General features: G+C 61.7%; 182 protein-coding genes and 6 pseudogenes (2 of these 188 only partly in view). 92 read left to right on the plus strand and 96 right to left on the minus strand.

The window, feature by feature from the left end:
* Nucleotides 1-105: the final stretch of a hypothetical protein gene (locus AC515T_RS11895; RefSeq protein WP_122568290.1), read on the plus strand. It extends 195 nt beyond the left edge of the window; only the last 105 of its 300 coding nucleotides appear in the window; its start codon lies off the left edge, out of view; its stop codon occupies nt 103-105.
* A gap of 555 nt (nt 106-660) precedes the next feature.
* Here the strand turns inward: AC515T_RS11895 and AC515T_RS11900 are convergent.
* Together AC515T_RS11900 and AC515T_RS11905 are read right to left on the minus strand one after the other, a co-directional pair.
* Complete coding sequence (locus AC515T_RS11900) at nt 661-1,371, minus strand: hypothetical protein (protein WP_496532622.1); 711 nt, start codon at nt 1,369-1,371, stop codon at nt 661-663.
* Between the two features lie 245 nt (nt 1,372-1,616).
* Nucleotides 1,617-2,600, minus strand: coding sequence for an aldo/keto reductase (locus AC515T_RS11905; RefSeq protein WP_496533121.1), 984 nt, complete (start codon nt 2,598-2,600; stop codon nt 1,617-1,619).
* Between the two features lie 391 nt (nt 2,601-2,991).
* On the opposite strand from AC515T_RS11905, the gene AC515T_RS11910 reads away from it, so the two are divergent.
* Both AC515T_RS11910 and AC515T_RS11915 read left to right on the plus strand, forming a co-directional pair.
* Entirely contained in the window at nt 2,992-3,972 is a 981-nt protein-coding gene (locus tag AC515T_RS11910; protein WP_496532623.1) for an AraC family transcriptional regulator, read from the plus strand.
* 291 nt (nt 3,973-4,263) lie between these two features.
* Nucleotides 4,264-4,719 carry a hypothetical protein gene (locus AC515T_RS11915; protein WP_496532624.1) on the plus strand — a complete coding sequence of 152 codons (456 nt, stop codon included), beginning with the start codon at nt 4,264-4,266 and terminating at the stop codon, nt 4,717-4,719.
* Nucleotides 4,720-4,759: 40 nt separating this feature from the next.
* On the opposite strand, the gene AC515T_RS11920 is transcribed toward AC515T_RS11915, so the two are convergent.
* On the minus strand, nt 4,760-5,536 hold the full coding sequence (locus AC515T_RS11920; RefSeq protein ID WP_496532625.1) for an SDR family oxidoreductase: 777 nt from the start codon (nt 5,534-5,536) through the stop codon (nt 4,760-4,762).
* Between the two features lie 117 nt (nt 5,537-5,653).
* Here AC515T_RS11920 and AC515T_RS11925 point away from each other — a divergent pair, with 117 nt between their 5' ends.
* On the plus strand, nt 5,654-6,580 hold the full coding sequence (locus AC515T_RS11925) for a LysR substrate-binding domain-containing protein (protein WP_496533122.1): 927 nt from the start codon (nt 5,654-5,656) through the stop codon (nt 6,578-6,580).
* Nucleotides 6,581-6,841: 261 nt separating this feature from the next.
* Here AC515T_RS11925 and AC515T_RS11930 read toward each other — a convergent pair whose 3' ends face one another.
* Complete coding sequence (locus tag AC515T_RS11930; RefSeq protein WP_496532626.1) at nt 6,842-7,603, minus strand: alpha/beta hydrolase; 762 nt, start codon at nt 7,601-7,603, stop codon at nt 6,842-6,844.
* 114 nt (nt 7,604-7,717) lie between these two features.
* On the opposite strand from AC515T_RS11930, the gene AC515T_RS11935 reads away from it, so the two are divergent.
* A complete protein-coding gene (locus AC515T_RS11935) occupies nt 7,718-9,151 on the plus strand; it encodes an HD domain-containing phosphohydrolase (RefSeq protein WP_496532627.1) in 1,434 nt (477 codons plus the stop codon).
* A 229-nt stretch (nt 9,152-9,380) separates the two neighbouring features.
* Nucleotides 9,381-9,746: an avidin-fold protein gene (locus tag AC515T_RS11940; protein WP_496532628.1), complete on the plus strand. Its 366-nt coding sequence runs from the start codon at nt 9,381-9,383 to the stop codon at nt 9,744-9,746.
* 115 nt (nt 9,747-9,861) lie between these two features.
* On the opposite strand, the gene AC515T_RS11945 is transcribed toward AC515T_RS11940, so the two are convergent.
* On the minus strand, nt 9,862-10,755 hold the full coding sequence (locus AC515T_RS11945; RefSeq protein WP_496532629.1) for a LysR family transcriptional regulator: 894 nt from the start codon (nt 10,753-10,755) through the stop codon (nt 9,862-9,864).
* A gap of 94 nt (nt 10,756-10,849) precedes the next feature.
* On the opposite strand from AC515T_RS11945, the gene AC515T_RS11950 reads away from it, so the two are divergent.
* Both AC515T_RS11950 and AC515T_RS11955 read left to right on the plus strand, forming a co-directional pair.
* Nucleotides 10,850-12,016, plus strand: a complete 1,167-nt coding sequence (locus tag AC515T_RS11950; RefSeq protein ID WP_496532630.1) for an MFS transporter — start codon at nt 10,850-10,852, stop codon at nt 12,014-12,016.
* A gap of 125 nt (nt 12,017-12,141) precedes the next feature.
* The gene (locus AC515T_RS11955) at nt 12,142-12,771 is read left to right on the plus strand and encodes a LysE family translocator (RefSeq protein ID WP_496532631.1); all 630 of its coding nucleotides are present in this window, start codon (nt 12,142-12,144) and stop codon (nt 12,769-12,771) included.
* 128 nt (nt 12,772-12,899) lie between these two features.
* On the opposite strand, the gene AC515T_RS11960 is transcribed toward AC515T_RS11955, so the two are convergent.
* Nucleotides 12,900-13,484: a TetR/AcrR family transcriptional regulator gene (locus AC515T_RS11960; protein WP_496532632.1), complete on the minus strand. Its 585-nt coding sequence runs from the start codon at nt 13,482-13,484 to the stop codon at nt 12,900-12,902.
* 126 nt (nt 13,485-13,610) lie between these two features.
* Between AC515T_RS11960 and AC515T_RS11965 the strand changes: the two genes are divergently transcribed.
* The 6 genes and pseudogenes from AC515T_RS11965 to AC515T_RS11990 all read left to right on the plus strand — a co-directional run.
* Nucleotides 13,611-14,255 carry a DJ-1/PfpI family protein gene (locus AC515T_RS11965; protein ID WP_496532633.1) on the plus strand — a complete coding sequence of 215 codons (645 nt, stop codon included), beginning with the start codon at nt 13,611-13,613 and terminating at the stop codon, nt 14,253-14,255.
* A 22-nt stretch (nt 14,256-14,277) separates the two neighbouring features.
* Nucleotides 14,278-14,808, plus strand: a complete 531-nt coding sequence (locus AC515T_RS11970) for a DUF2867 domain-containing protein (RefSeq protein WP_496532634.1) — start codon at nt 14,278-14,280, stop codon at nt 14,806-14,808.
* A 473-nt stretch (nt 14,809-15,281) separates the two neighbouring features.
* Nucleotides 15,282-16,382: an ABC transporter substrate-binding protein gene (locus AC515T_RS11975; protein ID WP_496532635.1), complete on the plus strand. Its 1,101-nt coding sequence runs from the start codon at nt 15,282-15,284 to the stop codon at nt 16,380-16,382.
* A gap of 1,286 nt (nt 16,383-17,668) precedes the next feature.
* Nucleotides 17,669-18,721 (plus strand): annotated as a pseudogene (locus tag AC515T_RS11980) (sensor histidine kinase); the annotation flags it as partial.
* 210 nt (nt 18,722-18,931) lie between these two features.
* Nucleotides 18,932-19,267: pseudogene (locus AC515T_RS11985) on the plus strand (response regulator transcription factor); the annotation flags it as partial.
* A 519-nt stretch (nt 19,268-19,786) separates the two neighbouring features.
* Nucleotides 19,787-20,128, plus strand: a pseudogene (locus tag AC515T_RS11990) (ATP-binding protein); the annotation flags it as partial.
* Nucleotides 20,129-20,145: 17 nt separating this feature from the next.
* On the opposite strand, the gene AC515T_RS11995 reads toward AC515T_RS11990, so the two are convergent.
* The 4 genes from AC515T_RS11995 to AC515T_RS12010 all read right to left on the minus strand — a co-directional run bounded on the left by AC515T_RS11995 (nt 20,146) and on the right by AC515T_RS12010 (nt 23,603).
* Complete coding sequence (locus tag AC515T_RS11995; protein ID WP_496532636.1) at nt 20,146-21,210, minus strand: DUF2955 domain-containing protein; 1,065 nt, start codon at nt 21,208-21,210, stop codon at nt 20,146-20,148.
* The gene (locus tag AC515T_RS12000; protein WP_496532637.1) at nt 21,200-22,330 is read right to left on the minus strand and encodes an HlyD family secretion protein; all 1,131 of its coding nucleotides are present in this window, start codon (nt 22,328-22,330) and stop codon (nt 21,200-21,202) included. Before AC515T_RS12000 ends, AC515T_RS11995 begins: the two co-directional genes overlap by 11 nt.
* A gap of 75 nt (nt 22,331-22,405) precedes the next feature.
* The gene (locus AC515T_RS12005; protein ID WP_496532638.1) at nt 22,406-22,924 is read right to left on the minus strand and encodes a transporter suffix domain-containing protein; all 519 of its coding nucleotides are present in this window, start codon (nt 22,922-22,924) and stop codon (nt 22,406-22,408) included.
* A 169-nt stretch (nt 22,925-23,093) separates the two neighbouring features.
* Nucleotides 23,094-23,603 carry an Lrp/AsnC family transcriptional regulator gene (locus AC515T_RS12010; protein WP_496532639.1) on the minus strand — a complete coding sequence of 170 codons (510 nt, stop codon included), beginning with the start codon at nt 23,601-23,603 and terminating at the stop codon, nt 23,094-23,096.
* A 199-nt stretch (nt 23,604-23,802) separates the two neighbouring features.
* Here AC515T_RS12010 and AC515T_RS12015 point away from each other — a divergent pair, with 199 nt between their 5' ends.
* The 4 genes from AC515T_RS12015 (at nt 23,803) to mdeB (ending at nt 28,626) form a co-directional block, all read left to right on the plus strand.
* Nucleotides 23,803-24,819 carry a 1-aminocyclopropane-1-carboxylate deaminase gene (locus AC515T_RS12015; RefSeq protein WP_122568314.1) on the plus strand — a complete coding sequence of 339 codons (1,017 nt, stop codon included), beginning with the start codon at nt 23,803-23,805 and terminating at the stop codon, nt 24,817-24,819.
* Between the two features lie 169 nt (nt 24,820-24,988).
* Nucleotides 24,989-25,450 carry a transketolase gene (locus tag AC515T_RS12020; protein ID WP_496532640.1) on the plus strand — a complete coding sequence of 154 codons (462 nt, stop codon included), beginning with the start codon at nt 24,989-24,991 and terminating at the stop codon, nt 25,448-25,450.
* An 18-nt stretch (nt 25,451-25,468) separates the two neighbouring features.
* On the plus strand, nt 25,469-25,930 hold the full coding sequence (locus AC515T_RS12025; RefSeq protein WP_496532641.1) for a hypothetical protein: 462 nt from the start codon (nt 25,469-25,471) through the stop codon (nt 25,928-25,930).
* A complete protein-coding gene (gene mdeB, locus AC515T_RS12030) occupies nt 25,927-28,626 on the plus strand; it encodes an alpha-ketoglutarate dehydrogenase (protein ID WP_496532642.1) in 2,700 nt (899 codons plus the stop codon). Before AC515T_RS12025 ends, mdeB begins: the two co-directional genes overlap by 4 nt.
* A 1,085-nt stretch (nt 28,627-29,711) precedes the next feature.
* On the opposite strand, the gene AC515T_RS12035 is transcribed toward mdeB, so the two are convergent.
* From AC515T_RS12035 to AC515T_RS12065, 7 genes are all read right to left on the minus strand, one after another.
* Nucleotides 29,712-30,857 (minus strand): M20 family metallopeptidase, encoded by a 1,146-nt coding sequence (locus tag AC515T_RS12035; RefSeq protein ID WP_496532643.1) that lies wholly within the window; start codon nt 30,855-30,857, stop codon nt 29,712-29,714.
* On the minus strand, nt 30,854-32,278 hold the full coding sequence (locus tag AC515T_RS12040; RefSeq protein WP_496532644.1) for a M20 family metallopeptidase: 1,425 nt from the start codon (nt 32,276-32,278) through the stop codon (nt 30,854-30,856). Before AC515T_RS12040 ends, AC515T_RS12035 begins: the two co-directional genes overlap by 4 nt.
* On the minus strand, nt 32,275-33,264 hold the full coding sequence (locus AC515T_RS12045; RefSeq protein ID WP_496532645.1) for an ABC transporter ATP-binding protein: 990 nt from the start codon (nt 33,262-33,264) through the stop codon (nt 32,275-32,277). The genes AC515T_RS12040 and AC515T_RS12045 overlap by 4 nt, the downstream gene beginning before the upstream one ends.
* Nucleotides 33,261-34,277 (minus strand): ABC transporter ATP-binding protein, encoded by a 1,017-nt coding sequence (locus AC515T_RS12050; RefSeq protein WP_496532646.1) that lies wholly within the window; start codon nt 34,275-34,277, stop codon nt 33,261-33,263. The genes AC515T_RS12045 and AC515T_RS12050 overlap by 4 nt, the downstream gene beginning before the upstream one ends.
* A 32-nt stretch (nt 34,278-34,309) precedes the next feature.
* Complete coding sequence (locus AC515T_RS12055) at nt 34,310-35,212, minus strand: ABC transporter permease (RefSeq protein ID WP_496532647.1); 903 nt, start codon at nt 35,210-35,212, stop codon at nt 34,310-34,312.
* Nucleotides 35,213-35,221: 9 nt separating this feature from the next.
* The gene (locus tag AC515T_RS12060) at nt 35,222-36,139 is read right to left on the minus strand and encodes an ABC transporter permease (RefSeq protein ID WP_496532648.1); all 918 of its coding nucleotides are present in this window, start codon (nt 36,137-36,139) and stop codon (nt 35,222-35,224) included.
* 104 nt (nt 36,140-36,243) lie between these two features.
* Nucleotides 36,244-37,764 carry an ABC transporter substrate-binding protein gene (locus AC515T_RS12065; RefSeq protein ID WP_496532649.1) on the minus strand — a complete coding sequence of 507 codons (1,521 nt, stop codon included), beginning with the start codon at nt 37,762-37,764 and terminating at the stop codon, nt 36,244-36,246.
* Between the two features lie 185 nt (nt 37,765-37,949).
* Here AC515T_RS12065 and AC515T_RS12070 point away from each other — a divergent pair, with 185 nt between their 5' ends.
* Entirely contained in the window at nt 37,950-38,864 is a 915-nt protein-coding gene (locus AC515T_RS12070) for a LysR substrate-binding domain-containing protein (protein WP_122568325.1), read from the plus strand.
* Between the two features lie 31 nt (nt 38,865-38,895).
* On the opposite strand, the gene AC515T_RS12075 is transcribed toward AC515T_RS12070, so the two are convergent.
* From AC515T_RS12075 to AC515T_RS12085, 3 genes are all read right to left on the minus strand, one after another.
* Entirely contained in the window at nt 38,896-41,817 is a 2,922-nt protein-coding gene (locus AC515T_RS12075; protein ID WP_496532650.1) for a DUF4132 domain-containing protein, read from the minus strand.
* A 30-nt stretch (nt 41,818-41,847) separates the two neighbouring features.
* Nucleotides 41,848-42,288 (minus strand): hypothetical protein, encoded by a 441-nt coding sequence (locus tag AC515T_RS12080; protein WP_496532651.1) that lies wholly within the window; start codon nt 42,286-42,288, stop codon nt 41,848-41,850.
* Between the two features lie 171 nt (nt 42,289-42,459).
* Nucleotides 42,460-42,702, minus strand: coding sequence for a hypothetical protein (locus AC515T_RS12085; protein WP_496532652.1), 243 nt, complete (start codon nt 42,700-42,702; stop codon nt 42,460-42,462).
* Nucleotides 42,703-43,367: 665 nt separating this feature from the next.
* Between AC515T_RS12085 and gcvA the strand changes: the two genes are divergently transcribed.
* From gcvA to AC515T_RS12100, 3 genes are all read left to right on the plus strand, one after another.
* Nucleotides 43,368-44,273 (plus strand): transcriptional regulator GcvA, encoded by a 906-nt coding sequence (gcvA, locus tag AC515T_RS12090; protein WP_496532653.1) that lies wholly within the window; start codon nt 43,368-43,370, stop codon nt 44,271-44,273.
* Nucleotides 44,274-44,341: 68 nt separating this feature from the next.
* Entirely contained in the window at nt 44,342-45,169 is an 828-nt protein-coding gene (locus AC515T_RS12095) for an EamA family transporter (protein WP_496532654.1), read from the plus strand.
* A gap of 34 nt (nt 45,170-45,203) precedes the next feature.
* The gene (locus AC515T_RS12100; RefSeq protein WP_496532655.1) at nt 45,204-45,965 is read left to right on the plus strand and encodes an SDR family oxidoreductase; all 762 of its coding nucleotides are present in this window, start codon (nt 45,204-45,206) and stop codon (nt 45,963-45,965) included.
* An 84-nt stretch (nt 45,966-46,049) separates the two neighbouring features.
* On the opposite strand, the gene dctA is transcribed toward AC515T_RS12100, so the two are convergent.
* Both dctA and AC515T_RS12110 read right to left on the minus strand, forming a co-directional pair.
* A complete protein-coding gene (dctA, locus tag AC515T_RS12105; protein WP_496532656.1) occupies nt 46,050-47,357 on the minus strand; it encodes a C4-dicarboxylate transporter DctA in 1,308 nt (435 codons plus the stop codon).
* A gap of 101 nt (nt 47,358-47,458) precedes the next feature.
* On the minus strand, nt 47,459-48,628 hold the full coding sequence (locus tag AC515T_RS12110) for a mandelate racemase/muconate lactonizing enzyme family protein (RefSeq protein WP_496532657.1): 1,170 nt from the start codon (nt 48,626-48,628) through the stop codon (nt 47,459-47,461).
* A gap of 99 nt (nt 48,629-48,727) precedes the next feature.
* Here AC515T_RS12110 and AC515T_RS12115 point away from each other — a divergent pair, with 99 nt between their 5' ends.
* The gene (locus AC515T_RS12115) at nt 48,728-49,603 is read left to right on the plus strand and encodes a LysR family transcriptional regulator (RefSeq protein ID WP_496532658.1); all 876 of its coding nucleotides are present in this window, start codon (nt 48,728-48,730) and stop codon (nt 49,601-49,603) included.
* A 110-nt stretch (nt 49,604-49,713) separates the two neighbouring features.
* Here AC515T_RS12115 and AC515T_RS12120 read toward each other — a convergent pair whose 3' ends face one another.
* From AC515T_RS12120 to AC515T_RS12130, 3 genes are all read right to left on the minus strand, one after another.
* On the minus strand, nt 49,714-50,640 hold the full coding sequence (locus AC515T_RS12120) for a sugar ABC transporter substrate-binding protein (protein ID WP_038857999.1): 927 nt from the start codon (nt 50,638-50,640) through the stop codon (nt 49,714-49,716).
* Between the two features lie 81 nt (nt 50,641-50,721).
* Complete coding sequence (locus AC515T_RS12125; protein WP_496532659.1) at nt 50,722-51,513, minus strand: TIM barrel protein; 792 nt, start codon at nt 51,511-51,513, stop codon at nt 50,722-50,724.
* Nucleotides 51,510-52,532, minus strand: a complete 1,023-nt coding sequence (locus AC515T_RS12130) for a Gfo/Idh/MocA family oxidoreductase (RefSeq protein WP_496532660.1) — start codon at nt 52,530-52,532, stop codon at nt 51,510-51,512. The genes AC515T_RS12125 and AC515T_RS12130 overlap by 4 nt, the downstream gene beginning before the upstream one ends.
* A gap of 184 nt (nt 52,533-52,716) precedes the next feature.
* On the opposite strand from AC515T_RS12130, the gene AC515T_RS12135 reads away from it, so the two are divergent.
* Nucleotides 52,717-54,708 carry a sigma-54 interaction domain-containing protein gene (locus AC515T_RS12135; protein WP_496532661.1) on the plus strand — a complete coding sequence of 664 codons (1,992 nt, stop codon included), beginning with the start codon at nt 52,717-52,719 and terminating at the stop codon, nt 54,706-54,708.
* 78 nt (nt 54,709-54,786) lie between these two features.
* Here the strand turns inward: AC515T_RS12135 and AC515T_RS12140 are convergent, their stop codons facing one another.
* Both AC515T_RS12140 and AC515T_RS12145 read right to left on the minus strand, forming a co-directional pair.
* Nucleotides 54,787-56,037 (minus strand): MFS transporter, encoded by a 1,251-nt coding sequence (locus tag AC515T_RS12140; RefSeq protein WP_496532662.1) that lies wholly within the window; start codon nt 56,035-56,037, stop codon nt 54,787-54,789.
* Between the two features lie 117 nt (nt 56,038-56,154).
* A complete protein-coding gene (locus AC515T_RS12145) occupies nt 56,155-56,547 on the minus strand; it encodes an ester cyclase (RefSeq protein WP_496532663.1) in 393 nt (130 codons plus the stop codon).
* A 493-nt stretch (nt 56,548-57,040) separates the two neighbouring features.
* On the opposite strand from AC515T_RS12145, the gene AC515T_RS12150 reads away from it, so the two are divergent.
* The 4 genes from AC515T_RS12150 to AC515T_RS12165 all read left to right on the plus strand — a co-directional run bounded on the left by AC515T_RS12150 (nt 57,041) and on the right by AC515T_RS12165 (nt 61,136).
* Nucleotides 57,041-58,060, plus strand: a complete 1,020-nt coding sequence (locus tag AC515T_RS12150) for a substrate-binding domain-containing protein (RefSeq protein WP_496533123.1) — start codon at nt 57,041-57,043, stop codon at nt 58,058-58,060.
* Nucleotides 58,061-58,207: 147 nt separating this feature from the next.
* Nucleotides 58,208-58,633, plus strand: a complete 426-nt coding sequence (locus tag AC515T_RS12155; RefSeq protein ID WP_496532664.1) for a YciI family protein — start codon at nt 58,208-58,210, stop codon at nt 58,631-58,633.
* A gap of 23 nt (nt 58,634-58,656) precedes the next feature.
* A complete protein-coding gene (locus tag AC515T_RS12160; RefSeq protein WP_496532665.1) occupies nt 58,657-59,070 on the plus strand; it encodes a VOC family protein in 414 nt (137 codons plus the stop codon).
* A 323-nt stretch (nt 59,071-59,393) separates the two neighbouring features.
* Nucleotides 59,394-61,136 carry an OPT family oligopeptide transporter gene (locus AC515T_RS12165; protein WP_496532666.1) on the plus strand — a complete coding sequence of 581 codons (1,743 nt, stop codon included), beginning with the start codon at nt 59,394-59,396 and terminating at the stop codon, nt 61,134-61,136.
* 8 nt (nt 61,137-61,144) lie between these two features.
* Here the strand turns inward: AC515T_RS12165 and AC515T_RS12170 are convergent, their stop codons facing one another.
* Nucleotides 61,145-62,047 carry a LysR substrate-binding domain-containing protein gene (locus tag AC515T_RS12170; protein WP_496532667.1) on the minus strand — a complete coding sequence of 301 codons (903 nt, stop codon included), beginning with the start codon at nt 62,045-62,047 and terminating at the stop codon, nt 61,145-61,147.
* 157 nt (nt 62,048-62,204) lie between these two features.
* On the opposite strand from AC515T_RS12170, the gene ydiJ reads away from it, so the two are divergent.
* Nucleotides 62,205-65,267 carry a D-2-hydroxyglutarate dehydrogenase YdiJ gene (gene ydiJ, locus AC515T_RS12175; protein WP_496532668.1) on the plus strand — a complete coding sequence of 1,021 codons (3,063 nt, stop codon included), beginning with the start codon at nt 62,205-62,207 and terminating at the stop codon, nt 65,265-65,267.
* A gap of 300 nt (nt 65,268-65,567) precedes the next feature.
* Here ydiJ and AC515T_RS12180 read toward each other — a convergent pair whose 3' ends face one another.
* Nucleotides 65,568-66,056, minus strand: a complete 489-nt coding sequence (locus AC515T_RS12180; RefSeq protein WP_496532669.1) for a hypothetical protein — start codon at nt 66,054-66,056, stop codon at nt 65,568-65,570.
* 413 nt (nt 66,057-66,469) lie between these two features.
* On the opposite strand from AC515T_RS12180, the gene AC515T_RS12185 reads away from it, so the two are divergent.
* Nucleotides 66,470-67,675, plus strand: a complete 1,206-nt coding sequence (locus AC515T_RS12185) for a DSD1 family PLP-dependent enzyme (protein ID WP_496533124.1) — start codon at nt 66,470-66,472, stop codon at nt 67,673-67,675.
* A gap of 16 nt (nt 67,676-67,691) precedes the next feature.
* On the opposite strand, the gene AC515T_RS12190 is transcribed toward AC515T_RS12185, so the two are convergent.
* Nucleotides 67,692-68,912 (minus strand): multidrug effflux MFS transporter, encoded by a 1,221-nt coding sequence (locus AC515T_RS12190; protein ID WP_496532670.1) that lies wholly within the window; start codon nt 68,910-68,912, stop codon nt 67,692-67,694.
* A 339-nt stretch (nt 68,913-69,251) separates the two neighbouring features.
* Here AC515T_RS12190 and AC515T_RS12195 point away from each other — a divergent pair, with 339 nt between their 5' ends.
* Nucleotides 69,252-69,521, plus strand: coding sequence for a YceK/YidQ family lipoprotein (locus tag AC515T_RS12195; RefSeq protein WP_496532671.1), 270 nt, complete (start codon nt 69,252-69,254; stop codon nt 69,519-69,521).
* Nucleotides 69,522-69,560: 39 nt separating this feature from the next.
* On the opposite strand, the gene AC515T_RS12200 is transcribed toward AC515T_RS12195, so the two are convergent.
* Nucleotides 69,561-70,430, minus strand: coding sequence for an NmrA/HSCARG family protein (locus AC515T_RS12200; protein ID WP_496532672.1), 870 nt, complete (start codon nt 70,428-70,430; stop codon nt 69,561-69,563).
* Between the two features lie 144 nt (nt 70,431-70,574).
* On the opposite strand from AC515T_RS12200, the gene AC515T_RS12205 reads away from it, so the two are divergent.
* The gene (locus tag AC515T_RS12205; RefSeq protein WP_496532673.1) at nt 70,575-71,450 is read left to right on the plus strand and encodes a LysR family transcriptional regulator; all 876 of its coding nucleotides are present in this window, start codon (nt 70,575-70,577) and stop codon (nt 71,448-71,450) included.
* Between the two features lie 6 nt (nt 71,451-71,456).
* Here the strand turns inward: AC515T_RS12205 and AC515T_RS12210 are convergent, their stop codons facing one another.
* The gene (locus tag AC515T_RS12210) at nt 71,457-71,915 is read right to left on the minus strand and encodes a winged helix-turn-helix transcriptional regulator (RefSeq protein ID WP_496532674.1); all 459 of its coding nucleotides are present in this window, start codon (nt 71,913-71,915) and stop codon (nt 71,457-71,459) included.
* A gap of 269 nt (nt 71,916-72,184) precedes the next feature.
* Here AC515T_RS12210 and AC515T_RS12215 point away from each other — a divergent pair, with 269 nt between their 5' ends.
* Nucleotides 72,185-73,426 (plus strand): MFS transporter, encoded by a 1,242-nt coding sequence (locus tag AC515T_RS12215; protein ID WP_496533125.1) that lies wholly within the window; start codon nt 72,185-72,187, stop codon nt 73,424-73,426.
* On the opposite strand, the gene AC515T_RS12220 is transcribed toward AC515T_RS12215, so the two are convergent.
* Nucleotides 73,351-74,241, minus strand: a complete 891-nt coding sequence (locus tag AC515T_RS12220) for a LysR family transcriptional regulator (RefSeq protein ID WP_003200706.1) — start codon at nt 74,239-74,241, stop codon at nt 73,351-73,353. The two genes, AC515T_RS12215 and AC515T_RS12220, sit on opposite strands and share 76 nt — an antisense overlap.
* Nucleotides 74,242-74,409: 168 nt before the next feature.
* On the opposite strand from AC515T_RS12220, the gene AC515T_RS12225 reads away from it, so the two are divergent.
* The 5 genes from AC515T_RS12225 to AC515T_RS12245 all read left to right on the plus strand — a co-directional run bounded on the left by AC515T_RS12225 (nt 74,410) and on the right by AC515T_RS12245 (nt 81,202).
* Nucleotides 74,410-75,492 (plus strand): 4-oxalomesaconate tautomerase, encoded by a 1,083-nt coding sequence (locus tag AC515T_RS12225; protein WP_496532675.1) that lies wholly within the window; start codon nt 74,410-74,412, stop codon nt 75,490-75,492.
* Between the two features lie 41 nt (nt 75,493-75,533).
* Nucleotides 75,534-76,859, plus strand: coding sequence for a dicarboxylate/amino acid:cation symporter (locus AC515T_RS12230; protein ID WP_496532676.1), 1,326 nt, complete (start codon nt 75,534-75,536; stop codon nt 76,857-76,859).
* Between the two features lie 140 nt (nt 76,860-76,999).
* Nucleotides 77,000-78,304: a CitMHS family transporter gene (locus tag AC515T_RS12235; protein WP_496532677.1), complete on the plus strand. Its 1,305-nt coding sequence runs from the start codon at nt 77,000-77,002 to the stop codon at nt 78,302-78,304.
* Nucleotides 78,305-78,394: 90 nt separating this feature from the next.
* The gene (locus AC515T_RS12240) at nt 78,395-79,648 is read left to right on the plus strand and encodes an OprD family porin (protein ID WP_496532678.1); all 1,254 of its coding nucleotides are present in this window, start codon (nt 78,395-78,397) and stop codon (nt 79,646-79,648) included.
* A 297-nt stretch (nt 79,649-79,945) separates the two neighbouring features.
* The gene (locus AC515T_RS12245; protein ID WP_496532679.1) at nt 79,946-81,202 is read left to right on the plus strand and encodes an MFS transporter; all 1,257 of its coding nucleotides are present in this window, start codon (nt 79,946-79,948) and stop codon (nt 81,200-81,202) included.
* Nucleotides 81,203-81,343: 141 nt separating this feature from the next.
* On the opposite strand, the gene AC515T_RS12250 is transcribed toward AC515T_RS12245, so the two are convergent.
* The 3 genes from AC515T_RS12250 to AC515T_RS12260 are packed head-to-tail and all read right to left on the minus strand — an operon-like array spanning nt 81,344 to nt 84,166.
* Nucleotides 81,344-82,690, minus strand: coding sequence for a sensor histidine kinase (locus AC515T_RS12250; protein ID WP_496532680.1), 1,347 nt, complete (start codon nt 82,688-82,690; stop codon nt 81,344-81,346).
* Nucleotides 82,683-83,369, minus strand: a complete 687-nt coding sequence (locus AC515T_RS12255; RefSeq protein ID WP_496532681.1) for a response regulator transcription factor — start codon at nt 83,367-83,369, stop codon at nt 82,683-82,685. Before AC515T_RS12255 ends, AC515T_RS12250 begins: the two co-directional genes overlap by 8 nt.
* On the minus strand, nt 83,369-84,166 hold the full coding sequence (locus AC515T_RS12260; protein WP_496532682.1) for a MipA/OmpV family protein: 798 nt from the start codon (nt 84,164-84,166) through the stop codon (nt 83,369-83,371). The genes AC515T_RS12255 and AC515T_RS12260 overlap by 1 nt, the downstream gene beginning before the upstream one ends.
* A gap of 162 nt (nt 84,167-84,328) precedes the next feature.
* Here AC515T_RS12260 and AC515T_RS12265 point away from each other — a divergent pair.
* Nucleotides 84,329-84,568, plus strand: a pseudogene (locus tag AC515T_RS12265) (methyl-accepting chemotaxis protein); the annotation flags it as partial.
* A 65-nt stretch (nt 84,569-84,633) separates the two neighbouring features.
* On the opposite strand, the gene AC515T_RS12270 reads toward AC515T_RS12265, so the two are convergent.
* The 20 genes from AC515T_RS12270 to AC515T_RS12365 all read right to left on the minus strand — a co-directional run bounded on the left by AC515T_RS12270 (nt 84,634) and on the right by AC515T_RS12365 (nt 119,915).
* Nucleotides 84,634-85,863 carry a hypothetical protein gene (locus tag AC515T_RS12270; protein WP_496532683.1) on the minus strand — a complete coding sequence of 410 codons (1,230 nt, stop codon included), beginning with the start codon at nt 85,861-85,863 and terminating at the stop codon, nt 84,634-84,636.
* Entirely contained in the window at nt 85,860-86,858 is a 999-nt protein-coding gene (locus AC515T_RS12275) for a DegT/DnrJ/EryC1/StrS family aminotransferase (protein WP_496532684.1), read from the minus strand. The genes AC515T_RS12270 and AC515T_RS12275 overlap by 4 nt, the downstream gene beginning before the upstream one ends.
* Nucleotides 86,849-87,397, minus strand: a complete 549-nt coding sequence (locus AC515T_RS12280; protein WP_496532685.1) for a hypothetical protein — start codon at nt 87,395-87,397, stop codon at nt 86,849-86,851. Before AC515T_RS12280 ends, AC515T_RS12275 begins: the two co-directional genes overlap by 10 nt.
* 67 nt (nt 87,398-87,464) lie before the next feature.
* Nucleotides 87,465-97,874: a hypothetical protein gene (locus AC515T_RS12285; RefSeq protein WP_496532686.1), complete on the minus strand. Its 10,410-nt coding sequence runs from the start codon at nt 97,872-97,874 to the stop codon at nt 87,465-87,467.
* Between the two features lie 16 nt (nt 97,875-97,890).
* Nucleotides 97,891-99,249, minus strand: a complete 1,359-nt coding sequence (locus AC515T_RS12290) for a hypothetical protein (RefSeq protein WP_496532687.1) — start codon at nt 99,247-99,249, stop codon at nt 97,891-97,893.
* Complete coding sequence (locus AC515T_RS12295) at nt 99,246-102,824, minus strand: hypothetical protein (protein WP_496532688.1); 3,579 nt, start codon at nt 102,822-102,824, stop codon at nt 99,246-99,248. Before AC515T_RS12295 ends, AC515T_RS12290 begins: the two co-directional genes overlap by 4 nt.
* Nucleotides 102,825-102,826: 2 nt before the next feature.
* Nucleotides 102,827-103,513, minus strand: coding sequence for a hypothetical protein (locus AC515T_RS12300; protein ID WP_496532689.1), 687 nt, complete (start codon nt 103,511-103,513; stop codon nt 102,827-102,829).
* A 353-nt stretch (nt 103,514-103,866) separates the two neighbouring features.
* Nucleotides 103,867-104,202: a hypothetical protein gene (locus tag AC515T_RS12305; protein WP_496532690.1), complete on the minus strand. Its 336-nt coding sequence runs from the start codon at nt 104,200-104,202 to the stop codon at nt 103,867-103,869.
* A gap of 327 nt (nt 104,203-104,529) precedes the next feature.
* Nucleotides 104,530-105,285: an ABC transporter ATP-binding protein gene (locus tag AC515T_RS12310; RefSeq protein WP_496532691.1), complete on the minus strand. Its 756-nt coding sequence runs from the start codon at nt 105,283-105,285 to the stop codon at nt 104,530-104,532.
* Nucleotides 105,279-106,340, minus strand: coding sequence for a FecCD family ABC transporter permease (locus AC515T_RS12315; protein ID WP_496532692.1), 1,062 nt, complete (start codon nt 106,338-106,340; stop codon nt 105,279-105,281). Before AC515T_RS12315 ends, AC515T_RS12310 begins: the two co-directional genes overlap by 7 nt.
* Nucleotides 106,337-107,524, minus strand: coding sequence for an ABC transporter substrate-binding protein (locus AC515T_RS12320; protein ID WP_496532693.1), 1,188 nt, complete (start codon nt 107,522-107,524; stop codon nt 106,337-106,339). Before AC515T_RS12320 ends, AC515T_RS12315 begins: the two co-directional genes overlap by 4 nt.
* 64 nt (nt 107,525-107,588) lie before the next feature.
* A complete protein-coding gene (locus tag AC515T_RS12325; RefSeq protein ID WP_496532694.1) occupies nt 107,589-110,000 on the minus strand; it encodes a TonB-dependent siderophore receptor in 2,412 nt (803 codons plus the stop codon).
* A 97-nt stretch (nt 110,001-110,097) separates the two neighbouring features.
* Nucleotides 110,098-111,075, minus strand: a complete 978-nt coding sequence (locus AC515T_RS12330) for a FecR domain-containing protein (RefSeq protein WP_496532695.1) — start codon at nt 111,073-111,075, stop codon at nt 110,098-110,100.
* Nucleotides 111,076-111,591, minus strand: a complete 516-nt coding sequence (locus AC515T_RS12335; protein WP_496532696.1) for a sigma-70 family RNA polymerase sigma factor — start codon at nt 111,589-111,591, stop codon at nt 111,076-111,078.
* 339 nt (nt 111,592-111,930) lie between these two features.
* Complete coding sequence (locus tag AC515T_RS12340; RefSeq protein ID WP_496532697.1) at nt 111,931-113,115, minus strand: aminotransferase class V-fold PLP-dependent enzyme; 1,185 nt, start codon at nt 113,113-113,115, stop codon at nt 111,931-111,933.
* 15 nt (nt 113,116-113,130) lie between these two features.
* Entirely contained in the window at nt 113,131-114,375 is a 1,245-nt protein-coding gene (locus tag AC515T_RS12345; protein WP_496532698.1) for an MFS transporter, read from the minus strand.
* Between the two features lie 16 nt (nt 114,376-114,391).
* On the minus strand, nt 114,392-116,194 hold the full coding sequence (locus AC515T_RS12350; RefSeq protein ID WP_496532699.1) for an IucA/IucC family protein: 1,803 nt from the start codon (nt 116,192-116,194) through the stop codon (nt 114,392-114,394).
* 91 nt (nt 116,195-116,285) lie between these two features.
* The gene (locus AC515T_RS12355) at nt 116,286-117,434 is read right to left on the minus strand and encodes an NAD/NADP octopine/nopaline dehydrogenase family protein (RefSeq protein WP_496532700.1); all 1,149 of its coding nucleotides are present in this window, start codon (nt 117,432-117,434) and stop codon (nt 116,286-116,288) included.
* Between the two features lie 28 nt (nt 117,435-117,462).
* Nucleotides 117,463-118,506, minus strand: coding sequence for a PLP-dependent cysteine synthase family protein (locus tag AC515T_RS12360; protein ID WP_496532701.1), 1,044 nt, complete (start codon nt 118,504-118,506; stop codon nt 117,463-117,465).
* A gap of 14 nt (nt 118,507-118,520) precedes the next feature.
* Nucleotides 118,521-119,915, minus strand: coding sequence for a type III PLP-dependent enzyme domain-containing protein (locus AC515T_RS12365; RefSeq protein ID WP_496532702.1), 1,395 nt, complete (start codon nt 119,913-119,915; stop codon nt 118,521-118,523).
* A 612-nt stretch (nt 119,916-120,527) separates the two neighbouring features.
* On the opposite strand from AC515T_RS12365, the gene AC515T_RS12370 reads away from it, so the two are divergent.
* The 3 genes from AC515T_RS12370 to AC515T_RS12380 all read left to right on the plus strand — a co-directional run bounded on the left by AC515T_RS12370 (nt 120,528) and on the right by AC515T_RS12380 (nt 124,183).
* Nucleotides 120,528-121,418, plus strand: coding sequence for an HpcH/HpaI aldolase/citrate lyase family protein (locus tag AC515T_RS12370; protein WP_496532703.1), 891 nt, complete (start codon nt 120,528-120,530; stop codon nt 121,416-121,418).
* Between the two features lie 26 nt (nt 121,419-121,444).
* Nucleotides 121,445-121,849 carry a transcriptional regulator gene (locus tag AC515T_RS12375; protein ID WP_496532704.1) on the plus strand — a complete coding sequence of 135 codons (405 nt, stop codon included), beginning with the start codon at nt 121,445-121,447 and terminating at the stop codon, nt 121,847-121,849.
* Nucleotides 121,850-121,960: 111 nt separating this feature from the next.
* Entirely contained in the window at nt 121,961-124,183 is a 2,223-nt protein-coding gene (locus tag AC515T_RS12380; protein ID WP_496532705.1) for a TonB-dependent receptor, read from the plus strand.
* A gap of 51 nt (nt 124,184-124,234) precedes the next feature.
* On the opposite strand, the gene AC515T_RS12385 is transcribed toward AC515T_RS12380, so the two are convergent.
* The 4 genes from AC515T_RS12385 to AC515T_RS12400 form a co-directional block, all read right to left on the minus strand.
* Nucleotides 124,235-124,717: a DoxX family protein gene (locus AC515T_RS12385; protein WP_496532706.1), complete on the minus strand. Its 483-nt coding sequence runs from the start codon at nt 124,715-124,717 to the stop codon at nt 124,235-124,237.
* A gap of 98 nt (nt 124,718-124,815) precedes the next feature.
* Complete coding sequence (locus tag AC515T_RS12390) at nt 124,816-125,034, minus strand: tautomerase family protein (protein ID WP_122568387.1); 219 nt, start codon at nt 125,032-125,034, stop codon at nt 124,816-124,818.
* 137 nt (nt 125,035-125,171) lie between these two features.
* The gene (locus tag AC515T_RS12395) at nt 125,172-126,956 is read right to left on the minus strand and encodes an IlvD/Edd family dehydratase (protein ID WP_496532707.1); all 1,785 of its coding nucleotides are present in this window, start codon (nt 126,954-126,956) and stop codon (nt 125,172-125,174) included.
* Nucleotides 126,957-127,003: 47 nt separating this feature from the next.
* Nucleotides 127,004-128,185 carry a fumarylacetoacetate hydrolase family protein gene (locus AC515T_RS12400; RefSeq protein ID WP_496532708.1) on the minus strand — a complete coding sequence of 394 codons (1,182 nt, stop codon included), beginning with the start codon at nt 128,183-128,185 and terminating at the stop codon, nt 127,004-127,006.
* Between the two features lie 114 nt (nt 128,186-128,299).
* Between AC515T_RS12400 and AC515T_RS12405 the strand changes: the two genes are divergently transcribed.
* From AC515T_RS12405 to AC515T_RS12420, 4 genes are all read left to right on the plus strand, one after another.
* Nucleotides 128,300-129,250 carry a LysR family transcriptional regulator gene (locus tag AC515T_RS12405; RefSeq protein ID WP_496532709.1) on the plus strand — a complete coding sequence of 317 codons (951 nt, stop codon included), beginning with the start codon at nt 128,300-128,302 and terminating at the stop codon, nt 129,248-129,250.
* Between the two features lie 571 nt (nt 129,251-129,821).
* The gene (locus tag AC515T_RS12410; protein ID WP_496532710.1) at nt 129,822-131,204 is read left to right on the plus strand and encodes an MFS transporter; all 1,383 of its coding nucleotides are present in this window, start codon (nt 129,822-129,824) and stop codon (nt 131,202-131,204) included.
* The gene (locus AC515T_RS12415) at nt 131,201-131,941 is read left to right on the plus strand and encodes an SDR family oxidoreductase (protein ID WP_496532711.1); all 741 of its coding nucleotides are present in this window, start codon (nt 131,201-131,203) and stop codon (nt 131,939-131,941) included. The genes AC515T_RS12410 and AC515T_RS12415 overlap by 4 nt, the downstream gene beginning before the upstream one ends.
* A 25-nt stretch (nt 131,942-131,966) precedes the next feature.
* A complete protein-coding gene (locus AC515T_RS12420; protein WP_496532712.1) occupies nt 131,967-132,815 on the plus strand; it encodes an ureidoglycolate lyase in 849 nt (282 codons plus the stop codon).
* Between the two features lie 781 nt (nt 132,816-133,596).
* Here the strand turns inward: AC515T_RS12420 and AC515T_RS12425 are convergent.
* The 4 genes and pseudogenes from AC515T_RS12425 to AC515T_RS12440 form a co-directional block, all read right to left on the minus strand.
* Nucleotides 133,597-136,692, minus strand: coding sequence for a multidrug efflux RND transporter permease subunit (locus AC515T_RS12425; RefSeq protein WP_496532713.1), 3,096 nt, complete (start codon nt 136,690-136,692; stop codon nt 133,597-133,599).
* Nucleotides 136,693-136,695: 3 nt separating this feature from the next.
* Nucleotides 136,696-137,865, minus strand: a complete 1,170-nt coding sequence (locus AC515T_RS12430; RefSeq protein WP_496532714.1) for an efflux RND transporter periplasmic adaptor subunit — start codon at nt 137,863-137,865, stop codon at nt 136,696-136,698.
* A 95-nt stretch (nt 137,866-137,960) separates the two neighbouring features.
* On the minus strand, nt 137,961-138,716 hold the full coding sequence (locus tag AC515T_RS12435; RefSeq protein ID WP_496533126.1) for a methyl-accepting chemotaxis protein: 756 nt from the start codon (nt 138,714-138,716) through the stop codon (nt 137,961-137,963).
* Between the two features lie 102 nt (nt 138,717-138,818).
* A pseudogene (locus AC515T_RS12440) lies at nt 138,819-140,012 on the minus strand (PDC sensor domain-containing protein); the annotation flags it as partial.
* A 490-nt stretch (nt 140,013-140,502) separates the two neighbouring features.
* Between AC515T_RS12440 and AC515T_RS12445 the strand changes: the two are divergent.
* From AC515T_RS12445 to AC515T_RS12460, 4 genes are all read left to right on the plus strand, one after another.
* A complete protein-coding gene (locus tag AC515T_RS12445) occupies nt 140,503-141,951 on the plus strand; it encodes an APC family permease (RefSeq protein ID WP_496532715.1) in 1,449 nt (482 codons plus the stop codon).
* A gap of 83 nt (nt 141,952-142,034) precedes the next feature.
* Nucleotides 142,035-143,456, plus strand: coding sequence for an aldehyde dehydrogenase family protein (locus AC515T_RS12450; RefSeq protein ID WP_496532716.1), 1,422 nt, complete (start codon nt 142,035-142,037; stop codon nt 143,454-143,456).
* Between the two features lie 11 nt (nt 143,457-143,467).
* Nucleotides 143,468-144,817 carry an aminotransferase class III-fold pyridoxal phosphate-dependent enzyme gene (locus tag AC515T_RS12455; protein WP_496532717.1) on the plus strand — a complete coding sequence of 450 codons (1,350 nt, stop codon included), beginning with the start codon at nt 143,468-143,470 and terminating at the stop codon, nt 144,815-144,817.
* An 82-nt stretch (nt 144,818-144,899) separates the two neighbouring features.
* Nucleotides 144,900-146,225, plus strand: a complete 1,326-nt coding sequence (locus AC515T_RS12460; RefSeq protein ID WP_496532718.1) for an alginate export family protein — start codon at nt 144,900-144,902, stop codon at nt 146,223-146,225.
* Between the two features lie 142 nt (nt 146,226-146,367).
* On the opposite strand, the gene AC515T_RS12465 is transcribed toward AC515T_RS12460, so the two are convergent.
* Complete coding sequence (locus AC515T_RS12465; RefSeq protein WP_496532719.1) at nt 146,368-147,120, minus strand: IclR family transcriptional regulator; 753 nt, start codon at nt 147,118-147,120, stop codon at nt 146,368-146,370.
* Nucleotides 147,121-147,393: 273 nt separating this feature from the next.
* On the opposite strand from AC515T_RS12465, the gene AC515T_RS12470 reads away from it, so the two are divergent.
* The 10 genes from AC515T_RS12470 (at nt 147,394) to AC515T_RS12515 (ending at nt 157,799) form a co-directional block, all read left to right on the plus strand.
* Nucleotides 147,394-148,935, plus strand: a complete 1,542-nt coding sequence (locus AC515T_RS12470; protein WP_496532720.1) for an acetolactate synthase large subunit — start codon at nt 147,394-147,396, stop codon at nt 148,933-148,935.
* A gap of 10 nt (nt 148,936-148,945) precedes the next feature.
* A complete protein-coding gene (locus AC515T_RS12475; RefSeq protein WP_496532721.1) occupies nt 148,946-150,436 on the plus strand; it encodes an aldehyde dehydrogenase family protein in 1,491 nt (496 codons plus the stop codon).
* 26 nt (nt 150,437-150,462) lie between these two features.
* Entirely contained in the window at nt 150,463-151,257 is a 795-nt protein-coding gene (locus tag AC515T_RS12480) for an SDR family NAD(P)-dependent oxidoreductase (protein ID WP_092445563.1), read from the plus strand.
* 12 nt (nt 151,258-151,269) lie between these two features.
* Complete coding sequence (locus tag AC515T_RS12485; protein ID WP_496532722.1) at nt 151,270-152,310, plus strand: VPS10 domain-containing protein; 1,041 nt, start codon at nt 151,270-151,272, stop codon at nt 152,308-152,310.
* Nucleotides 152,311-152,321: 11 nt separating this feature from the next.
* Entirely contained in the window at nt 152,322-152,771 is a 450-nt protein-coding gene (locus tag AC515T_RS12490; RefSeq protein ID WP_109753211.1) for a VOC family protein, read from the plus strand.
* 14 nt (nt 152,772-152,785) lie between these two features.
* On the plus strand, nt 152,786-153,388 hold the full coding sequence (locus AC515T_RS12495; protein WP_496532723.1) for an amino acid synthesis family protein: 603 nt from the start codon (nt 152,786-152,788) through the stop codon (nt 153,386-153,388).
* 26 nt (nt 153,389-153,414) lie between these two features.
* Complete coding sequence (locus AC515T_RS12500; RefSeq protein ID WP_496532724.1) at nt 153,415-154,278, plus strand: alpha/beta fold hydrolase; 864 nt, start codon at nt 153,415-153,417, stop codon at nt 154,276-154,278.
* Between the two features lie 2 nt (nt 154,279-154,280).
* Nucleotides 154,281-155,888, plus strand: coding sequence for a bifunctional 3-(3-hydroxy-phenyl)propionate/3-hydroxycinnamic acid hydroxylase (locus tag AC515T_RS12505; protein WP_496532725.1), 1,608 nt, complete (start codon nt 154,281-154,283; stop codon nt 155,886-155,888).
* Nucleotides 155,885-156,667, plus strand: coding sequence for a 2-keto-4-pentenoate hydratase (locus tag AC515T_RS12510; RefSeq protein ID WP_496532726.1), 783 nt, complete (start codon nt 155,885-155,887; stop codon nt 156,665-156,667). Before AC515T_RS12505 ends, AC515T_RS12510 begins: the two co-directional genes overlap by 4 nt.
* A 190-nt stretch (nt 156,668-156,857) precedes the next feature.
* A complete protein-coding gene (locus AC515T_RS12515; protein WP_496532727.1) occupies nt 156,858-157,799 on the plus strand; it encodes a helix-turn-helix domain-containing protein in 942 nt (313 codons plus the stop codon).
* A gap of 94 nt (nt 157,800-157,893) precedes the next feature.
* Here AC515T_RS12515 and AC515T_RS12520 read toward each other — a convergent pair whose 3' ends face one another.
* Nucleotides 157,894-158,028, minus strand: coding sequence for a hypothetical protein (locus AC515T_RS12520; protein WP_496532728.1), 135 nt, complete (start codon nt 158,026-158,028; stop codon nt 157,894-157,896).
* Here AC515T_RS12520 and AC515T_RS12525 point away from each other — a divergent pair.
* From AC515T_RS12525 to AC515T_RS12545, 5 genes are all read left to right on the plus strand, one after another.
* Complete coding sequence (locus AC515T_RS12525) at nt 158,027-158,695, plus strand: GntR family transcriptional regulator (RefSeq protein WP_496532729.1); 669 nt, start codon at nt 158,027-158,029, stop codon at nt 158,693-158,695. The genes AC515T_RS12520 and AC515T_RS12525 overlap by 2 nt on opposite strands.
* Before the next feature lie 80 nt (nt 158,696-158,775).
* Nucleotides 158,776-159,582 carry an ABC transporter substrate-binding protein gene (locus AC515T_RS12530; protein ID WP_496532730.1) on the plus strand — a complete coding sequence of 269 codons (807 nt, stop codon included), beginning with the start codon at nt 158,776-158,778 and terminating at the stop codon, nt 159,580-159,582.
* Nucleotides 159,583-159,594: 12 nt separating this feature from the next.
* Nucleotides 159,595-160,371, plus strand: coding sequence for an amino acid ABC transporter permease (locus AC515T_RS12535; protein WP_024616527.1), 777 nt, complete (start codon nt 159,595-159,597; stop codon nt 160,369-160,371).
* Nucleotides 160,372-160,373: 2 nt separating this feature from the next.
* The gene (locus tag AC515T_RS12540; RefSeq protein WP_496532731.1) at nt 160,374-161,153 is read left to right on the plus strand and encodes an amino acid ABC transporter ATP-binding protein; all 780 of its coding nucleotides are present in this window, start codon (nt 160,374-160,376) and stop codon (nt 161,151-161,153) included.
* A gap of 64 nt (nt 161,154-161,217) precedes the next feature.
* Entirely contained in the window at nt 161,218-162,828 is a 1,611-nt protein-coding gene (locus AC515T_RS12545) for a gamma-glutamyltransferase family protein (protein WP_496532732.1), read from the plus strand.
* A gap of 8 nt (nt 162,829-162,836) precedes the next feature.
* Here AC515T_RS12545 and AC515T_RS12550 read toward each other — a convergent pair whose 3' ends face one another.
* From AC515T_RS12550 to AC515T_RS12560, 3 genes are all read right to left on the minus strand, one after another.
* Nucleotides 162,837-163,853, minus strand: coding sequence for an NADP-dependent oxidoreductase (locus AC515T_RS12550; RefSeq protein ID WP_496532733.1), 1,017 nt, complete (start codon nt 163,851-163,853; stop codon nt 162,837-162,839).
* Between the two features lie 99 nt (nt 163,854-163,952).
* Complete coding sequence (locus tag AC515T_RS12555) at nt 163,953-164,741, minus strand: SDR family NAD(P)-dependent oxidoreductase (protein WP_496532734.1); 789 nt, start codon at nt 164,739-164,741, stop codon at nt 163,953-163,955.
* A gap of 71 nt (nt 164,742-164,812) precedes the next feature.
* The gene (locus AC515T_RS12560; protein ID WP_496532735.1) at nt 164,813-165,907 is read right to left on the minus strand and encodes an alkene reductase; all 1,095 of its coding nucleotides are present in this window, start codon (nt 165,905-165,907) and stop codon (nt 164,813-164,815) included.
* Between the two features lie 168 nt (nt 165,908-166,075).
* On the opposite strand from AC515T_RS12560, the gene AC515T_RS12565 reads away from it, so the two are divergent.
* Nucleotides 166,076-166,687, plus strand: a complete 612-nt coding sequence (locus AC515T_RS12565; RefSeq protein ID WP_496532736.1) for a TetR/AcrR family transcriptional regulator — start codon at nt 166,076-166,078, stop codon at nt 166,685-166,687.
* A 15-nt stretch (nt 166,688-166,702) separates the two neighbouring features.
* Here AC515T_RS12565 and AC515T_RS12570 read toward each other — a convergent pair whose 3' ends face one another.
* The 6 genes from AC515T_RS12570 to AC515T_RS12595 all read right to left on the minus strand — a co-directional run bounded on the left by AC515T_RS12570 (nt 166,703) and on the right by AC515T_RS12595 (nt 173,538).
* Nucleotides 166,703-167,695 carry a LacI family DNA-binding transcriptional regulator gene (locus tag AC515T_RS12570; protein ID WP_496532737.1) on the minus strand — a complete coding sequence of 331 codons (993 nt, stop codon included), beginning with the start codon at nt 167,693-167,695 and terminating at the stop codon, nt 166,703-166,705.
* A 75-nt stretch (nt 167,696-167,770) separates the two neighbouring features.
* Nucleotides 167,771-169,240 carry a glycoside hydrolase family 32 protein gene (locus AC515T_RS12575; RefSeq protein ID WP_496532738.1) on the minus strand — a complete coding sequence of 490 codons (1,470 nt, stop codon included), beginning with the start codon at nt 169,238-169,240 and terminating at the stop codon, nt 167,771-167,773.
* A gap of 29 nt (nt 169,241-169,269) precedes the next feature.
* The gene (locus AC515T_RS12580) at nt 169,270-170,409 is read right to left on the minus strand and encodes an ABC transporter ATP-binding protein (RefSeq protein ID WP_496532739.1); all 1,140 of its coding nucleotides are present in this window, start codon (nt 170,407-170,409) and stop codon (nt 169,270-169,272) included.
* A gap of 31 nt (nt 170,410-170,440) precedes the next feature.
* Nucleotides 170,441-171,283, minus strand: a complete 843-nt coding sequence (locus tag AC515T_RS12585; protein WP_496532740.1) for a carbohydrate ABC transporter permease — start codon at nt 171,281-171,283, stop codon at nt 170,441-170,443.
* On the minus strand, nt 171,280-172,242 hold the full coding sequence (locus AC515T_RS12590) for a carbohydrate ABC transporter permease (protein WP_496532741.1): 963 nt from the start codon (nt 172,240-172,242) through the stop codon (nt 171,280-171,282). The genes AC515T_RS12585 and AC515T_RS12590 overlap by 4 nt, the downstream gene beginning before the upstream one ends.
* A 21-nt stretch (nt 172,243-172,263) precedes the next feature.
* Nucleotides 172,264-173,538: an ABC transporter substrate-binding protein gene (locus AC515T_RS12595; protein ID WP_496532742.1), complete on the minus strand. Its 1,275-nt coding sequence runs from the start codon at nt 173,536-173,538 to the stop codon at nt 172,264-172,266.
* Nucleotides 173,539-173,707: 169 nt separating this feature from the next.
* Here AC515T_RS12595 and AC515T_RS12600 point away from each other — a divergent pair, with 169 nt between their 5' ends.
* Nucleotides 173,708-175,264: a carbohydrate porin gene (locus tag AC515T_RS12600; protein WP_496532743.1), complete on the plus strand. Its 1,557-nt coding sequence runs from the start codon at nt 173,708-173,710 to the stop codon at nt 175,262-175,264.
* A gap of 228 nt (nt 175,265-175,492) precedes the next feature.
* Here the strand turns inward: AC515T_RS12600 and kdgR are convergent, their stop codons facing one another.
* A complete protein-coding gene (kdgR, locus tag AC515T_RS12605) occupies nt 175,493-176,275 on the minus strand; it encodes a DNA-binding transcriptional regulator KdgR (RefSeq protein ID WP_496532744.1) in 783 nt (260 codons plus the stop codon).
* A gap of 153 nt (nt 176,276-176,428) precedes the next feature.
* Here kdgR and AC515T_RS12610 point away from each other — a divergent pair, with 153 nt between their 5' ends.
* From AC515T_RS12610 to uxuA, 6 genes and pseudogenes are all read left to right on the plus strand, one after another.
* Nucleotides 176,429-177,430 carry a sugar kinase gene (locus AC515T_RS12610; RefSeq protein WP_496532745.1) on the plus strand — a complete coding sequence of 334 codons (1,002 nt, stop codon included), beginning with the start codon at nt 176,429-176,431 and terminating at the stop codon, nt 177,428-177,430.
* A gap of 4 nt (nt 177,431-177,434) precedes the next feature.
* The gene (gene manD / locus AC515T_RS12615; RefSeq protein WP_496532746.1) at nt 177,435-178,646 is read left to right on the plus strand and encodes a D-mannonate dehydratase ManD; all 1,212 of its coding nucleotides are present in this window, start codon (nt 177,435-177,437) and stop codon (nt 178,644-178,646) included.
* 53 nt (nt 178,647-178,699) lie between these two features.
* On the plus strand, nt 178,700-179,731 hold the full coding sequence (locus tag AC515T_RS12620) for a Zn-dependent oxidoreductase (RefSeq protein WP_496532747.1): 1,032 nt from the start codon (nt 178,700-178,702) through the stop codon (nt 179,729-179,731).
* Between the two features lie 70 nt (nt 179,732-179,801).
* Nucleotides 179,802-181,094 (plus strand): MFS transporter, encoded by a 1,293-nt coding sequence (locus AC515T_RS12625; protein WP_496532748.1) that lies wholly within the window; start codon nt 179,802-179,804, stop codon nt 181,092-181,094.
* Between the two features lie 17 nt (nt 181,095-181,111).
* Nucleotides 181,112-182,569: a mannitol dehydrogenase family protein gene (locus AC515T_RS12630; protein WP_496532749.1), complete on the plus strand. Its 1,458-nt coding sequence runs from the start codon at nt 181,112-181,114 to the stop codon at nt 182,567-182,569.
* 16 nt (nt 182,570-182,585) lie between these two features.
* Nucleotides 182,586-183,748: pseudogene (gene uxuA, locus AC515T_RS12635) on the plus strand (mannonate dehydratase).
* Between the two features lie 200 nt (nt 183,749-183,948).
* On the opposite strand, the gene AC515T_RS12640 reads toward uxuA, so the two are convergent.
* Both AC515T_RS12640 and acnB read right to left on the minus strand, forming a co-directional pair.
* A complete protein-coding gene (locus AC515T_RS12640) occupies nt 183,949-184,227 on the minus strand; it encodes a fructose-bisphosphate aldolase (RefSeq protein WP_496532750.1) in 279 nt (92 codons plus the stop codon).
* Nucleotides 184,228-185,114: 887 nt separating this feature from the next.
* Nucleotides 185,115-187,724 (minus strand): bifunctional aconitate hydratase 2/2-methylisocitrate dehydratase, encoded by a 2,610-nt coding sequence (acnB, locus tag AC515T_RS12645; protein ID WP_496533127.1) that lies wholly within the window; start codon nt 187,722-187,724, stop codon nt 185,115-185,117.
* 405 nt (nt 187,725-188,129) lie between these two features.
* On the opposite strand from acnB, the gene AC515T_RS12650 reads away from it, so the two are divergent.
* Nucleotides 188,130-188,600 (plus strand): DUF1289 domain-containing protein, encoded by a 471-nt coding sequence (locus AC515T_RS12650; RefSeq protein ID WP_496532751.1) that lies wholly within the window; start codon nt 188,130-188,132, stop codon nt 188,598-188,600.
* Nucleotides 188,601-188,793: 193 nt separating this feature from the next.
* Here the strand turns inward: AC515T_RS12650 and AC515T_RS12655 are convergent, their stop codons facing one another.
* Complete coding sequence (locus tag AC515T_RS12655; protein WP_496532752.1) at nt 188,794-189,657, minus strand: universal stress protein; 864 nt, start codon at nt 189,655-189,657, stop codon at nt 188,794-188,796.
* A gap of 178 nt (nt 189,658-189,835) precedes the next feature.
* Here AC515T_RS12655 and AC515T_RS12660 point away from each other — a divergent pair, with 178 nt between their 5' ends.
* Entirely contained in the window at nt 189,836-190,441 is a 606-nt protein-coding gene (locus tag AC515T_RS12660; RefSeq protein WP_496532753.1) for a MiaE family protein, read from the plus strand.
* A gap of 135 nt (nt 190,442-190,576) precedes the next feature.
* Here AC515T_RS12660 and AC515T_RS12665 read toward each other — a convergent pair whose 3' ends face one another.
* The 3 genes from AC515T_RS12665 to AC515T_RS12675 form a co-directional block, all read right to left on the minus strand.
* Nucleotides 190,577-191,065 carry a GFA family protein gene (locus tag AC515T_RS12665; protein ID WP_496532754.1) on the minus strand — a complete coding sequence of 163 codons (489 nt, stop codon included), beginning with the start codon at nt 191,063-191,065 and terminating at the stop codon, nt 190,577-190,579.
* Between the two features lie 190 nt (nt 191,066-191,255).
* Nucleotides 191,256-191,882 (minus strand): DNA-3-methyladenine glycosylase family protein, encoded by a 627-nt coding sequence (locus AC515T_RS12670; RefSeq protein WP_496532755.1) that lies wholly within the window; start codon nt 191,880-191,882, stop codon nt 191,256-191,258.
* A 23-nt stretch (nt 191,883-191,905) separates the two neighbouring features.
* On the minus strand, nt 191,906-192,988 hold the full coding sequence (locus tag AC515T_RS12675; RefSeq protein WP_496532756.1) for a bifunctional transcriptional activator/DNA repair enzyme AdaA: 1,083 nt from the start codon (nt 192,986-192,988) through the stop codon (nt 191,906-191,908).
* A 146-nt stretch (nt 192,989-193,134) separates the two neighbouring features.
* Between AC515T_RS12675 and AC515T_RS12680 the strand changes: the two genes are divergently transcribed.
* Nucleotides 193,135-193,623, plus strand: a complete 489-nt coding sequence (locus tag AC515T_RS12680) for a hypothetical protein (RefSeq protein WP_496532757.1) — start codon at nt 193,135-193,137, stop codon at nt 193,621-193,623.
* A gap of 78 nt (nt 193,624-193,701) precedes the next feature.
* On the opposite strand, the gene AC515T_RS12685 is transcribed toward AC515T_RS12680, so the two are convergent.
* Entirely contained in the window at nt 193,702-195,156 is a 1,455-nt protein-coding gene (locus tag AC515T_RS12685) for a TrkH family potassium uptake protein (protein WP_496532758.1), read from the minus strand.
* Nucleotides 195,157-195,331: 175 nt separating this feature from the next.
* On the opposite strand from AC515T_RS12685, the gene AC515T_RS12690 reads away from it, so the two are divergent.
* Nucleotides 195,332-195,919, plus strand: coding sequence for a LysE family translocator (locus AC515T_RS12690; RefSeq protein WP_496532759.1), 588 nt, complete (start codon nt 195,332-195,334; stop codon nt 195,917-195,919).
* Nucleotides 195,920-196,125: 206 nt separating this feature from the next.
* Here AC515T_RS12690 and AC515T_RS12695 read toward each other — a convergent pair whose 3' ends face one another.
* Nucleotides 196,126-196,950: a helix-turn-helix transcriptional regulator gene (locus tag AC515T_RS12695; RefSeq protein ID WP_496532760.1), complete on the minus strand. Its 825-nt coding sequence runs from the start codon at nt 196,948-196,950 to the stop codon at nt 196,126-196,128.
* Between the two features lie 137 nt (nt 196,951-197,087).
* On the opposite strand from AC515T_RS12695, the gene AC515T_RS12700 reads away from it, so the two are divergent.
* Complete coding sequence (locus AC515T_RS12700) at nt 197,088-198,050, plus strand: sensor domain-containing diguanylate cyclase (protein ID WP_496532761.1); 963 nt, start codon at nt 197,088-197,090, stop codon at nt 198,048-198,050.
* Nucleotides 198,051-198,308: 258 nt separating this feature from the next.
* On the opposite strand, the gene fabI is transcribed toward AC515T_RS12700, so the two are convergent.
* From fabI to gloB, 8 genes are all read right to left on the minus strand, one after another.
* Nucleotides 198,309-199,103, minus strand: coding sequence for an enoyl-ACP reductase FabI (gene fabI / locus AC515T_RS12705; RefSeq protein ID WP_003202751.1), 795 nt, complete (start codon nt 199,101-199,103; stop codon nt 198,309-198,311).
* A gap of 20 nt (nt 199,104-199,123) precedes the next feature.
* Nucleotides 199,124-200,734: an ABC transporter ATP-binding protein gene (locus AC515T_RS12710; RefSeq protein ID WP_496532762.1), complete on the minus strand. Its 1,611-nt coding sequence runs from the start codon at nt 200,732-200,734 to the stop codon at nt 199,124-199,126.
* A 1-nt stretch (nt 200,735) separates the two neighbouring features.
* Nucleotides 200,736-201,755 (minus strand): ABC transporter permease, encoded by a 1,020-nt coding sequence (locus AC515T_RS12715; RefSeq protein ID WP_109756031.1) that lies wholly within the window; start codon nt 201,753-201,755, stop codon nt 200,736-200,738.
* Nucleotide 201,756: 1 nt separating this feature from the next.
* Nucleotides 201,757-202,830, minus strand: coding sequence for a microcin C ABC transporter permease YejB (locus AC515T_RS12720; protein WP_063320733.1), 1,074 nt, complete (start codon nt 202,828-202,830; stop codon nt 201,757-201,759).
* Nucleotides 202,831-202,834: 4 nt separating this feature from the next.
* Nucleotides 202,835-204,688: an extracellular solute-binding protein gene (locus AC515T_RS12725; RefSeq protein ID WP_496532763.1), complete on the minus strand. Its 1,854-nt coding sequence runs from the start codon at nt 204,686-204,688 to the stop codon at nt 202,835-202,837.
* Nucleotides 204,685-206,517: an extracellular solute-binding protein gene (locus AC515T_RS12730; RefSeq protein ID WP_496532764.1), complete on the minus strand. Its 1,833-nt coding sequence runs from the start codon at nt 206,515-206,517 to the stop codon at nt 204,685-204,687. Before AC515T_RS12730 ends, AC515T_RS12725 begins: the two co-directional genes overlap by 4 nt.
* A gap of 278 nt (nt 206,518-206,795) precedes the next feature.
* Nucleotides 206,796-208,244 (minus strand): transglycosylase SLT domain-containing protein, encoded by a 1,449-nt coding sequence (locus AC515T_RS12735; protein WP_496532765.1) that lies wholly within the window; start codon nt 208,242-208,244, stop codon nt 206,796-206,798.
* Between the two features lie 99 nt (nt 208,245-208,343).
* Entirely contained in the window at nt 208,344-209,111 is a 768-nt protein-coding gene (gene gloB / locus AC515T_RS12740) for a hydroxyacylglutathione hydrolase (protein WP_496532766.1), read from the minus strand.
* Nucleotides 209,112-209,176: 65 nt separating this feature from the next.
* On the opposite strand from gloB, the gene AC515T_RS12745 reads away from it, so the two are divergent.
* From AC515T_RS12745 to AC515T_RS12760, 4 genes are all read left to right on the plus strand, one after another.
* Nucleotides 209,177-209,935: a class I SAM-dependent methyltransferase gene (locus AC515T_RS12745; protein WP_053119806.1), complete on the plus strand. Its 759-nt coding sequence runs from the start codon at nt 209,177-209,179 to the stop codon at nt 209,933-209,935.
* Between the two features lie 89 nt (nt 209,936-210,024).
* The gene (rnhA, locus tag AC515T_RS12750; protein WP_030142629.1) at nt 210,025-210,477 is read left to right on the plus strand and encodes a ribonuclease HI; all 453 of its coding nucleotides are present in this window, start codon (nt 210,025-210,027) and stop codon (nt 210,475-210,477) included.
* A 209-nt stretch (nt 210,478-210,686) separates the two neighbouring features.
* On the plus strand, nt 210,687-211,448 hold the full coding sequence (gene dnaQ, locus AC515T_RS12755) for a DNA polymerase III subunit epsilon (protein WP_496532767.1): 762 nt from the start codon (nt 210,687-210,689) through the stop codon (nt 211,446-211,448).
* 325 nt (nt 211,449-211,773) lie between these two features.
* Nucleotides 211,774-212,388, plus strand: coding sequence for a GNAT family N-acetyltransferase (locus AC515T_RS12760; protein WP_496532768.1), 615 nt, complete (start codon nt 211,774-211,776; stop codon nt 212,386-212,388).
* On the opposite strand, the gene AC515T_RS12765 is transcribed toward AC515T_RS12760, so the two are convergent.
* The gene (locus AC515T_RS12765) at nt 212,354-213,247 is read right to left on the minus strand and encodes a LysR family transcriptional regulator (protein ID WP_496532769.1); all 894 of its coding nucleotides are present in this window, start codon (nt 213,245-213,247) and stop codon (nt 212,354-212,356) included. The two genes, AC515T_RS12760 and AC515T_RS12765, sit on opposite strands and share 35 nt — an antisense overlap.
* An 86-nt stretch (nt 213,248-213,333) precedes the next feature.
* Nucleotides 213,334-213,597 (minus strand): hypothetical protein, encoded by a 264-nt coding sequence (locus AC515T_RS12770; protein WP_496532770.1) that lies wholly within the window; start codon nt 213,595-213,597, stop codon nt 213,334-213,336.
* 185 nt (nt 213,598-213,782) lie between these two features.
* Between AC515T_RS12770 and AC515T_RS12775 the strand changes: the two genes are divergently transcribed.
* Entirely contained in the window at nt 213,783-214,340 is a 558-nt protein-coding gene (locus AC515T_RS12775) for an NADPH-dependent FMN reductase (RefSeq protein WP_496532771.1), read from the plus strand.
* Nucleotides 214,341-214,696: 356 nt separating this feature from the next.
* Complete coding sequence (locus AC515T_RS12780; protein ID WP_496532772.1) at nt 214,697-215,980, plus strand: arsenic transporter; 1,284 nt, start codon at nt 214,697-214,699, stop codon at nt 215,978-215,980.
* 130 nt (nt 215,981-216,110) lie between these two features.
* Here the strand turns inward: AC515T_RS12780 and AC515T_RS12785 are convergent, their stop codons facing one another.
* Entirely contained in the window at nt 216,111-217,076 is a 966-nt protein-coding gene (locus AC515T_RS12785; protein WP_496532773.1) for a DUF1853 family protein, read from the minus strand.
* A gap of 105 nt (nt 217,077-217,181) precedes the next feature.
* Between AC515T_RS12785 and AC515T_RS12790 the strand changes: the two genes are divergently transcribed.
* The 8 genes from AC515T_RS12790 (at nt 217,182) to AC515T_RS12825 (ending at nt 227,545) form a co-directional block, all read left to right on the plus strand.
* Entirely contained in the window at nt 217,182-218,072 is an 891-nt protein-coding gene (locus AC515T_RS12790) for an NAD(+) kinase (RefSeq protein WP_030142621.1), read from the plus strand.
* The gene (locus AC515T_RS12795; RefSeq protein ID WP_496533128.1) at nt 218,069-219,043 is read left to right on the plus strand and encodes a metallophosphoesterase; all 975 of its coding nucleotides are present in this window, start codon (nt 218,069-218,071) and stop codon (nt 219,041-219,043) included. The genes AC515T_RS12790 and AC515T_RS12795 overlap by 4 nt, the downstream gene beginning before the upstream one ends.
* On the plus strand, nt 219,040-219,912 hold the full coding sequence (locus tag AC515T_RS12800) for a rhomboid family intramembrane serine protease (protein ID WP_496532774.1): 873 nt from the start codon (nt 219,040-219,042) through the stop codon (nt 219,910-219,912). Before AC515T_RS12795 ends, AC515T_RS12800 begins: the two co-directional genes overlap by 4 nt.
* Nucleotides 219,913-219,958: 46 nt before the next feature.
* A complete protein-coding gene (locus tag AC515T_RS12805; protein ID WP_496532775.1) occupies nt 219,959-220,219 on the plus strand; it encodes a YeaC family protein in 261 nt (86 codons plus the stop codon).
* Nucleotides 220,216-221,046, plus strand: coding sequence for a DUF2797 domain-containing protein (locus AC515T_RS12810; RefSeq protein WP_496532776.1), 831 nt, complete (start codon nt 220,216-220,218; stop codon nt 221,044-221,046). Before AC515T_RS12805 ends, AC515T_RS12810 begins: the two co-directional genes overlap by 4 nt.
* Before the next feature lie 13 nt (nt 221,047-221,059).
* Nucleotides 221,060-223,717 carry an aminopeptidase N gene (pepN, locus tag AC515T_RS12815; protein ID WP_496532777.1) on the plus strand — a complete coding sequence of 886 codons (2,658 nt, stop codon included), beginning with the start codon at nt 221,060-221,062 and terminating at the stop codon, nt 223,715-223,717.
* A 356-nt stretch (nt 223,718-224,073) separates the two neighbouring features.
* A complete protein-coding gene (locus tag AC515T_RS12820) occupies nt 224,074-225,126 on the plus strand; it encodes a WD40/YVTN/BNR-like repeat-containing protein (protein WP_496532778.1) in 1,053 nt (350 codons plus the stop codon).
* 43 nt (nt 225,127-225,169) lie between these two features.
* Nucleotides 225,170-227,545 (plus strand): efflux RND transporter permease subunit, encoded by a 2,376-nt coding sequence (locus AC515T_RS12825; protein ID WP_496532779.1) that lies wholly within the window; start codon nt 225,170-225,172, stop codon nt 227,543-227,545.
* A 1,326-nt stretch (nt 227,546-228,871) separates the two neighbouring features.
* Here the strand turns inward: AC515T_RS12825 and AC515T_RS12830 are convergent.
* Nucleotides 228,872-230,686, minus strand: the 3' end of a protein-coding gene (locus AC515T_RS12830; protein WP_496532780.1) for a dermonecrotic toxin domain-containing protein. It continues 2,886 nt past the right edge of the window; the window shows 1,815 of its 4,701 coding nt (coding positions 2,887-4,701); the start codon falls outside the window, past its right edge; the stop codon is at nt 228,872-228,874.

Raw genomic sequence — 230,686 nt, forward strand, 5'->3', positions numbered from 1 at the left:
CAGGCCGCAGTAGCCAGCGTTGAGCTGATCGCGCGCGAACGGCTGAAAAAGATGGGGAAGGAGGGCGAGTTTTATCCGGCTGAGGAGGCGGACACTCATCAATGAGAGTGTCCGTCTCACGCTGTTTTTCAACGCCAGCAAATGGATGATGGCGTACGGTTTAATCGGCCAGTGTCCAGAATACGGGCGCATCGAATCCGTAGGTTCACTCCGCCAGGAGCGCTTCACGCTTCCATCTAGTTATCCAAGAAATCCGTGAGTATGTCTGTGGATAACCGCGCTGATGCTAGGTAGGCACAGCGTTTTAACGGGCGTTCAAAAAATGTACAGGCAGGTTGGCATCACCTCCTGCGGTAGGCCATTTGAATTTAAACAGGGTGCTGAAAATCGGGTCAGCTTGCATGCGAGCTCATTCTTTCGACACCCCGGTCACCACAGAAAGCGAATTCGATTCAGAACTTGGTAATGGGCAGCTCACCCTGCGTATGGTGGCCCAAGGCGTGAGGCTCAGTTTGGCGGTCATCACGATCGAGCCCACCTTCAAGGGCTGGAGCTCGATTGGGTCAAAGCGCCTACGTTGAACAAGCTTCGTTCGTGGATCAAAGGCGATCAATCCTGTTAACCGTTGATTGCGTTGCGACAGCGAAGCCAGGCCCCACGTTAAGACGGCGGGCTGAGCGAAGGAGATTTTCTTATTCCCGCGGCAGAGTTTAACCAGAGCAGAGTTGCTGCGAGGGAGGCGGCCACTATCAGGGTAAGCCACATGATGACCAACAGGGTGAATGTGACGCTGTTGTTTAACTCACGAAAAATGCCGAAGGCAAACGCCGTGTACCAAGACGCACCCGAAACCGCACCGGCTGCGAGAAATAAGGCAGCTCTCCTGCGGGAAACGCCAAAGAGCAGGGGGCGACTCAAGTCGCGTAGTGCTTCTGGCAACACAAACGCGTGGATGATTATTCCATTGATGGTCAAGACGATCACCACAATTACTTTCGCCCAGAGTTTAGGATTTTCAAACTTTTCCGGCGACTCCATCGCGTAAAGAGCAAGGAAACCAAGGCCTGAAAGCCACAGGAGGCATAGTCCAAGAGCGACCGCGTCGCTGATGAAGTGAAAGGTGCGTCCGAGTTCAACCGGGAGGCTACCCCTGCGCATCCAACGTAAAATCCAGAGGTCTAGCATCGTCGCTCCACCGAGCCCGAAGCACATACCGAGCAGGTGCATACCTACAAGGAGTGTCAGAACCTTCAGCTGTGGGAGCGGATCAGGCAATGGAACGCTGAACGCAAGTGTGTCCGCGAGTAAGTAGCCACTGCTGGAGAGCGCAAGTAGGCCGCTGAAAATCATGAGAGACGTTCGTGTTTTCATTTATTACGACCTTAGGCTAGCGTTCTTATTTGAACGCGTGCGCAGTTTATTTGCTGGAGAATAAGGTCCTTGAATTCTCACTGTTATGGATATAAGTGATTGCCGCGGCAGGAAGCTAAAGCTTGCTTCGGTAAGGTAATAAAGTGGCTGCTGTCTGCATCGTTGTTGCAACCACCCGCCACGGGATAAAACCTGGCTGGCGACGATGTCTTCACATCAGCAGGTGGCACGAGCGAGAACTTTCCTCATGAAGGAACCGGTGCTTGAGCATCGATCAAGCTCTGGCTCTTCAACTCCGCCCAAAAGGCTGGCGGAATACCGACCTTCATCGCCTGTACATTGGAAACTACCTGCCCCGGCGAACGCGCCCCCGGAATAATCGCGGACACTTGAGGATGTGCCGCTGCGAACTGCAGGGCGGCAGTATGAATGTCGATGCCATGTCGGCTGGCAATCGCCATGATTCGTCCGCGCTTTTCTACCGCTCCGGCAGGTAGATCCTGGCTGAAGTTATATCGGTTGCGGCCTCCCAGAAACCCATCATTCAGGGGTGTTCCAATCACGACACTCGTGCCCTTGCTGCTCAATGCCGGAAAGGTGTTGCGCAACGCATCGCCGTGGTCGAGGAGGGAATACTGACAGGCAAGCAACACGATGTCGGGCGTCGGGTCATCACTGGTCAGTGCCTGAACTACAGCATTCGGCGTATTGACTCCGAAGCCCCATGCCTTGATGAGTCCCTCATCGCGCATTTTTTCAAGCTCAACCATTGCCCCTGTGCGCGCAATTCGATACGCCGCTTCCCATCCGCCTTCCAGCTCAGTGTTATCTGGCGAGAGGTCATGGATAAAGACGATATCGATACGTGGCAGCCCCAGACGCTGCAGACTGTCTTCCACGGAGCGTCGCGTGCCTGCTGCGGTGTAGTCATATCGGTAGTTGAAGGGCGCTGGCGACTTCCAGATGGCATGGTCCGCGCGCAGGCCACCAGCGGCCGTCAATACGCGGCCGACCTTGGTGGAGATCACATAGTCGTCTGGATCTTTGTCATGCAGGAAGCGGCCCAGACGATACTCACTCAAGCCAAACCCGTAGAACGGCGACGTGTCGTAGAGCCTTACGCCCGCACCCCAAGCAGCCTGCAGGACCAGGCCCGCCTGCTCGTCGCTGATCGGCGCAAAGATATTGCCGATCTGCGTCCCGCCTATGCCAAAGCGTTGAGGCGTCATGTATCTCATTGTCTGCGAGGGCGAATTGAGGGGCAAGTCGGCGCGCACCTGCCGGCCTTCAGTGCGCATCACGCTTCCACGCTCTGTCAGCGAAGAGGGCGCTGGGACCGCAGCCACCGAATGTGCGACAGCCGATGCTGGCAGCAAAGCGGCTGCAACTGCACTGGCCGCCGAATAGGTAAGAAAATCTCGTCTGTCCATCCAAAACTTTCCTTTCGCGACTGAGGTTTCACGGGCTCATCGAAGCCGGTATTCGTGCTAGAAGTTAGAGCAACGAGGGTTGGCCAGGTGACCCTAATGCGCCATATCTTTTGCACAATCCTGCCGATGCACTTGTGCTGCTCACGCACTCTCAGCAAACTCGAGCTTTCCATATATAGGGGCGCATGTGATGACGAGCGGTTCCATCTCGCAGTTCCGTTTCAGCCATGTGCATTCCCTGGGCGTGCATGAACCCGCTCAGCCCAACGAACGCCGCCAGGCACTCAGACGGCTTATCGAAAAAGTCACTTTGCAGATTGGCTTGACCGAGGTTTGCACGACGTCGATTCCAGGCTTGACCTTTTATCGAGTGGCCGAGCCAGGTACGCCCAAGTACTGCATTTATGAGCCTTGCGTGGCGATCATTCTGCAGGGCGCGAAGGAGATCACGTTCGGCGAGGAAGCCTGTGAGTTCGGGCAAGGGACGTTTTTTGTCACTTCGGTCGATATACCCACACTGGCTCGCGTTAACGCGGCTAGCGAACAAACCCCCTATTTATCAATTGTGTTGAAGCTCGATTTTTCTCTGCTCAACGAGGTGATCCTGACCCTGGAGCCGCCAAAGCAGGAAATGGCTACTGAGGCGCGTGGCTTCGTATCCGGTGTGGCGACGAGTGAGCTGCTCGACGCGTTCGCTCGACTCGCCACGCTGATCGAACGGCCGCTTGAAGCAGGCTTGATGTCAGGCCTTATCAAGCGGGAGATATACGGTAGGCTGCTGCTCAGTGAAGCGGGGCATTTGTTGCGCAGCGTCACTCGCGATGGTTACCGAGACAAGGGCATCGTGAGAGCCATTGAATGGCTAAAATATCACTACGACAAACCGCTGCACGTGGCCGACCTCGCCGAACGATCAGGAATGGCCAGCTCTACCCTGCATCACCGGTTTCGCAAGCTGACAGGCACCAGCCCCATTCAGTATCAAAAATCGTTACGGCTGCAAGCCGCGCGCAGCCTGATGTTGACCGATAGGGTCGACGTGAACACCGCCGCGCTGCGGGTCGGCTATGAAAGCGTCGCCCAGTTCAGCCGCGAATACGCCCGACGTTTCGGAGCCCCTCCCTCGAGAGACATCAAGCACGCTCGGGAAAATGGCAGGCGGCTCGACTAGCCGCGCTACGCATGACGGGTGGGTATAGAGATCCCGGCGCGAAGTGACCGCGTCTATCACTGACTCACTTTCGCGGAGCGGCTGGCTTGAAAGTCGGCGGCTTTGCGTGAGGGATCTGACCGCATGATTTCGTAAGGCCGCACCTGTTCCAAAGTGGCCACCATGGGCTGTATCAGCAAGTGGAACAGACTAATGTCGTGGTAGTCTTCAAGAGCGCGCCCCTGGCAACGGACTGTTCTTGCAGGGGGACGGTCCACAACGTTGGAGTATGTTTTCCATAGGAGGTTTTGCATGCCCTGGAAGTCAAATCTTGGAGTGCTCGCCCTGTCTGCCGTTGCCTTTTCGGCGCAGGCCCAATCCGATCGTCAAGTGGTCGAGGACATGGTTACTCGCTCGGCCAATGTCTGCCCAGGCCACAGCACCGAGCGCACCACGCCCACCGTGAAGGCGGTGCCTGTCGGTGCGTTGCGGGTTATGCTTGACCGCGGCCTGGTCATGTGCCCCGACCGGCGCCTCGATGTCGACGCGCCGGCTGTGTTCTACGGTAGGGTTGGCGTATTCGAATGGAACCCCGAAGTGCCTGCAAGCTCGGAGGTGATCGCCAAGCAGATCGACGCCATGACCCGCAAGGACGAGTACCCGTCGGACACCTTGGTTTGGGATGCCAAGGGTATGCCACTTGAGCAGCGCACTGTGCCGGCTTTCGAACCCAAGCCAGGGGCTGCTGTGCTGTACAAGGTACGGTAAGCCCTATCGACTTCTGCAGAGCCGAAACGCCCCATACCTCTTATGAAGCCGTTGGAATGGTGCCGCCATCAATGACAAATTCGCTGCCCGTGATGGATGCCGCGCGAGGCGAAGCCAGGAAGGCAATGAGGTTCGCCACTTCTGCAGGTTTCGAGGGCCGGCCGAGTGGAATACCGCCTAGCGCGTTCATGATCATCTGCTTGCCGCCTTCGTAGTCGGTACCTGCTTCTTTCGCCAGGCGCTCGGCGAAGGCGACCGACGCCTCGGTTTCAACCCACCCCGGTGATACCCGGACAACACGCACGCCTTTTGGCGAGACCTCCTTCGACAGGCTTTTGCTGTAAGTCGAGAGCGCAGCCTTGGCCGCCGCGTAAGCGGTCGTTGCTTCAGGCAGAGGCAGCCGGTTTTGAATGGAGGTCACGTGGATGATGACGCCCTCGTTTCGTTCGAGCATGCTCGGCAACAAGGCACGGTCGATGCGCACGGCTGGAAACAGGTTCAGATCGAGCTCGCGTTGCCAGTGCTCCTCGTCCAGTGCAGCAAAGCCGCCACCCGGTGCCGATGAGCCGCCCAGTACGTGGACGATGATGTCGACGTCTCCCAATATTCGTTTGGTCGCGGCCACCAAGGTCTCACAACCCTCCCGGGTCGATAGGTCAGCCGGAACGCATAAGTCTGGCGGCATTTCGATGTTTGCCTGGCGAGCCGAGGTCAGCACTTTTGCGCCTTCGTCGAGCAGCAGCTCAACAACCGCTTTGCCGACGCCCTTGGTGCCGCCGGTAACCAGAATGCGCTTGCCTTTCAAATCAAGATTCATGGCGTAATCTCCCTCTCTGACGGTGAATTGATGACACCCAGTGATCTTGTCGCCCGCGGGATAGTTTGCTCAACTGGCATAAACGTAATGGCCAATCCCGATAAACAGGACAATCAAATGCCGGATCTTCGTGTAGGGCTTAACGAGTTGGAGGCGGTGACGGCCGTGGCGCGCCGGGCCTCGTTTCGACAGGCCGCTATCGACTTGAGTGTTTCGACGACTGCGTTGAGCAATACCATCGCGAAGGTGGAGTCGAACCTTGAAACGCGGCTGTTCAATCGCACCACACGCAGCGTGTCGCTCACCGAGGCCGGCAGGATGTACATGGAGCAAGTCGGGCCGGCGCTACAGGATGTTCGCGCGGCGCTTGAGGCGGTGCGCTCGCACAATGTGGGACCTTCGGGAGTCTTGCGCATCAATGCCTTTGCAAGTGCCGCGCGTACGACCCTGATGCCGCTGATTCTGGAGTTTTCGCGGCGTTACCCAAAGGTGCACATCGATCTGGTTACCGAAGGGCGTCTGGTGGATATCGTTGCTGACGGCTTCGACCTCGGCGTGCGGTCTGCCAATCTGGTACCCAGCGACATGATCGTCGTCCCGCTGGGCCGACCGCAACGTTACGCCATCGTGGGCTCGCCAGCGTACTTCGAGGTGCACGGCCAGCCTCGGACTCCAGCCGATCTACTCACTCATCACTGCTTACGGATCCGCCTGCCCAACGGTGCCATTTATCCGTGGCATCTGGAACGCGACGGGGAGGTCATCAGGCTGGATGTGAACGGGCAGTTCACACTGGACGAGCCTGGTCTTGCCAAGGCGGTAGTCGGGGCCGCCGTGGCCCTCGGTTTTTTCATGGAACAGGACGTTCAAGCCGAAATCGAGAACGGAGAGTTTGAGCGGGTTCTGGAGGATTGGACGCCAGCGCGAGACAACTTGTGTTTGTATTACCCGAACCGGCGCAACCCTTCGGCAGCGCTCAAGGCGTTTACCGACTTGGCCCGTGCCAACCTGGTTGGCAACGAGAGACTGGCGCTACGGAGCTGAGCATCCTTTTCGAGGTTGTTGGCTCGAACGGAGTCACGGGCGCATGCATGAAGCTCATAGGTCGTCAGTGGCCCGTACAGCCTCCACGGCCCGCTCGCCGATCACCACGCCCGGGGCCATCGTATTGCATCGCCTGATGCGATGACTGCTGCGAGGGAAGTGCGTTGCGTCCGAGCTTCCGCCACCCTGTCCTGAAACCGGTGGCAATCCATTCAGACGCCGCAGCGCTTCCCTCGATCCCGACGCAGAAGGCGCCTGGAATCACTGGCTCTTCTGAACCGCCTGGATGATGACTTTTGCGACATCTGCCGGGCGAGATTGTTGTGGCACGTGGCTGGCTTCGATTTCGGTGACCTTGGCACCGATCTTCTTGGCAAAAGCGCGTTGCAGATCAGGCTGGATCATCCGGTCTTCCTTGGCCACAACGTACCAGGTTGGCTTGCCTTTCCAGGCGGCGGCGCTGGTTTTGTCATCGAAGGCCGAGGCCCGGATCGGCCCTTGCGTCGCGGCCATTACCGCGGTTTGCTCTGGGGGAAGATCCTGGGCAAAACCGGTGGCCATGCCCTCGGTGGTCATGTACAGGAAACCGTTTTTGTCGGCGGCGATGTCTTTCACGCCGGACGGGGCAGGGTAGTCCTTGCCCAGGTCTTTACTGGCTTGACCGGCATCCGGAGCGAACGCGGCGACGTACACCAGGCTGCGTACTTTCTTGTCGGTGCCAGCCTCGCTGATGACGGTACCGCCCCAGGAATGGCCGACCAATACGACGTCGTTCTCCTGGTTGTTCAGCACACGCTGCGTGGCGGCGACATCGTCCGCCAGCGAGGTCAACGGATTTTGTACCACGGTGACCTTGATGCCTTCCGCCTGCAGCAGCGGGACGACCTTGCCCCAGTCGGATCCGTCGGCGAAAGCGCCATGGACGATGACGACAGAAGGTTGCTGCGCCGCGGCATGGACCGCGCCGCCGAACAATGAACAGGTCATGGCGAGTGTGAGGGCAAGGGCCTTGGGTTTGAACATGATGCGATCTCCTGTAGGGGGTGAGCGCAGTTTCAGCGATACTCGGCGGCTGAGGTATCGGTCATTTATCCGAGGCCATCAACAATGTTCAATCGGATACCCGGAGGAAACGACATGTCAGCAGGTGACTGTATCGAATTGGAAGACGCCATCCTGGCGTTGTCCATGGTGGGCGACCTGAGCATGGGCCAGCCGTTCGATCAGTCGCGCCGCACCGCCCGATTGGTGCAGATGCTCGCGCAGGCGTGCAATGGCGCTGGCGAGCACACCGAGATCGGACGTCAGGTGGCCTTGCTGCGCTGGTCAGGGTGCACCGCCAATGCCGAGGGCTTCACCCGACTGCTGGGCGATGACGTCGAGGGCCGCAACGCGATGCTGACGCAAACCCTCAGCGCGGCAGGCCAGCGAGCGATGCGCAGGTCCACGCCGCTGGCGCAGATTCATTGCGAGGTGTCCGGTGATATCGCTCATACACTGGGCTTAAGCACCGAAGTCGAACACGGGCTGCGTCATGTGTTTGAGCAATACGACGGCGAGGGGCGGCCGTCCGGCCTGCGTCATCCGCAGGTGCCGGAGGTGGTTTATCAAGTGTTGCTCGCCGGTGATCTGGAAATCCTGGCCCGCAGGCACGGTCTGGAGGCGGCATTGCAGTGGATCGCCAGCAAGCGTGATCGACGCTATCCAGCAGCGCTCGCCGCCCAAATGCTGCAACACGCCGAAGATTGGCTCGCTCAACTGCGCACGCCACATGTTGCTGCGTCGCGGCACACCGCACCATCGGTGCCGCTGACCCTTGTCAGCGATGTGATCGATCTCAAGCTGCCATGGCTGTCGGGGTATTCGCGACGTTCTTCGGAGCTGGTCCAAGAGGCCGCCAGGCTTTCGGGGCTGCCAGAGGCATCAGTAGACAATCTCGGCCAAGCGGCGCTGATCCATGGCCTTGGCCGCGCAGCGGTGCCCAATCGAGTCTGGAATACCCCGGGTGCGTTATTGGAAGGCGATCTTGAGCAAGTGCGATTGGTGCCTTACTGGACGTCGCGGGCCTGTAGCCAGATACCGGCGCTGGCAGTGTCGGGCCAGATAGCGGCCCATGCCTACGAGCGACTGGATGGCAGTGGTTACTTCCGCAGTCTCAACGGTGACGCGCTGCAAAGCGAACATCGCTTGCTGGCCGCGGCCCTGGCTTGGCAAGCGTTGCTGAGCGAGCGGCCGTGGCGGCCGGCCTTCAGTCAGGACGATGCCGCCCGCTTGTTGCTGGACGAGGCGGACCAGGGACGCTTTGACCGACGGGCCTGTCAGGCGGTCATCGCGGCGGCGCGCGGGGACACGATGATGACTGCCTGCAGGCCGAGCGCTAGCCTGCTTTCCGAGCGCGAAGCCGAAATTCTACGGCGTATCAGCACAGGAGGAAGCAACAAGGAAGTGGCGCGTCAGCTAGGCATCAGTCCGAGCACGGTCCGCACCCATGTGGAAAACGTGTTCCGTAAACTTCAATGTACCACCCGTGCGGCTGCGACCCTCAAAGCCCTGACGCTGGGGTTGATTTGAGGTTAAGTCGAATAAGTTTTTTTGGCGCCCAGGCAAAAGCTCAAGAAGCTGTAGATAGGATGGAGGTGGCGCTTGTGAAAGCCGCCACCTTCATTCTTGGCGTCGGCCGTGAGCCAACCTAACGGTCAATTGCGCATGCGCTGACGCTTGCGACTGACAGAATCATGCTGCTCGGAAAAATGGTTTAAGGTGCACAGTTCTGAAATGGATTTCTCAAAGGACGCGATTGATGGAAACTGCTTTGTCTCAACTCAGCGAGCGCTTGGACAAGCGCCGATTCACTGTCGCGAACAATAGCCAGGGGCTATCCGGTACCGGGACGGTATTTCACTACTTCGTCGAAGAAGGCACTATCACCAGCCACTACCAAGGCGGACGGATCCGTATAGGAAGCCAAATCGGACGCGTGACAGGCCCAGATACCATTGAGCTGCTTTACCAGTGTTTAACGACTGACGGGGAGATTCTCGCCGGTTGGTCGCGCGGTACAGTGGGCACTGATCAAGCGGGTCGCACAACGCTCCACTTCGTCTGGGGTTGGTTGTCGGGCGCGGTGGGAGGTGGCGAATCCAATTACATCGAGCTTGTGGACTAGCGGGCTGATCAGGACTTAATCAATCTGAAGCGATAGACCACGACCAGCACCGTTGGCCAGAACAATGTATTGGCAATGGCATGGAGACAAGCTGCCCACCGCCAGCTGACAACCCTCACATCCGATGATGCTCCAGCAGAAAGTCCACGAACACTCGCACCCGCGCCGGCATCGCCGAGCCACCTACGAACACCGCATGAATCGGCTCCCGGTCTCCGGGATTCCATTCTTCCAGCAGCGGTACCAGATCGCCGCGCTGCAGGTCCTCGGCGACGGTGAACTCGCCGATGCGCGCAATGCCGGCACCTACCCGTGCGAGCTGTGCCAGCGCTTCACCACTGCTGCATTCGATGTTGCCGCTGACCTTCAGGGAAAACGCTCTGCCGTCGCGGGTGAACGGCCAGTTGGGTTCGGCGCGACGGAAATTGAAACGCAGGCAGTTGTGCCGTAGCAGGTCTTCCGGTTCCTGGGGTGTGCCATGGCGCTCCAGATACTCGGGCGAAGCCACCACCACTTGGCCGGTGTCGCCGATCCTGCGCGCGGTCAGCGGGCTGTCGGGCAGATGGCCAAAGCGTACCGCCACGTCGGCCTGGCCGCCGAGAATGTCGACCACTTCGTCGCCGAGGGTGAGGTCGACGACGATGTTCGGGTAGCGGGCGCTGAATGCTGCCACCAAGGGAACGATGGTCTGCCGCCCATGGCCGAGGGCGGCACTGACCCGCAACCGGCCCTTGGGCACGCCCTGGTCGGCGATGGCTTCCTCGACCTCGGCCATGTCGGCCAGGATACGTCGGGCGCCGCGCAGGTAAGCCTCGCCCTCGGCGGTGAAGGTGATCGATCGAGTGGTACGCAATAGCAGGCGGGTGCCAAGACGTTGTTCGGTACGCGCGATGACCCGACTGACTGCCGAAGGTGTCAGCCCCAATGCACGCGCGGCGGCCGACAAGCTGCCTTCCTGCGCTACCGTGGCGAACACAGCCATTTCACCGGATCTGCCGTTGAAGTCCATTTGTGCTCCTTACGCAAAGGTGATTGCCAAAAATGCCATCTACCGCCAGTAAAGGCAGGATCGTAGCATCTGCGGCATAGATAAGGAGCCTGTCATGCGTATCAACCTTCCACTTGTTGCACTCGCCATGGGTGCCTTTGGCATCGGCGTCACCGAGTTCGCCCCCATGGGCATGTTGCCGGGCATCGCTGCGGATCTCGGCGTTTCCATTCCAGCCGCAGGCCTGTTGGTCAGTGCTTACGCCCTGGGCGTACTGTTTGGCGCGCCGCTGATGACCCTGACCACCGGCAGGATTTCCCGACGCTATCTGCTGATCGGACTCATGGCGATTTTCACCCTGGGTAATCTGATGTCAGCGCTGGCGACCGATTACTACAGCCTTATGGTCGCCAGGGTGGTGACCTCACTGAACCACGGTGCGTTCTTTGGCGTCGGCGCCATCGTCGCCGCCAGCGTGGTCGCTCCGCAGAAACGGGCCGGGGCGGTCGCGGCCATGTTCATGGGCCTGACCCTGGCGACCATCGGCGGCGTGCCGCTGGCCGCCTGGTTTGGTGAACTGTTCGGCTGGCGCAGCGCATTCTGGGGGATTACCGGCCTGGGGGTGGTGGCCATGGCCGCGTTGTGGTTCGCCCTGCCCAATGTGCCGACGCCGAAAAGCATCGGTGTGCTGGCCGAAATTCGGGTACTGGGTCGTGGACCGGTGTTGGGGGCGTTGGCCCTGACTGTCGTCGGCTCAGGTGCGATGTTCACCGTCTTCACTTACATCGCCCCGATCCTGAGCGGTGAGACGCATGCCTCCACCACCTTCATCACGGCCATGCTGGTGCTGTTCGGTGTCGGGCTGACGCTGGGCAATATGTGGGGCGGCAAGGCGGCGGATCGCTCGATAGACCGCACCCTGATCGTTTCGCTGAGCGTGCTGATTCTCGTTTTGCTGGCATTCACCGTACTGATGCGCTGGCCGCTGCCGGCTGCGGTTGCCATCTTGATCTGGGGGATCGCCAGTTTTGCCTTGGTACCTCCATTGCAAATGCGTGTGATGGAAGCCGCCAAGGACGCGCCTAATCTGGCCTCGGCAGTGAATATCGGTGCCTTCAACTTTGGCAACGCGATTGGCGCGGCGCTGGGCGGCGCGGTGATCAACGCGGGGTTGGGTTACCCGGCGATTGCCCTGGCCGGAGCGGCAATGGCTGGCCTGGGGTTGCTGATGGTGCTGGCTTTTGCCAGGCGTTCCAGAGTGGTTGCGGCTGCGGCGTTGTGACGGAGGCGCGAATGCTCTCGGTGCACATGTCCTCGGCCGACGGGCTACACAGAACGTTTGACCAGACGCCAAGTGGCTAACTAGAGTGCATAGCCATACGGCTGCCGACTGCCATGGACATCCAGATGAGCGACTTATCCCTGCTGCTTGCCTTCATCGCTGCTGCGTCAGTGCTCACGGTTACTCCCGGCGTGGACACCGCCATGGTGCTTCGCGCTACAGCGACCGGCGGTCGACGTTCGGCGGCGATGGCCTCTATCGGTATCGTGCTCGGGTGTCTGGTGTGGGGGGCCGCGGTGTCACTGGGGCTCGGTGCCCTGTTGCAAGCTTCGGAGTGGGCTTACCTTGCGCTGAAAATCGTCGGTGCGGCGTATCTCGTCTGGTTGGGTGTCAAATTGCTGCTGCGGCCTCGGTCAACGCTGCAAGGGCAGGGGAACGAGAACATGGCTATCTCTGCGCGTGACGCCTTTATTCGCGGTTTATTGACGAACCTGCTGAACCCCAAGATAGGTGTCTTCTACGTTACGTTCCTCCCCCAGTTCGTCCCCAGTGGCGCGAGCGTGGCCGGCTACTCCTTCTTCCTCGCGACGTTACATGTGCTGTTGACGCTGGCCTGGTTCGGCATTCTGGTGGCGGCGACGGTGCCACTGAGCAATTTCCTGAAGCGCCCGGCGGCTTTGAAGGCGCTTGATCGGCTCACGGGCGGCGTTTTTGTCGCGTTTGGGCTCAAGTTGGCTGTTTCCAATCCGGCTTGAGCCGAATGCCGTATTGCCAGTGGATGACTCATGCGTCCAACACGGCATGCCGATGGACTTCCTGACTACGATGCCTGCGATTCCACGGCTGGCCCTTTCATCGCCGTAGCCAGTCCTGCCGACAGCCTTCAAATGTCATCGACGGCTTGGGTGCGCGAATAGGTCCGCCACGGTGCAAGCGCCCCTTCGAAAAGTGAAAAGGCTCGATGCAGGAAACCGTTGAAGCGAGCGGCATCACGCCGCAGCCCTGCCTGTTGACCGCCAATCAGGCACAGATGGGCCACCTGTCCAATCACTTCCGCTTGGCCTGGCATAGGGACCAAGCGGCGGCACGTCTGTATCGCGAAGTCCAGTCGTCTTGTGTCAACACGCTGCTGAAACTCGCCTACCAACGGATCGTGCAGCGACCAGGCTCGGATGGAAACTTCCCGCCCAGGCTGTTTCTCAGCGGCAATACTCAAGTAGCGTTTCAAGATTTCGCCCGCGCTGCGACCCTGGGCCGCATAAGTGAGCATGCGCTCCGTGTAGTCTTCTTCCCAAACGGCCAGCAAGGTGCGGACAAAGTCTTCGCGATTGCGGAAATGGTGATAGAACGATCCGCGGGTCACATCCAATCGACGCGATAGACTCTCCGCCGAAACGCCAACATGCCCTATTTGGTCGAGGGCCTCGAAACCAGCCGCGATCCAATGGTGACGAGTTAGTTTTCTCACCTGTTATTTCGCTCCAGAGTCAGCGCCATACAGACTGTGTATGGTGCGTAACCGATTGATACGCTGCGAACACCCGCAAAGATGGCCGTTGCGTTTTGCACGCCAGCACTTTTCATGGAGCTCGCCTTGAAGAAAATCGTTCTGGTTGCTTTCGACCAATTCACGGATATCGACCTGTTTCTGATGTGGGACATTCTAGGCCGCAACACTGAGGACTGGCACGTCCGAATATTGGCTTCCAGCGCTATCGTGCGATCGGCGCACGGCCTGGCTGTTTCGGTGCACGGTCCGCTTTGCGAGGCCAATAGTGCCGACGCAGTATTGTTCGTCAGCGGCAAGGAAGGAATACCCGCTGCACTGGCCGCGCCAGATTTCCTGCCGTCGTTTGAACTTGACGCCAGGCGCCAGCGAATCGGCTCCATATGTGCCGGAGCATTCATTCTCGAACGCCTTGGGCTGCTCAGCGGCCAGGCAACTACCCACCCGGATGCACGATCGGGTTTGCAAGCCCTGGGACTTGAGCCCATGGACCAGCCTCTTGTATGCCAGGGGAACGTCGCGACCGCTGGCGGATGCCTTTCGGCGCTCTATCTGGTGGGATGGTTGGTTGAATCCTGGTTCGATGTCGACAAGCGCCGTGCGACGTTGCTGCCTGTTCTGCCAGCTGGGCAGCAAGCGCTCTATGATGCCTTGATCGGGCTCAGTATCCGACAAGGAGAAGTGGGCGCTTCCCAACAAAAAACGCGACATGGCATGTCGTCTAATGGATAGTTGGAACTCAGGAGAGACCCCGATGCCCCGAGAATTGGAGCTCATTAAGTCGGTGCCAGTCCCCACGAGGTCCGGCATCACCCACCTCTACCAGTCGATGAACCTGGCGGACGCTTTTGCGATTCGGCTCCCTGCGGGCACATCTGGCGATCCAGATCTGTTGGCTCGATTCATTCTTTCCCATCAGCCATCCTGGATCGGATGGCTCATGAAAATCCGAGACACCATCGTTGTCTGTTTTGGTCTCAAGACAGCCAAACATTTGGCAACCCTTGCTGATCGGGTTGGCGTCTTCAAGGTCTACAGCACGAACCAGACTGAAATCGTGTTGGGAGAGGACGACAAGCACCTCGACTTCCGGATATCGATCCTGTGTTCTGGAGAGACAGAGCCAGAAGGCAGTCGCCAACTCGTCTTTTCAACCGTGGTCCAGTGCCACAACCGCCTAGGCCGGGCCTACATCTTCGTTATCGCTCCATTTCATCGCTTGGTCGTCAAGGCCAGCCTCCTGCGCGCGGCGCGTATCGGTTGGCCCTTGGCTGCCCACCCTTAAGACTGAGAGCACTGTGTGCAAAAATGGATCTCTGGAAAGAGGTCCATTCTGAAATCCTCCACGGCCGCGAGCGAAGCGGGCACGTTGCGACTATGCTCATTGCCACTGCAGGCAATCTATGGGTTTCAATGATCGGCCGCCAAGGAAAGGAGTCTGTATGTGTCTAGTCCTACATGCCCGGTTCTATTGTTGGAATGACCGAATGAGCCATCTGGTAACAGGTGTTCATCGGCGCATTTTGATCCCTGGGCGACCCATCGTCAGTTCGTGAGCATTGGCGCGAGACGCTTGGTCTGGCCGCTAGAGGCTGCCCGGCTACGAGCTCAAGTTGAATGCCTGTTCCAAGCTTCACATGGTCGACGATCTCCAATCTGCAGGCCGATTTCTCCAAACCAGATCAAACAGTCGATCCAGGCTGTCGGCAGGTGCAGGTGGATGACTGTTGGTAAATCCCAAGCACGATGGAGAACAGCATGAACACCAAACCGATCCACAAGATCTTGTGGCGCTTCGCTGGCTGCGTGACCGGGCTGGCGATGGTTGTCGCCCATCCAGCCCAAGCCGCCGACGGCGGCATCGTCCGCGCCCCTACCGCAAGCCATAGCATTGCCTTCAGCAACTCCTACGCGGGCAGCGATTTCCGCAAGGTGATGGTGCGCAACTGGCAGGAGATTGCGGTCCAGGCGCAAAAGGATGGCTTGATTCGCGAGGCTCCGGTGGTCAGCGCGAATAACTCGGCGTCGGAACAAGCGGGCCATATCCAGGAGATGATCGTCAACGGCGTGAACGCCATCGTCATCCTGGCCGCGTCCGACACGGCCCTCAACGGGGTGATCCGCGACGCCTGCAACGCCGGCATCGTGGTGGTGGTCATGGCCAGCCTCGTCACCGAAAGCTGCGTCTACACCGTGGATTACAACTGGTCTGCCATGGGCCGCGTGGAAATCGATTATATCGCCGAGCGCCTCAAGGGTAACGGAACGCTGCTGGAGATCCGCGGCATTGCCGGCGATGCCACCGATAAAAACATCAGCGACGGCATTCGCAAGGCCGCCAGCGACTATCCGGGCCTGAAGTTCGCCAAGACCGTCTACGGGAACTGGACCGCTTCCGTCGCACGCAAGGAGGTGGCGCTGGCGCTGCCGTCGCTGCCCAACATCGATGCCGTCGCGACCCAAGGGGGCGACGGTTATGGCGCGGCCATGGCGTTCAAGGCGGCAGGGCGCCCTTTGCCGATTATTGTGATGGGAAATCGTCAGGACGAACTTGCCCTGTGGAAACAGGAGCGCGATGCCAATGGCTACGAGACCGTTTCTGTCTCCGCCTCCCCGAGTGTCTCCCAGGTGGGGTTCTGGGTGGCCCAGCAGATTCTGGCGGGCAAGCAGGTGCCGAAGTTTGTCGAAGTGCCGCTGGTGCGTATCGATGGGAAGGACCTGGACGCCTGGCTCGCTACGATGCCGGTGGGCGGCGCCGCCAATCCTTCCTATGACCAGGCTTCCGTTGTGGCGATGATCGACGCGGCCATCAACAAGACGGCGCCGCCGACGCCGTTGCCGGAGGTGACGAAACAGTAGTGGCGGACGGGAGGCGAGGCGCCATGTCGACATTCCGACCCGCCACGGACAGGCCCATTGCCGTCAGGATTGGCCTGGCGGTCGCCGCGCTGGTGTTCCTGATGCTGGCGGTGTCGCTGGTGAACCTCTACGGCCTGCGCGGCATGGTACGTGCGGTGGATTCCGCCAGCCATTCCGCGGAAATCCTGGCCTCGGTCAACGGGGCCACCGGGCGGGTGGAAAACTTCATCGCCACCCGCGACCAGGAAAGCCTGTCCCAGGCCGAAGGCATGGTGGCGACGGCTATCGCCGGTCTCACCGCCATCCCGGTGGCCGAGGCACAATCGCTCAAGGGCAGTCTGGAACGGCTCGCTACGGCGATCGCCGCCTTGCGGGCGGCGAGCCTGACCATGGATGGCGAAACGGAGAACATGACAGCCCACTACGGCCGGATGCGAGAGGCGACGATCCTCGTCGAACAGGGCATCGCCGATGGGTTGAAAGGGCTTGAGTCCCGCACCGTGGAGCACGAGGCGCGGGTGAGCAACGTCGAAAGCGCCCATCGCATCCTGGATATCCTGCGCAATGGCGAACGGATCATCACCGCCAATCTGGCCAGGATGCTGGTGACCGGTGACGGGGAGGCCGCTACTGCGGCGCGGAACGCCAGCGCGGCGCTCCAGCCTGTGGTCGAGCAATTGCACGAGTTGATGGGCGCGCCGCAGGAGAGAGAAGCCCTGGAGCAATTGGCGACGGCGCTCGCTGCTGCCAGCCTGGCGGTCGAGCACCTCGACGAAGCGCCCAAGCTCCGGGGAGGCGAGGCTTTGCGGCATCTCGCCGCCGTCGCGGATACGGCCGAGCGCCTCGAGGCAATGTTGGGTGAAGTGGAGGGGCACGTGGCCCATGACGCCAGCGACATTCAGGCAGCAACCGGTCTGCTGCGAAATGCCGCCGCGTTGTCCAAGCGTTTCGCCGAGCGTGTTGCCACCCTGGAGGCGCAGACCTTGTCGTTTCGCCTGTCACCGTCGGCCGAGGTCGCCGGCTCTGTTGGCCACATCCTGGACGAACTTTCCCGGCTCTCTCGGGTTCTCCCGGCGTCCGTGGGACTGCAAGCCAAGGCTACGCCCCTGACGGTCAGCGATCAGATTGCCGGCTACCGGGCGGCATTCGCCAGGTTCCATCAGGCGAGCAACGCCTTGAGCGACGCGCGCGATCAGGTTCGCAACGAGGCACGGAGCGCCGGCCTGTTGGTGGCGCGCTTCGCAGGTGAAGCGCGCTCCGACGCCTTGGTCCACAATGATCGCGGCATGCTTGCGACGATCGTTGCCGGTACCGTCGCCATCCTGCTGGCCGGCGCCATCGCCTGGAGCACGTCGCGATTTATCGCGCAGCCCATCGTGGCCCTGGCCTCGGTCATGCGCCGGCTTGCGGCCGGCGACCTGAACGCCGAGATCGCCAGCGCCGGACGCGGCGACGAGATTGGCATCATGACCCGCGCCGTACGGGTGTTTCAGGAGAATGCCCTGCGCATTCGGGTGCTGGAGGCCGAGGCCGAGGCCGAACGACAGCAAGTCCAGGCCTCTTTGGAAAGAATGGTCGCCGAACGGACCGACACGTTGCACCACCAGACCGAGGTGTTGGAGGCACAGGCCATCGAGCTCATTCAGGCGCGCAACCAGGCCGAGACGGCTAACCAGGCAAAGAGCGATTTCGTGGCCACGGTCAGCCACGAACTGCGCACCCCCTTGACCCTCATTCTCGCCCCCTTGGAGCAGCTCTCGGCGGCGACCACCCCGCCAGCGGACTGGCATGTGCAGATCGACCGCGCCCAACGCAACGCGTTGCGCTTGATGAACCGGGTGAACGACATCCTCGATTTTTCCAAGGCCGAAGCGGGCAAGTTTGAGCTGTGTCCAACACCCATTGACTTGAACAAGATGGTGGGGGTGCTGGCCGAGGACGCCGCCATGGTGGCCGCGGGAAAAGGCTGCACCTTGACCTGCAGCATCGACCCCGCGCTGGGTACGGTGTTTCTGGACCCCCAACACTTCGAGAAAATTCTTCTCAACCTGGTGAGCAATGCCATCAAGTTCACACCTGCCGGCGGCACCGTGCACCTGGCCGTCACGCCGCTCGATGGCGAGCGATTTGAACTCGCGGTGCAGGACTCGGGGATTGGCATTGCGCCTGACAAACTGCCGCTGCTGTTCCAGCGTTTTTCCCAGATCGACAATTCCGCAACGCGTCACTACAGCGGTACAGGCATTGGTCTGGCCCTGGTCAAGGATCTGGTCGAACTGATGGGGGGTGAAGTCGGTGTCAGCAGCGAGCCCGGACGGGGTTCGTGCTTCTTTGTTCGACTTCCACTGGGGATCGAGCCAAACACCGTGCCGATCGAAGCCCGCACGATGCACGAGCGATCGTCATCGAGCACGACAAGCACAACCGAACAGCGCCACCTGCGTTTCGACGACGGTCGCAGTGGCAGTCACAACGACCGAGCTTCGACCCAAGGCGCAGACGACGAGCAGCCAGCGGAACATGCCTCGCGATCCAGAGTGCTGGTGGTCGACGACAGCCCGGAAATGCTGGGCTATCTCAGCGAGCTTTTGCGAGACGATTACATCGTCGCCACCGCAACTGATGGAGAGCAGGCCTGGGCATTGCTGCAGCTTCGCCCCATCGACGTCGTGGTTTCGGATGTGATGATGCCCAAGCTCGACGGCTTTGGCCTGACAGCCAGAATCAAAGCCAGGGCCGGTTTTGCCCATTTGCCCGTGATCCTGGTGACCGCCCGCGGCGGTAGCGAGGCCTGCGTCTCCGGGCTGGAGAGCGGTGCCGATGACTATATCGCCAAACCCTTTTCGCCGCTGGAACTCAAGGCGCGCGTACGCGCGGCGCTGCGCATGAGCCAGGTGCAAACCGAACTGCATGCAAAATCCCGTCAGGCGGGCATGGCCGAAATCGCCACGACGGTGCTGCACAACGTCGGCAACGTCCTCAACAGCGTGAACGTATCGGCAGAACTGGTCAGCAGCCAGATGCGCACCTCCAAAGCCCGGGGACTGGGCAAGGTGGCTCAGTTGATGAACGAACACGTTCACGACCTGAGCGACTTTCTCACCAAAGACCACAAGGGAAAGATGCTGCCCGACTACCTGCTCAAGCTGGCGGGGGTGGTGGCGGCAGAGCAACAGAGCATCATCGAAGAACTCGGACAACTCACCAAGGGCATTGACCACATCAAAACCATTGTCGCGGCCCAACAGTCCTATGCCGTTGCCGTCAGTATTGTCGAGACAGTGCCGGTCGCAGCGTTGATCGACGATGCCTTGCGCGTGAGTGCTGGATTGCTGGCCCGCCTGGAGGTGACGATGGTCAAGGACATCGCCGACTTGCCCCTGTTGCCGTTGGACCGGCACCGGGTGCTGCTGATTCTGGTGAACCTGATCGGTAATGCCAAGCAGGCGTTGGACGGCGTGATCGATCGCAGCCCATGTGTCACGCTCAGCGCTTCCCTCGCTGAAGGGCAGGTATTGCGTATCACCGTGGCCGACAACGGCAATGGGATTGCGCCTGAGCACCTGCCGCGTATCTTTTCCCATGGCTTCACGACGCGCAAAGACGGTCACGGTTTTGGCCTGCACAGTTGCGCGCTGGCCGCCCAGGAAATGGGTGGCAGCTTGACGGTGCATAGCGACGGGGTTGGTCAGGGCGCAACCTTTACCCTCGATATTCCTCTTGAGGCTTCGCTGAGTAAGCGGTGAATACCGGACTGCAGAGGCTACTGGTCGACGATCGGCTGCGATGGGCGTTGGTCGCCTCGGCCGGCTTTGGCGCCTGGCCACAGCAGCGTGGCCAGGCCAATGGCATAGACAACCGCAAACAGCACGTAGGCGATACGGGTGGAAAACAGCTGGGGCGTTTCTGTCGGCAACGGTGATACACCGAGCCCGAACAGAATAAGGAAGGTCATGAGCCCCCCGCCGAATACTTTGCCAGCGGCGTTGCCCATGGCGGCTTTGCCGGCAAACAGCAGGCTTACCAGCAGCAGAATCAGCGCCACCAGCCACAGGGTTGGCCGCAGTTCGAACAGCGTAAAGGCCAGGGAAGCCACCACCCCGCCCAGCAGGTTGACCACCACCAGGCCAAGGGCGGTGCGGCTGCTCATGCCAAGGGAAAACTGGCTAAGCAACGAGGCCACCGTGATGGGGACGACCATCGCCGTGGCCAGTCGCGGGTCGCTCAGGCACAGGGCAATCATGCCCAGCAGAATCGCCGCGCTGGCCATGGCCTGGTGAATCACCCGCGTCAGCTCGCGCGGCTGTGGGATTTGCGGGTCGGTGTGTTCACCTGCAGGGTCGGGCAGCAGCGCATGGGCGCCCCAAGTCAGCAGCAAACCCAGGCTGACCGCCTTGACCAGCACTAGCACGATGGACTCGCCCAGATCGCGCTGCACGATATCGAGCATCGGCACCACAATGGCAATGACCAGCATCAGTGCCGGTCCCGCGCCGCCCCGTTGTTGGCCTTGCGCGGTAAAACAGGCGAAATAAAACAGCCACAGTACCGGCAGGAGCACCCACGGCCGCTCACCGAGCACGCCGGTAATACACACCAGCAGCGCGCCGGCCAGCATACTCACCAGCAACGTTATCAATCCCTGAGATAGCCCTGGCGCACGGCGGTTGGCCAGGAGGAACTGGATGGCGAACAGAGGCGCGAGAAAAGGCAAAATGTCGTCCAGGACCAGACCCGTGCACAAGCCCACGGTCACTGCCAGGGCGACGCGCAATCCCTGGCGTTTGATCCGCAGCAGCTCCAGTGCAGCTTGCCCATCAATTGACATAATTCAGCCAGGCGCCCAGGCGTGTCATGAATGCCCCCAGGGCATTAGTCACGGGGTTGTCATCGGTATAGATCACCACGGTTACCTGTGAGCCATAACGCGGGCCGATCGGGTGAGGTTCCTCCACTATCAGGCGTACTGGAAAGCGCTGCGGGTCACGCACCCAACCACTCTCGTTGCGCACCGAGGGCAGGGGGGCGTTGCTGCTGTCCTGTTGCGCGACACCCCAGCCCACGCTTTCAACGCGGCCCTTGAACACGCGACCTGGCAATACATCGAACACCAGCTCAGCCGGGTCGTCAGCCTGCACATGTTCCAGGCTGTTTTCCTTGAAGGCGGCAGACACCCATACGGTGCTTCTGTCGATGAAGGTCAGTGCTGGCTGGCCAGCGCTGACGACCTGGCCAACAGCGAGCTGGAGGTGGGTGATCACGCCATCGGCGGGTGCAATGACTTCGGTACGCACCAGATCGAGCCGGGCTTTTTCCAGCGCGGCCAGGGCTTGTTTGAATTGCGGGTTGTCGTTGCCTTTGGGCCCTAATTGCTGGCGCGCTCGTTCCAGGTCGGCTTGGGCTTTGCTCACGGCCGCCTCGGCGGAGCTCAGCGAGGCTTTGGCTTCATCCTGGCGGGCGGGGGCGAACACGCCGCGCTCGACCAATTGATTCACCCGCCGGGTTTGCTCGCGTATGTTGTCGCGCTGTGCACGCGCCGACACCAGCTGTGCCTGGGCGGCATCCACCGAGGCGGTGCTGGCACCCAACGTCTGGCCGGTTTCCTCCAGCCGTGCTTCAGCCTCGCTGACGACAAGCTTGTAGGGTTGCGGGTCTATACGAAACAGCACCTGGCCGGCCTTCACCCGGGCATTGTCGAGCACCGCAATTTCCGTCACACGGCCACCCACCTCGGCAGCCATTTCCACCACATAGGCTTGCACCACGGCTTGCGACGTCGAGGGCGTGCGCCGCTCCATAAAAATGGCGAGGGTAAACATCACGGCGATCAACACCGCAACGCCGAGCGCAATGCGCCGCAGTGGATTGGCTGGCGCAGGCTTTTCAGGAGGCGGTTCAGTCTGGCGCTCAGGCTCGATGGAAACGGGCGAGTTCTGTGTTTCGGGCATGTCGGCACCTGTAAGTCATGGCAACTCAAGAAAAACTGACAGCGCGTCGGGGAGAGGCGATCCGGGGGCGTTGGCTCAGACCGGATCACTGGCCGTGACCCGCGCGGTGCGGATAAACAGCGCGCGCAATTTCTCCCAGAAATTGCCACCCAGTACGAAGAAGCTGCCAACCAGCAGTGCATCGCCAAGCAGTTGCAATGCCCAGCTATTGGGACGCAGACCGGGCGCGAGGGTGTCGACATAGGGTTCGAGGAAGGAGCACACCAACGGCAAGCAGAACATCACCAGGCCAATACGGTGGCGGGTGACGCTGACCTCCTGTTCAGCGCTGGGCACAAGGCCTGACACATAGCTGAACACATGCTGCTTGAGCTCTTGAAAACCCGCCTTGCCCATCACGGCGATGACCAGCAGCAACAGCACCTTGTTGATGATGAACAGGGCGCCGGTGATCGCCGCGATGGTAGAGCTGGGCACATCCGCGGCCGCTGCCAGGGGCACCAACAACCACAACGTGAGCATGAGACAAAGAATGGCGATGCCTAACTTGAAGCGCCATTTCGCGGACGTTGCCGGAGACTGTGCCGTGGCCATGCTGCCTTACCTTTCTTTAACATTGTTATTGGTTGTGGTCTGGAGCGAAATTGAGCTTAGCAGCTGGATTGCCAACGCATTCAGTCGTGTCAGTTTTTCTGCGCCTGCCCCAATCCATTACGAAAAGGTTGGCGCTGAGGCTGTGGGTCAAGGCGACCTGAGTGGAGCCTCAAAGGGGGATGTGGGTTGTCGACAAGACCTGGCGCAACCCCATGAACGAGCGAATCTGACGAACCCCAGGCAGGTAAAGCAATTGCTCCGCGTGGAGCCGGTTGAAACTGTTGCTGTCCTTGGTGCGCAGCAACATGAAGTAGTCGAACTCCCCCGTCACCACATGGCACTCCATGCAGCCGGACACTTTTTGCGCGGCCGCCTCGAATGCGGCGAAGGATTCCGGTGTGGAGCGGTCCAGCACTACACCGATCAAGACCACCATCCCCGCATCCAGCGCTTCATTGTCCAGCAGTGCGACGATGTTCTTGATCAGGCCGACCTGCTTGAGTCGTTCGACGCGCCTGAGGCAGGCCGGGGCACTCAGTTTCACCTTCTCTGCGAGCGCCACGTTGGAGATGGAGGCATCCCGTTGCAGGACCTTGAGAATAGCGCGGTCGGTTCGATCCAGTGGGTGCGGCACCGGGCCCGTAGTGTCCGGCTTCTTGTGAGTATTTGTTGCTCTCATGTTGAGTTCCACGCATTAAAAGTATGTTTCATGTTCTTTGATGGAAATTATGTTTTTCCAAATGATGGAAACTTGCAACACATATTTTTCGAATTCTTCTTAATATTGAACTCATCGAAGCCCCTCCTGAAAGAGCCTGGAATGCGGCTTTTTCCCTTTCGGTCTGGCGCTTGGATATCCCATATCAAGGAGCAGAGTCATGAACCTGAATCGTTTTGAACGTTATCCGTTGACCTTCGGTCCTTCTCCCATCACGCCCTTGAAGCGCCTCAGTAAACATCTGGGGGGCAAGGTCGAGTTGTATGCCAAACGTGAAGACTGCAACAGTGGCCTGGCCTTTGGTGGGAACAAGACACGCAAGCTCGAATACCTCATTCCCGAAGCGCTCGAGCAAGGCTGCGATACGCTGGTCTCCATCGGTGGCATTCAGTCGAACCAGACCCGCCAGGTCGCTGCAGTCGCTGCCCACTTGGGCATGAAGTGCGTATTGGTGCAGGAGAACTGGGTGAACTATTCCGACGCGGTGTATGACCGGGTAGGCAACATCGAGATGTCGCGGATCATGGGCGCTGACGTGCGGCTTGACGCGGCAGGCTTCGATATTGGCATTCGGCCAAGTTGGGAAAAGGCCATGAGCGATGTCGTGGAGCAGGGTGGCAAACCGTTTCCGATTCCGGCGGGTTGTTCCGAACACCCCTACGGCGGCCTCGGTTTTGTCGGCTTTGCCGAAGAAGTGCGGCAGCAGGAAAAAGAACTGGGCTTCAAGTTTGATTACATCGTGGTCTGCTCGGTGACCGGCAGTACGCAGGCGGGCATGGTTGTCGGTTTCGCGGCTGACGGTCGTTCCAAGCATGTGATTGGTATTGATGCTTCGGCCAAGCCGGAACAGACCAAGGCACAGATCCTGCGCATCGCCCGGCACACGGCTGAGCTGGTGGAGCTGGGTCGCGAGATTACGGAAGAGGATGTGGTGCTCGATACGCGTTTCGCCTACCCGGAATATGGCTTGCCCAACGAAGGTACGTTGGAAGCCATCCGGCTGTGCGGCAGCCTTGAAGGGGTGCTGACAGATCCGGTGTACGAAGGTAAATCGATGCATGGCATGATTGAAATGGTGCGTCGTGGTGAATTTCCCGAAGGTTCCAAAGTGCTTTACGCACACTTGGGTGGAGCACCGGCGCTGAATGCCTACAGCTTCCTGTTTCGTAACGGCTAAGCGTAGAACTGCTTGGAGTTTCCTGTGGGAGCCCCTGTGGGAGCGAGCTTGCTCGCGATTGCGTTGGTTCAGTGTCTACAGAAGTAACTGACAATCGCTATCGCGAGCAAGCTCGCTCCCACAAGGGATTATGTCAGCCAGGCTCACGAATCACGCCGGGAGTACCACCATGCATGCGATATCGCAGTCTGCAATCTGGGTGAAAGAACCGCTGGCCGATACCCGGGTCGTCATCGTGACCAGCGCCGCTTTGCCCAAATATATGATTGACCAGTTGCATATGGAGATCGACGACTGGGACCAGGTTGCTTATCTGGTGGTCCAGCAATCCAGGGCGTTTATGCTCGACTGGCTGCAATTTGGGTCCAACCCAATAGCGTCGGCGCCGGCGACCACCTGCCGGGCCGGCCAACTGCTGCACGGCGTATCCAAAGGCTGTTTTTTACTGGATGTCGAAGCCAGCCCGATACCCCGTCTCACCTGGCTGGGATCAGTCTGCGGTCACCCACTGCGTGTCCTCAAACTGGGAGACGCAGCCTCCTATGCAGCGATCGATAAACAGGTGGAAGAGATTTTATCGGTGACGCGGACACTGGTGAAAAGCGGGTTACAGGAGCGCTGTTTCAGCTGACAAAAGTCATCGCCATTCATGGCTGAATCGATTACCCAAAATAGAAAGGCCAAACCCATGAGCCGATCTGCCGACTGTGGTTCTAAAACCATGAAGTGGATGCGTGAGCCTTCGAACTGTACGCACATCGTTGTCGTAGTGTCCGCAATGGACAGTGATCATATTGACCTGATACATCATGGCTTCAGCTGTTTTGACAATATCGCACTGGTGCAGGTTGAACCTCCGGATATTGGGACTGACAGGTGCGTTGAAGTACACGTAGCGGGGTGTGATTACAGCTTTCTCGTTTGCGGTGAACTTGAAGAGTATCTATTGAACAATCTTTCCGTTGGCCATCCGTGCATTTACCAGATAGGGCAAGGCAACTGGGCCGAGCGCTCCGTCATTGACGCGGTAGAGCACGTCAAAAAACTCGCACGATTGAGCTATTCGCGCCGCCTTGAAGCGTTGCCCGACATTTGCAGGAGATGCCCATGAACCTGTCCGATATTCATGCCCAATGGCCGGGCCAGACCACTGAAGATGCTCAAGAAATTGCTGAGTGGCGGGACGCCTTGCTGTCGGTTATCGCCCATAGCGGCACGGCACAGGCCAAGCAGATCCTCGACATGCTGGTGGCTGTGGCAAGCGCCTCGGACATCGGTTGGCGGCCCAGCCATGGCACGCCCTACATCAATACCATCGGTGTTGAGCGTCAGCCGGTATTTCCAGGGGACCTGGCCATCGAAGAGCGGCTGGCCTCGATCATGCGCTGGAATGCGTTGGCCATGGTTGCCAGGGCCAACCACGCCTATGGCGAATTGGGCGGCCATATCGCCAGTTATGCCAGCGCGGCGGATTTGTTCGAAGTGGGCTTCAACCATTTTTTCAAAGCGCGAACCGAAGGGCGCGGTGGCGATCTGGTGTTCTATCAGCCGCACTCGGCGCCAGGGGTCTATGCTCGGGCGTTCCTCGAGGGACGCCTGGAAGAACAGGACCTGCTGCATTATCGCCAAGAGATCGGCGCACGCGCCAAGGGGGCCCGAGGGTTGTCGAGTTACCCGCATCCTTGGTTGATGCCGGACTTCTGGCAGTTTCCGACGGGCTCCATGGGCATTGGTCCGATCAGCTCGATCTACCAGGCGCGCTTCATGCGTTACCTGGAACACCGAGGCCTGCAAGACAACGCCGGGCGAACCGTCTGGGGCGTGTTTGGCGACGGGGAAATGGATGAGCCGGAAAGCATGTCGGCCCTGACGGTGGCCGCCCGGGAAGGGCTGGATAATCTGGTCTGGGTGGTCAATTGCAACCTGCAACGGCTGGACGGGCCGGTGCGTGGCAATGGGCGCATCATCGACGAGTTGGAGGCGTTGTTTGGTGGGGCAGGCTGGAACGTCATCAAACTGGTCTGGGGGGGCGACTGGGACGGTTTGTTTGCGCGCGATACAGATGGCGCGCTGGTCAAGGCGCTATCCAGTACCGTCGATGGACAGTTCCAGACGTTCGCGGCAAAAGACGGGCGCTTTAACCGTGAACATTTTTTTGGTCAGAACGAGGCGTTGGCGCAGTTGGCACAGGGCCTGACTGATGAACAGATCGACCGCCTGAAGCGTGGCGGTCACGACATGGTGAAGATCTTCGCCGCTTATCAAAGCGCATTGCTCGAAGGCAACAAACCCACCGTGATTCTGGCGCAGACCAAGAAAGGCTTCGGCATGGGCAATGCAGGGCAGGGCAAGATGACCGTGCACCAGCAGAAGAAGCTCGACAGGGAGGCGCTGATCGCGTTCCGCAATCGTTTCAACCTGCCGTTGACCGACGAACAGGCCGCCTCGTTGAGCTTCTTCAAACCCGATGAAGACAGCACTGAAATGCGCTATCTGCATGAGCGTCGCCGTGCATTGGGTGGGTACATGCCATCGCGCCCTTCGACTGCCGAATCATTGGCGGTGCCTGACGTCAGCAGCTATGGCGGGTTTGCCATTGGTGCCGAAGGCAAGGAAATGTCCACCACCATGGCGTTCGTTCGAATGCTCAGTGGTTTGCTGCGGGACAAACAACTGGGCCCGCGCATCGTGCCGATCGTGGCGGATGAAGCGCGTACGTTCGGCATGGCCAGCCTGTTCAAGCAGATCGGCATTTACTCCAGCGTGGGGCAGCGATATGAGCCGGAAGACATCGGTTCGATCCTGAGCTATCGAGAAGCGCTGGACGGCCAGATTCTCGAAGAGGGCATCAGCGAGGCAGGGGCGATCAGTTCCTGGGTTGCGGCGGCGACCAGCTATTCGGTACATGGCTTGCCGATGTTGCCGTTCTACATCTATTACTCGATGTTCGGCTTCCAGCGCATCGGCGACCTGATCTGGGCGGCGGCGGATCAACGGGCCCGCGGTTTTCTGCTCGGGGCCACCGCAGGCCGCACGACATTGGGTGGCGAAGGTCTGCAGCACCAGGACGGAAATAGTCATCTGATGGCGGCGATGGTCCCCAATTGCCGGGCTTACGATCCGGCATTCGCCGGCGAGTTCGCGGTGATCCTGGATCACGGCATGCGCCAGATGCTGGAGCGTCAGGTGGACGAGTTTTATTACGTCACCTTGATGAACGAGAACTACCCGCAGCCCAACCTTCCTGAAGGGGTCGAACAGGCCATTATCAAAGGCATGTATCGGTTCGCCCGGCATGAAGTCGAGGGGGCGCGTGGACGTGTCCAGTTGTTGGGTTCCGGCGCCATCCTGCGCGAAGTGATTGCCGCCGCCGAGTTGCTGGCGAGCGATTGGGGTATCGACAGTCAGGTCTGGAGCGTGACCAGCTTCACCGAGTTGGCACGTGATGCCCGGGAGGTGGAGCGCTGGAATCGATTGCATCCTGGACAAGCTTCGCGCTGCAGCCATTTGCAGGCGTCGCTCAACGACTCGGCGCCGATCATTGCCTGCACGGACTACGTTCGCGCCTTGCCGCAGTTGATCGCCAGTTATCTTGATGCCCGGTACACGGTACTCGGGACCGACGGGTTTGGCCGTAGCGATACCCGCAACCGGTTGCGCTGTTTTTTCGAAGTGGATCGCCACCAGATTGTCTTGAGTGCGCTGACTGCACTGGTGCATGAGGGGCGTCTGGACGCCAGTGTTTGTGCCGAGGCCATTGAGCGGTACGCCATTGACGTGGACGCGGCAGTCCCTTGGGATGCTTGATTTCAGGGTTGGTGTGTATATCCGTTGCTGCGGTAACGGCCACTTAGGGTTCCGCCCTGACGGCGGGTCACTTTCGAAAAGCCCGGAAGCCGGCCCAGTCGAAAGTAACCAAAGCGCTTCTGCCCCACCACTCGGTGCCTCGCCTAGGCTCGGCATGCCTGAACGAAGGCATTGCTCCGTGGGCCCGCCGCGAAGGGCCATCCATGGCCCAGCGCGGCTAACCCGGCATCCATGCCGGGTTGCCCACTGCACAATGCCTGCGTTCGGCCAGCGTGGTTTAACGGGGCGTCCAGATCAAGATCCAAAGCAAGAGCAAGAGCGGGACACATGCCGGCATCTATGTAGCTGAGCCTCCGCTATCGCGAGCAAGTCCAACATCCATGTGACTGAACCACCGCCTTCGCGAGCAGGCTCGCTCCCACACTGGATCTTCAGCAGACACAAAACCCACATACACCGTAAAAACCTGTGGGAGTGAGCTTGCTCGCGATGAGGCCAGCAAGCCCAACATCCATGTGGCTGAGCCTCCGCTATCGCGAGCAAGCTCCCACACTGGATCTTCAGCAAACACAGAGCCCATGTGCACCGCAAAACCTGTGGGAGCGGGCTTGCTCGCGAAGAGGCCGGCACATCCGACATCACCGCAAACTGACACACCCTCTTCGCGAGCAAGCCCGCTCCCACAGGGGAAACGCGGTCCCCATCAAAAACCAGGTTGGCTATCAGGCCGCCTCGTGGCGGACGTTGATCTCGGGCGCCCCGTTAACCACGCTGGCTGAACGAAGGTGTTGTGGAGTGGGCAACCCGGCATGGATGCCGGGTTAGCCGCGCTGGGCCATGGATGGCCCTTCGCGACGGCCCACGGAGCAATGCCTTCGTTCAGGCATGCCGAGCCTAGGCGAGGCACCGAGTGGTGGGGCAAAAGCGCTTTGGTTACTTTCGACTGGGCCGGCTTCCGGGCTTTTCGAAAGTGACCCGCCGTAAGGGCGGAACCCTAAGTGGCCGTTACCGCAGCAACGGATATACACACCACCCGTCCAGAAAAACGCGAATAGATTCCCCCCCCAAAAAAAGCCTCAACTGCCCTAGCCAACAGCCAGAATAGTCCCCACCAACGCCAGAGCCCGAGGCACCAGCGTATCCAGTTCCAGATACTCACGCTCGGTATGGACTTTGCCACCCACCGGCCCGAGACCACACAGCGTCGGAATACCCAGGCTGGCGGTGAATCCAGAGTCGGCACAACCGCCGGTGAACTCGCCTTCGACACTGAAACCCAGCGCCAGGGCTTTTTGTTGGTAGAGGTGCAGCAACCGTTCACTGTGACGGGCCTCCATCGGTAGAAAGGTGGTCGCTTCCTTGAGGATGGCGCGGGTGCCGATCAATTCTTCTTCCGCGACGATGGCCAGGATTGCGGTAAGGATTTGATCCCAGTGCTTGAGTTCGATGAAGCGCACGTCCAGCCGGGCGCAGGCGCTAGGCGCGACGGTGTTGCTGGAGGTGCCACCGGATATCAGGCCCACATTAGTCGTGATGCCTGCCGCGTAATCGGTCAAGGCATGGAGCTTGACGATCTTGCGTGCCAGGGCTTCGATGGCGCTGGCTCCGTCGGCATGGTTGACCCCGGCATGCGCCGCGCGCCCGCTGACTTCGATGATCAGCGTGGCGCCGCCTTTGCGTGCGCTGACCACATTGCCGCTGGCCCGGCCGGGTTCGGTATTGAGCACGGCACGCGCGCCACGGGCGGCTTTTTCGATATGGGTTCTGGCGCTGCCGGAGCCGATTTCTTCGTCGCCGGTATACAGAACCTGCACCGGATAGGGTAACTCACCGGCGCGTTTGAGAGCCTTGAGCGCGAAGCAATTGAGCACCAGGCCGCCTTTCATGTCGGCGACGCCGGGACCATAGGCGAGGTTGCCATCGCAGCTGTAGCCGCGCGTCGTGGTGGTGCCTTTGGGGAACACCGTGTCGCGATGGCCCAGCAACAGCACTGGCTTTCCAGAGGCGCCTGGCACTTCGGCGAGCATCACGTCGCCAAAACCATCGACCGGCATGCGCTGGAGCAGGATGCCGTCAGCTTCCAGTTCTTCCGCGAGCAGCGCCCCCACCGCGTCGACGCCCGCCTTGTCATAGCTGTTGGAGTCGGTGTCGACGATACGCTGCAGCAACGCTTCCATGGCGTCGCGCTGGTCAGCAAGCCAGTTCAGCGCCTGTTGTGGCGTGGCGCTCATTGCGCCTGCGCCCGTAACTGATGTTCCTGAGTCAGGCGTGCCGCGTCGTTGCCCAGGTCCCAGAACAGCCCGGCCATGATTTGCAGGCTTTCCTTGACCACCGGTGCCAGCAAGTGCTCGTTCGGCGCATGTTGCGAACAGGCCGGGTACGAGTGGGGCACCCACAATGTTGGCAGGCCGAGCACGTCCGCGAACACGTCGTTGGGCAGCGAGCCCCCGAGGTTTGGCAGCAGCGCAGGTTTTTTGCCGGTGGTCTGTGTCAGGGAGTTGAGTGCCCAATTGACCCACGGGCTTTGCGGGTCCAGCCGAGTGGCATGCATCACATCGATGCGGCTTTGCTTGACCTCGACATTGCTGAAGCCATGGGCGTCCAGGTGGGCACGCACAGCCGGGATGAAGGTCCTGTAGTCACTGTTCACCACGAAGCGGATATGGCAATGGGCATTGGCCTTGCCGGGGATCGCATGCACGGGGGCGTCCGGGTTGCCGGTCTTGAAGGCGATGACGTCGAGGGTGTTCCAGCCGAACACCTTTTCGCTCAGCGAGAGCTGCGGGTTACCCCAGTTGGCGTCGATTTCCGGATCGCCCGGACCGCCACCCACTTCAATATCGGCCAGAGCCTGGCGAACCGGCTCTGGCAATGTCTCGGGCTGCAGGCCTGCCACTTTCACCCGGCCCTGTTCATCGACCATGCTCGCGATGGCATTGGCCAGAATGATGCCAGGGTTGGCCAGCAACCCGCCCCAGTTGCCAGAGTGATGGGCGCCTTCGCGCAAATTGACCACCAGCTCGAAGTTGAACACCCCGCGTGAGCCGAGAAAAATCGTCGGTCGTGATGCCGCCAGGCGCGGGCCGTCCGAGGCGATGAAAATATCCGCCGCGAGCGCTTCGCTGTGGGCGGCACAGAACGCGTTCAAGCCCGGCGAGCCTTCTTCTTCGCCCATTTCCAGTAGCAGTTTGACGTTGAAACCCAGCTTGCCGTCGCGAGCCTTGAGCGTTTGTTCCAGCGCGGTCAGGTTGATCAGGTGCTGGCCTTTGTTATCCGCCGTACCGCGGCCGTACCAGCGATCGCCCTCGACCGTGACCTGCCACGGTGACAGGCCCTCACGCCATTGGGCTTCATAGCCCCGGACCACATCACCGTGGCCGTAGCTGAGCACGGTCGGCAGTTCGGGATGTTCGATGCGTGTGGCGATCATGAAGGGGCCACGCTCTGCCACCGGGTTGTCATAGATCTTGACGCTGAAGCCCATTGCCTCGACATGCGGGGTGATGAAGTCATGGAGGTAGCGATACAACTCGGGCTGGCTGTCCGTTGCCTGGCTTTCGGTGTGCAAGGCGACGCTGCGTTCGAGCAGATTGAAGAAGGCGCCGTTGTCGAATTGCGCTGTGGTGTTGCTGATGGCCAATGAACGACTCATGAGTGGACAAGCTCCAGTGTTTGGGCAGGATTGTCGTGAAGGTGGCAACGCACGTTGCCGCCGATAATTGAATCATTGGCCGGGTAGGCCGTTTTGCACGGAGCGAAGCAGCTCGGGCAGCGCGGGTGAAAAGCGCAACCGGACGGCGGTGACATCGGATTGGGAAAGGTGCCGTGCAGGCCGATATCGGGAATGCCCAGACGCGGATCGGGCGTGAGCACCGAATCCAGCAAGGCACGGGTATAGGGGTGGCCGGGTTCAGCGAACAACGCTTCGCGAGTACGCTCTTCGACGATGCGCCCCAGGTACATCACCGCGACCCGGTCGGCGAGGTGTTCGATGACCGCGAGGTTGTGGCTGATCAGCAGATAGGTCAGGCCGAATTCGCGCTTGAGGTCTTGCAGCAGATTGAGAATCTGCGCCTGCACCGACACATCCAGTGCTGAGGTGGGCTCGTCGCAGATCAACACATCGGGACGCATGATCAGCGCCCGTGCGATCGCGACCCGCTGGCGTTGCCCACCGGACAGCTGACTCGGGTAGCTGTCGATGACCCGCTTGGGCAGGCCGACCACATCAAGCATCGCTTCGGTCTTCTTGCGCCGCTCGGCTGGGCTGCCGATGTCATGCACGATCAGCGGCAGGGTAATGATTTCGCGCAGCGTCTTGCGTGGGTTCAGGGAGGAGTACGGGTCCTGGAATATTGGCTGAATGTGCCGGGACATTGCCTTGCGATCCGTCGCCGACAGATGTTTGCCATTGACCAGCACGTCGCCGCTGGTAGGCGGCAATAGACCGAGCAGTAGCTTTGCCAGGGTACTTTTTCCGCAACCGGACTCACCGACCAGACCGAGGGTCTCGCCACGCATCAGGCGCAGGGAAACGCCATCCACGGCTTTCAGGAGGGCGGCGGGTTTGAAAAAGCCCTGGTTGATCCGAAACTCGCGATGGATGTCACACAGCTCCAACGTGATGTCTTTTTTCATGACCTTGCGCGCTCCATAAGACGAATCGGTGTCGGGGCCGGTGCGGCGAACAGGCAGCGCGCCATGTGCCCGTCCTGCTCGACTTCAGGGATGTCTTGGGCGCAGGCCGGTATCGCCTGAGCGCAACGATTGCGGAACGCGCACCCTTGCTGTTCGCCGACCAGGCTTGGCACCAGGCCTGGAATCGAACCCAGGGCCTCACCCGGTCTGGTCTGTCCAGGGATTGGAATACTGGCCAGCAGACCACGGGTGTACGGATGCTGCGGGTTCTCGAACAGTTGCAGGGCAGGGGCGGTTTCGACGATTTCCCCGGCATACATCACGGCGACCCGATCGGCGATCCGGGCCACGAGCCCCAGGTCGTGGGTGATGAAGATCACCGCCAGGCCGAGTTCTTTCTGAATGTCGCGAATCAAGCGCAGGATCTGCGCTTGAATGGTCACGTCCAATGCGGTGGTTGGCTCATCGGCGATGATCAGGTCCGGTTCGCACATCAACGCCATGGCAATGATCACCCGCTGGCGCAAACCGCCAGACAGTTGATGCGGATACTGACGCAAGCGCTCGGTGGCATTGCTGATACCGACTTTCTCCAGCATCCGCCCGGCGTGAAGCAGGGCATCCTTGCGCGACACCTTGCGATGCCGGGTCAGCACTTCGCTGAGTTGATCGCCAATGCTGTAGGCCGGGTTCAGCGAGGTCATCGGTTCCTGGAAGATCATCGCCAGACGGTTGCCGCGCAGGTCGCACATGTGCCGTTCGCTCTGGCCGATCATGTCGATACCGTCCAGCGTCAGCCGGGACGCCGTGCGTTTGGCCTTGCGTGGCAACAGGTCCATCAGCGCCAGCGACGTCAAGGACTTACCGCAGCCGGATTCGCCGACGATGCACAGCATTTCACCGCGCTCGACTTCAAAGTTCAGACCGCGCACTGCATGCAGCATGTCATCCGGCGTCGGGCTGTTGCCCATGGGGATATCCACGCGCAGGTTTTCTACATGGAGTAGTGCCATGTTCGGTACCTTCTATCAGTTACGGTCGCCTATCAGTTACGGCCGTCGGGCAGGATCAGATCGCGCAGGCCATCGCCGACCAGGTTGATGCCCAGCACCAGAATCATCAGGGCGACGCCGGGAATGGCGATGACCCACGGGGAAAAGAACATGTAGGGTTTGCCTTCAGCGATCATCAAACCCCAGGACGGCGTCGGCGGCTGCACGCCAACCCCGAGGAATGACAGGGCCGACTCCAGCAGGATCGCGTGGGCCATTTCCAGCGTCGCGACGACGATCAGCGCGCCGACCAGGTTGGGCAGGATTTCACTGACCAGAATGCGCAGGGTCGAGCAGCCCAGCGCCTGGGCCGAGGCCACATATTCAGCATCGCGAATCTGTTGCACCGAAGCCCTGACCACCACCGCGAAGCGATCCCATAACAGGCAGCCGAGCAGCACGATCACCACTTTCAGCGAGCCGCCCATCAACGAGGCCGAGGCCAGCGCGACCATCACGACGGGCATCGCCAGCCGAGTGGTGATCAGGTAGCTGATGAACGCATCGACCTTGCCGCCGTAGTAACCCGCCAACAGCCCCATGACGGTGCCGATAAAGCCGGAAATAAGCGCCGCCGCGATGCCGATGAACAGTGAGATACGTGCGCCGTAGAGCAGGCGTGACAGGTAGTCACGGCCCAGCTTGTCGGTTCCCAGGACGTATTCCCAGGTGCCATTGGCCATCCATGCCGGCGGTTTCATACGCAGCATCACGTCCTGCGCATAAGGGTCATAAGGCGCCAGCCACGGGGCGAAGAGTGCGCTGGTGAAGATGATCAGCAACAACACCGTGCCGATGGCGAAACCCCGATGACGAAAGCTCTTGCCAAGTATTCGGCTCAGGCTGCTGGGGGGTGGCAGGTAGTCATTGATCGCGAGGGTCGTGGGGGTGCTCATGTAAACCTCCTAGCGCACGCGAATGCGCGGGTCGAGCAGTGCGTTGAGCACATCGGCCAGCAAGGTGAGGATGATGTAGATCACGGCAATGAGCAGGACCACGGCCTGTACGACTGGAAAGTCATCACGGGCGATGGCGTCCCAGGCGAGTTGTCCGATGCCTTGCAGGGAGAACACGGTTTCGATCACCACCGAACCGCCGAGCATGAAGCCGAACTCCACCGCCGCCAGCGCGACCACCGGAATCAAGGCGTTGCGCAGTGCGTGCTTGAACAACACGCGGGCGGGGCGCAGGCCCTTGGCGCGGGCCGTGCGGATGTAATCGGAACTGAGCACATCAAGCATGCCTGCCCGGGTCAGACGCATGATTGCCGGCGTCGCGTAGTAGCCCAAGGCAATGGCCGGCATGACGAAGTGCAGCAGGGTCGAATTGCCGGACACCGGTAGCCACTTGAGCGTCACCGCGAACACCACGATCAACATCAGCGCAAACCAGAAACTGGGCATTGCCTGGCCCAATACCGCAATGCTCAAGGCCAGTCGGTCGACCCAGGTGTCGCGTTTGACCGCGGCCAGCACGCCCAGTGGGATCGCCACCAGCAAGGCGATGCCCAGCGCCAGGGCACCTAACCCGAGGGTAATGGGCAAGCGGCTGGCGACGAGGCTGTAGACCGACTCCTGAAAGAAAAAAGAGTTACCCAGGTCCAGCCGTAGCAAATCGCCCAGCCAGTTGAAGTACTGGGTCGGTAGCGGTTTGTTCAAACCGTATTGCACGCGGATTTGTTCGATCTGTTCGCTGGTGGCTTCCGGTCCGCCAATGGCGGTGGCCAGGTCGCCGGACAGATGCAACAGAGAAAAGCTGATCACCGACACGGTAATGGCGACGCAAACAGCGATGCCCAGACGGCGCAGAAGGAATCCAAGCATGGCAAGTTTCCTCATATCCAATGGATGACAGGTGTGAGGACGTGTCCGTGGTGCGGGTGAGTCCGCAAGCCACGGCACTCTCGATCAATCCGCTCGGTGGCGGATTACTTCCAGCTGGACTGAACGAAACGCGGTAGCTCATCCGGATAGGGCGTGAACGCCAATTCGGAGGTGTAGGCGTAGTTCATCGAGTAGTTGAACAGCGGCGCCCAGTACGCCTGTTCGCTGATGCGCTGCAACGCCTTGCGGTAGTTGTCCTTGCGCAATTGCGGGTCAAGGGCGTTGTCAGCGGTCTGCAACCAGCCCTGGACTTGTGGGTCTTTGATGTTGTCGTCCGGGTTGCCCTTGAACCAGGTGCCGGCCGACGCCGAGGTGTCGAGGATCGAGAACGAGCCCCAGGCCTGAAACGACATGGGCACCTTGCCGCCACGTTGTTGATCGCGCAGGGCGGCGTACTTCAGGTAGCGCAACTTGGCGTTGATGCCCACGGCACGCAGGTTGCCGATGATGGCTTCGACGTAATCACGGTCGCGATAAGCGAAGATTTCTGTCTCGAAGCCATTGGGGTAACCGGCTTCGGCGAGCAGCGCCTTGGCCTTGGCCGGGTCGTAGTTGTAGACCGTGGCCGCGGAGGTATCGCAGCCGAACTGGCCTGGATAACAGGCAACCTGCAAGGGCTTGGCTTCTCCACCCACCAATTGCGTGGCCAGCGCATTGCGGTTGATCGCATGGTTGATGGCCTGACGCACCTTGAGGTGCTTCATCGGCGAGTTTTCAGTGGAGGTGCCTCGAGCATCAAGAATCAGGAAGCCGATGCGCATGGTTTCGCTGCTGGTGACGGTCAGGTTCGGCATACCTTTAAGGTCGACGGCCTGATCCGAGGTCACACGCCAGGTCCAGTCGACACCGTCGGTCATCAACTCGGCCAGGCGGGTTTCTGCATCCGGAATCACCCGGAATTTCAGGTGACCGATATGGGGCTTGCCTTGTGGGCTATCCGGAAAATAGTCCTTGTTGATCTCCATGGTCACGCCTTCGCCAGCCACCACCGATACGGCTTTATACGGCCCGGTACCGATTGGCTTGCGGCTGAATTCGGCCAGGCCAACCTTCTCGAAGTACTGCTTGGGGTACATCGGAACGGCGTTGGACAGGTATTCCAGTGCCGGAGGGAAAGGCTTTTTCAGATGCAGGCGGACGCTGTAGTCACCGGTTTTTTCGGCGCTCTTGATCCAGTCTACGTTTTGCACGGTGACGACTTTCGCTTCGGGCGACACCACGTAGTTGAGGGTGAACACCACGTCGTCGGCGGTGAAGGTGTCGCCGTTGTGAAATTTGACGCCTTTGCGCAGCTCAAAGTCGAGGGTGGTGTCGTCGACCTGGGTCCAGCGGGTGGCCAACATGGGTTTGTATTCGCCGCTGCTGGGATCGCGGTAGATCAGGTTGTCCCAGATCAGCCGGCCGAGAATCACCCCTTCGCGCAAATCGTTGTGATAGGGGCTGATGTTTTCAGGCTCGCTGTCGGAAGCGTAAACCAGGGTGTCGTTGGCTTTACCGGCATGAGCCGGAAAACTGCTGATGAGGCCTGTCAGCGCAATACTGCAGGCGAAACCTTTGATGCCCATGCCGTCGTCTCCGTTGGCGAGAGTGGTTGAATCAAAGGGCAGCGAATCGCAAATGCGTAAAGGAGGGTGAGGAGCTCAGGTCATGTTTTTTTGGTCTGGACACGAATGTAGGGAAAGGCTATCAATGCCACAAGAATAATATTTCGATACTTGCGTTGCCGAAAAGGCAATTCCTGGGGGCGCCGATGCAGCTGTATGGTGTGCAGTCCACGGCACTGCGTTATTTTCTGGAAGTCGCGCGATGCGGATCGATCAGTGAAGCCTCGATGCGCCTGAATGTCGCAGCCTCAGCGGTGAGCCGACAAATTGCCAAGCTCGAGTTGGCTCTGGACGCCAGCCTGTTCGAGCGTCGTGCCCGAGGCATGGTGCTCAGCGAGGCGGGGGCGCGCCTGGCGGCCTATGCGCGCAAGTCGCAGCTTGAGGCCGAGCAGGTGGTGCTGGAGATTACCGAGCTACATGGTTTGCAGCGGGGCCATGTGCACGTTGCCTGCTCGGAAGGGTTTGCACTGGAATACATGCCCAGGAGCATCAGTGCGTTCAGGCGTGAGTATCAGGGCATTCATTTCACGTTGGAGGTCTGCGCGCCGGCCGAAGCGACCGAGAAGGTTCGTTCCGGCGAAGCCGATCTGGCGATGACCTTCAGCCTGACGCCGCAAAGGGAAATCAAGGTCGAACATGTCCTGAGCGGGGCGATTTTTGCCGTGGTCGCCAATTCCCATCCCTTGGCCGGGCGTGAAGCGGTCAGCCTCGCTGAGCTGCAGCCCTGGCCCATTGCGTTACCCAAGGCCGACACCACGATACGGCAGCTATTCGACATCTGTTGCGGTGTCCAGGGGTTGTTGTTCGACCCGGTGTTGACCACCAATTACGTTGCGGCGCTCTATAGCTTCGTCCGCGAAGAAGGCGTTATCAGCCTGGCCAGCGAAATGACCTTGCAAAAGCAGGTGGCGGACAAGGTCCTGCAATGCGTGCCGATCCTTGACGAAGGCATGCAGGCACGACGCATCGAACTGCAAAGCATGGCTGGCCGCAATTTACCGGCAGCGGTGTGTGCATTCCGGGACTTTCTGATTGCGGACCTGGCGAAAGCGAAGCGCTGAGTCGGGTGAGTGTGTTCTCACTGTTTGAACATCAGCCGCTGCGCTGTATCTGCTCCAGTATCAGGCTGTCGGTGATGTTCATGTCGTCCAGCAACAGAAACATCTTGCTCAGCACCTCGGCCATTTTCCTGTCGGTGTCGGCGAACGGCAGGTAGAACGCCGTGACGTTGCTGCCTGCGGGCACGATGCACAGGTAGTTGCCGGGTTCGATATGGATGGCGGCGCTGCCCAGGTGAATACGGTAGTTCGCACGCTGGCCGCTAATGTGCAGAAAATGCCCTTCGCATCTGACGTTTTGCAACCCTAGCCCTTGGATCAACTCGCCGACCAGTTCGGTGCGTCGTTGCAGGGTTTCGTTGCTGGTGCTGTAGCTGTCTGCGGCGTGGGCCACGGAGACCAGCAGGTCGGCGTCGCGCATGATTTCCGAGAACAGCAGCGGCGGTACTTGCTCAAGGGGTATGGCTTTCTGGTCGCGGTAGAACGCAATCGTGTCGAAGGTAAAGTGTTCTGTTTCCGAGAGGTAATGGCCGGTATCCAGAAAGTTGAACAGGGCGTAAATGCCGTGCTCTTTGCTCTCGTAATAGATGTCCTCGACGCTTGAAGTCGACCAGTTGCGGACCTGCAGCAACCGGGCGGCGACTTTGCCTTTCAGGCGGTGGCCGGCAAATCGGTTGGACCACAGGCCGGTGTCTCGCTCGGCAGGGGTGAGCAGGTACAACTCGCGAAAGGCTTGTTTGAACGGCTGCACGCGGCGATGGTTGACCACTTCTTTCTGCCAGGCCGACAGTTGCCCTGCCGTGAACAGATGAAAAGGGTGCGCAATACGCAGGTTCTTTTCAGCGACGTGTTGGCGGCCTTCAAGGTCAGTCACCGTCAGCGTCGCGGCATCGAGCCAGCCCAGCGCAGCGTCGTCGGCCTGCACGATCAGTTGCTCCAGCAGCAGGCGAACCGCCGGCATTTTCAACAGCGGCTTCAGGTCGTCCAGCGCCAGGGTTTCGCCGCTGCTCATCATCGCTTCCAGGGTACGGCAGAAGCGTGCGATCTGTTCCTTGAGCTGGGCCTGCTGCGTTTTGAGCGCGACGAAGTCGGCGTGCTTGCGAATCGCAGGTGGTGCGCTTTTGAGCGTCTTGCCGGCTTTGCAGATGTGCAATGTGGGCGACAAACCGTCGATGACGAGCGTGACGTCATAGCCATCGATGGACGCGGCTGTCACGGCGGATTCGGCGATCTCTGACTCCATGGCCCATTCCAGGCGAATCGCCGAGGGGTAACCGGCGACACGCGCTAGGTTTTCCAGGCCTGCCTGCACCGCTGCGTGGGAGTTGGCCTGTCGCTGAGCTCCGTATTTACGCACCTCTTTGTGCAGTTTCTTGAGCGTCAGGTAGCGCTGGCGTACGTCGTCCGGCCCTGTGACGGGCAGCAAGCCATAGATGCGCATGGCCGGCTGTGCGTGGCGGGTCAACTTCTTTTCCAGCGCCGCTCGACCGATGCCCTGGTAGGCGTCGAGCAGTACACGCGTCTCGGGAAACGCCCAGTGCGAGGGTTCGAGCGCCGCGAGGTACTCGCGCAGGTGGCCTGGGTCGGCCTCGGCCAGCGCCTTGTCCAGCAGGTAGCGGTCCACCACGCCCACGGTTTCATCCAACGTATTGGGCAGGTCCGTGCCCCAGCCGGACCGAGGTGCCAGGGCGATGTTCAGGTATTCACGCTGGAAGGCTTGCAGATCACTCCAACCGAGTGCGTCGAGCACCACTCGGCTGGCTTGTCCGGCGTAGGGCAGGGCGGTGAGCAGGGTAGTTCTTGAAAAGCCGGACAACGTCGCGAGCAGCTCTGGGGATTGGTTTTTGGGCAAATCCTGAAGCAGTAGGAAGTGTTGGAGCATCGCAGCCGTGTAGCCGAAGCTGTCGAAGTCATCCGGCGTCATGCCCAGTCGCTCGATGACCGACAAGGCCTGCAGCAACCAACGGGTCTGATACACCTCGACCGAGCGGAAGGTGTCAGCCAGCCGCTCGGCATTATCGGGCAATCCAGCCAGGGCGTCCTCGACGTAACGAACGGTGAAGTTCGCCAGTTCAGGGGGGACTGCAGCGGGTTTTTCAGTGGGGATGTCATCACTCTGGGACGGCTCATCATCGACGTCTTCCGGGTTCTCGTCGTTTGAATCGTCCTCGTCGAAATCGTCATCGGCGTACCGAGTGAGGTCCACATCATCGCTGTCCAGCCCGGTGTCGTCCGAGTAGAACATCATGGCGCGGCCCCAGGTGTTGGCCGCCCGGACGAAGCGCGGGTAATCGAGGCGGTCCGCTTCCAGCAGGCCCAGAGCGATGCGCTGGATTTCCTTGTGCACGTAGATGTACGCGTCGGCGATTTTCCTTTGTTCTTCATCAGCTGGGGAAGGGGGCTGCACGCGGTTCCAGCTGCCGTCCAGCAACCATTCGGCGACGGTCTGCCAGGCCGGGGTGGACGGGTAATTGCTCAGGCGATCCATGCAGGCCTGAACGTCGGGAAAGGCCCAGGCCTGGTCCGGACTTCTTCGGTGAAAGGCCGGGCCATCTTCGTCAGTGGGCAATGGATAGTCACTGTCCTCGAAGGCAAATCGCAGCATGTGCTGCAGCCGCGCGCCGATCTGCTCCAGCGCGTAGGCATCCGGGTGCGCCGTGATCCACGCGTCGCAGAGTCGATATTGCAGGCCATAACGCTGTTGATCGCGGCGGTCCTCCAGATCGTCCCAAACGGTCGGGAACACAAAACCATCCGCCAGTGCCTTGGGCCCATCCTCTGGATGCTGTCTGACCCAATCATCGGCGATGCGCAGGACGTCGATGCCGTCCCAAAAATCGGGCTCGAATTCGTCATAGTGGCTGAGCTCGGGATAGTCATCCAACGCTCTGTCACAGAATGCGCGCAGCGCAGCGAGGCGTGTGGCTTGTTCGGGCACAGGACGGCGTGATTGCATGAGGGTATCCGAGAAAGTGAGCGACGAGGATCAACCGCCAATCAGTGGCACCAGGCGGATAAACGCGAGGGTGGAAGGGGGGCTCAGTTCGATTGACTCATCGAGCCTTTGCAGCATGACGCCGTTGTGCAGAACGCGGAACGCACGGGTTTCAAAACCCTTCAAGGCTCGTTTGACCTCAACCCCGACATCCAGCTCTGGAGGCGTGCTGGCCTGGGGCATGGCAACTGCGCCTTCATGGGCTTGCTGAAGAACATCCCGCTCGCTCAGGTACTGGCGGTCGAGCATTTCACGCATCGACGCATGTTCCAGCCAGTGCTGGACTGACAGCGCGGCGATCTGTTCGGCGACGGTCAGGCGAATGAGCTCGGCGACCGTCAAGGTCAACGTGGTCGGTGTCAGAGTGACAGGGGGCAGCAAAGGCTCTTGGCGTGCGCCTTTCAGGCAATAGCTATGAACCACGAACTCCATGACGCATTCCTTGCAAGCCAGGCCAGCCGGGCGGATGGCGCCTTAGCATATCCCGGTCTGCAATAAACTTCATCGCGCGGCGTTCTCTTTGCACCGTTACGCTATTCGTCGGTCAGCCTCCCTCCGCCGAGCTGCCGGTTAGTCTCTGTTGTCGGCGAGAAAAACATAACGCTAAGGCTGGATGGTGCTCTTGGTGGAGACAATTTTGCCGTAACCTTCTACGGGCGGCGTCTCATCGACCACCCACATACGCTCGCTGCGACATTTGAACTTCACACCTTTGCGCGGCTCCATGACCCTGGCTGTCTCCATGCACATTGCCCGGGTAGCAAAGGTAGGCCCTGGTTTCCGTTCCTCGACACAGCCTTCGATGCCACTGCAGATCGTCATCACAACAAAATAAACAGTCATCATCTCGGTATGCTCCCTTGCGCGATGCGAGTGATTACATCCTGTAGCCCAGGTCGGCTGGCCTAAACGTCTAGCGGGGGCTTGCCTGCGGATGATGAGCTTGGATTTAAATCGCCAGCAATGGCACGTTGGTACCGCGCGTCGGGAAACCGTCACTGTATTAATATATTTTTATCTAATCGACTTTTATGCCAATAACTTGGCGTCATTCGAGCGCTGAGGGGAGGGTAAAACGGGGGGCCATGAGCACCCGAGAACCCCTGTGGGAGCCGGGCTTGCTCGCGATAGCGTTGGCACATCCAACATCACTGCAAGCTGACCCTCCGCCATCGCGAGCAAGCTCGCTCCCACGTTGGGTCTTCAGTAGCCCCGAAATTAACGCCCGCCTCAGACCCCTGTGGGAGCGAGCTTGCTCGCGATGAGGCCAGTAAGCCCAACATCCATGGGGCTGACCCACCGCTATCGCGAGCAAGCTCGGCTCCCACGTTGGATCTTCAGTAGCCCCGAAATTAACGCCCGCCTCAGGCCCCTGTGGGAGCGCGGTCACCCAGAGCCAGGTCGGCTATCAGGCCGCGTCGCGGTCGCCGGCGAACAGCTTGCCTGCAACGGCAGAGGCAAAGGCAAGGCAAAGGCGCTAGCATGAGGGTTTACTCATAGAAGGGAACATCATGCGAAACCTCCCTCCTTCTTCAAGCCTGCGAGCCTTCGAAGCCGCGACCCGGCACGCCACGTTCACCGCGGCAGCAGAGGAGTTGCATGTCACACAGAGCGCAGTGAGCCACCAGCTCAAGCATTTGGAGCAGCTCTGGGGATTGCAGCTGTTTCATCGCGGTAACTCGCTGCACCTGACTTCGGCCGGAGCTGCACTTGCGCCTATCGTGCGGGAGTTCTTCATGAAGCTCGAGGCCACCTTGGCCGATTTGCGCGAGCAAAACGGGCGGCAGCGGCTGAGTGTCAGCACGACCTATTCCTTCGCCTTGAAGTGGTTGCTGCCCCGGCTTCCTGATCTGGCGCAAGCGCATCCGCAAATCCTGCTCACCCTGGACAGCACTGATAGCCCCATTAACTTCTCGACGACAGACCCGGACGTGGCGATCCGCTTGGGCAACGGGCATTTCCCTTCGTTGTTTTCAGAGTTTCTGTTTCGCGAGCAGATTTTTCCGGTCGCCAGCCCGGCGTTGCTCGCACGCTTTGGTACGCCGCAAACGGCCGCCGAATTACTGCGCTATCCACTGCTTACCCGCGATGGCGCAGCGTTGGTGCCGAAATGGGAGCAGTGGTTTGCCCAGGCGGGCGTCGAGGTCACGACCTTGAAGGAAAGCATTCGCTACGCAGACACCAATATGACCATCGAGGCGGCGCTGTTGGGGCAAGGAATTGCGCTGGCGCGCAGCGGGCATGTCGAAGCCGAGCTCAATGATGGCCGTCTTCAAAGGCTTTTCGAACTGCCGTTCGCATCGCCTCTGGCGTATTACTTCGTGTGCCCCACAGGGATCGAGACTCAGCCTCATATCGCCAGCTTCCGTCGTTGGCTGGTGACCCAGGCGCTCGGTGCTCAGCAAACGTATGCATGAGCTTTTCATCATGCCTGGATGAAGAGACTTTGCTTTTGTAGCGCTAGTGGGTCGGCCTAGGATGATGCATGCCCTTGCACATCATCTGCCTCGTCTTGTTCGCCGCGCTGCTGCACGCCAGTTGGAATGCCATGCTGCGCGGAGGCGTCGACCGTTTGTGGTCCATGACCATCATGTGCATGGCGATCGCCCTGGCGAGCGTCATCGTGGCCGCGCTACTGGCGCCGCCCGCCCGTGCAAGTTGGTTCTGCGTCGCACTCTCCGCGGTACTGCATGTGGGTTACAACCTGTTCCTGGTGCGCAGTTACAAGTCCGCAGACCTGGGCCAGACCTATCCCATCGCCCGCGGTGTATCCCCCATCCTGATTGTCCTGGCCGCTTCGCTGTTCGCCGGTGAGCGGATGGCGCCGAGTGGACTGCTGGGGATTGCGTTGGTGTCGATCGGAATCATCTCGCTGGCTTATACCGGGCGCCGGCGGGCGTTGCCTGACTTGCCCTACGCACTGGGAACCGGTTGTTTCATTGCCGCTTACAGCGTTGTCGATGGCATAGGCGTTCGCCTGTCCGGGGCGCCAATGGCCTACACCGCCTGGATGTGCCTGTTGTGGGGCGTGATGATGCCCCTGGTTTATATCGGACTGCGCGATGCCAAAAGCCTCTTTGCCTTGCGGCCAGGTATCGCCGTGGCCTCTGCTGGCGGGCTGGTTTCATTGCTGGCCTACGGCGTCGTGATCTATGCCATGGCCCAGGCCCCGATGGGGTCTGTCTCCGCCCTGCGAGAAACCAGCGTCATGTTCGCCGCTTTGATCGGGTACGCGTTTCTTGGCGAAGCATTGACCTTACGCAAGCTGTTGGCCTGCGCCGTCATTGCACTCGGTACGTGGGTAATCGGCTGACGTTGTTTTTTTCATCTGGCTGTGAGGATTGACCATGAATGACCGTTCGCAAAAGCCCGTGATCCTGATCACCGGAGGCGGGCGCGGGATCGGCGCGGCGACGGCGGTACTGGCCGCTGAGCAAGGTTACGACGTCGTGCTGACCTACATCGCCAATGAGGCGTCGGCGTTGGCGGTCGCCGCGCAAGTCGAGGCCAAGGGAAGCCGTGCCTTGGCGGTACGCGCCGATAACGCCGACCCGGCACAGGTCGCCGAACTGTTCGCCACCCTTGACCTGCGCTTCGGACGAATCGATGTGCTGGTCAACAATGCTTCGATACTGGCCCGGCAGTCTCGCCTGGAGGATCTGGGCTTCGAGCGCATGCAGCGAATATTTGCGGTCAACACCTTGGCCCCGATGCTCTGCGCGCAACACGCTACCCGGCGCATGGCCTACCGTTATGGCGGGCGTGGCGGTGCCGTCATCAATATCTCCTCGGCGTCAGCCCGCCTCGGTAGCCCGAATGAATACGTGGACTACGCAGCGTCCAAAGGGGCGGTTGAAACGTTCACGACGGGTTATGCCAAGGAAGTGGCCCGGGAAGGTATTCGTGTCAACTGCGTTCGCCCCGGGCATATCTATACCGAGATGCATGCGAGTGGGGGAGAGCCGGGCCGAGTCGACCGGATGAAGGATACGATCCCTATGGGGCGCGGTGGCCAGCCGGAGGAGGTCGCACGGGCCATTCTCTGGTTGGCGGGGCCGCAGGCGTCGTTTGTGACGGGAACCTTCCTTGATGTGACCGGAGGGAAGTAAAGCGGCTATCAAGTTCGTCTTTTGCCGCTGCACCACGACCGGTCATGCCGTGTTCGAAGTGGCATGACCGGGGCGCTTTGCGGCTTATTTTTGCGCCAGCAATGCCTTTCTTGCCGCCTTTTCGTTTTTCATGGCGGCGATTTCACGCTCGCAGGCCCCGACATCGAACGAGTTGTCCCACTTGGCAATGGCGATGGTGCCGATGCCGTTACCAATCAGGTTGGTCACGGCTCGCGCTTCGTTCAGGAACCGGTCAATGCCCAAGAGCAAAACCAGGCCTACCAGAGGAATGGAGTGGATGGTTGTGAGCGTGGCAGCAAGCGTTACGAACCCGGCACCCGCCACGCCAGCCGAGCCTTTTGAGGTCAGCAGGAATACGCCCAGCAGAATCATCTGATCCATAAAGGTCAGTGGCGTGTTGGTCGCCTGGGCGATAAAGATGGCGGCCATGGTGAGATAGATGCAGGTGCCGTCCGCGTTGAAGGTGTACCCCGTTGGCAACACCATGCCCACGACCGATTTTTTGCAGCCAAGCTTTTCAAGCTTCACCATCATTCGCGGCAGCACGGCTTCGGTTGAGCAAGTCCCAAGGGTGATGAGAATTTCATCCTTGAAATAACGAAGAAATTGCATCAGCGGCAGACCCGACCATCGAGCAACCGTGCCCAGCACAACGACGATGAAAAACAAGGTGGTGATGTAGAGTGCGACCAGCAACTGACCGAGCGACAGCAAGGTACCAATCCCGTATTTGCCGATCGTGAACGCCATGCCAGCACCGGCACCAAGCGGAGCCAAGCGCATGACCATCGCAACGATCTTGAACAGGCCCTGCAGGAACAGATCGAGGGTATTGATCAGCGGCTTGCTGGTTTCGCCCATTTGAACCAGGGCAACGCCCATCAGTACCGAAAGCAGAATGACCTGGAGCATGACGCCATTGGAGAATGCGCCGATGAAGGTTTGCGGGATGATATTGAGAAAGAATTCAATGGCGCCGCCTTGTTCACTGGCAGCTTGGCTGTACTTGCTAATGGCACTCCCATTGAGCGTGCTAGCGTTGATGTTCATACCGACACCAGGCTTCACGACATTGACCACAATAAGGCCGACGACCAGGGCGATGGTTGAAAGAATCTCGAAGTAGATCAGCGCTTTTACGCCAATCCGTCCGACTTCTTTGATGCTGCCCATCTTGGCGATACCCACAACGACCGTACCGAAAATAATGGGCGCCAACAGCATTTTGATCAGTTTGATGAAGCCATCGGCAAAGGGTTGGAGCTTGGCGCCGATATCAGGCACGAAGTAACCGATCGCTGCGCCGATCACGATGCCGATCAGCACTTGCACATACAGCTGGCCATACCAGCGAGACTTGGAGATTTCCACGGAAGCACCTCATTTTATTGTTGTGGTGGGCATGTGGCTTGGCGTCAGAGGGTGACGCCTGAGTCTGCGGCCTCTTTCAAAGAGACCGCAGATCGAAGGGGTCAGCCTTCGCCCAACTCACGCATCACTGCGTACAAAGCGGACTTGGCTTCGAAGCCGACACCTGGAATATCCGGCAGGCCGACATAGCCATTTTCGACGCGGATGCCGTCAGCGAAGCCGCCAAAAGGCTGGAACACATCGGGGTAGGATTCGTTGCCGCCCAGATGCAGGCCGGCGGCGATGTTCAGGGACATCTGGTGGCCACCGTGCGGAACCACGCGGCGGGAGGACCAACCCAACTCTTCCATTACCTTCAGGGTGCGCATGTACTCCACGAGCCCATAGGACAGCGCGCAGTCGAACTGAAGGTAGTCGCGATCAAGGCGCATGCCGCCGTGGCGCAAAAGGTTGCGGGCGTCCTGGTGGGAGAACAGGTTTTCCCCGGTAGCCATCGGCAGTTCGTAGTGATTGGCGAGCTCGGCCTGGAGTGCGTAGTCCAGCGGATCACCGACCTCTTCGTACCAGAAAAGGTTGTACTTTTTGATGGCCTCAGCGTACGCAATACCGGTCTGGAGATCGAAACGACCATTGGCATCGACCGCCAGTCGACGACCGTCTCCAACCACTTCCAGTACCGCTTCGATGCGACGGATATCTTCGTCCAGTGGCACCGCACCGATCTTCATTTTGACGACGTCGTAGCCACGATCCAGATAGCTCTGCATTTCTGCCTTGAGCTTGGTCTGGTCTTTGCCAGGGTAGTAGTAGCCACCCGCCGCATAGACCCAGACCTTGTCATCGGCCACGCCGTTGCGGTAGCGGTCGGCCAGCAGGCGATACAGCGGTTTGCCTTCGATCTTGGCGACGGCATCCCATACGGCCATGTCGATAGTGCCCACTGCAACCGAGCGCTCGCCGTGGCCGCCTGGCTTTTCGTTGGTCATCAAGGTTTTCCAGATGGCGAACGGATCCAGGTTGTTGTTGGCATGGTCGACGAGCGTGTCTGGATCAGCTTCCGTCAGACGCGCCAGGAAACGATCACGCATCAATGCGCCCTGGCCATAGCGACCATTGGAGTTGAAACCGTAGCCGATGACAGGCTTTCCGTCGCGAATCACATCCGTGATGACAGCGACAACCGAGCAGGTCATTTTCGAAAAATCGATGTAGGCGTTAGCGATTGGGGAGGCAATGGAAACAGTTTTTTCACGAATGTCTACGATGCGCATGACGGGGTCCTCTTGTTGTTTGTAGCCCCACGTTATGCTTTGCGATGTCACCCGCCCAATGCTATTAATGCCGCACCCTATGCACAGGAGGCATGGCCCTTGGAGCTCGTTTGGCTTGAGGATTTTTCAGCGCTTGCGGAGTACGGCAGCTTTGTTCGGGCCGCTGAAGCGCGACATGTTACCCAGCCGGCATTCAGTCGCAGAGTGCGCTCGTTGGAGAACTGGATGGGCGTGCAATTGTTCGTTAGAACGCCTCACGGCGCGACGCTGACTGACGCGGGGCGGCAAATTTTGCCCAGTGCTCAGGAGGCTGCCAGGCGCTTGTACAGAATGCGCAACGAGGCTCAAGAGATCGCGGGAATGGCCGCCAGGTCGCTTCAATTCGCGGCAACCCATTCCCTGTCATTTACATTTTTCCCCAAGTGGCTTCGAAGCTCAGAGAACGGTGCCCCCATCGAGGCTGTGCAGCTGCATTCAGATAGCATGGCGGTCTGTGAGCAGATGCTCATACATGGCCAGGTCCAGTTTCTGCTCTGCCATCGCCATCCCGACGTTCCACCCTTGCTCGCCCCTGATCAGTTCATCGGCAAGAAGGTGGGGGAAGACGTTCTTGTGCCTCTTGCGAGTGCCTCCGCTAATTTCGGCACCTCGCCTGCGGCATTGCCCTACCTCGCTTACACCCATGAGTCTGGACTGGGGCGAATCGTCGCCCACAGGCTGCGTGGCAAGGAAGATTACCTTCACCTCAAGCCACTCTTCAGTAGCCACCTTGCAGCGGTGCTGATGTCCATGGCCCTGGAAAGCAAAGGCGTGGCCTGGTTGCCCAAGAGCCTCACCGAGCAGGAAATGCTGGATGGGCGCTTAGTCAGAGCGCTCGACGAAAGCTGGGATATACCGCTGGAAATTCATCTGACCCGTCCATCGGCGCCACTCAGTCAATCTGCCGAAGAGTTCTGGGCCCGAGTGGGGCAGTGACCAGCCGTGCTGTATGTGATGGGCTGCGTGACCCAAATAAAAATAGGTGTTGGGTTTGCGAGTCGCCGCTGATCCCTGACCGGGATCGCGGCGAGATGTCGAGCTTGTCGCTACTTGTAATGTTGTTCAAACACCGCCAACTGCTCAGGCTTGATCAACTGAAAGGGCACCCAGACGTCCGTTTCCACCGGCTCTCCCTTGATCATCTTGAGCGCTGCCTGTACCGCGCTGGTCGCCTGGGCCTTGGGATCCTGGAACACCGAGGCGACCAGCATCCCGCGCTTGATCGCCGCCAGGCCGTCAGGCAAGCCGTCGATGCCGACGATCGCAATCTCACCCTTGGCTTTGCCGGCCTGCTGCAAGGCCATGGCCGCACCGATGGCCATCTCGTCGTTGTTGGCGACGATGGCATCGAAGCGGCTGCCTGCCAATAGCCAGTTGCTGGTCAGGTCCATCCCTTTGTTGCGCTGCCACTCGGCACTTTGCTGCTCGACGATCTTGATTCCGGGATAGTCCTTGAGCACCTGTTTGACGCCTTCGGTGCGGTCGTGGGTGGCGTTTTGCGCCAGGTCACCCATGATGATCGCGAGGTTGCCCTTGCCCCCGAGCTTTTCGGCCAGGTAGCGCATCTGCAGCTGTCCGGCTTCAATGTCATTGGACGCCACCGTAACCACGCCTTTGGGCAAGGTGCGCTCGTCCGGGTGACGGTTGACGTAGACCAGCGGCGTCTTCGCTTCGACCGCGGCACGGGTGATGTTGGCTGTGGCGGAGGTGTCCACCGGCAGAACGATGACCGCATCCACTTTCTGGTTGATAAAGCCCTGGACCTGGTTGAGTTGGCGCACCACATCGCCTTGGGCGTCCTCGAACTGGATCTGCACGTTCTCCTTTTTCGCGGCCTCGTCCAGGCCGTTACGCACGTAGGTCATGAAGTTGTCGTCGACCCTGGCGATGCTGACGCCGATGCGATAGTCGGCGGCGGCCCATTGGCTGAAGAGCAATAGCAGGGTGGCGAAAAGCAGTGTGCAACGACGCATGATGGTTTTCCTTTTGTTGTTATGAGTGGTACGTCACCAAGAAATGAAAATCTGCCGCACGTGTTGAATTCGGCGCGGGCTTTATCCATCAAGCGTGAAGGCCTGCCGGAAACGCTCAAGCGCGATCTCGCTGTCACCGCTGGCCCAGCCTTCGAGGCCGACGACACCGCTGTATCCCATGCCGAACAGGGCCCTGGCAATGGCGGGATAGTGGATTTCACCGGTGCCGGGTTCCATGCGACCCGGGACGTCGGCGACCTGGATTTCGCCGATGGCGCTGCCGGCGCGCTGGATCAGTTCGATGAGGTTTCCTTCGCCGATCTGCGCGTGATAAAGGTCCAGGTTCATCTTCAGGTGCGGGCTGCCCACCGCCTCGATCAGCGCCAGAGTATCGTCAGCGCGGGCGAACGGCGTGCCCGGGTGGTCGACTTCGGTATTGAGGTTTTCCAGCAGGAATACCCGACCCGCGTCTTCACCCAGGCGGGCGATTTTTTCCAGCGTCTTGCAGGCGCTCAACCACATGCGGCCGGTGGTCTGGGTCACGGGTCTGACCGGCAGGCCTTGATCACCCAGGCCGGTGCCGTGCAGGTTCAGGCTTGGGCAACCCAATTGCGCGGCGACCGCCAAGGATTCCTGGGCGCTGTCGAGCAGTTGCTGGATATCGTCGGGGTCGGTCAGGTTGCCGGTGAGGTAGCCGGTCATGGAGGTGAAGTCGGCACCGGTCGCCGCGAGGGCTTGGATGTCTTTGCTCGCCCAGTTCCATATCTCGACGCTGAAGCCCAGCGCATGGATGCGCTTGACCCGCTCGGTAAAGGGCAGGTCGAGGAAGACCATCTCGGCGCTGATCGCCAGTTTGAACGGTATGAAACTCATGAACGCGCTCCTTGCACACGCACTGCTTTGCCCTGTTGGAAGGACTCGATGCAAGCACGGGCAATGGCCAGTGCCGCCCGGGCATCTTCACCGCTGGCCAAGGGTTTTTCGCCGCTGCGCACGCAACTGACAAAGTGGTTGAGTTCGGCCACATAGGCATCACGCAACAAGTCGGTGTCCATGCGCTGGGTGTCGGCCTGGACCCCATTGGCCAGGTACCGCAGCAAGTCGGAGTCGTTGACGTTGCCCATGGTCAGCATGCCAGCGCTGCCGAACACTTCGCCGCGGACATCGTAACCATACACGGCCTGGAAATTGGCCTCGGCTGTGGCGATGGCGCCATTGTCGAAACGGATCGTGACCACCGCGGTGTCGAGAAAACCCTTGTCCTTGTAGTCCGGTGCGATCAGAGCATCGGCCATCACAAAAACTTCAACCGCCTCGGCGCCCGGATTCAGGTAGCGCAGGGTATCGAAGTCATGGATCAGGGTTTCCAGGAAGATCACCCATTGCGGCGACGCGGCCGGGTTGTTCAGCGCCGGGTCACGGGTCAGCGAGCGCAGCAGTTGTGGCGTACCGATCCGGCCGGCAACGACATCCAGATGGGCGGTGCGGAAACTTCTGGCAAAACGGCGATTGAAGCCGACTTGTAGCGTCACCTGTGCATCGGCAGCGGCGGCGATGGCGCGGTCCGCTTCGTCCAGGGTGATGGCCATCGGTTTTTCACAGAACACCCCTTTGCCGGCCCGGGCGGCACTGATCACCAGTTCGGCATGGCTGCGCGCCGGGGCGGCAATCAGCACGGCGTCGATGTCCGGGTCATCAAGCAGTTGCTGTGGATCGGCATAGACCTTCTGCACGTCCAGCTCTGCGGCCAGGCGCGCGGCCTGGCCGGGGGTAGGGTCGGCAATGGCGGCGAGGCACGCGCCGGGGATGTGCCGGGCGGCGGTCAGGCCGTGAAAACTGCCCATGCGGCCGGCGCCGATGAGGCCAAGGCGGAGGGTCTTGGATGTGCTCATGAACATGACTCCCTTTATTGTTTTTACGACTCGGCGGTAAGAATGTCCTCGTCTGTTTAGGCAGAGAGCAAGCGCTGTGCCAATCGCTAAGCGATTGATATTTAATGGATTTAATTTGATTTGATGTTCATTTTGGTGACATGTCTATACTGACATGTCGAAAATATGAACATGTGGCCGAATAATGGATCAGCAACCTGCAGCGTTGAGCGCCGAAGACCGCGATTACCTCACCACCCTGGGCCCTGCGTCGTTGAACGAAGGACCCAGCGTTGCGCTGGATGAGGCCTGGCGAGCGTGCTTGCGGGGGGAGACCAATCGCCCTGTCGGGATCCGGCGGGTGATTTGGGAATCCTGGTTGCGCAGCGTCAATGCCGGCCTCGATCCGGAAGACGGCGAGTACCGTTTTGTCGCGCCTGCCGACCTGACCGCGACCCTGGCCGCCAACCGGCTGCTGATCGCCGCGGCGGCGCAAGTCATGCGCGGTTTGCTCGCTTATAACCCCAGGGGCCATATCAACCTGACCGATGCCGAAGGCACGACGTTGTACTTCTGTGGCCTGGATCTCACCCCCATAGGCAGTCGCCTGCTGGAATCGGTGCAGGGCACCAATTGCACCGGGCTTGCGATCATCGAAGACCGCTTGGTGTATGTGCTGGCCGAGGAGAACTTCGGGCTTGGCCTGCGCCAACGCCGCATGCACTGCGCCGCCGCGCCGATCCGCGATGCCCAGGGCCGGACGCTGGGGATGTTGACCTTGACGGCGGAGCCGGGCTGGTTTCATTTCCATACGCTGGGCACCGTCCAGGCCGCGGCCGAGGCCGTCTCCAGGCAGATGACGCTACAAGCCTTGCTCGAAGAACAACAAACCGTCCTTGAAGTGCTCAACGAGGGGTTGGTGGTATTGGATGAGCGGGGCTGCATCAAGGCCCTCAATCATTACGCCCGACAGTTGTTCCGCGTGGGGCATGACCTGCTCGGCAGTCCGTTCAAGAGCCTGGGCAAGAGTGAATTGACCGATGCGGTCCTGCTCGGGGGCGGGGAAGGGGTACGGGACTTGGATTGCACCTTTGAACTGCACGACCGCAGCCATCTGGCCTGCCTGGTGTCGGTCTGCCCGCTGGCGCAAGGCGGGCGGATTGTTTCGTTGCGCGAGAATCGGCGCATCCGGGAAATCACCCGGCGGATCATGGGCACCCAGGCCAGCTACACCTTTGAAACCATCCTGGGCCGCTCACGGGCGATTCAGGATGCAGTGCACCTGGCGCGGATTGCCAGTCGCAGTGATTCCACCACGCTGATCCTTGGCGAGAGCGGCACAGGCAAGGAACTGTTCGCCCAGGCCATTCATAATGCCAGCGACCGTTGTGGCGGGCCTTTCGTGGCGGTCAATTGCGGGGCCATCCCCCGTGACCTGGTGCAGAGCGAACTGTTCGGCCATGTCGAAGGCGCTTTCACCGGATCGGCTCGCGGTGGGTCGGCAGGCAAGTTCGAATTGGCCGATGGCGGGACGATCTTCCTCGACGAAATCGGTGACATGTCCTTCGATGCGCAGGTCAGCTTGCTGCGTGTCCTGCAGGAAGGCGAGGTGACACGGGTGGGGGCGAAAAAATCGCTGCGGGTCAACGTTCGCATTATCGCCGCCACCCACCGCAACCTGAGCCAGGCGGTGGCCGAGGGCGCCTTTCGTGAGGACCTTTACTACCGGCTCAACGTGTTGAGCCTGACGGTGCCGCCGCTGCGGATGCGCCGCGAAGATGTGCCGTTGCTGGCGCGGTATTTTCTCGCGCGGTGTGCCCGGTCGCTGCGCAAGACGATGCAGGACCTTTCACCCGAGGCGCTGGAGATGCTCGGCGCCTATCACTGGCCGGGCAATGTCCGTGAGCTGGAAAACGTCATCGAGCGAGCGACCAACCTGGCGATGACCGAACTGATCGAACCGAGCGATCTTGCGCTGGACATCAGGCCGCGCGGGCGGCCAGCGCCGTGGGTCAGTGTGCCTGAGCCGCGGACGGCGCCGGACCTGGGCACCCATGAAATGAATGCAATCATCGCCGCCCTCAAGGACACGCGGGGAAACATCCGCCTGGCTGCGCAACGGTTGAATGTGTCCCGTGGCGGCTTGTACAACAAAATGAGTCGGTTTGGACTCAAGGTTGATGCGTTCCGTTCTTAGCGGGTAGCGTAACGCCGTCGCTGGAACGGGCGGTCAGTTTGCCGCCCGATCAATGTATTCCCTGACCAAGGCGAGCGCTCAGAAAACGGTTTTTATGAGCGGGCGAGCGTATACGCCCCGATAGAACGACAAAATGGCGAGCCCCTGCACGATGACCGCTGCTGTCACAACAGCGACGATGGCGTGATTCGGATCGGTGAAGGCGGCGCGCACCAAGCCGAAAAAGGCCGGGGCGAAGGCGTAGGTGGCCTGGCTGATCGCGACCATCAGGGCGATAACCCTGGCGGTGTGTTCACGGCTGAACTCGGCTTGTGCAATCAGTGGCGGCAAGGAGGTGGCATTGCCAATGCCCGAACCGATCAGCACCACGGCTATCCAGGCCACTGCCGGGTGAAGGTCCAGGCCCAGAAGCATCAGTGTCCCCAGCATCTGAATGGCATAGCCGAGGCAGGCCAGTTGTCGACGGTTCATTCCTTGGATCATCAGGCGCGCGGCGACGTATCGCCCGCCCATCGCACTGGCGGTGGCCAGGCCCAGGGCGAATGAGGCGTCATGGGGACCCATGCGTCCCACCAGGATCGAGTACAAGTGCGCGATCAAGCCGATCTGGGCGAACAGCCCCAGGGACATGCCGGCTGTCAGGGTGCGGAAACTCGCCGATCTGAGCGTCTGCATTGTCGTCCATGGCATGGCGCTGGTGTTGATCGGCACGGGCTCCGGCTGATCCGCGTTGTCGGGATGTTGTCCCAGGCTTCGTGGGCTCTTGTTAAAGACCAGGAAGGCGAAGGCGCCTATGAGCGGCACGGCGATGACGCTGATCACCAGCGCTGCGGTGGCGAAGCCGAAACGCTCGATCAGCAATACCCACAGCGGCGAAAAAATCACCCCACCCAGGCTGGCACCGTTGTAGGCCTTGCCCAGGGCCTTGGGCCTTTCCTTGACGTACCACGGCGCGATCAGGGTATTGACAGCCGCCGCACCCAATGTCACCCAGCCGATACCCGAGCAGACCGCGCCGGCATACAGCACCCAGAGCTGGTTGGCCTGAGCCCAGAGGTTCACGCCGATACCCAGGACAATGCTGCCAAGCAAGGTGATGGCGGGTATGCCGAAGCGTGCATAAAGACGTGGCAGGTTGGCGATGACAATCGTGCCGCTGAGAAAGTGCAGGGTCACGGCAGTCGAGACCTGGGCGATCGGCCAACCCGTGCGCTCCATGACCGCTTGCATATAGATCGGCGGGCCGTAGAAGCCAATCCCCCAGCCAATCATCGCCAGGATGAACGTGCAGGCCAGTACGGTTTTTCCAAAAAAGCGGGTGCGTGTCATCGCCATCTCCTCCAGGGTGGCTCGCAGACTATGCGCTCGGCAGGTTCCTCACTTCGAGGCGCGTCGAATAATGGGTGTCGAGCGCGATTGCTTCTCGGATTACATTTCATCCATCCACTACGTTGATTGGAGCTGAGCTTCGATCGCTTCCTTGTCGATAATCGACCAGACCTCGCGGATCCTGCCGTCCTCGAAGGCGTAGAAGACGTTTTCCGCGAAGGAGATCCGTGTTCCATTGACCGCAAGGCCCAGGAACTCCCCAGCCGGCGTGCAATTGAATGCCAGGCGAGCCGCCAACTTGGGTGGGTCGATCACCAGGAATTCGACTTCAAAGCGCAAGCCGGGAATGTCCCGATAGTCCGCTTGCAACATGCTTTGATAGCCGTGCAACTCTAATCGTCTCGCGTTGTGAACCACCTCCTGGTGCACAAAAAGGCCTAGGTTTTTCCAATTCTGTGCATTCAGGCAGGCAATGTAGTCGTTATAAATATCGGCAAGATTCGTGGTCATGGGGACTGATTCTCCGCTACGTGTCTGTTCCAAGAGCATAGTCATGTGGCAGCTTCGGGCTACTGATCGAATGGCTTGGGGCCGCGCAAGTATTGCGGGCTGCACCAGTGCCATACACCTGCAGCCGGGGGGATGGACAGGGTGATTTCGATCTGTAACGGTTCTTCCGTGCTTTCCGCTGCCAAGGCATCTGATCTCCCGCGAGGACCGGGAAGGATGTTACAAACTTGCAATTTCCCTTTCGGGCCGATGACAGCAGAACCGACTATCCTTGCGGACACTGAACGTCAACGTTGCATCCATAAAAAAAAGAGACGCCATGACACATTATGATCGCGCCATCGGCTCCAGACCCGGCATCACATGCGGTGATCGAACCTGTATGACCAGGTCCCGGTTGCTCAAGATAATTTCAATGACGGTTTTCTGTCTCTTCACGGCAACGCCCGGATACTGCGAGGATCTGACAGCCACGACGGACACCACGGTGACGGTGGCTCAAGCGCAGGAAAGGGTTGCCAAGGCCACCCTCGGCGCCGTTCCCTGGAGCGGCCCTGAGTCCGGCCCCCGCGCCCAGCGCGGCAAGAGCATCGCCATTGTCGCAGAGGATATGCGCAACGGCGGTATTGTCGGCGTCGCCCAGGGCGCTCGCGAGGCCGCCAAGGCGATGGGCTGGACGCTGAGGGTATTCGATGGCGCCGGATCCTCGGCCGGGCGTGCAAAGGCCTTTGCCGATGCCCTGGCGGCGAACCCCGATGGGCTTATTCTGTGCGGTGCCGATGCCCTTGAAAACAAGGCGGCGCTGGCTGTGTTCGCCGACAAGGGCGTGCCGGTGGTGGGCTGGCACGCCGGGGAGCGCCCTGGGCCGATTGACGGTACGCCGATGGCCATGAACGTCACGACCGACCCGCTCGAAGTGGCTCGGATCACGGCCATGGCGGCAGTGGCGCAGTCGAACGGAAAGGCCGGCGTGGTGATCCTGACCGACTCCCGGTACAGCATCGCCATGGCGAAAGCCAAGGCCATGGAAAACGTGATTCGGGCCTGTCGGGAGTGCTCGTTGCTGGAGGTGCGCGACGTCGCGATTTCCGAAAGTCGCGAGAAGATGCCGTCCATCACCATGGAATTGCTTCAGCGCCATGGCAAGCGTTGGACCCATACGTTGGCCATCAACGATATCTATTTCGACTACGCGGTGGCCACCTTGGCCAGCGCCGCGATCCCTCGCGATGGCATGAGTCTGTTGTCGGCCGGTGACGGTAGCGCTTCGGCGTTCTTGCGCATACAGGAAAAAAACTACCAGACCGTCACCGTGGCCGAACCGCTCAATGTGCATGGCTGGCAAGTGATCGACGAATTGAATCGACTGATGGCAGGCCAACCGGTGAGCGGCTTCGTGGCACCGGTTCACTTGGTCAATGCCGACAATATCACCTTGGACGGCGGGACGAAGCTGCTGTACGACCCAAGCAATGGTTATCGAGACATCTACCGATTCCAGTGGAATCCCTGAGCGTTGGACGTGACGTCACGGCAAGGGAGCCTACGGTCTATCGAAAAATAATGGTGTCGACCTGTCGATTTCGGCCATTGCCATTCGATTAGTCCGTAGAGCCGCCACAAAGGCGGCTTGATCCATCCATTCTCAGGAGATACGAGCATGCGATTTATGGTGATCGTCAAGGCCAGCCCGGAGTCGGAAGCCGGAGAAATGCCCAGCGAAGAACTGCTGGCCGCCATGGGTGCCTACAACGAAGAATTGGTCAAGGCCGGGGTGATGCTCGCCGGTGAAGGCCTGCACCTCAGTTCCGAGGGCGTGCGTGTGCAGTTTTCCGGCAAGCACCGGACTGTCGTCGATGGGCCTTTTGCTGAAACCAAGGAGCTGATCGCCGGCTTCTGGATCTTCAAGGTTCAGTCATTGCAGGAGGCCATCGACTGGGTCAAGCGTTGCCCGAACCCGATGGTCAGCGACAGTGAAATCGAAATCCGCCAGATCTTCGAACTCGAGGAGTTCGGCGAATCCTTTACCCCCGAATTGCGCGAGCAGGAAGAACGCCTGCGGGCGCAGATGGCCGATCAATCGTGAGACCGACGACAGGAGAACCCACCATGAGAATCATACCGTACCTGACCTTCAACGGCCGCTGCAAGGAAGCCTTCGCGTTTTACAAGGACGTGCTTGGCGGCGAGCTGTTTTCCATGTCCTTTGCCGAGGCGCCTGAGGACGTCGGCATGCCCAAGGACGCGAATCGGATCATGCACGCCTGCCTGACTGTGGGTCATTTCAGCCTGATGGCGTCCGACTGCCCGCCGGGCCAGCCGTTTAGCAAACCCCAAGGCGTGTCGATTTCCCTCAATGTCGACAGCGTGGAAGAGGCCGAGCGGCTGTTCGAGCGCTTGAGTGTCGGCGGCAATGTTCAGATGCCCTTGGAGGAGACCTTCTGGGCGGAACGCTTCGCCATGTTCGAAGACCGTTTCGGGATTGCCTGGATGGTCAATTGCGAGGGGGCGAAACAAGCCTGACGGTGCCTCGGTCGCGATGCGGTGTCTGGCCCTTGGCAGCGCTCGCGACACGCTTCATTTCCTGCCCCTGGATTGGCGATTCTGGCGAGCACGTTCGCCAGGGCTTGCCTCCGTCGTGTGAACCTTGCGCCGATACTGCGTTCACTTATTAAGTTGCCGCTTTATGTGACCCCTATGATCCCTGTGGGAGCGAGCTTGCTCGCGATGGCGGTGGATCAGTTACAAGGCTAGCGACTGACACTCCGCTATCGCGAGCAAGCTCGCTCCCACAGGGGACCTGTCTGCGTCTGGCGGCGGCTTCCCCGTGTCGATAAGGACTTCGCATGCATCCAACCTCGTCCACATTCCCCCTGAACGCCGCCGTCGAACGCGAACTCAGTCCGCGTGCGGTCAGTACGGGGATCGTCCTTGGTATCCTGCTGACGCCTTCCAATGTCTACGCCGGGTTGAAGATCGGTTGGTCGTTCAACATGTCGATCATTGCCTTGCTGATCGGCTATGGCATCTGGCAAGGCTTGGCCAGTCGATCGGTGGGGCGACTGCCCTGGACGCTGCACGAAAGCAACATCAACCAGACCGTGGCCTCTGCCGCTGCGTCGATCATCTCCGGTGGGCTGGTCGCGCCCATCCCGGCCTACACCTTGCTGACCGGCCAGCAGTTGTCGGCCATTCCCATGGTGGCATGGGTCTTTTCGGTGAGTTTCCTGGGGATCTGGATTGCCTGGTACCTGCGCCCCTCACTGCTCAATGACAAGGCGCTGAAATTTCCCGAAGGCATGGCGACCCTGGAAACGCTGCTGCACATCTACAACCACGGCCACGAAGCCGCGACGCGTTTGAAGGTGCTGCTCAGCGCCGCCTTGCTGTCCGGGCTGGTCAAGGCGGTCGACACCTTCATGTGGGCCATCCCGCGCTGGTCTCCGAGCGCCCAACTGGAGCGCCTGACCTTTACCGCTGACCCTTCGCTGTTGTTGGTGGGTTTCGGCGGCATCATTGGTCTTCGCGTGGGCCTGACCCTGCTGCTCGGTGCCTTGCTGGCGTGGGGCGGGTTGGCGCCATGGCTGCTGGAGCAAGGCCTGGTGCAGTTGCCGAGCGGCAGCAGCGGCCCGCAGTTCGCGGCGCTGGTGGAGTGGTTGCTCTGGCCGGGGGTGAGCCTGATGGTCTGCTCGACCCTGGCCTCACTGGCGATTCGCTTGTGGGCCTTGCACCGGTCCACCAAGGCGGGCGGCGGGGCGATCTGGACGGTCCCCAAGCCTGGGCCGGCCGCCGGTTTCGCACTGTCGATCATCTTGGTGGTCTGCCTGCAAGTGCTGTTGTTCGGCATCAACCCGTGGATGGCCTTGTTGACCATTCCCCTGGCGATCTGCCTGGCGGCGGTGGCCGCCCGCGTGGTTGGCGCCACGGGCATTCCGCCGATCGGGGCCATCGGGCAACTGTCCCAGTTGAGCTTCGGCATCGTCGCCCCGGGGCAGGTGCCGATCAACCTGATGAGCGCCAACACCGCCGGAGGCTCGGCCGGGCAGTGCACCGACCTGATGAACGACTTCAAGGTCGGCCGGGCGATTGGTGCCACGCCACGCAAGCAGTTGATCGCCCAGACCCTGGGTATTTTCGTCGGCAGCATCGTCGGCGTGCTGGCCTACCTGGCCCTGATCCCGGACCCGCAAACCATGCTGCTCACCGAAGAATGGCCGGCCCCGGCGGTCGCCACCTGGAAGGCCGTGGCGCAAACCCTGACCCTGGGCCTGGACTCATTGTCGGCGAGCATTCGCTGGGCGATTTTCATCGGCGGGCTGGTCGGTTTGTTGTTGGGGATCCTCGACAGCCTGCTGCCGGCGCATCGGGCCCGTTACTTGCCGAGCACGGCGGCCTTGGGCCTGGCTTTCGTCTTGCCGGCCTCGGTGTCCCTGATGATGGCCCTCGGTGCGGTGCTCACGTGGCTGGTGAGCTGTCGCTGGCCGAGCCTCACCGAACGCTTCGCCATTACCGCGGCGGCGGGCTTGATTGCCGGGGAGAGCATTACCGGGGTGGGGGCTTCGTTGTGGCAGATGCTGGGAAATGGGTGAGGGCGACCTCAGTTATCGGGAAACGGCAACGACAGAAGCCACACGCTGAAGGCCTTCAGCGCCGGTAGGTGTTGGTATCGGCTCGCATAGACCAGGTAGTAGCTGCGCCCACTGTCCATCGGTTCGAACAACGCAACCAGGTCGCCGCTCTTCAGTTCATCCTGCACCAGGATCTGCGGAACCAGCCCGATTCCAATTCCGGCCGACACGGCTTGGATAAGGTGGGCCGTGAGTTCGAAGCTCGGGCCGGATCGCATGTTTCGGTGGTCGACGTTGTGCTTGTCGAACCAGTCCGACCAGACACCTGGCCTTGAGACGACGTTCAGCAAGGCGTGCTCGGCAACGTTCGCCGGCGACATGCCCCGGTACTCGGGCAGGGCGGTCGGGCTGGCGATCACCACCAGCTTTTCCGTGAGCAACTGATGTGCAACGTAGCCAGGCCATTCCCCCGAGCCGGCGCAGATGATTGCATTCATGTCATGGGTGGAGGATTGAACGTCTTCGCGGATGATCCGCGAATGTATGTGCACCAGCAGGTCCGGGTGCTTGGCATAGAACTCATGCATGCGCGGCAGCAGCCATTTGGAACCGAGGGTTGGCAGGACGGCCAGGTTCAAGGGGCCGCTGTCGTTCTTGTAGGCGATGGCCTGCAACGTTGCGCTTCGAATACGCCCCAGCGCGGCCGCCAGCTCGTGCTGATACAGCGCGCCCGCCGCGGTCAATTCAATCTTGCGGCCTTCACGGCGGAAGAGTTCGATTTCAAGTTGCGCCTCCAGGGTTTGTACCTGTCGGCTGACGGCGCTTTGGGTCAGTGCCAACTCTTCCGCGGCCTTGGTGAAGCTGCAATGGCGCGCGGCGGCCTCAAAGGCAACCAGCAGCGACATCGAGGGCGTCAGTCGTCTAGGGTTCATTCATAAAACTCATGCAAAAGCAGCAGGAATTACGTTTGCTCCGAGCGCCTGGTGAGGCAAGAATCATGAAAACCTTATGCAGCTGCTCGATGCGTCTTGTGCTGAGCATACGTAATGCGAATGCATAGATTAGCTTTTCAGCCTGTAGGAATACATCATGATTGCCCGGTTATCGCCTCCTGATCCCCAGAAAGCGACCTATGACGCTTTTCTAAACGCGCTCCAAGGGGCGGGGTTTCAAGGCGAGATTGCCCGCGACCATGGCGACCGGACGGTATTGGCCACCGACAATTCCATCTACCAGCGCCTGCCTCAAGCGGCGGTGTTTCCCCTGGATGAACAGGACGTGATGATCCTGTCACGCTTGGCCGCCGACCCCGCGCACCGTGCGGTCGTGCTCACGCCACGTGGTGGAGGCACCGGCACCAACGGCCAATCGCTCACCGACGGCGTGGTGGTCGACCTTTCCCGCCACCTGAACAACATCCTGGAGATCAACGTCGAGGAGCGCTGGGCCAGGGTACAGAGTGGCGTGGTCAAGGATCAGTTGAACGCAGCGCTCAAGCCCTACGGTTTGTTCTTCGCCCCCGAACTCTCGACGTCGAATCGCGCCACCATCGGCGGGATGATCAACACGGACGCGAGTGGCCAGGGGAGCTGCACCTACGGCAAGACGCGCGATCATGTGCTTGAGCTTTCGACGGTATTGCTGGGCGGTGAGCGTCTCACCAGCTCAGCGGTCGACGCGGCGCTGTTGCCGGCGCTGCTCAACCGCGAGGATCGGGTGGGCGAGGTCTACACGTGCGCGGTGGACATCGCCGATACTCACGCCGAGCTGATCAGGGACACCTTTCCGACACTCAACCGCTGCCTGACCGGTTATGACTTGGCCCATCTGCGCGAACCCAATGGGCGTTTCAATCTGAACAGCGTTCTTTGCGGCTCTGAAGGGTCCTTGGGCTTCATCGTCGAGGCCAAGCTGAACGTCCTGCCCATCCCGAAATACTCCATCCTGGTGAACGTGCGTTACGCCGGGTTCATGGACGCCCTGCGTGATGCCAAGGCGTTGATGGCCATGAAGCCGCTGTCGATTGAGACGGTGGATTCAAAAGTGCTGATGCTGGCGATGAAGGACATTGTCTGGCACGGTGTCGCCGAGTATTTCCCTGAAGACCCCGATACGCCGACGCTGGGGATCAACCTCATTGAGTTCAGCGGGGATGACGAAGCGGCGGTTCAGCAGCAAGTTCATGAGTTCGTCCTGCACCTGCAACGCGATACGTCCGTTGTCCGCTTGGGCCACACGTTGGCGATTGGCGCCGAGGCGCTCAAGCGTGTCTATGCGATGCGCAAGCGCGCCGTGGGGTTACTGGGCAACGTCAAGGGTGAGGCCAGGCCCCAGCCCTTTGTCGAAGACACTGCTGTTCCGCCGGAACACCTGGCGGACTTCATCCAGACGTTCCGTGCGCTGCTCGATAGCCATGATTTGCAGTACGGCATGTTCGGTCATGTCGACGCCGGCGTCCTGCATGTGCGTCCGATCCTCGACATGAAGGACCCGGCCCAGGCCGCCTTGATCCGGCCGATTTCCGATGCGGTCGCAGCCTTGACGCAACAGTATGGCGGACTGCTGTGGGGCGAGCATGGCAAGGGCTTGCGGTCGCAATACGTGCCCGATTACTTCGGTGATTTGTACCCCGCGCTGCAAGCGCTGAAGGCGGCTTTCGATCCCTTCAACCAACTCAACCCCGGCAAGATCGCCACTCCGAACACGGTCCCCGATGCTCGACTGACCCGCGTCGATGAAGTGGAGATGCGCGGTGCCCTGGACCGGACCATCGATGAACGCGTCTGGCAGAGCTATGACACGGCGGTTCATTGCAATGGCAATGGTGCGTGCTACAACTTCGATCCTGATGACGCCATGTGCCCGTCCTGGAAGGCGACGCGCAATCGCATTCACTCGCCCAAGGGGCGGGCCTCGCTGATCCGGGAATGGCTGAGGTTGCAGGGCGAGCAGGGTGTCGATGTGCTGGCGGCCAGCGATCGGGTTCGAGGGGCTGGCGGGGCGCAGGGTGTGGCGCGTCGGGCCGTGAATAGCCTGGCCCGGAAGATGGGGCAGCCAGATTTTTCCCATGAGGTCTATGAAGCGATGACCGGTTGCCTGGCCTGCAAATCCTGCGCGGGCCAATGTCCCGTCAAAGTGAATGTGCCGGAGTTCCGCTCGCGCTTCCTTGAGCTTTACCACAGCCGCTACCTGCGTCCCCTCAAGGACTACCTGATTGGCTCATTGGAATACACGGTGCCGTATCTCGCCAAAATGCCGCGCCTGTACAACGTCGTGATGAGTGCCCGGCCGATCCGCTGGGGGCTCGAACGCGTGGCCGGGATGGTCGATAGCCCGCTGCTCAGCTTGGTGGATTTTGCCGCCGTGTGTCGGCGCTGGAACGTGGAAGTGGCAACATCGGGACGCCTGGAAGCGCTTAGCGCTGAGCAGCGGGAGAAAAGTGTCATCCTCGTGCAGGACGCGTTTACCCGGTTTTTTGAAACGCCATTGCTTGTTGACTGGGTGGAGCTGATTTCGAGGCTGGGCTACAAAGTCTTTCTGGCCCCTTACGCGCCCAACGGCAAACCGCTTCAGGTGCAGGGGTTCTTGAAGGCGTTTGAGAAGGCTGCCAGCTTCAATAGCCAGACCTTGCTCAGCCTCCAGCAGTATCGAGTGCCATTGGTGGGGCTCGATCCGGCGATGACCCTGGTCTATCGACAGGAGTACGCCAAGACCCTGGACGCCGGCAGCGCTCCCCAGGTGATGCTTGCGCAGGAGTGGTTGATTGATGCGCTGCCGGAAGATGAAGCCGTGAAGGCGGACGAGCCTTACCACTTCCTGCCGCATTGCACGGAAAAAACCAACGAGCCGGGCAGTATCGGGCAATGGCAGAAAATTTTCCAGCGCATGGGCCTGACGCTTCAAGTGCAAGCCAGCGGCTGTTGCGGGATGTCGGGCACCTACGGGCATGAGACGCGAAACGCCGGAACGTCCGACACGATCTATGGGCAGTCCTGGAAGCCGCTCCTGCAGAAATTCAATCAGTCGGGCAGGGTGGTTGCCGATGGGTACTCCTGCCGCAGCCAGGTGAAGCGGCAAGAGGGTGTGGCGGTGCTTCATCCATTGCAGGTGCTGTTGGCGCGGGTGAAAGAGGTGTCGGTGGAGCGCGGATAGGTAAAAGTCCAATACTGTGTCATTGCCCCCTTGTGGGAGCGAGCCTGCTCGCGATGGCGGAAGGTCAGGCGATGAAGTATCGGCCGGGAGGGCCTCATCGCGAGCAGGCTCGCTCCCACATTGGGTTTGGGTAAGGCCCAGGCCTTGCGCCAGGCACAAATTTCCTTGTGGGAGCGAGCTTGCTCGCGATGGCGGGGGGGCAGGCAATGAAGTGTCGGCAAGGAAGGCCTCATCGCGAGCAAGCTCGCTCCCACAATGGCCTGGGGTATGGCCCGACCCTTGTGTCGAGGCCGTCTGGTCTCAGGACGCGTCCTGCTGATAGGTGCAACCCACGTAGAGATCGCTGTCCTTGTTTTCGGTGGATACCACGCGCAGGGTCGCGCCGTTGTCGAGGTTGCGCTGGTAGTCCACGTAGCCGTCGGTATCCAAGGTCTTTTCCAGTTTCAGGGCGCTGGCGAGTTTCTCTGCATCGGCCTTCGGGTTGCTGCTCTTGGCCTGGAGAAAGAAGCTGAAGCGGTCGGTCATCACCAGGGTGGTCGACGACACGCCGTGCACCGTCAGTGCCGGGGAGGCTTGCCAGGCGCCACCGCCCCACGGGGTGTGCGCTTCATCCTTGGCTAGCGACACTTGCTCAGCGTCCACCAGGCCGTTGAACTCGCTCACCTGTTGCGCACTGGCCTGGCACTGCGCCAAGGCCTTGAACAGATCGCCGTGGCTCGGGCCGGCAGCCAAGACCGGGACGGTGGACAGGCACCCGGCCAGCGTGACGAGACCAAGAGAGATTTTCATGAGGACATCCTTGTTCAGTTGGATAACAGTTGATGGGTGGCCGAGGTGAATGGCAACGGGCATCGCCTATGAAAGACTTGCCCGGCTGCATACGGGGCTGGGCGCGGTCGGAAGCTTGCCATCGCGGACGTGAATATGTCATCAGGATATTTTGGGAACACTTGCGCCAAGAGCAGGCCATGAACGGATCGAGCCAGTGGTAGCCACACACCAGGAAGGGCCTTTCTTCCGGGCATCGGCAAAGCGTGGCCGCTAAAGCCCCCTTTCTGGCCTCGCATAACCTCAACGATGGAGTAGCGCTGCCGTAACGTGCACCTGATTGCGCACGCGGAGGGAGCATCCTGATGAACCGTAGAACCTTTATGCTCGGCACCGCGGGCGTGGGTGCGTTGATGGCCGGGGCGGGTGCGCTGTTGCGGCCCAGCGACCGGGGCAGTCCCTACAACGAGTACTTCCGTGCGTTGAACCAGGAGCTGAAGGTCCATGGGCCGATGCGCCCCGTAATGCTGATCGACCTCGACCTGCTCGATCACAACATCAATGTGGTCATGCAGTCCGTCAAACGTGCCGGTAAACACTTGCGCCTGGTGGAGAAGTCCCTGCCGTCGCCCGGGTTGTTGGCGTACATCGCCAAACGTACCGATACCCGGCGGCTGATGTCGTTTCATCAGCCGTTCCTCAACCACGATGCGGTGACTTTCCCCGAGTCTGACCTCTTGCTCGGCAAACCTCTGCCGGTGCGCTCGGCCGAGTTGTTTTACCAAACCCACAAGGGCACCTTCGACCCTTCCAGGCAATTGCAATGGTTGATCGACACCCCGCAGCGGCTGATGGGTTACCAGGCGTTGGCGCAGGGCCTGGGCATTCGGATGCGGGTCAATATCGAGCTGGATGTCGGCCTGCATCGCGGCGGAGTCGCTGACCACGCGGTACTCGGCGAGATGCTGACGCTGATCAGTGCCCATCCGCAGCAGCTCGAATTTTCAGGCTTCATGGGGTATGACCCGTTTGTCGGCATGGGCGTGCCCCGGGTTCTTGGTTCGTCCCAGGCGTTGTTCGACCAGGTGATGGTCATTTACAACGGCCATGTGAATTACGTGCGTGAACATTTCCCGGCGCTTTGGCACGACGGGCTCACGCTCAATACCGCCGGCAGCCCCAGCTACGGCATGCACGAGCAGGAGCGCTTGAGCAGCGAGGTCTCGGTGGGGACCGCGTTTCTCAAGCCGACGCATTACGACTTGCCATCCCTGGCCGAGCATGTGCCGGCGGCCTTTATCGCAACGCCCGTGTTGAAAAGCACCGGCGCCGTCAATTTTCCCGCCCTGAATGACAAGTCCCGATTGTTCTCCTGGTGGGACCCGAACCAGCGTGGGACGTTCTTTATCTACGGTGGCAATTGGATGGCCGAGTTCGAGTCTCCTTCGGGGCTGCAAAGCAACGAGCTTTATGGTCGCAGTTCCAATCAGGAAATGGTCAACGGTTCGCCGGCCGTGGGGTTGAACGTAGAGGACCAGGTATTTTTACGGCCGACCCAGACCGAGTCCGTATTGCTGCAGTTTGGCGATTTGCTGGCCGTGCGCGGGGGAAAGATTGTCGAAACTTGGCCGGTGTATTGATCGGCGAAGCCATTGCTCAAAGCCTACCCCGCAACAGAAACAACACCAGCGCCACCAGGCAGGCCGTCGCCTGAATCCCGCCCAGTGTAGTGATCGGCGCGAAGTTCAGGACCGAGGCCAGCCAGGTGGTCAGCGCCGCCGCGCCCATGGAGAGAAAACCCAGCAGCGCGGACGCCATCCCGGCTTCTTTGCCGAAAGGGCCCATGGTGATTGCCGTGCCCAGCGGATTGGCCAGGCCCATGCCCCACAGGAACGTGATCATCGAAAGGGCATACCACCCCAGGCCAGGCACGGCCGGCCCTACCAGCAGCAAGCCGCCGCCGGCCATGGCGCAAGCGATGCCCAGGAGCGTGACGATTCGGGCGCCATGACGATGGGCCAGGCGTGGGGCCGCCATGCCGGCCGCGAACACGACGAAGACGGTGGCGGCGAAATACAGGCCGGTCTGCACCGAGGTCAGGCCGAAACCCTGCATCAGGATGGCCGGCGCCGCCGCGAACGAGGCGAACAGGCCGCTCATCAACAAACCCATGGACAGGGCGGGGAGGATGAAGCGTTTATCCAGTACCAATCGGCGATAGGCGAGCGCCACGCTCTTGGCCGAGTGGGGTGCCCGGCGATCGGCGGGATGGGTTTCTCCGAGGTCGCGCACATAGAAAAACGCCAGTACAACGGCGGCCAGTCCCACCAGGATGAAGATGGCACGCCAGCCGAGCGTGACGGCCAGGACGCTGCCGGCCAACGGCGAAAACCCTGGTGCCGCGGCCGTGGCGATCATCGTCAGCGACAGGGCGCGGGCGAGCGTCTCGCCTTCGAACAGATCCCGTGCGATGGCGCGCGACAGCACCGAGGCCGCGCACACGCCCAACGCCTGCACGACGCGTCCGGCGATCAGCACATCGAGCGTGCTGGCAAGACCGGCGATGACGGTGCCGACCACGAACACCGACAGGCCACCCAGCACCAGTTTCTGGCGTCCGTAGCGGTCGGCCAGTGGCCCGACCACCAACTGGCCCAAGGCAAAGGTGATGAAGAAGCTGGACAGCGTCAGGCCGAGTTCGCGAGCGGTCACGCCCAGGTCTTCACCGATGTCCGCAAACGCCGGAAGGATGATGTTGGTGGAGAGCATGCTGATCGCCGCCAGGCCTGCCAGCAGCGCCACGATTTTGCCGGTCAAGGGTTGGGTGGAGGCGTGGGGTTGGGTGTTGGCAATCGCCAATGACGTTCGGGCTTCCATACATCCTCTCCGGTGTTTGGTTGGCGGGTAAAGACGTTGATGCCAAATGCCGCGATGGTGGCTTGCGGCCCCGTTGCAGTAACGGCGGCTTCTACATGATGAGCGTAATATTTTATAAATATGATGATCGTCATCTCTGGCGTCAAGCTAAATATCTGGCGGGTGCAGGCGGGGATTCACTTGCCGCCAAAAAGGAGGCGGCGTGGAATGAGCGGGGAGGTGGAGCGCCGAATATACGGGCCTCCTAAGCGACCGGCCGACGCAGCGTCAGCAGGGTGTACCTCTACAGGTCGTCCACCATCGATGCTACAGTCCCGTCTTTCCAGGGGAGAGAGCGTCATGCGGATCGCGATATTGGCTTTGACGATGGCGCTGTTGGCGGGGTGCGCGACGGCCAACGAAATCTTTGGCATGGGGCAACTCTGCGGCCGCCAGCCTTACTGCGGCGCGGCCACCGATATCAAGATCATCAAGGGCTCGACGAACGACAACGACGTGTATTCACGCGCGCTGGCACCGTTTGCAATCGTCGACCTGCCTTTCAGTATCGTTGCCGATACGTTGATCCTACCCTATACGATTTTTCATATGAGGCCGGCGGAGGAGTAGGCACTCGATGAGTCGAGCCCACTCCTGCGCTCCAGCGGTTCAACCCTGCGCAACGGCTTCGCGAACGAAGTCTTCGTAGGTACGCAGCGGGCGTCCCAGAATCGCCTGCAGCCGTTGCACAGTCCCTTCAGCGGCTTGCATGCCAAACGTCTGGATACCGGACATCATCAGGCGCATGTCATAAGCCAGCCAGGCGGGGCCGTATGCGGCCAATTGGGCTTCGAAGGCGGCCACATCGTCACCGCCGTAGGCGATCTCGCGACCCAGGGCGGCGCTCCAGATCTTCGCCACGGCGGTACCGGTCAGTGCTTGCGGGCCGACCAGTTCCAGGGTGACCCGGTCCAGGGCCGAAGGCGCCTTGTCGCGTCGCAGCAACTCGGCGGCGGCGATATCGGCAATGTCCCGGGTATCGATCATCGACACGCCCGCCGAGCCGATCGGCATCGGGTACACCGAGTAGTCCTGAATCGTCTGCTGGACCATGAATTCGTTTTGCATGAAGTAAGCCGGGCGCAGGATGGTCGCCGGGATGTCGAGGTTTTCGATCATGCGCTCCACTGTATGCTTGCCGGTGAAGTGCGGCACGTAGGTGAACTTGTCGGCATGAATCACCGACAGGTAGACGATGCGCTCGATGCCCGCTTCGCGAGCGAGGTTCAAGGTGATGAGGGCTTGCGTCACCTCGTCGGGCGTCACGGCGTTGAGCAGGAACAGCGTGCGCACCGACGCCAGTGCGTTGCGCAGCGAAGGGACGTCGGTGAGGTCGGCAACGACTTCAGTGACGCCCGCCGGGAAGGAGCCCTTGCCAGGCTGGCGCACGAGGGCTTTGACCTCGGCGCCTGCGTCGGCGAGGCGTTGAATGATGAGTGAACCGAGGGTGCCCGTGGCGCCGGTAACGAGAATGCTCATTTTGAATCTCCTGCAAAAAGGTGGGTGAGTCAGAAAAGTCCGCTACGGCCTGGTCGGCCCGTGGCGATGGACAAACGATATTGTGTTGCAGGAGTAAAACGAAGACGCCAGGATGTAGACACTCCGTTGCAAAAGTGGAACACCATGAACCTGAACGGGCTGATCGATTTCACCCTCGTCGCCACGAACGAGGGATTGGGCAAGGCAAGCCGTGCCAGCGGAATAGCCAAGGCCACCTTGTCGCGCCGCATCGCCGACCTTGAGGAACAATTGGGTATCCGGCTGATCGAGCGCAGCGCCCGCGGCCTGAAGCTCACCGAGGCCGGCGCGCTGCTGCTGGCCAGGGCCGAAGGGCCGTTGGCCGAGGTGGCCGAAGCCATGGCGGCGGCGAAGGAGGGCGTCTCGACGCCGCGCGGACGTTTGCGTGTCGCTGCCCCGGTCCTGTTCTCGCAACTGGCGATGGGACGCATCGGCGCGGAGTTTTGCGCGGCTTACCCTGACGTCACCATCGAGGTCATTGCGGAGGATCGCGTGGTGGATCTCGTCGAGGAACAATTTGACGTCGCCATCCGGATCAACCCCAGCCCGGACAGCGATTTAGTCGGTCGTTGTTTCGCCAAGGACCGGCTGGTGGTGGTGGCCGCGCCTGGACTGCCGATGCCCGCACCCGGCGCCATCCGCTCGGTTCCCGGCATTGTGGTCTCCAGTTTCGAGCCCACCCAGTGGACACTCGATGGCGGCCACCTGGTCCTGGAGCCGATCCCCAGGCTGCGGTTCTCTTCGTTCCTGATGGTCCGCGATGCGGCCATCGCCGGTGGTGGGGCGGCCCTCATCCCGCAGTCCATGGCATGGAGCCAGTTGGCCAGTGGCGAGTTGGTCCAGTGGGGCACGGTAATGGGGAAAGAAGCCGAACTCTGGGTCTTGCACACGTCCCGGCGGCTTGCGGCGCCGAAGGTGCGGGCCTTTGTCGATTTCATGTGCGCCAGGTACCCGGACCTGTCCCTGATTTTGCAGGGATAAAAACGCTCACGTCAGGTTGTCGGTCACGAGCCTCACCCTGTGGCAATCGGCCGGCCCGAGTGTCTGACCGCTTGCCGAGCGCACCTCCATCGGCATGAGGGCCTGGCCGGAGGCGTTATCCAGCAGCACGGAACGCGTTTCTCCCGGCTCGAACAGGAAACGTTCGCCCCACTGCCGCAGGCTGACCACCACCGGAAAAATCTCCCGGCCTTTCTCCGTCAGGACGTACTCCTTGTAGGCGCTGCCATCCGAGGCGGGTCGAACGTCGAACGCGCCGACCTCGACCAAGGCTTTGAGTCGCGAAGCCAGAATGTTCTTGGCAACGCCCAGGCTCTTTTGAAACTCGCTGAAGCGGCGGATGTCGTCGAAGGCGTCGCGGATGATCATCAGCGACCAGCGATCGCCAATCACGTCCAGTGTCCTGGCTACCGGGCATTCGTTGTTTTGCGATGAAGCGGTTTCCATTGCATTGACCTCTGGAAAAGCACTGCCAAGTTGGTTGGCATTTTGTGGTTGCAAATTGAAACCTGATAGGGCGACAATCCGATCAGGTTTTTAATTGAAACCAGTTTAGCGCCAAGGAGACGTGCATGACAGCAGAGGCCGACTGTTTCACCCGGCAGCCTTCGGGAAATCAGGGGGGCGAGGGGGCTTGCTCCCGCTTGAGTGCGGAGCGCTCACGAGAGGGGCCGCTTCGCAGCCCAGCGGGAGCAAGCTCCCTCGCCACGGGGTCGTTGAATGAGCAGCGGTGCCCAGGGCTTTCGTCGTCGCTCACGTTATTGTTTTCCGTGACCTGCGCACTGGCCGTCGCCAATGTCTACTTTGCCCAGCCCTTGCTTGCCTCGATGGCCGAGAGTTTGGGTGTCGCTTCCGGATTGATCGGGGTGGTGGTGACGGCCACCCAGGTGGGTTACGCGCTGGGGCTGCTGTTCATCGTCCCGTTGGGAGACAAGGTCGACCGTAAACGGCTGGTGTTCGCGCAATTGGTGTTGTCTGCCATAGCACTCGCGGCCGTCGGCGCAGCCCAGCATTGGTTGGCTTTGCTGGGTGCCATGATCGTGATGGGGTTACTGGCGGTGGTCGTCCAGGTGCTGGTGGCCTATGCCGCCGTGCTGTCCTCGCCCTCCCAACGGGGACAGGCCGTGGGAACTGTCACCAGTGGCGTTGTCCTGGGGATTCTTCTGGCGCGGTTTACCTCCGGGGTGATCGCCGATCTGGCGGGCTGGCGCGGGGTTTATTTCGTGTCCTCGGGTTTGATGCTGGCCATTGCGGCAGTGTTCTGGACCGTCGTGCCTGCCGCTGTGTCGCCCCGTCACCGGCAGCCCTACCTGGCGCTCATCCGCTCGCTGTTCAGGCTGTTGGTGACCGAGCCGATGCTACGGACCAGGGGCCTGCTGGCCTTGCTGATCTTTGCCGCTTTTTCGGTGCTGTGGACGGCGATGGTGCTGCCGTTGAGCGCCGCGCCGCTGTCGCTTTCACACACGGCCATCGGCTTGTTTGGCCTGGCGGGCGTCGCCGGGGCTCTGGCGGCCAGAAGCGCGGGTCGTTGGGCAGATCGAGGTTTTGGACAACGGGTGACGGGCTGGTCGCTAGGGCTGCTGACGCTCTCCTGGCTACCCATCAGCTTTACCGAGAGCTCCCTGATCGCACTGGTCTGCGGCGTGGTGCTGCTCGACTTCGCGGTACAAGCCGTGCACGTCACCAACCAGAGCCTGATTTTCGCCGCGCGGCCTGATGCCCAAAGTCGCATGGTCGGCGCCTACATGTGCTTCTACTCGGTGGGCAGCGCACTGGGGGCGGCCGCTGCGACCCAGGTCTATGCGCTGTGGGGCTGGATGGCGGTCAGCCTGCTCGGCGCCTCGATCAGCCTCGCCGCGCTGGTGCTGTGGAGGCTCTCGTCTCATTGCGGCCACTGCTCAAGCAGGATCGAGACGAATTTCTCCGCGGCCGGGGAGAGCGATGCGCCCCGGCGGTAGACCAGGCCCAGCGAGCGGTTTACCACCGGCTCGATCAGCGGCACGCTGACCAGGGTTGGATGATCGCCGGCGGGCATTGCCAGGCTGGGCATCGCCGACACACCCAGGCCAGCCTCCACCAGCCCCAACGACGTCGACAGGTGCTGCACTTCGTAGAACCACTGTGGGCGCCAGCTCAGGCCCGAAAGCGCGTGGTCCAGCAGCATGCGGTTGCCGCTCAGGCGACCGACCCCGATCAGCCGATAGTCGCTGAGTTCCGACCAGGTGACCGCACTGCGTTCAGCCAGCTCATGGTCGCGGCGGCAGGCCAGCACGAAGGGTTCGTTGACCAGGGGCACGAACTCGATGTCCGGGTGCTGGCCGCTCATCATATTGATGCCGAAATCGGCTTCGCCGCGCAGGACCGCTTCGAGCCCTTCGTTGGCGCTGAGGTCGAGCAGGCGGATTCGGATTTTCGGGTAGCGCTCGTTGTAGAGGCGAATCACCGACGGCAGGAAATAGAACGCTGCCGTGGGGATGCACGCCAAGGTCACCCGGCCGATCTGCCGCTCCGCCAGCTCACGGATGTTGAGAATCGAGTCGTCGAAATCATCCAGCAGGCGCCGCGCCTTGGGCAGGAAATCACGGCCGACACTGGTCAGGCTGACCTTGCGGGTCGTGCGATCGAGCAAAGCGGTGCCCAGGCCTTCCTCGAGTTTTTTCATCCGTCGGCTCAGGGCCGGTTGCGACAGGTGCAGCGCATCGGCGGCTTCGTGGAAACTGCCCAGTTCGGCGATTTTCACGAAAGATCGTATGTCCTGGAGCTCATATTCCATGTTCTACCTCGGCGGAGAGGGGGCTGCGCGATGCCCGTCATCGTAAGATAATTCATTTGTGAAACGCAATAATCGCTCCGATCTTTGCATTGGAAACACTTTTTAAACCCTGCCACTCTTGTGTCCAGAGCATCAATTATCCGGATTGATTAACAAGAGTTAGTGATCATGCAGCGAATTCCTTGTGTGCTAATGCGCGGCGGTACGTCTAAAGGTCCGGTGTTTCTCGCCTGGGATCTGCCGGTCGCCATCGCCGAACGTGACGAGCTGCTGCTCAACCTGATGGGCTCCGGCCATGAGCTGGAAATCGACGGCATCGGTGGCGGCAGTCCACAAACCAGCAAAGTGGCGATCGTCAGCCCATCGCTGCACCCTGATGCGGATGTCGATTATTTGTTCGTCCAGGTCATGGTTTCCCAGCGTCGGGTCGACACCGCCCCCAACTGCGGCAACATGCTCTGCGCTGTCGGCCCGTTCGCCATCGAGCAGGGGCTGGTCAAGGCTTCCGGCGACCTGACCCGGGTACGCATTCGCAACCTCAATACCGGGACCTTCGTGAATTCCGACGTGCAAACCCCGGAAGGCAAGGTCAGCTATGAAGGCGACACCGCCATCGACGGCGTGCCTGGCACCGCCGCTCCGGTGCAACTGACCTTCCTCGATGCAGCGGGCAGCAAGACCGGGAAACTGTTCCCGACCGGGCAAACCCAGGACGTGATCGACGGCATCCCGGTGACCTGCATCGACATGGCGATGCCGATGGTGATTGTTCAGGCCAGCCAGCTTGGCAAGCGCGGCGACGAAAGCCCCGCTGAACTGGACGCCGATAAAGCCTTCCTGCAGCGCCTGGAGTCCCTGCGCCTGAAAGCCGGCCTGGCCATGGGCCTGGGTGATGTCAGTGACAAGGTCATTCCCAAGCCGGTGCTGGTGTCTGCGGCCAAGTCCGGCGGGACGGTCCAGGTGCGTTATTTCATGCCGCACAACTGTCACCGCGCCTTGGCGATCACCGGCTCCATCGGCCTGGCCACCGCATGCGTGACCGAGGGCAGCGTCGTCGCACAGCTGCTCGGCACCGTCGGTGAGCCGCGTTTGCAACAGGTTCGGATTGAGCACCCAAGCGGCGGTATCGATGTCGTACTGTCCTACACCGGTGAAAAGGGTGAGACCATTCAGGCCTCGGTAGTACGTACCGCGCGCCGGCTTTTCTCAGGTTACGTCTACGCCACGGCGTCCCAACGGCTGGCCGGATAGCCCAGCCCACCAGGGTCTTTTGCATCAGAACAATTCTAAAAATGGGTGATGCCATGAAAGTTGTTAAATCGCTCTACTTCCAGATCATCTGCGCCGTGCTGCTGGGCGTGATCGTCGGGCACTTCTGGTCGCAACAGGCGATTGCCTTGAAGCCGCTGGGCGATGCCTTCATCAAGCTGATCAAGATGATGATCGCGCCGGTGGTGTTCTGCACCATCGTCACTGGCATCGCCGGCATGAGCGACAAGCGCTCGCTGGGACGTTTGTTGAGCAAGACCATGCTGCTGTTTCTGGCGCTGACGGTGATCAGCCTGATCATCGGCCTGGTGTCGGTCTACCTGTTCAAGCCCGGCGCGGGCATGAACATCGACCCGACGCAGTTGAGCACCCAAGGGCTGTCGCAGTACACCGACTCCGCCGCGAAACTGAGCGTGGTGGATTTCTTCATGCACATCATTCCCGACACCTTCATCGGCGCCTTCAATAAAGGCGAGGTGTTGCCGGTGCTGTTTATCGCGGTGCTCTGCGGTTTTGCCCTGTCGTCCTTGGGCGAGCGCGGCAAGCCCGTGCTGGAGGTCCTGGAATCAGCTTCGCACATGGTGTTCAAGATTTTCTCTTACCTGATGCGTTTCGCTCCGATTGGCGCTTTCGGGGCCTTGGCCTTCACGGTGGGGCAGTACGGCATCACGTCGCTGGGCTCCCTGGCCAAGCTGATCATGACCTTGTATATCGCCTGCGCCTTCTTTGTCTTCGTGGTGTTGGGCAGCATTTGCCGGGCACACGGTTTCAGCCTATGGAAGCTGTTGCGTTACCTGCGTGAAGAGTTCCTGGTGGTGCTGGGGACGTCCTCGACCGAACCGGTGATGCCGCGGATGTTGGAAAAGCTCCAGGCCCTGGGTTGCAAGAAAGGCGTCGTGGGGCTGGTGCTGCCGACCGGTTACTCGTTCAACCTCGACGGTACGGCGATCTACCTGTCGCTGGCGGCGATCTTCATTGCCCAGGCCTGCAACATCGACCTGACGCTGACTCAGGTCATCACCATGCTGGCGATCATGCTGCTGTCGTCAAAGGGGGCCGCGGGTGTGACCGGCAGCGGGTTTGTCGCCCTGGCCTCGACCTTGACGGTCATCCACGACATTCCCCTGGCGGGCCTGGCCCTGTTGATCGGAATCGACCGATTCATGTCTGAAGCGCGGGCGTTGACCAGCCTGGCGAGCAACGCCGTCGCGACCGTGGTGATCTCCCTCTCGGAGAATGCCTGTGACCGCGAAGTCCTGTTGCAGACCCTGGATGGCAAACCCGCCCTGACGCAGGCCCCGGCAACCGACTCGAGCTGGGACGGCACGAAGGTCGCCAAACACATCTAACCGCTCACGGCTGACTTGACAGCACCGCGTAAGCTCACTCAATACCTTTGCGCCAGGCACGCCTTAGTGTTGCCTGGCGGGCGGGAGGGCGTGCGCCTGGGTGTCTGCCAAGCTACTCATAACAACAAGAGATCTGACATATGCTCGCTTTACTTGGCTTGGCCATGGTGGTGGTCTTCACCTTCCTGATAATGACCAAACGGTTGTCACCGATCGTCGCGCTGACGGTGGTGCCGATCGTCTTTGCCGTGATCGGCGGTTTTGGCGGGACCACCGGCAAGATGATGCTGGACGGCCTGAAGATGGTCGCGCCGTCGGCGGCATTGCTGTTGTTCGCGATCCTGTTTTTCGGCCTGATGATCGACGCCGGTCTGTTCGACCCGCTGATCCGCAAGATCCTCAAACGGGTCAATGGCGACCCGATGAAGATCGCCGTGGGCACGGCGCTGCTGTCGCTGTTGGTGGCGCTGGACGGTGACGGCACGACGACTTACATGATTACCTGTGCCGCGATGTTGCCGCTGTATAAGCGCATCGGCATGAACCCGATGATCCTGGCAACCATTTCCATGCTCTCCTTGAGCATCATGAGCGGCATGACCCCTTGGGGCGGCCCGGCGACCCGTGCGATCGCAGCGCTGGGCCTGGATGCCGGCGAGTATTTCGTGCCGTTGCTGCCGACCATGATCGGTGGTGCGGCATGGGTGGTGTTCACGGCGTTCCTGTTGGGCCGTGCCGAGCGCAAGCGCATTGGCAACGTCCAGCTGCAAAGCGGTGGCGGTGACTGCTACATCAACGCGATCATCGAGGACACGCCGCACAAGCGTCCGAAGCTGGCCTACGTCAACCTGCTGCTGGTAGTCGCGGTGATGGTCGCGCTGGTGATGGGGCTCATGCACTCGGCGATCCTGTTCCTGATCGGTTTCGTCCTGGCGCTGATGATCAACTACCCGCAACTGGATATTCAGAAGGAGCGCATTCTTGCCCATTCGGGTAACGCCATGACCGTGGTCCTGCTGGTGTTTGCCGCAGGCATCTTCGCCGGGATTTTCTCCGGGACGAAAATGGTCGATGCCCTGGCGCAAACCCTGGTGGACTGGATCCCGCCTTCCTGGGGGCATCTGTTCCCGCTGGTGGTGGCGATTACCAGCATGCCGTTGACCTTCGTCTTGTCCAACGATGCCTACTATTTCGGTGTCGTGCCGATCCTGGCCAACGCCGCGGCAGCCTACGGGATCGATCCGGTGGAAATTGCCCGGGCCTCCATTCTCGGCCAGCCGGTGCACCTGATGAGCCCGCTGGTGGCCTCGACCCTGCTGCTGGTGGGCATGGTCGACCGCGACCTGGGCGACTTCCAGAAAGCCACCGTCAAATGGGCGGTGCTCACGTCCCTGGTGATTACCGCGCTAGCCCTGCTGACCGGGGCGCTGACGCTGTTTTCCTGATTCGCTCGACAACCTCTTCTTGCCTGACACGCCCCCGCAAGTGGGGGTGTGCCGGCCTGCACGCCCAATAACAACAATGAGTAGCCAGACATGACCACTTTGCTTAACCGCGGGGCTTTGTTTCCAATCCTTGGGCTGTTGCCCCTGGCCACGGCCAGCGCCGAAGGTTTCATCGACGACAGCAAGCTGAAGCTGCAATTGCGCAACGTCTACTTCAACGAAAATTTCCGCGACGAGCACGGGATGAGCGCCCGGGCGGCGAGGACTGCAAAGAGTGAGCGCACCGAGTGGGCCCAGGGCTTTCTGCTGGATTACCAGTCAGGCTTTACGCCGGGCACCATCGGCTTCGGGGTCGATGCCCTGGGCCTGCTCGGGGTCAAGCTCGACTCTGGGCGTGGCCGCAGCGGCACCGGCCTGCTGCCGGTGCATGACGACGGTCGCGCCGCCGACGAGTTCGCCAGCGCGGGCATGACCGCCAAGGCCAGGTTGGCCAAGACCACGCTCAAATACGGCACCTTGCTGCCCAAGACCCCGGTGCTGGTCTACAACGATGCGCGGCTGTTGCCCCAGACCTACCAGGGCACCCAGATCACGAGCAGTGACATCGACAACCTTACCGTCACCGGCGGACATCTGGAGCGTTTCAAGCTGCGGGATTCGAGCGACAGCATGCCTATCGTGCCTGACGGTTACAGCGGCGATAAATCCGGCGATTTCAGCTATGCCGGCGCCGACTACAAGCTGGGCAAGAACATCCGCCTGAGCTACTTCTATGGCGAGCTGGAGAATTTCTATCGACAGAACTTTGTTGGCATCCAGCATGATCTGCCCCTGGGCGCCGGGGTGTTGACCAGCGACCTGCGCTACTTCAACAGCGTCGATTCGGGGTCGGCCTACGGCGGCAAGATCGACAACGACATGCTCAGCGGATCGCTGTCCTACGCCGTTGTCGGCCACACCCTGAGCGCCGGCTACCAAACCCTCAGCGGCGAGGCGGGCCTGCCTTACATCAGCGGCGCCACGGTGTACTCCTTCAGCAACGTCGGGATCGGCAAGTTCATCGAGGAAGACGAGAAGACCTGGATGCTCGGTTATGGCTACGACTTCGCTCGCCTCGGTGTGCCCGGCCTGACGTTCTCCACCCGCTACCTGAGCGGTAACGACGGCAAGTCCAACACCACGGTCAAAGAGTGGGAACGTGACGCAGAGATTGCCTACGTGGTGCAGCAGGGTACGTTCAAGGGGGTGGGCGTGAAGGTGCGAAACTACGTCTATCGCTCGGACTTTTCCCGGGGTCGTGACAGCAACCGGATCTACTTCACCTACGACATCGCGCTTTGGTAGGTGATGCAGTTCACCTAAGAAAAAACGATGGACCTGTGGCGAGGGAGCTTGCTCCCGCTCGGCTCTGTAGGAGCTGGCGAAGCCTGCGATCTTTTGATCTTTCGCTTGAGAATCAAGTGTCTTTGGAAAGATCGCAGCCTCGCTTCGCTCGACAGCTCTACAGGCGCGACCCAGCGGGAGCAAGCTCCCTCGCCACGGTTTTCTCAGTGGCCTCGGGTTCGTCGCGGTGGCTCGGTTCGATTCTTTGCGACATCATGGCGTCAATCAACTTTGGGCAAAGCCCTCGTCGAGGCCGCTGTGGATCGAAACCAAGAGCGACGCAACAACCTGTCTCTGGATGGCCTGAATTTTTTCCTTGCGGATGTGCGCGATGGGCTGGGGCCTTACCTGGCGATCTACCTGCTGGCGGTGCATCGCTGGGACCCGGCCAGCATTGGCGTGGTAATGACGGTGGCGGCGATGGCCGGACTCGTCGCCCAGGCGCCCGCCGGCGCGTTGATCGACCGGGTGCGCAGCAAGCGTGCCGTGGTGGCCGCGGCGGCCTTGATGGTGACCCTGGGTTGCCTGGTGCTTCCGTTCACGTCGTCCTTTGGACTGGTGGCATTGACCCAGGCCATCGGCGCCGTGGCGGCATCAGTCTTCGCGCCGGCTATCGCGGCGATATCCTTGGGCATTACCGGTGCCAAGGCCTTTACGCAGCGCACGGGACGCAACGAAACATTCAACCATGCAGGCAATGCCTGTGCAGCGCTGCTAGCGGGTGGGTTCGCCTGGCTGTTCGGTCCCATCGCGGTGTTCTACCTGATGGCCGCCATGGCATTGGCCAGCATCGTGGCGGTCAGTTGCGTGTCCGCCGAGGCCATCGACCATGACGTGGCACGGGGGCTTGAGACCGGTCAGTTGGTCCACGGCCCGGTGCCCTCGACGTTGCGGGTCTTGCTGGATAACCGCACGCTGTTGTTGTTCGCCATTTGCTGCGGGCTGTTCCACTTGGCGAACGCGGCGATGCTCCCGCTGGTCAGCCAGAAGTTGGCCCAGGCCAATGTGCACTTGGCCACGCCGCTGACGTCGGCTTGTATCGTCGCGGCGCAACTGGTCATGGTGCCCATGGCGTGGCTGGTGGGTGTCAAGGCCGATGCCTGGGGCCGCAAGCCGTTGCTGCTGGCCGGCTTCCTGATCCTGCCCATCCGCGGTGTGTTGTACGTACTCTCCGACGATCCCTATTGGTTGGTGGCGGTGCAACTGCTGGACGGTATCGGTGCCGGGCTGTTTGGTGCGCTGTTTCCGCTGGTGGTCAAGGACCTGACCCAGGGCACCGGGCGTTTCAACGTCAGCCTCGGGGTGTTGTCGACGGTGTTCGGGCTCGGCGCCGCGTTGAGCAACAGCCTGGCCGGCTTCGTCGTGCAAGGGGCTGGCTACAGCGCGGCGTTCCTGACCCTGGCGGCGATTGCCGCGTTGGCCTTCGGCCTGTTGCTGGCGATGCCCGAGACGTTCCGACCAAGCCGCGTTCCACAGCCTGGCACGCTTGCGGTATCTGACGGCGGGGTCGCCTGAGGCCGCGTATCACCAATGTGGGAGCGAGCTTGCTCGCGATGACGACGGCACATCCAACATCGATGCCTGCTGGACCACCGCTATCGCGAGCAAGCTCGCTCCCACAAGGCGGAATTGAGAACGCCCGGCATCTGTATCCAGTCATCCCCGCCGAGACACCTGCAGCAACAAGCCTGGCTCCGCCCTCGTGGCCGAGAGCGTCCAGCCATGGGCCCGGGCGATTTCCTGGCAGATCGTCAGGCCCAGGCCGGCGCCATGGTCGCGGCGATGGGGCCCGCGCCAGAAGCGCACGAACAGCTGGGGCAGTTGCTCCCGATCCACCCCAGGGCCCCAGTCGCGTACGCTCAGGTGATCCCTGCCAATGTCAACCCGAACCTCTGTGCCCCGAGGGGCATGTTGGAGGGCGTTTTCCAGCAGGTTTTTCAGCAAGGTGAAGAGGGCGCTGCGATCAGCCTGCCACGGGGCACTGCCCGTGCAATCCTCGGCCAGCACCAGGCGCACATCGACGGCTTCGGCCATGCGCTGTAGATAGTCGGTGGCTTCCTTCGCTACATCGGCCAGTTCGACCGCGGCAAACCGATAGTTCTGGGCCTCACTGGCTTCGGTCAGCAGCAGCAGTTGCTGGGCTTGACGGGTCATGTGGGCCACGTCGTTGAGGAGCGCGTTGCGATCGGGACTGTCCGCCATCAATTCGATCTGCGCGCGTATCAGCGCCAGTGGCGTCTTCAGCTCGTGCGCCGCGGTCGCCAGAAACTCCTGCTGGATCCGGTAGCCATTTTCCAGGCGCTGGAGGACCCGATTGAAGCTGTCCACCAGCGGCACGACTTCGGACGGTACGCTGCTGACTTGCAAGCGTGAATGCAGGGAGCGAGGCGAGATGGCCGCGGCCGATTCGGACACCTCGCGCAAGGGCTTGAGCGTATAGCCCAAAATGACATAGGCGCAGGCGCCAAAGACGAAGAGCAGCACCAGGCTGAACAGGACGATGCCGGCGCCCATGAAGGGCAGGGCGAAGGCACCGTGGAAAAGGTCCATCAACCGTTCGCTGACGGCAAGCTGGAGGTGCCAGGTCTGGCCGTTGTGTTCGACCGACGCGGTGGCGCCGTACATCAGGATGCCCTGGCGCTCGAACTTGAAGGACGCCTGGTCGGCAGGGCCCAGTGAGGCGCTCGCCGGCCAGAAGGTCGCCTCGGTGGACGCCAGGGCTACGTTTGCCGAGGCGTCCAACACGCGGTAGCCGATCTCCTGGCGCATGCTGTCATAGGTCCAGACCCGATCCGCCTCGCTGGGGTCGAATCCGACCGGGCGCCCACCGGCATCGAACTGGAGTTTTTCCGCCAGCTCCTGGGTGCGCTCGGCCATGTTCATGACCGACAGGATGTCGCTCTGTGAGGTGACCAGGGCCAACGCCGCCGACACGATCAACAGGATGCTCAGTGCCACGCCGGCAATATAGGCCAGCAGCACCTTGAACCTGAGGCTACTCAACCACGTCGACCTGGCGGAGCGCATAACCGAGACCTCGCAGGTTGACAATGCGTTGGCGGGAGCCGATGGCAAGCAGCTTGCGGCGGATACGGTGCAGGGCCACGTCCAGGGCGTTCGGCGTGACCGCCTCGCTCAAGCCCCAGCCCGCCGCCTCTATGCTGGGGCGGCGGACGATTTCCCCAGGCTTGCGCAACAGCAGCAACATGATCTGCATTTCCGCTGGCGCCAAGGTGATGCTTTCATTGGCACAACACATAGTGCCGGTCTCGGGTTGCAGGCTCAGGTCTCCGTGGCTGGGGGCCAGTGGGCGACAGTCCACGGGACGTCGGAGCAAAGCCCGCACCCGGGCAACCATTTCATCCATGGCAAACGGCTTGGGCAGGTAGTCATCGGCACCGGCATCGAGTCCCTGTACCCGATCATGCAGGGCATCCCGTGCCGTGAGCACCAGGCACGGCAGGCCAAGCCCGGCGCTGCGCAGACGCTTCAACAGGGTGAGACCGTCGCCGTCCGGCAAGCCGCGATCGAGGATCAGCGCCTGGTAGGGCACCCGCTGGATGGCCGCCCATGCACCGTCCATGCGGTCGATCACATCGACGGCGATCCCGGCGTTCGTCAATCCCGTGCTGACCAGTTGGGCCAAGCGTTCATGGTCCTCGACCAGCAGAATGCGGCTCATCAGAAGCGGTACAGGTAGCCGAACAGCGCGCTGTTTTCGGTAGAACGGTCTACCAGCGGGCTGTCCTTGATCTCACTGGCGAAGCGGGTCGCCTTGATATCGAGGAACACGGAGTGGTGCTGATCGAACATGTAGTTTCCCCGGACGCCAAATTCGTGATTGAGGGCAGACTTGCCATCATAGGCCGCGCGATCGATGCGGGCTTCACTGTCGCGCACGCCAAAATAATAATCGACGTATTTTTTGTCCTGCCACATCGCTGTCACATGGGGCGTGAGAGAGATGTGCTCGCCGAGTCGCCAGGTTCGCTCCAGGCCCAGGTTGAAGCGCTGCCCCTTGCTGTTGTCCGAGACATCCGCCAGCCACTCGGCGTGCACGTCCACCAGATCGGTGTGCCACTGCACTTTGGCCCCGGCCCAGAAGCTGCTTTTACGGTCGCTCATGCCATCGAAAACCCGCGAGTCGTCGGCATCATAGCCACTGAAGTCGTACTGGCCCACGAGGTTGAAATCGATTTGCTGGGTGTCGCTGATCTGCAACTGCGACAGCTTGACCTCGGCGTTTGGGCCGAACACCCGCAGGTATTCGTTCTCGAAGTAGATCAGCGGTATCGCCTTGTTGTCACGATCGATGCCGGTATAGGGCTGCTGGCTGCTGATCGCGCCGACCCCCAGTCCCCAGGACGACGACGGTTCGGCGGTTTCAGATTCGGCTGCTTGCGCGGCGATGGCTGAAGTGGCCACGGCGAGCAGGATCACATTCGAGATGGTTGAAACGGCTAAGCGCAGCAAATGCATGGGGTGCTCCAGCGGGACAGGATGAAATGCGTGCCTATCGTTGAGCGTTTTCCCTTACTGGATGCTTACCGTTATCTGTCGAAAGCTTGACCTCAATCGGGGCAGGCCGAAGAGACCGCTGGGATCATTGGTGAGCTCAAGTTGGAAAGCGATGCCATTTCTTCCGTGCTCGATGTGATTCGCGGCATTGCCGAACAGACCAATCTACTGGCGCTCAATGCCGCGATTGAAGCGGCGCGGGCCGGTGATCATGGGCGCGGCTTTGCGGTGGTCGCCTCTGAAGTGCGCACCCTGGCGCAGAAGACCCAGGCGTCCGCGGGCAACATTCAACTGATGATCAGGTCGGATCGTGCGGCACTGTCCATGCAGCAGACCCTGGACAAGGCTCAGGACGGGGCGAACAAAGTCGAGCGCGCGGGGGCGTTGTTGGTGGAGATCGAAGGCGTGGCGACCATCAGCGACTGGTGTCAGGGCACCGGGTGCAAAGGCCGGCGGGCGTCCTCCAGGACGGCGCGTAAAGCCTGGCACAGACCATCGGCCCCGGGCGTTTGGCGAAAGTTTCGGATGTGTTGTTGCAGGGCGGCGAAAGCACGCCCTTCGACGACCTTTGCCAGGCTCAGCAGCGGGTCTGGCTGGATGTAATGCGGGTGGTCAGGCGCAAGGTGGAGCCCGTTGAGATTCTGGTAGTCGGCGTCGACCCAGGCGTACAGGTGATGGTCGAAGTGCTCGGCAAAACGATAACGGCCGAAGTCCATGACCTGCAGTTGCAGCGGGTCGGCGCTGGACTGCCCAGCCAGTTGCACATTGACACCGTCGATCACCAGCGGCTTGCCTTGGTTGTTCGCCAGTATCTGTTCCAGTGTCTTGGTCACCTGGTTGTTGACCTTGAGTGTTGCGCCGTCGCGTCGCACCAGCAGTTTCCCGTTCTCATGGCCGACCTGAAAACGCACCGCGCCACAGCTGCTGGCAGTCAGGCCATACCGCCTGAGCAGCAGTTCGGTCTGCATCAAGGCGCCCGCCAGTTCGGCCCCTTGCCAGTAACGTTGCCACTGGCAGCGCGGACGGGTGCAAGGTCGGCGCAATAACAACACTGCGGGCTCCGGTGGCCGACCGTCATGCCACAAGGCATCGAAGCCCAGGTCAATAACGGCATAGGTCGGCAAAGGGGTGATTGCCTTTTTTGCATGAGTCATGGCCGCTAATACCAGGTGCTCCATCAGCACTTCATGCATGGCTTCGGCCAGGGTCAGCAAACCGTTGGAATGAGGGAGCACGGGGGCTTCATCCGGTGGTACGCCGATGCCCTTGACGTCGAAAAGCACCTGGTCGCTGGAGGGCAAGCAAAGCACCGCGGCCCTGCCATAACGGGGCGGACGCCAGGCTGGCACGCGGCGGCCGTCGAGGGTAATAGGCGTGTTGATACCTTGTGCTGCGGCTTGGCTACTGGAGATAAAGGCCGAATTGTGCAGCAGCCAATGGTCGATCTCCGCGTGCCCGGACATGTCTGTGCCCGATCCCCAGAGCGTGCCAAAGTCGGCCCGAATCGCTGCATAGTTGGCGAGCAGGACCCGGGCGCCGGCCACCCCCAGCAGTTGTTCTTCGAGCAAGGCCTGGCCACTGTCGGCGTAGTCCGCAAGGTGCTGCACCCTTGGGCCGATGGTGAAGGGCTGAGCCAGGTCATGGACGGGTGAATTCATCGAAGGTCTCCGGCCCAGGCCGCCAGATGCTGCGGATGATCGAGGGCGGCCTGGGGATCGAGCAGTATCCAGTTGCGGTGCAAGTCCAAGGCGGGTTTTGGCCCTTGGGCCACCTCTGCACGAGTGCCAAGCATGGGTAATTCCCGCAATGCACGGGCGACTGGGGCACAGACGCCGAGGAGATCGGCATGAGGGCTGTGGCGCAGGTGTTCGAACACCCGGGCATCGCGGGTGCGGATCGGGATGAACTGCCAGCTCGGCGCCAACGTGTCCTGAGGCACCCAAGGGTCCAGGCCATATTGACGCAGCCGTACCAATAACTCGGGCACCTGCTGCCGCAGCCGTCGGGTTCGTGCCTGGGCCGTTGCGACGGCCTGCCTCAGGGCGGGCAGGGCATGGATCGACAGGGGCGGGCTCGACGCCGGGCGTGGCCGCGAACGTTGGCCTGGCGACCACACATCGATATCGGCATCCACCGGGACGTCGCCGAACAGCGCGCCGCCGCCGCCGATATCCAGCGGTTTCCCGCTTCCCAGGGAGGTCAACACCCGTGAAGCGCCAGGGCGATTGAGATCCCAGGCGGTGGCGCTGTCTTCGATGATTGGCATCCGGGGCCCCAACTGTCGACGCAGCGCCGGGATATCACAAGGCAAACCGTATTGATGAACGGCGATGACCGCATCCAGGCCGCTCTCATGGCCTTCCAGGGCGGCGCTGCTGAGCAATAACTCGGCACCGTTTTCAATGATGACCGGCACCGCGCCGATATTGAGGACAGCCGCTACCACCTGATGGCAGGTCGCCGCCGGAACCGCCACCCGCCAATCGGCCGTGGCGCCCAATTGCCGTAGCGCCAGTTCCAGCGCGGCGGTGCCGCTGCCCACCAAGGCACCGTGACGGCGCGCGTAAAACTGTGCGAGCCAGGACGAGCACGGGAGCCTGTCGGCTTCCCGTGCTTGCCACTGGCCATTGGCAGGGCTTGGCGTTACTTGCATTTATCCATGGCACAGGCAGTCAGGGCTTGGACCTTGCAATGGTCATCGGCGCAGGCTGTCAAGGCTTCGACCTTGCACTTGTCCATGGCACAAGCAGTCAAGGCTTCGACCTTGCACTTGTCCATGGCACAAGCGGTCAAGGCTTCGACCTTGCACTTGTCCATGGCACACGCGGTCAGGGCTTCGACCTTGCACTTGTCCATGGCACACGCGGTCAGGGCCTCGACCTTGCACTTGTCCATGGCGCAAGCGGTCAAGGCCTCGGCCCGGGGCCCGCCAATGCGCCAACTGGTGAACTTGCTTTGCGGCAGGGTCGCACGCTTGACCACATCCAGATGCAAGGTGCGGGCATCGTGATCGTTGCACTCAAGGAGAATCTCGTCCTCGGCAACCGCGAAGTGATCATGCAGCAGGCAGAGTCCGAAGCGATCCAGGTTGCCATGGCGCTCCAGTAGCTCATGCAGGTCATTGATGAATTGCACGTCAGACGCCCCCAATGGTGTCGCTTCGGCAAAGGAGGGATTGGTGTGTCCGTTCATAAGGTGTACTCCAATATGTTTGACTTAAGGCCTGTTAATGTCATCAACCGTGCGGTGCATTTTCGTCTCATAGACCTCCTTGTCCCGGGGGAACCTTGCTGGCCGATACCCAAAGATTTTCGATACTCAGCAACGGCGGCTGGTTGTCCGAGGCCGATGCACCCTGTGCCAATTGGGCCGGGTCGTCGGCACTGAAGGCGCGCAGGGTCAGGTCGACCCGGGCATTGCCCTGGACCGTGACCTGCTCGGCCAGGCGCCAGCGGTCGATGGCCTGGCTGAACGTGCTGGTGAAGGCGGGCGGGCTGTTCAGCGAAGTGGCCACCGGCAACATCAGCGCCGCCGGCAGCACGGTGCGCGCGACGACTCCCTGGCCGGCGATGTCGTAGCTGTAGCGCCCCTCCATGCTCACCTGCACCGTGGTGCCGTTGCTGCCCGAGCCCAGGGCTGCAAAAAACACCTCCAGGTAATCGTCGAGGCTGGCATTCGCCACGGGCAGGGTGTCCAGGGAAAAGTTGCTCTGGGTGATATGGGGGCTGATGCTGTCGACAAAGCGCACGATCGGGGTGGAGAAGCGGAACAGCGGGTTGGTCTGCAGAGTGCCGATGTCCGCGGCAGGGAACAGGATGCGGTTGCGTTCCACCGACAGCGAAGCCCAGGCGTCCTGATGATCGAACACATTGAGGGCCGGCAGGCTGGTGCGGCGCTCGTTGACCAGCAGCGCTTGCGTGTAATCGAGCCATTGGACCGGCAGGACGCTCTTGAGCCGATAGCGGTAGGCGATCAACCCGGGGGCGTCCGGATCGACAACGCTCACTGCCTCGTATTGCGCCGGATCTATTTCCACCCGTGGGGCCGGCAGGCTGACCTCGCCCAATTGCGCCAGGGTGGCGCTGATTCGGCCAGTGCCTGGATCGTAGTTGGCCGCCACATCGTTGATGGTCACATCCAGCAGCAGGGTCTCGGCCACCTCTTGCCCATCGACCGTCACCGGGACGAGCACCTGACTGAAAGCGCAGGTCAGGGCCTGGGGCGGCACAAACGCAGTTTTGCTCAGGATCGGACTGGCCCAGGCATGGTAGGCATCGGTGACCTCCTGGACGATGTAGACGAAGGCCTCCACTGCATGCTGGGCCTCAGCGATTTGCAGCTCGGTCGGCTGGCCGACATCGATCCCGGTGAGGCTCTGCTGCATGGCCACTTCAATGCTCGGGTAAACGGTGACGAACTGGGCCAGTGCGGTGACCAGGCTTTTGCCGGTGCTGCGCAGCGCACCGTTGACCGTTGGAGTGTTCAGGGCTATGGCGACGTTGAGGCTGTCCTGGGCGGTTCCGCGAAACAGCGATTCGAACGCATAGGTCCACTTGCTCAGGTCCGAGGCACTTTGTGGCGGCTGCGCCCAGGCTGTCGCTGTCTGGCCCTGGATCATCGGCGGTTCTGGCAAGGCTCGCAGCAGCACCGGCAGGTTCATGGTCTGCCCACCAGCCAAGGGGATTCGCAACGGCCCGGAGATCAGGGAAATCCAGTTCGATTGGGTGTAGCCGCTGATCCCTGGGACGCTGCGCATGTCGTGTTCCAGGTGACTGACCTGCAATTCCAGCGCCAGCGGCACATAGCTTGCTGCCTCGTTGCGGGAATTGAAGACAAACGCCAGGGCGCTTTCGCCGACCGATGCCTGCAAGCCGATGCGACCGCTGCCAAAGGCGTAGTTGTCGTTCCCGGTGCCAGGCGTGGACTGACTGGAACCTGAAACGGTCGGTTGGCCGTACAACGACAACGTTTGGTCGGTCGCGCTGCCCTGCACGGAAAAACCGACGATGGCGGTGGTGCTATAGGCCGAGTACAGCTGGTTAAGCAAGGTCTGGCGCAGCTTTTCACCAGCCGCGGCCCGGGTCTCTCCGTCTTGCGGACCTGCCGACAGCACCGGTTCTATGGTGGACGCGATATCGTCAGCCAGGGTCTGCTTGGCACTGAAGATCTTGCCCAGATTGCCGTCCTTGAGCGGGTCCTTGCTGCCGAGCAGGGTGTCGAGCAGGAACACCGAGGGGGCATAGGTCGGTGACAGGAAGCCATCGATGGCCTTGAGGGCCGTCTCGAACCAGAGGTTCTGGTCGACGCCGGTGAGGTTGAGTGTCGCCAGGTCATTGCCAGGGAACGGCTGGTCCGGCCGGTAGGTGGGAGAGATCTGCACGCTGTCCGAAGTCAGGCTGTTGGCGATCGGTCGGGCCGCGAAGTAGCCCGGGGCCGGATCGATGCGGTAGCGAATGCCGACCGCGCCATCCTGTAGGGCGAAACGGGCGGCCCACAGGGTCTGGCTGCGTCCGTCCGGTGTGCTGCCGGGGTCTGCGGTGCCGCTGCCGACCCGTGTCAGCCAGGCGCCGGAACGCTGGAACAGCGCCTCGAAGGTCGCGGCGAACAAGCTGTAGCCACTGGTGCTGGCCGTCGGTGGGTCGGGGATTGGCAGCAGGGTGCTGGTCACCGCCACACCGCCCTCCAGGCCGGCGACATCCGGCGCGACCAGGGTTGAGACCCGACGCAGGCTGAGGGTCAGACTCAGGGGCAGGATCGAGCCGGGCGCGAGGCTGTCGATATCCACTGCAAGGCTCAGGCGCACCGTGGCCGGCGGTGTTGCGCTGGCGCCCTGGACCACTTGCCCGAGGTACAGAATCACCCCGTTGATGTAGTCCAGCAACGGTTGCGATTGACTGTCGTCGAGCCGGCTCAATGGCTGGGCGAACAGGCTGTTGACCAGTTCCACGCTGACGGCGCGGCCCTGGCACCAGGGCAGGTTCAAGCCTTGGTAGGACTGGTTCAACTGGTAGTAGATCAGGCTGAACATTTCCAGGTCCTTGCCAGCCTGGACCTTGATGTCGCCGCCGTTGGCCGGGTCGTAGCTGGAGGTGTCCAGGCTCAGGCTGATGACCAGTTGCACGCCACCGGCCGCGGCTTCATAGGTATAGAAGCTGCGGGTATTGGGCCAGGCCGACGGGGCAATCAGGCGATCGTTGTAGCGTAACGGCAGCGGTGGATGGTTGAGGCTGCCACTGTAGCCGGCTGGCGGTTGTTGGAAGGGCGTCACCGTGATGTTGCCGAAGATGTCCAGCCAGGAGAGGTTGACCTGGGCGAAGCTGCCCACGCCTCGATAGGGGTTGTCGGAGGCAGCCGGCAGGCCTGGGTTCGTGGGCTGCGGGGCGGCGTTGCTGGTGGCGCGCCGGGCCAGGCCAAGGGTTTGCTGATAGGTGTACTGGCTGTCGTCGGCCAGGGCATTGAGGGCTTCGCGCCGGCTCTGCGGGTTGCGCATGGCCCGGCGATGAAGTTGCGCCTCGAGTTCATCCGCCCCGCTGTCCGGCCGCTGCGGACCGAAGGGCAGGGCCAGGTCGCTGGCGCTGAACCAGGGCGAACCGTCGATGCCGGCGGACAGCACCGAGTAAAGGTTGTACAGGTAGGCACTGGCATAGCCGTCCGGGTCCACGCTCGGTGAGTCCACCGGCGGCGGGTTGTCGCGCAGGACACTGAAGGCGGCATTGCCTTGGTTGAACACCGCTTGCAAATCGAAGGTCCGGGTATCGAGGGTCAATGTGCTGCCGCTGACCAGCAGCCCGGGAACCCGCTCGGCGCCGACCGCCAGTGCATCGAGATCGAGGTCGTAGTAGTCGGCCAGCGATTGCAGGCTGTTGCCCGGTGCAAGGCTGCCGTCGACGAGATAGACCAGCGCCGGGATGAACAGCGCCACGGTGCTGGCGGCGCTGACGCCGGGGTTGAGGGCCGCGATCTGCGCGGCGGTGATCGGTTGCAATGCCCCCACCGAGTAGTAGCGGGCCAGGTTGTCGAGGATGGCCGCGGGTTGGCCATTGCCAGCGGTGGAGTCGGCCGGCGTCACCAGGTGAATGATGCCGTCGATCGGCACTTGTGCGTGGGGGGCGAGTGTCGCGTCCGGATTGAGTTCGGCAATGCGCCCGGAGCCGATACCGTAGAACGCCGCCAGGCTTTCCAGGCTGTCGCTGGCGCGGGTCGGCTGGCTAGGGTTGACGGTGCTGGCCGAGCGCAGGGTCATGTGGCTGCCTTGCTGGATCACCGTATCAGTCGTGACAAAGGCGTTGATGAAGTTGCACAGGCGGCCTTGCAGGGCATCCCGCGGATACGTCACCACCAGGGTCAGGGTCGCCGTGCCGCTGTCGTCGAAAATTCCATCGGGCAACCCGCTGCCGGCGGTCACGTCGTAATAGCTCAGGTAGTAGCCGCCCGAACGGACGGTGGACAGTTCCCAGAGCAGTTTCACCACTTCTTGGGGGTGATTGAGGATGCCGCGCGGCCCGGCGTCGTCGGCCATGCGCGGGGTCATCAAGTCGGGTGGCGGGTTGGTCTCGGTCGACAGGTTGGTCTGGGTCAGGAACGCGAGGAAGTCATTCTGGGCCTGACTCAGCAGGTTGCTGGCCTTGGCGTTGCCTTGGGGCATCAGCAGGAACTGGCCGCTGATGATTGACGTACCCAACTCGTCGACTGCGCTCAACAGGCGTTCCAGCAACTGCGCATCGGTGGCCGAAGGGCCCAGCAGTTGGTAGGTATAGGACAAGCTGCTACCACTGCTGGCGATGACGCCGGGCTCGGCCTGGGGCAGCCGCTTGAGGGTGAAGTCCACCCGGGTCGCGTAGCTGTAGGAGGCTATTTCGCGGTGGGTGGTTTCCAGGGACGCGGGGTCGGTTGAAACTTCGCAAGGGGTGAAGGCCGGCAGGTAGGGCAGTTGTTGCGAGAGATCGGGCAGTTGCGGGGCGAGACTGCCCACCCGCTGATTGATCAGGCGGGCCAGGCCATCCGGCAGGGACCAGAGCATGGGTTGTACGCTGGAGGCCTCTTCGGTCGAGGCACGCAGCCCCGGCTGGCAAAGGTCACGCAACTGCTGAAGGTCGGCGGTCGACCACAGGGAAACGCTTTTCACCGCATAGTCTTTCGGGCTGCGGGCCACCGTTGGCAGCAGGCTGATGCTCGGTGCTGGCTGGAACTTGCCTTGTTGGGCGTAGGCCAGCACCACGGACAGGTTGCTGTAGGCCAGGTTCAGGTTCATCGAACCGCTGCTGCCGCCGGCGATCTGCACGAACGACAAGTCGACGCCATGACTGGTGGCGGCCCGGCTCAAGCTGATGGGAAAGTCGGTGCCGGGCGCCTGGTCGGCTGGTGTGGGAAACTGCTGGCCGGTCAGTTGATAGAGACCATAGGCGCTCTGGCTGTTTGGGTAGAGGAACTGCGCACTCAGGCTCAGGCCGCCCATGCCCGCCGGGTTCGACGGCAGGCGCAGGCCATAGGCCAGGAAGCGCGAAAGCATGCCTGCCAATTGGGCCAGTTGATCGGTGCCCACGATCACGGTCCACAGGTCCTCGGTAAAGAGGCTATCGAGGGCCGTCAGGGTGATCTGCGGCGTGGCGAATAGCGGCCCGACACTGAAGTTAGCGGACAAGGGGTCGCTGAACAGCGCCATGGCACTCACGCCAAAGCGTGCGCCACTGCTGTTCAGGCTGTCGCCGGCGGCGGTCTGGTACGCCAGGGTCGGCAGCAGCAACGGTTGGCCGGGCAACAGCAGGCCGGCCATGTCGTAGAGCGCGCTGTCCTGGGCCAGCACTGGCAGGTCGACGCCCAGGGCCCTTGCCAGGCTGTTGAAGGTTTCCCCAGGGCCCGTGGTGTATTGATGAATGTCGTTGCCCACCAACAGACTGATGAGTTGATTGGCGGCGATCACCGTCGAGTTGCCATTGGCCAGGATCAATCCCGGGGCCGTGGTGGTCCAACGTGCCGGCATGGCGCTGTCGGACCAGGCTCGTGCGACGGTTGCCAGGGTGTCGCTGCTTTGCAGGGTATAAGCGGGCAGCGGGATATTCAGGGTCAGCCCAAGGCTCAAGGCGACGTCGGCGTTGGGCCGGACAATATCGTCCAGGGTCAGGCTGTTGCCTCGAGCATCATTGGTCCATTGCAGGATTTGCTCGATGGAGTTGCCGTTCGCGGTGGCATAGGCGTAGTCGTCAAAGGCATTGAGGGCGACCTGCAACAGCTGCCGGCCGATGACCATGAAGGCATCGGTAAAAATCACCGCGGCCATGGATTCGTTGTCATCGCCTGCGGCCCGCAGTGACGGCGCGCGATTGTCGTCCTTGGCCGTGACAACGGCCGCCAGTTCCTTGAACAACTGCGCGACGTTGCTGCGGTAGGTGCTGTTGGTGCCCACGTACTGGAGAAAGTCCAGGGTCGCACTACCGGCGTTCGCGAGGGGCACGTCCAGGGACAGGCCGTCGAAGACCGGGAACAGCACCGAGCCGGCTTCCAGCACCTGCTGGATCTGTGCCTGGTTGGTGGCGTCGGGCAACGTGATGCTGACGTCGAAGGACGACAGGAACGTCAACAACTCGCTGATGCCGAACGGCGGGTGGGCCAGGTCGGCGAGGCGTTCGATATCCACTTCCAATAGGGCTTTGTCCACCAAGGTGCCGAGGATGTCGGCCAGGGTGTCCTGGTCGCTGCTGGCTGAACCCAAGGTGCCGATCAGCCACGGCAGGTAATCGGCGCACAGGCGCTCGAAACTGCTGGCGTTATCCGCCTGCCGTGTCTGTTGAGTCGGGGACGGTGCATCCATGGTCAACAGGAACACGAAAGCACCTTGCTGGCCGCTGTAGCTGCTCACGCCCTCGTTGCACATCACGGTGAATTGCGGTGTCGCGTACAGGTTCAATACCGGCTTGGTTGCACTGCGCGGCACCGACATTGCCTTGGGCCTGGCGGCCCGTCGTTGGCTGGCGAGTTGCAGGTGCCGGGCCTGGCGAGCCAGCAACTGGGTCGGCTCGGCCCAGGGTGCCGGGCCGCTGTTGAGGGCATTGATCTCGAAGCGTGCCGAGACGTCGGCATGGAATGAAAAGCTGATGCTGAAACTGAACAGCCCCAGGTCGATCTTGACCTTGACACTGACTTCCACCGTAGCCCGGGCGGCAATGGGAATGGGCTTGTAGCTCTCGTAGGTCAGGGAGAGCGACAGGGTAATGCGCACATTGACCGCCGCCGAGATAATGGCGAAATCGATGCTGCCATAGAGCAGGCCGATGACCCCGACCGTGCCCTGGATCTTGAAGTAGTAGTCGTCCTGGACGCTGCTGTTGGCCGTGACCGGTGCGGTGGACGGACGATAGGCGTGGAAGGCGGCGATGGTGCCTTCCAGGATGCCGAACACCGTCAGGGCAAAGCCGGCCTTGAGCGGCCCCTTGACGAAGTTGTAGCCCAGCCCCAGTTGCAGGCCCAGGCCGAAGACGATTACCGGATCGAAGGTGCCCTGAGTGGTCTTCGGTACCTGGGTCGCGGTGACCGACGACAGCTTGCCCAGGTAGAAACCACCGGCGCCCAGCACGGGTACTCCATAGACGATCGCGGAAATCGAGAACGAGCGAGTGAAGTCGAGGTTGTAGGGGAAGCCGATGTCGATGAAGAAATCGCCGTTGGTGTAGATCTTGACGCCGATCTCCGGCAGCACGATCGACACTGCGCCAAAGTTCAGGTTGCGGATGCTGTCGGGAAAGGTCCATTCGATCTGGTACACGCCCACATCATCGGTGATTTTCTTGTAGAGGATGTCGAGGACCAGATTGCCCAGCGCCTTGGCTTTCTCCCCGGCCAGGGCCAGGCGCAGGCCGTAGAGGTTGGGGTCGTTGAACACCAGCATCAGATCGACGGTCCAGTCCTTGCCGGTCTTGAGCAGCAGCAGTTGTCCGGCGATCAGCCAGTCGCTGTTGCGGTTGTAGTACGGCGTGCCCTTGGTACCGCTGTCGCCAGGGTTCAGCGGGTTGCTGGAACCGGTTGTCGAAGGCACCTTCTTCAAGGCGTCGATCACCGCTTTGGTGTTGGCGAAGCTGTCGTAGCCACTGATGGCCACACGTTGGCCGAGCACCAGCAACGGCAGGCTGAAGTAGTCCGTACCCTGGCCCGGAACCGACGGCAGCTTGTCCACGGGCTGGCCCTTCTGCGGATCCAGCAGGTTGCTCCAGTCCTGTTGTTCCTGGGGATTGTTGCCTTTGAACACTGAGGAACCGTCGATGCCCAGGGTGATTTTGTCGACGCCATCGACCTTCTTGCGTTCGAACACCAGGCCGTCGATGCTCATGAAACCCAGGTCGATCTTGCTCGCCAGGGTGTATTTGGCGGCGATGGTCGGCGTGCTGCCGTTGCTGGTTTCCAGGCTGATGATCAGCGACAGGCCGTCGAGGGAAATCTGGTTGAGCACGTCCCAGGGCGATTCGAGAGTGAAGTAGGGGTCGCCCAGGGACTGCATGAGTTTCTGGATCAGACGCCCCAGGCTCCAGTTTTTCAACGTGAAGGTCAGGGTCTTCTTGTCGACCTGGTAAATCGCCGTCAGGCCTTCCCAGGACAGGCTCAACTGGGCGTTGCTGCCCTGATTGTCGGGGGCGAAGCTGTAGCCCAGCAGCACGCTGTCGTTGAGGAAGCTGAAATCCCATAGCGTGGTGGCGCTGCCACTGTATTGCTGTTGGGCGGGTTTGCTGGCGTCATAGCTCAGGCTCAGAGTGGCCAGGGTGTCGACGCTGAAGGCCTGGCCCAGGTTGAAGGTCCAGCGCAGGCTACCGGAGACGGTGTAGCGGTCGATCGGGGTGGCGCCGGTGGCGAGACTGGCGTCGACCTCAAGGGTGTTGACCAGCAGGGTGCCGGGCAGGAAATCCGGGAATGTGAAGGCGCCACCGAAGCTGAGGAATTGGCTGACCAATTGCTGCACATCCACCGGTTGCGCCAGTCGTGCGGCCACTTTCCAGGTGGCTGGCGTCTGGGTGCCGTCATAGTCGACGTTGGCGTTGGCGAAGTACGGCCCGATGCCGACCAGTCCGCCGATGCCCGCCTGGTAAGTGGTGACCGGAGGGGTATTGGCGACACCGCTGGCACTGGTGGGGGTGGTGGCCTTGATATAGAGCTGGCCGTCGGTGACCGAGAGTATGGGTTGGCCGCCGAGCGTGAACAGGTTCAGGTCCAGCTCGAAGCCGGCATTGAAGGCGTAGCTCTTGGCGCCGACGTCAAGGCTCAGGCCGACGTCGGACAGCGAGGCATCGACAAAACCCTTGGGAATGCGGATCAAGTCCAGGGTGAGCGTGGCAATCAGGTCGTTGAGATTGGCTGTGCCGTCGAAGCGTGCGAGCAACTGGAGGTCGGAGTTGAACTGGACGAAGAACAGGCCGTTTTCTGCGGCGGTCTTGCCTTTGAACACCTCGGGTAGCAACAGGAACTGAGTCTGGAACAGAAAGCTCTGGGTACTGCCCTTGGGCAGAAAGTTGATGCCCCACACCAGTTCGAAATCGGTGATGCCGAAAACCAGCTTGTTGGTCGGGTCCTGCAAGGGAACCCAAGGGTGCTCGACGTTGATCACCGTCGGGTCGGCGCCCAGGGTCACACTGGCACTGCTCAGGGCCAGGCTGGGGCTCGTGACGCCGCTGAGGCTGAGGCTGCGCAGGCCGATCCCTGACAGGAACTGCTGCAGTACCGGTGGCGTTCCCGTGAAAAAGCTGCCGTTGTTGTCCAGCAGGCCGATGATCGTGGCCGGAGTCAGCAGGGCGCTGCCGTCGTCGCTGTGACCGAGGTAGAAATTGAAAGCGCTGCCGTTGTTGATCTGGGCCAAGGCACGCATCTGGTAGTCGACGGATTGACCTCGTTGGTCAGTCAGGCTCAGGTCCAGGCCAAAATACAGGCTGACTTGCTGGTCGTAGAAGGCCTCCGCCGGGTCGTCGCCATCCTGTAGCTCCGGTGGGCCGATGATCAACCCGAAAACCGGTGCGTCGACACTCAGGTACAACAGTTTCAAGCCGCTGTCCGGGCCGAGGAAAGGCGCCTGCAGGGTGGTGGTCGGCATGAAGATGTCGACCCCGTCGACCTTGGCGAAATCCATGCTGCCGGTAAAAGGCAGGGCGAGGGTCGGAAACCCCAGGTTTTGCACCACCGCGACGGCGTTGCTGAGCTGGGCGGGCGGCGTCAGGTTGGCGGCAAAGCCCTGGCAGGCGCCCAGGCTGTCATTGAAGGTGAACACCACGTTGCTGATCCCGGCCCACTTGAAGGGGATCCCGGTGGCAAAAGTCGACAGATCGGACCAGGTCCAACTGGCCGGCGTGGTGACGATCTCCAGGCTCAGGCTTTGCGTGCCGACGCTGCCCCGCAGGCCGAAGGTCAGCACCAGCCCCTGCTTGACGTCCTGTTGCAGAAAACGCGCACTGACTCCGGTGACCTTGAACGTCTGGCTCGCAGGGTTCAGCGGTTGCACGCTTTGCGCAGTCAGGCTTATCGGCAGCCCGGCGACAGTCGATTGGAAGGCCGCCTTGAGGTCGCTGTCCAGGCTGGCGGAAACGCTGACGCTGGTGTCCGCCAGGCCTTCGATCAGGTAGTCACGGGTGAGGAGGATCGGCGCGCCGGCATCGCGAGTCAGTGCCGCGGCGAGATTGCTCAGTGGGTTGTTGGCCATCTGTCTTCTCCTTGATTCAGACCGTCACGAACAGGGCCAGGTGATCGCTGGTGGAGCGGATGTGCCCCATGTTTCTCCAACCGCGGAAACGTTGTCGGTCGCCCGCGACAAATGCCGGTGCCGGTGACGGCGGCCAGCCGAGCGGAGGGGCCTGGAAATCGCTGGCGATGGCCACCACGCCCATGGGCGCACCGCCAGGCGCGGGGTTGACCACATTCAATGGCATGCCGACCACGGTGTTGGCGATGGTGAAGTTCCCGGCAGCACCGCCGCGCACCAGGATGTTGTCGATCGAATACAGGTTGCTGCTGCTTGAAGAGCCGATGTAGCGGTAGCCCGGATAAGGCACGACCCCCACGTTGGTCGACCAGAAGATCGTCGAGTTCTTGCTCTTCAGGTGGGTGGCAAAATAGCCCATGTAGGCATCCAGGGCCGGAGGCGGGGCCGCGGCCGGTGGTTGCAGTTGCAGGGCATAGCCCAGGCCGGTGAGCGGGGCGTAGCGCAGTGGATCATTGCCGTTCTGGCTCAGCAGGTTGACATTGAAATCACCGGTGATGACCCGGGTTTCCAGCGCGCCCAGGGCGGCGCTGATGTCGCGTACGTTAGCCAGGCCGTTGAGGTAGGCATTGGCCGCCACATACTGCGGCGGCGAATGGATGGCGAACAGCGTGAGGTTACGCTGCACCACCACGGGCGGGCCGTCGACAGTTTCACAGAACGTCACCATGTAGGGCTGGCGCAGGCCGCCATAATTGATTGGTGCGCCGAGGTTGTCGACGAAATCGACCCGCGCCGCGCACTGGCTCTCAATCGGGGTGCCGGGGTTCAGGGCGGTAGGGGGAATGGCGCGACCGGCGACGGTAAAACAGGTATTGGTCTGCAGCAGCGGGTAGTTGCCGGCGGCGGGCGCGGGCAATACGGTCGGGTTGAAACTGATGCCATTGCCCGCCGGTGACCAGGCGTTGGGGCCGGTGAACAGGCGTCTGCCGGCCGCCACGCCACCGCCCGCCGGGATCACCGGTTTGTAGAACACCGCGACGCCCTCGGCTCGCCCGGCCTGGCCAACCACCAACGGCGGTACCAGGTTCCAGGCAAGGCCGGTCAGGTTGCGAATGCGCAATAGCAGTTCGACACAACCTTGCCAGCCGCCGGTGGGGGAAATCAGCGAGCCTGGACCGTTGCTCGGGCCGCTGGCGGTCTCCACCACCACGAAGATGTCCGGGTTGAAGGCGGTGATGTGGGCGAGGATCAACGCCAGTCGATCGGCAGCGTTCAGGTCGGGAATGAGCGCCCCGGTGCGGTCCCGTTTGGTGGTCAGGGGACGAATCTTGTTATAGCCGAAGCTCTCGATGTTCCAGTACAGGACGCGAGTCATGAGGCGATCTCCGATGGCCCGGTCAGTGCCGGATGCGTGGACGTGTCCGACGCCAGGGCCAGCAGGCGCTCGGTTTCGCTGTCCGGATCTTTGACGTAGGCGGCATACCAGCCCAGGCTGCCGGAGGACTGAGGGTCGCCAAACAGGAAAAACTGCAGGGTCGCTCCCGGTGGCAACTTGGCGATGCCGAGAATCTTGATGCCGATGTCGGTCAGTTGCAGGTTGAAGAATTTCGCTTCGGGATCGGGCTGCCCGGGGAGGGTCTGGTAGAGCAGTTTGATCGGTCCGGTGGAGACCTTGATGATCCCCTGCAGGGAGAACACGCTGGCGGACGGCGCGGCGCCCGGCAGGCTTAAGCCAACAAAGAGCATGGGGTTGGCGTCGGTGCTTTTGCTGCCGGGCGACCAGGCGACCAGCAGGTCGGACTCGAAACCGGTGCCCGAGACCAGGGCGCCGGGCGATCCCATGGTGACCTTGTAGACAATGCCCGACCAGGCTCCGGACAGGGCCTTGAGCGCCAGGTTCTCCGGCAGGACCGGAAGAAAACCGTAGTCCGCTGGTTTCTTCTGTTCCGGCGCTTGGATGAACTGCTTGAGTTGCAGGGTAAAGCCCTTGTACAGGCTTTTTCCGCGAACCTGGCTGGTGACCGGATCGAATCCCAGGTTGTCGGGGTTGAAGTTGAAGCCCACCGCATTTGGTGTGGCGCTGGGAAAGCTCATGCCGATTTGCAGGTTGGTATAAGCCAGGCCCTGATTGCTCGGGCTGCCGTCCTCGCTACCAAAGGACAACAGGTCGAATGGCCCGGCGGAGGTCTTGAGCAGGGCGAAATCCAGCTTGCCCCACAGCAGGAAACGACTGGCGGTGGTAACGCCGCCGTCCGGGCTGCCCAGGGTGTTGAACTGGATGCGGTTGACCGATGCGGCGGGTAGCACGTTGCTGTCCAGGTTGAACAGGTAGCTCTGGCTTTGCTCGAACACATAGGTGGTGGTGTCGTTTTGTTGCAGAGCGCTGCCGTCGAGCACCATGGCATTCACGGCGCTGGGTTTGTCGGCGCGCAACGTGGCCTGGATCGGCGAACCGAACAGGCGGTCCAGGCTCAATTGGATACGGCTGTTGAAGGTCACCAGCCTGGACTGGCGAAACAATGTCTGTAGCTGGAGAACGCTGAAGGCATAACCTTCGGCCGTGGCCAGGGCGATTGGCATGTCGGCATCCGCGCCGTTGGCCTGGGCCTGTTCATAAGCCGGGTTCTGGTAGTCGATCAGTCCGAACAGGTTGGAAATGCCCTGGATATCCAAGGTGTCGTCCTGATGACTGATGCGACTGACGCTGGCACCGAAGTGGTGGGCGAGAAAGCGGCCGTAATCGATGCCGGCGGCGATCCCGGCCAGTTGCTCGGGGAGACTGGCCAAGGGCAGGTCGGCGTTGAGCACCATGAAGCCGTTCCAGTCGGGATCGTTGACCTGGGCGACGAAGTCCGCATAGAGGCTGTCGGATGTGGCGGCGGCGGCCTTGAGCTCGGCGGCGCCGATGAAGTCTTGCAGCCATTGAGACAAGCCGGTGTAGGCCAGGGTTTCCAGGCCTGGCACCAGGTCTGCGGTTTTCGAGAACGTCTCGGGCATGGTCCAGCGGTTGGGGTTGTCGATGCGTTCCTTCAGGCTGCCGCTGCAATACTTCATGATCAGTACGTTGCGATAGCTGGTGGTTTGCACGCCGACACCGATATTGGCGATGAAGCGCCAGTCGGCGATCTCCAGTTGGTTGCTGAATGTCGCGCCCTGGTCGACAAACGGGTGCGAGTTGACGCCGACGAGGAACAATTGATTGGTTTGCAGGGCCTCGTGCAACTCGTTGGTGGGCTGCTCGAAGGCAAAATCCAGCAAACGCTCGGCAGATTTCGAGCGTGCCAACAGTACCTTGCGGTAGCCGACACCGTCCGGATCCAGGTCCACCAGCAAGCCTTGCGGTGTCGTCGCCCGAGCAGGTTTTTCTGTCGTGGCGGTCAGGGCCCGTTGCAGTCGTTTGAGCCGTGCGGCCTGCTTGCCCGGCAAGGTGGCGGCGCTGATCAGGCTCTTGCGCGAGGCGGCGAGGATTTCGCTTTCGAATTGGGTCAAGTTGACGCTCGTGGTACTGGTCATGCCGGCATAAGGCACCAGGGGGAAGGCGAAGCCGGGGTCCTGTGGGAGCGGTGTACGGGGAGCGGTCGGCGTCAGCAGCACAGTGTCGCCATCGGTCGCGGCCTGGCCATAAAGCGGGCTACCGTCGGGCTGAGCGCTGTAGGCCGGGGTAGAGGCACCGGCAATCAGGTTGCTCCAGGAGGTCCGGTAGTCGTCGGTCAGCAGGGCCGTGACCGCGCCACTGGTGGGCGAGACCAGGCTGCTGGTCTGGAACGGAAAGACCGGTGCATGCGCCGATTGCGCGGCGAGCAGGCGCATGCGGTCATTGTCGGTGGGGCTGGCCGCGGGATTGTAGTTGGTGAAGCTCAGCCACTCCGTACCGAAGATGCCACACAACAGATTTTGCCCGGCGGTGCCGGCGGGCACGGTCGGCAGGCTCAAGCCATAGTCGCCGCTCAGGGTCAGGCTGTAGCTGGCACCGTCGTCGCAGAACACCAGGCTGGCCGCGTGAGGCAGGGGCCACCCGTTGGCGTCGAGGCCATTGAGCGGGACCAGACTGATAGGGTTGCCGGCGGTGCTGCGCCATTGACTGGGCAGCGAGGTGCTGCCGGCAGCGAAGGTCAGGCCGGTGCGGATCAGCCCGGCGGCCAGTTGTGGCGCACTGATGTTTTGGTTCAGCGGGTCCAGCGGGTCGAGAACACCGCCCATGTTCAGCTTGGCCGGCATGCCGACCGGGTTGAAGACCGGGTAATTGAGCACGTTGTTACCGTTCCCGGTATTGACCACATAGGCGAAGCCGGTCTGGAAATACCGCAGCGCAGGCGCCGAACTGTAGGTCAAGGCATAGGCCAGGCTTCCGGCCTGGCTACCGTCCAGCGGTACATAGGCCAACGGCTGCTGCGCAGGCGTCAGTTGCAGACCGCTGTCGGCCTGCAGTTTGTCGTTGAAGCCCATGCTGATACCGATGTTGCCAGACTTCAGGCGCAGCGCATTGAAGTCCGCGTCGTATTTGACGAAGGTGCCGAAGTTGAGGAAGAAAGTCAGGCGATCGCCGAGTTGCACGTTGAGGTTGTTCTGCACCTGGCAAGGTGTCTCCAGGCTGATGCGCAACCCATAGTCGTTGAAACGCTTGGGCGCTGGCAGGCTGCTTGCAGGCAACCAGAGCAGCGCCCGACCGACGAAGTTTCGCTGTTCGACGGCAAACAGGAAGTCGTACAGCGCGGCGACGAACCCCGAGGGATCGCTGCGCAGGCTGACCGGCTCGCTGGGGGCGAACAGGTAATGGCCGGCATTCTTGTCGAACGCATCGGCAGGGCTCAGGCTGGCCGGCAAGCTGGCCGGCGGGGTGCCTTTGGGCATGACGTAGCCGCGCCAGCCATAGCCACTGTCATCGGGCTGGGCATAGGCCGCGCTGTTGGCGATTTGTTGATAGTCGGATGGGGCGGCGCGGCTGGTCATGTCTATCCCCTGCAATTGTCGGCACGGCCACGAATCCACGACCAGTCGGCGATGCTGCCGGCATAGTGGTTGGGCGGGTTATGGCCGGATTGGAAAGTGCCATCGAGGCTGAGTTGTCCTCGCTGTTCCTGGGTGGCGGGGCGAAACGACAAGGCCCCGCCCTGGATACTCACCGGCCCGACGCTGGATTTGCGCAGGGTCACGGGGGTGGCGGTGGCCATGACGGTGTAGCGGTCGATCAGGTTCGTGGCGTAGTAGAAACTCACTTGGGCCGTCAACGCGTTGCTGCTGTCGGGTTTATAGGGGTCGAGCAGTTCCACGGTCACTTGCAGGTCCGGCAGCAAGGGTTGGTGGTAGCGGGCAATCACGCTGGTGGTCGGGCTCTGCCAGCGGATCAGGTCGCCGCGGTAGGCTTGTGCGCGGTCCTTGCTGTCGTCGTGTGTGCCCTCGATATTGAAGTCGGCGAGCACGTGCGACGTGTTCGGCGGGGCGCAGAAAAAAGCCCCCAGGCTGCCCCGTACCCGTTGGCCATCGCTGGCCAGATCAAAGGTGGCAGTGGGTGTTTCGGCTGTCATGCTCAACCCGGTCAGGCCTGCGCTGCCCATGGACAGTTCGGCGTTCACCCGTGCCTCGCGGCTATCGACGATCAGCACGAACACCACTGGACCGACCTGGCGGCTGACGTTCATGCCGGGCAGCAGTATCGGCCCGGGCAGGCAGGGTGCCGGGATCGCCGCAGAGGTGGAAGAAGAGGGCGCAAGGTCGGCGCAACCCGATATCGAGGATGCACGCTCGGCGTTGGAAAAGGTGTGCCTGTACCCGTCAGGCGAAGCCGTTGGCGCAGGTCTGCCGGTAGCGAGTACCCACAGTATTGTTGCCAGGATCGCGCCCAGTGTTACCCAGAAAACCCGGGTATAAAGCATCCGATGCTTTGTCACGCGAGGGTACCGTCCATGTCCCGTACTGCGTTAAATGAAGCCGGCGTATGGCGTCCGCGTCCGCCGGCTTCAAGGATGGGTTCTGGTTACAGAGCCCGTGTGGATCAGGAAAGGCTGAATGTACCGATGTTGGTGCCGTTGAAAGACGTCTCGGAACCGCTGTCGACGATGCTGCCCGTGAACAGGATGCTGAACGCCGAACCGACGTTTTGCAGCGTCACCTTGGCGCCAGCCCGCAGGATTACCGGCCCGGCAGAGGCGTCGGCGGAGAGTGTTTGCGTTGAGGCGGTGTTGTTGACCTGGGTAGCCCACAGCAGGTTGTTCTGGTAGCTGAACGTGATCTTGGTGGTCTCGTTGGGATCACCGTTGTAAGTGGTCACGGAGTTGCAGTTGATGGTCAGGGGCGTGGTGACGGTATTTACCGAAGTGAAGGCGTTCATTTTGAATATCCTTTTCGTGTGGTGGTCATGATTCAGGGAGCTGAATCGAGTGAGAGTCTAGGCGCGCTTCTTCGCCTGTAAAGGAAGGCCTTGAACGTGATGAGGCGCATTTTTCGGCCAGTTTTTGCGATCGAAGCGGGGCTTTTTTTTAGTCCAACTTACTGTAATTTAATGATTTTTTTATCTTTAGAAAAATGAGGCGCAATGCCTCTAATAGCGATTTGTTAGCATTCTTAGGTCGAAATATTCATTCGTTTAGGCCTTGGGCAGGCCTGTACGAAAAGTCATGCTGCGGCAGCGGCTGTGCACGGCGAATGCAGACTGCGCTCAAACGATATCGTCGATCAGGATGTGGCGCTCGCCGCGGCTGCACTGCTCGATCCGCGCCTGCACCTTGTAGACCTTGCGCAGCATCGACTCGGTAATCACCTCGGCGCTCGGGCCGCTGCCCTGGGCGGTGCCGTCGGCGATGACCAGTACCTGGTCGGCAAAGCGCAGCGCCTGGTTCAGGTCATGGATGGCGATGAACACAATGACCTGGCGTTTGCGCGCCAGGGCCTGCATGAAATTCAGCACTTGGACTTGCCGATGCATGTCCAGGGCGCTGGTCGGTTCATCCATCAGCAAGATTTCCGGTTCGCGCACCAGGGTCTGGGCGATCGACACCAGTTGCTGCTGTCCGCCGCTGAGCTCGCCGAGGTTACGGAACGACAACTCAGTGATGCCCAGTGCGGCGAGAATCTCGTCCACCAGCTTCAACTCATCATCATGGACGACCCAGCCCGGCGTGAGCTGCTTGCGCGCCAGCAGCACCGACTCGTACACCGTCAACCGGGCGCTGGCGTTCAAACCCTGGGGCATGTAGCTGATGCCCTGCGGTCCTTTTTTCGAACCCTCCAAAATCACCTGCCCAGGGCCGTCGATCAACCCGGCCATGCGCTTGAACAAGGTGGATTTGCCCGCCGCGTTGGGGCCGACCACCGCCACCACCTGGCCGCCGACAAACGCTGCGGTGGTCACGCCGTGAATGACCGTGCGCTGCCCGTAGCGGGCCCCGAGATTCTCCAGCCGGATCGTTACCATGAGTTTTTCTTCCCGCCGAGAATCAAGGATATGAAGAAGGGCACGCCGATCAGCGACGTCACCACGCCGATGGGGAAAATGGCCCCGGGAATCAGGGTTTTGCTGATCACCGAACTGGCGGACAGAATCAGTGCGCCGGTCAGCAGGGACGCCGGCAGGAAGAACCGCTGGTCTTCACCGATCAGCATCCGTGCGATGTGCGGGCCGACCAGGCCGATGAAGCCGATCGTGCCGACAAACGCCACCGGGAACGAGGCGAGCAGGCTGACCATGATCAGTGTCTGAAAGCGCAGGCTGCGCACGTTGATGCCGAAACTCGCGGCCTTGTCGTCCCCCATGCGCAGCGCGGTCAAGGCCCAGGCGCGTCGGGCGAAAATCGGCAGGGTGACCAGGATCACCAGGCAGATCACCCCGAGCTTGGGCCAGGTGGCTTTGGTCAGGCTGCCCATCGTCCAGAACACCACGGCGGCCACGGCTTGTTCGGTGGCAAAGAATTGCACCAGCGCCAACAGCGCGTTGAAGGTGAACACCAAGGCGATGCCGAGCAGCACGATGGTCTCGGCGGTGACACCGCGACGCAGGCTCAGGAAGTGGATCAGCAATGCCGACAGCATGGCCATGATGAATGCATTCACCGGCACCATGTACTGTGCCGCCAGCGGGAACAAGGCCACGCCAAACGCCAGCCCCATGGCCGCGCCGAAACTGGCGGCGGCGGAAATGCCCAGGGTGAACGGGCTCGCCAGCGGGTTGTTGAGGATCGTCTGCATCTGCGCGCCGGCCAGCGACAACGCGGCGCCCACCGCAACGGCCATCAGCGCTACGGGCAGGCGGATGTCCCACATCACCACGCGGACCTGAGGCGATGCGCTGTCTGGCGAAAACAGCGCGCCGAGCACTTCGTCGAGGCTGTAGCGTGCCGGTCCGAGGGCCAGGTCAAGCAGGACGCTGCAGATCAGCAACAGCGCGAGCCCTCCGAGAATAAGCCGCTTGCGCAGCACCAGGCGCCGGTAGGTGTCACGTTGCATCACCAGGCTTTCGTTCAGCGAAGTCATGGCTTGTCCTCGGTCTGGCGCAGGCTGACGGCGTAGCCCGGCTCATAAGGCACCGGCAGGAACTGCTCATGCAATTGACGGAACGAGGCATCCGGGTCCAGGTCGGCGAATAACGTCGGGTGAAACCACTTGGCCAATTGCTGGATGGCCACGAACTGATAGGGGCTGTTGTAGAACTGGTGCCAAATAGCGTGGAACGCCTGATCCTCCTGGGCCTTGATGCCGGCGTAGGCTGGCCGCTGGGTGTACCACGCCAGTTTTTTCCTGGCTTGGGCCATGTCCGCCCCCGGCCCGACGCCGACCCAATGGCCACCGGGCGCAAAGGCTTCCCAGTTGGCACTGGTGACCACCACCTGCGCCGGATTCGCGACCACCACTTGTTCGGCATTCAACTGGCCGAACGTGGTGGGGATGATGCCTTTGGCGATGTTATCGCCGCCGGCCATTTCCACGAACAGGCCGAAATTCTCGTTGCCGAAACTCAGGCAGCAATCATCGGTGTAACCGCCGATGCGCTCGATGAAGACCTTTGGCCGGGCAGGGTGGCGCGCTTCAATGACGTCGGTGACGCGGCGAATCTGTTGGTTGCGAAAATCGATGAAGGCTTCGGCACGGGCTTGCTTGCCGAACAACTGGCCGAACAGGCGCATGGTCGGCTCGGTGTTCTGCATCGGGTTGTTGCGAAAGTCGACGTAGACCACCGGGATGCCCAACGCGTCGAGCTTCTCGATGTAGCGCGCGTCCTCGGTGGCGTGTTGGGCTTCGATATTGAGGATGATCACATCGGGACGTTGGGAGATCGCCTGTTCGATGTCAAAGGTGCCGTCCTCGAATCCGCCGAAGGTGGGGATCTTGGCGATGCCGGGAAATTTGCGCAGGTAGGCACCGTAGGTGTCCGGGTCGGACTGGATCAGGTCCTTGCGCCAACCGACGATGCGCTCGATGGGGTTTTGCGTGTCCAGCGCTGCCACCAGGTACAACTGGCGGCCTTCGCCGAGGATCACCCGCCGGACCGGGAGGTGGACCTTGACCTGGCGTCCGAGCAGGTCGGTCACGCTGCCCAGGGCCGGGTCCGCCTCGGCGGCCAGGGCGTTGCGGGGCGTCAGCGAAAGAAACGACACACCGAGCAGCCCGGCGAACAGCAGGGCGGCGAGGGTGTGAGGGCGGCGAAAAACGGTAACCATGGTTCATGCCTTTACAAAAGCCGGACCGGACAACGGCGCAAGTCGCCGCCCCGGCCCGCAGGTTTCAGAAATCAACGGTGGCGGATAACAACAGCGTGCGCGGTGCGCCTTGGGAAAACGCGCCATAGGACGCGACTCCCGACCAATAGGCGCGGTCAAAGACGTTCTGCACCGTGGCGCGAAAGGTCGTCGGCCGCTCGGCGATGCGCGTGGCATAGCGGGCACCGACATCGAAGCGGGTCCAGGCATCCAGTTCCTGGGTGTTGGCCTGGTCGACGTACTGGCTGGCGGTGTAGATCGCGCCACTGGTCAGCGTCAGCCCGTCGATGCCCGGGGTATCCCACTCGGCCCAGAGGTTGGCCTGGACCTTGGGGACGCCCACCGGTGTGTTGCCACGGTTGGCGGCCACGCGGGTGCGGGTCAGTTCCCCATCGAGCAGCGTCACGCCACCGAGCAGGCGCGTGCCTTGGGCAATCTCGCCGGACAGGTTCAGTTCCACGCCACGGTTGCGTTGCTGGGCCTGCACCGAAAACACCCCGGACGACAATTCACCGCTGGGTTTCTTGATCTGGAACAACGCCAGCGTGGCCATGAAACGGTCGTAGTCGACCTTGACCCCGATCTCCTGCTGGCGGGAGATGTAGGGGGAGAAAACCTCTTCGGCGTTGGTGGCGGCGGAGGGCGCGATGTCGCCCTTGCTCAGGCCTTCGATGTAGTTGTAGTACAGCGCGACATGCTCCCAAGGCTTGGCGACGATACCGAACAGTGGCGTGATTTTGCTTTTGTCGTAGGACGGGGTGGCCACGGTGGTGTTGTAGTTGTCCGACTGGATGTTTTGCCGGCGCAACCCGAGGGTGACTTGCAGGCGCTCATCGAGCACCGACAAGGTGTCGGCCAGGGCGACGCCCGACAGTTCGCTCGCGGAGACTTTCGGCGTATGGGGTTCGGCGAGGTTGGGCCTGGGTTGGTCGACCGGGTGATCGATGTTCGAGAGGATGGCGGGGCCGGAAATGATGCCCCGGGACAACTCGTCGCGATAACGGCTGACTTGCAGCACCGCGCGGTGGCTGACCGGCCCGGTGTCGAAATCCAGGCGCGCGCCGGCGTCGACCGTGTAGCGCTGGACTTTGAATTTGTAATAACCGGGAACCGATGACGTGTCGCCGGCCGCGTTGATGATGGTCGGGGTCTGGTCGGACATGCGCTCGACCTCGGATTTTCCGCCGCCGGCGTGGGCAAACAGGGTCAACTGGTCGCTGAGGTCGTACTCGCCACTCAGCAACGCCGATTTGTCCTGGGCTCGGGAGCGTCCCCAGTCCTGGCTGACGCTGGTGCGGCCGTTGGCGGCGGAGGGGATTTGCACGCCGGGGGCGACCATGAAAGGGCGTGAAGCGGCGTCGAACTTTTCATCCTGGCTGATCAGGTCCAGGGTCATGCGCAGGCGATCCCCCTGGTAATCCAGGGACATGGCGCCGGTACCGACGTCTCGGGACTGCTTGTCGATGGCCGTGTCACCCTGCTGCAGACTGCCGTTGAGCCTGATCCCGAACCGGCGCTCCTCACCAAAGCGTCGACTGACGTCGAGGTGACCGCCCAGTTGCGAGTCGCTGGCGTAGCGGCTGGTGAACCGTGTCAGGTCCTCGTCGAGGGCGCGCTTGGGGACTACGTTGATCACACCGCCCACGGCGCTGTTGGGCGACATGCCATACAGCAGGGCGGCGGGACCCTTGATCAGTTCGATGCGCTCGGCGTAATCGGTGAACACCCGATAATTGGACGCCACGCCATACACACCGTCGAACGCCAATTCACCGAGATTGCCTTCCCCCAGCGGAAAACCGCGGATGAAGAACGAGTCGACGATGCCGCCCGCCTGGCCAGTGGAGCGCACCGAAGCGTCGCGCTCCAGCAAGTCGCCCACGGTGACCGCTTGTTGATCCTTGATCATCGTCGAGGTGTAGCTGCTGATGCTGAACGGCGCATCCATCACATCGGCGTTGCCCAGCAGGCCGAGGCGGGCACCGCGGGCGACCTGGCCGCTGGAGTCGGTGGGTGGCAGGCCGGTGCTGCGTCTGCCAGCGGTATCGACGTTGATCTCCGGCAAGGACACCTGGCGCAGTACCAGCGTGTAGCTGCCATCGTCGCGGGCCACCATCTCCACGCCGCTGTCGGCCAGCAGGCGTGTGAGCGCTTGCGCTGCCGGATAAGTGCCGGAGAGTCCCGGGCTGACCAGGCCTTCGGTGATCGAGGGCTGGAACGACAAGGCAATGCCGGCGGTCACCGCAAAACTCGACAGGGCAGGGCCGAGCGGCCCGGGTGCGATGTCATAGGCCCGGGGGGCGATGGTTTCCAGTTGTGCGGGCACGGCGGCGAAGGCGAACGAACCGGTGACCGTGCCCAACGCAAGGCTCAACAGCACACTGCGCATGACGAGCTTGGACGGACGATCCGGACGCAGGGGCCGTGCAACGAGCATGGATGGATGACCCTATGGACGAGGTAAATGGTTATTCCTTTCTTTGCCAGTTGAGATCAAAAAAAGTATCACCGGGGCAGCAAATAATTTTGTCGGGTCAGGCAGGGGAGAGCGTCACCCAGTAACCGCTCAAATGGCCAGTGACCAGGACCGGGTAGGTTTGCACCAGCATGTTGAGCGTGCGCTGGGTATCGCTGATGGGAAAGGCGCCGGAAACCCGCAGCTCGGCAATGGCCGGGTCGCACCGCACGAAGCCCCGGCGATAGCGCGCCAGTTCGGCGACGAAATCCGCCAGGCGCATCTTGTCGGCCATCAGCATGCCTTGGGTCCAGGCGCCGACGTTGCGATCTGTCGGGGCCAACGGGCCGAAGGCCTGGGACGAGAAGTCGGTGCGCTGTCCGGCGTTGACGATGAGCGGCGCGACCTGGCGAGCCTCGGCCAATTCAATCCGCACGGCGCCTTCGAGTACCGCCACCTGGGTGCGCGATGGCACTTGGCGCACGGTGAACCGCGTACCCAGGGCCTGCATCCGACCCTCGCGGGTGCCGACCAGGAACGGTCGGGCCTGGGGGGAAGCATCCGGCGCGGTCTGCACCAGGATTTCCCCTTCGCGCACACGGATGAGCCGCTGCTGGGTGTCGAACAGCACGTCGATGGCCGTGCCGGTATTGAGGGTGAGGTGTGAGCCATCGGCCAGGGTCAACTCGCGACGCTCGCCAATGGCGGTGCGGTAGTCGGCGGACCATTGCTGCGTTTGCGCCAGTTTCCAGCTGCCCCAACCAACAGGCACCGCTGCCAGCAGCAACGCCAGTTTGCCAAGGGCCGCGCGCCGTTCGGGGCTGCTCGGGCGATCCAGTGCCGACATTGCCAAGGCTCGTGGCAAGCCGCCGAGCTTGCTTTGCAGCAATTGCGCACGAGACCAGGCCCGGCCGCGCTCGGGGCTGCTGGCTCTCCAGCACTCCCATTCGGCGCGCTCGGTGTCGCTGAGGTCGCTTTCGCCCAGGCGCATCAGCCACTCGGCGGCTTCTTCGAGGACCTTGGGGTCGAGCGGCGGCTCACGGCGACGAGTGAGCATTCATTCCACCAGCATCAAGCACTGCACGAATGCCTGCTTCATGTAGCGCTTGACCGTGATCAGCGAGACGTTCAGCTGTTGGGCGATGTCGTCGTATTTCAGGCCGCCGATCTGCGACAGCAGGAATGCCCGTTTGACCGGCGCCGGGAGGGTGTCGAGCATGGCGTCGATTTCGTGCAGGGTTTCCAGCACCAGGAAACGCAATTCAGGGGACGGCACTTCCTGGGCCGGCAAATGCGCGAGCGCCTCCAGGTAGGCCCGTTCCAGGGCCTTGCGCTGATACCAGTTGATGAGAATGCCCTTGGCCACGCAGCTCAGGTAGGCCCGGGGCTGGTCAATGGTCGTGACTTGGGAGGCGAGAATGCGCGTGAAGGTGTCTTGCGCCAGGTCCGCCGCATCCATGGCGTTACCCAGCTTCTTCTTCAGCGTGTTGTACAGCCAGCCGTGATGGCCGGCGTACAGGGCTTCGATCACGCGCAGATGATGGTCGTTGTTCGCGGGCTGGATTTCGCTCATGGCTGCAGTTTTTTGCAATTGAGAAGTATTCCCAATGCTAAAGGACAACTTGCCCGCGACGCAAGCGGCATCGACTGGGAGCGAGCTTGCTCGCGATAGCGGTGGGTCAGGCTGCATTGAGGTTGAATGTGCCGCCGTCATCGCGAGCAAGCTCGACTCCCACAAAGATCTGCGGTGAACACCGATTCCATGAACGCCCGAGATCAGTGTGGGAGCCGAGCTTGCTCGCGATAGCGGTATGTCAGCTTGCAAGGAGGCTGGCTGTACCGGCGCCCATCGCGAGCAAGCTCGCTCCCACAGTATTTCGAGTCGTTCATGGACATCGCATACACCCAACCCTCAGGTGCGCGGCATGCGCATCAGCGCGGTCACCAGGGTGTCGATTTCAGCTTCGGTATTGTAGGCGTGTACAGAGGCGCGGCTGACTTCCAGCAAGTCGCGCTGCTGCATGTCGAGCATCGTCGAGCGGAACGTCGATGTGCTGACGTTGATCCGTTTGGCCTGGCCCGCCAGCCATTGCTGGACCTGTGTCGCGCTGCCGTGTCGGTGGGTGAAGGTCACGATGCCGGACTGGAGCGTGCCCAGGTCTTGAAGCGTGACCGCCGGAATCGCCGTCAGGCGTTCGCGCAAATGGCCGGCCAGGTGCTGGATACGCTGCCACATCGGCTCGATGCCTTGGGCCAGTGCGTAGTCCACTGCCGCGCCGAGCCCCAGCTTGGCCGCCACGTTGCACTCCCAGTTTTCGAAGCGTTTGGCATCGTCACGGAGGCTGAACGTGTCCGGTGTTTGCAGCGAGGCGGCGTGCAGGTCGAGAAAAGCCGGCTCAAGGTTCTGGCACAAGGCCTTTTCGACATAGAGAAAGCCCATGCCCCTGGGGCCCCGCAGGTACTTGCGGCTGGTCGCGGCGAGCATGTGGCAGCCGATGCGTTTCACATCGATCAGCATCTGTCCGACCCCTTGGCAGGCATCGAGCAGAAACAGCACCCCGGCGGCCCGTGCCAGGGCACCGATCTGCTCGACGGGTTGGACCGGTCCGCCGTTGGTGGCAATCACCGGCAAGGACACCAAGGCCACGCGGTCATCTTCCAGCAGTGTCTTGAGGGCCGGTAGCGACACCTGGCCGTGCTCATCGTTGGGGATGATCCGCAGCTCGATACCCCGAAGTTTTTTCAGTTGCAGGTAGGGGATGTAGTTGCCGGCATATTCGGTGGTGGAGGTCAGGACCACATCGCCGGGCCGCAGCGGCAAGGAATAGAAAGCCATGTCCCAGGCGCGGGTGGCGTTTTCGATCACCGCGATTTCATCAGGCTGGGCGTTGATCAGGCGGCCAATGGCGTTATAGACGTTGTCCAGCGCCGCGGCCTGTTGCCCAGCGGCCTCGTAACCACCGAGGCGTGCCTCCCGTTGCAGGTGGTCGGTCACGGCCTCGATCACCGGTTCAGGCATCAGTGCCGCGCCGGCGTTGTTGAAATGGACCAGGTGCGCGACACCGGGTGTATCGGTGCGCAGTTGTTCAATGTTCAAAACGAAACTCCTCGATCAGTCCCCAGGCGGGGCGGGGCTGGCTTGCAGGCTCGCGGGCCAGTACCGCAAGACGACGACGGGAATCAGTGCCAACACATAAGCCAGGCAAACGAACAGGTAGGTGTACTGCAAGCCGTAGACCTGGCTGAGTAACCCACCGGCCGAGATGCCTGCGATCGAAGCGAACTGCGCGGTGCCTTGGGCAATGCCCAGCACGTGGCCTTGCCGCGCGCTGTCGGCGGATTTCGAGATCAGCGCCATCAGCACCGGCGTGGTAGCCCCCAGCAGCACCCCCCAGATGAAGTAGACGACGACAAATACGATGGCGTTGCGTGTGACCCCCGCCAGGGCGGTCAGGGCGATGCAACCGAGCACGACGTAGATGATGCGATGCAAAGTGTCCTGCTGGGTCCGGTGCTCGAAATAACGCGACCAGGCCGTGGCCGAGAGGATGAAACCCAGCGCCAGCAAGCCGTAGCACAGGCCGACCACCGAGTTGCTGACGTCGAATACCGAGCTTACGTACAAGGAGAATGAGGTCTGTGGCAGCATCCGCGCCAACAGCAGGATGCCCATGACGCACAGCAATGACAGCAAGGGCGATCCTTGCCAGAGGCTGTCGGTACGGCTGGTTGTCGCCGGGGCCTGGCTGGCCGCGGGTTTTTTCACCGGCGGTACGTCCGGCAAGGTCACGGCGGCCACCACCGTGCACACCGCGCACAAGGCCGAGGCGATGATGTTGATCCAGAAGAAGGTGGCGTAGTCGAGGATCAGGCCTCCGACCACCGCGCCGAGCAATGAGCCGACGTTGGTGGATATTTGCAGGATCGCGAACAGCCGCGCCCGTCGCGACGGGGCTTCGATGCTGACGCCATAGGCCTGGGCCGGGGCGATGTACCCGGCAAAGGCACCCTGCAAAAAGCGCAGCACCAGGATGATCCAGATATCGCTGCACAGCGCCAGCCCGAGCTGGGTCAATGACAGGCCCGCCAGGGCGCGGATCATCATCAACTTATGACCGTAGCGATCACCGATACGGCCCCAGAAGGCGCTGGTCAGAATGATGCCCAGCATCGGCCCGACGTACACGGCGATGCTGGCGAAGCTGAAGACCGACTCCGAGGACGTCAGCCCGCGCAGGTGGACCGGCCAGAACGGCCCGCTCATTTCCATCGCGCCCATGGAGATGAGCTGGATCGCGAATAGAAGGTAAATCAGGATTCTGACGTTCGAACCCTGGAGGGCACCTGCGTGGGACATGACTCAGCCTCGGTGGTTAAACGCTCGCAAGCGGGTTGGTCAGCGTGTGCTGTAAACGATAGTTGGAGTATTGCAACAGGTGCATGCGCAGCAACGACCGGGTCGGCCACGGGTCCTGGATGAACGCCTGGCGTTCGGCCTCCCACAATGGCGCCGCGACACGCTCGCGCACGGCGTCGAACGCGGCCTCGGTTTCCTCGCGCAGCACTCGCCACAATCGCGTGTCGTCCAGGCCGTATTCCCGTGTCAGCCACAAGGCGATCTCGTGCAGGTGGGTGAGGAACGCCGCGTCGAGCACGAACATGCGCACCGGCTCGATATCTTCCACGAACACGGTCGGCAAGATGCCCGGCTGCACATGAGGTTGCAAGGTGTACCCACGTTCCTCCAGCAGGGGCGCGTAGGTCCTGCCATCGCCGAAGTCGCGGATCAGCAGGCTACGCGCTTTGCCATCGGGGGAAAACAGCACCATGGTGTTTTGCTGATGGGCTTCGAGCCCGATGCCGTACATCAGGTAGATCGCGACCACTGGGCGGGTGACCACAGCGGCGTACTGCCGGAACCAGTCTTCAACGCCTTGGACACTGGCCCGACCCCCATCGCGCTCGATCAGGTCGGTAAACAGCGGGCGGCCGCCGGGCAGGCGGGTGAACAACGAGGCCACGGTGATGGGCAGGCAATCGTCGTTGCGTTCGAAAGCCGCTCGGCTGGCGCGATAGACCACTGACAGGTGTCGTCCGGGCGCATCGTCCTGGGTGATCGCGTTGCGGTAGCGCACGCCGATCTCTTCCGGGAAGATCTCCAGGCGTTGGTCGAAGCCGTTTTCGGCGGCGAGGATCTGCGTGATCACCGTGCTGATCCGCGGACCCATGTGGATCGACTTGGCTTGCAGGCTGCGCAGCTCGCTGGTCATCCATACGGCGATGGGCAACTTGATCAGCGGCGCGGTCTCGTCCAGCACCGGCATCATGGTCCGATAGGACATGGTCGGCAGGGTCTGGAGGTCGGGTCCTTCGATGATCAGGATGCCTGCTTCAATTTCCGCGGCGAAGGTCTTGAGTACATAGGCCTGGAGATGCCAGGCATGGATGGGCAGCGGCAGCCATTGGTGTTCGTCCAGGCCCTTGGCGTTGAGCGCGGCGGTCCACTGCGCCCATTGCGCCGGGAAGTTCGCGGCGAACCAGCTGTGGTAGCTGGTGACATGGGGCATGCTTTCACTTTTGGCCATGTCGGCGCGCAAGGCGGCGATGCGCAAGGGGACCTGGGCGTTGAACTCGGGGGACAGTTGCTCGACTTCCGCATCGCTGAGGCCTGGACGGGCTTTCCAGGTCGGATAATACGGATGGCCTTCCAGCGAACCCCATTGGTCCAAAAGAATCGCGGCGTCCTTGGTGCTGGTGTGCTGGCGCAGGTAGTCGGTCAGGCTGGCGAGCCCGTGGCTTTCGGCGGCCTGGGCCAGGCGCGCGTTCCACTGCTGGCGATGCTGGCGGGCGTGGGCATCGTTCATCAGGCTGTTTTCCATGTCCGACTTGAGCCCGGCCACGCCTTCGTCGCTGGGTTCGAAGTCGAAGCTGTCGCGCAGCACGTCCAGCAAATCCTGATGGCTGTGAATGACCTGGCGTACGCCTTCGTCGGCCAGTAGGACCACGTCGCCGTCACTGATCAAGGTGTCGGCGGGGGCCAGGGTGATCTGCGAGAAAAACAGCTGGGCCCGCGCATTTTTCAGCGGGTAGGTGGCCTCGCTGCCGTCGGCGGAAAAGCTCAGGGCCGAACGGTCCAGGATGTTCTCGGCAAACAGGCAGCGAACCAATCGTCGCATGGCGTTTTTGCGTGAATAAGTGACCAGTGTCTTGAAGTCATCCATATCGGTATGTGCTCGTCGATGAATAAAGAAGAGGGTGAAACCCGGTTCAGGCCGAGCGCGGCCAGTGGGTCGGGAAGTAATCCAGCGCCGAGTCGCGCAAGCCTTCCATGTAGGCAATGCTCCACTGCAGGACTTCCTCGATGTAGGGGACCTTCAGTTCGAAACGCTTGGCCATTTCCACCAGCAGGACCAGGCCATAGGCAACGTCTTCATTGAAGGCACGGCTCTGGCGCTCGATCACATAGCCGGCGCGGTTGCCGTCGGCCGGCACCATGGGCGCGAGGATGTCGTTGTAGGCCCGATTGGTGCGCAGGATCGAAAGCATGCTGCTGCGGTCGCGGATCTGCTCGCCGTAGGCCTCGACGATCTCCTGTTTCAAGGACTTGACCGAGGACAGGTCGATACCCATGCGCTGGCTGATGACCGCGCACAGGTTCTGGCTTTCTTCATCCATGCGTTCGAGGAAGTAGGCGCCCAGTTCCGGGCATTCGGTCCACCAGCACAGGCGTTGCGGGAAGATCTTGCGGTGCCACTGGCCGTAGGGTCCGATCAGACCGTAGATCACCGAGCTGTGCATGATCGGATTGCCCGGGGTCAGGGTGATCTCCAGGTAATGGTCGAGCAGGGTCACGCAAGGGCCGTAAAGCCTGCTGAGCATGTGCTGGAGCTGTTGGCGCGACGCCTGGGTTTCCCGGGCGTGGGTGGCCACATACAGCTGGCTTTTGCCGCCGCCCATCTTCACCGAGCGTCCGGGTTTGAGGTCGAACGCCGTGTGCGGGACGTCCTTCATGCCCCAGATCACCAGGTTCGGTTTATCCGCCAGTGTGGTTTGGGCCAGCCAGTCGAAACCGCAGAAGCCCGGGATGGCGCCGATGTACACCGGCTTGGTCGTGCTCAGGTGCGGTGCGATATCCTGCAAGACCTGCGGCCGGGCATGGGCCGGCACCGTGATGATGACGATGTCGGCGTCCTCGACCGCGATTTTTGCCTCGGTGGTCACCCGGTCCGGTCTTGCACTCAGCGTCGAGCCATCCGGCATCAACGCCTGCATGGGAATTTGGCGAGCATGGTGGTCGACGATGTCCCGATTGCCGGTGAGCAGCGACACCTGGACATCGGGCAATTGCTTGAACAGGATGGCATTGAGATGGCCGGTTCTGCCACCGCCGCAAATGGCGACTTTCAGCATGTTCATGAAGAGGCGTTCCTGTGTGGGTGGAGGGTCATGCGACGCTCAACTGCAGCGGCGCAGAACTGGATTCCAGCCATTGGGTCTTGCCGAGCCAGCCGTCCAGTTGCACGGCGATGCCGGGATCGAGCAAGTCGCGCGCTTGCAGCCATTGATCGTCGAACACGGTGTGCAGGTACTTCTCGCCGCCGTCGGCGATCGGGACCACGACATTGCCGGTCAGCACCCCTTTGTGAATGAACTCCAAGGCCTTGAAAATCGCCCCGCCGGTAGAGCCGCCCACCAGCAACCCCAGGTTGCGAGCGATATAGCGGGCGGTTTCGAAGGCTTGGGAATCGGTGACCTGGACGCCCAGGTCGATGCAGCTGTAGTCGAGCACCAGGCCCACGGTGTCGCCGGCTGGCGTCCCGGTGCCGGATTGATAGTACGGGTAGCCGGGATGACCAAAGACAATGGAACCGGCGGGCTCCACGGCGACGGTCACGGTGTCGGGGTTGTGCAGTTTCAGCCCGCGGGCGATGCCGGTCATCGAGCCGCCGGTGCCGACACAACCGACATAGGCGCCGACCTTGCCTTCCACCTGGGCAATGGTTTCACGCACGAAGTCGCTGTAGCCGCCGGCATTGGCGGCGTTGTCCGACTGGTTCATGAACACCGCTCCCGGGATCTGTTCCGCGAGTTCGGCAGCCATCCGTTGGCGCTCGACCACCGCGACCTCATCCTCGCGATAATGGCCGGCGACAAATCGAACGTCGGCCCCCAGCGCTTTCATGACGGCGATCTTGTCCTGGGCGGCGTGGTGGTCGACCACGGCGATAAAATGCAGGCCGAATTCGACAGCGGCCATGGCCAGGCCGATGCCGGTGTTGCCCGAAGAGGACTCCACGACCACGCCGCCGGGCTTCAAGCGTCCGGACTTGAGCGCAGCCAATACCATGTTCCGCGCCATGCGGTCCTTGATGCTGCCGCCGGGGTTGTTCTTTTCAATCTTGAGCAGCAGCCTGGCATGGGTGTCGGGTATATCAATGCCCAGCATGGGGGTATTACCAATCAGATCGGAAACTTTATTAAGTATCATATGAAGTACTCCCTTTAGCAGTCAGGTGAAAACGCGTAGTGGCCTTGTGTACAACAAGTCGCCATTAATCGACGGGGTAGGGGGTGACGATGGAATTCGTTTTCCAGCAAATCCATCTGATAGCCGGCGGTATTGGCGTAGATCAATAAATCGCCGGGCTGGGGTAAATGTTCGAAGTTGATAAGGCGGTAACTGATGACGTCATCATCCAGGCAACTATGGCCGGCGATGTAGGCTTGAGTCGGCTGATGGGGCGATTGCGTTGCGCTTATCAAGATGGGATCGACCAGATATTCAGACGCGAACCAGGTTTCACACGCGCTGAAACTACTGCCCTCGACGAAGATCACGGTTTTATTGTCGGCCAGCTTTTTAGTGCGGGTCACTCGAAATACCGAGATGGCGGCTTGATCCACCAGGCTTCGACCGGGTTGCAACGATAAGGTGATAGTGCGCGACTTCAAGTAATTCGCTATGGAGCGGCCGAGCGAATGATCGGACTCCAGGAAAAGTTCCAACCACTGGCTGGCTGTTAAACTGCCACCATAGGGATAAAACGCTTCGGGCACAGAATGATTGTAGTAATGACCGGGTTTATTATCGTTCTGCAGAAAACTGTTATAGATCTCGGGTTCGACATAACGAATAGGCAGCCCGCCGCCCATGTCAATCATGCTGGGATTCAAGCCCATCGCGCGCGCCGCATCGACAAAGGCGGTCACCTCACGGAAGGCCTGTACCCGGGTTTCGTACCCGTAACCGCCCAGATGGAAATGGAAGCCTTCGAAGTGAAAATGCTCGCCTTCGTCCGTCAACTGGCGCAGGCATTCCAGCAGGTCATCGGTGCCCATTCCGAAACGGCTCGCCAGGCAGCTCTGCGGCCGGTAACGCAGTAAAACCCTGGCCTGCACGGGGGCTTGCATGGTTTTGACCAGCGCTTTGAGATGAGCGAATTCTTCCAGCGAATCCACGCAAATCAGTGATCCGGCCTCAACCAATGCCCGGTGGAAAACAGCCGTTTTGGCCGGTCCCGTTGCGCACAAAAACGCTCCCGGCGTGCCGGCGCGTCGGGCGGCGTTGAGCTCGTGGATGCTCGACACGTCGACGCCGATGCCCAAATCCTCTGCCGCGCGAAGCAGGCATTGGGATTTGTTGGCTTTGGCGCCATAAAAGATGACGTGATTCACGTTGTACTTCTTCAATACGCCTTGCAGCGCCGCCGTATTGGCTTTAAAAGCGTGGGGCCACATCAGGTTGAGGGGGGATCCATAGTGTGAAACAAGTTCTATAAGTCTTTGTGAGTGATCATGAATAAATTGTCTGATCGCCGGGTCGAGTAGGGGCGCCAGCCGCGTGGGTTGATGCACTTCGGTTCGGTTGTTAAATGTCGGCGTAGAAACGTTAGGCATCGTTAACCCCTGGCGTCGAACATGCCATTTTTCATAGTTCGACAACCGCTGTTGTCGAGACAGGTATAAATTTTTTTCCGTTTTCAGGCGTAAGAAATTTCAGTGTTTGGCGGTGTAAGCCAAACGAAGCCTGAAGGTAGATACATTAGGCCGGACGTAATAAGTACTTCACAAAACACGGCATAAGAAACCCATTCCCTAAGGTTTATTCGAAGAACGGAGCAGCCGCCATCGATGGAGGGTGCGTCCGTGTTAAACAGCCAACGACTGGCATTCAAATGACATCACTGCTATGCACTTTCTGCGGTGACGAAAACTTCCTTTGATGATTGGCTTGTGTCGGCTCGATGGCGAGAACCATATTGCTAACGCGAACGATTATCAAGTAAGGTTTTCGAAAATATTAAATAATTACTCGCTGAACGAGCGTGCATAAGCGCTTGTTTGCAGGTGCTTGTAAGCGTTCTTTCGCCGTTAAAAAAATACCTTAATGCCTTGATGGAAAAGGACTTAAGGGGCGCTGGAACAGACCGCAGCCGAGACCGGGATTTCCCTGCCTGAGGGACATGAATTTTTTCGCGAATCACTACTGATGCCCACCAGGAGAGCTCCATGACAACTGAACGCCCCCTAACCGTCGCCACGCTTCCCATCAGCTACCTGTTCGTTCCCGGCAATCGCCCCGAACGGTTCGCCAAGGCCGTCGATGCGGCGCCGGATGCGATCATTCTCGACCTCGAGGATGCCGTCCATCCCGACAGCAAAGCCGCGGCCCGCGCGGCCATTTGGGCTTGGCAGGAAAGCGTGCCGAGTGTCGCCTGCCAGCGTTACATCCGCCTGAACAGCGTCGACAGCACCTTCCTGCGCCAGGACCTGACGTGGCTGGGAGACATGCGCTATCCCGAACGTTGCGCGGGGATTTTCTTGCCCAAGGCGCAGTACGGCGAGGCGTTGTGCCAAGTGGTCGAGCACCTGCTGGCGTGGCAGCCCGAGTTGCAGATCGTCGCGATCATCGAGACTGCCAAGGGCTTGCAGCAGGTCGAGGCGATTGCCGGCATTGCCGGGCTATCGCGCCTGGCGTTCGGCTCCCTGGATTTTTCCCTGGACATCAACTGCAGCCAGGTGCCCGAGGCGTTTCTGTTCGCTCGTAATCGCATCGTGCTGGCGTCGCGCACGGCCGGTTTGCCGGCGCCGATCGATGGTGTGACACCGGCCATCAGTGACCTGGCGATGGTCAATCACGATGCGCATTACGCAAGGTCCCTGGGCTTTGGCGCCAAGCTGTGTATCCATCCCGCGCAATTGAACACGGTCCAGCGGGCCTTCCTGCCCAATGCGGGGCAACTGGCCTGGGCCGATCGCGTGATGCGCGCCGTGGCCAGCGGCTCCCATGCGGTGCAGGTGGACGGCGAGATGGTGGACCTGCCGCTCATCGAACATGCCCAGCGCTTGCTGGACGTGGCCAGCCTCTACTCGGTGCCTGCCAAGGCGGACGCGTGCTGAACCCGCCGCCGACCAGGAGATTCGCCATGGAACACCAGGGTTACCAGATTGCGCTACGCCCGCTGTGCGAAGTGTTGCAATCGGAGCACGTCGATCCGGCCAATGTGCAATGGCTGCGGGAGGCGATCATCCGCGCCGGGCATTGGCTGGAACCGATCATCGTCGAGCGTTCGCGAGGCATCGTGATGGACGGCAACCATCGCTTCAACGCGGCGTTGCAATTGGGCTTGAAGCGGGTCCCGTGCATCCAGCTCGACTACGCGGATCCGCGGGTGTGCGTGCGGCATTGGCAGACCGGCAAAGCCTTCGAAGTGGCTCGGATTTTCAACACCATCGCCCGGGGCGAGCTGTTCCCCTACAAGACCACGCGGCACGCGTTCGACCCGGCCCTGCCTGTTGTCGCCATACCCCTGGAACGCCTGTACGCCTGAGGGATCCGGCACAGCCTGAAAAAATAATCCCCGGGAGGTGATACTTTTCCGCAGGTCGACTGGCAATAGGAGTGATTACCATTTTCTCTCGTTGGAAAGGATCCTTAAGCCATGTCTGTTGCACGTCGACCTTGTGGTGAGTCCGCGTTATCCCTCGCGATTCGCAGCGCCACGTTGAGTTTCATTCTGGTCGCAGGAAGCGCCACCGCCTGGGCGGCAACCCCCGAACAGGCGCCTGCCGCCGATAAAACCTCGGATGTTTCGGCGGGCAACGGACAAGGCTTGACCCTTGACGCCACCACCATCAGCGGCACCCACAGCGACCCAGGCGCACTGCCGCCCGTGCTGGCCGGCGGTCAGGTGGCACGCGGTGCGCGCTTGGGAATGATGGGCAACAAGGACGTGATGGACACGCCGTTCAGCGTGACCAGCTACACCGAAAAGACCATGGCCGACCTGCAGACCGTGACCGTGGCCGACGCCCTGCAACGAGACCCTTCGGTGCGCTCCACTGGCCAGGTGGGCGGCATCGTCGATTCGTTTTTCATCCGTGGTTTTCCCATCGGCGAGGGCAACCTCGGCGAGCTGGCCTACGACGGCGTCTACGGCGTGGCACCCAACTACCGAGTGTTCACCGATTACGCCGAACGGGTCGAAGTGCTCAAGGGGCCGGGTGCGCTGATGTACGGTATTTCTCCGAACAGCGGAGTGGGCGGGGTGATCAACATCGTTCCCAAGCGTCCGTTGGAGGAAGACCTGACGCGCTTTACCGGCAGCTATGCCTCCGATTCCTACGTGGGTGGACACCTGGATGTCAGCCGTCGATTCGGCTCGGAAAACCAGTTCGGCGTGCGCTTCAACGGCAGCCTCCAAGGTGGCGACACGGCCATCGATGATCAAGAGCGCGAACTCGACATCGGCGCCATCGCCCTTGATTATCGGGGCGAGCGTTTGCGCTTGAACCTCGACTTCATCAGCCAGAAAGAAAGCTTCGATGGCGCCTCGCGCCCCTTCACTGTCGCACCTGGCGTTGAAATTCCATCAGCCCCCAACGGTCGTACCAACGCATCACAGAAATGGGGTTGGTCGGACACTAAGGAGCAGTCGGCCTTGCTGGGTGGCGAATACGACCTGACGGACGCGGTCACGGTGTTCGCCCACGCCGGTGGCGGTCGGTCGGACGTCAAGCGGATGTCCGACCAGGTGCCAAGAATCCTCAACGACGCCGGCGATATCAGCAACACGCCGGGGTACTACAAATTCAACGTGGACCGTTCGACAGCCGATGTGGGCGTGCGTGGGGTGTTCGACACCGGTCCTGTCAGCCACACGACCACACTGATGGCGACCACGTACCAGGATGAATTGTCCCGGGGGATCAACAACGGACCGGAGGTCCGCTCGAACATCTATCACCCGGTGGACGTACCCAAGCCGGCCATCAATGCACCCAAGGTGCTGCGGGTTTCCGAGTCGCAGTTGTCCGGCTTTGCCTTGACCGACACCTTGTCGGTACTGGATGAGCGTCTGCAACTGACCCTGGGGCTGCGTCGGCAGAATATCGAGTCGCGCAATTACAACGCCGCCGGCTCGGTCAGTTCCCGTTATGACGACAGCGCCACCACCCCATTGGTTGGCGTGGTGGTCAAGCCCTGGGAGGACGTGTCGCTCTACTACAACTATGTCGAGGGGCTGAGTAAAGGTGACGTCGCGCCAGGCACCGCGAGCAATGCCGGCGAAACCTTTGCGCCCTATGAGTCCAAACAGCATGAGATTGGGGTCAAGTATGAGCACGGCACGTTCATGACCACCCTGGCACTGTTCCAGATCGAGAAGCCCAGCGGCGAAATCGGCGCGGGCAATGTGTTCTCGGTGCAGGCCGAACAGCGCAACCGTGGCGTGGAGCTGAGCGTGTTCGGTGAAGTGGCCCCCGGCACACGCCTGATGGGTGGGGTGACACTGCTTGATGGTGAACTGACGGATTCCGCCACAGCGGCTAACCGTGGCAATAAACCGGTGGGCGTGCCAGACGTACAAGCCAACCTGTGGGCGGAGTGGGACACCCCATGGGTGGAAGGCTTTACCCTCACCAGCGGCGCGATCTACACCAGTAGCCAATACGTGAACCAGGCCAACACCCAAGAACTGGATGCCTGGACCCGCTTCGACGCGGGCGCTCGCTACGCCACCAAGATCGAAGGTCGACCGACGACGTTCAGGGCCACGGTCCAGAACGTCTTTGACCGCGAGTATTGGTCGGGTGTCGCCTCGTACGGTGCGTTCTCCCCAGGCTCGCCGCGCACCTTGCAATTGTCGGCCACGGTCGATTTCTGAGCATAGGGCAAGGGTGGTTCAAACAAAGGGCCACCCGCGCCTGAGCCCTTTCTATCGCAGACGCGTGCCCAAGCGCGCGTCCAATGAATAGACTCCGCCGCCGCGCGCGACGATGTAGAGGGCCAGAAATCCCATCAGCACCGGAAACTCGATGCCTCGGTCAATCCAGGGCCATGTCGGCCCCAACGCGTAGCTGATGGCAACCATTTGAATGGCGATCAGCAGGGCGACGAGCCGCGTGCCGAGCCCTGTCGCCAGCATCAACGCACCGGCCGTTTCCAGGAGCATGACCAGAAAGGCCAGCTGCGCAGCGAAAGGCAGTCCCATCACGTTCTGGATGAGGTTGATAGACGCGGCCATTGGATCGGCCATCGAGCCATGGGCGGTGCGCAGAACCTTTGGCAAACCGTGGGTAAACAGGACGACGGCGAAGATGATTCGCAGCAAGGCGTACAGATACGGTTCGAAACCGGCGACGCGTGCAGTCACGGTCGCCAACGGGGAGCGCGGCGAGGATACGTCTTGAGTTGGCATTGGGGAATCCCTGGCAGGGTGGCTTGAAGCGCTGATGCGTGACGTCGATAACGACCCCGGCGGTGCGGGGTCGATGCGTCGCTGATGATCCGCAGGCGTTATTGTCCTTTCGCCGGCAATCCCATCTTCGCCAACGTCAATGTCTCATCGGCGCGGCCCCAACCACCGTCGGCGACCTCTTCGACAAGGACCATGGTGAACGGTCGCACTTGCTCGCCGAAGTACTCGACGAACATCTGCGTGGTGCGATGGATGATCTCTTCCTTGCGGGCGTGGTCCAGGATTCCTTCGGGGAATTTGTAGTTGGCGAATGGCATGGATCGACTCCGTGGTGTGAGAAAGATTCGGTAGGGACAACGATCCCTGGCGCGCATCTTTCTCCTTTAGGCCCTTGGAATAAATCCCTCTGGGTTGGCATCAGCATTCAACGTGCGTGAACAATCGTCCCCTGGACTCAGTGCGAATGCCGCGGCTCACCACTGCGAGCAATCACCCGCAGATGCAACGTCGCAGGCTCCAGGCAGCCCCCGGTGGAAAGCTGTCCCACCAGTTGCCGGTACAGTTCCTGCCAGGGCGTTTGCGAGGGCGGAATGTTCGGCGTCCATTCGAGTCGGCGCCGGGCCATCTCTTCGTCGTCGATCAGCAGGTTCACGGTGCGTGTGTTCAGGTCCACTTTCAGCCGGTCGTTGGTTTGCAGCAACGCCAGGCCGCCGCCCACGGCCGCTTCCGGGGACATGTTGAGGATCGATGGGCTCGCCGAGGTGCCGCTCTGGCGACCGTCGCCCAGGCAGGGCAGGGAGTCGATGCCTTGTTTGATCAGCGCGGCCGGTGGCGCCATGTTCACCACCTCGGCGCTGCCGGGGTAGCCCACCGTGCCAACGCCGCGGATGACCAGGATGCAGCGTTCGTCGATGTCCAGCGCCGGGTCGTCGATGCGGGCGTGGTAATCCTCCGGCCCTTCGAACACGATGGCCCGGGCTTCGAAACTGTTCTCGGCGCCGGGCTCGGACAGGTAGGTCTTGCGAAACGCCTCGCCCACCACCGACATCTTCATGATCGCGCTGTCGAAGAAGTTGCCACTGAGCACGATGAAACCGGCGCGGTGTTTGAGCGGGGTGTCGAAGGGATGGATCACATCAGCGTTGCTGGTCAGGCTGCTGCTGACGATTTCGCCGATGGTCTTGCCGCTGACCGTGGCGCAGTCTTCGTGCAGGCGTCCGGCTTTCTGCAGTTCATGCATGACCGAGGGCACGCCGCCGGCCCGATGGAACCCTTCGCCCAGGTACTTGCCCGCCGGCATGCAATTGACCAGCAGCGGCACGTCCTCGCCAATCCGCTGCCAGTCGTCCAGGCTCAGCTCGACGCCCATGTGCCGAGCGATGGCGATCAGGTGCGGCGGGCAGTTACTCGAAGCTCCCAGGGCCGAGGCGACGGCGATGGCGTTCTCGAAGGCCTGGCGGGTCATGATCTGTGATGGGCGTATGTCTTGCCGCACCAGGTCGCAGATGCGCTTGCCGGTGGCATAGGCCATTTGCCCGCGCTCGCGATAGGGCGCCGGAATGCTCGCGCAACCCGGCAGCGACATGCCCAGGGCCTCGGCCAGGGCGTTCATCGACAAGGCGGTGCCCATGGTGTTGCAGTGACCCACCGATGGCGATGCCGCGGTGGTCATTTCCATGAAGCCTTCGTAGTCGATCTCGCCGGCGGCCATCAGGTTGCGCGCGTGCCAGAGCACGGTGCCCGAGCCGATCAGTTCGCCCTTGTGATGGCCGTCGAGCATCGGCCCGCCAGACAGGACAATGGCGGGCAAATCGGTGGTCGCCGCCGCCATCAGGCAGGCGGGCGTGGTCTTGTCGCAACCGGTGGTGAGCACCACGCCATCCAACGGGTAGCCGTGGAGGATTTCCACCAGCCCCAGGTAGGCCAGGTTGCGGTCCAGGGCAGCGGTGGGGCGCCGCGACTGTTCGGCGATCGGGTGCACTGGGAATTCCATGGGAATGCCGCCGGCATCACGGATGCCAGCCTTGACCCGTTGGGCCAGTTCCAGGTGATGACGGTTGCAAGGGGTCAGGTCGCTGCCGGTCTGGGCGATGCCGATGATCGGGCGTCCCGATTGCAGCTCTTCGCGGGTCATGCCGTAGTTCATGTAGCGTTCGACATACAGGGCGGTCATGTCCGCGTGGGCCGGGTCATTGAACCATTGCTCACTGCGCAGGCGGCGTTTGGGCGTGTCACTCATGATTCAGGTCTCTCTTGTAATTGGATGAATCGGTCACGGGCGTAGCATCAGCGGCCCAGCAGTCCGCGGGCGGCGAGGTTGCGCAACAAGGCGCCGACGCCGAAGGTCCAGGGGGCGGCGTCGCAGCTATGGGTCACCTGGTTATGCAGGCTGCCGAGCAAGGGGCTGCTGATGCTGACCCGGTCCCCGCGTTTATGAGTGAAACCGCTGCCGGGATGGTCGCGGTCTTCGGTGGGGGCGAACAGGGTACCGAGAAACAGCACAAAACCATCCGGATATTGGTGGTTGGCATTGAGCGTCTGGCTTGCCAGGTCCTGCGGGTCACGGCTGATCTGGCTCATGGAACTCGAACCGTGCAAGCGGTAGCCATCTTCGCCTTGTACCTGGAGGTCGACCACACAGGCGCGGACGTCATCCAGGCTGAAGTGTTCGTCAAACAGGCGAATGAACGGCCCGATGGCGCAGGATGCGTTGTTGTCCTTGGCCTTGCTCAGCAACAGTGCGCTGCGACCTTCGATGTCCCGCAGGTTGACGTCGTTGCCCAGGGTGGCGCCGTGGATCTGGCCACGGCTGTTCACCGCCAGCACCACTTCCGGTTCGGGGTTGTTCCATTGCGATACCGGATGAATGCCGATATGGCTGCCGCTGCCCACGGCGGCCAGGACCGGCGCCTTGGTGAAGATCTCCGCATCCGGGCCGATGCCGACTTCCAGGTACGGCGACCACATGCCCTGTTCGATGAGCAAGGCTTTGAGGCGCATGGCTTGCTCGGAGCCCGGCACGATGGCGCGCAGGTTGTCGCCGATCACGCTGTGCACGGTGGCGCGTACGGCCTCGGCCTTTGCTGCGTCGCCGCCGGCCTGTTCCTCGATCACCCGCTCGATCATGCTGGCGGCGAAGGTCACGCCGGCGGCCTTGATCACTTGCAAGTCCAGTGGCGGCAAAAGGAACGGTTTGGTCGGGTCGGCATGAGTGCCGGTATTGGCCAGGAGCGCTTCGACGCTGGCGATGAAAGTGCCGGGTGTCTGCCTGACGGCGGCCAGGGGGGATTGTGTTTCCAGCAAGTCACTCAATGTCGCAAAACGTTCTGACAGGTCGAACACCCCGTCACTGCGCAGCACCACGGGGGAAGGTCCGGCGACACGGCCAGGCACCCAGGCACGACCAATCAGGGTGCCGGCGACGCCATCGACGGGCAGGGTGTTCTCGGGAGTAAGCATCAGCGACATGGGCAGTCTTCCTGGTTCGTAAAGCGTTCAAGCTAGGGCGCGCTGTTGATGAACTCCAATGAGATATATTCAGTATCTGATAACGTCCGGTTATTGCATCGTCGAGGATTGCCCATGTCCGATCTGTCTTTCTCCAGCTTCTGCGGCTGGCTCAAATTCCGCCACCTGCTGCTGATCGATACCTTGGGGCGCACCTGCAACATGCATTTGGCGGCCGAGCAGATGAACCTCAGCCAGCCGGCCGTGAGCAAGATGCTCAAAGAAATCGAAAGCCTGCTTGGCTTCGCCCTGTTCGAACGCCGACCCCGGAGCATGCCGCCCACTGCATTGGGCGAACATGTGCTGCGTTACGCGCAGATCGCCTTGAACGACGCACGTTCGTTCGTCGAGCAAATCAGCAGCCTGCGCGAGGGCGGCCATGGTTACCTCAAGGTCGGCGGTATCTTTGCCGCGACGGCGGTGGCCTTGCCCGAGGCGATTCTGCAAATCAAGCAGCGCTGGCCCTTGCTGTCCATCGAGGTGGTGGAGCAGACCAGCAACCATTTGATGAAGATGCTTGAAGAGAAAAAGCTCGATCTGGCGGTGGCCCGGTTTACCGAGCAAAGCCAGCACCAGCACTACGACTTCCAACCCCTGGCCCCGGAGCCGTTCTGCATCGTGGTCAATGACCGCCATCCGCTGGCGAACGCCGGACCGACGTCCCTGCAGCAACTGGTGGACCTGCCGTGGATTCTCTACCCGGTCGGCACGCCGATCCGCGCTCGCATGGAACTGGCCTTTGCCGAAGCCGGGGTAGGGATGCCGCGCAACACCATCGACACCATTTCCATGCAGACCTTCCTCCAGGTGCTGCAACGCGGGCCCATGATCGGCATGCTGCCCAATGCCATGGTCGACCCGCTGCTCGAAAGCGGCCAGCTCAAGACCCTCCACACCCCGCTGCACCTGGTGCCGCAGGACTACGGCATTCTCACGCGAAAGGATGAGCCGTTGGTGGGCGCGGCGCTGGAGTTCGCCGAGATCCTCAAGGACAACGCCCGCTTGGCCGCCATGCTGGCCACTTAGGGAACTCAATAACTCCATCCTGTGCAGGGCTTAGGCTGGTAAGGTCGCTTTTGTGGCGAGGGAGCTTGCTCCCGCTGGGCTGCGCAGCAGACCCAAAGCCGTGAACTCAATTTGCCTGGCACACCCGAGTTGCCAGGTTTCAGGGCCGCTGCGCGCCCCAGCGGGAGCAAGCTCCCTCGCCACAGGAACTCATACGCTGGAGTTCGCCGAGATCCTCAAAGACAACGCCCGTCTGAGCCGTTGAATGTGCCGCCGCCATCGCGAGCAAGCTCGCTCCCACAGGGGGCGGGAGTGTCGCGAATCTCTGAGTCAACACGAAACATCTGTGGGAGCGAGCTTGCTCGCGATGGCGGTGGATCAGCCTGCGCCGAACCCTGTGGCGAGGGAGCTTGCTCCCGCTGGGCTACGCAGTAGCCCCCTTGCCAAACCCAAGCCTCGATAACAATACGTTATCGACTAATCCAAAAATGCCATTGGGAAAGAATCGATTTCCGACAGTAGAGTCCTCGTTCAATCGCCGGATGATTCGTTCATTCGACGTGACCCAATAAAAACAATCAGGGGTTACCTCATGCAAACCATCTCCGAGCAGTTGCCCGCTCAGGCGCAAGCCGGCGAGCTCGATTTTGAAGACCGGACCTACCGCAAGGTCATCTGGCGGATCCTGCCCGTGTTGCTGTTGTGCTACATGGCGGCATACCTCGATCGGGTGAACATCGGGTTCGCCAAGCTCGACATGCTCAACGAGCTGCAGTTCAGCAACACCGTGTATGCCTTGGGCGCCAGTATGTTTTTCTGGGGTTACTTCCTCTTCGAAGTGCCCAGCAACCTGTTGCTGCATCGCTTTGGCGCACGGTTCTGGATCGCCCGGATCATGCTCAGTTGGGCGGTGATCTCCATGGCCGTGGCCTACACCGTGCCGCTGGCGGCCTTCTTCCACCTTGAATCGAGCACGATGTTCTATGTGCTGCGCTTCCTGTTGGGCATCTGCGAAGCAGGCTTCTTCCCTGGCGTGATCCTCTACCTCAACTATTGGTTTCCGACCCACCGCCAAAGCCGGGTGATGTCCGGGTTCCTGCTGGCGCTGCCGGTCAGCCTGACCTTGGGCGGCATACTCTCCGGTTGGCTGATGAACAGCATGCAAGGGGTGCATGGTTTGTCTGGCTGGCAATGGATGCTGCTCATCGAAGGCATTCCGTCGATCATCATGGCGTTCGTGGTGATCGTCTGCCTGGCCGACAACATCGACAAAGCCAAATGGCTGACCGTCGCGGAAAAAACCCTGCTCAAGGCCAATCTGCAAACCGACAACCAGGGCAAGGCCACGCGCTTGAGCGAAGTGTTCTTCAACCCTCGGGTGTGGCTGCTGGTGTTGATCCTGCTGACCTTCAACACTGGCTTCTATGGCCTGGCGTTCTGGATGCCTTCGATCATCAAGAGCACCGGCATCACCAACAGCTTGCACATCGGTCTGCTGACCGCCATCCCTTACTCGGTGGCGGTGGTGGCGATGCTGCTCAATGCCCGGCACTCCAACCGCACCGGTGAGCGGCGCTTGCATGCGGCGATCCCGGCGTTCATTGGCGGCGTCGGCCTGATCCTCAGTGCCTTCTTCGCTGACAACCTGGTGTTGTCCGTGCTCTTTCTCAGCGTCTCCGCGTCGGGGATCCTCAGCCTGATGCCGATTTTCTGGACGCTGCCGGGCACCGTGCTGTCGGGCGTCGCCGCCGCCGCCGGCATTGGCATGATCAACGCCATCGGCAACCTGTCGGGCTTTACCGGCTCGATGATCACCGCCGTGGCCGAAACCCTCACGGGCAACATCAACAACGGCACTTATGTGCTCGCCTTGTGTCTTTTGGTCAGCGGCGGGCTGATCCTGGCCATCCCCGCTTCGATGCTCGGCAGGACCCCCAAGCACGCCGCCACGGCAGCGCAACTGGAGACCGCATGAATCTGCAAAACAAGCGTGTGCTGGTGACGGCAGCGGGGCAGGGCATTGGCTTGGCCAGCGCCATTGCCTTCGCCCGGGCCGGGGCCGAGGTGTTCGCCACTGACATCGATATCCATGCACTGGCGGGGATCGAAGGGATCACCGCCATGCCCCTGGACGTCACGTCGACCGCAGCCATCAGCGCAGCCTGCGAACGCCTCGGCGGGCTCGACGTGCTGTTCAACTGCGCAGGCTACGTGCACAGCGGCAATATTCTGGAATGCGATGAAGCCGCCTGGGCGCGTTCGATGGACCTCAATGTCACGGCCATGTACCGCATGATCCGTGCGTTCCTGCCGGGCATGCTGGCCCGTGGCGGCGGCTCGATCATCAACATGTCGTCGGTGGCCTCCAGTATCAAAGGCGTGCCCAATCGCTTCGCCTATGCTGCCAGCAAGGCTGCGGTGGTGGGGCTGACCAAATCCGTCGCCATCGACTTCGTCAGCCAGGGCATCCGCTGCAACGCGATATGCCCGGGCACCGTGGATTCGCCTTCGCTGCGCCAGCGCATCGCCGACCAGGCCGCGCGGCAGGGTGTCGATGAAGCAGAGGTCTACCGGCAATTTCTCGACCGCCAGCCCATGGGGCGCATCGGCAACACCGAGGAAATCGCGCAGTTGGCGGTGTACCTGGGCAGCGATGCGTCTGCCTACACCACCGGGGCGGTACACGTGATTGATGGCGGCATGAGCCTCTGAATTTTCAATTGAGCAGGAGCACTTCATGAAACTGTTGCGTTACGGCGAAAAAGGTTCGGAAAAACCCGGGCTGTTGGATACTGACCATCAGATCCGCGACCTCTCGGGCCATGTGCCGGACATCGCCGGACAGGCCCTGGGCGCGGACAGCCTGGCCGCGCTCGCCGCCATCGACCCGCGCAGCCTGCCACTCGTGGCCGGTCAACCGCGCATCGGTGCTTGTGTCGGCCAGGTCGGCAAATTCATCTGCATCGGCCTGAACTATGCCGACCATGCGGCCGAGTCGAACATGGAGGTGCCGAAAGAGCCGATCATCTTCAACAAATGGACCAGTGCCATCTGCGGGCCGAACGACGACATCCAGATCCCCCGTGGCTCGCTCAAGACCGATTGGGAAGTCGAGTTGGGCGTGGTCATCGGCAAAGGCGGGCGCTACATCGACGAAGCCAATGCCATGGAGCATGTCGCCGGTTATTGCGTCATCAACGATGTGTCCGAGCGCGAGTGGCAACTGGAGCGCGGCGGCACCTGGGACAAGGGCAAAGGCTTTGACACCTTCGGCCCTCTCGGGCCCTGGCTGGTGACCCGGGACGAAATCGCCGACCCCCATGCGTTGGACCTGTGGTTGGAGGTCGACGGGCACCGCTATCAGGACGGCAATACCCGAACGCTGATCTTCAGCGTGCCGCAACTGATTGCCTACCTGAGCCGCTGCATGAGTCTGCAACCCGGCGACGTCATCTCGACCGGCACGCCGCCGGGTGTTGGCCTGGGTATCAAGCCCAACCCGGTGTTCCTGCGGCCGGGCCAGACCATTCGCCTGGGGATCGAGGGGTTGGGCGAACAGCGCCAGGTCACGGTGCAGGCGGACTGATGGTTGGGCTCGCCTGCCGTCTTCGCGAGCAGGCTCGCTCCCACAAATGGATCGGGGTATGGCCGGAGAGACAGGTCGGCTGTTAGGCCGCCTTCGCGAGCAAGCCCGCTCCCACAAATGGATCGGGGTATGGCCGGAGAGACAGGTCGGCTGTTAGGCCGCCATCGCGAGCAGGCTCGCTCCCACAAATGGATCGGGGTATGGCCGGAGAGACAGGTCGGCGGTAAGGCCGCCATCGCGAGCAGGCTCGCTCCCACAAATGGATCGGGGTATGGCCGGAGAGATAGGTCGGCTGTTAGGCCGCCATCGCGAGCAAGCTCGCTCCCACAGGGGGAACGCGGTCTCACCAAGAACCAGGTCGGCTATCAGGCCGCCTCGTGGTGGACGTTGATCTCGGCGCCCCGTTAACCACGCTGGCCGAACGCAGGCATTGTGGAGTGGGCATCCCGGCATGGATGCCGGGATAGCCGCGCTGGGCCATGGATGGCCCTTCGCGGCGGGCCCACGGAGCAATGCCGGAGTGAGGGCATGCCGAGCCTTAGCGAGGCACCGAGTGGTGGGGCAAAAGCGCTTTGGTTACTTTCGACTGGGCCGGCTTCCGGGCTTTTCGAAAGTGACCCGCCGTCAGGGCGGAACCCTAAGCAGCCGTTACCGCAGCAATGGATATGTACTCAATCACCAACATCCAGGCCAGCCGCGAGGCCGCCATCGCGAGCAAGCTCGCTCCCACAATGGGAATGGAGTACGACCGGGAGAACCAGGCCGGCTATAAAGCCTAGCCTCACTTGGCATCAACACGCCTGACACGCTTCATCACCACCACGAAAAACACCGGCACGAACACCACCGCCAGCGTGGCGCTGAGCATCCCGCCGATCACCCCGGTGCCGATGGCCTGCTGGCTCGCCGAGCTGGCACCGGTGGCAATCGCCAGCGGCACCACGCCAAGGATGAACGCCAGCGAGGTCATGATGATCGGTCGCAGGCGCAGGCGTGCGGCCTCAAGCGTTGCGTCGATCAGATCGTGGCCTTCGTCGTACAGGCTCTTGGCGAACTCAATGATCAGGATCGCGTTCTTCGCCGACAGACCGATGATGGTGATCAGCCCGATCTTGAAGAACACATCATTGGGCATGCCGCGCAACGACACGGCCAGTACCGCGCCAAGCACTCCCAGCGGCACCACCAGCAGCACTGAAGTCGGGATCGACCAGCTCTCGTACAGCGCCGCCAGGCACAGGAACACCACCAGCAGCGACAGCCCCAACAGGATCGGCGCCTGGCTGCCGGACAAGCGTTCCTGCAAGGACAACCCGGTCCATTCCTGGCCCAGGCCCGTCGGCCCCTGGGCCACCAGCCGTTCGATTTCGGCCATGGCTTGCCCGGTGCTGTAGCCCGGTGCCGGTTCGCCGGAAATGCTCACCGCCGGATAACCGTTATAACGGGTCAATTGCGCCGGCCCCTGGGTCCAGCGGGCCTGGACGAATGCCGACAACGGGACCATTTTCCCGCTGTTGTTGCGCACGTGGATCTTCAGCAGATCCTCGACCTGGCTGCGCTGGTCGCCCTCGGCCTGGACCACCACCCGCTGCATGCGTCCCTGGTTGGGGAAGTCATTGATGTAGGCCGAACCCACCGCCGTGGACAACACGCTGCCGACATCGGCAAAGGAAATGCCCAGGGCATTGGCCTGCTTGCGGTCGACCTCCAATTGCACTTGCGGCGCCTCCGCCAGGGCGCTTTCGCGCACATTCATCAGCATCGGGCTTTTTTCGGCGGCGGCGAGCAGTTCGCTGCGGGCCTGCATCAAGGTGGCATGGCCGAGGCCGCCACGGTCCTGCAAACGGAACTCGAAACCGCTGGAAGTGCCCAGGCCATCCACGGGCGGCGGCAGCACCGAGAACGCCATGGCGTCCTTGATCTGACCCAGCGCCAGGTTGGCACGGTCGGCAATCGACGCCGCCGAATCCTCGGCGCCGCGCTGCGACCAGTCCTTCAGGGTGGTGAAGGCCAGGGCCGCGTTCTGCCCACTGCCGGAGAAGCTGAAGCCGAGAATGATCGTGCTGTCGCCGACCCCCGGCTCGCCGGCATTGTGGGCTTCGATCTGCTCCACCACCTGCACCGTCCGGTTTTTGCTCGCACCCGGTGGCAACTGGATGTCGGTGATGGTGTAGCCCTGGTCTTCCACCGGCAGGAACGAGGAGGGCAGGCGGCTGAACAGCAGGCCCATGCCCACCAGCAGCACGCCGTAGATCAGCAGATACCGGCCACTGCGTTTCACCGCATAGGCCACCCAACCTTGATAGCGGTCGCCGAACCGGTCGAAGCCACGGTTGAACCAGCCGAAGAAACCGCCCTTGGCGTGGTGGTCACCTTGGGCGACCGGCTTGAGCAAGGTCGCGCAAAGCGCCGGAGTCAAGGTCAGGGCGAGAAAGGCCGAGAACAGGATCGACGTCGCCATGGACAGCGAGAACTGCTGGTAAATCACCCCCACCGAGCCCTGCATGAACGCCATCGGAAGGAACACCGCCACCAGCACCAGGGTGATGCCGATGATCGCCCCGGTGATCTGCCCCATGGCCTTGCGCGTGGCCTCTTTGGGCGACAACCCTTCCTGGGCCATGATCCGCTCGACGTTCTCCACCACCACGATGGCATCGTCCACCAGGATGCCGATGGCCAGCACCATGCCGAACATGGTCAGCACGTTGATCGAGAACCCCAGCGCGAGCATCGTGGCGAAGGTGCCCATCAACGCCACCGGCACCACCAGGGTCGGGATCAGGGTGTAGCGAATGTTCTGCAAGAACAGGAACATCACCGCGAACACCAGCAACATCGCCTCGCCGAGGGTATAGATCACCTTGGTGATCGAGACCTTGACGAACGGCGAGGTGTCGTAGGGAATCTTGTATTCCACGCCGGCCGGGAAGTAGCGCGACAGCTCGTCCATTTTGTTGCGCACCAGGGTCGCGGTGTTCAACGCGTTGGCGCCCGGCGACAGTTGCACCGCCACGGCGGTGGAGGGCTTGCCGTTCAGGCGCGTGGAAAACTGGTATTCCTGGCTGCCGATTTCCACCCGGGCCACGTCGGCGATGCGCACCGTCGAGCCATCGGGGTTGGCCTTGAGCACAATGTCGGCAAACTCTTGCGGCGTGTTGAGCTGGCCTTTGACGACGATGGTCGCGGTGATTTCCTGGGCGCTGCGGCTCGGCAAATCCCCCAGGCTGCCGGCCGACACCTGGGCGTTCTGCGCGACGATGGCGGCATTGACGTCGGCCGGGGTCAGGTTGAAACCGACGAGTTTCTGCGGGTCGATCCAGATCCGCATGGCCCGCTCGGCCCCGTACAGCTGGGCCTTGCCGACACCGTCCAGGCGCTTGATCTCGTTCATCACGTTGCGCGCCAGGTAGTCGCTGAGGGCCACGTCGTCGAGCTTGCCGTCGCTGGAGGTGAGGGTGATCAGCAGCAGGAAGCCGGCGGAGACTTTGTCCACTTGCAAGCCTTGCTGCGTGACCGCTTGCGGCAGGCGCGACTCCACCGCCTTGAGGCGGTTCTGCACGTCGACCTGGGCCAGTTCCGGGTTGGTACCGGGTTGGAAGGTCGCGGTGATGGTGGCGCTGCCCAGGCTGCTTTGGGATTCGAAATACAGCAGGTTGTCGGCGCCGTTGAGTTCTTCCTCGATCAGGCTGACCACGCTTTCGTCCACGGTTTGCGCCGAGGCGCCCGGGTAGACGGTGTAGATCTCGATTTGTGGCGGGGCCACGACCGGGTATTGCGCCACCGGCAACTGTGGAATGGCCAGGACACCGGCCAACAGGATGAACAAAGCGACGACCCAGGCGAACACCGGACGGTCGATGAAGAATTGCGGCATGGCTTAATGTCCTGCCTGTGGCCCGGGAACCTGGGCGAGGGGAAGTGGGGAATCGTCGACCCGGACCTGCTCGCCGGGACGGGCGTGTTGCAGACCCTCGATGACGATGCGGTCGCCGGGTTTCAAACCGTGGGTGACGACCCAGCGATCGTTTTGCGCGGCGCCCAGTTGCACCGGTTGCTGGCTGACCTTCTGCTCGGCGTCCAGCAGCAACACCTGGGCAACTCCGGCGCTGTCCCGCAGGATGGCCCGTTGCGGCACGGTGATGCCCTGGCTGTTGACCGCCTGTTCCAGGCGCACGCGGATGAAGCTGCCCGGCAGCAGGTCCAGGTCCGGGTTGGGGAACTCGCTGCGCAGAGTGATCTGGCCTGTGCTCGGATCAACGCTGAGGTCGGTGAACAGCAACTTGCCGGGCAGCGGGTAAGGGCTGCCGTCGTCCTGGATCAAGGTGGCCTTGGCCTGGCCCTGGCCGACCGCTTGCAGCTGCCCTGCGCGAAAGGCGCGGCGCAGGTCGTTGAGTTCGCGGGTCGATTGCGTGAGGTCGGCGTGGATCGGGTCCAGTTGCTGGATCAGCGCCAACGGCGTGCTTTCGTTCTGCCCCACCAAGGCGCCTTCCGTCACCAGGGCGCGACCGATGCGCCCGGAAATCGGCGCGGTCACCGTGGCGTACCCGAGGTTCAGCTTCGCCCGTTCCACCGCGGCCTTGTTGGCGGCGACGTCCGCGGCGGTCTGGCGCACGTTGGCCCGGGCGTTGTCGTAATCCTGGCCACTGATCGCCTTGTCATCGATCAACTGAGCGTAACGCTGTGCCTGCAAGCGGGCCTGGAACGCATTGGCCTCGGCCTTGCGCAACGCTGCCTCGGCACTGTCCAGGTCGGCCTTGAAGGGCGCCGGATCGATGCGAAACAGCACGTCGCCTTTCTTTACATCGCTGCCTTCGCGAAACACCCGCTGCAACACCACGCCGGCCACCCGCGCCCGGACTTCGGCGACCCGTGGCGCCGCGATCCGGCCGCTCAGCTCGTTGCTGATCGACAGTGGCCGGGCCTGGACGGTTTCGACACGCACGCTTGGCAGCGGGGCGGAGGCCTCCGGGGTCGAGGCGTTATCACAGCCACTGAGCAGCAGTGCCCCGACCAACAGGCCCAGTGTGACGAAAGGAATCTTGGACATGGTGCTTCCCCACTATTGAGCCGCCCATGGTAGGGATCGAAGCCAATGCCAGGGGTGAAGCTTTGTAGGCGCTCTGTGAAATTGTGTAAGCACCCTTAAATCCGAAAGTGACCCACCAACGCTTGCTGATGATTGGCCATGGCATGCAGCGAGTGGCTTGCCTGCGAGGCTTCCTCCATCCGGCTGGTCAAGGTTTCGCTGATTCCGCGAATGTCACTGACGCGATGGCTGATGTCTTCCACGACAGCGCTTTGCTCCAGGGCGGCGCTGGCGATTTGCTGGTTCATGTGTTCGATCACTTCCACGGCGTCGGTGATGCGTTGCAGCGCCACGTGGGTCTTTTCGACTTGAGCGACGCTGTCCCTGGCCTGTTCGCGGCTCAGTTGGGTGCTGTGCACGACCTCCTGGCTCAACTGTTGTAGTGCTTCGATCACCGTGCGTATCTGCTCGACCGAGTTCTGGGTGTTGCTGGCCAAATGGCGAACTTCGTCAGCCACCACGGCGAAACCGCGTCCCTGTTCTCCCGCCCTGGCCGCTTCGATGGCGGCATTCAAGGCCAGCAGGTTGGTCTGCTGGGCAATGGCGCAGATCACGTCCAGCACCTGGCCGATGTGTTGGCTGTTGCCGGCCAGTGCCTGCACTTGCTCAAGGGTGGTTTCCAGGCGCCGGTCGAGGCTGTCGATGCTGGTGACCGCGTTGGCGAACAGTTCACGCCCTGAGCGGCTTGCGTTTTCGGCGACGGTGGCGGCGTCGGCCGCCTGGTGGGAATGGCGAGCCACTTCCTGGGCGCTGGTGCTCATTTCATGCAAGGCGGTCGCCGCCAGCTCGACTTCCCGGTACTGCGTGTGCATGCCCGCGCTGACTTCCCGGGCCACCTGCGCCGACGTATCGGCGGTGTCGCGGGTGTCCAGGGAGGCTTGCTGGATATCGCGGATGATGGGTTGCAACTTGTCGAGAAAGCGGTTGAAGCCCTTCGCCAGTTGGCCCAGTTCATCGTGGCGTCCGTTGGGCAGGCGCTGGGTGAGATCGCCGTCGCCGTCGACAATCGCATCGAGCATATGCGCCACCCTCAGCAGCGGCCGGGTCACGCCGTAGGCGGTGAGCCAGATGAGCAACAGCCCTAGGCCCGCAGCCAGCAAACCCAGGCTGAGGTTGAACCAGTTGGCCTGGCGATGCTTGTCGTCCAACTGCGCCTGCATGTGCAGGGCTGGCGCTTGCACCAGCGCTTGCGGCACGCGTATCTGCAATTGCCAGGGGGGATTGGCAGAAACGGTTTGCACGGCTTGCCGAACGTCGACCGAGGTGCCGTCAACCGCGCCGCTATGGCCGGCAACCTGCCCTGACGGGGAAAGAATATTGATCTCGCTGTGGCCGGGATACAGGTCGTTGGCAAGGCTGGCGGCGAGTTGCTGGAGGGTATCGAGGCTGATGTCCATGCCCACCACGCCGATGACGTTGCCCTGGTCCAGCAGCGGGATGGAGATGCTACTCATCAACGTCTTCTGGCCTTCGACCTCGATCGCGTAGGGCTCTGTCACGCAAGTGCGCCCCTGGGTCTGCGGGCAGATGTACCAGGCGTTGGCCGGCTCGCTGCCTGGTGGTGCGGTGTTGGCGCTGATCTGGGCTTCGCTGAGCACCTCTTGCACCAAATGCCCGGGTTGGCTTTGTGACCAGTACAGGGCGAAGCGACCTTTTTCATTGCCGGCCAGATCGCGTTGGCCAGCGAAACCGGCATCCTCACCGACCAGCGCGTCAGGAAACAGCACCACGTAGAAACCAAGGACTTTTTCGCGGTTCTGAAGGGCTTGGCGAGTCGCGGCGATCAGGTCCCGGCGCAGTTGCCCTGGCGTCAGTCGCCCGTTCCACGCCTGGGCGCGCAGTTGCAGGACCTGTTGGGCGAAACCTTCCCCATAGATCGCTGTTTCGCTGAAAAAGCGCTCCACCCGCTGACCATGGGCCAGGGCCTGTGCCTGCAAACCTTCCAGGGCCGAGCGTCCGAGCAGTTGACTGCTTTGCTGCTTGAGCAGCGTGGCGCCTTGCTGGTTCTGATACAGGGAGGCACCGGTCAAGGCCCCGACGACGGCCAGCAGGCACAGCCCACTCAGGAGCGTGATCCGCCATTGGATAGAGAGACGAGCGAAGAACATGCTGAAGTTTTCCTGCGCGTGGGGGCTTTTATTGTTTTGGGCCCAGCGCTGTTTGAACGACGGGCGAGGCTATCTTGCCGGAGGAGGCATTTTCCCGTTATCCCGAATCGGCAGCCGTTTGGGCTAATGCGGGTCACTCCAGAAAGCGCTATGCCCGAAGAAAACGATTAACCCGTGGCGAGGGAGCTTGCTCCCGCTGGACTGCGCAGCAGGCCCAAAAAAAGAGGGGCCGCTACGCGGCCCAGCGGGAGCAAGCTCCCTCGCCACAGGTTGTGTTGTTTGGTCCAGGGGCATGGTCAGCGTGCCGGAATGGGGGATGACCTGTTTTGGGGCGCCGCCTCGGATGCTGCCGTTTTGGGATAGCGAAGGGTTTTGGCAAGGGCCTAGCATCGAATCCAGCGTGCAAGCAGAACAATAAGCTTTTGGAAGTCGGCGAAGTTGGCCGTCTCCGATCCAGCAACAACTGCCTCATACAATAAGGTCAAGAACAATGAGCGTATCTTTCCCGATCAGCAGCTCGACGGAGTTGAAGCGCGGCGCCCTGGGTGTCGGCTTCATCATCTTCTTCGTGATTTCGGCGGCGAGCCCCTTGAGCGTCATCGCCGGCGGTTTTCCCATTGGCATCATGCTGGGCAATGGCGCCGGCACACCGGCGTTGCTGCTCCTGGCCTTGCTGGTGTTGCTGGCCTTCTCGGCGGGCTACACCGCCATGTCCCGGCACATGACCAATGCGGGTGGTTTCTATGCGTTCACCGCTCGCGGTTTGGGTGGCCTGGCCGGTGGCGCGGCGGGGGTGTTGGCGATGTTTGCCTACAACATTCTCCAGGTCGGCCTGTACGGCATGTTCGGCGGCGTGGTCAGCGGCACCATGGCCAGCGTCTTTGGTCTGGATTTGCCGTGGTGGACGTATTCGCTCCTGGCGATGGCCAGCGTTGCGATTCTCGGCTATCGCAAGATCGACCTGTCGGCCCGGGTGCTGTCGGTGGTGGTCATTGCCGAGTACCTGGCGATCCTGACGCTGGATTTCGCCATCCTCAAGACCGGTGGCGACAGCGGCATCAATCTCGATTCGTTCGACCGCAGTCATGTGCTCAGCGGCACGCCGTCGATTGGCTTGCTGTTCTGCTTCGCGGCGTTCATCGGCTTCGAGGCCACCACCATCTACGGCGAGGAAGCCAGGGATCCGCACCGCACGATACCCATCGCCACTTACAGCTCGGTGCTGTTGATCGGTGGTTTCTATGCCCTGTCGGTCTGGGCGATGGTGATTGGCGTAGGGGCGGACAAGATCGTGCCGACCCTGCAGGCGCTCCAGGACCCGACGACGTTCATCTACGGCATGTCCGATCATTTTGTCGGCCCGCACCTGACCCAGATCATCCGCCTGCTGTTCATGGTCAGCATCTACGCCGGGCTGCTGGCGTTCCACAACGCCGCGGCGCGTTACTTCTATGCCATCGGGCGTGACGGTTTACTGCACAGCCGGTTGGGCACCACCCATCGCGTGCACCAGAGCCCGCACATGGGCTCGGTCCTGCAAAGCCTGATCGCGGCGGTGGTGGTGTTGATCTTCGCCGCGCTGGACGCCGATCCGATCCTGCAATTGTTCGCCTGGTTCTCCAACCTGGCGACGCTGTGCGTGATCCTGCTCATGGCCCTGACCTCGGCGGCGGTATTCGTGTATTTCCGGGCTCATCCGGAGTTGAAGCTGGGGGTCTGGCGCGGTCGGATTCTTCCGGGTTTTTCGTGCCTGGCATTGCTGGCGGTCCTGGCCCTTGCAGTGATTCATTTCGACGTGCTGACCGGCGCCAGCCAACGCTTGTCCTACGGCCTTTGCGCCGTCATTCCCGTCGCGCTGATCGTCGGCGTGTTCCTCGCGGCTCGATTGCGCAAGGCCTCGCCCGAGCGGTTCACGGCGTTGGGCAGCCACAAGCTCTAGGGCGTCACGGGACAACGTCAAACCACACAAAAAAATTGCGCTGTCGTTCGGGACGGTCCGGCAGCGCGTGAAAGGAAGAGGCTATGCACGATTATCAAATGCTCATCAATGGGGCCCGGGTCGACGGCGAAAACGGTCACTTCGATGTGGTCAATCCGGCGACCGCTACGGTGTTCGCCCGCTGCGCGGCCGGTTCCCTGGCCCAGTTGGACCTCGCCGTCGAAGCGGCGCAATCGGCCTTTGTAGAGTGGCGCCACAGCAGCCATGAAGATCGCCGCCAGCGCCTGCTGAGCATCGCGGCTGACATTGAGGAGGACGCCGAGTCGTTGGCCCGGCTGATTGTCCTGGAGCAGGGTAAGCCGCTGGAACTGGCGTTCTCCGAAGTGATGGGCGCGGTGGCCTGGACGCGTTACGCCGCCGAACAACAGATCCCCGTGGAGTTGGTGGAGGAGACCCCGAGCCAGCGCATTGAACTGCACCGCAAGCCGTTGGGCGTCGTCGCGTCGATCACGCCCTGGAACTGGCCGTTCATGATCGCCGTCTGGCACATCATGCCGGCGTTACGGGCCGGCAACTGCGTGATCAGCAAACCGTCCAGCCTGACCCCTCTGAGCACCCTGCGCCTGGTGGAGATCATCGCGCGCCATGTGCCTCGGGGCGTGATCAATAGCGTGACCGGTGAACAAGGTTTCGGCAGCGCGATCACTGCCCACGCCGGCATCCAGAAGATCGTCTTCACCGGCTCGACCGCCACCGGCCAAAGCGTGATGCGCGGCGCCGCTGGCAACCTCAAGCGCCTGACCCTGGAGCTGGGCGGTAACGATGCCGCCATCGTGCTGCCCGGCACGCCGGTCGCGGCGGTGGCCGAAGACATTTTCCAGGCGGCGTTCCTGAACATGGGGCAGACCTGCGCCGCCCTCAAGCGTTTGTACATCCACCAATCCCAGTACGAGGCCTTTGCCGAGGCCCTGGCCGAGATCGCCCAGCGTCAGGTGGTGGGTGACGGCCTGGCGCCTGGGGTCACGTTTGGCCCGGTGCAGAACCTCGAACAGTTGAAGCTGGTTGAGGACCTGGTGGCGGACGCCCGTGCCCATGGGGCGCGGGTGTTGTGCGGCGGTGCCCGTCTGGACCGCCCGGGCTTTTTCTATCCGCCGACGCTGGTCGCCGATGTGACTGACGGGGAGCGCCTGGTGGACGAGGAACAGTTCGGTCCGGTGTTGCCCCTGATCGCCTATCAGGATGTCGAGGATGTCCTGTGCCGCGCCAATGCTGGCGACATGGGCCTGGGTGGATCGGTCTGGGGCAGCGACAGCGAGCAGGCACAGGCATTGGCCAGTCGCCTGGAATGTGGCATGGCCTGGGTCAACTGCCATGCGCAGATCCAGCCGAATACGCCGTTTGGTGGCAGCAAGATGTCCGGGTTCGGCGTCGAGTTCGGCCTTGAGGGGTTGCTGGAGTTTACCGGCCAGCAGCTGCTGTACGTACGCAAGCGTGAAACAGAGTGAGGACGGCAATCATGTACGAGCACTACAAGACAGCACAGAAGAAGTTCTGGCACCCGATGAGTTCTTCGGCGCCAGCCAACCGCTCCAAGACGTTGATCATCGCCCGTGGCGACGGCAACTACATCACCGATATCGAAGGCCATCGCATGCTCGATGGTGTGGGCGGTTTGTGGAACGTGAACGTGGGCCATAACCGGCCTTCGGTGAAGGCGGCCATCGCCGCGCAACTGGACGAACTGGCCTATTACCAGACCTTCGACGGCATCGCCCATCCACGGGTGTTCGACCTGGCCGAGCGGCTGACGTCGATGTTCGCCGAGGAAAACATGGCACGGGTGCTGTTCAGTTCCGGCGGTTCCGATGCGGTCGAGACGGCCCTGAAAATGGCCCGCCAATACTGGATCGCCAGCGGCGAGCCAGGGCGCACGCGCTTCCTGTCGTTGCGCAATGGCTACCACGGCGTGCACATGGGCGGCACCTCCGTGGGCGGCAATGGGGTCTATCACTACAACCACGGGCCGCTCCTGGCCGGCTGTCATCTGCTCGACACGCCGTGGCTGTACCGCAATCCCTGGGACTGCCGCGATCCAGACGAACTGACCGCTCACTGCATTCGTCAATTGGAGGACCAGATCGCGCTGCTCGGCCCGCAGACCATTGCTGCGTTGATCGCCGAGCCGGTGCAAGGCGCCGGTGGCGTGATCGTGCCGCCAGCGCATTACTGGAGGAGGCTGCGGGAAGTCTGCGACCGCCACGGCATCCTGTTGATCGCCGATGAAGTGGTCACCGGGTTCGGCCGCACCGGCTGCATGCTCGGCAGCCGGGGCTGGGGCGTCGCGCCCGATGTGCTGTGCCTGGCCAAGGGCATCACCGCCGGCTACATCCCCATGGGCGCGACGGTGTTCAACCAGCGCATCGTCGATGCCATCGAAAACGCCCCGGGTTTCGGCAGCGTGATCATGCATGGCTACACCTACAGCGGTCACCCGACGGCATGTGCGGCGGCCCTGGCGGTGCTGGACATCGTCGAGGCCGAGGACTTGCCGGGCAATGCCGGGAAAGTCGGCGGGCAAATGCTGGAGCAACTGCAACCGCTGACCGAACGTTATGCGGTGGTGGGCGAAGTGCGCGGCAAGGGCTTGATGATCGCCGTGGACCTGGTGGCGGACAAGGTCACCCGCGAGCCGCTTGACCCGGCCAACGGCCTGGCCTCGCGCATTGCCGAACAAGCGCGCCGCGCCGGCGTACTGGTGCGGCCGATCGGCAACAAGATCGTGATGTCGCCACCGCTGACCCTCACCGCTGACGAAGCCACCCTGATGGTCGATGCGTTGGACAGCGCGCTCGCCGACTGCCGCTAGCCCTGCCAGCCGGCGCAGTGTGCTGTGCCGGCTCCTGAATATAAAAACAGCCTTCAAAGGCGCACCACAAGGAGCTCCAGCCATGCGGTCTCTATCGCGTATGGAATTTTTCGGCAGTGGCCTTGCCTGCACGCTGGCGCTTTGCGCCGCGAGTCAGGTCCAGGCCCATGCGTTGTATGCCGATGACGACACGCACCTCAACGCCGACCTGCTGGCGGTGTTTGGCCAGTTCAACAGCCGCAAGAACTATGACGGCAGGCCGGGCGGTTCAACCTGGCGCGAAGGCTTCATCAAGTATGGCGTCAGCGGCGACCAGGGCTTGGCGGGCCATGGCACTGCCTATGGCGCGTTCAACCTGATCAGTTCCGCCACTTGGGGCGATGGCGATCCGGCCGGTAATTCCCTTGGGTCCGAGCGCACCACCAAGATCGAAGACGCTTACCTGGGCTGGCGCTCCGCCGATCTGTTCCCTGTGCTGGGGCAGGACGGCGTCGATATTTCCGGCGGCCGCCAGGTGGTCAAGCTGGGCAGGGGATTCTTGATCAACGATGACGGGCCGAACCTGGGCAAAGGGCCTGCCGATGGTCGCTTGAATCGTGGCGGCGCCTATTACCTGGCGGCCCGGCACGCGTTCGATCAGACCGCCGTATTGCGTCTGGGCGGGGAGGAGGGGCTGCATGGCAGTGCCGTCTGGCTCAAGTCCGACAACCGCGCCCAGGCTGAAACCGAACTGGCCGCCGGCACGCTGGACTACACCGCCAAGGCCGGGACATTGGGGTTGACCTGGATCCACGGCCTTGATGTGAATGATCGCTGGGCCAGCGATTTGCAGAAGCAACGCGAGGGCATGAACGTCTACAGCATTCGTGGTGAAGGTGACGCGGGCATCGAGAACGCCAGCCTGGCGTTCGAGTACGCCTGGCAGGACAAGGACGCCGGCCCGCAGAACGCCTGGTATGCCGAGGCCGGCTACACCTTTGCCGATCTCGCCTGGGCACCCAAGCTGACGTACCGCTACACTCGCTATTCGCAGAAGTGGGATTCGCTGTTCACCGGGCAGAGCACGGGTTATGGCACCTGGTTCCAGGGTGAAGTCGCGGGTAACTATGCCGGGCCCTTCAACAGCAACACGGGCATTCATCATGTCGGCCTGACCGCCACGCCGCTGGAGAACCTGACCCTCGGTGCGCTGTACTTCGATTACAACACCGTGCGTAAAGACAACGCCCTGAACCTGGATGCCCGGGAGCTGGACCTGTATGCCGAGTGGGCCGTGAACGAGCACTTGATCATCACCCCGCTGATCGGCCTCTACAAACCGGATCGGGATGCAACGACGGGGGGCAATCAAGTGACGGGCAATGGCACCAACGTGTACAGCCAGGTGACGGTGGCCGTGCCGTTCTAAGCAGGGGGGTGTTCAGTAAGCCCTGTGGGAGCGAGCTTGCTCGCGATGATGGCGGCCCAGTCAACACCCATCTCAACTGATTCACCGCTATCGCGAGCAAGCTCGCTCCCACAGGGCACCGGTATGGCCGCACCTCCGGTTTCTAGCCGACGGCAGGCGGACTTTTCATCCGCTCGGCAATCCGCCGGGTGGTGTCCATCACCATTTCAACCACGGTTTCCTGGCGCAGCAGTTTGAAGCTGTGGGTGCTGCCCACGGCCGAGAGGCTGCCCACCACTTCGTCGAGCTCCGGGTTGACGATTGGCGCCGCGATACCGGTGAGCCCCAGGTTGAGTTCGTCGTGGGTCATGCAATAGCCGTCCTTGCGGATCTTTTTCGCGGCCTTGGAGAAGCTTGCCCAGTCATAGCCGCTGTCGGGGTCGTTGGCCAGGTGTTCTTCGAACAGGCGTTGCAGGCGCCGGCCCTTCTGGAAGGCGATCAATACCTTGGACTGCGCACCGCGAAAAAACGGCAGCGGTTGGCCGCGGCCGAATGAGAACTGGTAGGTGTCAGTGGGTTCGGCGATGTAGGTGTTGATGATGCGGCCGTCGTAGAAAACGCTGGCGAACACCGCCAGTCCAGTGGCTTCGGACAGTTCGTGCATCAACTCGCGGCCTGCCACGAGGACTGGGTCGTACTGCCGCATCATCCAGTCCAGCTCAATGATGCGCGGCCCCAGGCCGTAGCTGCCGGCGTCCACCCGGACCAGCAGGCCGGCGTCGCACAAATCCTTGACGTAGCGGTACACGGTCGCCCGTGACAGGCCCATGCGCTCGGCGATGGTATCGGGGTCGATCTTCAGCGATGCCGGGCCGAAAAGGTCCAGCACACTCAGCATTTTGCTCAGACTGCTCATTTCGCTCCTAAAGGGGGAATGGCGCGTAGGGGGTCGTTGGGTGAGCACTATAGGTAGCCACGGCGGCGATGAAAAGCCCGCGGGCTCGCTCAGGAGCGCGTTGCCACGGTAACTCAATGCTTGAGAAATACAAACTTATTCATGGGCATTTTATCTCTAAAAATCTGCACTAATCTCAAAATATGATTTTAATGCAGAAAAATAGCTTGTTTTGTCGATTCTGCTGTGTGATAAATCTCAGCCACTGCAAACGCTCGATGAAGAGGGCTGGAAATGAATGGTGCGCAACTGATAGTGAAGGCGGCGGTGGCAAGCGGTATCGAATACTGCTTCGCCAATCCCGGAACGACTGAAATTCCCCTGGTGGCAGCCATGGCCAGCGCGCCAGCCCTCAAGCCGGTGTTGTCCTTGTTCGAAGGGGTATGCACCGGTGCGGCGGACGGCTACGGCCGGATTGCCGGCAAGCCGGCGATGACCCTGACGCACCTCGGCCCAGGCTTTGCCAATGGCATTGCCAACCTGCACAACGCACGTCGCGCCAACACCCCGATCGTCAACGTGATCGGCGATCACGCGTCCTGGCACGTCAATTACGATCCACCGTTGGCCAGTGACATCCAGGCGTTGGCCGGCAGCGTTTCCAAATGGGTGCGCACCTCGCGCACCGCATCGGGCGTCGGGGAAGATATCCAAGAGGCGGTGCGTGCCGCCTGGCAAGCCAACGGCCAGATCGCCAGCCTGATTCTGCCGATGGACCTGCAAGCCAACACCGTGCAGCACGAGAAAGCCTTCACGGCATTGCAGGCGCCGGTTCGGCGTTTTGCCGGTGACCGCATCGAGACGGTCGCCCAGGCATTGCGCGAGGGTCGACGCCTGGTGTTTATCGTCGGTGACCAAGGTTTGTCCGTCGCCGGCCTGGAAGCGGCGGGGCGCCTGGCGCAACTGCCGGGCGTGCGCCTGTTCGCCGAAACCTTTCCGCGCATGAGTTATCGCGGCGGTGGCCTGCCTGACCTGGATCGCCTGCCTTACTTCCCCGAAGTGGCCATCGAGATCCTTGACCAATACGACGCGGTGGTCTGCGCGGGCGTCCCCGAGCCCATCAGCTACTTCGGCTACGAAGGCATTGCCTCCCGGCTGGCAGAGCGTGAACGCCTGCTGTGCCTGGCTGAGGTGGGGGACGACGTTGCCGGTGCGCTCACTGCGCTGGCCGATGCCCTTGAAGCGCCGGCTTACGTGCCCACGCCAACCGGTATCGAGCTGCCGCCCGGCGAAGCCACGTTGACGCCGCAATCGGTGGGCCAGGTGCTGGCCGCGTCGTTGCCGGATGACTGCATCGTGTCGGTGGAAGGCGGGACATGCGGCTATCCGTTCTTCACCGCCTCGGCCCATGCCGCACGGCATCGGGTGTTGACCAACACCGGTGGGGCCATCGGCCAGGGCATCCCGGTGGGCTTCGGCGCCGCCATGGCCGAGCGTGGCAACAAGGTGTTCTGCCTGCAATCGGACGGCAGTGCCCAGTACACGATCCAGACCTTGTGGAGCATTGCCCGGGAGCAACTGCCGGTGGTGATCCTGATCGCCGCCAACCACCGCTACGCCATCCTGCAGAACGAACTGCGCCGCTTCGGCATGACCGAGCTGGGCCCCGAGGCCCTGAGCCTGACGGTACTGGACCGCCCACGCATCGATTGGAAGGCCCTGGCCAAGGGCTACGGCTTGCCGGCCAGCACCGTACACACCAATGGTGAGCTGCACCGCGCCCTGGCCAACGCCAAGGCCGACGGCGGTCCTTGCCTGATTGAAATGGCGCTGTGAAGGAGCGGATATGAATCAGATTCAATTGTTACCTGAGGTCGAGAAGTTCCTGTCGCAACCCGGGCGCCTGTTTATCGGTGGCACCTGGCAGGACGCCGCCAATGGTCGCCGGTTTGCCGTGGAAAACCCGGCCACTGAGCGCACCCTGGCTGAAGTCGCCGAAGGCGGTGAACGCGACGTGGATGCCGCCGTCGCTGCCGCCAGCGCGGCCTTTACGGGGACTTGGGCGCAGCAGTCGCCGGCCCAGCGTGGATTGCTGCTGTTTCGCCTGGCGGAATTGCTCGACCAGCACCGCGAAGAGCTGGCGCAACTGATCACCCTGGAAAACGGTAAGCCGATCGCCACGGCCCGAGGCGAAGCGGCCAGCGCGGCCAACATCATTCGGTACTTCGCCGGTTGGCCGACCAAGATCGAAGGCAGCACGCTGCCGGTGTCGCCCTCCAGCGGCGCGCCGATGCTCAACTACACCTTGCGCGAGCCGGTGGGCGTCTGCGCCTTGATCGTGCCGTGGAACTTCCCGCTGACCATGTGCGTGTGGAAGCTCGGCCCGGTGCTGGCGACCGGCTGTGTCGCGGTGCTCAAGCCCGCCGAGCAGACACCCCTGGTTGCCATTCGCCTGGTGCAATTGATCGAGGCCGCCGGTTTCCCGACCGGGGTGGTCAACCTGCTGACTGGCCTGGGTGCGCAGACCGGCGCACCGCTGGCCCAGCACCCGGACGTGGACAAGATCGCCTTCACCGGCTCGACCCAGGTGGGCCGGCTGATCGCCCAGGCGGCCACCGGCAACATGAAGAAGGTCTCCCTGGAGCTGGGTGGCAAGTCCCCCAACATCATCCTGCCGGACGCCGATATCGTCCGGGCCGCCAAAGGCGCCGCCGATGGCATTTTCTACAACCAGGGCCAGGTCTGCACCGCCGGATCGCGTCTGTACGTGCACGCCAGCGTCCTCGACCAGGTGCTTGAAGAACTCCAGCGCCACGCAGCCGCCCATGTATTGGGGCCAGGCCTGGATCCGGCCAACAGCATGGGCCCGCTGGTCTCGGCCCGGCAATTGGGCACGGTGCGTGGCTACCTGCAACGGGGCCAGGAAGAAGGCGCCGAACTGATTTGCGGCGGTGACCGGCCGGCCCACCTGGAGCGCGGCCACTTCATCCGCCCCAGCGTGTTTCTCGACCGTGCCGAGCGCGCCTGTGTCGCCCGGGAAGAAATCTTCGGCCCGGTGCTGACCGTCATGAGCTGGACCGAAATCGATGAACTGGTGCTGCGCGCCAACGACTCGCCTTACGGCCTGGCGGCCGGGCTCTGGACCCGCGACTTGCGCTCCGCCCATCGCGTGGCGGCGCAGTTGAAGGCCGGCTCGGTGTGGATCAACTGCTGGAACGTCGTCGACCCGGCCTCGCCCTTTGGCGGCTACAAGCAATCGGGCTGGGGTCGGGAAATGAGTAAGAACGTGATCGATGCCTACACCGAAACCAAAAGTGTCTTCGTCGATCTGGCCTGAGCCGAATAATCACAAGAGGAACTGCTATGGATCTGGAATTGCAAGGCCGCGTGGCGATCGTCACCGGCGGTGGTATGGGCATCGGCAAGGAAGTCGCGCGCTTTTTGTCCCAGGAAGGTTGCAAGGTGGTGATCTGCGCGCGGCGCATGGAGTTTCTCCAGCAAGCCGCCGAGGAAATCACCGCTGAGACCGGTAACGAGGTGTTGCCGCTGTTCTGTGACACCAACCAGATGTCGGCGGTGTCCGACATGGTCGAGGCGGCCCACAAGCACTTTGGCCGCATCGACATCCTGGTCAACGGCGCCGCGGCACCGTCCGGTGTGGTGCGCAACGACATCGAACATGCCGGCGACGACGAATTGCTCTCGGACCTCAACACCAAGGTGATCGGCTATTTCCGTTGCGCCAAGGCGGTGACCCCGCACATGAAGGCCGGCGGCTTCGGTCGCATCATCAACATCGGTGGCCTGACCGGCCGTGGCAGCAAGGTGCTCTCGGGCATGCGCAACCTGGCCATCGCCCACATGACCAAGACCCTCTCCGACCAACTCGGCCCTTCCGGCATCACGGTCAACCTGATCCACCCCGGCGTGGTCGACACCCCGCACATCCAGGAGCTGTACGAGCGCGAAGGGGTCAAGCAGGGCAAGACGCCCGAGCAGGTGGAGCAGGGCTACATCGACGCGACGCCAATCCGCCGCACCCTGGCGCCTATCGAGATGGGCTGGCTGATCGGTTTCCTCGCATCGCCCAAGGCCGGTGCCGTGACCGGGGAATCCATTGGCATCGACGGCGGCTTGACCCGTGGCATCTTCATTTGAGGAGCAGCAGTGATGAGTAACGGAACCCTTTTGGTCGCCACCGTAGGGCAAGCGGTGATCCGCAGCGCCGACGATGGCCGTACCTGGCATCGCCTGGGCCTGGGCCAGGACCTGGAATTCGATGCGATCACCCGATCCCTGAGTGTCCACCCGGGTACACCGGAGGTGATTTACGCCGGCACCGACGTCGGCCTGTGCATCAGCCATGACACCGGCGGCCATTGGCAGCGGGTGGATTCGCCATTCAATGGGCAGACCGTCTGGAAAGTGGCCGTGGACCCACACAATGCTCAGCGCATTTTCGTCGGCACCGGTGCGCCTTCGCGCGCCGTGCTGTGGCGCACCCTCGACGGTGGCCAGAGCTGGGATCGTGCCCCCGTGGAGATCCCGGAATTCTGCGACGGCGTCAGTCGTCCGCGCTTGCTGGCGTTCGCCTACGACCCGACAGATCGCAACCAGCTCTGGTTCGGCCTGGAGGAGGGGGGACTGTTCCACAGCCGTGACGGTGGCGACAGCTGGACCCGCGTCGATGACCGCCTGCTGTGGGACTACAACTCGGACGTGCACAACATCGTGGTCCTGCCCAACCATGGGCAGAAGGTCATTGTTGTGGTGTGCGTCAACGCCGTGTACCGCAGCCTCGACGAGGGGCAGACCTGGACCGGCATCGTCGCCCGGGAAACCTTCGGCCTGTATTACGTGCGCGCCATGAATGCCGCATTGGGCAGCGAAAATACGCTCTACCTGAGCATCTCCGACTGCACCCCCGGCACGACCAGCAAGGTGCTGGTCTCCCGGGATGCCGCCGTCAGTTGGGAAGTGCTGCCGCTGCCGCAACAACCCAATTCCTGTGTCTGGGCGATTGCCTTGAATCCTGCCGACCCTCGCCAGATCGTCGCCGGTACCAAGTACGGGCATCTGTTCACCTCCGAGAATGGCGGTGACGGCTGGCAGAAGCAGTGGCGTGAATTCAGTGAAATCGCTGATGTGCTCTGGACGCCCGCCGTGGCGCAAATCAAGTCCGGGCATCAATCCATCATCAAGAAGAACTGAGGGATCGCGCGATGAAAGTCGAAGTCGTTCGTACTCACCTGTCGTTGTTCGTGAGCGACCCTGAAGTGTCGGCACGTTGGTACGCCGACGTGCTGGGCATGCATGAAAGCGCCCGGGGTGAAAGCTGGATCATGATGGCGTTTGGTGCCAAGCATCACGACATCGCGTTGCTCCGCGCGGAACCCGGGGCCCACCAGGGCGGCCTGGGGTTGCAGCACTACGGGCTGGAGATCGCGGGCGACATGACCACCCTGCGCAAGCTCTACGGCATGTTGCTGAAAAAGGGCGTTGAGGTGGTGAAGATCACCGACCACGAGATCGGCAACGGCGTGTATTTCAACGACCCCGATGGCAATCGCATGGAATTTTTCCTCGAGTCCGAACACGACGACGCGCGGGGAAAGGCCCGCTTCAAGGCCGCTGGGGCCCCCAGCCGGCATTTCGATCTCGACCCACTTTGAATGAGACTTTTCTTATGAAAACCGCGAATTTCGCCAGTTACCACATCCGCAAATGGTACAGCTTCGTCGAGGAAACCCTGGCCAACGAGACCGGCCAGTTGGCCGATGGTGAACCGCTGTTCAAATACGCCATTGGCGCGGTGATCGCCAACCCTTACGCCGGCCGTTTCAGCGAAAGCCTGGCCGAGCTGGTAGAGCCATCACCCTTGCTGGGCAAGGAGTTTGGTCGGCGCATCCAGGCCTTGGCCGGCGAACGTGAGATTGTCAGCTACGGCAAGGCGTGCCTGGTGGGCAGCCAGGGCGAGTATGAGCACGGCAATGCGTTGCTGACCAATCCGGCGGCGGATCCGATCCGTGTCGCGCTGGGCGGCGGCAAGTCCTGGGTGCCATCCACCGGCAAGCGCGGCGGGCCTGGGGTGACCATCGATGTGCCGCTGGCCCACAAGGACGCGCTGTATGTCCGTTCCCATTACGACAGCATTTCCCTGTCGTTCGGCGACGGTCCCTCGGCCGACGAGTTGATCATCATTTGGGCCTTCGCCACGCGCGGGCGTTTGCATGCACGTCTGGGTGGTCTCCAGGCCGCTGACGTCAAGGGCAATGACGGCCTGTATTGAGGTGCGCTGACGTGGGAAGCCAACGAATGTCTGCAAACAGCCAGTTCTTCACCAATCGTTCGGGAATGCGCCTGCACTATTTGTTGTGGGGCAATGCCTCAGGCATTCCCGTGCTGCTGTTGCATGGGCTGCGGGCCTATGCCCAGACCTGGGCGTCGCTGGCCAATGCTCTGGGCGAGCAATTCTGTTGCCATGCCCTGGACCAGCGCGGCCGTGGCGACAGCGACTGGGCAGAGGCTTCCAGCTACCGGACCGAGGCCTATGTCAGCGACCTGGAAGATTGGGTCGCGCACCTGGGGCTGGAGCGTTTCGTCCTGGTGGGGCATTCCCTCGGCGGCACCAATGCGCTGGAATATGCCCGGCTCAACCCTGGACGACTGCAAGCCCTGGTGGTCGAAGACATCGGTCCCGGCTCGTCGATCAGCGGCGACGGTGCCGAGCGCATCCGTCGCGAGATGAGCCAGACGCCCCTGTCGTTTCCCGACTGGGAAAGTGCCGCGCAATTCTGGCGCCGGTCACGTCCTGGTCTGTCCGCCCAGGGGCTGGCATCGAGGTTGGCCCATTCGATGAAGGAAACACCGGCAGGCATCGGCTGGCGCCATGATCAGGCCGGGATTGCCCAGGCGCGCCTGAGCATTACCCCGACCGATCTGTGGCCGGCGGTCCGGGCGCTGGATTGCCCGACGCTGTTCATCCGGGGCGCGCGTTCCGACTTTCTGCCCCCGGCGACCCTGGAGGCGATGAAGGCGGCCAATCCGCGGGTGCGCACAGCGCAAATCGCCGACGCCAGCCATTATGTCCATGACGACCAGGAGGACACGTTCAACCGTGTCGTCATGGACTACTTGCACGACCAATGCCTACAACCACAACAACAAAGCGGTGAATAGCGATGAAGCAGGAGAAAACCCAGGTTGTCATCGTGGGCGGCGGCCCGAACGGGATCACGGCCGCTCATTACATGGGGCTGTACGGTATCGACTGCATCGTCCTCGAATTGGCTGACGGCGTCTTGCCGTATCCCCGTGCGGTGGGCATGGATGACGAGGCACTGCGAGTGTTGCAGGGCATCGGCATCGCTGAGCTGGCCGCGCGCGATATGATCTGCAACGTGCCCCTGCGTTACTACAATGCGCGAGGCGTCTGTTTTGCCGAGGTCAAGCCGAGCACGGCGAACTATGGCTGGCCGATGCGCAACATCTTCATGCAACAGTTGCTTGAAACGACGTTGCGCGAGCAGTTGGGCAAGCACGCCAGTGTCGAGTTGCGCCAGGGCCACGAAATGCTCGACCTGGAGCAGGATGCCGAGGGCGTGACCTTGCAGGTGCGCGATGCCCGGGGCGAGCTGTATCAATTGCAGGCGCAGTACGTGATCGGCGCCGATGGCGGACGTTCCAGCGTGCGCAAGAAACTCGGCATCGAACTGCTGGGGCTGACCCATCCGCGCAAATGGGTGGTGATCGACACGGCCAACGACACCCTGGATGCACCGTATACCGCCTTGCATGCCGACCCTCAGCGACCTTTCGTCTGCATCTATCTGCCGTATCAGCAACGGCGCTGGGAATTCATGCTCCTGGAGGGCGAAGACGAGACCCGGATGTGCGAAGAGGCGACGATCCGGGACTTGATTCGTGGGCATATCGGCGATGCGGTCGATCAACTGGAAATCATCCGGATTCGCGCCTACACCCATAACTCCCGGGTCGCGGCGCGCTTTGTCCAAGGTCGGGTGGCATTGGTGGGGGACGCGGCGCATATTTCCCCGCCCTGGGCCGGGCAGGGGCTCAACTCGGGCTTGCGTGATGTCGCCAACGTTGCCTGGAAGCTCGCCGCGATTCTCCAGGGGCGGGCGTCGCCGGCGATTCTGGCCAGTTACGACCAGGAGCGCCGTGGGCATGCGACCGATCTCATCGCGCTGGCCGACAACATGGGCGCTGTCCTTGGCCTGACCAACCCGTTGATGGCCGGCGTGCGGGACTGGCTGTTCCAGGCCGTCAACAGCGTCGACAACCTGCGTTCGCACTTGCTGGAATTCAAGTTCAAACCCAAGGCGACCATCACCAAAGGCCTGGTGTATCACGAGCGCGCCGAGCTGCATGAGGATGATCTGGTCGGACAGTTGTTCATCCAACCGCCCATCGAAGATGCCCAAGGCCAGCGCCGACGCCTGGACGAGGTGCTGGGGCATTCCTATGCGGTGCTGGGGTATCGGGTCAACCCGAGTGAACAGCTCAGCGAACAAACCGCCGCCTGGTGGGCACGCTGGGAGACGCGCTTCATCCAGATCAATCGCTCGCGCAGTGGCGTGGGGCGCAACCAACCCTTGTCTGCCAGCGGGGCCATTTGCATAGAAGACGTCGATAACCGCTTGGGCGAATGGTTTGCCAAGGTACGTGACTGCGTCGTGGTGGTGCGGCCAGACCGGTTCGTTGCCGCGATCACCACACCCGAGCGGCTCGACGGCGTGTTGCGCAAACTGGCGGAGCAACTCTCATGAGCCGCGAAGATCATCTCCTGGTCCGGCTTCACGATGCCGCGCAGGCCGTACACGCCTTGCCTTCATTGGAGCCGGAGGCCGTCGACCTGCCGACGGGTTACACCTTGCAGCGCGAGGCGCTGCGTCGGCGCCAGGCCGGTGGTGAGCGGTTGAGCGGATGGAAAGTGGCCTTCGCCGGCCGCGCCGCCCAGGACCGTTTCGGTATCGATGAGCCGGTATTGGGCGCACTGACCGATGCCATGGCCGTGGAACCCGGCCGTGGGGTGTCCCTTGCACGGCTGATCCAGCCGAAGTTGGAAATCGAGCTGGCGTTTGTCCTGGGGCGTACGCTGGTGCCTGGGTTTTACAGCGACGAGGACATCCTCGCCGCCATCTCCGAGGTCGCGCCGGCGTTCGAGATCGCCGATTGTCGCTGGCAGGGCTGGCGTTTCGGCGTCGGTGCGTTTCTTGCCGACAATGCCGCGGCGGGGCTGTATTGCCTGGGGCCGCGGGTACGTTTCCAGGCCGATCAGTTGCCTCAAGTGAGCTATCGGCTGGAGTGCGACGGGGTGGCGTGCGGCGAAGGGAATGTCCTGGCGCGCGAGGACACGCCGGTGGCGAACCTGTGCTGGCTGGTGCGGCGCTTGCTGGCCGACGGGCAGTGCGTTGAAGCGGGTCAGGTGGTGCTATCCGGGTCTTTATTGGCGCCCCTGGACATCAAGGCCGCCGAGTACCGGTTGTACATGCTTGGCATGGAACTGGCTTTGGTTTTCCAGGCGGATGGAGACGATCGACAGTAAGAACTGTTTACTCAAGTGAAATGATGCACTCGTGGCGAGGGAGCTTGCTCCCGCTTGACCGGGCTGGCGCTCCAGTGCGAAGCGCTCACCAGAATGGGCTGCTGCGCAGCCCAGCGGGAGCAAGCTCCCTCGCCACGGCTTGCATAACCGTATCAGGCAATAAGCGCAGGGCCACCGAGGAACAATGATCATGTTCGCCGAAGTCCGTACCTTCAATGATCCTCAGCAACACGCCGGTTCGATCCTGGGCTGGCAACAGGTCTATGACCAGCTCGGGCGTGGATGCCTGTCCAGCGAGCTGCGCCAGGTGTGCGCCGAGCGTTTCCAGATCTTCCAGGAGGTGCTGGACAAACGGGTGGTGCAGCGCGGTTGCGCGCCAAAAGGGCGCTTGTGCATTGCCATGTCGCTGGGCGGTGCGCCGGTGGTCCAGGGGCACCAGGTGGGCGCCCACAGCGTCGTGTTGTTGCGCGACGGCGAAGACTTCGTTTTGCACGCCCCGGAAGGCACGCACTTCTTCGCGGCCAACGTCGACACGGTGCGGTTCGCCAAGCTGGCGGCCTACGAACTGTCGAGCGAACAGCTCAAGCGCTTGAAAAGCGTGTCCCAGGTCAGCGTGGATGAGGTGGTGCTGCGCCGGGTGCAACAAAGGATTCACCCACTGTTTCGTCACCTTTTGGAACAGGCGGATGCCGTCAATCCCGCCTCGGAAAAAATTCTCGAAGACGTTCTGCTCAACGCCTTTCTCGACCTGTTCAGCCACGCCTCGGACGAGGTGCGTGGCCGGCGCGGCAACTTCGCCGTCAGTGCCTACCTGGTCAAGCGTTGCCAGGAGTTGGCCGTGGCCAGCGCCGAGGTGCCCTTGAGCATCCTCGACTTGTGCGAGCAATTGCGGGTCAGCCGCAGAACCTTGCAGAACAGTTTCCAGGCGGTCACCGGGATGCGTCCGGTGGAGTACCTGCGCAACCTGCGGCTCAATGCCGTGCGCCGCCGGCTGATCACGACCCGTGCGGCCGCGCTGAACGTCAGTGAGATCGCCGTGGCCATGGGGTTTTTTCACCTGAGTCATTTTGCGGTCCATTACCGGTCGCTGTTTGGCGAGTCACCCTCGGATACGCCCAGGGCACCGGCATGATGAGCAGTCGTTAGCGGTGTTACCGAAGCGCCATCTTGCACCCCTAAAAGGCAGCCTCTGAGCTATTTGGTAGCAAACCTGCGCGACGCAGGTCTTAAGGCTGGCTGTCATTTTTCTCAGTAAATTCCTTAAAATCAATCGCTTGCACGATAGCGCGCGAGGTTGGCACGCATTCTGCTTTTTTGAATCCATGGATAATTGGATACAAAAATGCAGAAGGTGCTGCCATGCAATTTGCTCCGACGTACGCTGAACGCCCGCCCATGACCGCCGAGGAGGAGGCCTACAACTTCCTGCTCGATGCCATTTGTGGCGGTCGGTTACGCAAGGGCGACCGGCTGATTGCCGAGGACATTGCCAACGAGATCGGCATGAGCCGGATGCCGGTGCGCGAGGCCTTTCGCCGTCTGGACGCCCAGGGCCTGGTAACCCTGCGGCCCAATCGCGGGGCGGTTGTCAGCGGCCTGGACATCGATGAGTTGCACGAAGTCTTCGAAATGCGCAGTGCCCTGGAAGGCCTGGCGGTCCGTGTCGCGACCGCACGAATTGGCGAACGCCAACTGGCCGCCCTGGAGCGCTTGCTGGACGAGATGGACGATTACCGCGAGGAAAGCGCCGAGTGGGTCAGCCGCCATCGCGCCTTCCATGAATACCTGTGCAGCCTCAGCGGTCGCCCGCGCTTGCTCAAGCAGATCAGCGCGCTTTACTCCCTGATCGAAGCGCCCATGCGCCTATGGCTGCAGCACGTGGAAAAGCCCCTGAGTGCGCTTCAGGAGCACATGTTGATCCTCGATGCCCTGCGTGCCGGCGATGCCGGGAAGGCCGAGGCGGTGGTGCGTGCGCACATCGAAGGCACCGTTCCTGAATTGATCGAGTTCCTGCAATCGAAAAAATAACGAGAGCAGGAGTCACTAAATCCTGCCCGTGTTTTGACTTTGAGTACTGCCCGTTACTTACTGAACTGGAGTGTCTGGTCATGCATAAGCCTCGCCTGTTGGTTGCCGCTTTATCCTTGGGTTTCTGTGCGCAGTGGGCGGTTGCCGCGCCCGTTGTCCCGGAGCGTTTGCTCAAGGTCGATAAACTCGTCTACTGCTCAGGCATGGATTCGCCGCCGCTGGTGGCCTTCGATGAGGCGCAGAAACCCAAGGGATTGACCGTGGACCTGGGGCTGGAAATCGCCAAGCGCCTGGGCGACAAGCAGGTGGAGTGGCGGGTCATTCCCTTTTCCGGGTTGCTTCCCGCGTTGTTGGCCCGACAGTGCGACATGATCGTCGACCAGCTGTTTGACAAGCCCGAGCGCCGCGAGGTGATCGACATCGTCAACTACATGTATTCCAGCCAGGCGGTAGTGGTGCCCAAGGGCAATCCGAAGGCCCTCAAGACATTGCCGGATCTCTCCGGGCACAAGGTCGCAGTGCTCAACGGTTCCACCATCAAGACCCTGCTCGACGCCGAGAACGCAACCCTGGCCAAGGCCGGCAAGCCGCCGATGAAACTGGTGGTCTACAACACCGACACCGATGCCTTCCAGGCCCTGCGCATCAGCCAGGTCGACGCCTACGGCACCACCGTGGAAACCGCCGGTTACTACGCCACCATGGCCCCCGACCTGTTCGAGGAAGGCGTGCCGGCCTTCAGCCGGATTCTCACCGGCCTGGGCATTCGCAAGGACGATCCGCAACTGACCGCCGCCGTGCAGCAGGTGATCGACGCTATGCGCAGCGATGGCAGCTACAGCCAGTTGCTTGGCAAATGGCATGTCGCCAGTGACACACTTGATTGAGGTGAACCATCGATGAATTTCAATTGGGATGTGTTCTGGCAGTACCTGCTGCAGCCCAGTGGGGTCTACCTCACCGGGCTCTGGCTGACCTGCCTGATCAGTGTGCTGGCGATGCTGCTGGGCTGTGCCCTCGGGCTGGCTGCCGCGCTGTTGCGGTTGTCGAGCAACCCCTTGCTGCATTTGCCGGTGCGCTTTTACGTGTGGCTGATGCGCGGCACGCCGCTGCTGGTGCAGATCGTCTTTCTCTACACCGCCCTGGCCGCCGGCGGGATTTTCCGCTTCGAAGACATCGACCTGTTCGGCCTGGTGATCCCCGGCAATATCCAGGCGGCGATCATTGCCCTGGGGCTCAACGAGGGCGCTTACATGGCCGAGATCATCCGCGCCGGCATCGGCGCGGTGGACAAGGGCCAATACGAGGCCGGACGTTCCCTGGGCATGACCTTCGCCAAACTGATGCGCCGCATTGTCCTGCCCCAGGCGTTCCGGGTCATCGTTCCGCCGCTGGGCAACGAGTTCAACGTGATGCTCAAGAACACCACGCTGGTCAGCGTGATCGGCGTCCAGGAACTGTTGCTCAGTACCCAGATGGTCACGTCAGCGACGTTCCGGGTGTTCGAGCTGTACCTGGTGGTGGCGATCTACTTCCTGTTGTTGACCACGCTGTGGGGCTTCTTCCAGCGCTGGCTGGAGGCTCGTTTCGGCCAGTCGGACCGGCCCTCGTCACCACCGCCGGCGTCGACGCGGATGTTCGGTCGCAGCACCCTGAACCTGCTGAGGGCACGTTAACCATGGCGCATAAAAGCGAAGAGCTGATCATCGAGGCGTTGGACGTTCACAAGTCCTTCGGCGAGCTGCAGATTCTCAAGGGCATCTCCCTGCAAGTGCGGCGCGGCGAAGTGGTGGTATTGATCGGTGCCTCGGGCTCCGGCAAGACCACCTTCATCCGTTGCATCAATCTGCTGGAGGACATCCAGGGCGGACGCATCCGCGTCAATGGCCGGGCCATGGGCTATCGCGAGCGGGCCGATGGCAGCCTGGTGCGTGAGTCGGAGCGCAACATCGCCCGGCAGCGGCGGGACATCGGCATGGTGTTCCAGCGCTTCAACCTGTTCCCTCACATGACCGCCCTGGAGAACATCATCGAGGCGCCCATCCAGGTGCTCGGCGTGCCGCGCGCCGTGGCACTGGAACAGGCCCGCGGTTTGCTGGAGCGGGTCGGCCTGTCGGACAAGGCCGATCACTACCCCTCGATGCTCTCCGGTGGCCAGCAACAACGGGTGGCGATTGCCCGAGCCCTGGCGATGAAACCCCAGGCCATGCTGTTCGACGAACCCACCAGCGCCCTCGACCCGGAGACCGTCGGTGAGGTGTTGCAAGTGATGAAAGAGCTGGCCGAGGAGGGGATGACCATGGTCGTGGTGACTCATGAAATGGGCTTCGCCCGGGAAGTGGCCGACCGTGTGGTGGTCCTGGATCAGGGCGAGCTCATCGAGCAAGGGCCGCCAGAGCAGATCTTCTGCCACCCCATTCACCCGCGTACCCGGGCTTTTCTCAGCCGGGTGCTATGACCGCTGCAAGGTCGTCTATTCCCTGAGTCCGGTCAATCGATTCATGTATTGAAGAGCCTTTGCCATGCTGACATTTTCTGCCCACGAATACCCTTATCCATCGCAACGCCAGAGCGTCTTCGCCCGTCGGGGCATGGTCGCCGCGTCCCAGCCCCTGGCGGCCCAGGCGGGCATCGAGATCATGCAAAAAGGCGGCAATGCCATCGACGCCGCCATCGCCACGGCAGCAGCGCTGACGGTGGTGGAGCCCACGGGCTGCGGCATCGGCGGTGACGCCTTCGCCCTGGTCTGGTGCAAGGGCCAGTTGCACGGCCTCAACGGCAACGGCCACGCACCGGCCGCCCTGAGCATCGAGGCGGTCAAGGCCGCCGGCCATGGGCAAATGCCGATCTATGGCTGGACACCGGTGACCGTCCCGGGCTGCCCATCGGCCTGGGCCGAGTTGTCGCAGCGCTTTGGCAAGCTGCCTTTTGCCGAGCTGCTGCAACCGGCCATCAGTCTGGCCCGGGACGGCTTTGCGCTGTCGCCGGTGGTTGCCCATCAATGGCAGATCGCGGTGAACGAGTTCACGCCCCATCGCGATGCCGTCCTGGAGGCCTGGTTCGATACCTTTCTGATCGAGGGCCGGGCGCCACGGGCCGGGGAGATTTTCCGCAACCCGGCCCAGGCACGCACGCTTCAGGAACTGGCCGACACCGGCTGCGAAAGCCTCTATCGCGGCGCATTGGCCGAGCGCCTGGACGCCCATTCCCGGGCCAGCGGCGGCTACCTGCGCGCCTCGGACCTCAGGGACTATCGCGCCCAGTGGGTGGACCCCATCCACGTCAATTACCGAGGTGTGGATGTCTGGGAAATCCCGCCGAGCGGGCAGGGCCTGGTGGCCTTGATGGCGTTAAAGATTTTGGAAGGTTTCGACTTCGATCAGCGTGACAGCCAACAAACCTGGCATCGCCAACTGGAGGCGATGAAGTTGGCCTACAGCGACGGCCTGCACTACATCACCGACCCCCTGCACATGCGCGTGGCGGTGGCTGACCTGCTCAGCGATGACTACAGCGCCCGTCGGCGCGGGCAGATCGGCGAACAGGCCCAACCGCCCAGACCCGGCGACCCCCACGCCAGCGGCACGGTGTACCTGGCGACCGCGGATGGCGAGGGCAACATGGTCTCGTTCATCCAGAGCAACTACCACGGGTTCGGCTCCGGCGTGGTGCTGCCCGACAGCGGTATCGCCCTGCAGAATCGCGGGCAGGAGTTCAGTCTCGATCCAACCCATGCCAACTGCCTGGCCCCGGGCAAGAAAACCTTTCACACCATCATTCCCGGGTTCCTGACCCGTAATGGCGAGGCCCTCGGCCCCTTCGGCGTGATGGGCGGCTACATGCAGCCCCAGGGGCATGTGCAGATGGTCATGAACCTGGTGGATTTCGGCCTGAACCCGCAAGCGGCCCTGGACGCACCGCGTTGGCAATGGCTGGGGGACATGAAAGTCGGGATCGAGCACGGCGCTTCACGGGACCTGGTCAATGCCCTGGCACGGCGGGGCCATGCAGTCCAGGTCGCCAGCGACCTGACCGACTATGGCCGTGGCCAGATCATCCTGCGTGACCCGGTCAGCGGTGTGCTGTGCGGCGGGACCGAACCCCGGGCGGATTCCCACATTGCCGTGTGGTGATGACTGGCTCACTCATCGGCCATTCCTGAGTGAACCTTGATGACGACCTTGCCCTTGGACCGTCCCTGTTCGACGTAGTCCAGGGCCTCAGCCGTCGCGTCGAAGGGGAAGGATCGGTCGACCACCGGCTTGAGGCTGCCGGACTCGACGAGCTCGGCGATCTCACGCAGTTGCGGACCACTGGCGCCCATGAACACGAAGGCGTAGCTCACACCTTTTCGGCGAGCCTTGCGGCGTATACCGCTACTCAATAGGCCCGTGATCAGTCTCAGCGGCCACGAAAACCCCTGGGCCTGGGCGAACTGCGGGGTGGGTGGGCCCGAGATGGAAATGAGCTGGCCACCGGGTTTGAGGATCTTCAGCGACTTCTCCAGTTCATCGGCGCCCAGGCTGTTCAACACGACGTCATAGTCCTGCAGAACGCTTGAGAAATCCTGTTGTTTGTAATCGATGACTACGTCCGCTCCCAGCGCTTTGACCCAGGGCACATTGGCGGTGCTGGTGGTGGTCGCAACGAAGGCGCCGAGGTGTTTGGCAAGCTGGATGGCGAGGGTGCCCACGCCACCGGAACCGGCCTGGATGAACACCTTTTGCCCTTTCTTCAACTGGGCGGTTTCAACCAGTACCTGCCAGGCTGTCAGGGCGACCAAGGGCAGGGCGGCGGCCTCTTCCATGCTGGTGTTTGCGGGTTTCAGGGCCAGGGCGTTTTCGTTCACTGCAATTTGCTCGGCGAAGGTGCCGATGTGCCCATCCGGGGCGCGGGCATAGACTTCATCCCCCGGTTTGAAATGCTGGACACGGGATCCCACCCGCATCACGACCCCGGCCACGTCATGCCCCAATGCCAAGGGAAACGAGTAGGGCAGGATCAGTTTGAATTCGCCTTTGCGGATCTTTGAGTCCAGGACGTTGACGCTGGCGGCGTGCACGCGGACCAGAACGTCGTGGTCAGCCACTTCAGGGGCCGGTACCTCGCCGATCCGTCCACTGTGCTTGCCGTAGCGGTCGATTAAAAATGCCTTCATGGTGCTTTGCTCTCATAAGGGATACAGCGGACTGATCACCCGGTCAGGCATCGATAAATGCCGGCGCTTTCCTTGGCGCCGGCGCCCGCTGAACGACGATCACGCCAGGTCTTGATAGCGCTCGGCAACATGGGACTGCTTGATTTGCCCGAGCAGGCCCTGGCGTGCCGCCTGCAAGGCATCCCAGCGTGCCTCTTCCTGCAAGGGCGGGATGGTCACCGGCTCGCGGCGATCAAAACCGACCAGCGCGGCGTCGACCAGGTCACCGACTTCCATGACTTCGCTCAGGGTGTTGATATCGATGCCCGCGCGCTCCCAGATCTCGGTACGGGTGGCCGCTGGCAGGACGGCTTGAACGTAGACGCCTTTAGGCGACAATTCCAGGCTGAGGCCCTGGGAGAGAAACAACACGAACGCCTTGGTCGCGCCATAGACCGACATGCCGAATTCCGGTGCCAGGCCGACCACGGAACCGATGTTGATGATCGCGCCGTCGCCCGCTTTGACCAGGCGTGGGGCGATGGCGCTGGCCAGCCGGACCAGTGCGGTGGTGTTGAGCGACACGAGGTGCGCGACGCTGTCGGTCGACTGCTCGATGAAGCTGCCGGACTGGGCGGCGCCAGCGTTGTTGACCAGGATGCCGATGCTGGCGTCGTCCCGCAGGCGGGTTTCGACGGTCGTCAGGTCACCGATTTGGGTCAGGTCGGCCTGGAGAATGTCGACGGCAACGTGGTGTTCGCTGCGCAGCTTGGCGGCCAGGGCTTGCAGGCGCGTGCCGTCGCGGGCCACCAGGACGAGGCTGTGTCCACGTTGCGCAAAGCGCTGGGCATAGACCGCGCCGATGCCGGTGGAAGCGCCAGTGATGAGAACGGTTGTGCGAGTGTCCATGTATGATTCTCTTCTTCAGGGAAATGTCAGTAACGCGCTGTTTTTCAGACGCGCAGTCGGGTCGGTCAGTGTTACCGCACGCTGGATTGCGCGAGCGTTGGGTAGTCGATGTAGCCCGCCGCACCGCCGCCATAGAGGGTGGCGGGATTGAACGCCGACAGCGGCGAGCCGGTTTTGAGCCGCTCCACCAGGTCCGGGTTGCCAATGAACGGCCGGCCAAAGGCGATCAGGTCAGCCTGGTCTTCGACGAGTCGCGAAGTGGCCAGGTCCAAGTCGTAGCCGTTGTTGGCGATGTAGGTGTTCTTGAAACGCTGGCGCAACGCGGCGAAGTCGAAGGGCGCAACGTCACGCGGCCCGCCCGTCGCGCCTTCGACCACGTGCAGGTAAACGATGTCCAGGGCGTTGAGCTGGTCAACCAGGTAGTCGAACTGGGCCTGTGGCGCGCTGCTGGACACGCCATTGGCCGGTGAGACAGGCGAGATGCGCAGGCCGGTGCGTTCGGCGCCGACTTCTTTCACGACGGCCGCGGTCACTTCCAGCAGCAGGCGGGCACGATTTTCAATCGAGCCACCGTAGGCATCGGTGCGCACGTTGGCGCCGTCCTTGAGGAACTGGTCGAGCAGATAGCCGTTCGCGCCGTGGATCTCTACGCCGTCAAATCCCGCCGCGATGGCGTTCGCCGCCGCCTGGCGAAAATCGTTGACGATGCCGGGCAACTCGCCGATGTCCAGTGCTCGCGGTTCGGAAACGTCCTGGAAACTGTTGTTGACGAACACCTTGGTCGCCGGGCGCAGGGCGGAGGGGGCCACTGGCGCGGCGCCGTTCGCTTGCAGGTCGACGTGGGAAACCCGACCGACATGCCACAGTTGCAGGAAAATCCGCCCGCCTTTGGCATGCACGGCATCGGTCACCTTGCGCCAGCCGTCGATCTGCGCCGGTGTATAGATCCCGGGGGTGTCTTGATAACCCTGGCCTTGCTGGGAAATCTGTGAGGCCTCGGAGATCAGCAGGCCGGCGGACGCTCGCTGGCTGTAGTAAGTGGCCGCGAACTCGCTCGGTACAAGACCTTGCCCCGCACGATTACGTGTCAGCGGTGCCAGGACCACTCGGTTGGAAAGGGTGAGATTACCCAACGTGTAGGGCGTGAACAGATGCTGGTCGGTCATGGCGTCTTGTTTCCGTAAGTTTGGATAAAAGGAACGCGTGAAGTCTTCAAAGTGAATGCGGCTTTTTATTATGATGATGATCGAAATCTAAGCTGTCAACGAATTTGATTATGCTCGACATCTATGTATGATGTGAGCATGATTTTGAGCAGCACCAAGGAGTGAGAAATGCGGGTAACCAAGGCCCAGGCCCAGGCAAATCGGGAGCACATCGTCGAGACGGCTTCGGTCTTGTTTCGCGAGCGCGGCTTTGACGGCGTGGGGGTGGCGGATCTGATGGCGGCCGCCGGGTTCACCCATGGCGGTTTCTACAAACATTTCGGCTCCAAGGCCGACCTGATGGCCGAGGCAGCGGCGAGCAGCCTTGCGCAATCGCTGACCGACAGCGCGGACATCGATGTGCCTGCGTTCGTCAATCTTTACGTGTCCAGGAATCACCGTGACGCCCCGGGCGGCGGTTGCACCCTGGCGGCACTGTGCGGGGACGCTGCCCGTCAATCGCCCGAGCTGAAGGCGACCTTTGCCAGCGGCATCGAAAACATGCTGGCGGCGCTCGAAAGCCGGTACGAGACCGGGCAAGACGTGGCGCAGGAAGAGGCGAAGGAAGAGGCGCAGGAAGAGGTCAGGGCGAAGATGCTCGACATGTTGGCCCATGCCGTCGGCGCGATCATGTTGTCGCGGGCCTGCCCGGACGATTCCGCGCTGGCCGATGAAATCCTCGAGATTTGCCGCGCCCGGATCATCACATCACTGCCGCCATCGCCCGCGCAGCAGCCTTGACGGATACCGGTTGCCTTATAGCGACGCCCTGACCACCAGCGGGCAATCCACCGGTTTCGCGCCCGTCAGTTCGAGGCTCTCGATCAGGTGCCGGGCGGCCTGGCGACCGATCTCGTAGTACGGCAGTTGGACCGTGGTCAGCGGCGGCATGAACAGTTCGGCGATGCCGATCATGTTGTCATAGCCCAGCACCGCGACATCATCAGGGATTTTCAAGCCACGGCCCAACAGCAGTTGATAGGCACAGAAGGCAATGCGGTCGTTGCCGCAGACCAGGATGTCGAATTGCGGACGGCCGTTGACGATATGCCGGTCGAGAATGGCGGCGGTCTCACCGTAGGCGTCGTGATCGGAAAGGTCGTATTGCAAAAGCGCTTCAGGCCCCAGCCCGAATGCCTGGCAGGCGCGTTGCAGACCTTGTTGGCGCAGGCGCCAGGCAACACTCTTCCTGGGCAAGTTGATACACAGCGGGCGCCGATAGCCTTGGCTCAAGGCGTGATGCACGGCGCGATACTGCCCGGCCTCATCATCCGGTACATAACTGACCAGTTGGCGGTCATCGGCCAGGCAATTGGCAAGTACCAGCGGCTTGCTCTTGAGTCGCTCGGGAATGCTCACCTGGCGCAACCCCATGGCGCTGAAAATCAAGCCGTCAGGGCGGTGCGACAGCATCAGGTCGATGTTCTGGTCGGTGGGCGGGTTGCTCAGCAGGTTGAGGATGAAGACGTTCCAGCCAGCCTGCTGCGCGGTCTGTTCGATGGACAGCAGCAGCTCGACGGCGAACGGCGTGGTCGCGGTGTCCAGTGCGAACACCCCGATGGTGCGCGCCTGCAGGTTGTCGCCGCGCATCCTGCGCGCCGACAGGCTCGGTACGAATTGCAGTTCATCGATGGCGCGACGTACCCGCTGAAGGGTTTCGGGACTCAGTTTTTCCGGCGTGTTGAGCGCGCGCGAAACCGTCATCAGGGATACGCCGGCCAGCTGTGCAACGTCTTTCACGGAAGTCATGCGAAGTGCGGCCAGTCAGGTTGACGCAGAATCATGACACAGCGCCCAGGCCTCCCGCGACTCGAATGACACGACTCACAGCCAACCCGAGGCCAGGGGCCAGGCGTTGGCAATGGCGACGCGTCCGCCAGTCCCGCTCGCCAGCAGCTTCACCCCGAGGCTGTCGGGCCGCGGATAGAGGCGACTGCTGAGGCTGAAGCGGCCGCTTTCTTCAAACACCTCGATGGATGACCGATCGAGAAACACCCGCAGGTGCAGTTGTGTTCGCGCCTGCTCGATCGACACGCTGCGCTGGCCGCTCACTTGCGCACCCGAGCGGCTGCGATCGAGCACCAGGCGCTGTAGTGAGGCGTCGTAGTACAGCAGGGTTTGTTCCTGCTCATCGGCACTGCAGCGCAAGGCAATGCCCAACTGACCTTCGGTGCAACCGAGCAGGTCCAACTGCACATGGATTTCCAGCCGGTCGCCACTCACTTGCGGCACCCAGCGGCTGCCGGGCTCGCCCCACGGCGCAATGCTCGGCAATGGCGCCTGACGCAGCGCAACCAGTTCCCGCGCCGGAAACACGCCAAGGCGATCGCCCTGCAGTTCCAGCTCCCGTGGCAAACCGAGCATGCCGCACCAGTGATGGGCCTGGCTCGGCATCGGGCTTTCCCACATGTCCAGCCAGGCCCACACCAGGCGCCGACCATCAGCGGCCACCAAGGTTTGCGCGGCATAGAAATCGTGACCGTTATCCAGCTCGATGAACGGCCCGCCGTTGAAGTGCCATTCGCTGTCGAGGTGGCCAATGCGATAACCGGTCTGGTACTTGTTGAGCCGTTCGTAACCCGCCGGTTGCATGCCCTGGGGGGAGTACAACAGTACGTCGCGCCCGTTGAGGCGAAACAGGTCCGGGCACTCCCACATGTAGCCGTCGCCGTCAGTGCCACTGGACACGTAGTCGAGAAACGCCCAGACGCGCAGGTCGGTGGAGCGGTACAGCGGCAGTAGCGGCGTGTCGCCCAGGCGTGCCCCGGCAATCAGGTACCAATAACCATCTTCCTGCCAGACCTTGGGGTCGCGAAAGTGCATGATCGCCGCTTGCGGCGCGTTCTCGATGACCGCGCCATGCTTGACGAACCGGACGCCGTCGACACTGGTGGCCAAGCACTGGACCTGGCGGATGAAGCGTTCGTCTCCCACCTCTCCCAGCCAGGTGTGGCCGGTGTAGATCAGCGCCAGGGTGTCGCCGCACACCACCGCGCTACCGGAAAAACAGCCGTCGCGGTCGAAATCATCGCCCGGCGCCAGGGCAATGGGCAGGTGCTGCCAATGCACCAGGTCGGCGCTCTTGGCGTGGCCCCAGTACATCGGCCCCCATTTGGCGTCGAAGGGGTGGTGTTGGTAGAACACGTGGTACTCGCCGCGAAAAAACACCACCCCGTTAGGGTCGTTCATCCAACCCGTGGGCGGGGCCAGATGATAGTCGGGTCGATAATCGTGGATCAGACGAGACAGGCCATCACTCAGGGCCTGCTGCGCACGTTCAAGAGAGGCGGGCATGGGATTGCTCTGGGTATTCAAAGACACAGTCATAGGGCGCCCGCATGTGCCGGTCGCAGGACGACGTCATCGGGCAGGCTGTCGATGGCGTGGCGCTTCAACGCCGTGCCGTGTGCGTCGAACAGGTGCAGATTATCGATATCCAGTTGCAGTTCGACCCGATCGCCCACCCGCCATGCGGCGTTGACCTCGCAACGACAGACCATGGGGTCGTCCTGGCCGGTATCGAGGTGCACATAGGTCTCACTCCCGAGGTATTCGACCCCGCTCACCACGAGGCCGGCCGTTCCCTGTGCCGGCTTGAGGGCGATATGTTCCGGACGAATCCCCAGGCTCAGTTGCGCATTCTCTGCCAGACCCGAGCTGTCGAAGGGTAGGGCCGTCATGCCCAACACCAGGCTTTCAACCTGGCTGGTTTCGCCTGGCGCATGCAGGAATGCAGCGATGAAATTCATCCTGGGCGACCCCAGGAAACCGGCGACAAAGCGGCTGGCCGGACGCTCATAGAGTTCCCGTGGCGAGCCGACCTGCTCGATGCGACCGCCATTGAGCACGACAATCTTGTCGGCCAGGGTCATCGCTTCGACCTGATCGTGGGTCACGTAGATCATGGTCGAGCCCAGTCGCCCATGCAGCCGGGCGATTTCGTTGCGCATCTGCACGCGCAGGGACGCGTCGAGGTTGGACAGTGGCTCATCGAACAACAGGATGTCCGGCTCCCGCGCCATGGCCCGGCCCATGGCCACGCGCTGGCGCTGGCCTCCCGACAGTTCCCGTGGCTTGCGTTGCAGCAGTTTGTCCAATTGCAGGATCTGCGCGGTTTTCAGCACCCGCTCGCGCAGGGTGGTTTTTTCGGTCTTGGCCAGCTTGAGGCCAAAGCTGATGTTGTCGTAGACGCTCATGTGCGGGTACAGCGCATAGGACTGGAACACCATGCCGACCCCACGCTCGCGCGGCTCCAGGTCGTTGACCCGGCGTCCGTCGATCAGCAGGTCGCCGCCACAGATCGAATCCAGCCCGGCGATCAGTCGCAGCAGGGTCGACTTTCCGCAGCCCGAAGGGCCGACGAAGACCACGAATTCGCCGGCCGAGATTTCCAGGCTGACGTCACGGAGAATGCGTGCGCCGCCCAATTGTTTGTTCACGTTGTCCAGCTTCAATTTGATCACGATGCTGTTCCTTTCTTGTCTGTGTTGGGCCTCAACCCTTTAACGCACCGGCAGTGAGGCCGGAAACGATGCGGCGCTGGAAGATCAGCACCAGAATCACCAATGGCACCGTGACCAGCACCGACGCCGCCATCAACAGGCCCCAAGGCAGCTCATGGGGGCTGCCACCGGAAATCAGCGCGATGGCGACCGGGACCGTGCGTTGCGAGTCGGTCAGGGTGAAGGTCAGGGCAAAGAGGAACTCGTTCCATGCGGCGATGAAGGCCAAGAGGCCAGTGGTGACCAGTGCCGGCCAGAGCAGCGGCAACAGCACCCGGGTCAGCGTGACCCAGGGTGAGGCACCGTCCATGATGGCGGCCTCTTCCAGCTCATGAGGCAACTGCCCCATGAAGGTGGTCAGCACCCAGACGGTGAAGGGCAGGGTGAAAATCGTGTAGCTCAGGATCAACGCCCAGGACGTGTTGTACAGGCCCAGGGCACGGATCACCTCGAACAACCCCGACAGCACCGCGACTTGGGGAAACATCGAGACGCCCAGGACCATCATCAGCACCGGGCCGCGCCCGCGAAACTTCACTCGGCCCAAGGCATAGGCGGCGGTCAGGCTGAGGAACAGCGCCAGCGTGACCACGCACAGCGCAACCACCAGCGAATTGCCGATGGCCCGCAGAAACGAGGCCTGGTTGAGCACGGTGGCATAGTTGGAGAAGTCCGGTTTATCGACCCAGTAGCTCACCTGGAACAAGGCGCTGGACGGCTTCAGCGACGTCACGATGGCGTAATAGAACGGGAAGACCGCATACACCAGCAAGATCCCGATCAGGCACCAGAACCCGAGGCGCAACAGGGCTTTTTTCAGCAGGCGCGAGCTCATGAGCGGACCTCCAGTTGACGGCGTCCGAGGTACAGATAAACCATGGCGATCACCGCGACGACCAGGAACAGCAAGGTCGAGGCGGCGCTGCCGTAACCGACGTCCTGGAATTCCACCAGGTGCTGGCGGGCATAGACCGACATGCTCATGGTGCTCGACGAGTTCGAGGTCAGCACGTAGATGACGTCGAACACCCGCAGGGAATCGAGGATCCGGAAGATCGCCGCCACCAGCAAGGCCGGCATCAGCAGCGGCAGGGTGACCCGCCAGAACACTCTCACCGGGTGGATGCCATCGACCCTGGCGGCTTCGTAGCAGTCGCTGGGCAACATCTGCAAGGCCGCCAGCATCAGCAGGGTGACGAAAGGCACGGTCTTCCAGACGTCGACGATGATCACCGCCCACATCGACAGGTCCGCGTCGGCGGTCCAGGCCAGGGGCGCATCGATCAGGCCGAGGCCGAGCATCAGGTGATTGATGATGCCGAACTGGTCGTTGAGCATCCATGACCAGATCTTCGCCGAGACGATGGTCGGGATCGCCCAGGGAATCAGGATCAACGCCCGCACCAGGGCGCGTCCGCTGAACTGGACGTTCAGCAACAACGCCACCAGCAGCCCCAGGACGATTTCCAGCCCCACCGACACCACGGTGAAATGCAAGGTGTTGCGCACCGCATTCCACCACTGTGGATCGACGAGCAGGCCTGACCAACCGGCACTGCTGTGAAACAGATAATTGCTCAAGCCGACAAAGGTCGCGTCGCCGGTGTCGGCCAGGCTGGCGTCGGTCAGGCTGAACCAGAAGGTGCGCAGCAGCGGCCAGGCCGCCACCAGCGCCAGGCACAGCAGCATCGGGGTCAGGAACAGCCAGGCGGCGCGAACACGACGGCGTTGTACCGGCGTTTCCCGGGTGAGCAGGTACTCGTCGTCGGGGACGAGTGTGGTGGAGACAGACATGGTGATTTCCTTCCGTGTGGCTTACCAGTTCCGGCGTTTGATCCGCGTGAGTTCGCTTTCCAGCTCGGCCAGGGCCTGATCCACCGGTCGCTCGCCCGCCAGCACGCCGTGCACTTGATCGAAGAAGGCATTGGAGACCCGTGGATAGCGGTCGGCGGTGATCGAGGCGGGGCGCATGACCCCATCATTGAGAATGCTGTGCAGTTGGCTGTAGTAAGGCATGGCCGCGAGCAGTTCGGGATCCTGGTAGAGCGACTCGATCACCGGGTTGTAGGCGCCAACCAGGGCGCGGTGTTTCTGCTGTTGGGCGCTGCTCAGGTAGCTCACCAGTTCCGCGGCGAGCTTGGGGTTGGCGCTGTAGCGCGACACCGCCAGGCCCCAGCCGCCGAGGGTCGACGCGTGGGTGCCCGTGGCGCCGCCGCGGGGCAGGGGCGCGACGCCGACCTTGTCTTTGACGGTGCTGTCCTGGCTTTGCACCAGGGCCCAGACATACGGCCAGTTGCGCATGAACAGCGCATTGCCCGACTGGAAGACGCCGCGTCCTTCTTCCTCGGTGTAATTGAGCACCCCACGCGGGGCGATATCACCGACCCAGCTTTTGGCCAGGGTCAATGCGGCCCTTGAGGCTTGGCTGTTGACGACGATATCGCCTTGGGCGCTGATCAGCCCGCCTTGCGGTTGGCTGCTGATCCACTCCAGGGCATTGCAGGTCAGGCCTTCGTAGGCGCGGCCTTGGAACACATAACCCCAGGCATTGGCATTCCCGGCATCGCGCTCGGCTTGCTGGACAGCCCTGGCGGTGGTGGTCATTTCTTCCCAGGTCTGGGGCACGGGCTTGTTGTATTTCTCGAGCAAGTCCTTGCGGTAGTACAACAGCCCCGAGTCGGTGAACCACGGCATGGTCACCAGGCGTCCGTTCACCGTGGCGTTATCCACCTGGGCCTGGAAGTAACCCTGGGTGGCGTCGGCAGGAAGCACCTCGCGCAAGTCCATCAAATGCTTGGCCAGCATGCCCGGCCACACCATGTCGATCTGGATGATGTCGATGTCGCTGGATTGGGCACTGAGGATCTGTTGGTAGAACGACAACCGCTCGGTCGCCGAGTTAGGCGTGGAAACCACTTCGACGCTGTTGCCGGTCTGCTTCGACCACGCCTCGACGGCCTCCTTGCACAGTTGCAATTCGGCACCCACGGCACCGCAGGAAATGGTCAGGTTGGCGGCCGTCGACAGGGCTGGAAACCCGACACAAAAGCCGAGAAGCGCCGCTGGAAGGAGCGATTTGAGCTGTTTCATAAAGCCCTCTTTATTTTTGTTTTTAGAAAAGTTAACGTTAACATCGCCAAATGTAGCAGTGTATTTGCGATGAGGCATCCTTTTTTTCCTCTGGTTTGACAATTCAGAAGCAGGGCGAAAAAGGCCGGTCGCGGCAACAGAACAATAAAAACAAAACAGGGAAATCCACATGCAGAAAGCATCAAGCTGGCTACTCGCAAGCGTGCTCGGCGTCTCGGCGACCACTTCTCAGGCCGCGACGCTGGAAGAGCGCATGGCAGCGTTCGAAGCCCGTGCCAGCGCAGCGGAAAAACGTGCCGCCGCCGCCGAACAACAAACCCAGGCACTCGCCAGGGAACTGCAGCAAATCAAACTCGCCACGTCCGCCCCGCAATCGACAGTGTCCGCCGTTGCGACGCCCACGGTCGATGCTCGTCTGGCAAAACTCGAAGCCCGCCAGCAAGGCACGGAAAAGCAGGGCAGTAGCGCGCACCTCACTGACGGCTTCAGCTTCAAGGGCTACGCCCGCTCCGGCTTGCTGATCAATGACGGGTTGGGTGGTGGGCGTGGCGGTCCGTACACCACCCCGGCCGGTTCCGTCGGGGGCGCCGTCGGACGACTCGGTAACGAGGACGACACCTACATGCGCATCGACCTGTCGAAAGAGCTGTACGCGCAGAACGGCACCCGCTCCAAATTCACGGTGTCCATCGCCGATGGCGTGGAGAGCTCCAACGACTGGACCGCCGAGGAAAGCAACCTGAACGTGCGCCAGGTGTTCACCGAGCTCGATCACCTCGCGGCATTCAAGGGCAACGCGATGTTCGAAAATTCCACCCTGTGGGCAGGCAAGCGCTTCGACAGGGACAATTTCGACATCCACTGGCTGGACTCTGACGTGGTCTACCTGGCCGGCACCGGCGGTGGCATCTACGACATGCAGATGACCAAGGATTGGCGCTCGAACTACTCATTGATCGGTCGCAACTACGGGGATTTCAGCGAAGGCGGCGTCAATGCCGATGTGGAAAGCTACATCCTGACGTCCAACCAGTTTTTCGACGGCGGGCAGTGGCAGTGGATGTTCAACGCCATAGGCTCGAAGAAAAACGATTTCGGCACGCGCACCAATGAAGCGGGACTGGCGCCGGCCGATTCCGGCTTGCACACCATGGTCGCCAATCACCAGAAAAACTTTTTCGGTCGCGAAGGCTTCTTCAAGACGGCGCTGCTCTATGGCCAGGGGTTGGGTGCCGAGGTCAAGAACATCGGCGCCGATGGCGAACTGATCGACGACGCCCGAGCCCTGCGCGTGGCGCTGTACGGCGAGACGCCTCTGGCGCCCAACTGGCGCATCGGCCCGAGCCTGCTGGCCGAGCAAAGCAAGGATCGCTACGTCAAGGGCGACGATTACCGTTGGATGACCCTGAACGTGCGGTTGGCCAACGAAATCAACAGCAATTTCGAGATGGCCTACGAGATGAGTTGGCAAACCATGCAGCTCGACCCCAAGGGCTACCTGCAACGCAATGCGGTCGACGGCAACTTCTGGAAGTTCACGGTCGCCCCGACCTTCAAGCCCGACTTGGGCGATCTGCTCACGCGCCCTGAGCTGCGTCTGTTCGCCAGTGTCATGAACTGGTCGTCGGACCTGGACAGGTACAGTTCCACGGACTCCTTCGGCAAGACCGACTTCAACGCCGGCGGCACTTGGCAGTACGGCATTCAGATGGAAACCTGGTTCTGATGCCAGCCAGTTGAAACCTGTGGGAGCGAGCAAGCTCGCTCCCACAGGTGATGCGGTTCACCTGGGAAAAACGATGGACCCTGTGGCGAGGGAGCTTGCTCCCGCTCGGCTGCGAAGCAGTCGAGAACCGGCGGGTGCGGTGTGCCTGATGCTCCGTATTCGGCAGGTTTTGGGGCCGCTGCGCAGCCCAGCGGGAGCAAGCTCCCTCGCCACGGTTGGCGACGGCTATTACCGCGCATGCCAACCCAACTGGCTTGAGATCTGTTGGGTGGCGTGCATCAACTGCTTGACGTAGTCCTGCTTCAACTCTTCCCTGAAGCGAAAGCACGGGAATGAAACGCTCATCCCGCCGATCACATGGCCGAAACGGTCGCGGATCGGTGCCGCGAGGCAACGCATGTTGTCTTCGAACTCTTCATGGTCCTCGGCATAACCTTGCTGGCGAACGGTTTCCAATTCCTGCAGATACGCCTCGGCGCTGGTCAGGGTATTGGCCGTGCGGCGCTCGAAGCTTTCCTGTTCCAGGTGGGCGAGCAATTCGTCTTCTTCAAGCCAGGCCATCAGCACCTTGCCGATGCCGGTGCAGTACAGCGGCGCCCGTCGACCGATCCGCGAGTACATGCGCAGGTTGTACTTGGAGTCGATCTTGTGCACGTAGACGATGCTGCCTTCGTCGAGGATCCCCAGGTGGACGGTCTCGCCGGTCAGCTCATTGATCCTGCGCATACCCGGCTCCGCTTCCCGGACGATGTCCAGGTGGGGCAGGGCCTGGGCGCCCAGTTCGAACAGCCGGACGCTGAGACGATAGCGGTCCTCGGCGTCCTGCACCACATACCCACGGGCCTTGAGCGACTGCAGGAAGCGATAGACCGTGGCCTTGGACATGTCCAGTTTGGTGGCGATTTCCGACACGCCGCTTTCTTCCGGATGCTCGGCCAGTGCCTCGAGCACGGCCATGGTCCGGCCCACCGCCGACACCAGATCGTTGTTGGGAATGACGCTGTTGTCCATGAAGGCTCCAACGTGAAAGTAAAACCCAAGGATATACGCAAGCAGAACAAAACGCTGTTTCATTTTTACTTGACGAGGCCGCGAATCTGACTAGACTCGGGCCTTGAGATAAAAATGAAACGCCGTTTTAAAAACAAGAAAGGCGCGTTGATTATGGATTTGACGCTTGACCATGGCCCGCAGACCCGATTCGCCCGCCCGCTGAAAGTGGCGTTGGTGGGGGAATGCATGATCGAGATGCGCGGTGAGCCGGGTGCCGCGATCACGCAGACGTTCGGTGGCGATACGCTCAATACCGCGGTCTACCTGGCCCGATTGAATCCCCGTGGCGCAGTGACCGTGGACTACATGACGGCCGTGGGCAGTGATGCGTTCAGCGTCGCCATGCGCCGGTCCTGGCTAGACGAGGGAGTCGGTGATACCCATGTCCGCGTGATCGAAGACGCGCTGCCGGGGCTGTATTTCATCCAGACCGATCCACACGGCGAGCGGCGTTTCCTCTACTGGCGCGGGGAAGCGGCGGCGCGGCGCATGTTCCAAGGCCCCGAGGCCGGCGCCATGCTCGATGCCCTGGCCGAATACGACTACGTCTACCTGAGCGGCATCAGCCTGGCGATCCTCGCGCCGGAAGGGCGCCAACGCTTGATCCAGGCCCTGCATCACGCTCGTCGAGCGGGCACGCGCATTGTCTTCGACAACAACTACCGCCCCCATCTTTGGCCCGATCCTGAAACCGCCCGGCAGGCCTACCGCGACCTGTTGCACCTGACCGACCTGGCCCTGGTCACCTGGGAAGATGACGCGACCCTGTTCGGCTATCACGACCCGGACGCCTTGTTCAGTACCTATGCCCAGGTGGGCGTGCGCGAAGTCGCCCTCAAGCGTGGCGCCGCCAGTTGCTTGATTCAGTGCCCGACCGGGCGTTTCGAAGTACCCGCGCAAACCGTTTCCCATGTCGTCGACACCACCGCTGCCGGTGATTCGTTCAGCGCCGCTTACCTGGCCTGTCGCCTGCGCGGCGGCGATCCGGAGCAGGCCGCTCGCTGGGGCCATCGCCTGGCGGCCCAGGTCGTCCAGTACCGGGGCGCGCTGATTCCCCAGGCGGCGATGCCGAACATGGGCTCGTTCTCCCTTCCTTCTGTTGCACAGGTCTGACTTTATGAAAATCGTTGAAGCGCGTGTCATTGTCACCTGCCCGGGTCGCAACCTGGTCACGTTGAAAATCGTCACCGATGAAGGCCTCTACGGCATTGGCGATGCCACCTTGAATGGCCGCGAACTGGCGGTCGTCGCTTACCTGGAAGAACACGTCCTGCCCGCGCTGATCGGCCGCGATGCCCACCGCATCGAGGACATCTGGCAGTACCTGTATTGCGGTGCGTATTGGCGCCGGGGGCCGGTGACCATGACCGCCATCGCCGCCGTCGACGTAGCGCTGTGGGATATCAAGGCCAAGGCCGCGAACATGCCCTTGTATCAATTGCTCGGCGGCAAGAGCCGCGAGCGGGTGATGGTCTATGGGCATGCCACCGGCAAGGACATCGAAGGTTGCCTGGACGAAGTCGCCCGTCACGTCGAGCTGGGCTACAAAGCCGTGCGTGTGCAATGCGGCGTGCCCGGCATTGCCACCACCTACGGCGTCGCCAAGCGCAGTGGCGAGCGTTATGAGCCGGCCGACAGCGACCTGCCGGCCGAACACGTCTGGGACACCGCCAAATACCTCAACTACGTGCCCAAGCTGTTCGCCGCCGTGCGCGAACGCTTTGGTGATGACCTGCATATCCTCCACGACGTGCACCATCGCCTGACGCCCATCGAAGCCGGACGCCTGGGCAAGGCCGTGGAACCGTACAACCTGTTCTGGCTGGAAGACTGCACGCCGGCCGAGAACCAGCAGAGCTTTCGCCTGATCCGCCAACACACCACCACGCCCCTGGCGGTTGGCGAAGTGTTCAACTCCATCCATGACTGCCGCGAGCTGATCCAGGAGCAGTTGATCGACTACATCCGCACGACGCTGGTGCATGCCGGCGGCATTACCCATGTACGGCGCATTGCCGATTTCGCCGCGCTGTTCCAGGTGCGCACGGGCTTTCACGGCGCCACCGACCTGTCACCGGTGTGCATGGGCGCGGCCCTGCATTTCGATACGTGGGTGCCCAACTTCGGCATCCAGGAACACATGCCTCACGAAGACCGCATCGATGAAGTCTTCCCCCATGCCTATCGCTTCGAGGACGGCCACTTCACCCCGGGCGAAACGCCGGGGCATGGCGTCGACATCGATGAAGACCTTGCCCGCCAATACCCCTACAAACGCGCCAGCCTGCCGGTCAACCGTCTTGAAGACGGCACGCTCTGGCATTGGTAAGGCGGTTTCAACCCTTTGAGGAAACGGGGCGAATACCCCGTCAGGAGTGACCGATGAAAGCGTTTCAGGTAAGAGCACCCTTCGAATTCGGTCTGGCCCAGGTCGACCGGCCCGAAGTCGCCCCCGGCGAGGTCCAGGTCGATGTGGCGTACGCCGGCATCTGTGGCTCGGACATGCACATCATTCATGGGCAGAACGCATTCGTGCGTTTCCCCCGCGTCACCGGCCATGAGTTCTCCGGGGTGATCCGGCAAGTCGGGGAAGGTGTCGAGCACCTGCAGGTGGGCGACCGGGTGTGCATCGATCCGGTGATCAGTTGCGGCACCTGTTATCCCTGCCGCATTGGCCGGCCCAATGTCTGCACGCGACTGCAAGTGATCGGCGTGCACCGCGACGGCGGCTTCAGCGAGCAGGTCTGCGTACCCGCCGAGAATGCGCACCGCTTGCCCGATTCGATGTCCCTCAGTCACGGCGCCCTGGTCGAGCCTTATTCCATTGCCCTGAACGTGCTCGATCGCATGCAGCCGCAACCGGGCGACAGTGTGTTGATCTACGGCGCCGGGGTGATCGGCCTGACCCTGGTGCAGATGGCCAAGGCGTTGGGAATGACTGACATCACCGTCACCGATGTCATCGACAGCCGCCTGGAGACCGCGCGTGCGCTGGGCGCCAGCCGGACCCTCAACGGCCAGCAAGTCGATGTCGAAGCGGTGATGCGTGAGCTGACTCAAGGCGAGGGCGTGCCATTGATTGTCGATGCCGCCTGCATCCCGGCGCTGATGCCGCAGATGGTGCGCCTGGCCTCGCCGGCCGGGCGCATCGGATTGCTGGGCTTCACTGCCACGCCCAGTGATCTGGTGCAGTTGGAAATGATCAAGAAGGAATTGACCCTGGTGGGCTCGCGGCTCAACAACCGCAAGTTCCCCCGGGTGATCGAACTGATTGCCGGCGGCCAGTTGCAGGTCCAGGACCTGATCAGTCATCGCGTCACCTTCGACGAAATGCCCGGTGCCATCGACCTCATCGAAAAACACCCCGAGCAAACCCGAAAGGTACTGGTGGAACTGACGAACGCCCACCACTGATCTTCCGACCTTATCGTGCCCGAGTGCGGGCACCCTCACCGAATAAACACAACAAGCGGGAGGCTCCACCATGTTTGGTCAAGGACGTAGCTTAATCATCATCATGCTGTTCCTGGCCGGGGTCATCAATTACCTCGACCGGTCGGCATTGTCTGTGGCGGCGCCTTTCATCCAGAAGGACTACGGTCTGAGTACGGGTGAGATGGGCATGATCTTCAGCAGTTTTTTCGTCGGCTATGCCGCCTTCAACTTCATCGGTGGCTGGGCCGCCGACCGTTACGGCGCCAAGACCACGTTGCTGTTGGCCATGGTCTTGTGGTCGCTGTTCAGCGGCCTGACCGTGCTGACGGTGGGCTTCGCTTCGCTGGTGCTCATCCGGATCCTGTTCGGCATGGGCGAAGGGCCGCTGAGCGTCACCACCAGCAAAATGGTGAACAACTGGTACGCCCCCAAGCGCAGGGCGCGGGCGATTGGCGCGTCGATGTCCGGCACGCCGCTGGGTGGGGCGATTTCCGGGCCGGTGGTGGGCTTCATCGCCGTCACCTACGGCTGGAAGGTGTCGTTCATTATCATCATGTTGGTCGGCCTGATCTGGGCGGCGGTCTGGTACAAGTTCGTCAAGGAACGGCCCGAAGGCGAGGGCGCCGAGGATATTCTCCGGGCCGAGGGGCAGAGCGAGCTGGCGGCACAACCGGTGTTCCCACTGCGCTTCTACCTCAAGCAGCCGACGGTGCTGTTCACTTCCCTGGCGTTCTTTTCCTATAACTACACCTTGTTCTTCTTTCTGACCTGGTTCCCCAGCTACCTGACCATGGCCCACGGCTTGAACGTCAAGGACATGAGCATCGCCACGGTCATTCCCTGGGTTCTGGGTTTCCTCGGCTTGGCCCTGGGTGGCTTCATCTCCGACTTCGTGTTCAAGAAAACCGGGCGGATGATGTTCTCCCGCAAAGTGGTGCTGGTGACCTGCCTGCTGGCCTGCGCCGTCTGCATCGCCTGTGCCGGGATGGTCACTACCTTGTATCCGGCGGTGATTCTCGTCGCCTTGGCGGTGTTCTTCCTGTACCTCACCGGCGCTATCTACTGGGCGATCATCCAGGACACCGTCCCGGCGGCGCGAGTGGGCGGCGTCAGTGGTTTCATGCACTTTCTGGCCAACACCTCGGGCATCGTCGGCCCAACCCTGACGGGCTTCCTGGTGCAATTCACCGGTTCGTTCACCAGTGCCTTCCTGCTGGCGGGGTTGTTGACGGTGATCGGTGCCGTGTGTGTGGCGCGCTACGTTAAACCGCTGTCGGTGGCGGACACCGGCAACGCGGCGGCACAAAGCCCGCAACCCGCTTCGGCCCTGAGCCGTTCCTGAACAGAAGGAGTGAGTCGATGCCTGTTGTGAAACGTGTGCCTTGCACCGGTACTGCAGCGCAGATCGGTATCGTGCACCTGGGCCTGGGCGCGTTTCATCGCGCGCACCAGGCGGTCTACCTGCAACGCCATCTCAATCGCCATGGCGAAAGCGAGTGGGGCGTGTGCAGCGCCAACCTGCGTTCCAATCGCACTTTGGTCGAGCAATTGCGCGAGCAGGACGGTCGCTACCATGTGGCCGAGTACCGCGACCGCGAGCAGGTGACGCTGCGCGAGATCGGGGTGTTGCGCCAGGCCTTGTACGTGGGCGAGGGCGGTGAGGAACTGGAACAGTTGCTGCAGCGCATGGCCGCGCCGCAAACGCGGATCGTCACGCTGACTGTCACCGAAAAAGGTTACTGCCTGAGCCCGTCATCCGGGCAGTTGCGCCGGGAAGATCCGACGATTGCCCATGACATCGCCCAGCCACACACGCCGCGCTCAGCCCCCGGTATTGTCCTGGAGGCCCTGCGCCGACGCCGCGCCGCGGGTATCCCGGCCTTCACTGTGTTGTGCTGTGACAACATGCCCGACAACGGCCAACGCACCCGCCAGGCGGTCAGTGCGTTGGCGGCGTTGCAGGATGAGGCGCTGGCGCAGTGGGTCGAGCAACAGGTGGCGTTTCCCAGTTGCATGGTCGACCGCATCGTGCCGGCCATGGACGACGAATCCTTCCGCCGGCTGGAGCAGCAACTCGACTGCCATGACCGTGCGGCGGTGGTCTGTGAAAGCTTCAGCCAGTGGGTGATCGAGGATCGCTTTCCCCTCGGCCGCCCGGACTGGGAAGTGGAGGGCGTGCAGATGGTGGACGACGTGCGTCCGTTTGAAACGATGAAGCTGCGCATGCTCAATGGCAGCCATTCGTTGCTGGCCTACGTAGGGTTGCTGGCCGGTCATGAGTCGGTCTTCGAGGCCGTCAGCGACGTGAGGCTGGCGCGCCTCATCGCGCGCTACATGGCCGAGGAGGCCGCGCCGACCCTGGACATGCCGGCCGGCATCGATCTTTCGGCGTATGCCCACGATCTGCAGGCACGCTTTGCCAACGACAGCCTGCACCATCGCTTGCGCCAGATTGCCATGGACGGTTCGCAGAAGCTGCCGCAACGCTGGTTGCTCGGCGCGCAGCAATTGCTCGATCAGGGCCGCGGCATCGACTGTACCGCGTTGGGCATCGCGGCATGGATCCACTACTGCACGCAGCCGTTGCCCGGTCGTGCGGCGCACGTGGTTGACGATCCGCTGAGCGCCACCTTTGTCGATCTTGCGGGACGATTCGAGGGCGCATCGCGGGTCGATGCGGTACTCGACCTGCACGAAGTCTTCCCGCCGCCGCTCTCGGCTCGCTCAGCGTTTCGCGACGCCGTGCACCGCGCCTACGGCGTCTTGACCCGCGATGGCGTGGACAGCCTGTTGCACGCCCTCGCCGCATCCAACTGATAAAAAGGAGAAGAACATGGAACAGACATGGCGTTGGTTTGGCCCCAAAGACCCGATTTCCCTGGCAGACATTCGCCAGACCGGTGCGACAGGCATCGTCACCGCGCTGCACGAGATTCCCAATGGCCAGGTGTGGCCGGTGGACGCCATCGCAGCGCGCAAGCAGATGATCGAAGCGGCAGGCCTGAGCTGGTCGGTGGTGGAAAGCATTCCGGTGCACGAAGACATCAAGCGCGGCTGTGGACGGCGTGACGAGTACATCGCCAACTACCAGCAAAGCGTGCGCAACCTGGCGAGCTGTGGCATCGATATCGTCTGCTACAACTTCATGCCGGTACTGGACTGGACCCGAACCGATTTGTCTTTTGAGCTGGCGGATGGCGGTTGGGCCTTGCGCTTCGATCAAACCGCGTTTGCCGCCTTCGACCTGTTCATCCTCCAGCGCCCGGGGGCGCAGGCTGAATACAGCGCCGAGGACATCCAGCAGGCCAAGGCCTACGTCGAACAACTGACGCCGGCCCGGCGCGAAACCCTGGTCAACACCCTGATCGCAGGCTTGCCCGGCGCCGAGGAACACTACAGCCTGGACAACTTCCGTGATTTGCTGCGGACCTACGCCGACATCGACGAGGCCAAGTTGCGCGAACACCTGGGGTACTTTTTGCGCGCGGTGATCCCGGTTGCCGAGGAGGTGGGGGTGCGCATGGCAATCCATCCGGACGACCCGCCCCGGGCACTGCTCGGCTTGCCCCGCATCCTGTCCACCGCCGAAGACGCCCAATGGCTGCTGGATGCCGCGCCCAGTCCGGCCAATGGCCTGACGTTCTGCACCGGCTCCTATGGCGTGCGTGAAGACAACGACCTGGTGGCGATGGCCAAGCACTTTGCGCCGTTCATCTACTTCACCCACCTGCGTTCAACCCGCCGGGAAACCGACCCACGCAGCTTCCATGAAGCCCATCACCTGGATGGCGACGTCGACATGGTCGGAGTCATCAGCGCCTTGGTGGCTGAAGAGCGCCGACGTGAACGCGAAGGCGGCCCGCGCCCGACCATGGGCATCAACTGCTGGACGACCAGCACCGCAAAAGCAACCCCGGCTACTCACTGATCGGCCGCCTCAAGGGCCTGGCGGAAATCCGCGGCGTGGAACTGGCCGTGCGCCGACAACTGGGTTAGGCAACAACACGCACGCCCTGTGGGTCAGGAACCCCGTGGCGAGGGAGCAAGCTCCCTCGCCACGGAAGGTAAATCCCTGCGAGATTCTCGGGTTAACGCCATTCCCCTGTGGGAGCGAGCCTGCTCGCGAAGCGGTATTTCAGCCTACAAAGATGTGGACTGTGCCGCCGCATCGCGAGCAAGCTCGCTCCCACAATGGCTCAGCCTTCGAGCCCGCGCCGCTCGATCACGCCAAACACATCCGCGACATCCTGCACCAGGATCCGGGCGACATTGGTGAGGGTGTTGATGTCGCTCGTTGCCGAGTCACGCAGGCTGCCGCACGCCACCAAGGTCAGGTAATCGAGCGTGGCGTGCAGGCGTTCGCTGGCACAGGCATGGAGTTCGGGGAGCAGGGCTTGGGTGTCGATCAGCAGGACGGGGTGGGTGGTGGCGGTTTGGGTGAGAGGTGTGAAGCGGCTGGATGAGTGAGTTGTCATGAGGTTGAATTCCCTTTAAGAAAAAAGAAATGCCACCTTCTTGCTGCGAATCAAATGGGTGGCAGTTGCGCGAGGGTTCGCAGACCGAGGAAAAGAATCCAAAAACTCGGCAGACCCGAAAGTCTCCCGCGCACAACCGCCATAAAATGAACGCGGGCAAGTTTGCCTGAATTTCATTTGACGGTATTAGATATTTTTCATCGAGGGCTGCGAAACCCAGCCACCGGCCAAAGCCAGCGACGAACCCAACTATAGAAGTCGATTCCGGTCCCCACAACCGACCTGTAGGACGCCCCCGCACCCCGTGGTGAGAGAGCTTGCTCCCGCTCGACTGCGCAGCAGTCGCAAAACCGGCCCCTGCGCAGTACCTGGCGAAAAGAGGCGCCTGGTTCGGGGCCGCTTCGCGCCCCAGCGGGAGCAAGCTCCCTCGCCACGGGAAGTAGATTCCTACGAGATTTTCGGACCGCTTTTGGCCGCGCCACAAAATGCCATAAGGCATCCGCATGCCTTGTGGCAAGGGACACCCTCTCACCCAAAACCGGCTTGGTTCCCCTGTGGGAACGAGCTCCCACAGGTTTTGCGGTGCATAAGGGGTTTGTGCGAGGTGCCGAGTGGTGGGCAAAGCGCTTTTGGTTACTTTTGGCTGGTCCGGCTCCCGGCTCTTCCAAAAGTGACCCGCTGTAAGAGCGGAGCCGCCAGCAGCCGTTACCGCAGCAACGGATATGTCCCCAACAAAAAGGCACTTTCCCTCCCTCGAAAAACCGCCGCTTTTGTGGGAGCGAGCCTGCTCACGATAGCGATGGCTCGCCGGGCATAGAAATAAAAAGGCATAAAAAAACGCCGCCCCTCGCAAGAAGGGCGGCGTTTTCAGTCGGGCGTTTTAAGCTTTAGGCTTGAACGACCGGGATGTTGGCGTTTGCAGCCGCTTCACGGAACTCGGCGATCTGGTCGAAGCTCAGGTAGCGGTACACGTCCGCTGCCATGCTGTCGATCTTGCCGGCGTATTCCATGTACTCCTCGACGGTCGGCAGGCGACCCAGGATGGAGGCTACGGACGCCAGTTCGGCCGAAGCCAGGTAGACGTTCGCGCCGTCACCCAGACGGTTCGGGAAGTTACGGGTCGAGGTGGACACCACGGTGGAGTTCGGCTCGACGCGTGCCTGGTTACCCATGCACAGCGAGCAGCCTGGCATTTCCATCCGTGCACCGGCCTTGCCGTAGATGCCGTAGTAGCCTTCTTCGGTGAGCTGGTGAGCGTCCATCTTGGTCGGCGGCGACAGCCACAGACGGGTTGGCAGCTGACCCTTGACCTGCTCCAGCAGTTTACCGGCGGCGCGGAAGTGACCGATGTTGGTCATGCACGAACCGATGAACACTTCGTCGATCTTCTCGCCAGCAACGCTGGACAGCAGACGGGCGTCGTCCGGATCGTTCGGCGCGCAGAGCACAGGCTCGCTGATGTCGGCCAGATCGATTTCGATGACTTCGGCGTATTCGGCGTCGGCATCGGCTTCCATCAGTTGCGGGTTGGCGATCCAGGCTTCCATCGCTTGAGCGCGACGTTCCAGGGTACGTGCATCACCATAGCCTTCGCCGATCATCCAGCGCAGCAGGGTGATGTTCGATTGCAGGTACTCGGTGATCGACTCTTTCGACAGCTTGATGGTGCAACCGGCAGCCGAACGTTCGGCCGAGGCGTCGGACAGTTCGAAAGCCTGCTCCAGGGTCAAGCCTTCCAGGCCTTCGATTTCCAGGATGCGGCCGGAGAAGGCGTTTTTCTTGCCTTTCTTCTCGACGGTCAGCAGACCGTTCTGGATGGCGAAGTACGGAATGGCATGAACCAGGTCACGCAGGGTGATGCCAGGTTTCATTTTGCCTTTGAAGCGCACCAGGATCGATTCCGGCATGTCCAGCGGCATGACGCCGGTGGCAGCGGCGAACGCGACCAGGCCGGAACCGGCCGGGAACGAGATGCCCATCGGGAAACGGGTGTGCGAGTCACCACCGGTACCCACGGTGTCTGGCAGCAGCATGCGGTTCAGCCACGAGTGGATGATGCCGTCGCCCGGACGCAGGGAAACGCCGCCGCGGGTCATGATGAAGTCAGGCAGGGTGTGGTGGGTGGTCACGTCGATCGGCTTTGGATAGGCCGCGGTGTGGCAGAAGGACTGCATCACCAGGTCAGCCGAGAAGCCCAGGCATGCCAGGTCTTTCAGTTCGTCACGGGTCATGGGACCGGTGGTGTCCTGGGAACCCACGGTGGTCATTTTCGGTTCGCAGTAGGTACCAGGGCGCACGCCTTGGCCTTCCGCCAGACCGCAAGCCTTGCCGACCATTTTCTGCGCCAGGGTGAAACCCTTGGTGCTTGCAGCGGGCGCTTCAGGCTTCTTGAACAGATCGAACGGTGGCAGACCCAGCTCGGCACGGGCCTTCTCGGTCAGGCCACGGCCAATGATCAGCGGAATACGGCCGCCGGCACGGACTTCGTCCAACAGCACCGGGGTCTTCATTTCGAAGGTGGTGATGACTTCGTCGGTACCGTGCTTGCAGACTTTGCCGGCATGCGGGTACAGGTCGATCACGTCGCCCATGTTCATGTTCGAAACGTCGAACTCGATAGGCAGTGCGCCGGCATCTTCCATGGTGTTGTAGAAGATCGGAGCGATTTTGCTGCCGAAGCAGAAACCGCCAGCGCGCTTGTTCGGCACGTAAGGGATATCGTCGCCGAAGAACCACAGCACCGAGTTGGTCGCCGATTTACGCGAGGAACCGGTACCGACCACGTCGCCGACGTAGGCGATCGGGAAGCCCTGGCCGCGCATCTCTTCGATCTGCTTCATCGGGCCGGTCTTGCCTTGCTCGTCCGGAACGATGCCGTCACGGGCCATTTTCAGCATGGCCAGGGCGTGCAGCGGGATGTCCGGGCGGGACCAGGCGTCCGGGGCAGGGGACAGGTCGTCGGTGTTGGTTTCGCCGGTGACCTTGAACACGCGCAGGCTGATCTTGTCGGCCAGCACCGGGCGCTTCTTGAACCACTCGCCGTCAGCCCAGGATTGCAGCACGGCCTTGGCGTGAACGTTGCCGTTCTTGGCTTTTTCAGCCACGTCGTGGAAGGCATCGAACATCAGCAGGGTGTGCTTGAGTTCTTCGGCGGCGACTGGCGCCAGCTCGGCGTCGTCCAGCAGTTCCACCAGGGTCACGATGTTGTAGCCGCCCTGCATGGTGCCGAGCAGTTCGACGGCACGCTTCTTGTCCAGCAGAGGGGATTGGGCCTGGCCCTTGGCCAGGGCGGACAGGAAACCGGCCTTGACGTAGGCGGCTTCGTCGACTCCAGGCGGAACGCGATTGGTGATCAGGTCAACGAGGAAAGCTTCTTCGCCAGCCGGAGGATTTTTCAGCAGCTCGATCAGGCCTGCGGTTTGTTCGGCGTTAAGCGGCTGGGGAACGATACCCAGGGCTGCACGCTCTTCGATATGTTTGCGGTAGGCTTCAAGCACAGTTATTACCCTCATCAGTGGTCCCAAATGGGTGTCCGGGACGCTCATCCAGAAACCACGGTACTCATGCGCGTCGCAGGCTTTTTGAGCCACTACGCCAGAGTTTCCGGGGTTCCTCACAGAAGCTGCTTTCAAAGTTTTACGCCTGCAGAACGGGAGCTGATGAGGGTTGGCGTCGGGCTTTCCCCGCTGGAAAGACCCTTCGCCAACACCGCTCTGAAGGAACGACTGTGCTCGTGACGCTTTGAAAACAGCTTCTAACGGACATTGGCGCCTTAAAAGGCTGGCTGATTCTACGGGAAAAAAAAATTAAAGGTAAGTTGGGCGCTCAAGTTTGAGGGGTGATCAATCTTAGACAAAGGGCTAACATGCCAGCCTGTTCTGCTTTTGCGTGTGCTTTTCCTTATGCCCAACCAGCTCATCAAGACCCCCTGCGTCGGCCTTTGCTCCACTGTCTATGGTGACCTGGTGTGCCGTGGCTGCAAGCGGTTCCACCATGAAGTGATTCACTGGAACGGCTACAACGAGGAGGAAAAACGCGCGGTGTGGATGCGCCTCGAACAACTGTTGGTGCAGGTGATGGTGGCCAAGTTGGAGGTTTTCGACCCCGGGTTGCTGCGCCAGCAACTGGAATCGCGCAAGATCCGTTTTGTGCCGCACCAGTCGGAATACTGCTGGGCCTACCAATTGATCGCCCGGGGCGCACGGGTGATCAACAACCTGGAAGCCTACGGCATGGTGTTGATGCCGGAGTTCCGCGATTGGGACCTGCCGGACCTGCGCGATGCCATTGATCGGGAGTTTTTCCTCCTGTCCGAAGCCCATTACCAGCGCTACATCGCGCCGGGGTTCCTGAAGGATGCGATCGGCGGCTGACCCCCACCCTGTGTGCAAAGGGGCTTCTGTGCCAGAGAGCTTTTTGTGGCGAGGGAGCTTGCTCCCGCTCGGCTGCGCAGCAGACGCCTGGATTTTTCAGGGCTGGACATTTTCAAGATCAAGAGCGAGGGTCGCTTCGCAACCCAGCGGGAGCAAGCTCCCTCGCCACAAGAGCGTTATTGCCAGCCTCTGTTTATTCCTTGACCGCCAACTCCACCAGATGATCCTCGACCTCCTGGGGCTTGAGCACCAGCACATCGCTTTCCAGCGTATCGAGCACGGCCTCGGCGGTGTTGCCGATCAGCACCCCGGACAACCCTGAGCGGGCCACGGTACCGATCACGGTCACCGCCGCCTGCAGCTTGCGCGCCATGTACGGAATCAGGACGTCCGCCGGGCCTTCTTCGATGTGCAGGTGCTGGTCGTCGATGTCGAACTCGGCCTGGAACGCCCGGCATTGTTCGCGATACCGGGCCTCGATGGTTTCCTTGAGCTGGAACGTCGGGTCGGCGGACGAGAGCATTGGCGAGGGATGGGCGCTGATCACATGCAGGTGCGCCTTGGCGAGGAGGGCGATGTCATAGCCATGGTCGATGATGGTGGAATGCAGGTGGCGATGCTCGCCGTCGGCATTGCCAACGTCGATGGCGGCCAGGATCACCTTGTCTTTCCAGGAACCGGCGGTTTTCACCAGCAGCACCGGGGTGGGGCAATGGCGTAGCAGTTTCCAGTCCGCCGGGGTCAGCAGGGCCTTTTTCAGCGGGCTGTCGGGAAAGTGCTGTTTGATCACCAGCCCGCAACCTTCAGCCTGCTGCACGTCGATGATGGTGTCGTGGAGACTTTCGTTCCAGGCTTGCTCGGTGGTGACGCTGTAGCCGTCGGCCAGCAGTGCGGTCTTGAGCACGCCGAGCAGGCCGGCATGGTCGTGCTTTTTGTCGCACACCAACAGATGCAGGTGGGCCTGGGTCACACCGGCGATCAGTTTGGCGCGCTTGAGCGCCAGGCTTTCCGAATGTTCGGGCTCAATGACCACCAGGATGCTGCGAATGGCTTGCATGATCGGCGTTCTCCTGCAATGAAAAGGCTGGTGTTGCTCAACTATAGTTGTTATGAGGCAGTCTAGTTGTTGTGGGTGAGTGGTCGACTTGATGCATATCAACGGCGGCGGCTGGTGGTCTGGAGGCAGGCCGGTATAATCGGCGCCCTTCGCTCGACTACCTTTGCCCGTGAGCCCCATGACTCTTCCCGAAATTCACGAATTCCTTGGTTGCCGCACCCCCGATGCCTGGGTCCAGGCCGCGCTGGGCGACCAGGAAACGTTGCTGATCGACCACAAGAACTGCGAATTCAAGGCGGCCAGCACCGCCCTGAGCTTGATCGCCAAATACCATTCCCACGTCGACCTGATCAACCTGATGTCGCGCCTGGCCCGGGAAGAGCTGGTGCATCACGAGCAGGTCATGCGCTTGATGAAAAAACGCAAGATCGGCTTGCGCCAGCTCTCCGCCGGGCGTTATGCCTCGGGACTGCGCAAGGTGGTGCGCAGCCACGAGCCGGTCAAACTGGTGGACACCCTGGTGGTCGGCGCCTTCATCGAAGCCCGCAGTTGCGAGCGTTTCGAGGCCTTGGTGCCGCACCTGGACGAGGAACTGGGCAAGTTCTATTTCGGCTTGCTGAAAAGCGAAGCCCGGCATTTCCAGGGCTACCTGAAACTGGCCTACCAGTACGGTGACGCCAAGGACATTGCCCAGGTGATCGGCAAGGTCCGTGAGGCCGAGCGGGAATTGATCGAATCGCCGGATGTGGAGTTTCGGTTCCACAGTGGTGTGCCTGCGGCATAGGGGAGTTTGTCCTGACGCCATCGCGAGCAAGCTCGCTCCCACAGGGGATTTTCTGTGTGGATACAATTTGTGGACACTGAAGATCAACTGTGGGAGCGAGCTTGCTCGCGATGAGGCTCTATGCAGCGCTACCTCTCAAACGGTCAGCCCCAGGCGCTCATGCCACTGGGCAATCGACTCTTCGGGGTAGACCTCGAACTGCTGGTCCCCCGGACGCGCCTCGACCTCCACCCACGGCGCCTTGGAACCGAGCATCAAGTGGGTGTGCTCCGGCGGTACCGGCAGTGGTGTGTCGATGGCTGAGGCAAACGGGTGAACCAGTTCCGGCCATTCGGGGCTGAACAGCCACAGCCCTGAACCGCACAGGGAACAGAAATGCCGTTCGGCACTGCTGCGGTGGGCGCGTTTATCGCCCTTTTCCTTGAGCCGCGCATGGTAGATCGAGATGTGCTTGCGACCGCGCACTTTCAGGCTTCGGGCATCGCCTCCCAGGTTGATCGCATAACCGCCGCCGCCCTGGGTCTTGCGACAGATCGAGCAGTAGCAGCGTTGATAAGGGTAGGGATGGGCACAGGCCAGGCTGAACGACACGGCGCCGCAGTGGCAGGATCCTTCGAGCTGCATGGGAACCTCCGATTAGGGACTCTAATGACTCTGGACAGCCTGGGCGGCCCGATGTTCTGGGCCGTTGAAGGTATGACGGATGGGCGGACGCCATCGCGAGCAAGCTCGCTCCCACAGGGGATCTGTGTCGGTCATAGATCTTCTGTCCACTCCCGATCAGTGTGGGAGCGAGCTTGCTCGCGATGAACGATTACGCGGTCTTGAGGTTGGGCACTCGCCACAAATACCACGCCGCCACCGTCCGATAAGGGCTCCAGGCCAGGCCGATCTCGACCATCTGTTTGCGGCTGGGCTGTTGCGCCAACCCTTTGAGCCGGCGATAACCCTCGCGTACCCCAAAGTCATCGGCCGGCAGGATGTCGGGCCGCTCCAGGCTGTAGATCAGTAGCATTTCCACGGTCCAGCGCCCGACGCCGCGCAGGCTGACCAAGCGTTCGATCAACGCTTCGTCCTCCATCGCCCGCGCCGTGGTGTAATCCGGCACCACCCCGTCCAATGCCGCTTGGGCGATGCCCTGGATGGTCGCGATCTTGCTGGCGGAAAATCCACAACCGCGCAATTGAGCAACGTCTGTCGCCAGGATCTGTACGGGTGTGGGGAATGTCTGCGCCGGGAACAACGCCAGCAGCCGACCCAGAATCGCATCGCCTGCCTTGGCGTGCAGTTGCTGGTAGGCGATCGCCCGGACCAGGGCCTCATAGGGATCGCGGGCCGGCTTGGGTTGCAGCAGGCAAGGGCCGATCGTCTCGACATGCTGTCGCCAGTCTTCGTCGAGATTGGCCAGGAAGGCACTGGCGTCGTGGTAGGGCACAGGCATCAGGTGTTCATTCTCCGGGGCACTCAAAACGCCAGGGGCAGTGAAACCTGCACCGCGGCTTTTTCCAGCCGCAATAGAAACGCCTTGCGCGGCTGGCCGCCACCATAACCGGTCAACGAGCCATCCGCACCGATCACCCGGTGGCAGGGAATGACGATGGCCAGGCGATTCTGCCCGTTGGCCAGGCCCACGGCGCGGCTGGCACCGGGGCTGCCCAGGGCTGTGGCGATGCCGCCGTAGCTGCGGGTTTCGCCGTAGGGAATCTTTTGCAACTGCGCCCAGACCCGCACGGCAAAGGCGTTGCCGGGCATGTGCAGCGGGACGTTGAACGTGGTGAGCTTGCCGGCGAAATAGTCGGCCAGTTCGGTTTCGATCTGTTGCAGGTGGGCGTTGTGCCCCGGTGCGACCGTGTAGCCGTAACGTTGCTGCAGTTCTTCCAGCTCCTTGGTCAGGGCCGGGCGGTCGAGGAATTCCAGCAGCACCAGACCCCGTCGTTCGGCCATGGCCAGCATCGGCCCCAATGGCGTGGTCAGGCGAGTGAACAGCAAGGGTTCGCTGAGGGCGGCGCGACCCGGCGTGATGTGGAAGGATTTGACGAAGGCGTCCCGAAAGCCGCTCAACGATTCATAACCGGAATCGAACGCGGCATTGTCGATGGACGTGCCCTCCTTGATGCCGCCCAGGGCGATGCCCAGGCGACGGGTGCGCAGGTAGGCGTGAAAGGTCATGCCGAAATGTTGCTTGAACCAGCGGCGCAATTTCAGCGGTTCGATGCCTTGCTCCAGCAGCAGGGCGTCGGTCCAGCGCAGGTCGGGTTCGGCGTCCACCGCTTTGAGCAGCGCCTGGATCCAGTCCGGCGCAATGGCCGCGGCGTCCAGCGGCTTGCAGCGCAGGCAGGCGCGGTAGCCGGCCGACATGGCTTCGTCGGCGTGGGCGTAGAACTCCACGTTCTCCGGTTTCGGCTTGCGCGCGGTGCAACTGGGGCGACAGAAAATGCCGGTAGTCTTGACCGCAGTGAAGAACACCCCCTCGTAGGCGGTGTCTCGTTCGAGCATGGCGCGGACCATCTCGGCGTGGGGCGGGAGCAACGAGTCTTGTCGGTTCATGGGGCAGAGCATAGAACCGTGCCCTGGACGACTCCACCGAAAAATCGACAGTGAATTTTCCGTACGCTCGGTCGGATGCTCATGAACAAAAATTGAACCTTTGAGTCTTAAAGGTTCACCCGCTGTTTTTGTCTTTCGGAGACATCATGTCCACACATAGGAAATCTCTCATTGCCGTTGCTGTCTGTGCCCTGGCGTTAGGTGCCTCGGCGTTACTGCCTGCCGACCTGTCGCCTATCGGTTCGAGCTATGCCGCAGGCGGTGGCAATGGCGGCGGTGGCGGAAACGGTGGAGGAAACGGCGGTGGCAATGGCGGTGGCAATGGTGGCGGTCACGGTGGTGGAATTGGCGGTGGCCAGGGCCACGACAAGTCCGGCGACTCCCGCGGCCTAGGCAAAGGATTGGCCAGCGACCACGCCGGCACCCGTACCCGCGATCATGGCTTGAGCGGCAAGCACACCGGCGCCACCCGTACCGATCGCGCCAGCAAGGCCTCGCTGACGTCGACCATCGCCAAGGACCGTGATACGCGCGGCCTGACCAAGGCGTCGGCGATTTCCACTGCGACGCCAGGCACCCACAACACCAAGGGATTGACCAACGCGACCAGCTCTTCGATCAAGAACGACCGCTGATCGCTTGAAAAAAAGCCGCGACGCCTGTTCATGGCGTCGCGGCTTTTTTGTTTGTCTGTTTTGTCTTACCCGAAGTGTTCAATACCTCCAGAACACCGGCGTGAACAACACCAGCACGGTCAGGATTTCCAGCCGACCCAGCAGCATGCCAATGGTCAGCAGCCATTTGGCCGCGTCCGGCAAGGTCGAAAAGTTGCCGGCCGGGCCGATGATAGTACCGAGCCCCGGTCCCACGTTGCACACGGCGGTGGCCGCGCCGGTCAGGGCGGTTGTCCAGTCCAGACCGATCAGCGCCAGACCCAGGGCGATGGCGCCAATCGTGATGGTGAAGAAAAACGAAAATGTCAGCAGCGAGCGGACGATTTCTTCATCGATGGGGTGGTTGTTGTATTTTTTTCGGATCACCGCCCGGGGGTGGATCAGTTGTTTCAAACTGCCCATCAGCAGCGCCCCGGCGACTTGAAAGCGAAAGATTTTCAACCCTCCGGCCGTGGATCCCGAACAGCCACCCACGAACGTCAAGTAGAAGAACAGCAACAGCGCGAAGCTGCCCCACAACGTGTAATCGCCCAACGCCACGCCAGTAGTGGTAACGACAGAGGTGACGTTGACCGCCACGATGCGAACCGCGTCCCACCACCCGTGGTCGCTGTTCAGGCTCAACCAGGTGCCGACCACGAGCCAGGTAATCACCAGAAATCCGATGAAGCCCCGAACTTGCTGATCCTTGAGCAATGCGCGCCTGTTTCCCCGCAACGTCGCTACATACAGCGTAAAGGGCAGCGATCCCGCCATCATGACAACGACGGATACCCAATGAACGGCCGGTTGAGGCCAGTGCGCCAGGGACGCATCGGAGGTTGAGAAGCCGCCGGTGGAAATCAGGGACATCGCATGATTGATGGCCTCGAAGGGGGTCATGCCGGCCAGCCACAGCGCCAAGGTCGCGAAGGCGGTCAATGTGACGTAGATCCACAGGATGTAGTTGGCCGCGACGTGAGAGCGCGGCGTGACTTTCTCCGACCAGTCCGATGATTCGGTCTGGAACAGGCGCATGCCGCCGACCCGAAGCAGCGGCAGGATTGCCACGGCCATGCCGATAAAGCCGATGCCGCCGAGCCAATGCAACATCGAGCGCCAGATCAACAGGCCGGGAGACGCGGTATCCAGCCCGGTCAGGATGGTCGAGCCCGTGGTCGTGATGCCCGACATGGTCTCGAAAAACGCATCGGTATAGCTGATGTGCTGGATGAACACCATCGGCAAGGCGGCGAAGGCGCACACGAACACCCAACTGGCGGTGGTCAGCAGGTACATCTCCCTGGGGCGCATCTGAACATGGTCCGGTCGTCCTCGGGCGTCCAGTGCGATACCGCAGACGAAGGTAATCAGGCTCGACCAAAGAAACGCCGACAAATCATCGTTGCGCTCGTAGAGCATCAGCGTGAACAGCGGAATCGCCATGCTGATCGCCAGGGTAATCAGGAAAATGCCGAGTATGAAGCCGATGAGACGCAGAACCGCAATGGACATGAATAACGCCTGATTCAATGAGCTGCACAGTATCGATAGGGGAAATGAGGTACTGCGTAAAATTTGCGTAAAAAATTGAGCTTGGACGCTCAACAGGCAAGGCAGTTTTCTTCAATACCCGCAGAGGCGGCCCCTTTACCTTGGGGCCTCTTTCCTTGAATGAAGAAGGTATGTGATGAGCTTGATATTTTCCATGGCGGCCTTTGCCTTGGTGGCCTCCATTACACCGGGGCCGGTCAATATCGTCGCCCTCAGTTCCGGGGCGCGGTACGGGTTTCGGGCCACATTGCGCCATGTTGCCGGCGCCACCCTCGGGTTCGTCCTGTTGCTGGTGCTGATGGGGTTGGGCTTGCATGAAGTGTTGCAGCGCTGGCCGGGGATGACCCGAGTGGTGCAACTGGGCGGCGTGGCGTTTCTGTTGTTCATGGCCTGGAAACTGGCGATGGACAACGGTCATCTGGATGGCGAAGACGCCGGACGGGCGCCCTCGATGTTCCATGGCGCGCTGATGCAATGGCTCAACCCCAAGGCCTGGCTGGCCTGCGTGGCGGGGATGGGGGCATTCGTGGCCGATGGCGAGGCGCGACTGGTGTGGCAATTTGCGGCGATTTACTTGGTGATCTGCTACGCCTCGGTGGGTTGCTGGGCCTATGCCGGCAGCTTCCTGCGTACATGGCTGGGCAATCCGGCGACCCTGCGCCTGTTCAACCGGGCGATGGCGGTGTTGTTGGTGGCCAGTGCGGTGTATCTGTTGGTGCCTTGAGCTGAAGTGGGCGGCAACCTTGCATCTGAGAAGAAAGCGCTGTTTTGGCTGCAGTCCGCGCTTTAGAGGCGGGAATGCTGTTGTGGCGAGGGAGCTTGCTCCCGCTCGACTGCGCAGCAGTCGCCCAGAATCGAGGGCTACTGCGTAGCCCAGCGGGAGCAAGCTCCCTCGCCACAGAGGGCCCCGAGCCCCCGATCCATGCGGTATCAGCCGCGATATTGGCCGGGCGTAGCCGCCAAGTGTTGCTTGAAGGCGCGCTGAAAATGCGCCTGGTCGGCAAACCCGCTGTCCAGCGCTACATCGGCAATCAGCTTGCCTTCGCGCAACTGGCGCCGGGCAAACTGGATCCGGCGGTTGACCAGGAAGGCGTGGGGCGTCATTCCGTAATGGCGCTTGAAGGCTCGGCTCAGGTAGGACGGCGACAGTTGTGCGGCGGCGCAGATGTCTTCGAGTTTCAAGGCTTCGCTGCAATGATCGTGGATAAACTGTGCCGCACGCATCAGGCCCGGATGACTGCCCCGGTCCGGACGACCGGCAGGGTTGAGCCGTTGTTGCAGGTCAATGAAAAACGCCTCGGCGGCGGTGTGCTTGCGGGCCGTGTCGAGGTGCTCGTCCACCAATTGCCCATACAACCTTCCCAGCGCGGCAAACAGCTCCACGTCGCGGCTGTGAGTGGTGGCGAAACCCTGGAACTCCAGGTTTTCGTCAAAGCCGATACGGCGCTGCAGATCCCTGAGCCACTGGGTGTCGACGTACAACATCACGTAGGACCACGGCTGATCGTCGATCGGGTTGCAGGCGTGGACGTCGCCGGGGTTCATCAGCACCACCGTGCCGCTTTCCACCTGGAAACTCGAGCGTTCGTGAATGTAGGTACTGCGCCCGGCGGTGATCGCGCCGATGGAGAAGTGGTCATGGGAGTGGCGCGAATAGCAGACCTTGCGCCCATCGTCGATGGCCCGGGCTTCGATGAAGGGCAGGGCCGCGTCGCGCCAGAAGCGGGGGGCGGCGTCAGGGTTGGCATGCTTCATCGGTCGGCGTCCTCGTCTTGAACCTGAGTGGCAGTGTATTAGCCCTGGCCGGCAAATGCCCATTGGATTTAGCCGTTCGGCTCCAAGGACCGTGGTCCTGGACTAGACTTCATGAAGTCCCTCTCATGGAGTTCCCGATGCTTGCGCCAGGTAAACCGGACAACGAAGCCGTTCGCCTCAAGAATCTGCACTCGCTCAAGCTGCTCGATACCGCACCCGAAGAGCGGTTCGACCGCCTGACCTGCCTTGCCCGGCGTCTGTTTGACGTGCCCATTGCCCTGGTGTCCCTGGTGGACGCCAACCGGCAGTGGTTCAAGTCCAGCGCCGGCCTGGACGCCAGCGAAACCCCGCGGGACGTTTCCTTTTGTGGGCATGCGATTTTGCAGGATCAGATCCTGGAGATCTGCGACGCGAAACAGGACGAGCGCTTCCACGACAACCCGCTGGTCACGGACAAGCCTGGCATTCGCTTCTACGCCGGGCATCCATTGGGGCTGGAGGACGGTAGCAAGCTTGGCACGTTGTGCCTGCTCGACACCAAGCCGCGCCAGCTCAATGACGAAGAGCGCGAACTGCTGCGCGACTTGGCGCGCATGGCCGAGCAGGAAATGGTCGCGGTGCAGATGGCGAGCATGGACGAGCTGACGCTGTTGTCCAATCGGCGCGGCTTCAGGACGTTGGCCCAGCATGCGTTGAATGTGTGTGATCGCTTGTCGCGACCGGCGACGCTGCTGTTCTTCGACCTCAACGACTTCAAGCCGATCAACGATCGTCATGGGCATGCCGAGGGTGACAGCGCGCTGAAAACCTTCGCCGACGTGCTGCGTATCGCCTTTCGCGAAAGTGATGTGATCGGTCGCCTGGGCGGTGATGAGTTCGTGGCGCTGCTCACCGGCTCTTCCCATGTCGAGACAACGACGATCATGGCGCGCCTCAAGGAAATCCTCGATGAGCGCAATGCGATGTTGCAGCGTGGCTATGACATTCGGTTCAGCGTCGGCCAGATCGAGTACGATGCCCAGCGCCATCGGTCAATCGACAACCTGCTGGCTGACGCCGATGCGGCGATGTATGTGCAGAAACAGGCGCTTCGCAGCTAGCACAGGCCAACCCGCCGATCCAATGTGGGAGCGAGCTTGCTCGCGATGACGGCGGCACATCAAACATCAATGCCAACCGACCCACCGCCATCGCGAGCAAGCTCGCTCCCACAGGGAATGCGGTTCACTCAAGGCCGTCGCCACAAGTCCATTGTTTTTCTTAAGTGAACCGCATTCGCGCCCACAAAGGGATTTGTGGGCATAAAAAAGCCGCTTGGCCTTTCCAGGGCAAGCGGCTTTTTTGCAACGGCGTGAAGATTACTCTTCGATGTTGCCCATGGCGGTGGTGTTGAAACCGCCGTCCACGTACATGATTTCACCGCTGATGCCCGAGGCCAGGTCCGAGCACAGGAAGGCGCCGGCATTGCCGACTTCTTCGATGGTGACATTGCGACGCAGCGGGGTTTGCGCTTCGTTGGCGGCCAGCATCTTGCGGAAGTTCTTGATGCCGGAAGCGGCGAGGGTGCGGATCGGGCCTGCCGAGACGCAGTTGACGCGGGTGCCGTCCGGGCCCAGGGAACCGGCCAGGTAACGTACGCCGGCTTCCAGGGACGCCTTGGCCATGCCCATGACGTTGTAGTTCGGCATGGTGCGCTCGGCGCCCAGGTACGACAGGGTCAGCAGGCTGCCGTTGCGGCCTTTCATCATTTCGCGACCGGCCTTGGCCAGGGCCACGAAGCTGTAGGCGCTGATGTCGTGGGCAATGCGGAAACCTTCACGGGTAGTGGCTTCGGTGAAGTCGCCATCCAGTTGGTCGCCCGGGGCGAAGCCCACGGAGTGCACGATGCAGTCCAGGCCGTCCCACTTCTTGCTCAGTTCTTCGAAAACCTTGGCGATTTCTTCATCGCTGGCCACGTCGCACGGGAAGCACAGCTCAGGGCTCGAGCCCCAGCCTTGTGCGAACTCTTCGACACGACCCTTGAGTTTGTCGTTCTGATAAGTGAAGGCAAGCTCAGCGCCCTCGCGATGCATGGCGGCGGCGATGCCGGATGCGATGGACAGCTTGCTGGCGACACCGACGATCAGTACGCGCTTACCGGCGAGAAAACCCATGTGTTGCTCCTCTTTTCAGGTTATTCGGCAGTTGTTGGGGCCAGGAAGGCGGCCTCCAGCAACTGCTGTGTATAGGGGTGTTGCGGCGCGGCGAATATGCTGCGGGCATCACCTTGTTCGACCACTTGGCCATGCTTGACCACCATCAGTTGGTGGCTCAGCGCTTTGACGACAGCCAGGTCATGGCTGATAAACAGGTACGTCAGGTTGTACTTGGTTTGCAACGACCGCAACAGCTCCACCACTTGGCGTTGCACGGTACGGTCCAGGGCCGACGTTGGTTCATCCAGCAGAATCAACGCCGGCTTGAGCACCAGGGCCCGGGCAATGGCGATACGCTGCCGTTGCCCTCCGGAAAATTCATGGGGGTAGCGGTTCCGGGTTTCCGGGTCCAGGCCTACCTCCTTCAATGCCGCGATTATCGCTTGTTCCTGTTCGGCCGCGGTGCCGATCTTGTGGATCCGCAGGCCTTCACCGACGATCTGGCTCACACACATCCGTGGGCTCAGGCTGCCGAACGGGTCCTGAAACACCACTTGCATCTCCCGGCGCAGCGGTCGGACCTGTTGCTGCGTCAGGCTGTCCAGCTGTTTGCCTTCGAAGCGGATCCCGCCCTGACTCCCGATCAACCGCAGGATCGCCAGCCCCAGGGTGGATTTGCCGGAACCACTTTCGCCGACGATGCCAAGGGTCTGGCCCTGGGGCAGGCTGAAGCGGATACCGTCTACGGCCTTGATGTAGTCTACCGTGCGTTTGAACAGGCCTTTCTTGATCGGGAACCAGACTTTCAGGTCTTCGACCTGCAACAGCGGCGGGCCGACGACATTGTTCGCCGGGGTGCCGCTGGGTTCGGCGCCCAGCAGCTCCCGAGTGTACGGATGCTGCGGCGCGCGGAACAACTCTTCGCACGATGCCTGTTCGACGATGCAACCGCGCTGCATGACACATACGCGATGCGCAATTCTTCGCACCAGGTTCAAATCGTGGCTGATCAGCAGCAACGACATGCCCAATCGCGCCTGCAATTCCTTGAGCAATTGGAGGATTTTCAACTGGACGGTGACGTCCAGGGCGGTGGTCGGCTCGTCGGCGATCAGCAGTTCCGGCTCGTTGGCCAGGGCCATGGCAATCATCACCCGCTGGCGCTGGCCGCCGGACAACTCGTGGGGCAGGGCCTTGAGACGCTTGTGGGGCTCGGGAATGCCGACCAGCTCCAGCAATTCAAGGGTCCGGCGGGTTGCGACCTTGCCGGTCAGGCCCTTGTGGATGCCGAGCACTTCATTGATCTGTTTTTCAATGCAGTGCAGCGGGTTGAGGGAGGTCATCGGCTCCTGGAAGATCATCGCGATCCGGTTGCCGCGGATATGGCGGATGGTTTTTTCCTTCAAGCCCAGCAAATCCTGGCCGGCGTACTGGATGGTCCCGGTGGGGTGATGGGCCAGCGGGTAGGGCAGCAAGCGCAGGATCGAGTGGGCGGTGACCGATTTGCCCGAGCCGCTTTCACCCACCAGGGCCAGGGTTTCGCCGCGCTTGATGTCGAAGCTGACGCCCTCGACCACGCGCTGGCGACGTTCGCCGACAATGAACTCCACCGCCAGGTCGCGCACTTCGATCAGATTGTCCTGGTTCATATCACTTCCTCGGATCGAAGGCATCGCGAGCGGACTCGCCGATGAACACCAACAGGCTCAACATCAGGGCCAGCACGGCGAACGCGCTGATGCCCAGCCACGGCGCCTGGAGGTTGGATTTGCCCTGGGCCACCAGCTCGCCCAGGGACGGCGCGCCCGGCGGCAGGCCAAAGCCGAGGAAATCCAGGGCGGTGAGGGTGCCGATGGCGCCAGTGAGGATGAACGGCATGAAGGTCATGGTCGAGACCATGGCGTTGGGCAGGATGTGACGGAACATGATCGCGCCGTTCTGCATGCCCAGCGCCCGCGCGGCGCGCACGTATTCCAGGTTGCGCCCGCGCAGGAACTCGGCGCGGACCACGTCCACCAGGCTCATCCAGGAAAACAGCAGCATGATGCCCAGCAGCCACCAGAAGTTGGGCTGCACGAAGCTGGCCAGGATGATCAGCAGGTACAGCACCGGCAGCCCTGACCAAATCTCCAGGAAGCGTTGGCCGGCCAGGTCCACCCAGCCGCCATAGAAGCCCTGCAGGGCGCCGGCGATCACGCCGATGATCGAGCTGAGCAGCGTCAGCGTCAGGGCGAACAGCACCGAGATGCGAAAGCCGTAGATGACCCGGGCGAGGACATCGCGGCCCTGGTCGTCGGTGCCCAGCCAATTGACGGAAGAGGGCGGTGCCGGGGCGGGGACCTTCAGGTCGTAGTTGATGCTCTGGTAGCTGAACGGAATCGGTGCCCATAGCACCCAGGCGTCCTTGGCCGCCAGCAGTTCACGGATGTACGGGCTCTTGTAGTTGGCTTCCAGGGGAAACTCGCCGCCGAACGTGGTTTCCGGGTAGCGCTTGAGGGCCGGGAAGTACCAGCCGTCGTCGTAATGCACCACCAGCGGCTTGTCGTTGGCGATCAGTTCGGCGCCCAGGCTCAGCCCGAACAGGATCAGGAACAGCCACAGCGACCACCAGCCACGCTTGTTGGCCTTGAACAGTTCGAAACGACGGCGATTGAGAGGGGACAGGTTCATCTCAATGCTCCCGGCTTTCGAAGTCGATGCGCGGATCGACAAAGGTGTAGGTCAAGTCGCCGATCAGTTTCACCACCAGCCCCAGCAAGGTGAAGATGAACAGGGTACCAAACACCACCGGGTAGTCGCGGTTGATGGCCGCCTCGAAACTCATCAGGCCCAGGCCGTCGAGGGAGAAGATCACTTCCACCAGCAGCGAGCCGGTGAAGAAGATCCCGATGAACGCTGATGGGAACCCGGCGATCACCAGCAGCATGGCGTTGCGGAAGACATGGCCGTAGAGCACCCGATGGCGGGTCAGGCCCTTGGCCTTGGCGGTGACCACGTATTGCTTGTTGATTTCGTCGAGGAAGCTGTTCTTGGTCAGCAGGGTCATGGTGGCGAAGTTGCCAATCACCAGGGCGGTCACGGGCAAGGCCAGGTGCCAGAAGTAATCGAGGATCTTGCCGCCCATGCTCAATTCGTCGAAGTTGTTGGAGGTCAGCCCACGCAACGGGAACCAGTCGAAATAACTGCCGCCGGCAAACACCACGATCAGCAGGATGGCGAACAGGAATGACGGGATCGCGTAGCCGACGATGATCGCCGAACTGGTCCACACATCGAAATGGCTGCCGTGTCGGGTGGCCTTGGCGATCCCCAGCGGGATCGACACCAGGTACATGATCAGCGTGCTCCACAGCCCGAGGGAGATGGACACCGGCATCTTTTCCTTGATCAGGTCGATCACCTTGGCATCGCGGAAGAAACTGTCGCCGAAGTCCAGGTGGGCGTAGTTCTTGATCATGATCCACAGGCGTTCGGGCGCCGACTTGTCGAAGCCGTACATGCGCTCGATTTCCTTGACCAGCGCCGGGTCCAGGCCCTGGGCGCCGCGGTAGGAGGAACCGGCCACCGACACTTCGGCGCCGCCGCCGGCAATGCGGCTGGTGGCGCCCTCGAAACCTTCGAGTTTGGCGATCATCTGTTCCACCGGCCCGCCGGGCGCGGCCTGGATGATGACGAAGTTGATCAACAGAATGCCGAACAGGGTCGGGATGATCAGCAGCAGTCGCCGAAAAATGTAAGCCAGCATTTCGTTACTCCACGCTCGCAGGGGCGGCGATTTGCTGCTCGATGACCTGCTTCTCTACTTCATCGGCCGGCTTGACCTCCGGCTTGACCCACCAGGTGGTGGTACCGATGTCATAGGTCGGCGTGATTTTCGGATGGCCGATGTGGTTCCAGTAGGCCACGCGCCAGGTCTTGATGTGCCAATTGGGAATCACGTAGTAGCCCCATTGCAGGACACGGTCCAATGCCCGGGCGTGAGCCACCAGGCTTTTGCGCGAATCGGCATTGATCAGTTGCTCCACCAGTTGGTCCACGGCCGGGTCCTTCAGGCCCATGGTGTTGCGGCTGCCGGGCTTGTCGGCGGCGGCCGACATCCAGAATTCGCGCTGTTCGTTACCCGGCGAGCTGGATTGCGGGAAGCTGCCCACCACCAGGTCGAAGTCCCGGGAGCGCACGCGGTTGATGTACTGGGACACGTCCACCCGGCGGATCACCAGGTCGATGCCCAGGTCGCTCAGGTTGCGCTTGAAGGGCAGCAATATCCGCTCGAACTCGGTCTGGGCCAGCAGGAACTCCAGCACCACCGGTTTGCCTTGGGCGTCGACCATCTTGTCGTCGACGATGCGCCAGCCGGCTTCTTGCAGCAGTTGATAGGCCTTGCGCTGCTGGTCGCGAATCATGCCGCTGCCGTCGCACATGGACGGCTGGAAGGATTCGCTGAAGACCTGCTCGGGAATCTTGCCACTCAGGGGCTCGAGAATCTTCAGTTCGTCTTCGCCCGGCAGGCCGGTGGCGGCCATTTCCGAATTCTCGAAATAGCTGCGGGTACGGGCGTAGGCGCCGTTGAACAGTTGCTTGTTGGTCCACTCGAAATCCAACAGCAGGCTCAAGGCCTTGCGCACCCGAACATCCTGAAAGACCGGCCGGCGCAGGTTGTAGACAAAACCCTGCATGCCGGTGGGGTTGCCGTTGGGGATCTGTTCCTTGATCAGCCGGCCTTCGGTCACGGCCGGGATGTTGTAGGCGTTGGCCCAGTTCTTGGCGGTCATTTCCAGCCAGTAATCGAACTGCCCGGCTTTCAACGCCTCGACCGCGACGGTGTTGTCGCGGTAGTAATCGGTGACCAGCACGTCGAAGTTGTAGAAACCGCGATTGACCGGCAAATCCTTGCCCCAGTAGTCCTTCACCCGCTCGTAGCGGATCGAGCGCCCCGCCTTCACCTCGGCGACCTTGTAGGGGCCGCTGCCCAGGGGGATCTCCAGGTTGCCCTTGTTGAAGTCGCGCTCGGCCCACCAGTGTTTCGGCAAGACCGGCAATTGTCCGAGGATCAACGGCAGCTCGCGATTGTTGTTGTGCTTGAACTTGAACAGGACTTTGAGCGGGTCTTCGGCGATGACGTCGGCGACGTCGTTGTAATAGCCGCGGAACATCGGTGCGCCGTCCTTGGTCAGGGTCTGGAAGCTGAAGACCACGTCTTCGGCGCGTACCGGATGGCCATCGTTGAAACGGGCTTCGGGGCGCAGGTAGAAGCGCACCCAGCCATTGTCCGGGGCTTTTTCGATTTTTTCGGCGATCAGGCCATATTCGGTGAAGGGCTCGTCCAGGCCCTGCTTGGCCAAGGTGTCGTAGATCAGGCCGATGTCATCGGCCGGCACACCTTTGCTGATGAACGGGTTGAGGCTGTCAAACCCCCCAAAGCCGCCCTGGCGGAAGATGCCGCCCTTGGGCGCGTCCGGGTTGACATAGTCGAAGTGCTTGAAATTGGCCGGGTATTTCGGCGGCTCGTTGTACAAGGTCACGGCATGCTGCGGCGCGGCGCAGGCCAGCCCGGCGAATAACAGGCTGCTGGCCTGCAGGAGCAGGGCACGTAGAGGCTTCATTGATCTTTCTCCGAAGATTTCAGCCACCAGGCGCTCAGGCCCAGGGTATAGGGCGGCGTGGTGACGAAGGCGAACCGGTTGCGGTACGCCAGGCGATGATAATTGAGATACCAGTTGGGAATGCAGTAATGCTGCCACAGCAATACGCGATCCAGGGCCTTGCCGGCGGCGACCTGTTCGTCGCGGGTCTGGGCGGCGAGCAGTTTTTCCAGCAGATGGTCGACCACCGGGTTGGCGATCCCGGCGTAGTTCTTGCTGCCCTTGATCCCAACCTGGCTGGAGTGGAAGTACTGCCATTGCTCGAGGCCCGGGCTGAGGGTCTGGCCCAGGGTCAGCAGGATCATGTCGAAGTCGAACTGGTCCAGGCGCTGCTTGTATTGGGCGCGGTCCACCGTGCGCAGCCGGGCCTGGACGCCAATGCTGGCGAGGTTTTCGACGTAGGGTTGCAGGATACGCTCCAGGTTCGGGTTCACCAGCAGGATTTCGAAGCTCAGGGGCTGGTGGTCGGCATTCAGCAGGCGTTGGCCGTTGAGGTTCCAGCCGGCTTCTTTCAAGAGTCCCAATGCCTTGCGCAGAGTTTCCCGGGGAATACCGCGCCCGTCGGTCTTGGGCAAGCTGAAGGGTTCGGTGAGCAGTTTGGGTGGCAATTGATCCCGGTACGGCTTGAGCAGCAGCCATTCGTGGCCCACCGGCAGGCCGGTGGCGGAGAATTCGCTGTTGGGGTAATAGCTGAGGGTGCGCTTGTAGGCACCGCTGAACAGGGTGCGGTTGGTCCACTCGAAATCGAACATCAGCCCCAGGGCTTCACGCACCTTGACCTCGGCGAACGTGGCGCGCCGGGTGTTCATGAACAGGCCCTGGGTCTGGGTCGGAATCTGGTGGGGTATCTGCGCCTTGATCACATCGCCCCGGTTGACCGCCGGGAATTGATAGCCGTTGGCCCAGTTCTTGGCCTGGTGTTCGATGTAGATGTCGAACTCGCCGGCCTTGAAGGCTTCGAAGGCGACTTCGCTGTCACGGTAGAACTCTACGTCCATGCGGTCGTAGTTGTACTTGCCGCGATTGACCGGCAGGTCCTTGCCCCAATAGTCCTTGACCCGGTCGAACACCAGTTGGCGGCCTGGCTGCACTTTGGTGATGCGATACGGCCCGCTGCCCAGGGGCGGCTCGAAGGTCGTCGCCTTGAAGTCGCGGTCTTTCCAGTAATGCTGGGGCAACACCGGCAGCTCACCCAGGCGCAGGATCAGCAAGGGGTTGCCCGCGCGCTTGAAGACAAAGCGGATTTTCAGCGGGCTGAGAATGTCGACCCGCAGCACTTCCTGCAGGTTGGTGCGGTATTGCGGATGGCCATCCTTGAGCAGCGTCCGGTAGGAGAACGCCACGTCATAGGCGGTGATGGGCACGCCATCGTGGAACCGCGCTTCGGGGCGCAGGTTGAAGACGACCCAACTGCGGTCTTCGCTGTATTCCACCGACTGGGCGATCAGGCCGTAGCTCGACGTTGGCTCATCACCGGACGGTGCGTACTGGCCGGTTCCGACCATCAGCGGTTCGTTCAGCTCATTGATGCCGTATTGCAGGAAGTTGGGCGTGGAAACCGGGCTGCTGCCCTTGAACGTGTAGGGATTGAGCGTATCGAAGGTGCCGAATGCCATGACCCGCAAGACTCCGCCCTTGGGCGCTTGCGGGTTGACCCAGTCGAAGTGGGTGAATCTGGCCGGGTACTTGAGCGTGCCGAACTGCGCATAGCCATGGCTTTCGCTGATGGTTGCGCTGGCGGGAGAGCTCAAGGCCAGGCTGATCAGGAGCAGGAGGAGGGGACGTATCAAGTCTGAGATCCGATCCAGGCGGCTTGGGCTTTTATGGCCTGTACAGTAACAGCTTGTATCGGCAGGAAAAAGGCGGGGGGCCAAAGCGTCTCAGATTACTCGAAACTGGAGCGAGAATGCTTTTGTGGCGAGGGAGCTTGCTCCCGCTGGGTTGCGAAGCAACCCTGAACCTGGCACCTCGGTGTGACAGGTGGATTGGTCGTTGCTTTTGGGGCCGCTTCGCAGCCCAGCGGGAGCAAGCTCCCTCGCCACAAAAAGCCCTTCAGCCATTGAGGGGCTTAGTGCGGGGAATAGACCGTCAGCATCTGCCCAGGCTTGAGTGCCTTGCCCATTCGCGGGTTCCAGCGCTTGAGGTGCTGCATTTCCACATTGAAGCGCTTGGCGACGACGTACAACGAATCGCCCTGCTTGACCTTGTACTGGGTCTGCTTCTGCTGGTTCTTGCTGTTGGCGGCCACCACGGTGCTGATGCGCTTGCCGGTGCTCTTCGTGGGCTTGGCGTCCTGCATCACCAGGGTCTGGCCGACCTTGAGCTTGTGGCCGCTGAGTTTGTTCCAGCGCTGCAGGTCCTTGGTCTGGACGTTGTTGGCCTTGGCGATCTGGGCCAGGTTGTCGCCGCGCTTGACGCGGTAGGTGCGCCTGGCACCTTCCACTTCGCTGTCGTCGACGTTTTCAAAGACCGGTTTGAGCGCGCGCTGGCTGATCAGCTCTTCCGGGCGCATGGTCGACAGGCTGGCGGTCAGTAACTGGGCCTTGGACGTCGGCACCAGCAGGTGCTGGGGGCCGTCGATGGTGGTGCGCTGCTTGAAGGCCGGATTGAGCTGGAACAGCTCGTCTTCGTCGATGTTGGCCACCGCCGCGACCTTGGACAGGTCCATGCGCTGGTTGATCTCAACGACCTGGAAGTAGGGTTCGTTGGCGATCGGATTGAGGTTCACGCCATAGGCGTCGGGCGCGAGCACCACCTGGGACAGGGCCAGCAACTTCGGCACATAGGCCTGGGTCTCGCTGGGCAGTGGCAGGTTCCAGTAGTCGGTGGGCAGGCCCAGCTTCTCGTTGCGCTCAATGGCGCGGCTGACCGTGCCTTCACCGGCGTTGTAGGCCGCCAGTGCCAGCAACCAGTCGCCGTTGAACATGTCATGCAGGCGCGTCAGGTAGTCCATGGCGGCCGTGGTGGATGCGGTGATATCGCGTCGCCCGTCATAGAACCGGGTCTGGCGCAGGTTGAAGTAACGCCCCGTGGACGGGATGAATTGCCACAACCCCACCGCATTGGCCCGGGAATAGGCCATGGGGTTGTAGGCACTCTCGATCACCGGCAGCAGCGCCAGCTCCAGCGGCATGTTGCGTTCTTCGAGGCGTTCGACGATGTAATGGATGTACAGGCTGCCGCGCTCACCGGCGTTTTCCAGGAAGGAAGGGTTGCTGGCGAACCACAGGCGCTGTTGCTCGATACGCGGGTTGACGCCGGCCGTTTCCTGCAGCTGAAAGCCCTGGCGCATGCGTTCCCAGATGTCCTGGGGCACTTGGGGGCTGGGTTTCTCGGTGAGCCATACCGGCTTCTGTTTGGCGCGAGCGGCGATATTCGGGGTGTGCGCCGCGTCGGTCTGCGGCAGCTGGCTCGTGCTCTGGCAGCCCGCCAGGGTGGCGGACACAGCCACCGCGATGGCTTGAGCCAAGCGGGTCAATGTGTCTGACTGGACGGACCTGCGTATAGATGACGACATTGGCTGGAAGTAAGTTCCGGGCAAAAATGTCGGCCGATTCTAGGAAGCGCACCCCAACAGGTCAACCTTTCAGAATTTTTGTATCAATCGATAGCTCCCTTAGAACGTATCTTTCCAAGCCCTCAAGGCCGCAAAAACCTCACTCGGCGTCTGGTTTCGCTGGCCGTTCCGTTCGTCTGCTTTTTGTTTAACGGATGTTTCAGCGGTGCGCAGGAATGGATTGGTGAGTTTTTCCAGGGCCAGGGTCGAAGGTAGCGTCATGATGCCTTCGCTGCGTTGACGGCTGACTTTTTCCAGGCGGGCGGCGATATCCGGGTTGCCTGGCTCCACGGCGGCCGCGAACTTCAAATTGCTCAGGGTGTATTCATGGGTGCAGTAGACCAGCGTATCTTCAGGTAACGCGGCGAGGCGACCCAGGGAATGGTGCATCTGCGCGGGCGTGCCTTCGAAAAGCCGGCCGCAACCGGCGGCGAACAGGGTGTCGCCACAAAAGAGCAGGCCATGGTGGTAGTAGGCGATGTGCCCCAGGGTATGGCCCGGCACGGCGTAGACAGCGAAGTCCCAGCCGAGCACGCTGACCTGGTCGTTGTCATTCAGGGCCTGGTCCCGCGCCGGGATATTTTCGCTGGCCGGGCCGTAAACGGTGGCGTTCGTCGCATTCTTGAGCGCCTGGACGCCGCCGACATGATCATGGTGATGGTGGGTGATCAGGATGTCACTCAAGACCCAGCCCGGATGGGCGTCGAGCCAGGCCTGCACCGGCGCGGCGTCACCCGGGTCGACCACGGCGCAGCGCTGGGTGGAGTGATCCTGTAACAACCAGATGTAGTTATCGGTGAACGCGGGCAGGGCACTGATCTGTATCATCGCGGAATTCGCCAAGCGGAAAACAAAGGCGCATCTTAGAACTTCCTGACGCGTTGGAGAATGCAATGACCGATGAAGCGTTCGCTCAGGCTGATCCTGACTGGCTGGCGTTGATCAGCGCCGCCCGTGAATGGCTGTCCGGCCCTGTCGGGCAATTTTTGCTGGAAGAGGAACGGCGCATGCTCGAAGACGAGTTGGGCCGGTTCTTCGGCGGTTATCTGGTGCACTACGGGCCTTCGGCGCAAACACCGCCGTCGGCGCCGCAGGTCCAGCGCAACGTACGCCTGGGGGCGCCGTTGCCCGGGGTGGAAATCGTCTGCGAGGAGCAGGCCTGGCCGCTGAGCGAACATGCCGCCGATGTGGTGGTCATGCAGCATGGCCTGGATTTCTGCCTGTCGCCCCACGGTTTGTTGCGCGAAGCCGCCAGCAGCGTGCGCCCCGGCGGGCACTTGTTGATCATTGGCATCAACCCCTGGAGCACCTGGGGGTTGCGCCATGTATTCGCCCACGACGCCTTGCGCCAGGCCCGCTGCATCTCGGCGTCGAGGGTCGGCGACTGGCTCAACCTGCTGGGCTTCGCGCTGGAGAAACGCCGCTTCGGGTGCTATCGTCCGCCGCTTGCATCACCCAAGTGGCAGGCTCGCCTGGCCGGCTGGGAGCGCAAGGCCGGCGACTGGCAGCTGTCCGGCGGTGGTTTCTACCTGCTGGTGGCGCGCAAGATCGCGGTCGGGCTGCGCCCGGTGCGTCAGGCGCGACGCGAGCCGATGGGCAAGCTGATTCCCTTGCCCATGGCCAAGGTCAATCGTCGCCACATCGAGCCGTAAACTTTTTCTGAGGGTTCTTGTCGGCATTGGGCTTCGGGTGTTGTCGGGCCCGATGGGCGGGCCTTTGCATTTTTTCTGGATAGATTGGCATGAGCGATAGCGTAGAACTCTTCACTGATGGCGCCTGCAAGGGCAATCCCGGCCCGGGCGGCTGGGGCGCGTTGCTGGTGTGCAAGGGCGTGGAGAAGGAACTCTGGGGCGGCGAAGCCAATACCACCAACAATCGCATGGAACTGATGGGCGCCATCCGTGGCCTGGAAGAGCTCAAGCGGCCTTGCGATGTGCTGCTGGTGACCGACTCGCAGTACGTGATGAAAGGCATCAACGAGTGGATGGCCAACTGGAAGAAGCGTGGCTGGAAGACGGCGGCGAAGGAGCCGGTGAAAAACGCCGACCTCTGGAAACTGCTGGATGAGCAGGTCAATCGCCACAACGTCACCTGGAAATGGGTGCGCGGCCACATCGGCCACCATGGCAACGAACGGGCCGACCAGTTGGCCAATCGTGGGGTGGATGAGGTACGGGGCTACAAGCAGGCTTGATCCGCAACTCGTTGGGAGGGCTGGACAGGATGACACCTGTGGCGAGGGAGCTTGCTCCCGCTGGACTGCGAAGCAGGCCCCTTGGGCGGTCGCTGCGCAACCGAGCGGGAGCAAGCTCCCTCGCCACAAAAGCAGTCTCCGGCTAATCCTCCGCAGAGCGTGTTAAGATCCGCGCTTTTGCAAGACTGCCCGTTGAGAGCTGAACACTGATGGCCAACAGATCTGTAGTGCTGGATACCGAAACCACCGGCATGCCGGTGACCGATGGTCACCGGATTATCGAAATCGGTTGTGTCGAGCTGATCGGCCGTCGCCTGACCGGTCGCCATTTCCACGTTTACCTGCAACCGGACCGCGAAAGTGACGAGGGCGCTATCGGCGTCCACGGTATTACCAACGAATTCCTGGTGGGCAAGCCGCGTTTTGCCGAAGTGGCCGATGAGTTCTTCGAATTCATCCAGGGCGCGCAGTTGATCATCCACAACGCGGCGTTCGACGTGGGGTTCATCAACAACGAATTCGCGTTGATGGGCCAGCACGACCGGGCCGATATCACCCAGCATTGCACCATCCTCGATACCCTGATGATGGCCCGGGAACGGCATCCGGGTCAGCGCAACAGCCTCGATGCCTTGTGCAAGCGCTACGGCGTCGATAACTCCGGCCGTGAACTGCACGGCGCCTTGCTCGACTCCGAGATCCTGGCCGACGTCTACCTGACCATGACCGGCGGCCAGACCAGCCTGTCCCTGGCGGGTAACGCCTCGGACGGCAACGGTACCGGCGAAGGCTCCGGTAACCAGGCCACGGAAATTCGCCGTTTGCCCGTCGACCGCCAGCCATCGCGGATCATCCGCGCCAGCGAAAGCGACCTGGCCGAGCATGCCGCGCGTCTGGAAGCCATCGCCAAGTCCGCGGGTGCTCCGGCATTGTGGACACAGTTGGCCGAGGCGCAGGCTGCCGCGAACTGATGAAACCCTGTGAGAGCCATGTTGTTCATTCAAGGTAAGAAAAAACCTGTGGCGAGGGAGCTTGCTCCCGCTGGGCTGCCCAGCAGCCCCATTTTGTGAGCGCTTCGCACTCAAGCGGGAGCAAGCTCCCTCGCCACAATGACTCAGCCAGTCTTGAGTGAGCGACTGCATCCATCGTTCATTTCTCGCCACAATCGCCACGACCTTCTAACCTGAGGTAACGGGCAGGCTACGGATCCCGCTTGATGTGTGATGATTTGAAAGACAAGGGCAATGGATGGCACCACGCCGTTGGTTGCTTCAAGGAATGAGGACCTTCCCCAGTATGCGACCGGTCATGAACCCCAAGCACCCCGGACTGTCGGTGCGCATCGTCGATGATGGCTTTGCCGCCTACATCTGGGGCAGCGATTTCAGTTTTGAAGTCAGCGACTACGCGACGGCGCAGATCGGCCGTCCCGTCAGCCAGTGGCCGGTGACGCCCATCGTTCCCTATCGCAAGTGCTATGGCATCGATCCCGAGGAGTTCAGCAGCTTCCGCGATGCCCCGGACAGCGAAATTTTCATGGCTTATCTCGATGACCAGCCCGTAGGGCACCTGGTGGTCAGTACCAACTGGAACGGCTATGCCCATATCGACGAGCTGGCGGTACACGCCCCGGCCCGTCGCCACGGGGTGGCCAAGGCTTTGCTCGATGTCGCCCAGTTCTGGAGCCGCAAGAAAAAACTGCCGGGTATCATGCTCGAGACCCAGAACAACAATCTGGGCGCCTGCCGGCTCTATGAGCGTTGCGGTTACGTGCTCGGCGGTATCGATCACCTGCGCTATCGCGGCATTGACCGGCATACCGCCGAAGTGGCGCTGTTCTGGTACCGGCTGTTCGACGACCCGCTGGGCATGTCGATCAGTGGCTCAGCAACGCCTCGGCTTGTTCCGTAATCCGTTCCAGCAGCGATTGAAGGGCGGGAGAAGAGGGCGCGCCGTTGAGGCTCAAGGCATAGAGGCCAATCGCGATGGCGGGCGATACCGGGCAGACGTCGAGGCCGCCGTCCTTGGCGCCCGAGGCGGTGAACGGGTCGACGATGGCCAGGCCTTCGCCGGCCTCGACCATGGCGCGCATCATCTGATGAGTCTGGACGCGGATCTGGATCATGGGCGCCGGACGCAGCGCCGCCAGCTTATGCTCGAACGCAGGGCTCAGCGGGTCATGGCCATCCAGGCCCACCAACGGCTGGCCCGCCAGGTCCTGCAACGAAATGTACTTTTGCCGGGGTTGCAGCCAGCCGTGGGGCGCGAGCAATTGCAGCTTGCCCTGGGCGATCATCTGACAATGAATGTCGGGGTGTTCAGGGTCGTGCAGGCTCAGGCCCAGATCGCTTTCGCGCAACAACAGGCTGTGGACGATGTCGCGGGTCGGTTGGCTGAGCAGGGTGCACGGCGCTTCCGGATGGCGACGACGCAAGGCGGCGATGCTCTGGGGCAGCAACTGTTGGGCCAGCGGCGGGGTGCAGATAATGCGCAAGGGCGCTGCCTGATGATGTTTCAGGCTGCTGGCCAGGCGCTGCACCGGTTCGAGGGTGTCGTACACCCGCGTGATGCCGTCGCGCAATTCAAGGGTTTCCCGGGTGGCCTGCAAGCGCCCGCGTACGCTGGCAAACAGCATGAAGCCCAACTGGGCCTCGGCATCGCGCAGGATCGCCTCGACCTCCGCCACCGGCAATTGCAGCCATTCGGCCGCCGTGCCGAGGTGGCCGGTCTGCAAAAGCGCCTGGATCACTTCGATGTGGCGTAAACGCATGCAAGAAGTCCATGTTCGGCGGGTGAGCCATTGAGTGGCTGAATCCTAACCCAAGTCCGGGCATGACTTCTGCTCATAACCAACGGTTATGAAGCTATTTGCGTTTCAGTGGGCGTCTGAGTTGGCAGTGGCGTCTCCGGTTCGCGCGTCAATTCGATTTTAGATTGCACCAGCTCGAATTTGCCGTCGTCGAGCTTGTTGACGCGATCACCGATCGCCAACTTATAGGTGGTGACAGGCTCCTTGCCGTGTCCGTCGGGCGACGGGGTCGATTCCTGAAACTCATGCACCGAATAGACGCGACCTTCGGCGTCCCGCGCATGAAATTGTCCGACAAGTACTGCTGCCATTGCTTAGAACCTCTGGAAATAAATCACTCGATTTGCGGTTCTGTAGACCTTAGTCAAGCGCGGTAAGTTTTCCTACATGAAAAAAATAGTCCAGCCGGCCGGTTTTTGTCGCTCCGCTGGTCCAATTGTCACCCCGATCATCTATAACTACAGGCTCCTTTGAGCCGACAGTCGAGAAGCCTCTCATGAGTAATGTCTACACAGTGGCCGTTTTGGTGGGCAGCCTGCGCAAGGCATCGATCAACCGCAAGGTCGCGCTGGCACTGGCTGACCTGGCGCCAGCCAACCTCAAGCTGAATATCATTGAGATCGGCGAGTTGCCGCTCTACAACGAAGACATCGATGTTTCCCCTCCGGCAGCCTACAGCACTTTCCGTCAGCAGGTGGCCGCGGCCGATGCCTTGTTGTTCGTCACACCGGAGTACAACCGTTCGGTGCCGGCGCCATTGAAAAATGCCATCGATGTGGGGTCGCGCCCCTACGGCAAGAGTTGCCTGAGCGGCAAACCGGGCGCGGTGATCAGTGCTTCGCCGGGCGCCATTGGTGGTTTCGGCGCCAATCATCATTTGCGCCAGTCGCTGGTGTTCCTTGACGTGCCCTGCATGCAGCAGCCGGAAGCCTACCTGAGCGGCGCCGGGACGGCGTTTGACGAGGCGGGCAACCTGTCGGAGTCGGTACGGCCGTTCCTGCAGATATTCATCGACGCCTATGGCAAGTGGGTCGAGCAGCACAAGAAGGCCTGAAGGCCCTCTGGAACTTCAAGCCAAGCAGTTGTGGTGAGGGGATTTATCCCCGCTGGGGCGCGAAGCGCCCCCATTCAAATTGTCTGACACTCCAAGGTGTTGGGTTTGGGGTGCTTCACAGCCCAGCGGGGATAAATCCCCTCGCCACACATGCATCTGCATCGGCCATTCAATCCGCGCTTTACTGGATATTCGAAATTTCCCTATATTCGCCCCTTCGCACCACTAGGCCATCCTTCGTCATGTCCGTATCCCACAATCGCGTCGATGCCTTCAATTTGAGCGCCATGGCTGATCGCCCGCTGGCACATCGCTGCTGACTTCCTCTTTCAACCCTCCTTTCAAGGCTGTTGCGCATGCTGATCGCGTCGTTGATTTTCCTGCTGACCATTACGTTGGTGATCTGGCAGCCCAAGGGGCTGGGCGTTGGCTGGAGCGCGACGTTGGGCGCGCTGCTGGCCTTGTTGAGCGGGGTGGTGCAGGTCGGTGACATTGCGCTGGTCTGGCAGATCATCTGGAACGCTACCGGCACGTTTGTCGCGCTGATCATCATCAGCCTGTTGTTGGACGAGGCGGGGTTTTTCGCCTGGGCGGCCCTGCATGTGGCCCGCTGGGGCAAGGGCAGCGGGCGCAAGCTGTTTGCGTTCATGGTGCTGCTGGGGGCGCTGGTGTCGGCGTTGTTCGCCAATGACGGGGCGGCGTTGATCCTGACGCCCATCGTGATTTCGATGCTGCTGGCGTTGCGGTTTTCCCCGGCGGCGACCCTCGCGTTCGTGATGGGCGCCGGCTTCATTGCCGACAGCGCGAGCCTGCCGCTGGTGGTGTCGAACCTGGTGAACATCGTCTCGGCGGACTTCTTTGGCATTGGTTTCAACCGCTATGCGGCGGTCATGGTGCCGGTGAACCTGGTCAGCGTGGCGGCCAGCCTGGCGATCTTGCTGTGGTTCTTTCGTCGCGACATCCCGCGCGACTACGACCCCGATCAACTGGATGACCCGGCGACGGCGATCCACGACAAGGCAACGTTTTATGCCGGCTGGGCGGTGCTGGTGATCCTGCTGCTGGGCTGCTTTGCCCTGGAACCGCTGGGGATTCCCATCAGTGCGATCTCGGCGGTCTGTGCTGCGTTGCTGCTGGCGGTCGCCGCCCGCGGCCACAAGATCTCCACCCGCAAGGCGATGAAGGAAGCGCCCTGGCAGATCGTGATCTTCTCCCTCGGCATGTATCTGGTGGTCTACGGCCTGCGCAACGCCGGGCTGACCGGCTACCTGGCCCATTGGCTCGACGGTTTCGCCGAATATGGCGTGTGGGGCGCAGCCATGGGCACCGGTGTGCTGACGGCGTTGCTCTCGTCGGCCATGAACAATTTGCCGACGGTGCTGATCGGCGCCTTGTCCATCGACGCCAGCCAGGCCACCGGGGTGGTGAAGGAGGCGATGATCTACGCCAACGTCATCGGCAGCGACCTGGGCCCGAAAATCACCCCGATCGGCAGCCTGGCGACCTTGCTGTGGCTGCATGTGCTGGCGCGCAAGAACATCCAGATCGGCTGGGGGTATTACTTCAAGGTCGGGATCGTGCTGACGGTGCCGGTGTTGCTGGTGACGTTGGCGGCGCTGGCTGTGCGGTTGTCCTTTTAGACCGAGTTGGCTTCATCGCGAGCAAGCTCGCTCCCACAAGGGTTTGTGTGGATTTCCAATCCTGCAGCAACACAAATCCAATGTGGGAGCGAGCTTGCTCGCGATGAGGCTCTGGCAGGCAGCGCAAGGCTCAGCCATTGCCCGGCACATTCGGCCAAAGATCCGCCACCAGGAACACCCGCTCGGCTTCTTCCCACTCGCCCTCGGCGTTTTCGCTCAGGCGCACCATCAACTGCGCCGGCGCCATGGGGTCCAGGGCCATTCGCCAGGCGTCCAGTTGCGCAGTGCTCCAGGTTTGCTCGGCTGGATAATGCGCCGGGGCCAGCCAGGCGGCGCGGGGCAGGGGTTGCCAGCGGCCCGGCGGACGTTGGGCGATAAACGCAAGCCAGTCCCGTTGATGCAGCCAGCGACCGCGCAAATGCCTGGGGTGGGCACCGGCCGGTGGTTCGGCCTGGCCCGGCCAGGGGTATAGCAAATACCCGCCCAGCCAGAGTTCGGAGCGAAACAGTTCGAGGCCCGAGGGCTCGACCCCCAGGGCTGCCAGGGCCTCGCGGCTTTCCGGGCGGGCCGAGATCGGCAGTTGGTGTTCGCGCAGATGCGCCAGCTTGCGGTCGAGCCGGTCATGGCAACCCGGCCCCAGCCATTGCGCGGCGTCCAACCCGTTTCCGTGCTGGGGGCCGAGGTACAACTTGATGGCCAGTTCCAGGTGGTGGATGCCGTCGCGATCGCGCAGCAACAGGTCCAGCTCGCCCAGGGTATGGCCTTCGCGGCGGATCGGCAGGTTCGCGGCGATCAATTCGATGCCCGGGGCGTGTTGCACGGCAAACTGCCACAGCCTTTCGTAATACAGGCCCAGGCGTCGCGTTCGCCCTTGGGACAGGCAATGCAGCAATGGGTAGCTGTCGCGGTCCAGTTGCCGCAACCAGTGTTGCAGTTGCCCAGGCTCTTGCACCCAGTCACTGCCGGCCAGGGGATGGCGCTGGGGCCAGGGCGTGTCGATGAGCATCGGCGGGGCGATGATCGCCCACGCGAGGTCGCGCACTTCGGGGTGGCGCAGGCGACGGGGCAAGTCCAGCAATTCAGGGAACAGGATCATCTTGCGAGCATAGCCGTTGCGTTGAAGGCTTAAAGGATTTTGTCTACGGCGCGCTTTCGCCCATAATCGTGTTTTTCGCCCGCCGCAGACCTTCGCAGGAGCCTCATGGAGCAATTTCGCAATATCGGCATCATCGGTCGCCTGGGCAGTTCGCAGGTGCTGGACACCGTTCGCCGTCTCAAACGTTTCCTCCTGGAGCGGCACCTGCATGTGATCCTCGAAGATACCATCGCCGAAGTGCTGCCGGGCCATGGCCTGCAGACGTCGTCGCGCAAGATGCTCGGCGAAGTCTGTGACATGGTCATCGTGGTCGGTGGCGACGGCAGCCTGCTGGGGGCCGCCCGGGCCCTGGCACGGCACAATATCCCGGTGCTGGGGATCAACCGCGGCAGCCTGGGGTTCCTCACCGATATCCGCCCTGACGAGCTGGAGGTCAAGGTCGCCGAGGTCCTGGACGGCCACTACCTGGTGGAAAACCGCTTCCTGCTGCAAGCCGAGGTCCGCCGTCACGCCGAGGCCATCGGCCAGGGCGATGCCCTCAACGACGTGGTGCTGCACCCTGGCAAATCCACGCGCATGATCGAATTCGAGTTGTACATCGACGGCCAGTTCGTCTGCAGCCAGAAGGCCGACGGCCTGATCGTCGCCACCCCCACCGGGTCCACGGCCTATGCGCTGTCGGCTGGGGGGCCGATCATGCACCCCAAGCTCGACGCTATTGTGATTGTGCCCATGTACCCCCATACCTTGTCTGGGCGACCGATTGTGGTCGATGGCAACAGTGAGCTGAAAATCGTCGTGTCCAAGGATATGCAGATCTACCCGCAAGTGTCCTGTGACGGCCAGAACCATTTCACCTGCGCGCCGGGTGACACCATCACCGTCAGCAAAAAAGCGCAGAAGCTGCGCCTGATCCACCCGCTGGATCACAATTACTACGAAGTCTGCCGGACCAAGCTCGGCTGGGGCAGTCGGTTGGGGGGTGGAGGCGACTGATGCTCGATCCTGCGCGCAGTTACGATTTGATCGGTGACGTGCACGGATGCGCCCTGACCCTGGAACACCTGCTGGACCGACTCGGTTACCAAAAGCAGGGCGGGGTCTGGCGTCATCCGTCGCGCATGGCCGTGTTCCTGGGGGACATCATCGACCGTGGCCCGCGGATTCGCGAGGCGCTGCACATCGTCCATGACATGGTCGTGGCCGGCCAGGCGCTGTGCATCATGGGCAACCACGAGTTCAACGCCCTGGGCTGGAGCACACCGGCATTGCCGGGCAGCGGCCAGCGCTACGTGCGCGAACACACGCCGCGCCATGCCCGGCTGCTCAACGAGACCCTGACCCAGTTCGAGCAGCATCCCGTCGACTGGCATGACTTCCTCAAATGGTTCTATGAGCTGCCGCTGTTTGTCGACGCCGGCCGTTTCCGAGTGGTGCATGCCTGTTGGGATGCCGGCCTGATCGAACCGCTGCGCGGCCTGTTCCCGGACGGTTGCGTCGACGAGCATTTCCTCCAGGCCTCGGCGCAACCGGGCAGTTTTGCCTGCACGGTGTTCGATCGCTTGCTGCGCGGCACGGACATGCGCCTGCCCCATGGCCTGACGCTGACCGGTGGCGATGGCCTGACCCGTTCGTTTTTCCGCACCAAGTTCTGGGAAGACAACCCACAGACCTATGGCGACATCGTGTTCCAGCCCGACGCCTTGCCGGAGCCGGTGGCCCGCACGCCGCTGTCGCCGGATGAAAAGAACAACCTGCTGCGCTATGGCGTCGATGAGCCATTGTTGTTCGTCGGCCACTATTGGCGCAGCGGCAAACCCGCGCCGATCCGCCCGAACCTGGCCTGCCTGGATTACAGCGCGGTGCTCTACGGCAAGCTGGTCGCCTATCGCCTCGACCAGGAAACCCGCCTGGATCCGCACAAGTTCGTCTGGGTCGATGTCGAGCGGCCGGAGGTGGTGCAATGAGTGCTGTCGCGGTTTTGCGTCTGCCCCTGGCCGTGGACCTGAGCGGCTTCGTCAAGCTGCTGCAACGCATGCAGGTGCCCCATCGCGTCAGCGAAGAGGCGGGCGAGCAGGTGCTCTGGGTGCCGGATGAGATCTGTGAGGACGTGCGTTCGTTGTACGCACGTTTTCCCACCGGCGACCCCGATCAGCAGTTGGAGCTGCCGGACACGGGCGGGACTTCCCGGCGAGCGGGGTTCGTCCAGCAACTGACCCGCAGTCCGGTAACGGCCGTGGTGCTGTTGCTGAGCCTGATCGTCAGCGCCGTCACCCTGCTGGGGGACAATCTCGAGACTCTGCGCTGGCTGACCTTCCTCGAATTCCACGTCGTTGGCGATTACATCCAGTTCACGCCGTTGGCCGATAGCCTGGCGGCGGGGCAGTGGTGGCGCCTGGTGACGCCGATGCTGATTCATTTCGGCTTCCTGCACATCGCCATGAACGGCATGTGGTACTGGGAACTGGGGCGGCGGATCGAAGCGCGCCAGGGCGGTATCAACCTGTTGGGACTGACGTTGCTGTTCAGCCTCGTCTCCAATTTCGCCCAGTACTTTTTCAGCGGCCCGACGTTGTTCGGTGGGTTGTCGGGGGTGTTGTACGGCCTGCTGGGCCATTGCTGGATCTACCAGTTGCTCGCACCGAACCCGGCCTACCACTTGCCCCGTGGGGTGTTGGTGATGATGCTGGTGTGGTTGCTGCTGTGCCTGTCCGGGCTGGTTTCGCTGATCGGTTTCGGTGAAATCGCCAATGCGGCCCACGTCGGCGGGCTGCTCGTCGGGTGCTTCACGGGTTTGTTGGGCGGGCTGTTCGCTCGCCGTAAAATGGCCCTTTGACCGGCGCCTGTGCCTTTTGAGAATGCGCGATTTGCGCGGAGAACCCATGTCTTCCTTCAATGAAATGATCAAGAACATCACCCCCGACATCTACCAGAGCCTGAAACTGGCGGTGGAAATCGGTAAATGGGCCGATGGCAACAAGCTCACCGCCGAGCAGCGCGAGCTGTCGTTGCAGGCCATGATCGCCTGGGAAATCCAGAACCTGCCCGAAGACGAGCGCACCGGCTACATGGGCCCGCAGGAGTGCCAGTCGAAGTCGACCCCCGTTCCGAATATCCTGTTCAAGTCGGACGCCATCCATTGATCGAGATTGGCCGCGGTGCAATCAGCAAGATGTCGGCGCGCCTTGACGGGCCGACCGTTCAATACGCCTTTCGCCTGGGCGATACCGAGGTGCCCGTCAACCCGTTGATTGGCAGCACGGTGCGCCTGGAGTACCTCGGTGCGATCCACTGCACCCATTGCGGACGTCGGACCAAGACCAGCTTCAGCCAGGGTTATTGCTACCCTTGCATGACCAAGCTGGCCCAGTGTGACCTGTGCATCATGAGCCCCGAGCGTTGCCATTTCGACGCAGGCACTTGCCGTGACCCGGCCTGGGGCGAGCAATTCTGCATGACCGATCATGTGGTCTACCTGGCCAATTCCTCGGGCGTGAAGGTCGGCATCACCCGCGCCACGCAATTGCCGACCCGCTGGCTGGACCAGGGCGCCAGCCAGGCGCTGCCCATCCTGCGGGTCGCCACCCGCCAGCAATCGGGATTTGTCGAAGACCTGTTCCGCAGCCAAGTGGCGGACAAGACCAACTGGCGTGCCTTGCTCAAGGGCGACGCGGCAGCGGTGGACCTGCCGGCGATCCGCGACGCGCTGTTCGAAAGCTGCGCCCAGGGATTGCAGGGCTTGCAGGAACGATTCGGCCTGCAAGCGATCCAGACCATAGCGGACGTCGAGCCCATCGAGATCCGTTATCCGGTGGAGCAATACCCGACCAAGATCGTCAGCTTCAACCTGGACAAGAACCCGATCGCCGAAGGCACGCTGCTGGGGATCAAGGGCCAATACCTGATTTTCGACACTGGCGTGATCAACATTCGTAAATACACGGCCTACCAGCTCGCCGTGCATCAGTAGAAGGATTCGACCCATGCGCACCGAACAACCGAAGATGATTTACCTCAAGGACTATCAGGCCCCCGAGTACCTGATCGACGAAACACACCTGACCTTCGAGTTGTTCGAGGACCACAGCCTGGTCCATGCGCAACTGGTGATGCGCCGCAACCCCGAGCGCGGCGCCGGGCTGCCACCGCTGGTGCTCGATGGCCAGCACCTGGAGCTGGTCTCACTCAAGCTCGACGACGCCGACCTGGGGCAGGGCGACTATCAACTGGACGACAGCCACCTGACCGTGCACCCCAAGGCCCAGGCCTTCACGGTCGACACCACGGTCAGAATCCACCCGGAAACCAACACCGCCCTGGAAGGCCTGTACAAATCCGGCAGCATGTTCTGCACCCAGTGCGAGGCCGAAGGGTTCCGCAAGATCACCTATTACCTCGACCGCCCGGATGTGATGAGCAAGTTCACCACCACTGTGGTGGCCGAGCAGCACAGCTATCCGGTGCTGCTGTCCAACGGCAACCCGGTCGCCAGCGGCCCCGGCGAAGACGGTCGGCACTGGGCGACCTGGGAAGACCCGTTCAAGAAGCCGGCCTACCTGTTTGCCCTGGTGGCCGGTGACCTGTGGTGCGTCGAAGACACCTTCACCACCATGACCGGGCGTAATGTGGCGCTGCGTATCTACGTCGAGCCGGAAAACATCGACAAATGCCAGCACGCCATGACCAGCCTGAAGAAGTCGATGCGCTGGGACGAAGAGGTGTACGGGCGCGAGTACGACCTGGACATCTTCATGATTGTCGCGGTCAACGACTTCAACATGGGCGCCATGGAGAACAAGGGCCTCAATATCTTCAACTCCAGTGCCGTGCTGGCCCGCGCCGAAACCGCCACCGATGCCGCGCACCAGCGGGTCGAGGCGATCGTTGCCCACGAATATTTCCATAACTGGTCGGGCAACCGCGTGACCTGCCGCGACTGGTTCCAACTGTCGCTCAAGGAAGGTTTCACGGTGTTCCGCGACGCCGGGTTCTCGGCCGACATGAACTCCGCCACCGTCAAGCGCATCCAGGACGTGGCGTACCTGCGCACCCACCAGTTCGCCGAAGACGCCGGCCCCATGGCCCACCCGGTGCGTCCGGACAGTTTTATCGAGATCTCCAACTTCTACACCCTGACCGTGTACGAAAAGGGCTCGGAAGTGGTCGGCATGATCCACACCCTGCTGGGGCCTGAGGGTTTCCGCAAGGGCAGTGACCTGTACTTCGAACGCCACGACGGCCAGGCCGTGACCTGCGACGACTTCATCAAGGCCATGGAAGATGCCAATGGCGTCGATCTGGCCCAGTTCAAGCGCTGGTACAGCCAGGCCGGTACGCCACGACTGGCGGTGAGCGAGTCTTACGACTCCACCGCCAAGACCTACAGCCTGACCTTCCGCCAGAGCTGCCCGCCGACCCCGGACAAGCAGGAAAAGCTGCCGTTCGTGATTCCCGTCGAACTTGGCCTGCTGGACAGCCAAGGCGCCGAAATCCCGTTGCGCCTGGCCGGTGAAGCCGCTGCGAGTGGCACGTCCCGGGTGATCTCGGTGACCGAAGCCGAGCAGACCTTCACCTTTGTCGACATCGCCGAACAACCTTTGCCATCGTTGCTGCGCGGTTTCTCGGCGCCGGTGAAACTGAGCTTCCCGTACAACCGCGACCAGCTGATGTTCCTGATGCAGCACGACAGCGACGGTTTCAACCGCTGGGATGCCGGCCAGCAATTGTCGGTGCAGGTGTTGCAGGAACTGATTGCCCAGCATCAGCAGGGCACCAGCCTGTCGTTGGATCCGCGTCTGGTCAGCGCCTTGCGCACGGTGCTGTCGGACGAATCCCTGGATCAGGCTATGGTCGCGGAAATGCTCTCGCTGCCAAGCGAAGCCTATCTGACCGAAATCAGCGAAGTGGCCGACGTCGAGGCGATCCATGCCGCTCGCGAGTTCGCCCGCCAGCAATTGGCCGATAACCTGTTCGAAGCCTTGTGGCTGCGTTATGAAGCCAACCGCGACCTGTCGAAACGCACGCCATACGTGGCCGAGGCCGAGCATTTCGCCCGTCGCGCGTTGCAGAACATTGCGTTGTCGTACCTGATGCTCACCGGCAAGCCTGAGGTGCTGAGTGCGACCCTGGAGCAGTTCGACAGCGCCGACAACATGACCGAACGCCTGACTGCGCTGGCGGTGCTGGTCAACTCGCCATTCGAGACCGAGAAAGTCCACGCCCTGGAAGTGTTCGCGGAAAACTTCAAGGGCAACCCGCTGGTCATGGACCAATGGTTCAGTGTCCAGGCCGGCAGCCCGTTGCCGGGCGGCCTGGCGCGGGTCAAGGCGCTGATGGAGCACCCGGCGTTCAACATCAAGAACCCGAACAAGGTCCGGGCGCTGGTGGGGGCGTTTGCCGGGCAGAACCTGATCAACTTCCACGCGGCCGACGGTTCGGGTTATCGCTTCCTGGCGGACCTGGTCATCCAGCTCAATGGTTTCAACCCGCAGATCGCTTCCCGGCAACTGGCCCCGCTGACCCGCTGGCGCAAATACGACAGCGCCCGCCAGGCGCTGATGAAAGCCGAACTGGAGCGCATCCTGGCGTCCGGCGGGCTATCCGCCGATGTGTTCGAGGTGGTGAGCAAGAGCCTGGCATAAACAGGCACTGCGTTACCTGTGTGGCGAGGGAGCTTGCTCCCGCTGGCCTGCGAAGCAGGCCTGATCCTGATTCACTTTCGCTGCAAATAGCGGGTGGGCCAAGATCAGGGAGTCCTTCGGCCTCCAGCGGGAGCAAGCTCCCTCGCCACATTCATCACCCTCACGAATGTCTTCCGATTCACCCTTGGCGATATCCTCCCGGTTAACAAAAGATAACGCGGTGTCGATTGTCAGACCTTTCGAAAGCCCGATAGGATAGGTCAGCTTCCGAAGTGGCTCTAGATTGCAGGTTTCAGGACTATGCTCCAGGACTGGCAACATACCAAGCCATAACAATAATAATGGGGGAAAGGTCTATGAATGAGCCTGTCATGGCTGTGGGCCGCTGCCGGCCGCCGATGCTGCGCAGAGTCGCGTTGCTGGCTTCGGCGCTCTCGCTGCTGGGCTCTGCGCTGTTGTCGGCACCGGTGATGGCCGTTGCGGCGTCGACGTCCGATGTCATCTATTCCGTCGAATCGGCCAAGGCCAGCAAAACCCTGATGCTCGATGTGGTCCACGCCGGCCAGCGCCTGGTGGCGGTCGGTGATCGTGGGCACATTGTCTATTCCGACGACCAGGGCACGTCCTGGACCCAGGCCAAGGTGCCGACCCGCCAACTGCTCACTGCGGTATTTTTCGTCGACGACAAGCATGGCTGGGCCGTTGGGCACGACGCGCAGATCCTCGCCAGCGACGACGGTGGCAGCACCTGGACCAAGCAGTTCGAAGACCTCACCCGTGAAGCGCCGCTGCTGGATGTCTGGTTCAAGGACGCCAACAGTGGTTTTGCCGTGGGGGCGTACGGCGCGCTGTACGAGACCACCGACGGCGGCAAGCACTGGGAAGACGCCAGCGATCGCCTCGACAACGAAGACCAGTTCCACCTCAATGCGATCGCGGCCGTGAAGGACGCCGGGCTGTTCATTGTCGGCGAGGCCGGCAGCATGTTCCGCTCCGCCGACGGGGGCCAGACCTGGGAGAAGGTCGAAGGTCCGTACGAAGGCTCGCTGTTCGGAGTCATTGGCACCGCCCAGCCTTCGACACTGCTGGCCTACGGCTTGCGCGGCAACCTGTACCGTTCCACCGATTTTGGCGGAACCTGGGAGCAGGTCGAGCTCAAGGCCGCCCGGGGTAGCCTGGAGTTCGGCCTGTCGGGCGCCACGCTGCTGGCGGACGGTTCCATCGTGATTGTCGGCAACGGCGGCAGCGTGGTGCGCAGTACCGACGACGGCGAGACCTTCAGCGTGTTCAACCGCCCGGACCGAATCTCCGTGGCGGCCGTCACGGCGGCAGGCAACGGCAACCTGATCCTGGCGGGGCAAGGCGGCGTGCGCGCCAGCACCTCCACCGGCGCCGAACTGAGCAAATGAGTCAGGCCTGCAAGACGGGCATAAAAACAAGAAGGCGGACCCCATGAGCAGTCATCATCAAGACAAGGCGACGTTCCTCGAGCGCCTGATTTTCAACAACCGCCCGGCAGTGATCATCATTTGCCTGCTGGTCAGCATTTTCCTGTTCTGGCAGGCCACGCTGATCCGCCCCTCCACCAGTTTTGAAAAAATGATCCCCCTCGAGCACCCCTTCATCCAGAAGATGCTCGAGCACCGCAACGACCTGGCGAACCTGGGCAACACGGTGCGCATTTCCGTGGAGGCCACCAATGGCGATATTTTCTCCAAGGAGTACATGGAGACCCTGCGCCAGATCCACGACGAAGTCTTCTACATCTCCGGTGTCGACCGTTCCGGGCTCAAGTCGTTATGGAGCCCGAGCGTGCGCTGGACCGAAGTGACGGAGGAGGGCTTCGCCGGCGGCGAGGTGATCCCCCAGAGCTATAACGGTTCGGCCGACAGCCTCGACCTGCTGCGCAACAACGTGCTCAAGTCCGGCCAGGTCGGGCGCCTGGTGGCCAACGACTTCAAGTCGAGCATCATCGACATTCCGCTGCTGGAGTCCTATCCCGACCCGCAGGACCAGGGCAAGTTGCTCGCTCTCGACTATCGGAAGTTTTCCCACGAGCTTGAAGACAAGATCCGCAACAAGTTCGAAGCCCAGAACCCGAATGTGCAGATCCATATCGTCGGCTTCGCCAAGAAAGTCGGTGATCTGATCGACGGCCTGGTCATGGTGGTGCTGTTCTTCGGCGTGGCCTTCGTCATCACCCTGATCCTGTTGTACTGGTTCACCAACTGCATGCGCAGCACCGTGGCGGTGTTGACCACCACCCTGGTGGCGGTGGTCTGGCAACTGGGGCTGATGCACGCGGCCGGTTTCGGCCTGGACCCGTACTCGATGCTGGTGCCGTTCCTGATCTTCGCCATCGGCATTTCCCACGGGGTGCAGAAAATCAACGGCATCGCCTTGCAGTCCAGCGAGGCGGACAACGCCCTGACAGCGGCACGGCGCACCTTCCGCCAATTGTTCCTGCCGGGGATGATCGCGATCCTGGCGGACGCCGTGGGCTTCATCACCTTGCTGATCATCGACATCGGCGTGATCCGCGAACTGGCCATTGGCGCTTCCATCGGCGTGGCGGTGATCGTGTTCACCAACCTGATCCTGCTGCCGGTGGCGATCTCCTACGCCGGCATCAGCAAGCGTGCGATCGAGCGCAGCAAGAAAGACGCGACCCGCGAACATCCGTTCTGGCGCCTGCTGTCGAACTTCGCCAGCGCCAAGGTCGCGCCGGTGTCCATTGCCCTGGCGGTGATCGCTTTTGGCGGTGGCCTCTGGTACAGCCAGAACCTGAAGATCGGCGACCTGGACCAGGGCGCCCCGGAACTGCGTCCGGACTCGCGCTACAACCAGGACAACAACTTCATCATCAGCAATTACTCCACCAGTTCCGATGTGCTGGTGGTGATGGTCAAGACCAAGGCCGAAGGTTGCTCGCGCTATGAAGCCATGGCCCCCATCGACGAACTGATGTGGAAGATGCAGAACACCGAGGGCGTGCAATCGGCGATTTCCCTGGTGACCGTGTCCAAGCAAATGATCAAGGGCATGAACGAGGGCAACCTGAAATGGGAGACCTTGTCGCGCAACCCTGACGTGCTGAACAACTCCATCGCCCGGGCCGATGGCCTGTACAACAACAGCTGCTCCCTGGCGCCGGTGCTGGTGTTCCTCAACGACCACAAGGCCGAGACCCTGGACCGCGCAGTGAAGGCGGTGCAGGACTTCGCCAAGGAAAACAACCGCGATGGCCTGGAGTTCATCCTTGCCGCCGGTAACGCCGGCATCGAGGCGGCCACCAATGAAGTGATCAAGGAATCGGAACTGACCATCCTGATCCTGGTGTACATCTGCGTGGCGACCATGTGCATGATCACCTTCCGTTCCTGGGCGGCGACGCTGTGCATCGTGCTGCCACTGGTACTGACATCGGTGCTGGGCAACGCCCTGATGGCCTTCATGGGCATTGGCGTGAAGGTCGCGACCTTGCCGGTGGTGGCCCTGGGCGTGGGGATCGGCGTGGACTACGGCATCTACATCTACAGTCGTCTGGAGAGTTTCCTGCGGGCCGGGTTGCCGCTGCAGGAGGCTTACTACCAGACACTGAAATCCACCGGCAAGGCGGTGCTGTTCACCGGTTTGTGCCTGGCCATCGGCGTGTGCACCTGGATCTTCTCGGCCATCAAGTTCCAGGCCGACATGGGCTTGATGCTGACGTTCATGCTGCTGTGGAACATGTTCGGTGCGCTGTGGCTGCTGCCGGCGCTGGCGCGGTTCCTGATCAAGCCGGAGAAGCTGGCGGGGCAGAAGGGCAATTCGTTGTTTGCGCATTGATCGAGGGCGAACCTGCCCAGCACAGCCCTAGTGGCGACCCCATGTGGGAGCGAGCTTGCTCGCGATAGCGGTGTGACAGTCAATGAAGGTGTTGCTGTCCGTCCGTCATCGCGAGCAAGCTCGCTCCCACAGGTTTTGCTGGTGCCCATAGACTGATCATTCCAGCCAAACACCTGTGGCGAGGGAGCTTGCTCCCGCTTGAGTGCGCAGCACTCACAACAGAAAGGGCTGCTTCGCAACCCAGCGGGAGCAAGCTCCCTCGCCACGATGAATCACCCCCCACGTCTAGTGGCGAACCCATGTGGGAGCGAGCTTGCTCGCGATAGCGGTGTGACAGTCAATGAAGGTGTTGGATGTCGTCCGCCATCGCGAGCAAGCTCGCTCCCACAGGTTTTGCTGGTGCCCATAGACTGATCATTCCAGCCAAACACCTGTGGCGAGGGAGCTTGCTCCCGCTTGAGTGCGCAGCACTCACAACAGAAAGGGCTGCTTCGCAACCCAGCGGGAGCAAGCTCCCTCGCCACGATGAATCACCCCCCACGTCTAGTGGCGAACCCATGTGGGAGCGAGCTTGCTCGCGATAGCGGTGTGGCAGTCAATGAAGGTGTTGCTGTCCGTCCGTCATCGCGAGCAAGCTCGCTCCCACAGGTTTTGCTGGTGTCCATAGACTGATCATTCCAGCCAAACACCTGTGGCGAGGGAGCTTGCTCCCGCTTGAGTGCGCAGCACTCACAACAGAAAGGGCTGCTTCGCAACCCAGCGGGAGCAAGCTCCCTTGCCACGATGAATCCCCCCCCACGTCTAGTGGCGACCCCATGTGGGAGCGAGCTTGCTCGCGATAGCGGTGTGACAGTCAATGAAGGTGTTGGATGTCCGTCCGCCATCGCGAGCAAGCTCGCTCCCACAGGTTTTTCTGGTGCCCATAGACTGATCATTCCAGCCAGACACCTGTGGCGAGGGAGCTTGCTCCCGCTTGAGTGCGCAGCACTCACAACAGAAAGGGCTGCTTCGCAACCCAGCGGGAGCAAGCTCCCTCGCCACGATGAATCACCCCCCACGTCTAGTGGCGACCCCATGTGGGAGCGAGCTTGCTCGCGATAGCGGTGTGACAGTCAATGAAGGTGTTGGATGTCGTCCGCCATCGCGAGCAAGCTCGCTCCCACAGGTTTTTCTGGTGCCCATAGACTGATCATTCCAGCCAAACACCTGTGGCGAGGGAGCTTGCTCCCGCTTGAGTGCGCAGCACTCACAACAGAAAGGGCTGCTTCGCAGTCCTGCGGGAGCAAGTTCCCTTGCCACGATGAACCCCTCGCTTGAGGTGAACAATCAAGGCGCCAACGGCAAGAACTTGTCGTGGGCCAAGGATTTGCCGATCTGTCCACGGTGCACATTCACCACCGCGTAGGGGCTCTGCGCCTTGGCGATCAGCGAATGGTAGTGCTCCCGGCGTTGCTCCTTGGTTTTCAGGTGCGCGACGCTGTAGTCGGCTTTGGGTGTGTCGGCCGTTTCGTAGTGGAAATGGGCATACCAGAGGGGAAACCCGTCGCGGTCGTTGATAGCGTACTCCTGGAGAAAATCCTTGCGGGCACCTTTCAAGGCCTTGCGTTCGCCCAGCAACGCGACCTGGATCAGGTTTTTCTCGAACAGGAACCGCAGGTTGCCGTCGGTGGGCGGCAATTGCAGGCTCAATTCAGTACGCAGGGCGCTGCCCTTGAGCGTCAGCCTGGTCATCGCGTCCGACAACTGCTTGGCCAGCGCCTGATCGGCCGGCGTGCGCGTGGCTTGCGATGCGCTGAAGGCCCTGTCGAGTTCGGCAGCGAGGGTGCGGAAGCGGTCCGCCTCATTGTCCATGATTTCCTCGATTTCCTGAGGATGGCGGCAGTGCTTCTTATAGCTTTCAGCGTGGCGTAGACGGTCTTCCAACTCATCGAGGACTTTTCGCGCATCGGCCTTGATCGTCTTGAGCGATCGCGTCTTGGGTGCCGGCGTCGGGCGACGTACCTCGACCACGTCCCAGACGTCGTCATGGCGCGAATAGGTGGAGATCACCTCGTTATTGGCTTCGGAGCGCACCTCGACGACTTCAACCGGCAAGGTCGTACCGGCCGGTTGCAGGTCGCCAATCAAGACACCGCGGTGGCGGGTCTTGATCACCTTTTTTTGCGGACGCCCGGCGGATACCTTGGGACGCTTGGGCGCACGCTTGCGTGGTTTGGGCTCGGGTTTGAGTTCCGCGGCCAGTCTCCCGGACGCGTCCTGGTAAAGGCTGTCGACCAGTTTGACCAGCCGCTCGAAATAGCTTTCGTTGAGGTCGTCAGCGTAGAGGGTCTTCAGGCCCTGCAAGCCGTCCAAGGCCTTGCCATAGTGCTCGGTCAGGCTTTCCAACACCGCCAGCTGTTCCGAGGGAGACAGGTCGTAAAGCTGTAGATCTCCGTGGGTACGCATGTGTTCCGCCAGTGGCTTGACGATGCGCAGCAGGCTGCCGGTAAAGTCGGAGTCGGGGTGTTTGACCGACAGGAGCGGCAGTGTGCCCAGCAGCAGGAATCTACTGCTGGTGACATTTCTTTCCTCCAGCGGGCGGTCTTTGGTCAGCCGTTCGAACGCTGCCGCGCCGGCGTCGTCCAGGTTCAACAGCCGCTCCAGGTAGTCGTCCTTGAGTTCCAGCCAATGGATCGCACGCTCGTGGATGTCACTCAGCGTGTCGAGGTACTGCAAGTAGCTCTCGCGGTGAACAGTGAGCGCCGCTTCCAGCTTATCTTCTCCCTGGAAATGGGGATGGGCATGAGTGGTGGCGATGTGATCGCTTTGCGTCACCAGGAAGGCTTTACGGGCATTGTTCACCACGTTTTCCAACAGCCCATGCATGAATTTAGGCGCCAGCGCGATACCCAGGCCGGCCCGTTCGGGTGCGCTGTTGACCAGGCTCACATACAGGTCGGTCTGCTCCTGGAGCAGGTCATAAAAGACTTTGCGTTTCGGCGCGCGCTGGGCCTCGGTGTAGGGACCTTCGTCAAGGCGTGTCATGACTTGCTGGGCGACGTCCACGGCTTTTTGCAGGTCGGCGTCCTGGGCAATGCGTCGGTTCAGTTCTTCGGTCAATTCGAAGCTGCGCTGGGTATTCAGACGACTCAGTGTCGCCAT

The organism is Pseudomonas sp. FSO-7 (assembly GCF_059579345.1).

What these genes read in the sequence shown, in the direction of transcription:
- AC515T_RS11900 (WP_496532622.1), bottom strand. Translation starts at nt 1,371, where the DNA reads ATGAAAACACGAACGTCTCTCATGATTTTCAGCGGCCTACTTGCGCTC.
- AC515T_RS11905 (WP_496533121.1), bottom strand. Translation starts at nt 2,600, where the DNA reads ATGACGCCTCAACGCTTTGGCATAGGCGGGACGCAGATCGGCAATATC.
- AC515T_RS11910 (WP_496532623.1), top strand. Translation starts at nt 2,992, where the DNA reads ATGACGAGCGGTTCCATCTCGCAGTTCCGTTTCAGCCATGTGCATTCC.
- AC515T_RS11915 (WP_496532624.1), top strand. Translation starts at nt 4,264, where the DNA reads ATGCCCTGGAAGTCAAATCTTGGAGTGCTCGCCCTGTCTGCCGTTGCC.
- AC515T_RS11920 (WP_496532625.1), bottom strand. Translation starts at nt 5,536, where the DNA reads ATGAATCTTGATTTGAAAGGCAAGCGCATTCTGGTTACCGGCGGCACC.
- AC515T_RS11925 (WP_496533122.1), top strand. Translation starts at nt 5,654, where the DNA reads ATGCCGGATCTTCGTGTAGGGCTTAACGAGTTGGAGGCGGTGACGGCC.
- AC515T_RS11930 (WP_496532626.1), bottom strand. Translation starts at nt 7,603, where the DNA reads ATGTTCAAACCCAAGGCCCTTGCCCTCACACTCGCCATGACCTGTTCA.
- AC515T_RS11935 (WP_496532627.1), top strand. Translation starts at nt 7,718, where the DNA reads ATGTCAGCAGGTGACTGTATCGAATTGGAAGACGCCATCCTGGCGTTG.
- AC515T_RS11940 (WP_496532628.1), top strand. Translation starts at nt 9,381, where the DNA reads ATGGAAACTGCTTTGTCTCAACTCAGCGAGCGCTTGGACAAGCGCCGA.
- AC515T_RS11945 (WP_496532629.1), bottom strand. Translation starts at nt 10,755, where the DNA reads ATGGACTTCAACGGCAGATCCGGTGAAATGGCTGTGTTCGCCACGGTA.
- AC515T_RS11950 (WP_496532630.1), top strand. Translation starts at nt 10,850, where the DNA reads ATGCGTATCAACCTTCCACTTGTTGCACTCGCCATGGGTGCCTTTGGC.
- AC515T_RS11955 (WP_496532631.1), top strand. Translation starts at nt 12,142, where the DNA reads ATGAGCGACTTATCCCTGCTGCTTGCCTTCATCGCTGCTGCGTCAGTG.
- AC515T_RS11970 (WP_496532634.1), top strand. Translation starts at nt 14,278, where the DNA reads ATGCCCCGAGAATTGGAGCTCATTAAGTCGGTGCCAGTCCCCACGAGG.
- AC515T_RS11975 (WP_496532635.1), top strand. Translation starts at nt 15,282, where the DNA reads ATGAACACCAAACCGATCCACAAGATCTTGTGGCGCTTCGCTGGCTGC.
- AC515T_RS11995 (WP_496532636.1), bottom strand. Translation starts at nt 21,210, where the DNA reads ATGTCAATTGATGGGCAAGCTGCACTGGAGCTGCTGCGGATCAAACGC.
- AC515T_RS12000 (WP_496532637.1), bottom strand. Translation starts at nt 22,330, where the DNA reads ATGCCCGAAACACAGAACTCGCCCGTTTCCATCGAGCCTGAGCGCCAG.
- AC515T_RS12005 (WP_496532638.1), bottom strand. Translation starts at nt 22,924, where the DNA reads ATGGCCACGGCACAGTCTCCGGCAACGTCCGCGAAATGGCGCTTCAAG.
- AC515T_RS12010 (WP_496532639.1), bottom strand. Translation starts at nt 23,603, where the DNA reads ATGAGAGCAACAAATACTCACAAGAAGCCGGACACTACGGGCCCGGTG.
- AC515T_RS12015 (WP_122568314.1), top strand. Translation starts at nt 23,803, where the DNA reads ATGAACCTGAATCGTTTTGAACGTTATCCGTTGACCTTCGGTCCTTCT.
- AC515T_RS12020 (WP_496532640.1), top strand. Translation starts at nt 24,989, where the DNA reads ATGCATGCGATATCGCAGTCTGCAATCTGGGTGAAAGAACCGCTGGCC.
- AC515T_RS12025 (WP_496532641.1), top strand. Translation starts at nt 25,469, where the DNA reads ATGGCTGAATCGATTACCCAAAATAGAAAGGCCAAACCCATGAGCCGA.
- mdeB (WP_496532642.1), top strand. Translation starts at nt 25,927, where the DNA reads ATGAACCTGTCCGATATTCATGCCCAATGGCCGGGCCAGACCACTGAA.
- AC515T_RS12035 (WP_496532643.1), bottom strand. Translation starts at nt 30,857, where the DNA reads ATGAGCGCCACGCCACAACAGGCGCTGAACTGGCTTGCTGACCAGCGC.
- AC515T_RS12040 (WP_496532644.1), bottom strand. Translation starts at nt 32,278, where the DNA reads ATGAGTCGTTCATTGGCCATCAGCAACACCACAGCGCAATTCGACAAC.
- AC515T_RS12045 (WP_496532645.1), bottom strand. Translation starts at nt 33,264, where the DNA reads ATGAAAAAAGACATCACGTTGGAGCTGTGTGACATCCATCGCGAGTTT.
- AC515T_RS12050 (WP_496532646.1), bottom strand. Translation starts at nt 34,277, where the DNA reads ATGGCACTACTCCATGTAGAAAACCTGCGCGTGGATATCCCCATGGGC.
- AC515T_RS12055 (WP_496532647.1), bottom strand. Translation starts at nt 35,212, where the DNA reads ATGAGCACCCCCACGACCCTCGCGATCAATGACTACCTGCCACCCCCC.
- AC515T_RS12060 (WP_496532648.1), bottom strand. Translation starts at nt 36,139, where the DNA reads ATGCTTGGATTCCTTCTGCGCCGTCTGGGCATCGCTGTTTGCGTCGCC.
- AC515T_RS12065 (WP_496532649.1), bottom strand. Translation starts at nt 37,764, where the DNA reads ATGGGCATCAAAGGTTTCGCCTGCAGTATTGCGCTGACAGGCCTCATC.
- AC515T_RS12070 (WP_122568325.1), top strand. Translation starts at nt 37,950, where the DNA reads ATGCAGCTGTATGGTGTGCAGTCCACGGCACTGCGTTATTTTCTGGAA.
- AC515T_RS12075 (WP_496532650.1), bottom strand. Translation starts at nt 41,817, where the DNA reads ATGCAATCACGCCGTCCTGTGCCCGAACAAGCCACACGCCTCGCTGCG.
- AC515T_RS12080 (WP_496532651.1), bottom strand. Translation starts at nt 42,288, where the DNA reads ATGGAGTTCGTGGTTCATAGCTATTGCCTGAAAGGCGCACGCCAAGAG.
- AC515T_RS12085 (WP_496532652.1), bottom strand. Translation starts at nt 42,702, where the DNA reads ATGATGACTGTTTATTTTGTTGTGATGACGATCTGCAGTGGCATCGAA.
- gcvA (WP_496532653.1), top strand. Translation starts at nt 43,368, where the DNA reads ATGCGAAACCTCCCTCCTTCTTCAAGCCTGCGAGCCTTCGAAGCCGCG.
- AC515T_RS12095 (WP_496532654.1), top strand. Translation starts at nt 44,342, where the DNA reads ATGCCCTTGCACATCATCTGCCTCGTCTTGTTCGCCGCGCTGCTGCAC.
- AC515T_RS12100 (WP_496532655.1), top strand. Translation starts at nt 45,204, where the DNA reads ATGAATGACCGTTCGCAAAAGCCCGTGATCCTGATCACCGGAGGCGGG.
- AC515T_RS12110 (WP_496532657.1), bottom strand. Translation starts at nt 48,628, where the DNA reads ATGCGCATCGTAGACATTCGTGAAAAAACTGTTTCCATTGCCTCCCCA.
- AC515T_RS12120 (WP_038857999.1), bottom strand. Translation starts at nt 50,640, where the DNA reads ATGCGTCGTTGCACACTGCTTTTCGCCACCCTGCTATTGCTCTTCAGC.
- AC515T_RS12125 (WP_496532659.1), bottom strand. Translation starts at nt 51,513, where the DNA reads ATGAGTTTCATACCGTTCAAACTGGCGATCAGCGCCGAGATGGTCTTC.
- AC515T_RS12130 (WP_496532660.1), bottom strand. Translation starts at nt 52,532, where the DNA reads ATGAGCACATCCAAGACCCTCCGCCTTGGCCTCATCGGCGCCGGCCGC.
- AC515T_RS12135 (WP_496532661.1), top strand. Translation starts at nt 52,717, where the DNA reads ATGGATCAGCAACCTGCAGCGTTGAGCGCCGAAGACCGCGATTACCTC.
- AC515T_RS12140 (WP_496532662.1), bottom strand. Translation starts at nt 56,037, where the DNA reads ATGACACGCACCCGCTTTTTTGGAAAAACCGTACTGGCCTGCACGTTC.
- AC515T_RS12145 (WP_496532663.1), bottom strand. Translation starts at nt 56,547, where the DNA reads ATGACCACGAATCTTGCCGATATTTATAACGACTACATTGCCTGCCTG.
- AC515T_RS12155 (WP_496532664.1), top strand. Translation starts at nt 58,208, where the DNA reads ATGCGATTTATGGTGATCGTCAAGGCCAGCCCGGAGTCGGAAGCCGGA.
- AC515T_RS12160 (WP_496532665.1), top strand. Translation starts at nt 58,657, where the DNA reads ATGAGAATCATACCGTACCTGACCTTCAACGGCCGCTGCAAGGAAGCC.
- AC515T_RS12165 (WP_496532666.1), top strand. Translation starts at nt 59,394, where the DNA reads ATGCATCCAACCTCGTCCACATTCCCCCTGAACGCCGCCGTCGAACGC.
- AC515T_RS12170 (WP_496532667.1), bottom strand. Translation starts at nt 62,047, where the DNA reads ATGAACCCTAGACGACTGACGCCCTCGATGTCGCTGCTGGTTGCCTTT.
- ydiJ (WP_496532668.1), top strand. Translation starts at nt 62,205, where the DNA reads ATGATTGCCCGGTTATCGCCTCCTGATCCCCAGAAAGCGACCTATGAC.
- AC515T_RS12180 (WP_496532669.1), bottom strand. Translation starts at nt 66,056, where the DNA reads ATGAAAATCTCTCTTGGTCTCGTCACGCTGGCCGGGTGCCTGTCCACC.
- AC515T_RS12190 (WP_496532670.1), bottom strand. Translation starts at nt 68,912, where the DNA reads ATGGAAGCCCGAACGTCATTGGCGATTGCCAACACCCAACCCCACGCC.
- AC515T_RS12195 (WP_496532671.1), top strand. Translation starts at nt 69,252, where the DNA reads ATGCGGATCGCGATATTGGCTTTGACGATGGCGCTGTTGGCGGGGTGC.
- AC515T_RS12200 (WP_496532672.1), bottom strand. Translation starts at nt 70,430, where the DNA reads ATGAGCATTCTCGTTACCGGCGCCACGGGCACCCTCGGTTCACTCATC.
- AC515T_RS12205 (WP_496532673.1), top strand. Translation starts at nt 70,575, where the DNA reads ATGAACCTGAACGGGCTGATCGATTTCACCCTCGTCGCCACGAACGAG.
- AC515T_RS12210 (WP_496532674.1), bottom strand. Translation starts at nt 71,915, where the DNA reads ATGGAAACCGCTTCATCGCAAAACAACGAATGCCCGGTAGCCAGGACA.
- AC515T_RS12220 (WP_003200706.1), bottom strand. Translation starts at nt 74,241, where the DNA reads ATGGAATATGAGCTCCAGGACATACGATCTTTCGTGAAAATCGCCGAA.
- AC515T_RS12225 (WP_496532675.1), top strand. Translation starts at nt 74,410, where the DNA reads ATGCAGCGAATTCCTTGTGTGCTAATGCGCGGCGGTACGTCTAAAGGT.
- AC515T_RS12230 (WP_496532676.1), top strand. Translation starts at nt 75,534, where the DNA reads ATGGGTGATGCCATGAAAGTTGTTAAATCGCTCTACTTCCAGATCATC.
- AC515T_RS12235 (WP_496532677.1), top strand. Translation starts at nt 77,000, where the DNA reads ATGCTCGCTTTACTTGGCTTGGCCATGGTGGTGGTCTTCACCTTCCTG.
- AC515T_RS12240 (WP_496532678.1), top strand. Translation starts at nt 78,395, where the DNA reads ATGACCACTTTGCTTAACCGCGGGGCTTTGTTTCCAATCCTTGGGCTG.
- AC515T_RS12255 (WP_496532681.1), bottom strand. Translation starts at nt 83,369, where the DNA reads ATGAGCCGCATTCTGCTGGTCGAGGACCATGAACGCTTGGCCCAACTG.
- AC515T_RS12260 (WP_496532682.1), bottom strand. Translation starts at nt 84,166, where the DNA reads ATGCATTTGCTGCGCTTAGCCGTTTCAACCATCTCGAATGTGATCCTG.
- AC515T_RS12270 (WP_496532683.1), bottom strand. Translation starts at nt 85,863, where the DNA reads ATGAATTCACCCGTCCATGACCTGGCTCAGCCCTTCACCATCGGCCCA.
- AC515T_RS12275 (WP_496532684.1), bottom strand. Translation starts at nt 86,858, where the DNA reads ATGCAAGTAACGCCAAGCCCTGCCAATGGCCAGTGGCAAGCACGGGAA.
- AC515T_RS12280 (WP_496532685.1), bottom strand. Translation starts at nt 87,397, where the DNA reads ATGAACGGACACACCAATCCCTCCTTTGCCGAAGCGACACCATTGGGG.
- AC515T_RS12285 (WP_496532686.1), bottom strand. Translation starts at nt 97,874, where the DNA reads ATGGCCAACAACCCACTGAGCAATCTCGCCGCGGCACTGACTCGCGAT.
- AC515T_RS12290 (WP_496532687.1), bottom strand. Translation starts at nt 99,249, where the DNA reads ATGACTCGCGTCCTGTACTGGAACATCGAGAGCTTCGGCTATAACAAG.
- AC515T_RS12295 (WP_496532688.1), bottom strand. Translation starts at nt 102,824, where the DNA reads ATGACCAGCCGCGCCGCCCCATCCGACTATCAACAAATCGCCAACAGC.
- AC515T_RS12300 (WP_496532689.1), bottom strand. Translation starts at nt 103,513, where the DNA reads ATGAACGTCAGCCGCCAGGTCGGTCCAGTGGTGTTCGTGCTGATCGTC.
- AC515T_RS12305 (WP_496532690.1), bottom strand. Translation starts at nt 104,202, where the DNA reads ATGAACGCCTTCACTTCGGTAAATACCGTCACCACGCCCCTGACCATC.
- AC515T_RS12310 (WP_496532691.1), bottom strand. Translation starts at nt 105,285, where the DNA reads ATGGTAACGATCCGGCTGGAGAATCTCGGGGCCCGCTACGGGCAGCGC.
- AC515T_RS12315 (WP_496532692.1), bottom strand. Translation starts at nt 106,340, where the DNA reads ATGACTTCGCTGAACGAAAGCCTGGTGATGCAACGTGACACCTACCGG.
- AC515T_RS12320 (WP_496532693.1), bottom strand. Translation starts at nt 107,524, where the DNA reads ATGGTTACCGTTTTTCGCCGCCCTCACACCCTCGCCGCCCTGCTGTTC.
- AC515T_RS12325 (WP_496532694.1), bottom strand. Translation starts at nt 110,000, where the DNA reads ATGCTCGTTGCACGGCCCCTGCGTCCGGATCGTCCGTCCAAGCTCGTC.
- AC515T_RS12330 (WP_496532695.1), bottom strand. Translation starts at nt 111,075, where the DNA reads ATGCTCACTCGTCGCCGTGAGCCGCCGCTCGACCCCAAGGTCCTCGAA.
- AC515T_RS12335 (WP_496532696.1), bottom strand. Translation starts at nt 111,591, where the DNA reads ATGAGCGAAATCCAGCCCGCGAACAACGACCATCATCTGCGCGTGATC.
- AC515T_RS12345 (WP_496532698.1), bottom strand. Translation starts at nt 114,375, where the DNA reads ATGTCCCACGCAGGTGCCCTCCAGGGTTCGAACGTCAGAATCCTGATT.
- AC515T_RS12350 (WP_496532699.1), bottom strand. Translation starts at nt 116,194, where the DNA reads ATGCGACGATTGGTTCGCTGCCTGTTTGCCGAGAACATCCTGGACCGT.
- AC515T_RS12355 (WP_496532700.1), bottom strand. Translation starts at nt 117,434, where the DNA reads ATGAACATGCTGAAAGTCGCCATTTGCGGCGGTGGCAGAACCGGCCAT.
- AC515T_RS12360 (WP_496532701.1), bottom strand. Translation starts at nt 118,506, where the DNA reads ATGATACTTAATAAAGTTTCCGATCTGATTGGTAATACCCCCATGCTG.
- AC515T_RS12365 (WP_496532702.1), bottom strand. Translation starts at nt 119,915, where the DNA reads ATGCCTAACGTTTCTACGCCGACATTTAACAACCGAACCGAAGTGCAT.
- AC515T_RS12370 (WP_496532703.1), top strand. Translation starts at nt 120,528, where the DNA reads ATGACAACTGAACGCCCCCTAACCGTCGCCACGCTTCCCATCAGCTAC.
- AC515T_RS12375 (WP_496532704.1), top strand. Translation starts at nt 121,445, where the DNA reads ATGGAACACCAGGGTTACCAGATTGCGCTACGCCCGCTGTGCGAAGTG.
- AC515T_RS12380 (WP_496532705.1), top strand. Translation starts at nt 121,961, where the DNA reads ATGTCTGTTGCACGTCGACCTTGTGGTGAGTCCGCGTTATCCCTCGCG.
- AC515T_RS12385 (WP_496532706.1), bottom strand. Translation starts at nt 124,717, where the DNA reads ATGCCAACTCAAGACGTATCCTCGCCGCGCTCCCCGTTGGCGACCGTG.
- AC515T_RS12390 (WP_122568387.1), bottom strand. Translation starts at nt 125,034, where the DNA reads ATGCCATTCGCCAACTACAAATTCCCCGAAGGAATCCTGGACCACGCC.
- AC515T_RS12395 (WP_496532707.1), bottom strand. Translation starts at nt 126,956, where the DNA reads ATGAGTGACACGCCCAAACGCCGCCTGCGCAGTGAGCAATGGTTCAAT.
- AC515T_RS12400 (WP_496532708.1), bottom strand. Translation starts at nt 128,185, where the DNA reads ATGTCGCTGATGCTTACTCCCGAGAACACCCTGCCCGTCGATGGCGTC.
- AC515T_RS12405 (WP_496532709.1), top strand. Translation starts at nt 128,300, where the DNA reads ATGTCCGATCTGTCTTTCTCCAGCTTCTGCGGCTGGCTCAAATTCCGC.
- AC515T_RS12410 (WP_496532710.1), top strand. Translation starts at nt 129,822, where the DNA reads ATGCAAACCATCTCCGAGCAGTTGCCCGCTCAGGCGCAAGCCGGCGAG.
- AC515T_RS12415 (WP_496532711.1), top strand. Translation starts at nt 131,201, where the DNA reads ATGAATCTGCAAAACAAGCGTGTGCTGGTGACGGCAGCGGGGCAGGGC.
- AC515T_RS12420 (WP_496532712.1), top strand. Translation starts at nt 131,967, where the DNA reads ATGAAACTGTTGCGTTACGGCGAAAAAGGTTCGGAAAAACCCGGGCTG.
- AC515T_RS12425 (WP_496532713.1), bottom strand. Translation starts at nt 136,692, where the DNA reads ATGCCGCAATTCTTCATCGACCGTCCGGTGTTCGCCTGGGTCGTCGCT.
- AC515T_RS12430 (WP_496532714.1), bottom strand. Translation starts at nt 137,865, where the DNA reads ATGTCCAAGATTCCTTTCGTCACACTGGGCCTGTTGGTCGGGGCACTG.
- AC515T_RS12435 (WP_496533126.1), bottom strand. Translation starts at nt 138,716, where the DNA reads ATGCACACGCAGTACCGGGAAGTCGAGCTGGCGGCGACCGCCTTGCAT.
- AC515T_RS12445 (WP_496532715.1), top strand. Translation starts at nt 140,503, where the DNA reads ATGAGCGTATCTTTCCCGATCAGCAGCTCGACGGAGTTGAAGCGCGGC.
- AC515T_RS12450 (WP_496532716.1), top strand. Translation starts at nt 142,035, where the DNA reads ATGCACGATTATCAAATGCTCATCAATGGGGCCCGGGTCGACGGCGAA.
- AC515T_RS12455 (WP_496532717.1), top strand. Translation starts at nt 143,468, where the DNA reads ATGTACGAGCACTACAAGACAGCACAGAAGAAGTTCTGGCACCCGATG.
- AC515T_RS12460 (WP_496532718.1), top strand. Translation starts at nt 144,900, where the DNA reads ATGCGGTCTCTATCGCGTATGGAATTTTTCGGCAGTGGCCTTGCCTGC.
- AC515T_RS12465 (WP_496532719.1), bottom strand. Translation starts at nt 147,120, where the DNA reads ATGAGCAGTCTGAGCAAAATGCTGAGTGTGCTGGACCTTTTCGGCCCG.
- AC515T_RS12470 (WP_496532720.1), top strand. Translation starts at nt 147,394, where the DNA reads ATGAATGGTGCGCAACTGATAGTGAAGGCGGCGGTGGCAAGCGGTATC.
- AC515T_RS12475 (WP_496532721.1), top strand. Translation starts at nt 148,946, where the DNA reads ATGAATCAGATTCAATTGTTACCTGAGGTCGAGAAGTTCCTGTCGCAA.
- AC515T_RS12480 (WP_092445563.1), top strand. Translation starts at nt 150,463, where the DNA reads ATGGATCTGGAATTGCAAGGCCGCGTGGCGATCGTCACCGGCGGTGGT.
- AC515T_RS12485 (WP_496532722.1), top strand. Translation starts at nt 151,270, where the DNA reads ATGAGTAACGGAACCCTTTTGGTCGCCACCGTAGGGCAAGCGGTGATC.
- AC515T_RS12490 (WP_109753211.1), top strand. Translation starts at nt 152,322, where the DNA reads ATGAAAGTCGAAGTCGTTCGTACTCACCTGTCGTTGTTCGTGAGCGAC.
- AC515T_RS12495 (WP_496532723.1), top strand. Translation starts at nt 152,786, where the DNA reads ATGAAAACCGCGAATTTCGCCAGTTACCACATCCGCAAATGGTACAGC.
- AC515T_RS12500 (WP_496532724.1), top strand. Translation starts at nt 153,415, where the DNA reads ATGTCTGCAAACAGCCAGTTCTTCACCAATCGTTCGGGAATGCGCCTG.
- AC515T_RS12505 (WP_496532725.1), top strand. Translation starts at nt 154,281, where the DNA reads ATGAAGCAGGAGAAAACCCAGGTTGTCATCGTGGGCGGCGGCCCGAAC.
- AC515T_RS12510 (WP_496532726.1), top strand. Translation starts at nt 155,885, where the DNA reads ATGAGCCGCGAAGATCATCTCCTGGTCCGGCTTCACGATGCCGCGCAG.
- AC515T_RS12515 (WP_496532727.1), top strand. Translation starts at nt 156,858, where the DNA reads ATGTTCGCCGAAGTCCGTACCTTCAATGATCCTCAGCAACACGCCGGT.
- AC515T_RS12525 (WP_496532729.1), top strand. Translation starts at nt 158,027, where the DNA reads ATGCAATTTGCTCCGACGTACGCTGAACGCCCGCCCATGACCGCCGAG.
- AC515T_RS12520 (WP_496532728.1), bottom strand. Translation starts at nt 158,028, where the DNA reads ATGGCAGCACCTTCTGCATTTTTGTATCCAATTATCCATGGATTCAAA.
- AC515T_RS12530 (WP_496532730.1), top strand. Translation starts at nt 158,776, where the DNA reads ATGCATAAGCCTCGCCTGTTGGTTGCCGCTTTATCCTTGGGTTTCTGT.
- AC515T_RS12535 (WP_024616527.1), top strand. Translation starts at nt 159,595, where the DNA reads ATGAATTTCAATTGGGATGTGTTCTGGCAGTACCTGCTGCAGCCCAGT.
- AC515T_RS12540 (WP_496532731.1), top strand. Translation starts at nt 160,374, where the DNA reads ATGGCGCATAAAAGCGAAGAGCTGATCATCGAGGCGTTGGACGTTCAC.
- AC515T_RS12545 (WP_496532732.1), top strand. Translation starts at nt 161,218, where the DNA reads ATGCTGACATTTTCTGCCCACGAATACCCTTATCCATCGCAACGCCAG.
- AC515T_RS12550 (WP_496532733.1), bottom strand. Translation starts at nt 163,853, where the DNA reads ATGAAGGCATTTTTAATCGACCGCTACGGCAAGCACAGTGGACGGATC.
- AC515T_RS12555 (WP_496532734.1), bottom strand. Translation starts at nt 164,741, where the DNA reads ATGGACACTCGCACAACCGTTCTCATCACTGGCGCTTCCACCGGCATC.
- AC515T_RS12560 (WP_496532735.1), bottom strand. Translation starts at nt 165,907, where the DNA reads ATGACCGACCAGCATCTGTTCACGCCCTACACGTTGGGTAATCTCACC.
- AC515T_RS12565 (WP_496532736.1), top strand. Translation starts at nt 166,076, where the DNA reads ATGCGGGTAACCAAGGCCCAGGCCCAGGCAAATCGGGAGCACATCGTC.
- AC515T_RS12570 (WP_496532737.1), bottom strand. Translation starts at nt 167,695, where the DNA reads ATGACTTCCGTGAAAGACGTTGCACAGCTGGCCGGCGTATCCCTGATG.
- AC515T_RS12575 (WP_496532738.1), bottom strand. Translation starts at nt 169,240, where the DNA reads ATGCCCGCCTCTCTTGAACGTGCGCAGCAGGCCCTGAGTGATGGCCTG.
- AC515T_RS12585 (WP_496532740.1), bottom strand. Translation starts at nt 171,283, where the DNA reads ATGAGCTCGCGCCTGCTGAAAAAAGCCCTGTTGCGCCTCGGGTTCTGG.
- AC515T_RS12590 (WP_496532741.1), bottom strand. Translation starts at nt 172,242, where the DNA reads ATGTCTGTCTCCACCACACTCGTCCCCGACGACGAGTACCTGCTCACC.
- AC515T_RS12595 (WP_496532742.1), bottom strand. Translation starts at nt 173,538, where the DNA reads ATGAAACAGCTCAAATCGCTCCTTCCAGCGGCGCTTCTCGGCTTTTGT.
- AC515T_RS12600 (WP_496532743.1), top strand. Translation starts at nt 173,708, where the DNA reads ATGCAGAAAGCATCAAGCTGGCTACTCGCAAGCGTGCTCGGCGTCTCG.
- kdgR (WP_496532744.1), bottom strand. Translation starts at nt 176,275, where the DNA reads ATGGACAACAGCGTCATTCCCAACAACGATCTGGTGTCGGCGGTGGGC.
- AC515T_RS12610 (WP_496532745.1), top strand. Translation starts at nt 176,429, where the DNA reads ATGGATTTGACGCTTGACCATGGCCCGCAGACCCGATTCGCCCGCCCG.
- manD (WP_496532746.1), top strand. Translation starts at nt 177,435, where the DNA reads ATGAAAATCGTTGAAGCGCGTGTCATTGTCACCTGCCCGGGTCGCAAC.
- AC515T_RS12620 (WP_496532747.1), top strand. Translation starts at nt 178,700, where the DNA reads ATGAAAGCGTTTCAGGTAAGAGCACCCTTCGAATTCGGTCTGGCCCAG.
- AC515T_RS12625 (WP_496532748.1), top strand. Translation starts at nt 179,802, where the DNA reads ATGTTTGGTCAAGGACGTAGCTTAATCATCATCATGCTGTTCCTGGCC.
- AC515T_RS12630 (WP_496532749.1), top strand. Translation starts at nt 181,112, where the DNA reads ATGCCTGTTGTGAAACGTGTGCCTTGCACCGGTACTGCAGCGCAGATC.
- AC515T_RS12640 (WP_496532750.1), bottom strand. Translation starts at nt 184,227, where the DNA reads ATGACAACTCACTCATCCAGCCGCTTCACACCTCTCACCCAAACCGCC.
- AC515T_RS12650 (WP_496532751.1), top strand. Translation starts at nt 188,130, where the DNA reads ATGCCCAACCAGCTCATCAAGACCCCCTGCGTCGGCCTTTGCTCCACT.
- AC515T_RS12655 (WP_496532752.1), bottom strand. Translation starts at nt 189,657, where the DNA reads ATGCAAGCCATTCGCAGCATCCTGGTGGTCATTGAGCCCGAACATTCG.
- AC515T_RS12660 (WP_496532753.1), top strand. Translation starts at nt 189,836, where the DNA reads ATGACTCTTCCCGAAATTCACGAATTCCTTGGTTGCCGCACCCCCGAT.
- AC515T_RS12665 (WP_496532754.1), bottom strand. Translation starts at nt 191,065, where the DNA reads ATGCAGCTCGAAGGATCCTGCCACTGCGGCGCCGTGTCGTTCAGCCTG.
- AC515T_RS12670 (WP_496532755.1), bottom strand. Translation starts at nt 191,882, where the DNA reads ATGCCTGTGCCCTACCACGACGCCAGTGCCTTCCTGGCCAATCTCGAC.
- AC515T_RS12675 (WP_496532756.1), bottom strand. Translation starts at nt 192,988, where the DNA reads ATGAACCGACAAGACTCGTTGCTCCCGCCCCACGCCGAGATGGTCCGC.
- AC515T_RS12680 (WP_496532757.1), top strand. Translation starts at nt 193,135, where the DNA reads ATGTCCACACATAGGAAATCTCTCATTGCCGTTGCTGTCTGTGCCCTG.
- AC515T_RS12685 (WP_496532758.1), bottom strand. Translation starts at nt 195,156, where the DNA reads ATGTCCATTGCGGTTCTGCGTCTCATCGGCTTCATACTCGGCATTTTC.
- AC515T_RS12690 (WP_496532759.1), top strand. Translation starts at nt 195,332, where the DNA reads ATGAGCTTGATATTTTCCATGGCGGCCTTTGCCTTGGTGGCCTCCATT.
- AC515T_RS12695 (WP_496532760.1), bottom strand. Translation starts at nt 196,950, where the DNA reads ATGAAGCATGCCAACCCTGACGCCGCCCCCCGCTTCTGGCGCGACGCG.
- AC515T_RS12700 (WP_496532761.1), top strand. Translation starts at nt 197,088, where the DNA reads ATGCTTGCGCCAGGTAAACCGGACAACGAAGCCGTTCGCCTCAAGAAT.
- fabI (WP_003202751.1), bottom strand. Translation starts at nt 199,103, where the DNA reads ATGGGTTTTCTCGCCGGTAAGCGCGTACTGATCGTCGGTGTCGCCAGC.
- AC515T_RS12710 (WP_496532762.1), bottom strand. Translation starts at nt 200,734, where the DNA reads ATGAACCAGGACAATCTGATCGAAGTGCGCGACCTGGCGGTGGAGTTC.
- AC515T_RS12715 (WP_109756031.1), bottom strand. Translation starts at nt 201,755, where the DNA reads ATGAACCTGTCCCCTCTCAATCGCCGTCGTTTCGAACTGTTCAAGGCC.
- AC515T_RS12720 (WP_063320733.1), bottom strand. Translation starts at nt 202,830, where the DNA reads ATGCTGGCTTACATTTTTCGGCGACTGCTGCTGATCATCCCGACCCTG.
- AC515T_RS12725 (WP_496532763.1), bottom strand. Translation starts at nt 204,688, where the DNA reads ATGAAGCCTCTACGTGCCCTGCTCCTGCAGGCCAGCAGCCTGTTATTC.
- AC515T_RS12735 (WP_496532765.1), bottom strand. Translation starts at nt 208,244, where the DNA reads ATGTCGTCATCTATACGCAGGTCCGTCCAGTCAGACACATTGACCCGC.
- gloB (WP_496532766.1), bottom strand. Translation starts at nt 209,111, where the DNA reads ATGATACAGATCAGTGCCCTGCCCGCGTTCACCGATAACTACATCTGG.
- AC515T_RS12745 (WP_053119806.1), top strand. Translation starts at nt 209,177, where the DNA reads ATGACCGATGAAGCGTTCGCTCAGGCTGATCCTGACTGGCTGGCGTTG.
- rnhA (WP_030142629.1), top strand. Translation starts at nt 210,025, where the DNA reads ATGAGCGATAGCGTAGAACTCTTCACTGATGGCGCCTGCAAGGGCAAT.
- dnaQ (WP_496532767.1), top strand. Translation starts at nt 210,687, where the DNA reads ATGGCCAACAGATCTGTAGTGCTGGATACCGAAACCACCGGCATGCCG.
- AC515T_RS12760 (WP_496532768.1), top strand. Translation starts at nt 211,774, where the DNA reads ATGCGACCGGTCATGAACCCCAAGCACCCCGGACTGTCGGTGCGCATC.
- AC515T_RS12765 (WP_496532769.1), bottom strand. Translation starts at nt 213,247, where the DNA reads ATGCGTTTACGCCACATCGAAGTGATCCAGGCGCTTTTGCAGACCGGC.
- AC515T_RS12770 (WP_496532770.1), bottom strand. Translation starts at nt 213,597, where the DNA reads ATGGCAGCAGTACTTGTCGGACAATTTCATGCGCGGGACGCCGAAGGT.
- AC515T_RS12775 (WP_496532771.1), top strand. Translation starts at nt 213,783, where the DNA reads ATGAGTAATGTCTACACAGTGGCCGTTTTGGTGGGCAGCCTGCGCAAG.
- AC515T_RS12780 (WP_496532772.1), top strand. Translation starts at nt 214,697, where the DNA reads ATGCTGATCGCGTCGTTGATTTTCCTGCTGACCATTACGTTGGTGATC.
- AC515T_RS12785 (WP_496532773.1), bottom strand. Translation starts at nt 217,076, where the DNA reads ATGATCCTGTTCCCTGAATTGCTGGACTTGCCCCGTCGCCTGCGCCAC.
- AC515T_RS12790 (WP_030142621.1), top strand. Translation starts at nt 217,182, where the DNA reads ATGGAGCAATTTCGCAATATCGGCATCATCGGTCGCCTGGGCAGTTCG.
- AC515T_RS12800 (WP_496532774.1), top strand. Translation starts at nt 219,040, where the DNA reads ATGAGTGCTGTCGCGGTTTTGCGTCTGCCCCTGGCCGTGGACCTGAGC.
- AC515T_RS12805 (WP_496532775.1), top strand. Translation starts at nt 219,959, where the DNA reads ATGTCTTCCTTCAATGAAATGATCAAGAACATCACCCCCGACATCTAC.
- pepN (WP_496532777.1), top strand. Translation starts at nt 221,060, where the DNA reads ATGCGCACCGAACAACCGAAGATGATTTACCTCAAGGACTATCAGGCC.
- AC515T_RS12820 (WP_496532778.1), top strand. Translation starts at nt 224,074, where the DNA reads ATGAATGAGCCTGTCATGGCTGTGGGCCGCTGCCGGCCGCCGATGCTG.
- AC515T_RS12825 (WP_496532779.1), top strand. Translation starts at nt 225,170, where the DNA reads ATGAGCAGTCATCATCAAGACAAGGCGACGTTCCTCGAGCGCCTGATT.